Here is a 227,286-nt window from a genome sequence, read left to right on the forward strand (position 1 = left end):
GAGGACGAGCTGTCGGAGTTGGGAGAGGAGCATGCGCTGCCGACGACTGCCGAGTGGGCAGCGTGGGTCGAGGCGCTGGTACCTCACGACCGCGCCCTCACGCCGGCGTTGACCGCTGACCCTCTAGCTCCACACAAGGCTTTCCGACTCTCTGCGGCCGGCACGCTGAAAGCGTTCCAAGCCACAGTGGCCAGGAAGGCGGAGGGGATCGGCACGCCCGTGCTGATCACGTACCGTGAGCAGAAAGCGGGGCTCTCCCAAGAGTTGCGGGTCCTCGATCGAGACCCGTCCGAGACGCGGTGCGCCCTGCCCATGCAATCTGGGCGCATCGCGGCGCATCCGGCCCACGCCAGATGAGCACACCAGGCCTCGACCCGTAGTGACCTAGGGGCCTCGTCCGCGCTACCTGCGTCGGTGGAACCGGAAGTCGCCGTTGGCGAGCCGGTCGGTGCGGAAGGCGTGGTCGTGGATGCGGTGGTGGTGGTGGCTGCACAGCAGTGCCCCGTCGGTGATGTCGGTACGCCCGCCGGTGTGCCAGGGGTCGAGGTGGTGGGCCTCGCACCAGGTGCCGGGGACGTCGCAGCCCTCGGCGCGGCAGGTGCGGTCGCGGACCAGCATCGCCTTGCGCTGCGCGGGGCTGAAGAGTCGCCGTGTCCGGCCGAGGTCGAGCGGGAGGCTGTCGCCGCCGAGGACGACGGGCAGGATCTTGGCGGTGCAGGCGAGCCGGCGTGCCTGGGCGGCGCTGAGGCGGTCGCCGGTGAGGTCGTCGCCGGGGACGAGTCCGGCGCCGATGAGGTCGGCGGCGGCGAGGTCGGTCTTGAGGGTTTCGAAGTCGATGGTGACGACCACGGTCGTGGCGTCGCCGCCGTGGAGCGGCAGGCGCGTGGGATCGAGGGTCTCGAGGAGCTGGATGAGCGCCTGGCCCATTCGCTTCGGGTACGCGAGACGCGCCACCGGGTCGTGGGCCGTCGCCAGCGGGCCAGGCGCCACCTGCGGTGCGCCCGGCGCGTCCCGGTCGTCCTGGGGCCGGTCGACCCGGGGACTGGTGAAGGCCTCGAGGTAGGTCGCGAGCCGTGTCGCGCTGGCGTCGGGGACGCGGGATGAGATGCGCGTGGTGCCGTCGCCGAGGCGGCGCATGGTGAGGCGGGTCTGGTCGGCAGCGTGGGCTTCGAGATCGGCCAGCCTGGCAGCTTCGGCGGCCTCGGCGATGTCCGGGGCGACGACGTCGAGGATCCGGCGCCCGATCCGGCCCAGCTCCTTGGGACCGAACTCCGCGGCCTGGGCCACCAGGTGCACCTCGGCGCGGGCGACCGTGTCGGCGTCGACCACCTCCGGCAGCGCGCCGAGCACGCGGTGGATGACATGAGCCTGCGCGAGCGTCACGGCGCCCTCGCGCATCGCCGCGGCGAGCCTCGGGCGCTCGCGGTCCAGCGCATGGGCCAGGTGAAGGTCGGCACGGGCGTCGGCGAACCGGGTGCGCGTGTGGTGCGCCAACCAACCCGCGGCGTCCTTGGCGGCCGCCTGCTCGGCGAGGTCGCCGGCGTCGCCCAGGACCCGCAGCCGCAGCTCGGCAAGCTGCGACTCGGCGGCCACGAGCTCGCGCAGCGCGACGGCCTTGTCGTCGACGCTCATGAACGTCGGGTTGGCGTCGGCGACGGCCTTGAGCGACGCGCGTACGTCGGTGGCGGCAGCGACGATGGGGTGGGTCACGCTGGGCTGGATCACCACCAGGCCTCCTCTCGACGACGGGTCCCATGCCGCGCACACGCGCGGCTGGTCAACGGTCGTCGCTCCTGGAGGCCCCCCGGGGGGCTATTACTCACCCTCGCAACTCGCTGCGTCCAGCCAGAGCCCGGGTTGGACGATCACCCTAGGGCCCTGGACCTCTTCAGCGTGGGTCCATTCTAAACGCGTCGGACAGTATTCGCAACCGTGTTCGACGAACGAGTGCGAGCTCTCGTCGGTCTGTGTGACGGCCTCGCCTAGATTCACCGCATGAGAGCCGAGGTGGTGGTCGTGGGTGCCGGCCTGGCCGGGTTGCGGTGCGCCCACGCGCTGACGGACGCGGGTCGCGACGTGGTGGTCCTCGAGGCCTCCGACCGCGTCGGCGGCCGCATCCGGACCGGCCGCATCCGCACCGGCCGCATCCGCACCGGCCGCGTCGACGGCTTCCTCGTCGACCATGGGCGGCACCTCGTCCAGGGCTCCGCCCTCCTCGGCCCCGGCCGCGACACCGACGAGGCGTCGATGCGGCGCGATGCCGGCGAGCTGCTCGGGACCACCACCTCCGGGTGGGAGGTCGTCGCGCGCCACGACGTCCCGCACGCCCTCCCGGCGCAGCCGGTGCCCGACACCGCCGCCCGTCCGGTGCGGCACGGCGACGTGCTCGTGTGCGGCGACCACCGCGACACCTGGTCGAACCAGGGCGCGCTGGTCAGCGGGCAGCGCGCCGCCGCCGCCGTGCTGGAGTCCCGGTCGTGAGCGACCGGGGCGACGTGGTCGTCGTCGGCGCCGGGCTGTCCGGCGTCGCCTGCGCCCGCGAGCTGAAGGCCGCAGGCATCGGCGTACGCCTCGTCGACCGCGGCCACGTGCCCGGCGGGAGGATGGCGTCGCGGACCCTGTGGGAGCGCCGCGTCGACCTGGGCGCCTCCTACTTCACCGTGTCGGACGCCGGGTTCGGCGCCGTCGTCGACGACTGGGCCGGCCGTGGGCTGGCCCGCGAGTGGACCGACACGTTCACCGTCCTCGGCGACGGGGCGCGCGACTCGACGCGCGGGCCGATGCGGTGGGGTGCGACGCGCGGGCTGCGGTCACTGGTCGAGGACCTCGCCTCGGGCCTGGCGGCCGAGCGGCGAGAGGTCGAGTCGCTGGAGGAGATCGACGCGGACGTCGTCGTGCTGGCCATGCCGGACCCGCAGGCCCGGCGCCTCGTGGGTGGGCACCCGGTCGCGCAGTCGCTCGACCGAGAGTGGGAGCCGGTGATCGCCGTGGCCGCCCGCTGGGCCGACCGCAGTTGGGACCTGGACGGGGTCTTCGTCAACGGAGACCCCGACCTCGGCTGGATCGCCGACGACGGTCGTCGCCGCGGTGACGGCGCACCCGTGCTGGTCGCCCACACGACTCCCGCGCTCGCGGCGCGCCACCTCGAGGACCCGGCCGGCGCCGCTCCGGACGTGCTGCGGGCGTTGAGGCGGATCCTCGACCTCGGCGAGCCCGAGGACGTCCACCTCCACCGCTGGACGTACGCCCGCCCCGTCGGCGAGCGCAGGGACCCCTTCGCGCTCGTCGACGGCGACCGGCTGGTCGGTGTCTGCGGCGACGGCTGGGGCGTGACGCCCAAGGTCGAGACCGCGTGGCTCTCCGGCACCCGGCTCGGGCGGGCGCTGGCCGAGCGGCTCAGCGCGGCCGGTGCGCCGAGCACGTGACGGACGGTTCGCGACGCGCGCCGTGGTCGGCCGGTACGTCCATGCCGTGACGCAGCCTCGACGCTGCGTCGATGCCCCAGAACATCTGCCGGGCGGCGCGCCAGGCGGAGCGGAGGAAGAGGCGTGCGAGCTGGCGGTCGGAGCCGGTGACGGTGGTGTCCGGTGCGAGGTGCATGACTCCAGACTGCTCGTCCGTCGGCTCGAGAAGCAGTGGCAAGATCGACACATACTGATAGATTCTTGCCACATGGCACGTCCCACCGTCGCGATCCCGCTGCTCGACGGCATGACCCTCTTCGAGATCGGCATGCCGCTCGAGGCCTTGGGCTACGACTGGGATCCCGGCCGCGGCCCGCTATACGACGTGACGACGTGTGGCGACCAGCGGGGTGTCCGGACCCACACCGGCGCCCGGCTCACGCCGGACCGTCCGCTGTCGGCGCTGGCCGACGGCGACACGGTCCTGGTGCCGGCCGTGCCACCCGGGCGACCTGTCGGACGTCGGGCAGTCGCCGAGCTCCGCCGTGCGGCCGCGCGTGGGGCACGCATGGTGTCGCTGTGCACGGGCACGTTCGCCCTCGCCGAGGCCGGGCTGCTCGACGGTCGTCGTGCTACGACGCACTGGCGTCACGCGGCGCTGCTGCAGCGGACGTACCCCGACGTCGACGTCGACGCCCGCGCGCTGTACGTCGAGGACGACGGCGTCTTCACCAGCGCGGGCTCGGCCGCGGGGCTCGACCTCTGCCTGCACCTCATCCGGCTCGACCACGGCGAGCGCGCCGCCAACGCCCGGGCCCGGTCGCTCGTCATCGCCTCGCACCGCGACGGCGACCAGGCGCAGTACGTCCGTGCGGAACCACTCGAGGACGACGCGGCCTGGCTGGACGACCTGCGCGCCTGGCTGCGCGAGGACCTCCGCCGACCGGTCACCCTGGCGGAGCTCGCGGGTGTGCAGGGTCTCTCGCCCCGCACCCTCGCCCGTCGCTTCGACCGCGACGTCGGAACGACCCCCATGCGCTGGGTCGGGTCGGAACGGATCGCCGCCGCGAAGGAGCTGCTCGAGGCCACGGAGCTGACGGTCGACCACATCGCCTTCGACGTGGGCTACGGCTCGCCGGTGACCTTCCGTGCGGCCTTCACGCAGGAGGTCGGGATCTCGCCGGGCCGCTACCGGTCCAGGTTCGCCGCCGCACGGCAGTGATGCCCGAACCCGCCGGCGGCCCGCATCAGCGCGTCGCCAGCACCGCGAGGTCACGCTCGGCGTAGAGCCGGTGCTGCCACTCCTCGTTGAGCACCACGCGCAGGCAGTGGCCGACGGTCAGGTCCTCGGCGTCGCGGAGGAAGGGCGTCGCCGAGGTGACCTGCCGGGCGAGGCCGGCGTCGTCCATGCGCTCGAGCAGCTCCGCCACCGTCGCCCGCCGCTGGCGACGAAGCGCGAGCACCTCGTGCAGCTCCGGGCGCGCACGCCGCTCCCACGGGACGCCCTCGTGGACCGGCGCCTCGTCCCAGGGCAGGTCGAGGGGGTGCCACGGCGAGGGGAAGCCGTAGACGACGCCGCTGATCCAGCAGGCGTGGGCGAACCCGAGGTGGCGCAGCGTCTGGGTGAAGGACCACTCGCCGTCGACCTGCTCGTGCAACATCTCCGGTGGCAGCACCCGGGCCTTGTCGAGCGTCTCGCCCCAGAGCCGGTCGAGGATCGCAAAGGCCTCCCGGAAGCCGTCGGCCGTCGTCGGCCGCATCGCCGCCCGCTCGGGGTGGCGCCGGTCGAGCTCGGCCTCGACGAGGGGGGCGACGTCGACGCCGTTGACGACCAGCCGGCCCACCTCGCCGCCGATCTCGAGGTCAGGGACCTCGACGCCGGACATCCGCACCTTGTCGAGCTGGGCGGCACTGATGCGTACGCCGCTGAGGTCGACGTCGGTGAAGGACGACCCTGCCAGGGACACGTCGTGGAAGGTCGCCCGCCGCAGGAGCACCTTCTCGAAGCGGGAGTCCGAGAGATCCTGCTCGGTGAAGTCGGTCATGGCCGACAGGGTAGGGCCGGATGCGGACGTTCAGGGCCCGGATCGCCTCACCCGGTCGACGAGGGCGCGCGGCTACAGCCCCAGCATCCGCCCGATGATCTCCTTCTGGATCTCGGTCGTCCCGCCGTAGATCGTCTGGATCCGCGAGTCGGTGTAGGCCTTGGAGATCGGGTACTCGTCCATGTAGCCGTACCCCCCGTGCAGCTGCACGCCGGCGTCGACCACGCGCTTCTGCAGCTCGGTGGTCCACCACTTCGCCATCGACGCGAGCGCCGTGTCGACCGAGCCCTCGTTGAGCCTGAGCACGCAGTCGTTGATGAAGACCCGCGCGATGTGGGCCTCGGTCGCCATCTCGGCCAGCACGAAGCGGTTGTGCTGGAACTTCCCGATCGGACGACCGAAGGCCTCGCGCTCCTTGGCGTACGCCAGGCACAGGTCGAGGACGTGCTCGACCGCCGCGACCGCGATGCAGCCGATCGAGATGCGCTCCTGGGGCAGGTTCTCCATCAGCGAGACGAAGCCGGATCCTTCGGCGCCGAGCAAATTCTCCTTGGGCACGCGCACGTCGGTGAACGACAGCTCGGCGGTGTCCTGGGCGTGCAGGCCCATCTTGGCGAGGTTGCGGCCGCGCTCGAAGCCCTCCATCCCGCGCTCGACGACGAGCAGGGAGATGCCCTGGTGCCCGGCGTCTGGGTTCGTCCGGCAGACCACGACGACGAGGTCGGACAGGATGCCGTTGGAGATGAAGGTCTTGGACCCGTTGAGGACGTAGTGGTCGCCCGCGTCGACCGCCGTCGTACGGATGCCCTGGAGGTCCGAGCCCGCACCCGGCTCGGTCATCGCGATCGCCGTGACCAGGTCGCCCGACACGCAGCCGGGCAGCCAGCGCTGCTTCTGCTCCTCGGTGCCGAGGGAGGAGAGGTAGGGCACGATGATGTCGGTGTGCACGGCGAAGCCCGGGCCTGATGCGCCGGCGCGCGCCGACTCCTCGGCGAGCACCATGTTGTAGCGGAAGTCCTTGATGCCCGGCCCGCCGTACGCCTCGTCGACGTCGAAGCACAGCAGCCCGCGCTCGCCGGCCCGGCGCCACACCTCGCGGTCGACGATGCCGGCCTGCTCCCACGCGGCGTGGTGGGGCGCGACCTCCTTGTCGAAGAACGCGCGCGCGACGGCGCGGAAGTCCTCGTGCTCCTGCTCGAGGATGCTGGGGCGCTCAGGCACGGTGGTGTCCTCCTGTGGCGGGGTGGGCGTTGAGCTCGTCGAGCATCGACAGCGGTCCGAGGTCCTCGAGCCGGTGGCCGTGCGGGTAGGTGCTCGGGCGGTGGACGTACGCCGTGCGCCGCGGTGGCGCGAACCGGAGCAGCCGGCCGCGCAGCCGCAGCCCGCCCCGTACGGCACGCACGAACCAGCGCGGCTGCCGCGGCAGGCCGAGCGCCTCGCGCAGCGGCTCGTCCATCACCGCGATCGTGACGCGGCGCAGCAGCGGGCGTAGCGGGGGAGGGGCGACCTCCTTCGCGATGGCGATCGACGCCTCGGCGAGCCGGGTCGCGGCCGGCGTGTGGGCGAAGTGGCGGCGCTCGTGGTCGACCAGCAGGGCGAGGTAGCCGTCGTACGTCGCGGGCAGGTCCTTGAGGCCCATCAGCTCGCCGAAGCGGGTGGTGACCTTCGCGATCGCGGCGAGCTCGACCGGGTCGAGGGGACGCCAGCCGTAGGCCTCGATCCACCGGACCGGACCGACGATGGTCGTGGCGAGGACGTAGGCGAAGTCCGCGGCCGTGATGTCGTAGTGGCCGTGGATGCGGTTGAGCCGGCGCAGCGCGGCGTGCGAGCGCGGTGAGTCGATGCCGTCGAGCGTGGCCTCGTCGCCGATCAGGATGGTGTCGTCGTAGCGCTTGACGCCGTGGTCGGCAAACTCGCGGGTGCGGTCGAGGAGCTCGGCGATCGGGGGGACGCCGTAGTCGCGCATGAACGCGATGCCGGTGCCCTGCACGTAGTCCCAGGGGAACTCGTAGCGGGCGGTCAGCCGCAGGATCTCGTCGTGGTCGACCTCCGGGTCCAGCGACCGGATCCGGTGGAGGTTGTCGAAGCGACCGGGCGCGTGCACGGTGTCAGGACACCCATTCCTTGACCTGCGCCACGGTGGCGGCGGGGTCGTCGCTGACCGGGGTGATGTTGAGGTCGGTGACGCCGGCCTCGCGGAAGGCCTCGATGCGCTCCCTGACGTAGGACTCCGGTCCGACGAGGTTGGCGGCCTCGAGCCACTCGGTGGGGACGAGCGCGGCGGCCTCCTTCTTCTTGCCGGCGAGGTAGAGGTCCTGGATCTCCTCGGCCTCCTGCTCGTAGCCGTAGGCGCGGGCGACGTCGTTGTAGAAGTTCTTGCCCTTCGCTCCCATGCCCCCCACGTAGAGCGCGAAGACCGGTCGGGCGAAGTCGAGCAGCGCCTTGGTCTCGGGGCCATCGCCGATCGCGACCATGCCGCCGGCCATCACCTGCAGTGGACCGAGGCCGTCGAGCCGCTTCGCGGTGCCCTTCGCGAGGGCGTCGCCCCAGACCAGGTGCGCCTTCTCGGGGTGGAACAGGTGCGGGATCCAACCGTCCGCGATCTCGGCGGTCTGCTCGACGTTCTTCGGGCCGAGGGCAGCGATCCAGATCGGAATGGTGTCGCGCTCGGGCCGGGTGAGGAGCTTGAGCGGCTTGCCGAGCCCGGTGACCGCGCCGTGCTCCTTGGTCAGCGGGAGGTGGAACTCACCGTCGGCCGACAGTGGCTCGCGCTTGAGGCCGCTGCGGATGATCTCGACGATCTCCGCGGTCCGCGCCATCGGCCGGCTGTAGGGCACGCCGTGGAAGCCCTCGATCACCTGCGGTCCGCTGACGCCGAGACCGAGGATCGCGCGGCCCTGGCTGACGTTGTCGAGGCCGGCGGCGGTCTGCAGCAGGGCGCCAGGCGTGCGCGAGTAGATGTTGAGGATCCCCGACCCGATCTGCACGGTCTCGGTCCGCGCGGCGAGATAGCCCATCAGCGTCGGTGCGTCGAAGCCGTACGCCTCCGCGACCCACACGCTGTCGAGCCCGGCCCGCTCCAGCGCGACCACGTCGTCGGCCGCCTTGCGGGGGTTGCCGTCGTACATCAGGAGGGTGGCGAGGCGCATGCGGCAATCGTGACAGTAACACTGTCACGGTGCAAGGTGTCAGTCCTGCGGGCAGACGGATTCGTAGGGCTGGGCGGGCAGGTACTGCTCCCACTCCGCCTCGGTCAGGTCCCGCCCGGCCATCTGGCACGCGAAGTCGAGGGCCCGGTCGACGTCGGTGTCCCACCGGTAGATGGACCCGTCGTACGACGCGATCACCACGTCGTGGCTGTCGCCGATGAACTCCGCGCCGGAGCCGGCGCACGTGTCCTGGCCCCCGCCGTTGCACGGGGACGCGGGCACGTCCGACACGGGCGCCCCGCGGTGGGGCGGGTAGACGGTGCCGAGGCGCTCCAGAGTCGCGGCGTCCCAGAGGGTGACGCCGCCCTCGGTGTCACCGGTCACCAGGCGCGCGCCGTCGTCGGAGTACCGGACCCACAGCGCCTCCGTGCCGAGGCGGAGGGACCGGCGCAGCACGTCGCCGGTCGCGACGTCGATGGTCACGACCTCGCCGTTGTAGCCGGCCACGGCCACGACCGACCCGTCCGGGGACGACGCCGAGGACCACGCGAAGTCTTCGAGCACGCCCTCGTGGATGACCTCGCCGCCGTCGGAGTCGACGATCCGCCACCGCTCGGACTCACCGTCCAAGCCGGTCTCGAAGACGAGCGCCGCGGTCCCCGACCCGATCGCCGTGGCGCAGCACTGCGACGGGACGTCGAACGCTTCGCCTCGAGGCTCGAGGGTCTCGCTGTCGAGGACCAGAGTCCGGCCGCGCGGCCCCGTTCGCCATGCATCACTCACCAGCAGGCTGCGCCCGTCATCGATGTATTCCAGCGACCAGACGTTGCCGTCCGACCACTCGTCCCCCTGGATCCGGTCGACGACGTCGCGGCGCCCGATGACGGTTCCCGTTGCTGCGTCCAGGACCGTCACGATCCCTCTCTTGCCGCACCGGTCGGCGCACCCCTGTACTGCGTACTGCCCGCTGTCGGGATGCCATGCACCCACCGGCCAGGTGCCGAACCACCGCTGGTCCTCGACAACCGGGACACGCGTCGGCGGCGTGGCCGCGCCGGTGGCCGGGTCGGTGAACGTGATCCAGCCCTGTTCGTCCTCGATCCAGCTGTAGGCGACGCGCCCGCCGTCGGGGGACACGTCGGCGCGCGCGAAGAGTGCCGGTCCGTCGACCCGGGCGGTCCGGCGCACGAAAGTGTCCTGGTAGGAGATGTCCCACGTGCGGAGCATCGTGTCGGCGCCACCACCCGTGTGGACGAGGCGGTTGTCCGGGCTGAACCCGACGCCCCAGGCGTCGTAGGTGAACCATCGGTGCAGATGCCGGCCGGTGGCTACCTCCCACACTGCCAGCTCCCCGCTGCGCGTGACAGTGCCCAGCAGCGAGCCGTCCGGAGAGAAGCGGGCGTCGTTCGGCCAGTCGCGGTGACCGCCGAGCGTGCGCACCGTCGTGCCGTCGGTCGAGTCAAGGAGCAGCACGTCGGTCAGGGTCGCGTGGTCCTCGATGGCGAGGATGTCACCCTCGAAGGTGATGTCCAGGGCGCTCGACTCGAGCTCCTCGCGCTGCCAGAGCACCTCGCCCGACTCCACGTCCCAGGCGGTCACGGGCCGGTTGGTGTAGAGGATCCGTCCGTCCGGGCTGAGGGCCACCAACTGGCCAAGGATGCCCGTCGGGATTCGGGCGGGGGGCTCGGACGGTGAGCGCAGGTCCCAGACCATGACCCAGGCGGGTGTCCCCTGCGCGAGGGGTCCGGGCTTCCGCGCGGAGAACATCGCCGCCGCGAGGTGGCTCCCGTCGGCGCTGAACCGGACGTCGATCGCGATGAACGGGCGGGCGCCTGCCGGCGCGAGCTGCACGGCGCTCTCCTGCATGGAGTCCCTGTCGAGCAGGACCACCGGCTCGCTGGACCGAACGCTGTAGGGCACGACGGCCAGCCGCCGGCTGTCGGGGCTGAACGCCGACATGATCCACCCGGGGCCCAGCTCGGTAGGTGGCTCCGCCTCCCAGCTGTTCACCAGCCGATTCGTGGCGGTGTCGTAGAGATGCAGCCGGTTCGAGTCGTCTCCGGACGCGATCCAGCGGCCGTCCCGGCTGACGAGGGGGTAGTTCAGGTAGCCGCCTCCGGGCTCGGCCGAACGGATCAGCTTGGGCTGCCGGGCCAACGTGGTGAACAGGTTGGCGCGGGTCTCGCTCGAGTCGTCGAGGCGCGCACCCGCGACCGCGAGCAGCAGTGGAAGGCTGAAGTCACGGACCACCTGCGCCCGGACGCCGACCCGCCCGGCGTCGGCCGCGACAGCTGCTCGAGCCGCCCGGGCGGCGTTCTCGTTGGCGCGGTCGGACTGGACGGCGGCGACACCCCCGGCCGCCAGCGCCAGAACCAGGAGCGCGACCGCTCCGCCGAGCACGATCCGCAGCCGGCGGATCAACCGGGCCTGCGAGCGTGCTCGCTCAGCGGCGGTCTGCTCCTCGATCTCGGCGACCGTGCGTGCCCGGTCGAGGAACGCGCGCTCGGTCTCGGTGAGGGCGGACGTCGTACGGTCCTTCCAGTCCAGCGCACGGACCAGGCGCACGCCGCGGTACAGCTCGCTGTCCGGGCGGCCCATCGAGTCCCAGGCATCCGCCGCGGCCGAGAGGTGGTGCAGCAGCCGCTGCCCCTCGACGTCGTCGTCGAGCCAGGAGCGCAGGCGCGGCCAGGCCCGTGCGAGCGCCTCGTGGGTGATCTCCAGGGCGCCGTCGTCGCTGGTCACCAGCCGTGCCGCCACGAGCGCGTCGACCATCTGGTCGTGGTCGGCATCCGCGGCGATGAGGCGTCGTGGCACCCGCGTGCGTACGGGCTCTCCATCAGGCCCCGGCGAGACCAGCCGCAGGACCAGGTCGCGGAGCATCGGCCGGTGCTCGCGGTCGGTCTCGGCGTACAGCCGCTCGGCCGACTGGGCGACCGCTCCGTGGATGCCGCCGCTGGCGCGGTACCCGTCCACGGTGAGCGTGTTCCCCTCCCGGCGCTTCCAGGTCTCCAGCAGCGCGTGCGAGAACAGCGGCAGGGCACCGGGATCGCCCTCCACCTCACGGACGAGCAGGTCCACGAGGCCGGGCTCGAGGTGGAGACCTGCCTGGCGGGCCGGTGCCTCGACAGCCTGACGGAGACCCTCCTCGCCCAGCCCGGCGACGAGATGCAGTCCCTCCTCGACGTGGACGCTCAGGTCGGGGTGCGCCGCCAGGTCGGCCAGCCGGTCCGAGCGCAGGGCGATGACCACCGTACGGGTGTGGAGCTCGGCCACCAGCCGTCCGATGAACCCGGCCCGTTCCGCGGTGTCCTCGCAGAGGGTGAAGACCTCCTCGAACTGGTCGACGAGCAGCGCGGTCGACGCGGGCGCTCCGCCCAGGACGGTCAACGCCTGGAGGGGCCGCCGGCCCGGCATGATCACCACGCTGGCCTGACCGGCGTCGCGCAGCGCCGCCGCCAGACCGGCGCGGAGGAGCGACGACTTCCCCGACCCGGACGGCCCGACCAGCGCGAGCAGCGGGCTGCGGCGCAGCACCCGGTGGCATGACTCGACGTCGTCCTCACGGCCGAAGAAGCGCTCGACGTCGTCGAGTTCGAAGGCGAGGAGCCCCTGGTACGGGCAGGTCGCTCGTGCCTCGGCGGGAGCCGCCGAGCCCAGCAGCGAGTCGTCCTGGCGCAGGATCGCGCCCTCCAGCGCCACGACGTCCGGCCCCGGGTCGATGCCGAGGTGCTCGGAGAGCACGGACTTGAGCTGGTGGATGGTGCGCAGCGCATCGCCCTGCCGGCCGGTCAGGTACTGGGCGTGGGCCAGGAGAGCCCACCGGCGCTCCCGCACCGGTGCGGCGCTGACCAAGGCCTGCGCCTCGGCGAGGACGTCGCGATACCGGCCGGCACCGATGTGCGCCTCGATGCGCAGCTCCTCGGCGTCCAGGCGCAGCTCCTGCAGGCGGCGTACCTCGGACTCGGCGCCGACCCAGCCTTCCAGGGCGCCGAATGGCTCGCCCCGCCACAGGGCCAGGGCCTCGGTGAGCTGGAAGGCGGCCCGGTCGTGCTCGCCGAGCACGAGCAGCTCGCGGCTACGGGCCACGCCGCGTTCGAATCGCTGGGAGTCCACCTCGCCGGCGGGCAGCGCGAGCTGGTAGCCGTCAGCAGACGTCACGATGGCGTCCTGGCCGAGGAGCTTGCGGAGCCGGACGACGCAGCCCTGGATGTTCTTGGCCGCGGAGGCCGGCGGCCGGTCGCCCCACACGGCGTCGGCGAGCTGGTCGGTGCTCACGGGTCGCCCGGCGCGTGCCACCAGCGCTTCCAGGATGACCCTGTCCCGCCGTCCCAGCGTGCCCGAGTCGTCGATGGTCAGCGGGCCCAGTACGGCTATGCCCACTCCCGCCACGATCCGCTCCTGCACTGGGGGCGTCAAGCGCCGAGATACCAGCGCGATACCGGGACTGGACCAGTGGGATACCGCGTGGCGGCAGCGTCGACGGGGTCGGGCCACCCGGGTCCGGCGACTCACCTCAGGAGACCGAGATGTTCACCATCGGCAGGACCATCACCACCACCGCCATCGCCACGACGGCCGCCGCCGTCACCTTCGTCTTCCCAGGCCCCGGGGCCGCGATCCCGGTCGACGATGTTCCGGCACCTCACACCGACACGGTCATGGTCGAGCGTCCGTGCTACATGACCCGGCCCGGCTGGAACACTCCCGGCGGCTGGGAGCAGCCGGTCTGCCACACCGAGGTGCGTGCCCGGGTCGCCGACCCCGCTCCCGCCGTACGCCGGCTGGCCGAGGACCACATGCCGTGAGGTCAGGGGCAGACGGGCCGGTAGGGCTGGCCGGGGAGGTACTGCTCCCACTCCTCCTCGGTCAGGTCCCGCCCAGCCATCTGGCAGGCGTAGTCGAGTGCCCGGTCCCGGTCGGTGTCCCACTCGTAGACGCGACCGTCGTACGACGCGATGACCACGTCGTGCGTGTCGCCGACGAACTCCGCTGTGGCCGGCACCGGACCTCCTCGGCGGGGCGGGCGCACGGTGCCCATCAGCTCCAGCGTGGCGGCGTCCACCAGGCTGACCCCGCCGTCCTCCGCGCCCGTCACCAGGAGCTCGCCGTCCTCGGAGTAGTCGAGCCAGAGCACTGCGGCACCGAGGCTGGTGGACCGCCGCAGCTCGGCCCCGGTCGAGAGGTCGGTCGTCACGACCTCGCCGGCGTCCCCCGCCACGGCGAGCGTCGAGCCGTCCGGAGAGGCCGTGGACGCGTACGCCCCCGTCGGCACGTCGCCCTCGGACAGCACCTCGCCGGTCCCGACGTCGATCACCTGCCAGTGCGCGCTCGCGTTGTCGCCGGCGTGGTCATAGACCAGCACGGTGCTCCCGTCCCCGACCGGGGTGGCGCAGCAGTCCGCGATGACGTCGAACGGGGCGCCCCGCGGGCGCAGCGTCGTGGGATCGAGGTCGAGGGTCTCCTGGTCGGTGCTGCCCGCGACCAGGCCGCGACCTCCGTCGACGTAGGCGAGTGACCAGAGACCGGTCTCGCCGTCCACCACCTCTCGCTGACGGAGAAGCTCGCCAGTGGCGGTGTCGAGAACACTGATGCTGCCTGGTTCTCCGCACACGTCGCAGTGCGCGGCGTACTCGCCACCGTCGGGGTGCCAGGAGCCGAGGGGGTACGGGCCGTCGTTCACCGGCACCCGAGTCGCGGGCGTTGCCTCGCCCGTACGGACGTCGAGGAACCTGACCCACCCGGTGCCCTGGTCGTCGAGCGAGCGATAGGCCACCTGCTGCCCGTCCGGCGAGATGTCTGCCTGCACGAAGGGCCCGCTGCCGGCGACGCGAGTGGTCTCCCGCAGGTACGTGTCCTGGGCAGACAGGTCCCAGGTGCGCAGCATCGAGGCGCCGCCGCCGCCGTGGACCAGGTCGTTGTCCGGGCCGAAGCCGACGCCCCACGGGTCGGACGTCTCCCACCGCGCGACCGGCCGGCCGGTCGCGGTGTCCCAGACGACGAGCTCACCCTCGCCGATCCCCCCCACGAGCGAGCCGTCCGGGGAGAAGCGGACCTCGAACATCCCGCCGCGGTGGCCCTCCAGCACGTGGACCGTCCGTCCCGTCGCGGGGTCCACCAGGAGTGCGTCCGCACCGTCGGCGAGCGCGAGGAGCGTGCCTCTCCCATCCAGGTCGAGCGCCCCCGACGTCAGGTCGCGTTCGCGCCAGAGCATGTCGCCCGAGCCGACGTCGTACGCCGTCAGCGGCAGGCTGGTGTAGACGGTCCGGCCGTCCGGACTGAGCGCCAGCCCCTGGATGCCGGGTCCTGTCGGCACTCGCACGGGAGGCGTGGCGGGTGAGCGGAGGTCCCAGACCGCCACGTAGCCCGGGATGGTGCCCAGGTCCTCGCTCGGGGAGGGCGCCAGCAGGCTGGCAGCCAGGTGGCGGCCGTCGGCACTGAGCTGCAGGTCGAAGCCGCGGACCCGTCCGTCGTCGGGCGGCGCGAGCTCCGTCGTCGATTGCATGGTGCGCGGGTCCAGCAGGCGCACCGGCTGCGTGGAGCGCTGGAGCTGCAGGAGGACCGCGAGCCGCGTGCTGTCGGAGCTGAAGGCCCCGATCGTCACCACAGGGTCCGCGGAGCTCTCGCCGGGGTCGTAGGTGTCCAGCAGGCGGAGGCTGGCGGCGTCGTAGAGGTGCATCCGGTTCCGGTCGTCGGAGGCGGCGATCCAGCGTCCATCGGGACTGACGGTCATGAGGTCGATGAAGCCACCGCCGGGCGGTGCAGACCGGACCAGGGTCGGCCGCTTCGCCATCGCAGCGAGCAGGTTCGCCCGCGTCTCCGGCGAGTCGTCCAGGCGGGCGCCGGCAACTCCCAGCAGGAGCGAGAGGCTGATGTCGTCAGTGAGCTGCGCGCGGAGCCCGACGCGCCGCGCATCGGCCGCGACGGCAGCCTGGACGGCCCGTGCCGCGTTCTCGTTCGCGCGGTCCGACTGGACCGCGGCGAACCCGCCGGCCAGCAGCGCGAGGACGAGCAGCACGACCGCCCCGGTGAGCACGATCCGCAGCCGCCGGATGAGCCGCGCCTGCGTACGAGCCCGCTCGGCAGCGCTCTGCTCCTCGATCTCCGCCTGCACCCGCGCGGCCTCCAGGAAGTCCCGCTCGACACTGGTGAGCGTCGCGCCGGTGCTGCTCCACCAGTCCAGTGCCCGGGTCAGCCGGACGCCGCGGTAGAGCTCGCTGGATGGGCGACCGAGCGTGTCCCAGGCGTCCGCCGTCGAGCTCAGGTGGTGGAGGATCCGCCGCCCGTCGACGTCGTCCTCGAGCCAGCCGCGCAGCCGCGGCCACGCCCGGGCGAGGGACTCGTGGGTGATCTCGAGGACTCCGTCGTCGCTGGTGACCAGGCGGGCCGCGACCAGCATCTCGACCAGGCGGTCTCGCTCGGGGTCGGTCCCGATGAGGCGGCGGGGCACCCGCGTCCGCACCGGCTCGCCCTCGCTGCCGGGGGAGAGCAGCCGGAGCACCAGCTCGCGGAGGGCGTCGCGGTGGCCGGGCTCGACCTGGGCGTACAGCTGCTCCGCGGACTGCGCCACCGCGCCGCGGATCCCGCCGCTGTCCCGATAGCCGTCGACGGTGAGGGTGCTGCCCTCCCGCCTCTTCCAGGTCTCGAGCAGCGCGTGGGAGAGGAGGGGGAGCGCGCCCGGGTCGTCGCGGACCTCGGAGACGAGCAGGTCGACCAGCCCGGGCTCGAGGAGCAGTCCGGCCTGCCGGGCGGGACCCTCCACCGCGGCCCGGAGCCCGGCCTCGTCGAGTCCGCCGACGAGGTAGAGGCCGCGCTCGACCAGACGGCTGAAGGCGGCGTACGCCGTGAGGTCGGCCAGTCGGTCGGCGCGCAGGGCCACCACGACAGGCCGGTCGACCGCCTCGTCCACCAACCGGTCGATGAAGGCGCTCGTCTCGTCCGGGTCCTCGCACAGCGTGAAGAGCTCCTCGGCCTGGTCGACGAGAAGGGCGTCGCCCGCCCGCAGCGCCGACAGCGCGGTGAGCGACCGCGTCGGGTAGCGGCCGGGCGTGACCGTCACGCACCGCGTGCCGCGCTGCTGCAGCCGTGCGCCGATCCCGGCGCGCATCAGCGAGGACTTGCCGGAACCGGAGGGACCGACCAGGGCGAGCAGCTGGTGCCCGGCGAGGATCGCGACCCCGGCCTCGATCTCGGCCTCCCGGCCGAAGAAGCGGTCCGCCTCGGCCACGTCGTACGCCTGGAGGCCCTGCCACGGGCACGTCGACGACGTCTGCGGGCCGTCTCCATCGTGCTGCAGGGACGGGTCCTGCCGCAGGATCGACTGCTCGAGGGCCACCAGCTCGGGTGCCGGGTCGATCCCGAGCTCGCGGGCGAGGACGGTGCGGAGCTGTCGGATGGTGCGCAACGCCTCGCCCTGGGCGCCGGTGCGGTACTGGGCCAGCGCGAGCAGCTCCCACCGGCGTTCGCGCAGCGGGGCGGACCGCACCATCTCGTGGGCGCGGGGCAGCACGTCGCGCGCTCGGCCGCGTGCGAGCTGGGCCTCGAGCAGGAGCTCCTCGGCGTCCCGCCTGAGCTCCTCGAGGCGCGAGGCCTCCCTGCGGGCCGGTGCCCACTCGGAGAGGTCGGAGAACGGCGGGCCGCGCCACAGGTCCAGCGCCTGCTCGAGCACGTAGACGACGCGGTCGGCCTCACCGAGCTGCAGCAGCTCGCGGGCCCGGGCGACCTGCGCCTCGAAGCGCCCGGTGTCGAGGTCCTGGAGCGGCAGGCCGAGCCGGTAGCCGTCGGGGGTGGTCTCGATGGCGTCGGTGCCGAGCGCCTTGCGCAGCCGGACCACGCACGACTGGAGGTTCTTGTGCGCCGACGGCGGTGGGTGGTCGCCCCAGACGGCGTCCGTGAGCTCGTCGGCCGTGACCGGTCCGCCCTGCCGGACGGTGAGGGCCTGGAGCACTGCGCGGTCCCGTGGGCCGAGGCGTCCCGAGCCGTCCACGGCCAGCGGGCCGAGGACCTGGATACCCACTCCTCCACGGTGCTCCCGTCAGCGACGGGGCGTCAACGCAGGGGATACCGGACGGATACCAGGACTGGACCACGGTGGTACCGGGCGGCGGCAACGTCGAGGGGGTCGGGCCACCCGGGTCCGGCACCTCGACCGAGGAGCACCGTCATGAACACCTACTCACTCGCGTCCGACTCCCCTCGCTGGTGGTGGCTGCCGGCCACCGCCGGAGCGCTCGGCACGGCCGCCGCCACCGCCATCCTGGTCGTCCCGGCCACGGGCACGGCGCCGCCGGTCGCGCCGCCCGCCCGTGAGGTCGTCGTCAGCCCCGGAACCATCGTCGAGCGCCCGTGCTACCTGGCGCGGCCCGGCTGGAACACCGTCAGGGGCTGGGAGCAGCCGGTCTGCACGACGCGGCTCGGGGTCGGTCGCGACACCGGTCCTGCGTACGCCCGGCGACCGGCACCCGACCACCGCCCGTGAGCCGGCGGAGGGGCGTGCGCGGCGAGCTCACGCCCCGGGCGCCGGCCACCCGGACAGGCACGGGATGCGTGCGGTGACGCCGTCCAGGACGTTGGTGGGGCGCTGCTGCTCGCCGAGCTACCTCAGCGGCCCAGGTCCGGCACGACCTCCGCGCCCGGCAGGTCGGCGAGCAGCGGCCCCGGCAGCAGCAGCTTGGAGCGACGTACGCCGCTGCCGACCACCACCACCGGCTCGTCGAGCAGCGCCTCGTGGACCAGCACCCGCCACCCGGGCGGCAGGCCGAGCGGCGTGATGCCGCCGTACTCCATCCCGGTCTCCACGACGGCCCGGTCCATCGGCAGGAACGACGCCTTGCGCACGTCGAGCATCTTGCGCACCAGCGTGTTGACGTCGGCGCGCGTGTCGGCCCGCACGACGCACGCGGCGATCCGCTCGTCACCGGCGCGTGATCCCGCGACGACGACGCAGTTGCCGCTCGCCGTCATCGGGATGTCGTACGCCTCGCTCATCGCCGCGGTGTCGGCGAGCTCAGGGTCGATGTCGACGACCGCCACCCGCGCCGCGCCCGGCCAGCCGGCCAGCGCGGCGGCGACGGGCGGAGCGACCAGGGACGGGTTGTCCGCGGCGGGCAGGGACTCGAGCGTGGGGAACGAGGGGAGCGTCACGCGGTCATCATGCGCCATTCACCCTGAGGCCATCGCGCGACCACCGCCCGGTCCCGCGAGCCGGTCAGGCTGGACCCATGACGGTGACCCGCGAGGTGGTGGGCAAGGCCTCGTCGTTGGTCCTCACCCCCGCCGTGGTTGCGCACCGCGGCGCCAGCGGGCACCGTCCCGAGCACACCCTCGACGCCTACCGGACGGCCATCCGGATGGGCGTGGACGACATCGAGCTGGACCTCGTCTCGACGAGGGACGGCGTGCTGGTCGCCCGCCACGACCTCGAGCTCAGCGCCACCACCGACGTCGCGCGGCGCCCCGAGCTGGCCCACCTCCGGCGGACCGCCGTCGCCGACGGGGTCGTGCAGCACGGGTGGTTCGCCGAGGACCTGACGCTCGCGCAGCTCAAGACCCTCGCCGCCCGCGAGCGGATGCCCGGCACCCGGCCGGGCAGCGCGGCGTACGACGGGGTCGAGGGGGTGCCGACGCTCGACGAGGTGCTGGCGATGGTCGGCGCGGAGTCGGCGCGACGGGGCCGTGCCGTCGGGGTGATGCTCGAGCTCAAGCACGCCGCCCACCACGACGCGGTCGGGCTGCCGCTCGACGTGCCGCTGCTGTGCGCCCTGGCCCGCCACGGCCTCGACCACCCGTGGGCGCGCGTGACGCTGATGGCGTTCGAGGCGCCGGTCCTGCGGCGGCTCGCCACCCGGACCCGGCTGCCCGTCGTGCAGCTCCTGGAGGCCGGCGAGTCCGTGACGGCGGACGACCTGGACCGGATCGACGAGTACGCCGACGGCATCGGCCCGCACACCTCGCTCGTGCTGCCGCGGGACCGGACCGGCGCGATCGGCGCCCCGTCCAGCCTGGTCGGCGACGCCCACCGTCGTGGCCTGACCGTGCACGTGTGGACGGTGCGCGGCGAGAACCGCTTCCTCCCGAGCAACCTGCGCCACGGCGAGACGCCCGACGCCCCGGGCGACATGGCCGCCATGGTCCGCGCCCTGCTGGACGCGGGCGTCGACGGAGTCATCACCGACCACCCGGAGACGGCGCTCGCGGCCGTGCGCGAGGCGGTGCCGCCGCGGCGTACGCTCGGGTCGTGACGCACGACCCGAGCGAATCCGCCACCTCGACCGCCCTCCTCGAGCGCATCCGCGCGTCCGTCATCGGCGACGACCAGGTCATGCAGGGCCCCTACGGCCCGCGCCGGGTGACCTACGCCGACTACACCGCCTCGGGTCGCAGCCTGACCTTCATCGAGGACTTCATCCGCACCGAGGTCCTGCCTGCCTACGCCAACACCCACACCGAGGCCAGCGGCACCGGGCTCCAGACCACGCGGCTGCGCGAGGACGCCCGCCGGATCATCCGCGACGCGGTCGGCGGCGACGACGACACGGTCGTGGTGTTCTGCGGCTCGGGCAGCACCGCGGCGATCGACAAGCTGATCGGCATCCTCGGCCTGCGCATCCCGTGCGTGCTCGAGGACCGCCACCACCTCAGCGACGCCATCCCCGCCGACCAGCGGCCGGTCGTGTTCATCGGACCCTTCGAGCACCACTCCAACGAGGTCAGCTGGCGCGAGACCATCGCCGACGTGGTCACGATCCACGAGGACGCCGACGGCCGGGTCTCCCTCGACCACCTCCGCGAGGAGCTCGAGCGCCACGCCGACCGTCCGCTCAAGATCGGCTCCTTCTCCGCCGCCTCCAACGTCACCGGCATCGTGACCGACACCGAGGGCGTCGCCGACCTGCTCCACGAGCACGGAGCGCTGAGCTTCTGGGACTTCGCCGCCTGTGCGCCCTACGTCGACATCGAGATGCACGGCCCGGGCTCGTCCTACAAGGACGCGATCTTCATCAGCCCGCACAAGTTCATCGGCGGCCCCGGCACCCCGGGCGTGCTCGTCGTGCGCCGCGAGCTGATGGCCAACCGGGTGCCGGTGGTACCGGGTGGCGGCACGGTGATGTACGTCAACCCGACCGAGCACCGCTACCTCGAGGACCCCGCCCACCGCGAGGAGGGCGGTACGCCGGCGATCGTCGAGTCGATCCGCGCCGGGCTGGTCTTCCAGCTCAAGGACGCCGTCGGTGTCGAGACGATCCAGGCTCACGAGGAGGAGCTCCTACGGCGGGCGGTGGACGCGTGGGTGGCGGAGCCGTCGATCCAGATCCTCGGCAACCTCGACTCCCAGCGGCTCTCGATCGTGTCCTTCGTGGTGAAGGCCCCCGACGGGACCTACCTCCACCACAACTTCGTGGTCGCCCTGCTCAACGACCTCTTCGGCATCCAGACCCGCGGCGGCTGCTCGTGCGCCGGCCCCTACGGCCACCGGCTGCTCGACATCGACCTCGACCGCAGCCACGCCTTCGAGGCGCAGATCCGGGGAGGCTGCGAGGGCATCAAGCCCGGCTGGGTGCGGGTCAACTTCAACTACTTCGTCGACGAGGACGTCTTCACCTACGTCGTGGAGGCCGTACGCCTCGTCGCCCGCGAGGGCTGGCGGCTGCTCGGCGACTACCGCTTCGACCCGCTCACCGGCCTGTGGCACCACCGCACCGGGCCGGTCGAGCCACCGATGCGCCTCGCTGCGGTCACCTACGCCTCCGACGGGTCGATGACCTGGCCCGCCCACACGCAGACGGCCCCCGTCTCGGTGCTCCGGGAGCACCTCGACGAGGGCCGCGCGATCATGGCTGCCGCGTCGCCGCCGGACTGGTCCGACACCGGTCACCTCGACCAGGGCTTCGACGACCTCAGGTGGTTCGCGCTTCCTGCCTGCTCACTTGTCTGATCGCCACCGCGAGCCCCACACCGTCGCCGCGAGCCCGGCGGCACCGGCCGCCAGCCACGGGATCGGCATCAGCCAGTCGAGCTCGGAGGTCTCGACGACGTCGCCCTGGACGAGCGCCCACACCAGCACCATGCCGGCGAAGGCGACGCCCATCACGAGGTGGCCGACGTTGACCGGGTGGAAGCCGCTCGGCTTCCCCGGTGCGTCGAGGGGACCGACCATCGGCTCGTCATAGCCGTACAGGTCCGTGTCGTAGCTGCTGTTCCCACTCATGTCTGCGCTCATTTCCGGTGCTCCTCAGGCCGCTTCACGGACGATGATCTCGCCGAAGACCAGGTCGATGCCGATGGTCAGGTCGGGGGCCCCGACCCCGCCGTCGCGGGAGCCGCCGACGCTGATCTCGAAGCCGTCGGTGCGCCTGTCGAAGACCCGGCTGTCACCGCCCACGACGTCGGTGGTGACGTCGACGTCGACGCCGTCCGGGACGATCACCTCGACGGTCCCGGCGAAGCCGTCGATCGCGATCTCCCTGCCGTCCAGGGACTCGACGTCGTCGATCCCGGACAGGTCGAGCAGGAACTCGCCGCCGCCGAAGTCGTAGGTGCTGTCGACCTCGCCGGCACTGGTCGGGGTGTGGACGTGGACCCGCTCCTCGGGGAAGTGCGAGCTCGCGGTGGCGCCGGCCGTGACCAGGGCAGCCACGAGGCCCAGGGCGATCAGGCCACCGGCCCGGCCCCACACGGAGCCGACGACCAGCATCAGCGCGGTGATGCCGAGCGCGAGGGCGGGATAGGCGCTGTCCGTCACGTCGGCGCCGGCCACGTCGACCACCCCGAGGACCCCCTCGGCGAGGGCGATCAGGGCCAGCGTGAAGAGGAAGAGGATCGGGCCGCGCTTGCGGGGGTTCCGCGGGCGGGGCGCGCGGGCGTACGTCTGCGGGTACGCCGGGTCGTGGGTGCCGTCGTACGCGCCGTCGTAGGTGCCGTCGTAGGTGCCGTCGTAGGGCTCGGGTGCCGGGCGCGGTGCCGACGGCGACCCGCCGCCCTGGCGGTGCAGGAACCACACGACCAGCGCGGCGAGGATCGCCAGCGGCCACGGGAACCAGAACGCGCCGGCCCAGTCGCCGAGCGCGGCGATCAGGGCGAGGACGCCCACACCACCCAGCGCGATCGTGCGGCTGCGGCGGTCGAGGCCGAGTGGCTCGTCGTCGGTGCCCTCCTCGGGCACCAGGATCCAGCCGGCGACGTACAGGAGGAGACCGGCGCCGCCGAAGAAGACACCCACCACGAGCGCCACCCGGACGATGATCGGGTCGATGTCGAGGTGACGGGCGATGCCGCCGGCGACGCCGGCGATGTGACGGTCGGTGACGCTGCGGCGCAGGCGGCCGAGGTCCTTGATCTCGTCGCGTGTGACGCGGGGGCCGGACGAGGGCTGGCCCGACGGGGGCTGGCCGCCGGGCGGCTGCTCGGCGCCGGCGCCGGTGTCGGTGGTGGGGCTGGGGTTGTCCATGCCTCCACTCTCGTCCGCCGACGGCGCTGCCACCATCGGGGACAGCCCTGATTCGCAGCCCCGAGCCGCGGGTGCCGGGGCGGGGGCCGGCTCAGGGTCGCCTCGGGGTCAGTCCTCATGGTCGCCTGCCTGCGGCCCTGCGACGATGGGGACACGATGACCGGTTCCACGTCCGCCTCCCACCCGTCTGCGCGCCACCCGTCGCGCCCGGGCTCGCCGCGTCGCGCCCACCGGGACCTCACCGCGTCGATCGCTGGCGGCGTCGCCTCGGGCCTGGCCCGGCACCTGGCGGTGCCGGTGCTGTGGGTGCGGGGCTTCTTCGTGGCCACGGCGTTCCTCGGGGGCTTCGGCCTGATGCTCTACGCCGGGCTCTGGATGTTCCTGCCCGCGGACCAGCACTTCGAGGTGGGCGCACCCGGCCTGGAGAGCGCGACCCGCACCGGCAAGCGCCCCGGGCGCCGCTCGCGGCTGCGCGACGCAGGTCCCGCGATCGCGCTCGGCGCGCTGTTCTTCGGCGTCGTCCTCGGCGTCGAGGGCATCTTCGGCCAGGGCGTGCTCTTCTGGCCGGTCGTCCTCGGCATCGCCGGCATCGCCCTGCTGTGGCGTCAGGCCGACGAGGCGCAGAGGGAGCGGTGGATCGACTCCTCCGGGCGCATCGACCCCTTCCGCGCCGTCTTCGGCAACGGCGGCTGGGCGGCGTACGGCCGGATCGCCGCCGGGCTCGGCCTCATCGTCACCGCCCTGCTCGTCTTCGCGATCGCGGCGGGGCAGGCGACCTTCGCGGTGCCGGTGCTCGTCGCCGGCCTCCTCGGCCTCGTCGGGCTCGCCATCGTGGTCGGTCCGTGGGCCAAGCGCCTCATCGACGACCTCGGCGCCGAGCGGGTGGAGCGGGTCCGGACCCAGGAGCGCGCCGACATGGCCGCGCACCTGCACGACTCGGTGCTCCAGACCCTCGCGCTGATCCAGAAGAACTCCCACGACGCCACGACCGTCGCGCGACTGGCCCGTTCGCAGGAGCGTGACCTGCGCCAGTGGCTCTTCGAGGCCGAGACGACCGACGCCACCACGCTCGCCGGTGCGCTCAAGGAGATGGCCGCCGACGTCGAGTCGCAGCACCCGGTGGTCGTGGACGTGGTGACCGTCGGCGACTGCGACCTCGACGAGGCGCTGCGGCCGGTCGTCCTCGCCGCACGGGAGGCCGTCGTCAACGTCGCCAAGCACGCGGGCACGCAGCGTGCCGACGTCTACGCCGAGACCTCGCCCGGCGCGGTCGACGTGTTCGTCCGCGACCGCGGCGCCGGCTTCGACCTCGGCGCGGTCGCGTCCGACCGGCACGGCGTACGCAGCAGCATCGTCGACCGGATGGAGCGCCACGGCGGGCGGGCGGACGTACGCTCGGCCCCGGGCGAGGGCACCGAGGTCCGCCTCCACATGGCCCGGCACGCCCAGCACCAGTCCCCAACCCAGCCCCAGCCCCACGCCCAGGCGTCCGACGAGGAGAACCGATGACCGAGACCGCCAGTGCAGGACCCGTGCGGGTCGTCCTCGTCGACGACCACGCGATGTTCCGGGCGGGGGTGCGCGCCGAGCTCGCCGCCAGCGGCGTGGGGGTGGTCGAGGTGGTGGGTGAGGCGGCCGACGCCGACGCGGCCGTGGACGTCGTGCGCGAGCTCCAGCCACAGGTCGTGCTGCTCGACGTGCACCTGCCCGGCGGGGGAGGGGTCGAGGTGATGCGTCGCCAGCCGTCGGCCGACACCCTCTACCTCGCGCTGTCGGTCTCGGACGCCGCCGAGGACGTCATCGGCACCATCCGCGGCGGCGCCCGCGGCTACGTCACCAAGACGATCACCGGCCCCGAGCTGGTCGACGCGATCACCCGGGTCGCCGGCGGGGACGCGGTGTTCTCGCCGCGGCTGGCCGGGTTCGTGCTCGACGCGTTCGCCGGCTCGATCGACGTCGCCGCCGTCGACGAGGACCTCGACCGGCTCACCGAGCGCGAGCGGGAGGTGATGCGCCTGATCGCCCGCGGCTACGCCTACAAGGAGGTCGCCAAGGAGCTCTTCATCTCGGTGAAGACGGTGGAGACCCACATGTCGTCGGTGCTGCGCAAGCTCCAGCTCTCCAGCCGTCACGAGCTGACGAAGTGGGCCTCGGACCGCCGCCTCCTCTGACGGGGAGGGCGTCCCTGCGGGTGGGCGACGATTGACAACCCGCCCGCCGAACCGGTGGAGTCGGGGACCCACACCCCTCGGGAGGCGAGGCCCTCGTGGCTGACTCCACCGCCACAGTCCCACAGGCCGACGACGAGGACCGCCTCAAGCGGTCCATCACAGGTGCGCAGCTGTTCTTCTACACGCTCGGCGACGTCCTGGGCTCGGGGATCTACGTGCTCATCGGCCTGGTCGCCGCCGCGGTCGGCGGGCCTTCTGGATCGCCTTCGCCGCGGGCGTCACGGTGGCGGCCATCACCTGATCGGCCTACGCGGAGCTGGTGACGAAGTACCCCCAGGCCGCGGGCTCCTCGCTCTACGTCCAGAAGGCGTTCGGCAACAAGGAACTGACCTTCCTGGTGACCGTCTCGATCCTCTCGGCGACGCCGGGCTGGTCGTGGTGGCCGCGGGCGGTCGCGGCCTGAGCGACGCCGTGCTGGTGGGCAGCACCGCCCAGCGAGTCCAGCACTACGCGCCGTGCCCGGTCCTCGTCGTGCGCCCCGCGCCCCGGAAGAAGAAGTAGCGCCGGGCCGGCCGTAGGATCCCCGCCATGGAGACCCTGCGGCTGGTGCTGCTCTTCGTCCACATCCTCGGCTACGCCGCACTGCTCGGCGGCCTGCTCGTGCAGCTGCGATCGGAGCAGAAGGCCGTCAACCCGCTGATGCGCGACGGCTCCGGCACGGCGTTCCTGGCCGGCCTGCTCCTCGTCGGCGTGCTCGAGAGCCTCGGCAGTCCCGACCACGCCAAGATCGGCGTGAAGTTCGCCATCGGTCTCGTCATCCTGGTGCTGGTGATGGTCAACCTGCGCAAGCCGAGCATCCCGCAGGGCCTCTACCTCGGTCTGCTCGCGCTGACCGTCGCCAACATCGCCGTCGCGGTGTTCTGGTCGCCCGCGCACGCCTGATCCACCCTGACCCACCCTGAGCCATAGGCGGTCCACAGGGCCGGGCGGGGGCGTACGGCTGTCCCACCCGCCGCATAGGCTGGGGCGGACATGAGCCCCACTGACGCCACCCCCGAGCCGGCCCTCTTCGAGCGCACCGACCACCCCCTCCTAGAGGGGCTCAACGAGCCCCAGCGGGCGGCCGTGGTCCACTCCGGCGCGCCCCTGCTGGTCGTCGCCGGTGCCGGGTCGGGCAAGACCCGGGTCCTGACCCGTCGCATCGCCTGGCTGATCAACGAGCGCAAGGCCCACCCGGGCTCGATCCTCGCGATCACCTTCACCAACAAGGCCGCGGCCGAGATGAAGGCCCGCGTCGAGGACCTCGTCGGCAAGCGCGCCCGCATCATGTGGGTCTCGACCTTCCACTCCGCCTGCGTGCGCATCCTCCGCAAGGAGATCGACCGGGTCGGCTTCAAGTCCAGCTTCTCGATCTACGACGCGGCCGACTCCAAGCGGCTGATGACGCTGGTGCTGCGCGACCTCGAGCTCGACCCCAAGCGCTACCAGCCCAACGCGGTGCTCCACTGGGTCTCCGACCAGAAGAACGAGCTGCGCGACGCCGAGGACGCCGCCAAGGAGGCGCGCAACTCCTTCGAGGAGGCCTACGCCAAGGCCTTCGCGGCCTACCAGCGCCGCCTGCGCGAGGCCAACGCGCTCGACTTCGACGACCTCATCATGACCACGGTCCACCTGCTCCAGGCGTTCCCCGACGTCCGGGAGAACTACCGCCGCCGGTTCCGCCACGTGCTGGTGGACGAGTACCAGGACACCAACCACGCCCAGTACAGCCTGATCCAGCAGCTGTGCGGGCAGTCGCTGGAGGAGACGGGCGCGGAGTCCGTCGAGCCGAGCGAGCTGATGGTCGTCGGCGACGCCGACCAGTCGATCTACGCGTTCCGCGGCGCCGACATCCGCAACATCCTCGACTTCGAGCAGGACTTCCCCGACGCCTCCACCATCCTGCTCGAGCAGAACTACCGCTCCACCCAGACCATCCTGAGCGCCGCCAACTCCGTCATCGGCAACAACCGCGGCCGCAAGCCCAAGCGGCTGTGGACCGACGCGGGGGAGGGCGAGCGCATCGTCGGCTACGTCTCCGACGACGAGCACGACGAGGCCCGCTTCGTCAGCGAGGAGATCGACAAGCTCGTCGACGAGCACTCCGTACGCCCCGCCGACGTCGCCGTCTTCTACCGCACCAACGCGCAGTCCCGCGTGTTCGAGGAGGTGTTCATCCGCACAGGCCAGCCCTACAAGGTCGTCGGCGGGGTCCGCTTCTACGAGCGCAAGGAGGTGCGCGACGCGCTCGCCTACCTGCGGATGCTCGTCAACACCGCAGACGAGATCTCGCTGCGCCGGGTGCTCAACACCCCCAAGCGCGGCATCGGCGAGCGAGCCGAGGCCTGCATCGCCGCCCTCGCCGAGCGCGACCGGATCACCTTCTGGGAAGCCCTCACCCGGGCCGCCGAGGCCCCGGGCCTGGCGACGCGCAGCCTCAAGAACATCGAGGGCTTCGTCGCGATCATCCAGGAGCTCCAGTCCATGGTCGAGGCCGACGAGCGCCCCGACGTGATCCTCGAGTCGGTCCTCGAGCGCACCGGCTACCTCGCCGAGCTCGAGGCCAGCGACGACCCGCAGGACGGCACCCGCGTCGAGAACCTCGCCGAGCTCGTCGCCGTCGCGCGCGAGTTCGCCGAGGACCCCCAGCCGGGTCCCAGCGCCGACCCCGCGGAGGTCGAGGCCGGCACCGTGGCCGTCGGGCTCGGCGACTTCCTCGAGCGCGTCGCCCTCGTCGCCGACGCCGACCAGATCCCCGACGCGCCGGACGGCGACGACTCCGGCGTCGTCACGCTGATGACCCTCCACACGGCCAAGGGCCTGGAGTTCCCCGTCGTCTTCCTCACCGGCCTCGAGGACGGCGTCTTCCCCCACCAGCGCTCGCTGGGCGACCAGCCCGAGCTCGAGGAGGAGCGGCGCCTCGCCTACGTCGGCCTCACGCGCGCCGAGAAGCGCCTCTACATCTCCCGGGCCCTCGTCCGCTCCGCGTGGGGCGCGCCCAGCCACAACCCCGCGAGCCGGTTCCTCGACGAGCTCCCGGTCGACCTCGTCGACTGGCGGCGTACGGCTGCCGAGCAGACCCGCTGGGGCCGCCAGGACCTCAGCGGCGGCTCCACCCGCCTCGCCACGCCCACCGACGCCGGGCGCCGCAACTTCTCCTCCGCCGCGCTGCGGGCCGACGCCGCCGCCAAGGCCAAGCCGGCTCGCGCCATCCCGAGCCTCGAGCCGGGCGACCGGGTGGTCCACGACTCCTTCGGGATGGGCACGGTCGTGGCGGTCGAGGGCGTCGCGGAGAAGTCCGTGGCCTCGATCGACTTCGGCTCCGAGGGCGTCAAGCGCCTGCTGCTGCGCTACGCCCCCGTCGAGAAGCTCTGATCCCTCGCTGGTCTGCCGCCCGCGGATCTGGGGGCGGTGCGCCAGCCACATTCCTGGCGCGCGGAATGTGGCTCAGCCACCGCTCGCGGGCGCGTCGGCGTACGACTCGCGCCGGGGCGGTGCGCCAGCCACATTCCTGGCGCGCGGAATGTGGCTCAGCCACCGCTCGCGGGCGCGTCGGCTTGGCGTATCCAGACCCGGCCCGGTGGTCGGCTCGCTCTCCGCGGCTTCGTTCCTCAGCCGCGGATCGCTCGACTCACGCGGCAACGCATGTGGATCAGAGATCTCGATACGCGCCGTAGCGCCTTCGCGAGCTCAGGCGCTGGCGCTACTCGATCTTCCGTGACAACGACGCGGCTTCGCCGCGTCGGTCACGGAACAATCCCGTGCTCGACGAACGCCTGGAACGGGTCGACCGGACCGCCGCCGCCGGGGCGTACCTCGAGGTGGAGGTGCGAGCCGGTGACGTTGCCGGTCGCGCCGACGGTGCCGATGGTCTCGCCGCCGTTGACGCGGTCGCCGACCGACACGTAGATCGAGGTCTGGTGGCAGTACCAGATCTCGGTGCCGTCATCGAGGGTGACGACCGTCTTGTTGCCGTACGCGCCGTCGTAGCCCGTCGACGTGACGGTGCCGTTGGCCACCGAGAGGATCGGGTCGCCGCTGTTGGCGTTGAAGTCGAGGCCGGTGTGATAGCTGGCCCAGAGGCCGTACTGGCCGAAGGTGGCGGTGATGCCATAGCTGGCGAGGGGGAGAACCCACTTGTTCTCCTTGATCTTCGCCGCCTGCGCCTCGGCCGCCTTGCGCATCTCCTCGAGCTTGGCGGCCCGCTCGGCCATCTGCTTCTCGGCCAGCGCGATGAGCTCGGGGTCGGTCTCCTCGCCACCGGGGTCGCGCGTGGCGTCACGGCTGACGACCACGCCGCGGCGCGAGAGGGCCTGGCCGGCAGCCTGGCCGATGTGGCCGGTCGCCTCGATCGCTGATCCCGTGGAGGTGAGCGCAGTGACGCCCGTCCCGGACGCGGTGACGGCGCCACCGGCGGACACGGCGAGGACGGCGACGCCGGCCACGAGGGGCAGGGACGGCAGCTTCACCACGGAGCGGCGAGGCGGCGTGGCGCGGCGCTTGCCGTGGGTGGGTGCAGCCGTTGCCGAGGTGCGTCGCTTGGGAGCGCGCTCCGCTCGGTGGTTGCCCATGGAGGAGTTACCAATCTGCCGGGTCGTCAGGGGGGTTCGGGTCGGCGAGACCGCGCACGACTGTAACGGAAAGATCACGGGAAAGTGCAACCCTCGACCAAAAGAGTTCATGTACCCCGGTGCGCGGTCGATATACGGACATCGCCCAGGTGTCGGGTCAGCCGCGAACCGCCTGGTAGCGCTCGAGGGCCTCGCGCCGCTCGTCGGCGTGGTCGACGATGCGCAGCGGGTAGTCGCGCTCGTAGCCGACGTCGGACTTCCACGGCTCGTGCGCCGTCTTGCCCGGCAGGTGCTCGAGCTCGGGCACCCAGCGCCGTACGTAGTCGCCCTGCGGGTCGAACTTGAGGCCCTGGGTGATCGGGTTGAAGACCCGGAAGTAGGGGGAGGCGTCGGTGCCGGTGCCGGCGACCCACTGCCACCCGTGGTTGTTCGACGCGACGTCGCCGTCGATCAGCAGGTCGAGGAAGTGGCGCGCGCCGACCGGCCACCACACGTGGAGGTCCTTGGTCAGGAAGGAGGCCGTGATCATCCGCACCCGGTTGTGCATCCATCCGGTGTGGCTCAGCTGGCGCATGCCGGCGTCGACGATGGGGAACCCGGTCGTGCCGGTGCGCCACGCCTCGATCGCGTCCTCGGGGTCGTCGTACCTCATGCCCCCCAGCGCGGGCTTGAGGTCGCGCCAGGCGGACGACGGGGTGTGCCACAGCACGTCGGCGTAGAACTCGCGCCACGCGATCTCGTCGGCGTACGTCGACCGGGTGTCGACCTCGGCCAGCAGCGAGCGCGGGTGCAGCACCCCCAGGTGCAGATAGGGCGAGAGCCGGGAGGTCCCGTCGTGGTCGGGCCGGTTGCGCTCGGTCGGGTACGCGTCCAGGCCGTCGTCGCGGAAGGTCCGCCAGCGCCGCCACGCCGCGTCCTCGCCCGCGCCGGGCAGGTCGAAGGGCGCGTCCTCGACGGCCTGGTGCAGCAGGTCGAGCGCCCGCTGGTGGGAGTCGCCCTGCTCGATGTCGGGGGAGCGGGGGGTGTGCGCCGGCTCGGGCCACCCGTGCTCGCGCCAGGCACGCGCGAAGGCGGTGAAGACCTGGTAGGGGTCGCCGCTGCCGTTGCGGACCAGCCCCGGCCCCACGGCGTACGGGGAGCCGGTCGCCACCAGCTCGACCTTCTCGCCCAGGGCGTCGTCGCGACGCCGGCCGTACGGGGTGGTCTCGGCGGCGACGTGCACCCGCCTGCCGTCCGCCACGCGGGGCACGACCTCTCGCGGGTCGCCGTGCTGGATCGTCAGCGGGATGCGCTCGGCCAGGTCCAGCACGTTGGCCGCGAGCCACGCCCGCCGGGCCGCGCCGGCGCTCGCCCAGATCACCGGGTCGACCACGAAGAGCGCCGTCACAGGGCCGTCCTCCAGCGCTGCCAGGAGTGCCGGGTTGTCCCTGACTCGCAGGTCCCTGCGGAACCACATGACCGATGACATGTCGATCAACGTAGCCCTGGAGTGAGCACCACCACGCTCACCCGACCTCGTGCGACCCCGCCGGAGAGGTCTAGGGTGCCGAGAGGGAATCCCCGCCACTGTCGCAGACGAAAAGGATCGGTCACCTCGTGGACCTGATGGAATTTCAGGCGAAGGAGCTCTTCGCCAAGCATGGAGTAGCGACCACCCTGGGTGTCGTCGCCGAGACCCCGGAGGCCGCTCGCGCAGCCGCCGAGGAGATGGGCGGCGTGACCGTCATCAAGGCGCAGGTCAAGGCCGGCGGCCGCGGCAAGGCCGGTGGCGTCAAGATCGCCAAGACCGCCGACGAGGCCGAGTCGTACGCCCGCGACATCCTGGGCATGGAGATCAAGGGCCTCACCGTCAACCGGGTCCTGGTGACCCCGGCGACGCCGCCGGTGGAGGAGTACTACTTCTCCTTCCTGCTCGACCGCTCCAACCGCTCGCACCTGTGCATCGCATCGGTCGAGGGCGGCGTGGAGATCGAGGAGGTCGCCAAGACCAACCCCGAGGCCGTGCGGCAGATCCGCGTCGACGCGCTCGAGGGCGTGACCCCGGAGAAGGCCGCCGCGATCGTCGACGAGGCCAAGTTCCCCGCCGAGCTGCGCGACCAGGCCATCGAGATGGTCCAGAAGCTGTGGCAGGTCTACGTCCAGGAGGACGCCACCCTCGTCGAGGTCAACCCGCTCGCCCGGCTCGAGGGCGACAAGCTCGAAGCGCTCGACGGCAAGGTCTCGCTCGACGAGAACGCCTCCGAGGTGCGCCACCCCGACCACGCGCAGTTCGAGATCCGCGAGGAGGCCGACCCGCTCGAGGCGAAGGCCAAGGACAAGGGCCTCAACTACGTCAAGCTCGACGGCCAGGTCGGCATCATCGGCAACGGCGCGGGTCTCGTGATGAGCACCCTCGACGTCGTCGCGTACGCCGGCGAGGCGCACGGCGGCGTGAAGCCCGCCAACTTCCTCGACATCGGTGGTGGCGCCAACGCCCAGGTGATGGCCGACGGCCTCGACGTGATCATCAACGACCCGCAGGTCAAGAGCGTCTTCGTCAACGTCTTCGGCGGCATCACCGCCTGCGACGAGGTCGCCAACGGCATCGTCGGTGCGCTGAAGATCCTCGGCGACGAGGAGAGCAAGCCCCTCGTCGTCCGCCTCGACGGCAACAACGTCGAGGAGGGCCGCCGCATCCTCGACGAGTTCAACCACCCGCTGGTCACCCAGGTCGACACGATGGACGGCGCGGCCGACAAGGCCGCCGAGCTCGCCCACCAGGCCTGAGAGAGAGAACTGAACAGATGAGCATCTACCTCAACAAGGACTCCAAGATCATCGTCCAGGGCATGACGGGCGGGATGGGCGCCAAGCACACCACCCTCATGGTCGAGTCGGGCGCCGACATCGTCGGCGGAGTCAACGCCCGCAAGGCCGGCACGACCGTCGAGCTCGGTGGCAAGGAGCTCCCGGTCTTCGGCACCGTCGAGGAGGCCATGAAGGAGACCGGCGCCAACGTGTCCGTCGCCTTCGTCCCCCCGGCCTTCACCAAGGACGCCTGCATCGAGGCCATCGACGCCGAGATCCCGCTGCTCGTGGTGATCACCGAGGGCGTGCCCGTCCTCGACACCGCCGAGGTCGTCGCCTACCTCGAGGGCAAGAGCACCCGGATGATCGGCCCCAACTGTCCCGGCATCATCACGCCGGAGGAGTCGCTGGCCGGCATCACGCCGCACACCATCGCGGGCAAGGGCCCGGTCGGCCTGGTCTCGAAGTCCGGAACGCTGACCTACCAGATGATGTACGAGCTGAAGGACTACGGCTTCACCACCGCCATCGGCATCGGCGGTGACCCGATCATCGGCACCACCCACATCGACGCGCTCGAGGCCTTCGAGAACGACCCGGAGACCAAGGCGATCGTGATGATCGGCGAGATCGGCGGCGACGCCGAGGAGCGGGCCGCGGCCTACATCAAGGAGCACGTGACCAAGCCGGTCGTCGGCTACGTCGCCGGCTTCACCGCGCCGGAGGGCAAGACCATGGGCCACGCCGGCGCCATCGTGTCCGGCTCCTCGGGCACCGCGCAGGCCAAGAAGGAGGCCCTCGAGGCCGCCGGGGTCAAGGTCGGCAAGACGCCGTCGGAGACCGCCGCCCTGATGCGGGCCATCCTCGAGGACATCTAGCCTCGAGGAGCCCTGATCGATCCTGAGCCGAGCGGCTCAGTCCAGACGGCCTCGCGGGCCTTCCTGCGGGGCCGTCGGCGATTTCGCCTGACGCCCGGGGCGTACGGGGACCTTCACCTCCCACAGCACGCGCCACACGACGTGGGCGCCGAGGAGGCGTACGGGCGCGACGGCGTTGAGGCGTCGCGGGGACGGCAGGGTCGGGCAGGCCGAGCTGGCCAGCGTCGATGGAATTGACATGGTTGTCTAGCACCCCGTTTTCGTGAACACGCACATCGCCGGAAGGATCTTCTGCGAGGTCTCCGTGACCTCGTCGGCCTGCCCGTCCAGCGACGCGAGCGAGCCCTCACCGTATGTCGTGACCATCAGCCGCGCCGAACCGACGCGGGTGACCTGGAAGACCGAGCTCCCGAGGCCGTCGGTGTAGGTGAGACCCACCGTGACCGTGTCGTGGCCGGTGTCGCGCTCGAGCTCGGTCCACACCAGGTTCCTGCTGGTGCGGCACTCTGCGGCCGCCTGCCGGAGGACGTCCATGGTCGAGGTCGCCTGCTCGGGGCCCGCGTGCACGAACAGCTCGCGCCACTCGTGGTCCTCGGGGGCGACGGCCGACGCCACGAGGCGCCGCAGGCCGCCGGGAGTCTCCCGCTGGGGCCACACCACCCGCCCGCACATCTCGACCTCGCCGATGCCGTCGCCCTCGGGGGACGGCGGCGACACCCGGACGTCGCCGCCGTCGTCGGGGAAGCCCACGTCGAGGGGGAAGTCGGCCGGGATCTCGGCGGGGGTCCGCGTGGTGGCCTCGGTCGGGGTCGCGGGCGAGCCGGGTGCCTCGCCGAACATCGTCATGGCCGCGACGGTGTCCCGCAGGGGGCCCACGGTCGCGTCGAGCGCCTGCTCGGCCTGCTCGCGCGTCCACTGGCCGTAGGTCGAGGTGACGAGCAGGGCCGGACCGACCGGTACGACGTGGAGGACCGTCGCGCCGGCGTCGGCCTCGCCGTCGAAGATGTAGGTCTGCAGCAGCGTGGCCGCGGGTGCGGGACCGAGCCGCGACTCGAGGACCTCGGTGCGGATCACCACCTGCTCGCCGCCGCCTGTCTCCACGGACTCGTCGCAGTCCGTCGCCAACGTGGCGAGCTCCTCGCTGAGCGCGGTCGCCTCGTCGGCGCTGCTCAGGAGGACGAGCTCGCGGGTGTCCGCCGACTCGCCGCCACTGTTGTCGGCGACCAGGCGGTCCCGGGGCCCGATGCCACGCAGCGGCGTCGTACCGCACAGCTCGAGGTCACGCAGTCCGGTGCCGGTGCGCGAGGTGGGGACAGCGTCCTCCGGGCCGCCCATCCCGGCCGCGAGGGGGAAGTCGTCGGGGATCGTCGGGTCCGACGCGCTGGACGTGCCGGCCGTCGACCCGTCCGCGGAGGTGATGTCGCCCGCCTGCTGCTCGCCGCACCCGGCGAGCAGCAGACCGCCTACCACGGCGCCCGCCAGGGCAGGCCGCAGCGCGGCGCGCCGGAGCCGGTGACGGTGCCTCATGCCGGATGAGACACCGCCGGGCGGCAAAAGGTTGCGTCAGCCGGAGGAATCGAGCCGGCCGAGGCGCTCGAGGACCCGACGCGAGAGCGCGACGAAGTCCGTGCGCGACATCGTCATCGTGCGGTCCGGCGCGAACCCCAGCTGCGACACCGCGGTTCCGTCGCGCACGATCGCCATCAGGAACGGGAACGACTGCCGGTCGTTGAGCTCGATCGTGAGGGCCCACACGCTCAGGTCGGTCGCCCTCGTCGAGGTCGCGGCGAGCTGGGTCACGCTGGTGCCGAGGTTGGCCCGGCCGCACTGCTGGATCCGGTTGCGGACCTGGTCGACGAACGCGCTGGCCTTCGCCTGCTTCATCGACCCGACGGTCTGGGTCAGGCCGAGCTGGGAGGCGTCCGGTGTCTCGGGGAAGAGGAAGGTCCGCGTCAGCGCCTTGCTGATGCCCTTGCCCTGGAACGTCGTGCGGTCGCACCGGGTGGCCGCGTAGTTGCTGCGCGCCCGCTCCGGCTCGGTGCCGACCCACGGTCCGCGGACCTTGGCGACCGGCGGGAGGTCGACGACCGACAGCAGCCCGGGGGGCGTACCGATGTCGAGCGGCGCCGTGGTGGTCGCCCGGGCGCGACCGGCGCAGGCCCCGGCGCCGTCGGAGCCGCACAGGCCGTTGACCGCCGCCGCGAGGCCGGTGAGGGCCGCCTTGTCCGTGACCGCCCTGCCCTGGCTGCGCACGACCGTGGTGACGAGCAGGTTGCCGGTGCGGGCCGTGCCGACCGTGATCGTGGCCGGCACCTTGCCCCACGAGCGAAGGCGGAACACCCGCGCGTCGTCGCCCACCCGCTTGACGGCGCGGGTGGAGAGCAGCTGGGTGCGGGGGTCGATGCAGCCGGCGAACCACAGCGACGCGGTCTCGAACCCCTGCTCGGCCTGCTCCGCGCTGCGCGACATCTCGACCATCTGGACGGCGGTGGACTCGACGCGGGTGACCTCGCGCTTGCGGGTGCGAGCGCCCTTGCCGACCTGCTGCCTGACGACCCGGGTCGCCGAGCCCTCCCACGTGCGGGCGAGGGCGGTGACGCCGTCGGGGTCGGCGAACCGCTCCCGCTGGCACGGTGCGAGCAGGCCGTTGCCGGAGAGGTTGTCGGTCGTGGCCGTCTCGGCCCAGTCCAGCCCGGACCCGAACCGGGACAGCTGGTCGGGGGAGAAGAGCGCGTCCTCGTCGATGATCGGCTCGCCGGCCTTCGCGGACTCGGGCTCGTGCACCGTGACGCCCGGGGTGGCCTTCTCCTCGCTCAGGCTGGTCGCCTCGGCGTTGGACCCGGTGGCGACGAGGGATCCCGAGGCGACGAGGGCGGCCGTGGCGACGGCGGCGCCGATCACCGTGTGCGTACGCCGGCGAGCCGCCCCGGCACGCCTGATGACCGTCGCCCGGGGCCAGCGGACCTCCGCGAGCGGCGCCGAGAGGCCGTGGAGCAGTCGCGGGATCTCGGTCGTGGGCGCGTCGCGGTGCAGCGAGAACTGCGAGGTCGCGGTCTGGAGCTCGCGCTCGGCGTCGGCGCGCGGCAGGCCCACGGTGCGGGACATGTCGGACAGCGACAGCGCGGAGAGGCCGTTGAGCACGAGGAGCTCGCGCTGACGGGCGGGCAGCTTGGAGAGGGCCTCGAGGGTGCTGCGGGTCTCGGGCTCGAGCGACTTGTCCCGGTGCCAGATGCGGGCGGTGTGCCGGCGGCGGGCGCGGCCGAGGGCGAGCGGTCGGACGTACGCGTCGCGGTCGTCGAGCTGGCCGACCTTGCGCCAGTGGTGCCACGCCACGACGAAGGCGTCGCGGACGGCTGCACGGGCGGCCGGGGCGTCACCGGTGAGCGCGTAGGCCTCGTGCAGGAGTCGGGTGCGGGTCTCGACGTAGTAGGCGTCGAACGTCTCGGGGCTCCTCATGACCGCTCCACGGTACGGGAGCAGCGCACGCCGCGCACATCCTTCCCCGCTGCTTCCCCCGCTCCGCCGTCACGCTCCGCAGGCCGCTCCGCCGGGCCTGCGGTCGGGCGGCGTGGCAGCGCGATCTGCCACCACGACCGGGTGATGATGGGTCGGCCATGACGTCGCTCCTCACCCGACCCGACCACGCGCGCCCCGACGCTGTCCGGCCGCGCCCGCTGGTGCTGATCGCGACGCTCGGCGGGGCGATGGCCGCGCTCGGACCGCTCGTGGTGCTGCTCGCGATCGGGGTGATCGGCTGGTTCGCCACCGACGCGGGCGTGCACGGCGCCCCCCGCGACGGCATGCGGGTCGGCGCGCTGGCCTGGCTGGCCGGCCACGGCTCCGGCCTCACCGTGATGGGCGCCCGGATCACGATCGTGCCGCTCGGCATCACCGCCGTCGCCGCCTGGTCCATGTGGCGCCTCGGGCACCGGGTCGGCGACTCGGTCTCCGGGCACGGGCCGGACGCCGACCGGATCTCCGACGGCGAGCGGGACCTCACGGTGCCCACCGCCGTCGCGCTGTTCCTCGCCGGGTACGCCATGGTGGCCGTCGTGGTCGCGACCCTGGCGGCCGGCACCACCGCCGACCCCTCCCTGCCGCGCGTGCTCGGCGGGACCTTCCTGCTGACCGCCTTCGTGGCGGCCCCCGCGATCGCGATCGGGTCCGGGCGTGCGGCGATCTGGGCGGCGTTCCTCCCGGCCACGGTGCGCGCCGGTGCGGCTGTCGCCGGGACTGTCCTGGCCCGGCTGCTGGTCGTCTCCACGCTGGTCCTCCTGGTCGCGCTGGCCCTCTCCTTCGACGACGCCGCCACCATGACGTCCCGGTTGCACCCCAGCCCCTCCGAGGCCGGGCTCTACGCGCTCGCCAACACCGCCTACCTCCCCAACGCCGCGCTCTTCACCGGCTCCTGGCTGCTCGGCCCGGGCTTCGCCGTCGGCGGCGCGACCCTCGTCTCGCCCGCCGCCGTCGTGCTGGGTCCGCTGCCGGTGGTGCCACTCCTGGCCGCGCTGCCGGCGACCGGCACCCCCGCGGGCTGGGTCGGCGGGCTGATGGCCCTCCCACCGCTCGTCGCGGCGTGGTCCGCCTTCCGGGCGCTGCGCGGCCGACTGCTCACCTGGGACCGGATCCTGCTCGCCGGTTGCGGCGGCGGGCTCGTGGCGGGCTTCGCGTACGCGGTGCTCGCGTCCCTCTCCGGCGGGGCGGCCGGACCGGGGCGGATGCGATTCGTCGGTCCGTTCACCCGCGACGTGCTCGTCCACGCGGTGACCGCCTGCGGCATCGGCGCCCTCCTGGGGGCCTCCGTGCTCGCCGTCCTCGCCTGGCGCTCGACCCGTACGTCCCGCACGGAGGACTGAGGCGTGGGGGCTGGACACAGCCACGGCGACCGTCCCTCGCTGGGGTCCGCGCCGCGGCAGCTGCGGGTGCTGATGGCCCTGCTCGTCGGGCCGCTCGTGCTCGCGACCCTGGTCGGGCTGTTCGTGCTGTGGCCCGACGGCGACCTCCAGGTCAGCGGTCCGGGCGTCGACGTCGAGCGCGGCACCGCCGAGGTGCTGTCGGTCGGACCCTGCCAGCAGGCGCAGGCCGTCGAGGGCTGCCAGCAGGCGGAGGTCGAGCTCCTCAGCGGTCCCGGAGCGCCCGGGACGACGCAGGCGGTGCTGCCCTACGGGTCGCAGGCGCCCGAGGTGGTGCCCGGCGACCGGATCATCGTCTCCTTCGCCGCGGGGGCGCCCGAGGGCGAGCAGTACGCCTTCCAGGACTTCGACCGCGGCCCGCCGCTGCTCGTGCTGACCGTCCTGTTCGCCCTCGGCGTCCTCGCGCTGTCGCGGTGGCGCGGCATCGGCGCGCTCGCCAGCCTGGCGTACTCCCTGGTCCTCATCGCGGTCTTCACCCTCCCGGCGATCATGGAGGGCTCCTCGCCGCTGGCCGTGGCCGTCATCACCGCCGCCGCGATCATGCTCGTCACGCTCTACCTCTCCCACGGCTTCGACGTCCGATCCACCGTCGCGATGCTCGGCACCCTCGTCTCGCTGGTCGTGATCGGTGCGCTCGGGTGGGTGTTCACCCGTGTGGGTCACTTCACGGGCCTGGTCGACGAGGGCAGCCAGTACATCTCCGGCATCGCCGCGCAGGTCGACCTGCGCGGGCTGCTGCTCGCCGGCCTCGTGATCGGCGCGCTCGGCGTGCTCGACGACGTCACGGTCACGCAGACCTGGGCCGTGTGGGAGCTCGCCGACGTCGACCCCGACGCGAGCGTGCGGTCGATCTTCGTGCGCGCGATGCGGATCGGGCGCTCGCACGCCGCCTCGACCGTCAACACGCTCGTCCTGGCCTACGTCGGGGCCACGCTCCCGCTGATGCTGGTCTTCTCGGCGCTGTCGCTGCCCTTCGGGATCGCGGTCAGCCAGGAGGTGGTCGCCCAGGAAGTCGTGCGCGGCCTCGTCGGCGCACTCGGCATCCTCGCCGCGGTCCCGGTGACGACGGGGATCGCCGCCCTGGTCGCCGGGCGGCTGGCCCGCGAACGGACCGCGGACACCGGACCGTCGCACCGCGCCTAGAATCCGACGGTGCCCACCACCGCTCGCCTCGTCGTCCTCGTCTCGGGATCCGGCACCAACCTCCAGGCCTTGGTCGACGCCTGCGCCGACCCGGCGTACGGCGCCCGCATCGTGGCGGTCGGCGCCGACCGCGAGGACATCGAGGGCCTCGCCCGCGCCGAGCGGGCCGGGATCCCGACCTTCGTGCGCCAGGTGTCCGACTTCGAGACCCGCGAGGGCTGGGACGCCGCGCTGGCCACCGTGGTGGAGCGCTTCGAGCCCGACGTCGTGGTCTGTGCCGGATTCATGAAGCTGCTCTCGCAGGACTTCCTCGACCGGTTCCTCACCCTCAACACCCACCCCGCGCTGTGTCCGGCGTTCCCCGGGATGCACGGCCCGCGCGACGCCCTCGAGCACGGCGTCAAGGTCACCGGCGCGACCCTGTTCGTGGTCGACGCCGGCGTCGACACCGGACCGATCGTGGCCCAGGTGCCCGTCGAGGTGGCCGAGGACGACGACGTGGCGTCGCTCCACGAGCGGATCAAGGCCGCCGAGCGCGCGATGCTCGTCGACGCGGTCGGCCGGATCGCCCGCGACGGGATCTCGGTCCAGGGCCGCCGGGTTCGCATCGGCGCCGGTGCTCGGTAGTCTGCGCAGCACACGACTGGCGCAGGTGGGCCACCACCAGGGAGTGACGCGCGAGGGCATCGAACGCCTGGGTGCCCTCGACTCGACCACCGAGCTCGACCTCCGAGGAGTCCCGTGTCCCCCTCCACCGATGACGTCCGCATCCCGATCAGGCGCGCACTCGTCTCCGTCTACGACAAGGCCGGTCTCGACGACCTGGTCCGCGGCCTGCACGAGGCGGGCGTCGAGCTGGTCTCCACCGGCGGCTCCGCCGCGCTGATCGAGTCGCTCGGGCTCCCGGTCACCAGGGTCGAGGACCTCACCGGCTTCCCCGAGTGCCTCGACGGTCGGGTCAAGACGCTGCACCCGCGCGTGCACGCCGGCATCCTCGCCGACCGCCGGCTCGACTCCCACGTCGCGCAGCTCGAGGAGCTCGGCGTGGAGCCCTTCGACCTCGTGGTCAGCAACCTCTACCCGTTCACGCAGACCGTCGCCTCGGGCGCGAGCCCCGACGAGTGCGTGGAGCAGATCGACATCGGCGGTCCGTCGATGGTCCGAGCCGCCGCCAAGAACCACCCCAGCGTCGCGATCGTCACCTCGCCCGCGGCGTACGACTCCGTGCTGGCCGCCGTGGCCGCCGGCGGCTTCACCCTCGCCGAGCGGCAGCGGCTCGCCGCGGAGGCCTTCGTCCACACCGCGACCTACGACGTCCACGTGGCGTCCTGGATGGGCAACGTGCTCACCGACACCAGCGACGGCTCCGGCTTCCCGGCCTGGATGGGCGCGACCTGGGACAAGCAGGCGGTGCTGCGCTACGGCGAGAACCCGCACCAGTCCGCCGCGCTCTACGGCAACGGCTTCCTGCCCGGCGGCCCCGGCCTGGCCCAGGCCACGCAGCACCACGGCAAGGAGATGTCCTACAACAACTACGTCGACGCCGACGCGGCCCGCCGGGCGGCGTACGACTTCGACGAGCCGGCCGTGGCGATCATCAAGCACGCCAACCCGTGCGGCATCGCGGTCGCCGGTGACGTGGCCGAGGCCCACCGCCTGGCCCACGAGTGCGACCCGGTCAGCGCCTTCGGCGGCGTGATCGCGACCAACGTCCCGGTCTCGGTCGCGATGGCCGAGCAGGTCGCGGAGATCTTCACCGAGGTCATCGTGGCGCCGGCTTACGAGGACGGTGCGATCGAGGCGCTGCAGGCCAAGAAGAACATCCGCGTCCTCGAGTGCCCGCCGCTCTCGCGAGGGGGCGGCGACATGCGCGCGATCTCGGGCGGGCTGCTGCTGCAGGAGCGTGACGTGCTCTCCGCCAGGTCCGACGAGGGTGGCGACGACCCGGCCACGTGGACCCTCGCGACCGGCGAGGCCGCGTCCGACGAGGTGCTCGCCGACCTGGCCTTCGCCTGGCGCGCCTGCCGGGCGGTGAAGTCCAACGCGATCCTCCTCGCTTCCGGCGGCGCCTCCGTCGGCGTCGGCATGGGCCAGGTCAACCGCGTCGACTCCTGCCGCCTCGCGGTCGAGCGGGCGGGGGACCGGGCTTCGTCGGCCGTCGCCGCGTCCGACGCGTTCTTCCCGTTCGCCGACGGACCGCAGATCCTCATCGACGCCGGCGTGAGGGCGATCGTCCAGCCGGGCGGCTCCGTACGGGACGCCGAGGTCGTCGCCGCCTGCGAGGCCGCCGGCGTGACGATGTACCTCACCGGCGCGCGGCACTTCTTCCACTAGGGGACGCGCCAGCGGAACCGCGAGTGAGACATGACCGTCATGACCAGCCAGCCCAGCCCCGGACCCGATCCCTAGGATGACCACCGTGACCGCACAGACCCTCGACGGAGCAGCCACGCTGCGGACCATCAAGGCGGAGCTCGCCCAGCGCGTCGCCGCGCTGAAGGAGCGCGGGATCACCCCGGGCCTCGGCACCGTCCTCGTCGGCGACGACCCCGGCTCGCACTGGTACGTCGGCGCCAAGCACAAGGACTGCGCGGAGATCGGCATCACCTCGATCCGCCGCGACCTGCCCGCCACGGCCACCCAGGCCGAGGTCGAGGCGGTCATCGACGAGCTCAACGCCGACGACGCCTGCACCGGCTTCATCGTCCAGCAGCCCACTGGGCTCGACGAGTTCGCGCTGCTCTCGCGCGTCGACCCCGACAAGGACGTCGACGGCCTCCACCCGGTCAACCTCGGCAAGCTCGTGCTGGGGGAGTCCGGCCCGCTGCCGTGCACCCCGGTGGGCGCCATCGAGCTGCTGCGGCGCCACGGCGTGGAGATCGCGGGCGCGGAGGTCGTGGTCGTGGGCCGCGGCATCACCGTCGGCCGCCCGCTCGGGCTGCTGCTGACCCGCCGCTCGGAGAACGCGACCGTGACGCTGTGCCACACCGGCACGCGCGACCTCGCCGCCCACGTGCGCCGCGCCGACATCGTCGTCGCGGCCGCTGGCGTGCCCGGCATCATCACCGCCGACATGGTCAAGCCCGGCGCGGCCGTGCTCGACGTGGGCGTCTCCCGGGTCGAGGGCAAGGTGACCGGCGACGTGCACGCGGACGTGTGGGACGTCGCCGGCTGGGTCTCGCCCAACCCCAAGGGCGTGGGTCCGATGACGCGCGCGATGCTGCTGACCAACATCGTCGAGATCGCCGAGAGGTCCGTCCGGTCCTGACATGACCGACAGCCCCGACCACATCGAGCCGCCCGAGTCAGTCCCTCCGGTCTCCGCCGAGCCGGTCGACCCTGACGAGCCGCGCCGCTATCCCTCCACGATCGGCGGCGCGTTCTACCTGCTCGTGCTCGGCGCCGTCGGCGTCTCGATGGTGGTCGTCGCGCTCGACGAGTGGCGCACCGGAATACGGCTCATGGGAGGGTCGCTGATCGTCGCCGCGGCCGTACGCCTCGTGCTCCGCCGCCGTGACGCCGGCATGCTCGCGGTGCGGCACAAGCTCCTCGACGCGGTGGTGCTCGCCGCGCTCGGCGGGTCGCTGATCTTCCTGGCGGGGTCGATCCCGGACCAGCCGGGCTTCTAGCCGAGTCGGCGCATCCTGACGCCGAAAATGTCATCGAGTCGGCGCATCCTGACGCCTTGATGCGTCAGGATGCGCCGACTCGACGGTGGGAGCGGGCGAGGATGCGCCGACTCGTCAGATCAGGCCGAGCTCCGTGACCGCTTGCCGCTCGTCGGCGAGCTCCGCGGTGGATGCGTCGATGCGGGCGCGGGAGAAGTCGTCGATCTCGAGGCCCTCGACGATCGACCAGTCGCCGCCCGAGGTGGTGACGGGGAACGAGGAGATCAGGCCCTCGGGGACGCCGTACTCGCCGTTGGACACGACGGCCATCGAGACCCAGTCGTCGGCCGCGGAGCCGAACAGCCAGTCGCGGGCGGCGTCGATCGTGGCGGACGCGGCGGACGCGGCCGAGGAGGAGCCGCGGGCGTCGATGATGGCGGCGCCGCGCTTGGCGACGGTCGGGATGAAGTCGTTCTCCAGCCAGGCCTGGTCGCCGACGAGCTCGGCGGCGTTCTGGCCCTTGACCTCGGCGTGGAACAGGTCGGGGTACTGGGTGGCGGAGTGGTTGCCCCAGATCGTCATCTTCTTGATGTCGGTGACGCTGGCGCCGGTCTTGGCGGCGAGCTGGCTGATCGCGCGGTTGTGGTCGAGGCGGGTCAGCGCGGAGAACCGCTCGCGCGGGATGTCGGGGGCGTTGCTCATCGCGATGAGGGCGTTGGTGTTGGCCGGGTTGCCGGTGACACCGATGCGTACGTCGTCGGCGGCGACGGCGTTGAGGGCCTTGCCCTGCGCGGTGAAGATCGCGCCGTTGGCGGACAGCAGGTCGCCGCGCTCCATGCCGGGGCCGCGCGGGCGCGCGCCGACGAGCAGGGCGAGGTTGACGCCGTCGAAGATCTTCTCGGCGTCGGCGCCGATCTCGACGCCGGCGAGGTTCGGGAACGCGCAGTCGTCGAGCTCCATGACGACGCCCTCGAGCGCCTTGAGGGCGGGCTCGATCTCGAGCAGCCGGAGCTCGATGGGGCGGTCCGCGGCCAGCGCACCGCTGGCGAGGCGGAAGAGCAGGCTGTAGCCGATCTGGCCGGCGGCGCCGGTGACGGCCACCTTGAGAGGTTCGGAGGTCACGGTCGTACTCCTCGTGAGGGTGGTGTCGGTTGTCCCGCTGACGCTAGCAGCGGGCCGCGGCTGGCATGCTGGCGCCCATGACGACCGGGCCCGGAGCCGTACGCCGCCCGCGGGCGTCGGCAGCGCTGGTGGCCGGTCTGGTGCTGGGGCTCACCGGGTGCGCCGGCATCGGCCAGCCCGCGCCGTACGACTCGCCGGGCATCAACGGCCTGGTCGTGCCGACGCCCTCGCCCGCGCCGGGCGACTTCGTGGAGGGGGTCGACAACGCGTGGCTCCCGCTCGAGCCGGGGAGCACGGCACGCTTCGACGTCACCGAGGACGGCGTCGACGTGGGACGGATCGAGCGGAAGGTGCTCGCGCGGCCGACGGACGTCGCGGGGTTGTCCGCGACGGGCGTCGCCACGGTCACGGACGTCGGCGGCACCAGCCGCATCACGACCCGCTACTACGCGCAGGACACTGCCGGCAACGTCTGGGTCGTCGGCGCCGACGAGGGGGACGAGGGCAGCGGCGGGTGGCGCGCGGGCGTTGACGGCGCCGAGGCCGGTCTCGCGATGCCCGCCGATCCCCGGCTCGGCGACGGGTGGCTCACGTACGACGTCCCCGGCCTGCCCCGGGCGAGCACGACGATCGAGGACCAGTCGGACACGCTGGTGCAGACACGCGACGAGGCCGACACCACGACTCGTCGCGTGTACGAGAAGGGTGTCGGCCTCGTGGGGATCGAGGACCTCGACGCCGGCTGGACCGCCGAGCTCGCCCGGTCCTGAGTCCCTCGGGCAGCTCGCGGGGTGGCTAGTCGGGGCGGCGCACCTGCGTGCGGCCGTCGTCGTCGCCGTCGGGGTTGCCCCAGTGCCCGGGCGCACTCTGGCCGGGCTGCTGCGGCTGCTGGCCGGGCTGCTGCGGAGCGCCCCACTGGCCGGGCTGCGCCGGGGGCTGCTGCTGCGGCGCGGGCTGCCCCCACTGGCCGGGCTGCGGTGCCGCCTGGGGCGTGGAGTAGGGGTCGGGCTGCTGCTGCGGCGGCGGCTGCTGCTGGTAGGGGTCGGGCTGGCCCCACTGCTGCTGCGGGGGAGCGCCCCACGCGGCGCCGGGCTGGCCCCAGCCGCCCTGCTGGCCCTGGTTCCACTGGGCCTCGTAGGAGCCGGGGACGAACTGGTCCTTCTTGCCACCGCTGAAGTTGAGGCCCGAGCCGGCGACCGGGGCTGCGCCCTGGCCGAAGAGGATCGGGTAGGTGAGGCCGGCGATCGCGGCGCCGAGGAGCGGGGCGACGACGAACAGCCACAGCTGGACGATCGCGTCGGTGCCGGCGAACACGCCGACGCCGATGGAGCGGGCCGGGTTGACCGAGGTGCCGGTCAGCGGGATGGCCACGAAGTGGATCATCGCCAGGGACAGGCCGATGGCCAGCGGGCCGAGGGCGACGTTGATCTCGTTGCGCTCGTCGGTGACCGCCAGGATGATCCACAGGAAGATCGCCGTCAGCAGGATCTCGAGCAGCAGAGCCGCCCACCAGGCGTAGCCGGAGCCCTGGTCGCCGAAGAAGTTCTGGCCCATGTTGCCCTCGGCGGTGAAGCCGTCGAAGCCGTTGCCGAGGCCGAACAGCATCGCGCCGGCGAGGAGACCGCCGAGGAGCTGGGCGGCCATGTAGATGCCGACCTGGTTCCACGGCAGGCGGCCGCCGAGCACGGCGCCGAGCGTGACGGCCGGGTTGAAGTGTCCGCCCGAGATCCGACCGACGGCGTAGGCCATCACCACGACGGTGAGGCCGAAGGTCAGGGCGGTCGCGACCAGGTCGCCGCCGCTGTAGACGGCGGCGCCGCAGCCGAAGAAGACGAGCACGAAGGTGCCCAGCGTCTCGGCGGTGAACTTCTGCCCGGTGGTCGGTGTGTCTTCGACGATGTCGCTCATCGCGAGTCCCCTTCGGAGTCTGGTCGGCCGTACCCCTCGTAGGCCACGGTGAGCCTAGCGGCGCGGCAGGAGGGGTGCGAGGGTAGGCGAGTCGCATCGCTTCCCCGCGTCAGGTATCTTGACGTCAAGAGTTATGCCCGGATCAGATCGCGATCTACAGGAGCTGTCGTACCCATGGCCAAGATCATCTACACCCACACCGACGAGGCGCCGCTGCTGGCGACGTACTCGTTCCTGCCGATCATCGCGGCCTACGCGAAGACCGCCGGTGTGGACGTCGAGACGCGTGACATCTCCCTCGCCGGCCGCGTGATCGCGCAGTTCCCGGACCGTCTCACCGACGAGCAGCGCCTCGGCGACGCCCTCGCCGAGCTCGGCGAGCTCGCCACGAGGCCCGAGGCCAACATCATCAAGCTGCCCAACATCTCCGCCTCGATCCCGCAGCTGAAGGCGACCATCGCCGAGCTCCAGTCGCAGGGCTACGACCTGCCCGACTACCCGGAGAACCCGCAGACCGACGAGGAGCGCGAGACGCGCGCCCGCTACGACAAGGTGAAGGGCTCTGCCGTCAACCCGGTGCTGCGCGAGGGCAACTCCGACCGCCGCGCGCCCGCCTCGGTGAAGAACTACGCGAGGTCCCACCCGCACTCGATGGGCGCCTGGAGCAGCGACTCGAGGACGTCCGTCGCCACGATGGGCCACGACGACTTCCGCAGCAACGAGAAGTCCGTCGTCCTCGACGGCGACGACACCCTCTCGATCGTCCACGTCGGCGGGGACGGTGCCGAGACCGTGCTCAAGGAGGGCCTGAAGGTCCTCGACGGGGAGGTCGTCGACGCCACCTTCATGAGCGCCGCCGCGCTCGACGCCTTCCTCGATGAGCAGGTCGCCAAGGCCAAGGCCGACGGCGTGCTGTTCTCGGCCCACCTCAAGGCCACGATGATGAAGGTCTCCGACCCGATCATCTTCGGCCACGTCGTGCGCGCCTACTTCGCCGACGTCTTCAGCCAGTACGGCGAGCAGCTCGCCGCCGCGGGCCTGTCCGCCAACGACGGCCTCGGCGCCATCCTGTCCGGGCTCGACAAGGTCGAGGGCGGTGCCGAGATCACGGCCGCCTTCGAGAAGGCTCTGGCCGACGGACCGTCGCTCGCCATGGTCGACTCCGACCGCGGCATCACCAACCTCCACGTCCCCTCCGACGTCATCATCGACGCCTCGATGCCGGCGATGATCCGTACGTCCGGCCAGATGTGGAACGCCGACGGCGAGCAGCAGGACACCCTCGCCGTCATCCCGGACTCGTCCTACGCCGGCGTCTACCAGGCGGCGATCGACGACTGCCGCACCCACGGCGCCCTCGACCCGGCCACCATGGGCTCGGTGCCCAACGTGGGCCTGATGGCCAAGGCGGCGGAGGAGTACGGCTCCCACGACAAGACCTTCGAGATCCCCGCGGCGGGCACGGTCGAGGTCCGCAACGCCGCGGGCGAGGTGCTGATGTCGCACGACGTCGAGGCCGGTGACATCTGGCGCGCCTGCCAGACCAAGGACGCCTCGATCCGCGACTGGGTCAAGCTGGCCGTCACCCGCGCCCGCGCGTCCGAGACGCCCGCTGTCTTCTGGCTCGACGAGACCCGCGCCCACGACGCCAACCTGATCGCGCTCGTCACCGAGTACCTGAAGGACCACGACACCGACGGCCTCGACATCTCCGTGATGGCGCCTGCCGAGGCGACGACGTACTCGCTGGAGCGGATCCGCAGGGGCGAGGACACCATCTCGGTGACCGGCAACGTGCTCCGCGACTACAACACCGACCTGTTCCCGATCCTCGAGCTCGGCACCAGCGCCAAGATGCTGTCGATCGTGCCGCTGATGAACGGTGGTGGACTGTTCGAGACCGGCGCCGGCGGCTCGGCGCCCAAGCACGTGCAGCAGCTGGTCAAGGAGAACTACCTCCGCTGGGACAGCCTCGGTGAGTTCTTCGCCCTCGCGGCGTCGCTGGAGCACCTCGCCGGCTACGCCGACAACGCGCGCGCCAAGCTGCTGGGCGACGCCCTCGACCGGGCGACCGAGACCTTCCTCAACGAGGACCGCTCGCCCGGCCGCAAGCTCGGCACGATCGACAACCGCGGGTCGCACTTCTACCTCGCCCTCTACTGGGCCGAGGAGCTGGCGCAGCAGACCGAGGACGCCGACCTCGCCGCCGCGTTCGCAGAGCTCGCGGGCTCGCTCCGCGAGAACGAGCAGACGATCGTCGACGAGCTGCTCGCGGTGCAGGGCAAGCCGGCCGACATCGGCGGCTACTTCCGCCCCGACTCCGAGAAGGCCGCGGCAGTCATGCGGCCGTCCGCCACCTTCAACGAGGCCCTCGCCTCGCTGGGCTGAGTGGCCACGAGCCGAGCGGCCGTCACCATGGTCACGGGGGAGCAGGGGTTGCCGCGGGCGCCCCTGCTCTCCTCGCTCTCCCTGGTCGTCGGCAACCTGCTGCCGATCTGGGCGGTGTGGGCCGGCCACATGTCGGTGGGCGACGTCTTCGTCGTCTACTGGATCGAGAACTTCGCCTACTGGGCGATCACCATCGTCAAGGTGCGCACCGCCCGCGGCGAGCGCGGGCCCGGCTCGGCACGGATGACCCTCAACGGGCGGCCGGTCGGGGAGTCGGACTCCGGGGCGCTGGCGTTCTTCTTCGCCCTCCACTACGGGATCTTCACCCTCGTCCACGGGGTGTTCGCGTTCGTGATGGCGTTCGTCGCCGGCGGTGACCTGCACCCGGGCGCCTGGCTGCTCGCCGGTGTCGCGCTCGGCCTGAGCCACCTCGGCTCCCTGTGGCTCAACTGGTTCGACGGCGGCGAGCGCTGGCGGGTGTCGGCCCCCACCGCGATGTGGCAGCCCTACCCGCGGATGCTCGTGCTCCACGTCGGCATCATCGTCGGCTTCGGCCTGGCGATGGGCTCGGTCGGCTCGTCGGAGGCGCCCAGCGGGCTCGAAGTGCTGGCGCCCGTGCTGCTCCTGCTCGGGCTCAAGACGGTGGTCGACCTCGCCCTGCACCTGTGGGAGCGCCGTCGCGCCCGTCGGTCCGACCCGGTCGGGGCTACGTGATCCCGGCCACGAAACCGGCCGCCACGCCCTCCCGGGGGAACAAACCCCTCACGCCGGCCCTTGCGGCAGGTGATGACGACGACCACCGAGACCGCCCTGCCCGACCGTCCGACGTCCGGTGACCCCGACGTCCCGACGGTGACCGCGCGCCACTTCGGCCTCGCCGTGCTCGCGCTCGCCATGGGCGGCTTCGCCATCGGGACCACCGAGTTCGTCACGATGGGACTGCTGCCGCAGATCGCGAGCGGAGTCGACGTCTCCATCCCGACCGGCGGCCACGTGATCTCGGCCTACGCCGTCGGGGTGGTCGTGGGCGCCCCGGTCCTCGCCTTCCTGGGCGCGCGGCTCCCACGCCGGGCGCTGCTGGTGGCCCTGATGGCGGCCTTCGCGGTCGGCAACGGAGTGAGCGCGCTCTCGTCGTCGTACGAGCAGCTGATGGTGGCGCGCTTCGCCGCGGGGCTGCCGCACGGCGCCTACTTCGGCGTCGCCTCGCTCGTCGCGGCCAGCATGGCGCGGCCCTCGCGCAAGGGGCGCGCAGTCTCGCTGGTCATGCTCGGCCTGTCGGTCGCCAACGTGCTCGGCGTCCCGGCCGCCACCGTCCTCGGGCAGGAGCTCGGGTGGCGAGCCGCCTTCTGGGCGGCCGCCGGGCTCGCCGTGCTCACGCTGGCCCTCGTCGTGTGGTTCGTGCCGTCGGTGCCCGGCGACGCCGCCGCGAGCGGACGCCGCGAGCTGTCCGCCTTCAAGGTCCCGCAGGTCTGGCTCACCCTGCTCGCCGGTGCCGTCGGGTTCGGCGGCATGTTCGCCGTCTACACCTACATCGCGCCCGTCGTCACCGACGTCGCCGGGCTGGGGGAGCGGTCGGTGCCGGTCTACCTGTTCTCGTTCGGCCTCGGCATGGTCGTCGGCACCTGGCTGGCCGGCATCATGGCCGACTGGTCGATCTTCCGCTCGCTGATCATCGGTGGCGTCGGCATGGCCGCCACGATGCTGGCCTTCTGGCTCGCCGCCCCGTACGGGTGGGCCGCGCTCCCGGTCGTCTTCCTCATCACCACCCTCGGCTCGGTGCTCGTCGTGAACCTCCAGCTGCGCCTGATGGACGTCGCCGGCGAGGCCCAGACCCTCGGTGCGGCCATGAACCACGCGTCGCTCAACATCGCCAACGCGCTCGGTGCCTGGCTCGGCGGACTGGTGATCGCAGCCGGCTGGGGCCTGCGCGCGCCCGCCCTCGTCGGCCTCGTCCTGTCGATCGCCGGCGTGGCGATCCTGCTGGTCTCCGCGCGGCTGCACGTTCGCGACCGTGAACCGATCCGGGCCTGAACCCTTCCGATCCGCTTCGATCGTGTTGCCTGGAGTTAACACAGCCGGAACTCCTGTGTAAGCCGCGTTTGTAACGATCAAACCCGCGGGGGTGGACGAACCGCCCGAAGATCATCCGGAGGTGGACTCATGGTGGACGAGAAGAAGATCGAGATGGAGATGGAGCGCCGTCGCTTCCTGGCCGACCGCAACGTCGGCGACGTGGTGAGCCTGCTGGAGCGCCGCCAGGAGCTGCGGGGGATCTACCCGGCCGCCGACCTGGTCGCCGAGAACGTCGGCTGGGTCGTCTGAGACCCGCCGCCCGGGCCGCCGCACGGACGGGTGTCCGGACGCTGCCTGGCCGCTGCGGACCCCCGCCCCGGATCCGGGGCGGGGGTCACGCGTCAGATCAGCCAGCAGTTGCTGAGCTGCGGGATCCCGGCGAACCGCGCCTCGAAGAACGGCAGCGCCTCCGCGACGTGCGGCACCATGCCGCCTACGTGCAGCGGCGCGACGTTGGTGGACAGCCGCACGTTGGCGCCCTTGCCGCACCACGACCTCGCCATCGCCCTGCCCACGGCGTAGGGAATGGTGTCGTCGAGGGTTGAGTGGGTGACCAGGACCGGCACCTGGGGCTCGAGGGTGCCGATCCGCTGGGCGTCGATGACCGACTTGAACGGCTCAACCTTCATCAGTTCCGACATCGGCTGCCCGTTGGCGCTGAGAGTCGAGGACGTCACGAACGCGTTGTCGAGGAGGTCGAAGACGCAGTCCTGCTCCACTGCGCGCATCGTCTCGACGCCCTTGGCGTTGAGGTAGGGCGTCAGGTCGATGTCGTAGCTCGCGGCGAGGCCGCGCAGTGCGAAGAACGCGAACGCCGAGAACGGGCCGCCGTCGAGAGTGGTGGCGACCTTGGCGAGGTCGGCGGGCACGGCTCCGACGACCGCGCCCTTGACCCGGAGGTCGGGCGCGTACGTCGAGGCCAGCTCGACCGCCGCCGCCGCCGCGCCGCCGCCCTGCGAGTAGCCCATCAGGCCGACCGGGCTGGTCGAGCTCAGCCCGGTGCCGGAGAGCCGCTGCGCGGCGCGTACGACGTCGAGCGTGGCGCGGCCCTGGGACACACGGTCCATGTAGGTGTGGATCCCGACGGTGCCGAGGCCCTCGTAGTCGGGCATCGCCACGGCGTACCCGCGCAGCAGCAGCGCCTCGATTCCGATGCCCTCGTACTCGATGCCCTCGGAGAACTGCCGCGACGGCGCGCACCGGTCCGCCATCCCCTGGGTGCCGGGGGAGTAGCCGATGACGGGGCGCGAGCCGAGCCCGACCCACGGGGCGTGGGGGACCAGCACGGTCCCGGAGACCGCGATGGCCTTGCCGGTGCGGTTGGTGGTCTTGTAGAGCACGCGCTGTGCGTTGCGGACCAGGCTGGTGGCGTCGAGCGGGTCGAGCAGGAAGGTCATCTTCTCGCTGCGGATGACCGTGCCGTTGGCGCTCGGCAGGGCGGCGGGCGTCTCGTAGAAGGCCGGCCGGGGCGGCTCGTCGACGGCGGCCTGCGCCGGCGACGTGGTGATCGCCACGAGGGCGAACGTGGTGGTGAGTGCGGTGCTGAGCAGGGTGGAGAGTGTTGCCCGAAATGTCATGTGGTGCCCTCCTCGGCCGGACCGCCCGACCGACTCCGCGAAACCTACTGGTGAGTCACATCACGCGACCACTGTGACGTCCGTCACAACGACGCAGCCTCGAGGGCTCCGGGACGTACGGGCGTGGGACCGCGCGCGGACCCGTCCGGGGGCGGTGAGAGACTGGCGCCATGTCGACGTCGCCCGTCTCGCGCCCGCGGGTCCTGTCCGGTATCCAGCCGACAGCGGACTCGTTCCACCTCGGGAACTACCTCGGCGCGCTGCGGCAGTGGGTGTCGCTCCAGGAAGACTTCGAGCCCTTCTACTTCATTGCCGACCTGCACTCGATCACGGTCGAGCAGGACCCCAAGGTGCTCCGCGAGCGCACCCTCGTCTCGGCCGCGCAGCTCGTCGCGGCCGGCGTCGACCCGCAGCGCGCCACGATCTTCGTGCAGAGCCAGGTGCCGGCGCACACCCAGGCCGGCTGGGTCCTGCAGTGCCTCACCGGCTTCGGCGAGGCCCGGCGGATGACCCAGTTCAAGGACAAGTCCGCCAAGAGCGGTGAGGGTGCGGCCAGCGTCGGGCTGTTCACCTACCCGATCCTCCAGGCGGCCGACATCCTTCTCTACCGGCCGCAGTACGTCCCGGTCGGCGAGGACCAGCGCCAGCACCTCGAGCTGACCCGCGACCTGGCGAACCGCTTCAACCACCGCTACAAGAAGACCTTCCGGCCGCCCGAGCCCTACATCCTCGAGTCCACCGCGAAGATCTACGACCTCCAGGTCCCCGAGAAGCAGATGTCGAAGTCCATCGGCGGCCAGGGCTGCGTGTGGATCCTCGACGACTCCAAGGTGGTGACCAAGAAGTTCCGCTCGGCCGTCACCGACTCGGAGACCGAGATCCGCTTCGACCGCGAGGCCAAGCCCGGCGTCAGCAACCTGCTCTCGATCCACTCCGCGCTGTCCGGGGAGAAGGTCGAGGCGCTGGAGAGCGCCTTCGAGGGTCGTGGCTACGGCGACCTCAAGTCCGAGGTCGCCGATGTCGTGCTGGAGACGCTGACGCCGCTGCGCGAGCGCACGCGCCAGCTGCTCGAGGACCGCACCGAGCTCGAGCGCATCCTCCGCGAGGGGACCGAGCGTGCGGGAGCGGTGGCCGAGGCGACGTTGCGCGACGTCTACGACCGGGTCGGCTTCCTGCCCGCGACTCGCTAGGGTCGAGTGGTGCCCACCATCGGAGTAGCCATCGCCATTCCCGAGCCCTGGGCGAGCGAGCTCCAGGACTACCGCACCAGCGTCGGTGACACGACCGCGACGCAGATCCCCACGCACATCACGCTGATCCCGCCTGCCGAGGTGGAGGAGGACGAGCTGCCCGCGGTGACCGACCACCTCGCCGGCGCGGCGGCCACCGTGGAGCCCTTCGACATCCACCTGCGCGGCACCGGCACGTTCCGGCCGGTCTCGCCGGTCGTCTTCGTGACGCTGGCCGAGGGCATCTCGCACTGCGAGCTGCTTGCCGACGCCGTACGCCAGGGCCCGCTCGCGGTGGACCTCGACTTCCCCTACCACCCCCACGTGACGATCGCCCACCACCTCGACGACCCGACGCTCGACCGGGCGTTCGACGAGCTGGCCACCTTCGAGTGCCGCTTCGCCGTGGACGCGTTCAGCCTCTACGTCCACGACAGCGACACCGGCTGGCAGCCCACGCACGAGTACGGGCTGGGCTGACATGTCCTTCGTCTCGGGCCTGAAGGACCGCGTGGAGCTCGTGCGCGAGCGTCGACCGCTCGTCGACCACGTCGTGCGCACGGTCGAGCACTACGGCAACGTCAACGGCAGCGCCCTCGCCGCCGCGGTGACCTACTTCGCCTTCCTCTCCTTCTTCCCCATCCTGGCCCTGTCCTTCGCCGTGATCGGCTTCGTCTCCCGGGCCTACGAGAACGCCGACGAGGACCTCGAGACCGCGATCGACGGCGTGCTGCCGGGCATCATCGGCAACGGCCCTGGCGAGCTGCCCCTGTCGACGTTCCAGGACAACGCACCGGGCATCCTCAGCGTCGGCATCCTGCTCGCCCTCTACTCCGGCCTCGGCTGGCTCTCGGGCATGCGTACTGCCCTGGTGGCCGTGTTCGAGGAGCCCGAGCGCGAGCAGCCCAGCTTCGTCGTCGGCAAGCTGCGCGACCTGCTCGCCCTGCTCATCCTCGGCTCGGTGCTCGTCGTCAGCGTGGCGGTCTCCGGCATCGCGACGAAGGTCGCCACCCCCATCCTGGACCTCGTCGGGCTGGGCGCCGGCGCGGAGCCGCTCCTGTGGGTCTTCGCCCTGCTCCTCGGCCTGGCGGCGAGCGCCCTGCTGTTCTTCGCCTTCTTCCGGCTCCTCGCCACCCCCGACGTGCCGAGCCGGTCGCTGTGGTCCGGCGCCGTCCTCGGCGCCGTGGTGTTCGAGCTGCTCAAGCAGCTGTCCACCATCCTGCTGCAGGGCACGCGCGAGCAGCCCGCGGTCCAGGCGTTCGGCATCGCCCTGATCCTGCTCGTGTGGATCAACTACTTCTCGCGGGTCGTCGTCCTGGCCGCCGCGTGGGCGCACACCTCGCCCGAGGCCCGCGCGATCCGTGAGGCGCGCACGGTCGCCGACCAGATGCCCGAGGGCCCGCGGATCGACCTCGCCGCCGCGGCGCGCGCCGGCGTACGCCCGGCTGCCGCCGCTGCCGGTCCCGCCTCCTCGCCGATGGCCGCCTTCGCCGCGGGCGCCGCCTCCATGCTCGGCCTCGTCGCGCTCGTCGCGCTCGTCCGCCGGCGCCGCTGACTGCCCGCCGCTGAGCGGCGTCTGAGCCACATTTCGCCCCGCTGCATGTGGCTGCGCCACCGCCTCCGGGCATTGTCGCGCGTGTCGCCTCTCGGAGCGGTGCGAGCGCCGCATTCGGCGAATCAGGAATGTGGATGGCGCACCGCTCCTCGGGGTCCCAGCGGCGACTCGAACGGGACTGGCGCGGGCCAATGATCATCCACAGGCGCCCTTCTGGTGGGTGATTCCACAGGTCTGCCGCCGGAGGCGGGCGCGATCAGCTCGGGCATGGCGCGATGGAGTCATGCATCACGTCGCTCCCGAGCTCCTGCGCCGACCGATCACCCGCGCCCGCGCACGTGCGGTCGGGCTGACCGCCCGCGTGCTCGAAGGCGTGCAGTTCCGACGCCTCCATCAGGGCGTGTACGTCCACAGGAGCCACGAGATGACGTGGACCGACCACGTGGAGGCAGCTCGACTGGCGTTGCCGGCCACGGCGCGTACGACCGGAGTGACCCGGCTGCGTCAGCTCGGGCTCGACGTCGGCTCGGCGTTCCCGCTGCATTTCGTCGTCGAGGGCGACCACCACCTCGTGCTCGATGGCGTGTTCCTCCACCGCACCGTGAAGATGCCGCCGTGCGATGACGTGGGCACCACCGTCGAGGCCGCCTTCGTGGCCTTCTGCGCGGAGGCCCGGCTCATCGATGCGATCGGGCTCGGGAGCTACCTGCTGCACAAGGAGTGGCTCGACGTCGCCCTGCTCGACCAGATCCTGTGCGAGGAGAAGTGGCGCCGCGGAGTGCCGGAGACCACGTACGTCCTGCCGCACCTCGAGGGGCGCTGCCGATCCATCCCTGAGGCAGAGCTGTTCGCGTACGTGGTCTTCGCCATGCTGCCCGTGCCGGACGTCAACCGGGCGATCGAGCTTCGTACGGGAGTCGAGCTCACGCCGGACCTGTGGTTCGAGGACTACGGACTCGCGGTCGAGTACGAGGGAAGCCACCACCAGGATGATCGCGCCCAGTACAACGCCGACATCGACCGCTACTCGCTCTACCGCCGACACGACGTGCCCTACGAGCAGGTCACCAAGGAGCGGATGCGATCACCCAGGGCGACGGTCAGGCTGGTTCACACCGCGCTCGTGGCGACGGGGTACGACGGGCCGCCACCGGACTTCGGAGAGCAGTGGGAGTCGCTGTTCCAGCCACTCTCCGACCTCGTACGGCGCAGTCGCGCGGCGTGATCTGCCCAGCGGCGCCCCTGCCACATCCCGAGCGCCCCGAATGTGGCTGTGGCACCGCTCTCCGGAGAGCCCTCGGGTGTCCGCGCCGAAGCGGTGCGCGACCCACATTCGACGCTCGTGGAATGTGGCTGGCGCACCGCTCTCGGGTCGCGACAGCGGGATGCGGACGTCAGCGGTCAGTGACCGTGCTTGATCGAGGTGCGCAGGTCCTTGTTGAGCTGCGAGATCACGTCGAGCGGGATCTCCTTGGGGCAGGCCGCGGTGCAGGCGCCGATGTTGGTGCAGCCGCCGAAGCCCTCGTGGTCGTGCTGGGCGACCATGTTGACCACGCGGCTGTCGCGCTCGGGCTGGCCCTGGGGGAGCTCGCCGAGGTGGGTGATCTTGGCACCCATGAAGAGCGAGGCCGAGCCGTTGGGGCACGCCGCGACGCAGGCACCGCAGCCGATGCAGGTGGCGACGTTGAAGGCGCGCAGCGCGTCGTCACGCGGGACGGGCACCGAGTGGGCCTCGGGGGCCGAGCCGGTGTTGACCGAGATGTAGCCGCCCTGCTGGATGATGCGGTCGAAGGCGCTGCGGTCGACGACGAGGTCCTTGATGACCGGGAACGCGTCGGAGCGCCACGGCTCGACGGTGATCGTCTCGCCGTTCTTGAACGAGCGCATGTGCAGCTGGCAGGTCGTGGTGACCTCCGGGCCGTGCGCGTCGCCGTTGATCATCAGCCCGCACATGCCGCAGATGCCCTCGCGACAGTCGGAGTCGAACGCGATGGGCTCCTCGCCCTGCTCGTTGAGCTGCTCGTTGAGCACGTCGAGCATCTCGAGGAACGACATGTCGGGGGACACGTCGGCGAGCTGGTAGGTGTGCATCGCCCCGGCGGACGAGGCGTCCGGCTGGCGCCAGATCTTGAGGGTCAGGTTCATGCTCACTTGTAGCTCCGCTGCTTCATCTCGATGGCGGTGTACGTCAGGTCTTCCTTGTGCAGGACGGGGATGGAGTCCTCGCCGGCCCACTCCCACGCAGCGACGTACGCGAACTCGTCGTCGTGGCGCAGCGCCTCGCCGTCCTCGGTCTGCGACTCGCCACGGAAGTGGCCGCCGCAGGACTCGCGCCGGTTGAGGGCGTCGATGCACATCAGCTCGCCGAGCTCGAAGAAGTCGGCCACGCGGCCGGCCTTCTCCAGCGACTGGTTGAGCGTCTCGGCGCCGCCGAGGACCTTCACGTTGCGGTAGAAGTCGTCCTTGAGCGAACGGATCAGGTCGATCGCCTTCTTCAGCCCGGTCTCCGTGCGCTCCATGCCGCAGTACTCCCACATGATGTTGCCGAGCTCGCGGTGGTAGGAGTCGACGCTGCGGGTGCCGTTGACGGACAGGAAGTGGTCGATGCGCGCCTTGACCGACTCGCGCGCCTCGACGACGGCCGGGTGGTCCTCGGTGATCTCCTCGAACGGCCCGTCCGCGAGGTAGTCGCGGATGGTGTGCGGGAGCACGAAGTAGCCGTCGGCCAGGCCCTGCATCAGCGCGGACGCGCCGAGGCGGTTGGCGCCGTGGTCGGAGAAGTTGGCCTCGCCGGTGACGAACAGGCCCGGGATCGTGGACTGGAGGTCGTAGTCGACCCACAGGCCGCCCATGACGTAGTGCACGGCGGGGTAGATCCGCATCGGGACCTCGAACGGGTTCTCGCCCGTGATCCGCTCGTACATGTCGAAGAGGTTGTCGTACTTCTCGGTGATGCCCTTCTCGCCCAGCCGCTCGATGGCGGCGGAGAAGTCGAGGTAGACACCACGGCGTACGCCGTCGACCTCCGGGCCCACGCCGCGACCCTCGTCGCAGACGTTCTTGGCCGCACGCGAGGCGATGTCGCGGGGGACCAGGTTGCCGAAGGAGGGGTAGATCCGCTCCAGGTAGTAGTCGCGGTCCTCCTCGGGGATGTCGCGCGGGTCCTTGTCGCAGTCGGCCTGGTTCTTCGGGACCCAGATCCGGCCGTCGTTGCGCAGCGACTCCGACATCAGCGTCAGCTTGGACTGGTGCGAGCCCGAGACCGGGATGCAGGTCGGGTGGATCTGCGTGTAGCAGGGGTTGGCCATGTAGGCGCCCTTGCGGTGCGCGCGCCAGGCGGCGGTGACGTTGCAGCCCATCGCGTTGGTCGACAGGTAGAACACGTTGCCGTAGCCGCCGGAGGCGAGCACGACGACGTCGGCCACGTGGGTCTGCACCTCACCGGTGACCATGTCGCGCGCGACGATGCCGCGGGCTCGCTCCTGCCCGGTGCCGTCGTCGACGGTGATCAGCTCGAGCATCTCGTGGCGGGTATACGTCTCCACCGTGCCGGCCGCGACCTGCCGCTCGAGGGCCTGGTACGCGCCGATGAGCAGCTGCTGGCCGGTCTGGCCGCGGGCGTAGAACGTGCGGGACACCTGCACGCCGCCGAAGGAGCGGTTGTCGAGCAGGCCGCCGTACTCGCGGGCGAACGGGACGCCCTGCGCGACGCACTGGTCGATGATGTTGGTGCTGACCTCGGCCAGCCGGTAGACGTTGGACTCGCGCGAGCGGTAGTCGCCGCCCTTGACCGTGTCGTAGAAGAGGCGGTGGACGGAGTCGCCGTCCTCCTTGTAATTCTTCGCGGCGTTGATGCCGCCCTGCGCGGCGATCGAGTGGGCGCGCCGCGGGGAGTCCTGGTAGCAGAAGGACTTCACCCGGTAGCCGGCCTCGCCGAGCGTGGCCGCGGCCGACGCGCCGGCCAGGCCGGTGCCGACGATGATGATGGAGAGCTTGCGCCGGTTGGCCGGGTTGACGAGGCGGGCCTCGAACTTGCGCGTCTGCCACCGCTCGGCGATCGGTGCGTCGGGCGCCTTGGTGTCGACCAGCGGGGCACCGGGGGTGTAGTAGCCCGCGGCGTCGTCGTAGTCGCCGTCGAGCGACCCGCTGACCGAGGCCTCCGCCGCGCTGACGGTGTCGGGCATGTCCATGTCGTGGCTGTCGTGGCTCACTGTGCGGTGACCCCTTACTTGGTGATGATGCCGGCCAGGACGGCGAGCGGGACGAGGGAGAAGCCGACCGAGACGATCAGCGCCATGACGAAGCCGAACGTCTTGGCCCGCTGGCGCTTGGCCGCGGTGCCGGTCCAGCCGAGCGTCTGTGCGGCGCTCCAGATGCCGTGGTGGAGGTGGGCGCCGAGGGCGAGCATCGCGACGATGTAGATCACCGTCATCCACCAGACGTCGAAGGTGTCGACCATCAGGTCGTAGGGGTCGTTCGTCGCGCCGCCCTGCGGGTTGACCTTGACGACGGTGAAGTTGAGCAGGTGCCAGACCAGGAAGACCAGGATCGTCACCCCGCCCCAGCGCATCATCAGGCTCGCGCGGGTGGCGCCGGTGTCCTTCTTGACCACGTACTTCGTGGTGCGGGCGCGAGCGGCACGCCGCCACAGCACGACGGCGCAGTAGACGTGCACCACCAGCGACAGGATGAGGCCGAGCCGCAGGATCCAGAGCGCACCCTCGTGCGGCAGCATCGGCTCGCCGAGCTCGCGGAGGTGGTGGGCGTACTCGTTGAACGCGTCGTGGCCGGCGAACGCCTTGAGGTTGCCGTACATGTGGGCGAGCACGAAGCCGAGGAAGATGAAGCCGCTGACCGCCATGCCGAGCTTGAGGGCGATCGTCGTGCGCATGGCCCGCGCACCCTTCACGAGCCGGGGGGGAGTGAGTTGGGTCGTCACCCCGTCACGGTATCGCGGGTCACACGCCGACGACGCGCCGCATCCGTGTGAGATTCCACGCTCCGGATCGCCCGCCTGCACCGCGATCGGAGGACCGCGTCGACCCGGATCAGCGTGCCGCCTTCCTTCTCGGTGTGACACAGGCCATAGTCGGGGGCGTTGCCCCGACCGCCCCCGGGCCTCTTGGAGGATGCATGGCATCGACCGACCACGGCGTGACCAGTCCGGGCCGCGCGCAGATCGACGCGCGGACGTTGCGCCAGGACCGGTGGTGGCAGGCACCGCTGACGACGTTCGTGGTGTTCTCGGCCTTCGTCGTCTACGCCACCGTGCGGGCGTTCATGGGCCGCGACTACTACGCCTCGCCCTACCTCTCGCCGTTCTACTCGCCGTGCCTGGGTGACTGCGTCGAGGGCGCGTCCGACTTCGGCCAGCCGTTCGCGTGGTGGCCGCTGTCGGCGGCGCTGATCATCCTGGTCTTCCCGCTCGGGTTCCGGATGACCTGCTACTACTACCGCAAGGCCTACTACCGGGCGTTCTGGCTGAGCCCGCCGGCGTGCGGCGTCGCCGAGCCCCACCAGGCCTACTCCGGCGAGACGAGGTTCCCGCTGGTCCTCCAGAACGTGCACCGCTGGTTCTGGTACGCCGCCGTCGTGGTCGGCCTGGTGCTGACCTTCGACACCGTCCTGGCCTTCCGCCCGATGCCGGCCGAGTACGCCCTGGGTGACGGCGAGACCTCCGGGATCCACATGGGGCTCGGCACGCTGCTGATGATCGCCAACATCGTCTTCATCTGGCTCTACACGCTCTCGTGCCACTCGTGCCGCCACATCGTGGGCGGGCGGCTGCGCCACTTCTCCAGGCACCCGGTGCGCTACCGGCTCTGGACGTGGGTCTCGCGGCTCAACCAGAGCCACGGGAAGTGGGCGTGGTACTCGCTGTTCTCGGTCGCGATCGTCGACCTCTACATCTTCCTGCTCGCCACCGGAACGATCCAGGACGTGAGGTTCTTTTGAGCACCGAGTCACGACACCCGATGACGGGCAACGAGATGTCGCCGGAGGCCCGGGGCGGCATGGAGCGCCACACGTACGACGTGGTGGTGATCGGCGCCGGCGGAGCGGGGCTGCGCGCCGCGATCGCCGCCCACGAGGCGGGTGCGCGCACGGCAGTGGTCTGCAAGTCGCTGCTCGGCAAGGCGCACACCGTGATGGCCGAGGGCGGCGCGGCCGCGGCCCTCGGCAACCGGTGGCCGGAGGACAACTGGCAGGTGCACTTCCGCGACACGATGCGCGGCGGGAAGATGCTCAACAACTGGCGCATGGCGCAGCTGCACGCGCAGGAGGCGCCCGAGCGGGTCCTCGAGCTCGAGGACTGGGGCGCGCTCTTCGACCGCACCGAGGACGGGCTGATCTCGCAGCGCGACTTCGGCGGGCACAGGTACGCCCGGCTCGCGCACGTCGGCGACCGCACCGGCCTCGAGCTGATCCGTACGCTCCAGCAGCGCACCGTGCAGCTCGGCATCGACGTCTACATGGAGTGCACGGTCACCGAGGTCCTCAAGCAGGCCAGCGACGGGCAGGGCCGGGTCGCCGGCGCGTTCGGCTACTGGCGCGAGACCGGCCGCTTCATCACCTTCGAGGCGCCGAGCGTGATCCTCGCGACCGGCGGCATCGGCAAGTCCTACAAGGTGACCTCCAACTCCTGGGAGTACACCGGGGACGGGCACGCGCTGGCCCTGCGCGCAGGCGCGAACCTCATCAACATGGAGTTCGTCCAGTTCCACCCGACCGGCATGGTCTGGCCGCCGTCGGTGAAGGGGCTGCTGGTCACCGAGTCGGTCCGCGGCGACGGCGGCATCCTCCGCAACTCCGAGGGCAAGCGGTTCATGTTCGACTACATCCCCGACTTCTTCAAGGCCGAGACGGCCGACACGGAGGAGGAGGCGGACGCCTGGTACGAGGACAAGAAGAACAACCGCCGCCCGCCCGAGCTGCTGCCCCGCGACGAGGTCGCGCGCGCCATCAACTCCGAGATCAAGGCCGGGCGCGGGTCACCGCACGGCGGCATCTACCTCGACATCGCCAGCCGGCGCGACGCCGACTACATCCGCAAGCGGCTGCCCTCGATGTACCACCAGTTCAAGGAGCTGGCCGACGTCGACATCACCGCCGAGCCGATGGAGATCGGCCCCACCTGCCACTACGTGATGGGCGGCGTCGAGGTCGACCCCGACACCCAGCAGTCCGCGGTCACCGGCCTGTACGCCGCGGGCGAGGTCAGCGGCGGCATGCACGGCTCCAACCGGCTCGGCGGCAACTCGCTGTCCGACCTGCTCGTGTTCGGCAAGCGGGCCGGCGAGGCGGCCGCGGCCCACGCCACGTCGCTCGACCAGGCCGGCGACCGGCCGGAGGTCGACGAGGCGGACGTGAAGGCCGCGCAGGCCGACGCCCTCGCGCCCTTCGAGGTCCCTGCAGGTTCGGGGGGAGGTGGCGAGAACCCGTACACGATCCAGCACGACCTCCAGCAGTCGATGAACGACCTCGTCGGCATCATCCGCACCGCCTCCGAGCTCGAGGCCTCGCTGGCCGCGCTCGAGCAGCTCAAGCAGCGCGCGGCCGGGATGGTCGTGGAGGGCCACCGGCAGTACAACCCCGGATGGCACCTCGCGCTCGACCTGCACAACATGCTGCTGGTCAGCGAGTGCATCGCCAAGGCCGCGCTGGCCCGGCAGGAGTCGCGCGGCGGTCACACCCGCGACGACTTCCCGGGCCCCGACCCGGAGTGGGGCGCGAAGAACCTCGTGCTCTCGCTCGACGCGACGGGCGCCGGGGTGGACATCGCCGAGAAGCCGCTGCCGACGATGCCCGACGACCTCAAGCAGCTCTTCGACCCGCCGCCGGCTGAGCCTGTCGGAGCCAAGGAGGCTGAGAAGTGAGCTACGACCTGAAGATGCGCGTGTGGCGCGGCGACGCCGACGGCGGTGACCTCACCGACTACACCGTCGAGGTGTCCGAGGGCGAGGTCGTGCTCGACGCCCTCCACCGGCTCCAGGCGACCCAGACGGGCGACCTGGCGATCCGCTGGAACTGCAAGGCCGGCAAGTGCGGCTCGTGCAGCGCGGAGATCAACGGCCGCCCGCGCCTGATGTGCATGACCCGGCTCTCGGACTTCGACCCGGCGGAGACGATCACCGTCACCCCGATGCGGACGTTCCCGGTGATCCGCGACCTCGTCACCGACGTGTCGTTCAACTACGAGAAGGCCAAGGAGCTCCCGTATGCCGAGCTCGGCCCGCGGGACGCCGACGGCAAGCGCCGGATGATGCAGGTCGACGTCGAGCGGGGCCAGGAGTTCCGCAAGTGCATCGAGTGCTACCTCTGCCAGGACGTGTGCCACGTGGTGCGCGACCACGAGGACAACAAGCGGCACTTCGCCGGGCCGCGGTTCTTCATCCGCTACGCCGAGCTCGACATGCACCCCCTCGACACCCACGACCGCCGCAAGCTGGCCCAGGACGCGGCCGGCCTCGGGATGTGCAACATCACCAAGTGCTGCACCGAGGTCTGCCCCGAGGGCATCCACATCACCGACAACGCGATCATCCCGATGAAGGAACGGGTCGTGGACCGGAAGTACGACCCGCTGGTGTGGCTGGGCAACAGGATCGGCCTCCGCAACAAGGACGACGACGGCCGCACCGAGGTGTGAGGCGGGCTCAGTCCCGTGCGGGCGCGAGGACCCGGGTGCGGATCTCGTGCACCACGAGGACGGCCAGCAGCGCGGAGACGACGCTGATCACGCTCGACAACCGCTCCCACGACGTCGCGTCGCCCAGCGCGTCGGCGTACTCCGGGCCGGCGGGAGCCGATGCCGCGCGGCTGTAGAGGGCACTCACCACCCCTGAGGCGAGGCTCAGCGCGACCCAGGTGCCCCACCACCAGCCCTGGCGGAACGACACGGGGGCGTCGGCGTCGCCGGTCGCGCCGCGCCGCACGTCGGAGACCATCTGGAACGGGCGCCACAGGTTGAGCACCGGGACGAACCAGCCGCCGATCGCCCAGCCGGACTTGTGGCGCGTCGCCCGGCGGTCCATCCGCGAGCTCCGGTGGGCCGTGTAGAGCCAGACGATGAAGAGCACCCCGGTCCCGAGCATCGCGAGCACCTCGAGGGAGGTCCACGACGTGAGGCTGTCGATCCGTTCGCCGTCGGCGACCGTGACGGAGTCGGGTCGCAGCCGCACCTCCTCGACGAACGCCAGGGTCTCGAGGTCGACCCAGAACGTGAAGGAGGACGCCGCGCCGCAGGTGAGCAGCGCTGCCTGGACCACGAAGGAGAAGCCGGACCACCACCGCGGAAGCGGGGTGTCCCACTGGGTGGTCGCGGCCCCCGGGTGGGTGTGCTCGGTCCAGCGCGTGCCGTCCCACCAGCGCAGCCTGGACGCGTCCTGCGGGTCGGCGAACCAACCCTCCCCCTGGGCGGTCATGTCCGCATGATGTCCTACCCGGGCACCCGGCGTCGGGGAAACGCTCAGGTGTCGGGCTGCCGGGGGAGCAGCCGTGACGAGGGTGAGGTGCGCTCGAGGTAGAGCCGGGAGGCCCGCTCCAGCAGCGGGTGCCGGTCCGCGTGGTGCACCACACGCTTGCGCAGCCAGAAGCCGCCTGCCCGCACCTCGCTCCCGAGGACCTCGACCGCGGAGGGGAGGCGTCCCTCCACCTCGACGAACGCCCGCCGGTAGCGGCGGAACAACCGGCCGTGGTCGAGCGCGAGCGACACCAGCGCGGCCTGGGTCGCTGCCAGGAGCTCGTCGTCCGGCACGTCGTCGAGCGCCGGGGCGGTCGGCGCCAGGTCCGCCGGGACGAGGTCGGCGAGGTCGCCGTGGACGGTCAGCCCGCGGTGCCGGAGCTCGCGCACCAGCCCGTCGGCGTACGTCCGCGCCCAGGCCAGGTGCTCCTCCGGCAGCTCCAGCGGACGCGCCGTCGTGCCGGCCAGGCGCGCACGGATGCCGGCCTCGACGACGAACCGCTGCTGGGCCGGGTTGAGCCGGTCCGACACCGACGCGTTGAGCCGGCGCACCACCTCGAGCTCGGCCGCGCCCAGGGAGACGTTGCGCACGCACTGGTGGGTCCCGGGCCAGGTGCCGGGCAGGCCGACGGCGTCGGCGAAGCGGGTCAGCAGTGCCTCCGCGGGCGCCCCGCGCGGCGGCACCGTGACCAACCGGACGTGACCGGGGGGCACCACCGACGACCAGGTGTCCAGGACGCGCAGCAGGTCGTGCCGCCAGTGGAACGAGACGCCCTCGCTGGGAGGAGCGCCGTCCTCGCGGCGGACCGACGCGATGAAGTCCGCCCACGGGGTGCAGCCACCGTTGACCACGGTCTGCTGCCACGCCGAGACCAGCGTGCGCGCCATGTCCCGCGCCCCCACCACCACGAAGACCCGGTGCCCCTCGAGCCCGCGCACCAGCCGGCTGGCCTGGCGTGGGCGGGCCAGGGACAGCTCCTCCTCCGAGATCACCACCGTCGGTCCGTCGTGGGTGTCGACGAGCTCCAGCAGCCGTCCCAGCGCCCCGGCCGCCTCACCGCGCTGCTCACCGCCGACGCGCTGGCCGAGCAGGTCGTACGCCGCCAGCCGCTGCGCGCGGAGGTCGGGGACGAGCACCCCGTCCCGGGCGAGCTGGTCCGACGTGGCGGCAAGGGCGCCCTGGATCGTGGTGGTGCCCGTCTTGTAGAGCCCTACGTGGAGGTGGACGTCGACCATGGTCGCGAACGTACGGACGGGGCCGCTCCCGGGGCATGGGGCTGCAGACCCGGGTCGCCGGGAACCCGGGGACCGTCTCCACGGTGACCTATCCCATAGCCCGCGCAGTGTCCGTCAGGTGACGACCGTCCTATCCTGCGCTACATGACCGACCCGGACGGTGTTCTCGAAGGCGGCCTCGACGAGCCCGCGGAGCTGCAGCCCGCGGCGGGCTCGCTCCGGCTCGTCGGTGACGACGACTCCTACGACGCCGCCGCCTGGGAGGCGGCGACCGCCACGGTGCTGCGCAAGGCGCGGCGCCTGGGCGAGGACACGCCCGACTCCGACGTGTGGGCGGCCCTGACGCGCACCACGCTGGACGGGATCGACGTCGCGCCGATCGGCCAGCGGTCCGACCTCGACGGGCTCACCACGGGCGGGCGACCGCAGCGCGCCGGCGCCTGGGACGTACGGGCCTCGCTGGTCGGCGACGACGCCGCGGCCGTCAACGAGGCGGCGCTGGTCGACCTCGACAACGGCGCCACCTCGCTGCACCTCGACCTGGAGCCCGGCACGGACCTCGCCGCGGCGCTGGACGGCGTGCTCCTCGACCTGGCGCCCGTGACGCTGGAGCGCCCGGGCGCCGAGCAGTCCGAGGCGCTGGCCCGGCTCCTCGAGGACACCGCGAACGACCCCCACCCCGGCCACAACCTGTCCGCCGACCCGACCGGCGACGACGTCGCCTCGTTCGTCGGGACCGTACGCCGCGCGCAGGCCCTCGGCGTGCTCGGCGCCGTGGTCGACGGCACCGCGCTCCACGACCGTGGTGCGAGCGACGCCCAGGAGCTCGGCTGGACGATGGCCGTGGGCGTGCACCACCTGCGCCTGCTCACCGACGCCGGGCTGTCCGTCGCCGAGGCGGCCGCCCTCGTCGAGTTCCGCTACGCCGCGACCGACGAGCAGTTCCCGACGATCGCCAAGCTGCGCGCCGCCCGACGGCTCTGGGCGCGCGTGCTGGAGGCGAGCGGCGTCCCTGACGTCCCGCAGCGCCAGCACGTCGTCACCAGCCGCGCGATGATGACCAGGCACGACCCGTGGGTCAACATGCTCCGCGGCACCGTCGCGGCCTTCGCCGCCGGCGTCGGTGGCGCCGACGCGATCACCGTGGTGCCCTTCGACGAGCGGCTCGGCGTGCCCGACGCGCTCGGGCGCCGCATCGCTCGCAACACCTCGTCGCTGCTGATCGAGGAGTCGCACGTCGCCGCGGTCACCGACCCGGCCGGCGGCTCGTACGCCGTGGAGAAGCTCACCGACGACCTCGCCGTCGCCGCGTGGGCCGAGCTCGGCCGCATCGAGTCCGACGGAGGCTTCGGCGAGCAGGCGGTGGCCGGCGTGGAGGAGCGGGTCGCCGCCGTGCGTGCGGCGCGCGACGCCGGCATCGCCGACCGCTCCCGCCCGCTGACCGGCATCTCGGAGTTCCCCAACCTCGACGAGGTGCTGCCCGAGCGCGCGCCCTGGGACCGTGCCGGGGTGCGCTACGCGGCGCCGTACGAGGACCTGCGCGCCCAGCCCGCGGAGCGACCGGTCTTCCTCGCCACGATGGGTCCCGTCGCCGCACACACCGCGCGGGCGACCTTCGCGAGCAACCTGCTCGCGGCCGGCGGCGTCGCCGTCGAGGCGGCCGGCGCGACCGACTCCGTCGAGGCCGTGACGGCGGCGTACGCGGGCCAGCCCGTGGTCTGCCTCGCCGGCACCGACGCGGCGTACGCCGAGTGGGGCGCCGACCTCGTCGCGGCGCTGCGGGTGGCCGGGGCGACGTACGTCGTGCTGGCGGGCAAGCCGGGGGGACGGACCGTCACCGACGTCGACGACTCGTGTGCCATGGGGGTCGACGCCTTGGGCTTCCTGGCCCGGATCCGAGAGGAGCTCAGCCGATGAGCATCCCGAAGAACTTCGCCGAGGTGGGTCTCGATACGCCCGCTCGTTCCTCGCGGGCTACTCGACCAGCGAATGAACAGCCGTGGGCGAGCCCGGAGGGCATCGACGTCCTCCCGGTCTACGGCCCCGAGCACCTCGAGGGCCTCGACGGCCTCGACACCTGGCCGGGCATCGCGCCCTTCCTGCGCGGGCCCTACCCGACGATGTACACCACCCAGCCGTGGACGATCCGCCAGTACGCCGGCTTCTCCACCGCGGAGGAGTCCAACGCGTTCTACCGCCGCAACCTCGCGGCCGGCCAGAAGGGCTTGAGCGTCGCCTTCGACCTCGCGACGCACCGCGGCTACGACTCCGACCACCCGCGGGTGCGCGGTGACGTCGGCATGGCGGGCGTGGCGATCGACTCGATCTACGACACCCGCACCCTGTTCGACGGCATCCCGCTCGACGAGATGTCGGTGTCGATGACGATGAACGGCGCGGTGCTGCCCGTGCTGGCGCTCTACATCGCGGCCGCCGAGGAGCAGGGGGTGAAGCCGGAACAGCTCGCGGGGACCATCCAGAACGACATCCTCAAGGAGTTCATGGTCCGCAACACCTACATCTACCCGCCGGCACCGAGCATGCGGATCATCAGCGACATCTTCGCCTTCACCTCGCAGAGGATGCCGCGGTTCAACTCGATCTCGATCTCCGGCTACCACATCCAGGAGGCCGGGGCGACCGCCGACCTCGAGCTGGCGTACACGCTGGCCGACGGCGTCGAGTACATCCGCGCCGGCCTGGGGACCGGCATGACGATCGACCAGTTCGCCCCGCGGCTGAGCTTCTTCTGGGCCATCGGGATGAACTTCTTCATGGAGGTCGCCAAGATGCGGGCGGCCCGGGCGCTGTGGGCGCGGCTGGTCGACGACTTCGAGCCGCAGAACCCCAAGTCCCGCTCGCTGCGCACGCACAGCCAGACGTCGGGCTGGTCGCTCACCGCGCAGGACGTCTTCAACAACGTCGGGCGCACCTGCATCGAGGCGATGGCCGCGACGCAGGGCCACACGCAGTCGCTGCACACCAATGCCCTCGACGAGGCGATCGCGCTGCCCACCGACTTCTCCGCGCGCATCGCCCGCAACACCCAGCTGCTGCTCCAGCAGGAGTCCGGCACCACCGAGATCATCGACCCGTGGGGCGGCTCCTACTACGTCGAGAAGCTCACCCACGACCTCGCCGAGCGCGCCTGGGCGCACATCCAGGAGGCCGAGCGGGCCGGCGGCATGGCCGCCGCGATCGAGCAGGGCATCCCCAAGATGCGCATCGAGGAGGCGGCCGCGCGCACCCAGGCGCGCATCGACTCAGGCGCGCAGAAGGTCATCGGCGTCAACACGTTCCGCCTCGCGGCCGAGGACAGGCTCGACGTGCTGCGCGTCGACAACGACGACGTCTACCGCCAGCAGGTCGCCAAGCTCGAGCGGTTGCGCGCCGAGCGCGACGACGAGTCCGTACGGCGGGCGCTGGACGCGCTGACCGCGTCGGCCGAGCGCGGTCCGGCCGGCGGCGGCTCCCTCGACGGCAACCTCCTCGCGCTGGCCGTCGACGCGGCCCGCGCGAAGGCCACCGTCGGCGAGATCTCCGACGCGCTGGAGAAGGTCTACGGCCGCCACCAGGCGGTGATCCGTACGATCAGCGGCGTGTACCGCGACGAGGCAGGCACCGCCGAGGGCAGCAAGGTCGCCGAGGTGCTGAAGGCGACCGAGGAGTTCGAGGCCGAGGAGGGCCGGCGCCCGCGCATCCTGGTGGCCAAGATGGGCCAGGACGGCCACGACCGCGGGCAGAAGGTCGTCGTGACGGCCTTCGCCGACCTCGGCTTCGACGTCGACGTCGGGCCGCTGTTCTCCACGCCGGAGGAGGTCGCCCAGCAGGCCGTCGACGCCGACGTGCACATCGTCGGGGTGTCCTCGCTGGCGGCGGGCCACCTGACGCTGCTGCCCGCGCTCAAGCAGGCGCTCGCCGACCAGGGCCGTCCCGACATCATGGTCGTCATCGGAGGGGTCATCCCGCCCGACGACGTGGCCACGCTGCACGAGATGGGCGCCGCGGCGGTGTTCCTGCCCGGCACCGTGATCGCGGAGTCGGCGCTCGACCTCTTGGCGCGGCTGCGGGACGAGCACGCCTCCTGATGGCCCGCCCGGTCGACGTCGCCGCGCTGGTCGAGGGAGTCCGTACGGGGCAGCGTGCGGCGGTCTCGCGCGCCATCACGCTGGTGGAGTCGTCGCGGCCCGAGCACCGGGCGGCGGCACGCGAGCTGCTGACCGAGCTCGCGTCGACGGACCGTCCCATGGCCACGCGAGTCGGCATCTCGGGCGTCCCCGGCGTGGGGAAGTCGACCTTCATCGAGGCGCTCGGCACCCGGCTGACCACGGCCGGCCACCGCGTCGGGGTCCTGGCGGTCGACCCGTCCTCGGTGCGTACGGGTGGCTCCGTGCTCGGCGACAAGACCCGGATGGCCACGCTGTCGGTCGACCCGCACGCCTTCATCCGGCCCTCGCCCTCGGCCGGCACGCTGGGCGGCGTGGCCCGCGCGACCGTGCAGGCGATGCTGGTGCTCGAGGCGGCCGGGCACGACGTCGTGCTCGTGGAGACGGTGGGCGTCGGGCAGTCCGAGGTGACGGTCGCCGGGATGGTCGACACCTTCCTCTTCCTCACCCTCGCCCGCACCGGCGACCAGCTCCAGGGCATCAAGAAGGGCATCCTCGAGATCGCCGACGTCGTCGCGGTCAACAAGGCCGACGGCGACTTCGAGGCCGGAGCCCGGGTGGCGGCGCGCGAGCTGTCCGGCGCGCTCCGCCTCGTGCGGGGCCACTCCGAGTGGGCGCCCCCCGTCGTCACCTGCTCGGCCCTCACCGGGGCGGGCGTCGACGACGTCTGGCACCGGGTCGGCGCGCACCGCGAGCACCTCGGCATCGACGGCCTTGCCCACAAGCGGGCCGGGCAGCAGCTCGAGTTCACCTGGGCGCTGGTGCGCGACGAGCTCGACCAGCGGCTGAAGTCCTCGCCCGGCGTCGCGGCGGTGCGCGACGACGTACGCCGCGCGGTGCTGTCGGGCGAGCTGCCCGCGCCCCTGGCCGCGGACCGGCTTCTCGCCGCCTACGACGGCGATGCCACCTAGACTGGGTCGGTCATGCCAGAACCCCTCCCCGCCACCACCGCCATCGCCGAGACCGTCGACAAGTACGCCGAGGACCTCGTCGCCCTGCGCCGCGACCTCCACGCCCACCCCGAGCTGAGCTGGGCCGAGGAGCGCACCTCCGAGGCGGTCGTCACCGCCCTCGAGGCAGTGGGCTGGGCGGTGACCCGGCCAGAGGGCGGGGGAGTGCTCGCCGAGATCGGCCACGAGGGCCCGCTCGTCGCGCTGCGCGCCGACCTCGACGCGCTGCCGGTCGACGACCTCATCTCGGACCCGTGGAAGAGCACCAACCCCGGGGTCGCCCACGCCTGCGGCCACGACGTGCACACCGCCGGCCTCGTCGGCGCCGGCCTCGCGCTCGCCGAGGTCGCCGCGCGCGGCCTGCTGCCGGGTCGCGTACGACTGCTCTTCCAGCCGGCGGAGGAGGTCATGCCGGGCGGTGCGCTGCACCTGATCTCGACGGGGGCGCTCGAAGGTGTCTCCCACGTCTTCGGGCTGCACTGCGACCCGAGCCTCGACGTCGGTCGCGTCGGCCTGCGCGAGGGCCCGCTGACCGGTGCCGCGGACGCGCTGACCGTGCGCCTCATCGGCAAGGGCGGGCACACCTCGCGCCCGCACCTCACCGAGGACCTCACCTTCGCCCTCGGCAAGGTGATCACCGAGCTCCCCGCGATCCTCAGCCGCCGCCTCGACCCCCGCGCCGGGGTCAGCGTGGTCTGGGGCATGGTGCGCGCCGGCTCGGCCCACAACGTGATCCCGCACGGCGGGGTGGTCGCCGGCACCGTCCGGATGCTCGACGCGGTCGCTTGGGCCGACGCCGAGCACCTGATCCGCCAGCTGATCACCTCGATCGTGGCGCCCTACAGCGTGACCGCCGAGGTGACCTACCAGCGCGGCGTGCCGCCGGTCGTCAACCACGAGGAGTCCACGCGGCTGCTCGGCATCGGGGTCGAGAACGTCCTGGGCCCCCACGGCCACGTGTCCACCGCGCAGAGCCTCGGCGGGGAGGACTTCGGGTGGTACCTCGACTCGGTGCCCGGCGCGATGGCGCGCCTCGGCACACGCACGCCCGGCGGCCCGACGTACGACCTCCACCAGGGCAACCTGCGCATCGACGAGGGTGCCACCACCATCGCGGCCCGGGTGCTCGCCGAGGCTGCGGTGACCGCGCTCAGCGCCTGACCGGGAACCCGAAGGTGAAGGTGCTGCCCTCGCCGAGCGTGGACTCGACCGTCAGCCGGCCGCCCATCAGGTCGACGAGCTTGCGACAGATCGCCAGGCCGAGGCCGACGCCCTTCCGGTCACCCGACGCGAGCGGGTCGGCCTGCACGAACGGCTGGTAGAGGTCGCTCACGTGGCACGCGTCGATGCCGATGCCGGTGTCACGGACCTCGACGTCCACCCACGTCGTGGCGCCGCACGGGCGACTGCCGACGCGTACGTCGACGGTCCCGCTCTCGGTGAAGGTGAGAGCGTTCTGGACGAGGTTGGTGATCACCTGGTTGATGCGCCGGGCGTCACCCGTGACCGTCTCGGGGACGGCGTCGTCGACGGTGAAGGTGATCGCCAGGCCCCGGCCGTCGGCCCGGCAGGACGCCCACGACCTGACGTCCTCGACGATCGCGCGCACGTCGACCGCGCCCTCGCGCAGCACGGTCTGGTGCGCCTCCAGCCCGGAGAACTCGAGGACGTCCTCCACGACGTGCATGAGTCGTTCGCCGGAGCGGTGCACGATCCTCGCGAAGTGCTCCGGCTCGGGCGCGAGGTCGGAGTCCATCAGCAGCTCGGACGCGCCGACGATCGCGGCGAGGGGAGTGCGCACCTCGTGGCTGACGGTGGCGAGGAAGAGCGTCTTGGCGGCGTTGGCCGCCTCGAGCTCGCGCAGCACCCGGTTGGCCTCGGTGACGTCCTCCGAGACCCCGTGCACGCCGACGACCTCGCCGCCGACGATCACCGGGATCGCGGTGCAGCGGATGTCGGTGGTCTCGCCGCCCGTGCTCACCACGCGGGCGTGCATCACCTGGGGCTCGCCGCCCATGGCGCCCTCGAAGCCGGCCTGGATGACGTGCAGGTCGTCGGGGTGGATGACCTCGGCGAAGTGGGCCTTCCTCATCTCCTCGAGGGTCAGGCCCGTCATCTCCAGCGCCCGGTCGTTGGCGTCGGTGAAGAACCCGCGGGGGTCGACGCTGTAGGCCGCGTGCGGGTGGTGGGTGAACATCGATGCGTACCGCTCGGTGCTCTGCGCGAGAGCGCCTTCGCCGAGGGTCGCGGGCGTCGACGGGGAGCGATCAGGCTCGCCGGGTGCCATCTGGGGGCCTCCGAGATCTCCGGGTGCTGTGCACGGCACCGTACCTTGCGCACGTGGGCCGACGTGCAACGATGCCGGGGCCGGGGCGACGGCAGCATTACGTGAACAGGTCTTCATGTGTTTACACTTGCCCGATGGTCATGACGGCGGCGCAGGTCGAGTTCCGGGAGTCGGGCTGATGGCGCACAAGAAGCGAGTCCAGTGTTGCCGATCGACCCCGCGGTGCGCCGCCTGTCCCGTCGTCGCACTCCAGGCCAAGCGCGAGGCGGCGCGAGGCTCCAAGAAGCGAGGCGCGCGCAAGCGCCGGCGCTGAGCGGCCGACGAGGTCGCCGACGGCGCTTCGAGCCGAGCCCGAGGACGTGGGCGCGCACCCCCGGCCCGCAAGGGCCGGACCGGACGGTCCCGCTCAGGCGATGATCGCCGCGTCCGTCCCGCGCGCGACGAGCTGGTCCCGCAGCACCACCAGCTGCGTCACCTCGGCGAGGAAGCGTCCGGTGCTGTCACCGACGTGCAGGTCGTCGAAGTAGTGGTGCCGCATCGCGACGCGGGCGAGGTGGTGCTCGTCGTGCGCGAGCCGGTCGCCCAGGAGCGACGCCAGCGCCTCGACGCTCGTCGCGTCGACGACGTCGGCGCAGCGGCTGATCGGGGCCTGGTGGTGCAGGGCCTCGACGTCGCCGTGCGGGTCGGTGAGGAAGATCGGCTTGTCGGTGTGGAGGTAGAGCCAGTCCAGTCCGACCGATGACACGTCGGTGACCATCACGTCGCACCCGGGCATCACCGCGAGGATGTCGCCGCTCAGGACCTGGACGTGCCCGGCGTCGGGGTCGAGCCGGGCGGCCTCGTCGATCAGCGCCATGATGCGCAGGTGGCCCTCGGCGATCGCGGGGGTCAGGCTCGTGGTGACCTTCGGGTGCGGCTTGTAGACCAGGCGGACGTCGGGCACGTCGAGGATCGCCCGGATGACCTGCTCGCCGAGCACCTCCACCGACGTGTAGTCGTTGTAGTCCGCGTCGCCCTCCCACGTCGGGGCGTACAGGACCGTGCGCCGCGGGCTCGGCTCGAGCAGGGGTGTACGGGGGAGGTCGAGCTGGGGGCGGCCGACCCGGACGAGCCGGGAGGCGTCGAAGTCGAGCAGCCCGGTCACGTAGCGCTCGACGGCTGCGTCGCCGGCGACGAAGACCCGGTCGTAGGCCTTGGCGTTGTTGCTCGCCATCGACTGCTTGTCGCTCTCACCGTGGTTGACGTGGACGTGCAGCATCCGGGTGTCGAGGAGCGACTCGACGTTCAGGACCGAGTTGTTGCAGTAGAGCACGACCTTGGCGTCGAGCTGGGCGTAGAGCTCGGTGAGCTCGGGGAACGACGGTGCGGTGAGGACGGTGAGGTCCGTACGCGACGCGATCAGCTCGGCGGAGTCGGGGTCGCGCAGGACCAGGCAGACCGGGTGGACGCGGTCGAGGATCTCGAGGACCTCCAGCCACTGCGCGAGCTGATAGGTCCTGGTGGGGTCGCCGGCGAAGTAGGCGATCACGGACACGTCGTTCACGCACGAATTGTACTCGCGTGCCGGACGTCGGAGACGGTCAACAGGTGAGGGCCTCGAACATCTCGCGCCAGTGTGCGAGATAGGCGCCGCCGTGCCCCTGGCCCACGCGCATGGTCAGCCGGGCATGGGGGATCTGCCGCTGCCACCACGCACGGTGGACGTCTGCGACGAGTGCGTCGCGGTCGCCGAACCACAGGTGCGTCGGCTGCGTGACGGTGGAGACGTCGACGTCCCACGGGAGGCCGACCGACAGGTTGTCGATCGCGATGCCGTCGTAGGTGACCAGCGCCTCCCGCAGGTCCTGCGCGAAGCGCGCCCGCAGCTGCGGTGTCTCCCAGGACATGTCCTCCGCGCCCTGCAGGCCGTCCTCGGCGGCATGCTCGTCCGCCGCGACGAGGGCGTCGAAGACGGCCATGAGCTCCTCGTCGGACTCGCGGCCCAGCATGTCGTCGAACCACGTCGCGGCGAGCCGTCGGTAGGCATCGAGGGCCTCGTCGGTGTTGCCCCGAGCACAGGACGCGACGATCTCCCGCTCCGCCGCCAGCCCGGGGTGGTCCGGCGGCTCGAGCTCGTTCCACGGTCCGACCCCCACGGCGATGCCCAGGGCGGTGACGCGGTCGCCGCCGACCACGGCGGTCGCCGCTGCCGCGGGCGCGCCGCCGGACGTCCCGAGGACCGCGAACCGGTCGATGCCCAGCGCGGTGACGACCTCGATGGCGTCATGGCCGCGGCCCGCGAGGCTCGGGGCGGCCGGTGAGGAGCGCCCGAAGCCCGGGCGGCTCAGCGACACCAGGCGCACACCGGTCTCGCGGGCCGCGTCGTCGGCGTGGGCCGCGGTCAGGCGCGAGCCGGGGAGCCCGTGCTGGAGGAGGACGGGACGTCCGTGGTCGTCCCCGCCCAGCGCGATGTCGACGCGACGCCCGTCGCGCAGGACCACCTCGGACAGCTCCATGCGTACGACGGTAGAACAGCGGAGGGGCCCGGCGCACTCGCTGCGCCGGGCCCTCCTGGGACAGGGGTGGAGTCGTGCCCCTACTGCTGCCTGTACGCCACGCCGTCCGCCGCCGGCGGCCGGGAGCGGCCCACCAGGCCGGCCACTGCGAAGATGGTGACGAGGTAGGGGAGCATCAGCATGAACTGGCTCGGCACGGGGGAGCCGATGGCGGACAGCACGCCCTGCAGGTTGGTCGCGAAGCCGAACAACAGCGCGGCGAGGGTGGCGCGGATCGGGTCCCACTTGCCGAAGATGACCGCGGCCAGCGCGATGAAGCCCGCGCCGCCGGTCATCTCGCGGTTGAATCCAGCCACCGAGACGAGGCTGAAGTACGCGCCGCCGAGACCGGCGATCGCACCCGCGAGCAGGATGGTGCGGTAACGGGTGCGGTTGACCTTGATGCCCACCGTGTCAGCCGCCTTGGGGTGCTCGCCGACCGCGCGGACCCGGAGGCCCCAGCGGGTGCGGTAGAGGGCGAACGCGACGAGCGCGACCACGGCGTACAACACGTAGACGAGCGGGGTCTGGCGGAACAGGATCGGGCCGACCAGCGGGATGTCGCCCAGGATCGGGATCGGGACCGCGCGCAGCCGCTCGGGGGAGTTGAGCGAGTCGGCGTGGGGGGTGAGCACCTGGCGGAACATGAAGTTCGTCAGGCCCACCACGAGCACGTTGAGCACGACGCCGACGATGACCTGGTCGACGAAGTAGGTGATCGCGAACAGTCCCAGGACGAGCGCGACGAGCGCACCGGCCACGGCCGCGGCGACGAGGCCGGCCCAGGGGGACCCGGTCATCGACGCGGTGACGGCGGCGGCGAAGGCGCCGAGCAGCAGCTGGCCCTCGATGGCGATGTTGACCACGCCTGCGCGCTCGCCGAGCACGCCGCCCAGCGCGCCGAAGACGAGCGGGATGGCGAGCGCCACCGCGCCGCCGAGGAGGCTGACGAGGCGGATGCGACCGTCGGCCGCGGCCCAGCTGAGGAAGCCGGTCATCCAGGCGATCGCGAACACGATCGGGATCCAGCCCGGCTGGCGCAGGTGCGCGAGCATGCGGCGTACGGCCTCCGCGGTGAGGGCGAGGCACAGGACCACCATCACCCAGGCGGTCGGGCCCGAGGGCACGACGATGTCGGGCAGCGTGACGAAGTCGCTCTCCGCCGCGAGCTGGAACGTCGTGTCGCCGGAGTGGCTCGAGCGGAGCAGGATGCCGACGAGCAGCACCGTCAGCACGCCGAGCGCGATCGGCAGCTTGCGCGCACCCGTGCCGCGGGTGGGCGTCACGACGGTGTCGGGCGCCAGACCGCCGGTGTCGGGGGTCGGCTGGGTCACGGTGCTCACTTGGCCTCCTGGGCGGGGAGCCGGAAGATCGCGCGCACCAGGGGAGGAGCGGCGAGGAAGAGGACGATCAGCGACTGGACCACCAGCACCAGGTCGACCGAGATGTTCTCGGAGGCCTGCATGGTGAACCCGCCGGCCTTGAATGCGCCGAAGAGGAGTCCGGCGGCGAGGATCCCGAGCGGGCGGGAGCGGCCGAGCAGCGCGACGGTGATGGCGTCGAAGCCGATGGAGGCGTCGAGGTCGAGCGAGACACCGCTGGACACGGTGCCGAGCACCTGGTTGACGCCGGCGAGGCCGAGCAGCGAGCCGGCGATCATCATCACGACGGTGTAGGTGCGCCCGACGTTGATGCCGGATGCCCGAGCCGCGTGCGGGTTCTCGCCGACCGCGCGGATGCGGTAGCCCAGTGTCGAGCGGTTGAGCAGCCACCACGCGACACCGACCGCGACGAGCGCGAGGACGAAGCCGAGGTGCAGGTTGAACTGGTCGCCCAGCACCTTGGGCAGGACGGCGCTCTCGTCCATCGGCGGCGACTTCGGGTTCACCGAGCCGGGCGTCTTGAGCAGCCACTCCTTGGTGAGGGCCCAGAAGAGCAGGTAGTAGCCGACGTAGTTGAGCATGATCGTGACGATCACCTCGTGCGCGCCGGTGCGGGCCTTGAGGAGGCCGGCGAGGCCGCCCCACAGGGCGCCGGCGGCCATGCCCACCAGGATGGCGAGGGGGAGGTGCACGATGAAGGGCAGGTCGAGCTGGAAGCCGACCCAGCCGGCCGCGCCGCCCGCGACGAGCATCTGGCCGCGGCCACCGATGTTGAACAGGGACGCGCGGAACGCGAGTCCGACGCCGAGACCACCGAGGATCAGCGGGCCGGCGAACTTCAGCGTCTCGGTGAGGGGGCGCCACTGCTGGGCGGGCTCAGTCAGGTTGTAGTTGAAGATCGCGCCGCGGAACATGGCGCTGTAGGCGCCGGAGATGGCCTCCCACACGGCGGCGAAGAAGTCGGAGGGCCGCGCGGTGAGGTAGCCGGCGGTCTCGTGCACGCCCTCGTCGATCGCAGCGATCATCACCGAGCCGACGAAGATCGCGAGGAACACCGCGAGGACGCCGGCGAGCGCGTCGCCGGAGGCGATCTCGCGCAGCAGGGAGCGCGAGCGCTCGGCGCGAGCGTCGTGGGGGTCGACCTCGGGCTCGTCGATGACAGGCTCGTCGGTCACCACGGGCGAGTCGGGGTTCTGCTCCGGCTGGGGCTTGTCGGTGTCACTCACGAGGCCACGTCCTTCAGGTCCTTGGGGCGTTCGCCGGTCATCATGAGTCCGAGGGTCTCGCGGGGGGTGTCCGCCGGGACGATGCCGACCACCCGGCCGCGGTAGAGCACCATGATGCGGTCGGCGAGGGCGACCACCTCGTCGAGCTCGGTGGAGACCACCAGGACCGGGATGCCGCTGTCGCGGGTGGCGACGACCTGCTTGTGGATGAACTCGATCGAGCCGACGTCGACGCCGCGGGTGGGCTGGGCCGCGACGAGCAGGCGCAGGTCGCGCGACAGCTCGCGGGCCACGACGACCTTCTGCTGGTTGCCGCCGGAGAGGTTGGACGCCAGCGAGTCGATGTCGCGGGCGCGCACGTCGTACTCCTTGAGCTTCTGCTGCGCGAACTCGCGCAGCGCACCGAGGCGCAGGTTGCCGTTCTTGACGAACGGCGACTTGAAGCTGCGGTTGAGCATGAGGTTCTCGGCGATGGTGAAGCTGGGCACCAGGCCGTCGACCTGGCGGTCCTCGGGGATGAAGCCGACGCCGGCGTCGAGGATCTGGCGCGTCGTGCGGCCCACCAGCTCGAGGCCGTCGAGCGTGATGGAGCCGCTCACGTCGTCCTGGAGGCCGAGCAGGGCCTCAGTGAGCTCGGTCTGGCCGTTGCCCTGCACGCCGGCCACGCAGAGGACCTCGCCGGCGCGGATGGTGAAGCTGAGGCCGTCGACCTGGGCGTGGCCGGCCAGGTCGGTGACACGCAGGTCCTTGACCACGAGCGCGTCTGCGCCGAGCGTGGGCTCGTCCTTGTGGACGACGAGCTCGACCGGTCGGCCGACCATCATCGAGGCGAGCTCGGCGTTGCTGGCGGTGGGCTCGGCCTCCCCGACGACCTTGCCGAGCCGGATGACGGTGATCCGGTCGGCGACCGCGCGGACCTCGCGGAGCTTGTGGGTGATGAAGACGATGGCCTTCCCGGCCTCCTTGAGCTGGCGCATGATCTCCATCAGCTCGTCGGTCTCCTGCGGGGTGAGCACCGCCGTCGGCTCGTCGAAGACGAGGAGCTCGGCGTCGCGGGAGAGGGCCTTGATGATCTCGACGCGCTGCTGGACGCCGACGGGAAGGTCCTCGACGAGGGCGTCCGGGTTGACGTGGAAGCCGAAGCGCTCGGAGATCTCGGTGACGCGCTCGCGGGCGGCGTCGACGTCGAGCGTGCCGGCGAAGCCCGTGCTCTCGTTGCCGAGCATGACGTTCTCGGCGACGGTGAAGACGGGGATCAGCATGAAGTGCTGGTGGACCATGCCGATGCCGGCGGCCATCGCGTCGCCGGGGCCGGTGAAGTGCTGGACCTCGCCGTTGAGCTCGATCTCGCCCTCGTCGGCCTTGTAGAGGCCGTAGAGCACGTTCATCAGCGTGGACTTGCCGGCACCGTTCTCGCCGAGGAGGCAGTGGATCTCGCCGGGCTCGACGGTGAGGGATATCGAGTCGTTGGCCACCACGCTGCCGAAGCGTTTGGTGATGCCTCGCAGGACGAGTCTCATGGCATCGCATCCTAGGGGTCGAATGTGCGCGAGGAGCGCGCGGAGAAGGGTAACCGTGGCGGGCCCGGCGCCACTGCCCCGAGATGTGCCAAAGGTCGGGCCGGAGGTCTGGCAACTGGGCCGGTGGGCGCAGAGGAGCACCCGCCCGGAGGGCCAAAAGAGAGGGAGGCCGACGGTTCCGTCGGCCTCCCCCCTTGGCGGAGCGGTGGAGCGTGCTAGGTGATCAGCCCAGGTAGGACTCGACCTCGATCGAGCCGTCGATGATGCCGGCCTTGATCTCCTCGAGCTGTGCGGCGAGCTCGGGGCTGACCTTGTCCTCGAAGTTGTGGAACGGCGCGATGCCGACTCCGTCGTTCTCGAGGGTGCCGACGTAGGGCTCGAAGTCGAACTCGTCGTTGCCGGCGGCCATGATGGCCTCGTAGGTGGAGACCTTCATGCCCTTGAGGATCGAGGTCATGACGTAGTCCTGCGTGTTGGGGTCGGTCTCGTACAGGTCGGCGTCGACGCCGATCATGGCGATGTCCTTGCCGGAGTCCTCGATCGCGGTGATGGCGCCCTGGTAGATCGGGCCACCGACCGGCAGGATCACGTCGACGTCCTGGTCGAGGATCTGCTTGGCGGTGCTGGTCGCGGCCTCGTTGGCCTCGAAGCCACCGGTGAACGAGCCGTTCTTGCCGTTCCAGCCGACGACCTCGACGTCCTTGCCGTTCTCCTCGGCGTAGTACTCGGCGCCCTGCTTGAAGCCGTCCATGAAGATGGTGACGGTCGGGAAGGGCATGCCGCCGTAGGTGCCGACCTTGCCGGTCTTGGTGTAGTCGGCGGCCGCGTAGCCGGCGAGGAACGCCGCCTCGGCGGTGTTGTAGAGAAGCGGCTTGATGTTCGGCTCGTCGGCCTTGCCGTCGAACTCGGTGCCGTCGGCGCCACCGTCGGCGGAGTCGTCGATCAGGACGTACTCGATGTCGGGGTTGGCGGCGGCCGACTCCTTGGTGGCCGCGGCCAGCGCGAAGCCGACGGTCACGATGACGTCGCAGCCCTCGCCGACCAGGCTCTCCAGGTTGGGGCCGTAGTCGTTCTCGCTCTGCGACTCGACCGGGGTGAGCTCGGCGCCGAGCTCCTCGGCGGCCTGCTCGGCGCCCTCGAAGCCGAGCTGGTTGAACGACTTGTCGTCGAAACCGCCCGCGTCGGACACGATGCAGGGGTGGAAGTCGCTCGCAGCCTCGCTGCTGCCCTCACTCCCGGTGGTCTCCTCCTCGGGTGCGTCGCCGCACGCCGCCAGGGTCGCGGCCGCCAGCAGGGCCACGAGGCCGCTCGAGACGACCTTCCTCGACTTCTTCACAAATGCCTCCAAGTTCGTGCCCCCGGGGTGGGGTCTCTTTCCGGCAGCATGATGCCTGCCGTGGCGCACCCCGTCACGCGGTTCGGAACTTCCGAAATGCGTTTGAGACATAAAAGTCGCCGGAGAACTTTCGGCGGAACCTGCCAAAGACTGTCGCTTCCTCGTATGCGCCATAGTGGCGGCGTGAACCAGCAGGAGTGGGACGAGCTCAGGGCAGCCGCGGTCGAGGTGATGGCGCGGGCCTACGCGCCGTACTCGCGCTACGCCGTCGGCGCCGCGGCACGCGTGGACGACGGCCGGACCGTGGTCGGCTGCAACGTGGAGAACGCGGCGTACGGAGTGGTGCTGTGCGCCGAGTGCGGCGTGGTGTCCCAGCTGTACGCCACCGGCGGTGGGCGGCTGACCCACTTCGTGTGCGTCAATGGTGCGGGCGAGATCATCATGCCGTGCGGCCGGTGCCGCCAGCTGCTCTTCGAGCACGGCGGCCGCGACCTGCTGGTCTGGACCGTCTCGGGGGTCAAGCCCATGTCCGAGGTGCTGCCCGACGCGTTCGGGCCCGACGACCTGAACGACCTCGCAACGAGAGAAGGAACCCCGTAGTGCCCGCACACGACGCGGTCGAGGTGATCCTCGCCAAGCGCGACAAGCACGAGCTCAGCGACAGCCAGATCGACTGGGTGATCGACGCCTACACCCGCGGCGAGGTCGCCGACGAGCAGATGTCGGCCCTGGCCATGGCGATCCTGCTCAACGGCATGAACCGCACCGAGATCAGCCGCTGGACCGCCGCGATGATCGCGTCGGGGGAGCGGATGGACTTCTCGACACTCTCGCGCCCCACGGCCGACAAGCACTCCACGGGCGGCGTCGGCGACAAGATCACCCTGCCGCTCGCCCCGCTCGTCGCGGCCTGCGGCGTCGCCGTCCCGCAGCTGTCCGGCAGGGGCCTCGGCCACACCGGTGGCACGCTCGACAAGCTCGAGTCGATCCCCGGGTGGCGCGCGGCGCTGAGCAACGAGGAGATGTTCGCGATCCTCGAGGACGTCGGCGCGGTCATCTGCGCGGCCGGCGACGGCCTTGCCCCGGCCGACAAGAAGCTGTACGCCCTGCGCGACGTCACGGGCACGGTCGAGGCGATCCCGCTGATCGCGAGCTCGATCATGAGCAAGAAGATCGCCGAGGGCACCGGCGCCCTCGTGCTCGACGTCAAGGTCGGCAGCGGCGCCTTCATGAAGGACCTGACGACCGCGCGCGAGCTCGCCGAGACGATGGTGGCGCTCGGCACGGACGCCGGCGTGCACACGGTCGCGCTGCTCACCGACATGGCCACCCCGCTCGGCCTGACGGCCGGCAACGCCGTCGAGGTGCAGGAGTCGGTCGACGTGCTCGCGGGCGGCGGCCCCGCCGACGTGGTGGAGCTGACCCTGGCCCTGGCCCGCGAGATGCTCGCCGGCGCCGGGCGCGACGACGTCGACCCGGCCGACCGGCTCGCCGACGGCTCGGCGATGGACGTTTGGAAGGCGATGATCCGCGCGCAGGGCGGCGACCCCGACGCGGCGCTGCCGCAGGCGAAGGAGTCGCACGTCGTCACCGCACCGGCCACCGGCACCCTCACCCGCCTCGACGCGATGGCGGTCGGCATGGCCGCGTGGCGCCTCGGCGCGGGCCGGGCCCGCAAGGAGGACCCGGTGCAGGCCGGGGCCGGCGTGGTCTGGCACGCACGACCCGGCGACGAGGTCACCGAGGGCGCTCCGCTCTTCACGCTGCTCACCGACGAGCCGGAGCGCTTCGAGCGGGCGCTGGCCTCGCTCGAGGGCGGCTGGACCGTGTCCGACGAGGCGCGCGGAGATGCCTCGGCCCACGTCGCGCAGGACCTGATCATCGACCGCATCGCCTGAGTCCCCAACTCTGGGGGTACGCGGCCCGATCAGGCCGCAGGCTCCCCCGATCGTCCTAGCCTCCCCGAAGACCTGTGGGAGGTTGTCATGGACGGTTCGGGGTCACCATGAGCACGCCGGACGACGCGTACGAGAGGGAGTTCTCGCCGCGGGTCGTGCTGGCGGTCGGGGTCGCGCTCCTGCTGATCACGGGGCTGCTCCTCGGCGGGGGAGCGGCCTACCTGCTGTGGGCATCTCCGGACGAGGCGGAGCCCTCGGTCGACGGGTGCACCCGCTATCGCACCGTCGACCTCACGGTGACGTCGGAGATGTACGAGGTGGTGGTCGACGTCCTCGACGAGGTCGCGCCTGCGTGCACGTCCGTCGAACCTGCCGTGCGATCCGGCGCAGAGGTGGCCCTCGGCGTGTCCACGGGTGGCGCCCTCCCCGACATCTGGATACCGGAGTCCCGGATCTGGCTGGGCCGCGCCCGCCTCGGGAGGGCGGCCCGCGTGCAGGTGCTGGCGCCGAGCCTCGCTCGGACCCCGGTCCTGCTGGTCGGGGGCCCCCGTGCCCGCCGGTTCCCCACGTGGGGTGACGCGGAGGCCACGGGGCTCGTCTCGGTCCCGGACCCGGAGGTGTCGACTGTGGGGGCCCTGGCACTGGTGGCCCCGCTGGCCGAGGCCCGGACGAGCGGCCGGACGGCTGCGGAGGCGCAGCAGATGGTGGTGCCGTTCGCGCAGACGTACGGCGCCCGGCGCGCGCGGGGCGCCGACCTACGGGTGTGGCCGACCATGTTCAGGGCGCGCTCGCCCAGGCTGGTCGTGACCACCGAGCAGGAGCTGGCGCACGCGGAGGACGGGCAGCGCCTGCGTGACCTCACGCCGGACGTCGGTGCGCCCGTCCTGGACTTCCCCCTCGCCGTGGGGGAGGACGCGGACCCCGGGGCACGCCTGGTGGCACTGGGCCTGCTGGACCACCTGATGGGCGAGGACGGCGCCACGACGTTGGTCGAGCACGGGCTTCGCCCCGCGCGCGGCCCGTCACCCACCGGCACCCGCTCCGACGTCTCGACCTACCTGCCCACACCCACCGGCAGGACGGTCGTCACCGCGGTGCAGTCGTGGCGGACGCTCGCAATCCCGTCGGCGATCCTGGCCGTCGTCGACGCATCCGGGTCGATGGACTTCGACTCGGGGGCCGGGACGAGGATGGACCTCCTCGCCGACGCGGCCAAGATCGGGCTCTCGTTCCTGCCGGACCACGCGCGGGTCGGGCTGTGGATCTTCTCCATCGACAAGGGAGGTCCCGGGCAGGACTGGCGGGTCCTGGAGCCGATCCGCCGGCTCGACGACCTGCGCTTCGGCCGCACCCAGCGCTACGCGCTGCGGGAGCGCGCCAGCGAGATGTCGGGCCTCACCGGTGGCGGCACGGGCCTGTACGACACGGCGCTCGCCGCCTACCGGGAGGCGGTGCGCAGCTATCGCCGCAACTACGCGAACGCGGTGGTGCTCATGACCGACGGGCGCAACGAGGACGCCGGGTCCATCGGGCTGGACCAGCTGCTCGCTCGTCTCCGGGAGCTGCGCGACCCCGACCGACCGGTGCGGATCGTGGGCATCGCGATCAGCGAGGACGCCGACCTCGGGGCCCTGCAGCGGATGGCGCAGGTCACCGGGGGCGACGCCTACCTGGCGGCGCAGCCGGAGGACATCCTCGGCGTGTTCGCGCAGGCCGTGCTCTCACGCTGAGGTGGCGGTGCCTCAAGCGAGCAGCAGCACCACGTGTGCGGCCACGCAGGCCGGCTTGTCGTGGCCGTCGATCTCGACGGTGTGCTCCACGACGAGCTGCTTGCCGGCCGGCAGGTCGCGCACCTCGCCGAAGCGCACGTGCGAGCGCAGCCGGCTGTCCACCGGGACGGGAGCGGGGAAGCGGACCTTCTCCAGCCCGTAGTTGAGCCGCGCGCCCGGCGTCTCGAGGCGGAAGACCTCCGAGGCGAAGTGGGGGAGCAGGCTCAGCGTGAGGAACCCGTGGGCGATCGTCGTGCCGAACGGTCCCGCGGCAGCCGCGTCGGCGTCGACGTGGATCCACTGGTGGTCGAGCGTGGCGTCGGCGAAGACGTCGATCCGGGCCTGGTCGACGGTCAGCCAGTCGCTGGTGCCGATGTCGGACCCGGCCGCCGAGGCGACCTGGTCGAGCGTGGTGAAGGTGCGCATGGCGACGAACATAGTGCTTGACCATGGCCGGCCCTGCTTGGATGTGCCGGTGACCACTCCCACCCGCGACCAGGTGCAGGCCGCCCCGAAGGTCCTGCTGCACGACCACCTCGACGGCGGGCTGCGCCCCCAGACCATCGTCGAGCTCGCCGAGGAGATCGGCCACCGGCTCCCGGCCGGCGACGCGGAGTCGCTGGGGCGCTGGTTCGCCGAGTCCGCCGACTCGGGCTCGCTGGTGCGCTACCTCGAGACCTTCGACCACACGGTCGCGGTCATGCAGAACGGTCCCGCGATCGCGCGGGTGGCCCGTGAGTGCGTCGAGGACCTCGCCGCAGACGGCGTGGTCTACGCCGAGGTGCGCTACGCCCCCGAGCAGCACGTCACCGGGGGCCTGACCCTCGACGAGGTCGTCGCCGCGGTGCAGGAGGGCTTCGACGCCGGCATGGCGGCGAGCGGCGGGCGCATCGTCGTACGCCAGCTGCTGACCGCGATGCGGCACCAGGCCCGCTCGATGGAGATCGCCGAGCTGGCCATCTCCTGGCGCGACCGCGGCGTCGCCGGGTTCGACATCGCAGGCGCCGAGGCCGGCTTCCCTCCCACCCGCCACCTCGACGCCTTCGAGTACCTCCAGCGCGAGAACGCCCACTTCACCATCCACGCCGGCGAGGCCTTCGGCCTGCCGTCGATCTGGGAGGCGATCCAGTGGTGCGGAGCCGACCGCCTCGGCCACGGCGTACGCATCATCGACGACATCACGGTCGCCGAGGACGGGTCGGTCGAGCTCGGCCGGCTGGCGGCGTACGTCCGCGACAAGCGGATCCCGCTGGAGATGTGCCCCAGCTCCAACATCCAGACCGGCGCGGCCGAGTCCTTCGAGCAGCACCCGATCGGGCTGCTGACCGACCTGCGCTTCCGGGTCACGGTCAACACCGACAACCGGCTGATGAGCGGCACGTCGATGACCCAGGAGATGCACGGCCTGGTCGAGGCCTTCGGCTACACGCTGGCCGACCTGCGCTGGTTCACGATCAACGCGATGAAGTCGGCGTTCCTGCCCTTCGACGAGCGGCTCGCGATCATCGACCAGGTCGTCAAGCCGGGCTACGCCGCCCTCATCGAGGCTGCCGGCGAGGCGTAGCCGTCCCGCGGTCGGCGGTGAGCTCGGCGTAGGCCTGGTCGCCCGTGGCGCGCCGGCAGCCCTGCCGCACGGCGTGGGCGACGACGCGCTGCTGGTCGCGCATGAGCGCCAGCCCGCGGCGTACGAGCACGAGCGGCGGCTTGCGGTGCTCGCGCAGGTCGCGGGTGAGGCGGCGCCAGAAGGTCTTCAGCGGGTGCTGGGTGATGCAGTAGGCCGCGGCGAGCATCCCCTCCTCGCGACACGTCGCGACCACGTCGGGGGCGAAGATGCCCTCCGCGACGAACCGGGTGCTGCCGCCGAGGTCCACGGTGCGTGAGCCGCAGCGGCCGTTCTGGGCGATCTCGTAGACCGGGACCTCGCTGCGCCCGGTCGCGCACAGCTCGCGCAGCGCGGCCAGGGCGTCGGCCTCGTGCCAGGAGGCGGGGTGGTCCCAGTCCACGAGCCCCGCGTTGCTCGTCCTGAGGAGCCGAGGGACGAGGCGTCTCGAAGGGCTTCCGGAGGTGATCCTCGGCAGCGACGGGTCGTCGCCGTCCTTGTAGAAGTCGTCGAGGCGCAGGACGGGCAGGCCGAGGCGTTCGGCCAGCCGGGACTTGCCGGCGCCGCTCGGGCCTGCGAGCACCACCACCTGGGCGTGGGTCATTTGTTACTGACTCGTTTCGTCGTTCGGCCACGGACGGTAAAGGCTTGACACTATCCTCGCCCAGACCCCCGATTGACGTTCTTGTGGGAGGACCTCATGAGTCTGGACGACTCGACCGCGCCCGAATCCGCGGACAACTCCGGTGGCCCCGTGGGCCGCTCCGGCAAGACCCTTGCGCTGATCGGGCTCGTGCTCGTGCTCGTGGTGGGCATCATCGGCTTCCTCGCGATGCGCGGAGACGGCAGCGAGGCCGAGGCCGACTGCATCTCCGAGGTGGTCACGCTGACCACCGCTCCGGTGATGGAGGGCCTCGTCAAGGAGGCCGTCAAGGACGTCAACGCCGACCAGCCGTGCATCGACATCCAGGTCACAGCCGGCTCCGTGAGCGACGTGGTGGCGCTGCTGAGCGACCCCAACGCCGAGCTCCCCGAGCTCTGGATCCCCGACAGCCCGACCTGGAAGGGCCAGCTGACCTCGGCCGGCTGGACCGGCACGCCGATCGCCAAGGTGCTCGCCCAGACGCCCGTCGGCCTCGTCGGCGGACCGGCGGTCAAGGCGCCTGCGTCGTGGGCCGGAGCCCTCGACAGCGGCAGCCTCGCGATGGCCGACCCGAGCGCCGAGGGCGCCTCGGCCCTCGCGCTGCTCGCGCCGTACGCCGAGATGAAGAAGACCGGCGAGACGCCCCTCACGATCGAGGAGAAGACCGTCCCGGTCGCCCAGACGTACGGCGAGCGCGCCGTCGCCGGCAGCGCCAACCAGACCGACCTCACCACGATCACCGCCTCGAGCACGCAGCTCGTGCCGGCGACCGAGCAGGCCTACCTGGCCGCGCGCCGCAGCAACGACCAGCTCAACCTGGTCGCACCGCAGACCGGCGTGCCGATGCTGCAGTTCCCCCTGATCGACGTGACCCGCGGCAGCTCCGACCTGCTCGCCTCCGGCGGCGACCTCTCGGGACGCGTGGGCCGCGCGCTGGGTCGCTGGTTCTCCTCGAGCGCGGGAGTCGAGGCCATCGCAGCTGCCGAGCTCCGCGGCCCCGAGGGCACCCCACTGCCCAACGACATCGGCCTGGGCGACACCACGGTGCTGAACACGGTCCCGCAGAAGACGACCGACGACACCCTGCGCCAGTGGCGCGTGCTGTCGGTCCCCTCGAGCATCCTCGCCGTCGTCGACCTGTCCGGCTCGATGAAGCTCGCCATCGGCGACACCACCCGCATCGGCCTGGCCGTCACGGCCTCGCAGGTCGCGCTCGACGCCTTCCCGGCCCAGGCCCGCATCGGCATCTGGGGCTTCTCGAAGAACCGCGGCGAGGACGGTGCGTCGTGGGCCGAGTACGCCGCCCTCGACCGCCTCGACGCCTCCGTCGAGGGTGGGGAGACCCACGGCGACCTCGTCCGCCGCGAGGCGGCCGCCCTCGCCGGTCGCGTGCGCGGCGGCACCGGCGTCATGGACACGACGCTCGCTGCGTACAAGCACGCGCAGAAGCTGTGGGACCCGGCGTGGTTCAACTCCGTGGTGATCTTCACCGACGGCGCCAGCGACGACAGCAGCTCGCTGTCGCTCGAGGCGCTGGTCAACCAGCTGAAGTCGCTGCGTGACCCGGCCAAGCCCGTCAAGGTGATCATCATCGGCATCTCGCAGGACGCCGACACCGGTGAGCTCGAGCAGATCGCTGCGGCGACCGGCGGGCAGAACTACCTGGTGAACAACCCCAACGAGATCCTCGGGGTGCTGGCCTCGGCCCTGCTCAACCGCTGATCGCGACGTACGAAGGCCCCCGGAGCGAGCTCCGGGGGCCTTCGTCGTGGTGGGTGGCCTGCTCAGACCCCGATCGGGTGCCAGACCGTCTTGGTCTCCAGGAACTGCGTCATCCGGTCGAGCGCGGGCTCGGCGAGCCAGTCGGTGCCGGGGGCGGGGCGGCGTACGCGCTTGAGGTTGTCGGCCGCGGCCACCTCGAGCTCGGCGGCGAGCTCGGCGTCCTCGACGCCGGTGAGGTCGATGCCGTTGACGTCCATGTGCGAGGCCAGCCACGGGGCGATCTCGGCCTGCGAGCCGGTGAGCACGTTGACCACGCCGCCGGGCAGGTCGCTGGTGGCCATGACCTCGCCGAGGGTGATCGCGGTCAGCGGGTTGTCCTCGCTGGCGATCACCACGACGGTGTTGCCGGTGATGATCGCCGGCGCCACGACGCTGACCAGGCCGAGCAGGGCGCCGCGCGGGGCGACGACGGCGATCACGCCGCTGGGCTCGGGGGTCGACAGGTTGAAGTAGGGGCCGGCGACCGGGTTGGCGTTGCCGACGACCTGGGTGATCTTGTCGGCCCACCCGGCGTACCAGACGAGGCGGTCGATCGCGGCGTCGACGTAGGTGCGCGCCTTGGCCGCGGTGATGCCCTCCGCGGCGCGGAGCTCGGCCTCGAACTGCTCGCGACGGCCCTCGAGGACCTCCGCGATGCGGTAGACGACCTGGGCACGGTTGTACGCGGTCCGCCCCGACCAGCCGCCGAACGCGGCCCGGGCGGCGACGACGGCGTCGCGGGCGTCCTTGCGGGAGGCCTGCGCGGCGTTGGCGAGCAGCTTGCCCTTGGCGTCGTTGACGACGTAGGAGCGTCCCGACTCCGAGCGCGGGAACTGGCCGCCGATGTAGAGCTTGTAGGTCTTGCGCACGTCGATGCGGCTCACGAGTCCGCTCCCTTCAGGTAGGCCTCGAGGCCGTGCCGGCCGCCCTCGCGGCCGTATCCGGACTCCTTGTAGCCGCCGAACGGCGAGGTCGGGTCGAACTTGTTGAACGTGTTGGCCCAGACCACGCCCGCCCGCAGGCGGTTGGCCATGGACAGGATGCGCGAGCCCTTGTCGGTCCACACGCCGGCGGAGAGGCCGAACGGGGTGTTGTTGGCCTTCTCGACCGCCTCGGACGGCGTGCGGAAGGTCAGCACCGAGAGGACCGGCCCGAAGATCTCCTCGCGGGCGATCCGGTGGGCCTGCGAGACGCCGGTGAAGACCGTCGGGGCGAACCAGTAGCCGTTGGCGGGCAGGTCGCACGGCGCGGACCAGCGCTCGGCGCCCTCGTCCTCGCCGATCTGCGAGAGCTCGCGGATCTTGGCGAGCTGCTCCGCGGAGTTGATGGCGCCCACGTCGGTGTTCTTGTCGAGCGGGTCGCCGATGCGCAGGGTCGCCATGCGCCGCTTGAGCCGCTCCATGACCTCGTCGGCCACCGACTCCTGCACGAGCAGCCGCGAGCCGGCGCAGCAGACGTGGCCCTGGTTGAAGAAGATGCCGTTGACGATGCCCTCGACGGCCTGGTCGAGCGGGGCGTCGTCGAAGACGATGTTGGCGGCCTTGCCGCCGAGCTCGAGGGTGACCTTCTTGTCGCTCCCGGCGACCGCGCGGGCGATGGCCTTGCCGACCTCGGTGGAGCCGGTGAAGGCGACCTTGTCGACGTCGGGGTGCGACACGATCGCTCGGCCGGTGTCACCGGCGCCGGTGACGATGTTGACCACGCCCGGCGGGAGGTCGGCCTGCTGGCAGATCTCGGCGAACAGCAACGCGGTGAGCGGGGTGGTCTCGGCCGGCTTGAGGACGACCGTGTTGCCACACGCCAGGGCGGGGGCGATCTTCCACGCCAGCATCAGCAGCGGGAAGTTCCACGGGATGACCTGGCCGGCGACACCGAGCGGGGTCTCGCCGTAGCCGGAGTACTTCAGCTTGTCGGCCCAGCCGGCGTAGTAGAAGAAGTGGGCGGCGACCACCGGGATGTCGACGTCGCGCGACTCCTTGATCGGCTTGCCGTTGTCGATGGACTCCAGGACGGCGAGCTCGCGGCCGCGCTCCTGGATGATCCGGGCGATCCGGTAGAGGTACTTGGCGCGCTCGGCGCCCGACATCCGCGACCAGACCCGGGTGTACGCCCGACGGGCGGCCTTCACGGCCTCGTCGACGTCGGCGTCGGTGGCCTCCGCGACCTCGGCGAGCACCTCCTCAGTGGCCGGGTTGACCGTCTTGAAGGACGTGCCGTGGCCGTCGACGAACTCGCCGTTGATGAACAGGCCGTAGGACGGCTTGATGTCGACGATGGCGCGCGACTCGGGGGCGGGGGCGTACTCGAAGACGTTGGTGGGGGTGGGGTTGCTCATCTGCCTCAGTCCAGCGTGAAGTAGTCGGGACCGGAGTAGCGGCCGGTCGTCATCTTGGTGCGCTGCATCAGCAGGTCGTTGAGCAGCGTGGACGCACCGAAGCGGAACCAGTCGGGGTCGAGCCAGTCGCTCCCGCAGATCTCGTTGACCATCACGAGGTACTTGATGGCGTCCTTGGTGGTCTTGATGCCGCCGGCCGGCTTCACGCCGACCATCTGGCCGGTCTGCTCGCGGAAGTCGCGGACGGCCTCCAGCATGATCAGCGTGACCGGGAGGGTCGCGGCGGGCTGCACCTTGCCGGTGGAGGTCTTGATGAAGTGACCGCCGGCCATCATCGCCAGCCAGCTGGCGCGGCGGACGTTGTCGTAGGTCTGCAGCTCGCCGGTCTCGAAGATCACCTTGAGGTGGGCGTCTCCGCACGCCTCCTTGACCTGCGCGATCTCCTCGTAGACCTCGAGGTAGCGACCCGACAGGAACGCGCCCCGGTCGATCACCATGTCGATCTCGTCGGCGCCGGCCTCGACCGCGTCCCGGGTGTCGGCGAGCTTGATGTCCATCGCCGCGCGACCGCTCGGAAACGCCGTGGCCACGGCGGCGACGTGGACGCCGCTGTCGCCGAGGGTCTGCTTGGCGGTCGCGACCATGTCGGGATAGACGCAGACCGCGGCCGTGGCGGGGCACGTCGGGTCGGCGGGGTCGGGCCGCATCGCCTTGGAGGCGAGCGCCCGCACCTTGCCGTGGGTGTCCTGGCCCTCGAGCGTGGTCAGGTCGACCATGCGGATGGCCAGGTCGATGGCGAAGGCCTTCGACGTGGTCTTGATGGACCGGGTGGCCAGACCGGCGGCGCGGGCCTCGCACCCGACCTGGTCGACTCCCGGCAGGCCGTGGAGGAATCGGCGGAGCGAGGACTCCGAGCCCACGATGTCGTCGAAGACGCCGTGCGCGGAGGTGTCGCCCGCCGTGGGGCTGGCAATGGGTGTCACCGACCCAGCATAGAGTTGGGCGCGAGGCCCCCGGCAATCCGTGTGGGGCCAAAGTCTGCCCAAATCAGCGAGGACGACATGGCACGCCTGCAGCACGACGCCGACACCGTCGTGGAGCGGTTCCAGCCCACGAGCGGTCGGATCTCCGGTTGGCTGACCGTCGCCTTCTGCGTAGCGCTCGTGGTCGCCGGCGTCGCCTACCTCGATCAGGGGTTCCCGGCCTGGGTGGCCGCCGCCGGCCTGCTGGTGGGGGTGCTGGCCTGGGCGGCGATGCTGCGGCCGGCACTGTGGGCGACCGAGGAACACCTCGTGATGCGCAACCTCGCCGAGACCGTGCACATCCGGCTCGCCGCGATCGAGGAGCTGGCCGTGCGCCAGGTGCTGGCCGTGCGTGCGGACGACCGACGCTTCGTCTCCACGGTCGTCGGTCGCTCGTGGCGCAAGGCCATGCTCGCGCGCCGCACGCCCGGAGCCGACGACGGCCCGCGTGACGGGATGTCCTACGCCGACTGGGCCGAGCACCGCCTCCACGAGCTCGTCGACGCTGCGCGGAAGGGTGCCGGGGTGCGGCCGGGCTCGCGCGAGCAGCTGGCGCTGCCCCACCCCGTGCGCCGTGAACCCGACGTGGTCCCGCTCGTGCTCATCGCCACGTCCTGCGTGCTGCTGCTGGTCAGCTTCTTCGTCTGAGGTCGCCGCGCGCCGGGGGTTACCGCCCCAGCCAGGTCCGTGCGCCGTTGAAGGCCAGGCACGCGCGCGGCCCGGAGCACGCCACGTCGGTCATCCCGCGCGGGCCCACCGGGCGTGCGCGCCAGCCGCCCGGGGTGCGGGTCAGGAGCTGGAGCCGCCCGCCCTCGGCTGCCGCGTGGCACGTGCGGCTGGTCGGGCACGACACCGAGTGGAACCCCGTGCTCCGTCCCCGGACCCGGACACTGCGCCAGGTTCCGTCGACGCCTAGCGCCAGGATGCGCCCACGGTCGCCCGACTGGCCGCCCGCCACGCAGTGCACGGTGTCGGCGCAGTCGACCTCGTAGAGCGAAAGGCCGGTGCCGACCGTGTCCCACCGCCAGCGACCGCCGGCCGAGGTGGCCACGAAGGAGGTCGGCTCGCTCGTCCCGCGCAGGAACATCGACGTGACGACGACGCAGCGCGAGGGGGTCGTGCAGTCCATGGACGGTCGGCCGGTGAAGGCCTCTTCGCTGTCGAACAGGGGGCCGAGACGCTGGACCCGCCACCGCCCCGCAACACGTCGCGCGACGAAGATGCCGGTCCCGACGCGCTTCCTGGTCTGGTACTGCCCGGAGTAGGTGCAGCGCTCGCCCACGCACGACACCCCGGTGATCGCTCCACCCACGAGCCACGACGGGGAGAGTGCGGGCAGCACCCGCCAGCGCCCCTCTCGAAGGATCGCGCTGCGGGGCCTCCGGCCGTCGGACCCCACCACGACGCAGCCGCCCGGTCGCCAGCAGTCCAGGTCACGCTGGTCGGCCAGCGCGGCCGGCAGCTCCCGCCAGTCGTCGCCGTCCCCCCGGACGACGTAGGGGTCCGCGCCGCCCGAGCGACCGATGGCCAGGCACCAGTCGGCGGCCGTGCAGGTCGCCTCGAGAGGGGCGGTCTCGGGGAGCCGGACTGGCGCGTCGGCCAGCTCGTGCTGCGCCCACTGCGTGCCGGTGCCGTGCAGCGCGCTGGAGTGGGTCCACCCCAGGTAGTCGTTGCTGTGGACAACAGCCACGACGCACTCGCCCGGCCGGCACGCGAGGGCCGAGAGTGTCCCGTCCGGACGCGGCAGCTCCTTCATGCTCCACGTGCCGGCGGTCCAGGTGGAGATCATGAGGTCGGCTCTGCGCAGCGGACCCGTCAGGTGGAGAACGTGGCACGTCCCGCCCGAGTCGCAGTCAGCACCCAGCGGCCCCGCGTCGCCGTAGGCTGGGCGTCCGCGCAGCCTCCCCGATGGGATCCACGCCGACTGTGGGGTCCGCACGAAGGTCGTCGGGGAGGCGGTGCCACCCTGCCCCACGGCCGTGGCCATGCAGCGCTGGTCGGCCCAGCAGTCGACGTCCACCACCTGGCCGGTGTCGTCCAAGGCCGTCGCGGTCCACCGGGTGCCGTCCCACTCGAGGAACCCGCCACCGGCGGCCGCTGCGCAGTAGGTGGGGCTGGTGCACGAGACCGCATTGATCGTGAGGACCGTGCGTGCGAGCCAGTGGACGCCCGCGCCGTCGAAGACGGCCATCTCGCGGTCGGCGCCGGTGAGCAGGCACCAGGTTGCAGACGCGCAGGACACCGACATGAGCTGGACGGTCTCGGTCGGGACGTCGAACCCGACCGAGCGCCACCCGGTGGCAGACCTGACCGCCAGTCGGCGGACCACTCCGGTGCCCTCCTGGGGCTCCTCGAGCGCGACGCAGTCGGTCACGCTGCTGCACGACACGTCGACGAGGGCGGTGTCCGTCGGCACGGTCTCGGCCGTCCATGCCGTGCCGTCCCAGCGCTGGACGGCCGCCACGCGCGATCCTGCCGTGTCGGTGCGCTGGCCCACGATGACGCACGCCGCGCCGGTCGGTGAGCACCCCACGTCGCGGGCGATCGTGCTCGGCCTGAGCACGACCGGGTCGGTGGTCCTGGTCCACTCGAGCACGCGGGGCTCCGTCTCCCGCTCGGCCGGCCCGGCGTCGGCCGGCAGGAGCCCGCCGCTGAGGAGGGTTGCCGCCGCAGCAGCCACGAGAAGGGTGCGCGTCAGGCTCATCTTTACGTTGTACGCCGACACCCGCGGTGGCGACAGGGTCTGTGACCCCGGTCCAGTCCGGCACACGAGTCCCGCGTCGTCGCGACGTGGGATGACGTCGGAACCCGAGGGTCAACCCTCGAAGCGTTGTTCCAACCCGTCGAGGACGAGTGCGAGGCCGTGGTCGAACTCGTCGCCGTACCGGTAGTCGCGTCCGACGACCTGCTCGGCGACCATCTCGGCCAGGTGCGGGTACTGGTCCGTGATCGGGCCGAGGTCCGCGACGAAGTCCTCGGCCGACTCGTCGGGCCCGAACGGCAGGTTCACCTCGGTGAGCACGAAGCCGTAGGTGTAGGCGTCGAGCACCGAGAAGGCGTGCGCGGCCAGCGCGACGGAGAAGCCGGCAGCGCGCAGGCAGCCGATGACGGCGTCGTGGTGGCCCAGGGTGGCCGGACCGGGGGAGCGGCGCGACTCCAGGAGCCCGAGACCCCACGGGTGCGCGGCCAGGACCGTGCGCGCCGATCGGGCGCGCCTCTCCATCTCGGAGCGCCAGGGGTTCGACGCCGAGGGCGTGTCGATGCGCTCGAAGACCCAGTCGGCCAGCCCGTCGAGCAGCGCGTCCTTGCTGGCGACGTGGTGGTAGAGCGACATCGCCTCGACGCCGAGCTCGCGGCCCACGCTGCGCATGCTCACCCCGGACAGCCCGCCGGCGTCGGCGACCCGGCTGGCGGCGTCGACGACACGCTCGCGGGAGAGCGCCGGTCGAGGGGGAGGTGGTCTGGACACGAGCACTCCTCGGCTTGGGTGGCTTACAGGCGTAAGGCTACGCTGTCCGCCATCAGGCTTACAGGTGTAAGTCCCAGGGAGCTCGAGGAGTCGTCGTGAAGGCAGCAGTCGTGGAGCGGTACGGACCGCCCGAGGTCGTCTCGGTGCGGGACGTGCCCGACCCGGTCGCCGGCAAGGGGCAGGTCGTGGTCCGGGTGCGGGCGACGACCGTCAACTCCGGCGACGCCCGCATCAGGGGGTGCCGCTTCCCGCCCGGCTTCGCCCTGCCGGGCCGGCTGGCGCTCGGCTGGGGCGGTCCTCGCAGGTCGGTCCTCGGAGTCGTCCACAGCGGGGTCGTCGAGTCCGTCGGGCCGGGCGTGACCCGGGTGTCGGTGGGCGACGAGGTCGCGGGCATGACGGGTGCCGCCATGGGCGCGCACGCCGAGCTCGCCGCCGTCCGCGCCGACCGGCTCGTGCCGGTGCCCGCCGGGGTCGCCCTCACGGACGCAGCCGCGGTGCTCTTCGGCGGCAGCACGGCACGCCACGTCCTGCGCGACGTGGTCAAGCCCGGGCGCCGCGTCCTCGTCAACGGCGCCTCGGGCGCCGTGGGGAGCGCTGCGGTGCAGGTCGCGCACCACGCCGGCGCCCACGTCACGGCCGTCTGCAGCGGGCGCAACGCCGACCTGGTGCGCTCGCTCGGCGCCGACGAGGTGGTCGACCACGCCCGGACGTCCGTGCGCGACCTGCCCGCGGCGTACGACGTGGTGCTCGACGCGGTGGGCAACCTCGACCGCCGCTCCGGCCGTCGCCTGCTCGCGACGTCAGGAGTCCTGGTGCTCGCGGTCGCGGGCCTGGCCGACACCGTCCTGGCCCGCGGCGCGGTGCGCGCCGGCCCCTGGCCGGAGGACCCGGTCGACTTCGCGTGGCTGCTCGACCGGCTCGCGGCGGGGGAGCTGCGGCCGGTGGTCAGCCGGACCCTGCCGCTGAGCGAGATCGTCGAGGCCCACCGCATCGTCGACTCCGGGCGCAAGGTCGGCAACCTGGTGCTCACCCCGTGACGCGCGCCGCCGCGGCCGTCCCGGGAGTCGGCCACCAGCGCGCCACGACGGCGGACTGGCCGAGGGTCCACGTCGAGCTGCACACCCAGTAGACGAGCAGCGCCACCGGCACCACCCCGCCAGCGAGGAGGAGGCCGCCGGCCGACACCACGGGCATGATGCGCTGCGCGGCGAGCATCGCCTCCGGCATCCCGTCGACCGGGGTGTTGGGTGCGACGACGAACCGCTGGGTGACGTAGGAGAGGGCCGCGGCCGTCGCCGCGAGCCCGGCCACGACGGCGAGGTGCACGGCGCCGGACCCGAGGTAGCCGTGACCGGCCAGCGAGACGCCGAGGACAGACGCGGCGCCGAACGACGAGACCAGCCCCGGTCCCATCGCGCCGACCGCGACGCCGGACGCCACGTCGCCGACGAGGTGGTAGAGCGAGATCCACACGGGCAGCTGGACGAGCACCGGCAGGCACCCGAGCCGGCTCACACCGTGCTCGGCGGACACCGCCCGGCGCTCGTCGAGGTGGGCGCGCACGCTCTCGGCGTCCGTTCGCCCCTGGTAGCGCTCGGCGACACCGCGCAGGTGCGGCCGGGCGCGGGCGGCTGCGTGCGCCTGGCGTACGCCCTGGACGACGAGGGGCAGCAGGGCGAGCCGGACGAGGACGACGAGCGAGGCGATGCCGAGCAGCCAGGTACCGGCTGCGTCGGGCGGGGCGCCCACGGCTTCGAGGGCGTGGTGGGTGGCGGCCAGGACGGCCGCGAGGGCGTGCGAGATCGGTTCGAGCAGGGACATGCGTGCTCCTCGGGGAGGCGGGACGGGTCTGGGTGCATGTCGCCCGGGGGCGACGTCTCAGACCAGTCCGGGAGCGCGCGGACGGACCGGGTGGTGTCGCACGTCGGTCGTCCGCCCGGCCAGCACCAGGGGTACGCAGGCGGCGCGGCGGCGCGGTCGCAGCGCGCGCAGGGTGGCGTCGGGCACCACCGCGGGTCCGTGGACGCCGATGAGCGCCGTGGCTGCGGCCAGGCTCGCGACGACCACGAGTGCCTCGGCCGACATCGCCGACACGGCGGATGCGGTCGGCGCGAGCGAGATCGCCGCGACGAGCGACGCCAGCGCGACGACCACGGTCCGGACCATGGCCACAGCCTAGCTCCGGCGCGTCCCGCTCACCGCCGCTCGAAGGCGCCGAGGTCGGTGGGGCCGACCGTCGGCCTGCGGACGAGCCCGGTCGGAGCGACGTGCTCCCAGCGCGCCCGCCACCGCCGTGGCACGGTCCGGCCGCGGTCGACGGCCCGCGCCGACGCACGCAGCCGGAAGTCCTCGCGGCCCGGGGCGACGAAGCTCCCGAGCCCGACGCGGAGGTTGGCCCGCGCGCGGGCGCGTCCGCTGGCGAGGTCACCGGGACCGACGAGGAGGTTGTTGCGCAGGCGTACGACGCTGCCGCCCGCCACTGCGACGAAGGTGCCGGTGGAGCGACGGTTGACGAAGGTGTTGTTGACGACCCACAGCCTCTGCGACGGCTGCGTCAGCCCCTCGGCGCCGTAGGACACCAGGGCGGAGTTCTCCGAGCGCGGCCCCTGGACGACCACGTTGCCGGCGACGAGGGACCGGCCGCCGTCGGGCAGGTCGATCGAGTAGCTGGCCGTGGAGTCGCCGTCGCTGATCCGGTTGGCCACGACCGTGGTGCGGGCCGCACGCGACTTGACGTGGTGACCCCGGTCGACGTCGCTGAACCAGCTGCCGCTGACGGACAGCGACCGGACCGCCCCCACGTAGAGGCTGTGGGACAGTCCGTCGCCGGCGCCGTTGCGGAAGAAGCGCGAACGGGTGACGACCACGTCACTCTCGGGGTCGGCGCCGGTGAGGATGCCCATCTGGTTGTCGTGGAACCAGCTGCGCGTGACGGTGAGGTCGGTGCCCTCGTGGCGGATGCCGGCGCCGTTGCGGTCGGGCACCGCCGCGCCGCTGAGCTCGACCCGGTCGACGGTGACGCGGTCGCCGGCGATGACCCAGATCGCCTTGCCCTGCGCGTCACGGCCGTCGGCGCGCAGGTGGGCGCGGCCACCGTCGCCGCGCAGCGTGAGGTCGTCCTGGGTCCAGGTCGCCGCGTCGCCGGAGTAGGTGCCGGGGTCGATGAGGACGGTGTCGCCGTCCCGTGCGACGGCCGCGGCCTGGCTCGGCACCGCCAGCTCCCGGCCGGGGCCCACGCGCCAGGTCCGCGGACCGTCGCCGGCGTACGCCGTGGAGGCGGGCACGGTCGCGGCCGCGAGGACCGTCAGGCAGAGGAGGGCCGCCCGCGCGTCAGCCACCGAACGCGGCCCCGCGCAGGTCGGCCTTGATCGCGTCGAGACGGCCGGCGGCCGAGATCCGGGCCGCGTCGACGCCGCCCCCGCCGGAGCCGGGCTCGACGGGGACGACGACCTCGAGGTAGCACTTGACCTTGGGCTCGGTGCCGCTCGGACGCACGATCACCCGCGCCCCCTCCGCCAGGGAGTAGCGCAGGCCGTCGGTCGGCGGCAGCGCGGCCGAGCCCTCGGAGAGGTCCTCGGCGCGCTCGACGGCGAGCCCGCCGAGGGTCGTCGGGGGAGCCGTGCGCAGGCGCTCCATGGTGGCGGCGATCTCGGAGAGGTCCTCGAAGCGCACCGACAGCTGGTCGGTGGCGTGCAGCCCGTGCTGGTGGGCGATGTCGTCGAGGATGTCGGTCAGGCCGCGGCCCTCTGCCTTGGCCTGCGCGGCGAGCTCGCAGACCAGCAGCAGCGCCGAGACGCCGTCCTTGTCCCGGACGTGCTCGGGGTCGCAGCAGTAGCCCAGCGCCTCCTCGTAGCCGAACGCGAGGCCTTGGACGCGGCCGATCCACTTGAAGCCGGTCAGCGTCTCTTCGTGCGGCTGGCCGGCCGCGGCCGCCATCTTGCCGAGCAGGCTGGAGGACACGATCGAGTTGGCGAAGACGCCGGTGCGGCCGCGGGCGATCAGGTGGTGGGCCAGCAGCGCACCGACCTCGTCGCCGCGCAGCATCCGCCAGCCGTGGGCGTCGGGCACCGCCACTGCGCACCGGTCGGCGTCGGGGTCGTTGGCCACGACCAGGTCGGCGCCCGCCCTCTCGGCGAGGGCCATGGCGAGGTCCATCGCCCCTGGCTCCTCGGGATTGGGGAAGGAGACGGTGGGGAAGTCGGGATCGGGGTGCTCCTGCTGCTCGACCACGTGCGGGGCGTCAAAGCCCGCGGTCTCCAGCACCTGCGCCACGGTCGTGCCGCCGACGCCGTGGAGCGGGGTGTAGACGACACGAAGGTCGCGCGGGCCGTCCTCGGCGAGGCCGGCCACGGTGTCGAGGTAGTTGTCGACGATGTCCTCGCCGACGACCCTGCCGGCGTCGCCCCGGGGCAGGTCGGCCAGCGGGCCGACGGCGGCGATCCGCTCGGCGATCTCGATGTCTGCCGGCGGCACGATCTGGCTGCCGTCACCGAGGTAGACCTTGTAGCCGTTGTCCTGCGGCGGGTTGTGGCTCGCTGTCACCATCACGCCGGCGGCGCAGCCGAGCTCGCGGATCGCGAAGGCGAGGAGCGGCGTGGGGAGCGTACGCGGCATCACCAGCGCCTTGAAGCCGGCGCCCGTCATGATCTCGGCGGTGTCGCGCGCGAACACGTCGGAGTTGTGGCGGGCGTCGAAGCCGATCACGACGGACCCGCCGGCGTGGCCGGTGTCCTTCAGGTACGAGGCCAGGCCCGCGGCCGCACGGGTGACCACGACGCGGTTCATCCGGTTCGGGCCGGCGCCCAGCGCCCCCCGCAGGCCGGCCGTGCCGAACTCGAGCGTCCCGGCGAAGCGGTCGGCGAGGTCCGTCTCGTCGCCGCGCTCGGCGGCGGCGACGACCGCCCCGAGCTCGGCGCGGGTCTGGTCGTCGGGGTCCTCGGCGGCCCACGCGCGGGCCTGCTCGAGCAGCTGGTGGTCGGCGGTCATGGGCGCACGCTATCGGGCTGCGCTGTCGGTGGGCGCTGTCAGGATCTGCCCATGATCGATCACCTGGGCATCAACTGCACCGACCTGCAGCGAGCGGCTGCGTTCTACGACCGCGTCCTCGGCGTGCTGGGTCACCGCCGCGTCATGGACGTCGACGTGGCCATCGGCTACGGCACCGACGGTCCCGACTTCTGGATCAGCACCTTCGAGGGGGTCGGGCCCAACCGCGAGGTGCACGTCGCGTTCACGGCGCCGGACGCGGCGACGGTCCGCGCCTGGCACGCGGAGGCAGTGGCGGCCGGGGCGGAGTCCCTCCACGAGCCGCGACTGTGGCCGGAGTACCACCCCGGCTACTACGGCGCCTTCGTCCGCGACACCGAGGGCAACAACATCGAGGCGGTCTGCCACGGCGGGGACAGCTGACCTCCCACGACATCCACGCGCGCACGCCCGCACCCCCGACTACCGTTGTCGCGTGATCGCGACCGTCCTGTCCGTCAACTCAGGCTCCTTGGCGCCGGTGACGGGGCTCAAGCGCCCGAGTGGCATCCACAAGCACCCCGTCGACCGGATCGAGGTGCGCGCCCCGGGCCCCAAGCACGGGGGACTGGGGAGCGGCGTGGTGGGCGACGCGATCTGGAGCCGCAAGCACCACGGCGGCGACACGCAGGCGGTGTACGCCGTGGCGCGCGAGGAGCTCGACCGCTGGGCGCGTGAGCTGGGGCGCGAGCTCGGCAACGGGATGTTCGGCGAGAACCTGACGACGTCGGGCCTCGACGTCGACGGTGCCGAGGTGGGCGAGCAGTGGCGGGTCGGGACCTCGCTGCTCGAGGTGTGCGGGCCGCGGGTGCCGTGCGCGACCTTCGCCGCCCACCTGGGGGAGTCGCGCTGGGTGCGACGGTTCACCGCCCACGGCCGCACCGGCGCCTACCTCGCTGTCCGCGAGGCGGGGGTGATCGAGACCGACGACCCGATCGAGGTGGTGCACCGGCCCGGGCACGGGCTGACGGTGCCGATGTTCTTCCGCGCGTGCATGGGCGACCGCGACCTCGCGGACGTCTTCCTCGACGCCGGGGTGCTGCCCGCGGCCGAGCACGACTGGCTCGCATCGCGGCGTTGAGGCGGGCAGCACCCCGGCGTACGGGTGGGTCAGGAGAGAGCGGCCACTGCGGCGTCGTAGTCGGGCTCGGTGCCGATGGCGTCGGTCAGCTGCGTGTAGAGGACCTTGTGGTCGGCGTCGAGGACGACGACGGCGCGCGCCAGCATGCCCTGCCAGCCGCCGTCGGCCATCGCGACGCCGTAGTCCTCACCGAAGGAGGAGCGGAACGCCGAGCCGACGAGCACGTCGTCGATGCCCTCGGCGCCGCAGAAGCGGGCCTGGGCGAGGGGCAGGTCGACCGAGACGTTGACGACGGCGGTGTTGTCGAGGCCGGCGGCGAGCTCGTTGAACTTGCGCACGCCGGCCTGGCACACGCCGGTGTCGATGCTCGGGAAGATGTTGAGCACCACGCGCTTGCCGGCGACGTCGGCGTCGGTGAGTGCGCCGAACTTGAGGTCGACCAGGTCGAAGCCCGGTGCCTGCGATCCGACCGCGGGGAGCTCGCCCACGGTGCTGACGGTGTTGGGGCCGAGTTGTGTGGTTGCCATGGCCCCAACCTACTGGGCGCGGAGACCTAGAGTGCCCGCATGGCCGCCGCGCGAACACCCGACCGGACCGACCTCATCATCGAGGTGCTGCGCGACGCCTTCGCACCGCTGATGCGCGCGGACCCGGTGGCGTTCCGCGCGAAGTACCGCAAGATGGCCCGCGACCCGCACGCGTTCTATCGCGGCACCGCGTGCCTGTTCTACAACGACGTCACGACCGGGACCGACGACTGGGCGCGCCACGGCGCGGAGCGGATCTGGATCCACGGCGACCTCCACGTCGAGAACTTCGGCACCTACCTCAACTCCGACGGCCGGCTCGTCTTCGACATCAACGACTTCGACGAGGCCTACCTCGGTCGCTTCACGTGGGACCTCCAGCGCTTCGCCGCGAGCCTCGCGCTGGTCGCCTGGCAGAAGGCGCTGCCCGAGGAGGCGATCCGCAAGCTGATCGCCCGCTACGCCCGCTCCTACCTCGCCCAGGTCAACCACTACGTCGCCTCCGACTCCGACGACGACTTCGAGATCACCCTCGACACCGCCCACGGACCGGTACTGGTCGCGCTGGAGGAGGCGCGGGCGATGCGCCGCGCCGACCTGCTCGACGAGACGACGGTGATGCAGAGGGGGGTCCGGAAGTTCGCCGACGACGGGACCACGCGCCGCCTGCCGCGGGAGGAGCGCACCGAGGTGGTGGCAGCCTTCCGCGCCTACCTCGACACCATCCCGACGTCCAAGCGCTTCGACCGCGAGCTGTTCTACGACCTGCGCGACGTCGTCGGCAAGTCCGGCTTCGGCATCGGCAGCGCCGGGCTCCCGGCGTACAACGTGCTGGTCGAGGGCTACAGCCAGGCGCTCGACAACGACGTCGTGCTCAGCATGAAGCAGGCCAACATCCCCGCCGTGAGCCGCTTCGTCGACACCAGCGAGGTCGACGCCTACTTCGAGGACGAGGGGCACCGTACGTCCGTGAGCCAGCGCGCGCTCCAGGTGCACACCGACCCGCTGCTCGGCCACACGGTGATCGGTGGCGTCGGCTACGTCGTCTCCGAGGTCTCGCCCTACGAGGTGGACCTCGACTGGGGCGAGATCAACGAGCCCGCCGAGATGCGCGACGTGGTCGACCTCCTCGGCCGCGCGACCGCCAAGATCCACTGCGCGTCCGACGAGGACAGCCAGCAGGACCTCGTCGACTTCGACGTCGAGGCGGCGATCGCGCAGTCGCTGAAGGGACGCCGCAACGAGTTCGTCCAGTGGCTGTGCGACTGGGGGATCGACTACGCCGTACGGGTCCGTGAGGACCACGCCCTGTTCGTCGACGCCTTCCGTGAGGGCCGGGTGGGGATCGCGGCGACCTAGGTGTGATGGCTAGCCGTCGATGTGCGACATGTCGCCGTAGCGCTCGCCGGCCACGGCCTCGCGCGGCACGGCCTGCTCGAGGGCCGACAGGTCGTCGGCGGTGAGCTCGACCGCGGCGGCGCCGACGTTCTCCTCGAGGTAGGCCACCCGCTTGGTCCCGGGGATCGGCGCGACGTCGTCGCCCTGGGCGAGCACCCACGCGAGCGCCAGCTGGCCGGGGGTGCAGCCCTTCTCGGCGGCGATCTCGCGCACCTTGTCGACGAGTGCGAGGTTGGCGCTGAGCGCCTCGCCCTGGAACCGGGGGAAGTAGGCCGAGCGGCGGCGGTCGGCCTCGCCGTCCGCGCCGTCGCTGCGGGTGATCGCCCCTGTCAGCAGCCCGCGACCGAGCGGTGAGTAGGGCACGAGGCCGATGCCGAGCTCGCGGATCGTGGGCAGGACCTCGTCCTCGAGGTCGCGGGTGAACAGCGAGTACTCCGTCTGGAGCGCGGTGATCGGGTGCACGCCGTGGGCCCTGCGGATGGTGGCGGCGGACGCCTCGGACAGGCCGAGGTGGCGCACCTTCCCGGCCCTCACGAGCTCGGCCATCGCGCCGACGGTCTCCTCGATCGGCACCGTCCTGTCGACGCGGTGCTGGTAGTAGAGGTCGACGTGGTCGACGCCGAGCCGCTGGAGGGAGGCGTCGCAGGCGGAGCGGACGTAGTCGGGGCGGCCGTTGATGCCGACCATTGTCCCGTCGGGGAGGCGCTCGTTGCCGAACTTGGTGGCGAGCTGGACCTCGTCGCGGCGTCCGGCCACGGCCTTGCCGACGAGCTGCTCGTTGGTGAACGGGCCGTACATGTCGGCGGTGTCGAGGAACGTCACGCCGAGGTCGAGGGCGCGGTGGATGGTGTCGGTGCCGCCCTGCTCGTCGGGGGTGCCGTAGAACTCCGACATCCCCATGCAGCCGAGGCCGAGGCTGCTCACGGTGAGCGGGGAGGCCGTGCCGAGGGTGCGCTGGGCGATGGGTGTGTGCGTCATGTCCCCACCCCACTCCTTGCAGTGCGCTCGAAGTCAAGGCGCCGCGTGCGGGCCGCTCAGGCGGACCTCTCGACCTTCCCCTCGTAGAGCGCGATCTTGTAGTCGATGGCACGCAGGTGGGACGTCACCTCGGCCAGCTGGCGCTCGACGACCTCGCGGTGGGCGAGGAGCAGGTCCAGGCGCTCGGACTCGTTGCCGTCACCGTCGCGCACCAGCGCGGTGTAGCGGCGTACGTCCCGGATGGGCATGCCGGTGGACCGGAGCCGGGTCACCATCTCGATCCAGCGCAGGTCGTCGTCGGTGTAGCGCCGGTGCCCGGACGGTGCCCGGTCCACCGAGTGCAGCAGCAGGCCGTCGCGCTCGTAGTAGCGCAGGGTGTGGGCGGTGAGCCCCGTGCGCTCGGCGGCCTCGGCGATGCTCAGGCTGGTCATCGGACCAGTGTCCGACTTCGAGTGCACTCCAGGTCAAGGCACGCCGCTGCGGCCGACGCCTCAGTCGCCGAGTGCAGGCCGGTGGAAGTGCGCCGTCGCGAACGGCCCGCCGACGAACTCGGCCTCCGCCTCGTCCTCGGGGCGGCGCTCGATCCGGTCGGCGTACGCCTCCGCGTCGTCCTGCGGCTCGTAGCCGAGCAGGCGTCCGGGCTCGAGGTCCCACCAGGCGCGGGTGTTGGCGCTGATGCCGTAGAGGACCGCGAAGCCCGGTGCAGGGGCGGTGAGGGCCGCCTCGACCATCCTGACGCCGTCGCCGTGCGAGAGCCACGTCGAGAGGCCGCGGAGGCTGGTGGGCTCCTCCAGGAAGGAGCCGATCCGGCATGACACGGCGTCGAGCCCGTGCCGGTTGGCGAACAGCTGCAGCAGCGCCTCGGCGGCGACCTTGGCGACGCCGTAGTAGGTGTCGGGGCGTGGCCGCGCCGCGACGGTGAGCTCGCCGTCCGCGCGAGGCGTGCGCCCCACGGCGTGGTTGGAGGAGGCGTAGACGATGCGCGGCACGTCGTGGGCGACCATCGCGTCGAGCAGCGCCGCCGTGGTGACGACGTGGGAGGTGAGCTCGGCGGGGAGCGAGAGCTCCTCGGGGACCCCGGCGAGGTGCACCACGGCGTCGAGCCTGCCCCCGGTGGACAGGGCGGCGAAGACCGCCTCGACGGCATCGGCGTCGGCGCAGTCGGCCTCGTGCCAGGTGATGGTGGTGCCCTCGGGCGGCGGGACCAGGTCGAGCCCGACCACGTCGTGGCCCAGGGCCTCCAGCCCGACGGTGATCACCCGGCCGAGGCTGCCGGCGGCACCCGTCACCAGGACGCGCACGGTCGACCTCAGATCTTCGCGACGACCTGGCTGAGCAGGCCGCCCATCCGGCTGGCCGCGGCCCTGCCCGCCACGAGGACCTCCTCGTGGTTGAGCGGCTCCCCGCTCAGGCCCGCGGCGAGGTTGGTGACCAGGCTGATGCCCAGGATCTCCATGCCCGCCTCGCGGGCCGCGATCGCCTCGAGCGTGGTGCTCATGCCGACCAGGTGGCCGCCGAGGACGCCGGCCATCCGGACCTCGGCCGGGGTCTCGTAGTGCGGCCCGGGGAACTGGACGTAGACGCCCTCGTCCAGCGAGCTGTCGACCTCCTTGCACATCGCGCGCAGGCGTGGGCTGTAGAGGTCGGTGAGGTCGACGAAGTTGGCCCCGACGATCGGGCTGGTGCCGGTCAGGTTGATGTGGTCGGAGATCAGCACGGGCTGGCCGGGCTGCCAGCCCTCCTTGAGTCCGCCGCAGCCGTTGGTCAGCACGATCGCCGAGCAGCCGGCCGCCGCGGCCGTACGGATCGGGTGGACCACCGCGGCGACGCCCTTGCCCTCGTAGAAGTGGGTGCGCGAGAGGAACACGAGCAGGTTGCGATCACTTCCCCCGGGAACGGCACAGCGGATCGAGCGGATCTTGCCGCTGTGCCCGGCGACCGCGGCCGCGCTGAAGCCGGGCAGGTCGGTGGTGTCGATCTCGGCGGTGGCCTCACCGAGGGCGTCGACGGCCGGGAGCCAGCCCGAGCCCAGGACCAGGGCGATGTCGTGGCGCTCGACACCGGTCAGCTCGGCGAGCCTGGCGGCGGCCTCGGTGGCGCTCTCGTACGGGGTCGGGGCAGGGTCTGCGTGGGTCACGCGGCGAACTCTAGACGCATCACCAGCCGGTCACGATCTCCTCGCGCACCACCCCGTGGCGCACCCGCTGCGGGTGGTCGCCGACGGGCAGGTAGGCAATCTCCTTGCGCCGGCGCACGTCGAGGACGGCGACTGCGTCGGACTCGCTGAGCGAGATCCAGCAGGTGCCGTCGGGCCCCTCGGTGGTCCAGTAGGGCTTGAGGTAGTCGTGCCCGGTGGTGGCGCGGTCGAAGATCCACCGGCGGGTGGTGCGCGTGTCCACCAGCGCGGCGTAGTCGTCCATGGTGCCGGCCACGCACAGCGTCCGGTCGTCGTCGCCCAACGACAGGCCGTGGTGCGCGGAGTCGTTGACGTACTGCTCGAGCGGCATCGTCGGGACCCGGTTCGGGAGCGGCACGACCCGGCGAACGGCGCCGCGCCGGGGCTCGGGCCGACCACCCGCGGAGTAGGTGACGGCGCCGTCGGTGTCGGCGGCGCGGGTGTCGAACTCGACGTAGCCGTGGAAGAAGGACACCTGGAACCAGAGGAACCGCTCGTCGGGCCCGAGCGCCATCGGCCGCACCGCCGAGCTCATGCCGGGGTAGCCCGCCTCGGCGAGCTCCTGGCCCATGTCCCAGCGCTGGAGGACGCGGAAGTCGCGCTCGCGCACGACCTGGAACCAGCGGTCGCCCTTGACCGGGTCCTCGAGCGGCGTCCCGCGGTCGCCGGGGGTGTAGACCCGCCCGATCGAGGCGTGGAAGATCCTGCGCCCGTCGTCGCTCCAGCTGTTCTCGTGCGGCGTCTCCCCCGACTCGAAGGTGCGCAGCCGGTCACCCATGCGCGCGACCGTCCCGTCGGGGAGCGTCTGGCGGACCATGGCGTACTCGACCACCTGGCGCGCAGTGGAGTCGCTCACCAGCAGCCGACGACCGTCGGGGGAGAGACCCATGTGGTCGGTGCGGTGGCCGTCCATCTGCTGCTCGCGCACGATCGCCCCCGGGTCACCCGCCGCCGCCCGGGCGATGTCGACCCACACGACGTCGGCCAGGCTCGGGCGCGAGACGGCCAGGTAGCGGCCGTCGCGGGTGGTGAACATGTCGTCGACGAGCTGGTCGTGGCCCTCGCCCGGTCCTTGCTGCACGGCGAGGTAGAACGCCAGCCGTTCCGGGTCGGAGCGGATCGCGGCGAGCTCCTCGTCGAGGTCGGGGACGAGGTCGATGCCGCGTCGCAGGACCTCCAGGTTCCTGGTGTCCACCACGGTCGCGGTGCCGGCCCAGTTGTTGCCGACGAACATCACGCTGCGCTTGCCCCGTACGTCCGCCGCCGCCCCCTGCACGACGGCGGACGCCCCCGATGCTGCTGGCGTCCCGCCGACCTGCGAGCCCGCGAGGAGCGATCCCACCAGAACGATGGCGGCGGGAACGGACGGACGCAGGAGCGATCGGCGGCGCATGCAGGCTCAACGCACGAGCGCCCGTGACGTCACTCCCGGCTGGTCGCCGCAGGGTGGCTCACAGGCCGGTGGAACGGCACGCGCGGCGGCGCAGCGCCGCGACGTAGTCCTCGGGAGCGCCGGCTGCCTCGGCGGAGTCGGCCAGCACGCCGAGGTAGGACGCCGACGGCAGCCCGCCCTCGTACGCGTCGAGCACGTAGGCCCACACGACGAGCTCGCCGGTCATCGTCTGCACGCGCACCTTGGTCTTGCGGTAGAGGCCGGTGTCGGCGGCCTCCCACCCGTCGAGCGCCCGCTCGTCCTCGGGCGTGACGTCGTAGACGGCCACGAAGACCTGCTCGAACGGGTCCTGGACGATCGTCGAGAGCGCGCCGTCCCAGCCGTGCTCCTCGCCGCCGAACGTGAGTCGCCAGCCGCTCAACCAGCCGGTGGAGTGGAGGATCGAGTGGGGGCAGCGCTCGCCCATGCGGGCGGGATCGAGGTTCGTCCCGTAGGCGGCGTACAGAGTCACGAGCCACAGGGTATCGAGCCTCGACCCTTCCTGACGCGCGCGGGGCGCGCTCCTCAGGACAAGCCTCGGGTGTTCCGCCAGCGACGTCGACAACTAGGGTGGGGCCGTGACCGACACGCACTTCGACACCCTCGTCCTCGGCGCCGGCCCCGGTGGCTACGTCGCCGCGATCCGCGCAGCCCAGCTCGGCCAGAAGGTGGCCGTGGTGGAGGAGAAGTACTGGGGAGGTGTCTGCCTCAACGTCGGGTGCATCCCCTCCAAGGCGCTGCTCAAGAACGCCGAGCTGGCCCACACCCTCCAGCACGAGAAGGCCAAGTTCGGCATCGAGGGCGACGCCACGATGGCGTTCGGTCCGACCCACAAGCGCAGCCGCGACGTCAGCGCCGGCATCGTCAAGGGCGTCCACTTCCTGATGAAGAAGAACAAGATCACCGAGATCGACGGCTGGGGCACGCTCACCAGCCCGACCGGGATCGACGTCAAGGACAAGGACGGCGGCACGACCGGCTACACCTTCGACAACCTCATCATCGCCGCGGGCGCGACCGTGCGACTGGTCCCCGGGGTCGAGCTCAGCGAGAACGTCGTCACCTACGAGGAGCAGATCCTCACCGACCAGCTCCCCGAGTCGATCATCATCGGCGGCTCCGGCGCGATCGGTGTCGAGTTCGCCTACGTCATGGCCAACTTCGGCGTCGACGTCACGATCGTGGAGTTCCTCGACCGGATGGTGCCGACCGAGGACGCCGACATCTCCAAGGAGCTCGCAAAGCACTACAAGAAGCTCGGCGTGAAGGTGCTCACCTCCACCGCGGTCAAGAAGGTCGAGGACACCGGCTCGGGGGTCAAGGTCACCGTCGCCCCGGCTGCCGGGGGCGACGAGCAGGTGCTCGAGGCCGGCAAGTTCCTGGCCGCCTTCGGCTTCGCGCCCCGGGTGAAGGGCTACGGGCTGGAGAACACCGGCGTCGACGTCTCCGAGCGCGGCGCCATCGAGATCGACGACTTCGGACGCACCAACGTCGACAACGTCTACGCCATCGGCGACTGCACAGGCAAGATGATGCTCGCCCACGTCGCCGAGGCCATGGGCATCGTGGCCGCCGAGACGATCAACGGTGCCGAGACCATGCCGGTCGCCTTCGACTTCGTCCCCCGCGCGACCTACTGCAACCCGCAGGTCGCGTCGTTCGGCTACAGCGAGGCCCAGGCCAAGGAGAAGGGCTACGACGTCAAGACGGCGTCCTTCCCCTTCACCGCCAACGGCAAGGCGATGGGCCTCGGCGAGCCGGTCGGGTTCGTCAAGGTCGTCGCCGACGCCGAGCACAACGAGATCATCGGCGCGCACATGATCGGCCCCAACGTGACCGAGCTGCTGCCGGTGCTGACGATGGCCCAGCAGTGGGACCTCACGGCCGACGAGGTGGCCCGCAACGTCTTCGCCCACCCGACCCTCGGCGAGGCCGTCAAGGAGGCCGTCCACGGCATCGCCGGCCACATGATCAACTTCTGAGACGGGCAGCCGGCCGCGAGGAACGAGCGGTCGGCGTGGGCCCGGACAGGTCGAGTAGCCGGCACGGCTGAGGAACGAAGCCGTGGTCCCGGCGTACCGAGACCAGCAGCCTCCAGACGAAGGAAGAGACCCACGTGACAGATCGCATCGTCATCATCGGCGGCGGCCCGGGCGGCTACGAGGCCGCCCACGTCGCCGTCCAGCTCGGCGCAGACGTCACGATCGTCGACACCGACGGCATCGGTGGCTCGGCGGTGCTCACCGACTGCGTCCCCAGCAAGACGTTGATCGCCACCGCCGAGCTGATGGCCGACATGGGCACTGCGCAGGAGCTCGGCGTCAACTTCCACGACCACCAGGGCGACGCGGCCACGACGATCAGCGTCGACCTGGCCCGCGTCAACGCCCGTGTCAAGCAGCTCGCGGCCGACCAGTCGTCCGACATCGCGGCCCGCCTCGACCGCGACGGCGTGCGCGTCATGAAGGGTCGCGGGCGCCTGGGGCCGGACCTGACGGTGGAGGTCGGTGGCGAGGTGCTCCGTGCCGACGCGATCATCGTCGCGACCGGCGCGGCACCCCGTACGCTCCCCAGCGCCCAGCCCGACGGCGAGCGGATCCTCACGTGGGAGCAGGTCTACGACCTGACCGAGGTGCCGGAGAAGCTCGTCGTGGTCGGCTCGGGCGTCACCGGCGCCGAGTTCGCCAGCGCCTACCTCTCGCTCGGCATCGACGTCACCCTCGTCAGCAGCCGCGACCGGGTGCTGCCCGGCGAGGACGCCGACGCCTCCGCGGTGCTCGAGGACGTGCTGACCCGGCGCGGGATGAACGTGCTCGGCCAGTCGCGCATGCAGTCGGTGACCCGCGACGGCGACGAGGTGACGGTGACCCTGACCGACGGCCGTACGGTCTCCGGCAGCCACTGCATCCTCGCGCTCGGCTCGATCCCCAACACCGCCGACCTCGGCCTCGAGGAGGCCGGCGTCCGCACCGACGAGGGCGGGTTCATCACCGTCGACCGGGTCTCGCGCACCTCGGCGCGCGGGATCTACGCCGCGGGTGACTGCACGGGCGTGCTGATGCTGGCGTCGGTGGCCGCGATGCAGGGACGCATCGCGATGTGGCACTTCCTCGGCGACGCGGTCGCGCCGCTCGACCTCAAGAAGGTCTCCTCCAACGTCTTCACCGCGCCGGAGATCGCCACGGTCGGCTGGTCGCAGCAGGCCGTCGACGCCGGCGAGATCCAGGCCGAGGTGGTCACCCTGCCGCTCGCGGGCAACGCGCGCGCCAAGATGCAGGGCGTGCGGGACGGCTTCGTGAAGCTCTTCTGCCGCCCGGGCACCGGGATCGTCGTCGGGGGAGTGGTCGTCGGGCCCCGGGCCTCCGAGCTGATCCACCCGGTGTCGGTCGCGGTCGCGGAGTCGCTGACCGCCGACCAGCTCGCCCAGGCGTTCACGGTCTATCCCTCGATGAGCGGGTCGATCGCCGAGGCCGCCCGCCGCCTGCACCACGTCTGATCCCAGGCGGGTGGGACAGTCGCTCAGCGGCCGTTGAGCCCGCCGCCGCCGCGACCGGCGCCGCCGGTGCTCTGGTTGAGGTAGGCCTGCGCCAGGCCCTTCTGCACCTCGCCGCCCCACTGGTGGCGCGCGATCTCGACCGCGGCCTCGACGGGACTGCCGGCGCCGTCCGCGAGGTGCCACGGCACCCAGCGGTCGCCGACCCGCACCATCCGCACGAGCGGCTCCTCGCCGGCGGACAGGCGACGGGCGTCGGCCGCGCAGACAGCGACCACGCGCGCGGCGCCGACGGGCGGGGTCCACTCGACGTCCTGCCTCGAGGGACCGTGGCGTGGGTCGAAGAAGCACGGCTCGCGGCGTTCGGGCAGCGGCTCGCCGTCGCGCACGGCGACGACCGCGGCCCGGTGGTAGCGGGAGTCGGCGACGACCTGCTCCACGGCGACGACGTCCTCGGCGGTCGTGCTCGCGGCCAGCAGGTGCTTGGCCTGGTCGTAGTGCTCGATGGCCCGCCGGTAGTGGTCGCGCGCGACGTGGTCGAGGTCGTCGGACAGCGTGTCGACGTGCAGGTCGGCGAGCTGCTCGCCGAGGACCGTGACGTCCTCGTCCATCAGCCGCCGCGCGACGCGCCAGCGGTCCTTCTCGGCGAGCTCTGCCTCGCGCCTGCGTCGTCGTCCCCCGAACATGGTCGGAGTCTGCCACGGCCGCGAGCCGCACGCGGTCAGTCGCCGCCGCCCCCGCCGCCGCCGTCACCCGCACCGCCGACGTCGCCGCCCCAGCCGCCCCAGCCGTCGCCGCCGTAGCCGGTGTAGTCGTGGCCGTCGATCGTGCCGCCGCCGTCCCAGGCCCCCGGGTCGCTCCACGCGGCGGCGAGGGGCAGCTGGGCACCTGCCGTGCCCGGCAGCGTCCCGGCGTACGCCATGGTCAGCCGCTCGGCCTCGATGCGTCCCTCCGCGACCAGGTCGGCGTACCAGCCGCCGGCCCACGCGGCGTAGAGCGGTCCGGAGGCGTACCACGCGACCCGCCGGTCGCCGAGCCGGACCAGCCGCGTCTCCGGCTGGTCGCCCGCGGCGAGCCGCTCGGCGTCGCGGAAGCACACCGGCACCTCGCGGGGCACCCCGCCCGGAGGCGCCCACTCGACGTCCCGGCTCGCCGGCCCGTGCGCCGGGTCGAAGAAGCAGGGCGGCCGCCGCACGGGGCGCGCGTCACCCGCCTGGGCCGCGAGCACGCACGCGTGGGCGAACCGGCCGTCGGCCAGCGTACGGGTCACGCCGGTGACGTCGGCGGCGGTGTCGGCGCGTGCGAGCGCGGCCTTGGCGTCCTCGTAGGCGTCGAGCGCGCGCTGGTAGTCCCCGCGCATGGCGTCGTCCAGCTCGGTGGCGAGGGTGTCGAGGTGCAGGGTCGTCAGCTCCTCGCCGAACCGGGTGACGTCCTCGTCGGCTGCGCGGCGCACGTGGCGGAAGGCGTCGCGCTCGGCGAGCTCCTCGTCGTGCCGCTGCCTGCGGCGCTTGCCCAGCATCGGTCCATGGTGCCACCGATCCGGCGGTCCGGCCCCGACCGCTGTGGACCACCTGTACGCTCGGAGGTTCTGTTGCCGACTCTCGGGGGAGATGCCGACATGCGCCGTTCCCGCACCCTGCTCGCGCTCGCCGCGGGCGCGCTGCTGCTGCCCGTCCTGCCCGCGTCCGCCGCCGCGGCGGCCGAGCCGCGCCGAGCGGCGGAGACCTGGAGCACGCCCGGCGCCACGGCCATCACGATCACCGGGCACGGCTTCGGGCACGGCCACGGGCTCTCCCAGTACGGCGCCCTCGGCGCCGCCGAGCAGGGGCTGACCTGGCGGCAGATCGACGAGTTCTACTACCCCGGCACCACGTGGGGCACGATCGGCGGCAAGGTCCGGGTGCTCATCACCGCCGACACCGGCCGCGACGTCCAGGTCGTCGCCGAGCGCGGGCTGAAGGTCACCAGCCTCGCCCGCCAGCGCACCCGGCGACTCCCGGCGAATGCGGCGAAGAAGTGGCGCCTGGTCGCCGCGGGCGACGACACGTCGGTGCAGTTCAGCAAGCGGGGCCGCTGGAAGACCTGGAAGAAGGTGCGCGGCGGGGCCGAGTTCTCCTCGGTCGACCGCGTGCTCACGCTCGTCCTCCCCGGTGCCCGTCGCGACTACCGCGGCACCCTCCAGTCCGTCGCAGCGCGCTCGGGCAAGCGCCAGACGGTCAACAAGCTCAGCATGGAGGCCTACCTGCGCGGGGTCGTGCCCCAGGAGGTGCCCGCGCTGTGGGAGCCGGACGCCGTGAGCGCGCAGTCGGTGGCCGCGCGGACCTACGCCGCGTTCGAGCGCCAGGCGCGCAAGGGCGAGCGCTACGACCTGTGCGACACCTCGCAGTGCCAGGTCTACGGCGGCGTCGAGGTCGAGCACCCGGCGGCGACGGCGGCGATCAAGGCGACCGCCAGGCAGGGCCTCCACCACGACGGCCGCCCCGCCTTCACCCAGTTCTCCGCCAGCAACGGCGGCTTCTCCTCGGCCGGCTCGATGCCCTACCTCGTGGCGCAGGCCGACCCCTACGACGGCCTCGCCAACCCCAGGTACTCGACGTGGGCGACAACGATCGACGACACCCAGGTCGAGAGGCAGTGGCCCGGGATGGGCGACCTCACGGGCATCGAGGTGGTCGCCCGCGACGGCAACGGCGAGTGGGGCGGTCGGGTCACCGAGATGGCCTTCGTCTTCACCGGTGGCCGGGTCCCCGTCGACGGCGACACCGTGCGCTCCTACTTCGGCCTCTACTCCGACTGGTTCACCTTCGGCGTCTCCCCGCGGCAGAAGGGCCCGGCCCGCCAGTGATCCGCAGGCTCCGCGTCGCCGCGGTCGTCGCCGCCCTCGCCCTGGCCGCCTCCGCCTGCGAGTCCGGCCGTGCGGCCGACGGCACGGTCGACCTGCCCGACCCCGTCGTCGCGACCGGGGCGGCCTCGTCGGTCGACTACGTCGCCCTGGGCGACTCGTTCTCCGCGGGACCGTTCATCGGCACGATGCGCGCGGACCCGCAGGGCTGCGCCCGCTCCAAGGACAACTACCCGGCCTTCGTCGCCGACTGGCTCGACGTCGCGACCTACACCGACGTGACCTGCTCGGCGGCCACGACGAGCGACCTCTACCAGCGGATGGTGATGTTCGACGGGAACACCACCCGCCCGCAGCTCGACGCGGTCACCGCGGAGACCGACCTGGTGACGCTCGGCATGGGCGGCAACGACTTCGGCATCTACGACTCGCTGATCCAGTGCCAGCGGGGCCTCGCGGCGACGTGCCCGGTCGCCCAGCTGCGCGTCGACGCCCGCAAGGTGGCCGGCCGGATCCGGCAGGCCGTACGCCGCGTCCTCGCGGTCGCACCCGGCGCCGAGGTCCTCGTCGTCGGCTATCCCGACATCCTGCCCACCGAGGGCACCTGCGGCGCCGTCGGCGTACCTGCCGGGGTGCTCGAGCCGGTCACGCAGGTCGCCGGCCTCCTCAACGACTCGCTCCGCCGTGGCGCGCAGGCGGCGGGGGCGGCCTACGTCGACGTGGCCGCGGGGTCGGAGGGCCACGACGTGTGCGCCAAGGGTCGCGCGTGGGTCAACGGCCCCCGGCTCCGCGTGGGCGTGGCGGCCCCGTTCCACCCCAAGATCAACGGCATGCGCGCCGTCGCCGTCGAGGTCTTCCGCGAGGTGACCGGGGACGAGCCGGACGAGGTCACCGAGTACGCCGAGCCCGACCCGGACGCGGTCGTGCTCAACGCCAGCTGAGCCGGAGGGCGCGTCAGGGTCCGTAGTCGGGCTCCGTCGTCCCGAGCTGCTGGTGGGCGCGCGTCGCGGGTCGTGCCCGCCCCCGCTCGACGCACCCCACCGCCGCCGCGAGCCCGAACGGGGGCATGTTGCCGTAGAGCGACTCGATGCCGGCCGCTGGCACGACATAGGTCTCGTGGAAGATGCCGACGTCTCCGCTGCCGGCACGCGCCCGGTTGAACGCGCCCCAGGCAGGTGCGTGCGACAGCGAGGCGTCGCGCGCGTACGCTCCCAGCTCGGCCGCGCTCCGCCAGTGCTGCACGACGAGGAACACCCGCCCCGACCAGTAGGTCCGCGCGTCGAGCAGGCCGAGGTCGCGCTCGCCCAGCTCGGCGAGCATCCGGGGCATCGCGACGAAGACCGGCCACCAGCTGCGCACGCGCCGCCACCGGTTGACGCGCATCCCGATGAGGAAGACGACGACCTCGGCGCGCTCGGGCACCGCGACGTACTGACCGCCGGCGACCCCGGGTGGGGCGGACTCCACTGCGCCCGCGTACGCGCGCGGTACTCGACGCTGGGACATGCCGGCCTCCATGGATAGTGACGATCTCTACGACGAGAGTGGCACTATCTATGACGTGGGTCAAGAGTCGATGCTCCGGATGTCCGCCCTCGCGGAGCGCACCGGCATCCCGGTCGCCAGCATCAAGTTCTACCTGCGCGAGGGCCTCCTCCCGCCCGGCCGTCGGGTGACCGACCGGCTCGCCGAGTACGACGACGAGCACGTGCGCCGGCTCAGGCTCATCCGTCTCCTGCGCGAGGTGGGACGCGTGCCCGTCGACGGCCTGCGACGACTGGTGGCCGCCGTCGGCCAGCCGGGCCCGCTCCACGACCTCTTCGCGCTGGCGGCTGACGCGACGACGCCCGAGCCGACGACTGCCGGCGAGCTCCGGCCGATGACCCGCGCGCTCGTGGACGACCTGGTCGACCGCGCGGGGTGGACCGCCGTACGGCCCGAGGCTCCGGCGCGCGAGGCGCTCGCGGGGACGCTCGAGCAGGTCCTCGCGTTCGACACCCATCCACGTGACCCGGCGGAGCTGCTGCCGTACGTCCGCCTCGCCGACGAGATCGCCCGCTACGAGATCGGGCACCTGGACGGCTCGAAGGACCGCCACGGCCTGCTGGAGGAGATGGTCGTGGGGCAGGTGGTCTTCGGTGAGATCCTCGCCCTGCTGCGGCGCCTGGCCGAGGAGCACCACAGCCACGAGCGGTTCGGGGCCGACCTGCGGGAGTGACCCCCGAGGTCAGCCGATCACCAGCACCAGGTCGCCACCCTCGACGGCCTGCGTCGACGGGACGGCGAGCCGGGTGACGGTTCCCGCGACCGGGGCGGTGATGGACGCCTCCATCTTCATCGCCTCGATGGTCGCCACGGTCTGGCCGGCTTCGACGGCGTCACCCTCGGCGACGGTCACCGTCACGGCGCCGTCGTAGGGCGCGGCGACGTGGCCGCTGTTGCCGGGGTCGGCCTTCTCGGTCGAGGCGACGTCGGCGGAGATGCTGCGGTCGCGCACCTGGACGGGTCGCATCTGACCGTCGACGGTCGCCATCACGTTGCGGAAGCCGCGCTCGTCGGGCTCGCTGATCGCCTCGAGGGCGAAGAGCATCTCGCGTCCCTCGCGGACCTGCACGCGGTGCTCCTCGCCGCGGCGCAGGCCGTAGAGGTAGTCGATGGTGGAGACCGCCGCGAGGTCGCCGTACGCCTCCCGGGACTCGAGGAAGGCCGCCGTGGGTCCCGGGAAGAGCAGCTCGTTGAGCGTCGCGCGCCGGTCGGAGGCGAGGCTGGCCCGCTGCTCGTCGGTGAGGCTCTCGGTGGGCTGCTTCCAGGTCCGGCCGGCGAGCGCCTTGGTGCGGAACGGCTCGGGCCACCCGCCGGGCGGGTCGCCGAGCTCGCCGTTGAGGAAGCCGATGACCGAGTCGGGGACGTCGAACGACGCCGGGTCCTCCTCGAAGGCCGCGGGGTCGGCGCCGGCCGCGACGAGCGCGAGCGCGAGGTCGCCGACGACCTTGGACGACGGCGTCACCTTCACGACGTTGCCGAGGATGTCGTTGGCCGCGGCGTACATGTCCTCGACCTGCTCGAACTTCTCGCCCAGGCCGAGCGCGATCGCCTGCTGGCGCAGGTTGGACAGCTGGCCGCCGGGGATCTCGTGGCGGTAGACGCGCCCTGTCGGGGCGGGCAGTCCGGACTCGAACGGCGCGTAGACGCGGCGGACCGCCTCCCAGTAGGGCTCCATCGCGTTGACCGCGGCCAGCGACAGGCCGGTCTCGCGCTCGGAGTGGTCGGTCGCGGAGACCAGCGCCGACAGCGCCGGCTGCGAGGTGGTGCCGGCCATGGACGCGCAGGCCGCGTCGACGGCGTCGACGCCCGCGTCGATCGCCGCGAGGAGCGTGGCGAGCTGGCCGCCGGGGGTGTCGTGGGTGTGCAGGTGCACGGGCAGGTCGAAGCGCTCGCGCAGCGCGGTGACCAGGGTGCGCGCGGCGGGGGCGCGGAGCAGGCCGGCCATGTCCTTGATCGCGAGCACGTGCGCGCCGGCGTCGACGATCTGCTCGGCGAGGCGGAGGTAGTAGTCGAGCGTGTAGAGCTTCTCGTCCGGCGAGGAGAGGTCGCCGGTGTAGCAGAGCGCAACCTCCGCGACCGACGTGCCGGTGGCCCGGACGGCGTCGATCGCCGGGCGCATCTGCGAGACGTCGTTGAGGGCGTCGAAGATGCGGAAGACGTCGATGCCGGTCTCCGCGGCCTCCTGCACGAAGGCCTCGGTGACCTGCGTCGGGTAGGGCGTGTAGCCGACGGTGTTGCGCCCGCGCAGCAGCATCTGGAGGCCGATGTTGGGGATCGCCTCACGCAGGGCCGCCAGCCGCTCCCACGGGTCCTCGGCGAGGAAGCGCAGCGCCACGTCGTACGTCGCCCCGCCCCAGCACTCGACCGACCACAGCTGCGGGGTGGTCCGGGAGACGTGGTCGGCGACCGCGAGCAGGTCGCGGGTGCGTACCCGCGTGGCGAGCAGCGACTGGTGGGCGTCGCGGAAGGTGGTGTCGGTGACGGCGACGTCCTTCTGCGCTCGCAGCCGGCGGGCGAACTCCTCGGGCCCGATGTCGCGCAGCAGCTGCCGGGTGCCCGCGGGGGCCGGCTGCGAGCGGTCGAGCTCGGGAAGCTTGCTCACCGGGGACACGGAGACGGGGGCGGAGCCGTGGGGCTGGTTGACGGTGACGTCGGCGAGGTAGGCGAGCAGCTTGGTGGCGCGGTCGCGGCCGAGCTGGGCCTTCAGGAGGGAGGGGTGGTCCTCGATGAAGGACGTGGTGACGCCGCCGGCGGCGAAGTCGGGGTCGGCGAGCACGGCCTGGAGGAACCCGACGTTGGTGGAGACGCCGCGGATGCGGAACTCCAGCAGCGCGCGGCGGGCCTTCTGCACGGCGGCCTCGAAGGTGCGGCCGCGACAGGTGAGCTTGGCGAGCATCGAGTCGAAGTGGGGGCTGATCTCGGCGCCGCTGTAGGTGGTGCCGCCGTCGAGGCGTACGCCCGGGCCGCCGGGGGAGCGGTAGGTCGTGATCTTGCCGGTGTCGGGACGGAAGCCGTTGGCAGGGTCCTCGGTGGTGATCCGGCACTGGAGCGCGAAGCCGCGCGGCTGCACCGAGTCCTGCGTGAGGTCGAGGTCGGCGAGGGTGGCACCGGCGGCGATGAGCATCTGCGACTGCACGAGGTCGACGGCGGTCACCTCCTCGGTCACCGTGTGCTCGACCTGGATGCGCGGGTTCATCTCGATGAAGACGTACTTGCCGGTGGGGTCGAGCAGGAACTCGACGGTGCCGGCGTTCTTGTAGCCGATCTCGCGGGCGAACCGGACCGCGTCGGCGCACATGCGGTCCCGCAGCTCGGGGTCGAGGTCGGGCGCGGGGGCGATCTCGACGACCTTCTGGTGGCGCCGCTGCACAGAGCAGTCGCGCTCGTAGAGGTGGATGACGCCGTCGTCCGACCCGGTGCCGTCGGACAGGATCTGCACCTCGATGTGGCGGGGGTCGACGACGGCCTGCTCGATGAAGACGGTCGGGTCGCCGAACGCACCGTCGGCCTCGCGCATGCAGGCCTCGATGGCCTCGCGCAGGTTGGCACGGTCGTCGACGCGGCGCATGCCGCGACCGCCGCCGCCGGCGACGGCCTTGACGAAGAGCGGCGCCTCGATCTGCTCGGCGGCCGCGAGCAGCTCCTCGACGTCGGTCGACGGCGGCACGGACTCCAGCACCGGCACGCCGGCAGCCTTGGCCGCGGCGATCGCCCGGGCCTTGTTGCCGGTGAGCGTGAGGACCTCGGCGCTGGGGCCGATGAAGGTGATGCCGTTGGCGGCGCACGCCTCGGCGAGGGCGGGGTTCTCCGAGAGGAAGCCGTAGCCGGGGTAGATCGCGTCGGCACCGCACCTCACGGCGACCTCGACGATGGCCTCGGGGTCGAGGTAGGCCCGTACGGGGTGCCCCTCCTCGCCGATCTGGTAGGCCTCCTCGGCCTTCATCCGGTGCTCGGACCCGCGGTCCTCGTGGGGGAAGACGGCCACCGTGCGCGCGCCGATCTCGCGTGCTGCACGGAAGGCCCGGACTGCGATCTCGCCACGGTTGGCGACGAGCACCTTGGAGAACATGGGCGGAACGCTATCGAGTGACGGGTGTGACCCGGGTTACTCGTCCGTACCCCGGTCAGGCGGCGGCCCGCTCCTGCGCGCGCCACCAGCCGACCGTGGCGGCGAGCCCGTCGGACATCGGGGTGGGCGCCAGACCGAGGCGCTTCTCGCTGACGCTCGAGTCCAGGACGAACGGCGCGCTGAACATGTAGGACGTCTCGGCGAGCTCGCGCATCTCCCGCGACACCACGCCCGATGCGCGCAGCACCCACGGTGGGATCGCGGACGTGCGCGGCACCGGGACGTCCCCTGCGGCGGCCACCATCTCGACCAGGCGCTGCTGGGTGACCGGTGCGGCCGTCGGGGCGTGCAGGAACGAGTTCCACAGGTCCTCGCGCCGGGCGGCCTCGATCATCGCGGCGGCGAGGTCGGGGACGTAGGTGAAGGAGTGCGGCTGCTCGAGGCTGCCCAGGACGCGCATCGTCCTCCCGGCCAGCACGGTCGGGACCATCCGCTCGCCGGCGTGGGCGTTGCGCACGAGCGGGCCGTAGAAGTCGGAGGCCGCGACGCTGACCGTCGGGGTCGCCGACGCGTCGCGCTGGGCCAGGAGGTCGGTGCGTACGCCGAGCTTGCCGGTCGTCGCGGTGCGCGGCAGGTCCTCGGTGATGGGGCCGGTGACCGGGCCGTAGGAGTAGAGGCTCTCGGGGAAGACGACCACTGCTCCCACGCGCCCCGCGGCCTCGAGCACCGCGCGCTCCGCCCCTGGCAGCTCGGCCTGCCACACGCGGGCGTCGTACGCGGACCCGTGGATGCAGTGGTGGACGGTGACCGCGCCGGCGAAGGCGTCGGTGAGCTCGTCGGGCCGGGAGACGTCGACGCGGCGGCGCTCGATCAGCGGGTGCTCCGGCCCGCTGCCCGAGCGGGTCAGCAGTCGCACCTGCCGGCCCGACTCGGCGAGCTGCTGGGCGACGGTCGAGCCGACAGGGCCGGCTCCGGTGACGACGTGGACGGTGGTCATGGGATCTCCTGGAAGAAAGGGAGAGCGGTGCTCTCGTTTCGTCCAGCATGACCCGTCGTCACCGATAAAGCAAGAGCACTGCTCTCTTTCGTCATACCTGCTCGCTCGCATGCGAGGATGGCGGGATGACGGCCGCCTCTCCGCCCTCTGCGCACCTCACCCCGCGGGCCCGCGCTCGCCAGCAGACGATGCGCGACATCGTCCGCATCGGCCGCGAGCACCTGGCGACGGAGGGGGCAGCAGCCCTCTCGTTGCGCGCGGTCGCGCGCGACCTCGGGCTGGTCTCGTCGGCGGTCTACCGCTACGTCGCGAGCCGCGACGAGCTGCTGACGCTCCTCGTGGTGGACGGTTACGACGAGCTCGGCGACGCCGTCGACGCCGCCCTCGCGCGTGTTGACGCCGCCGACCAGGCCGAGCGGATGCGGGCGATCGGCCGCGCGGTGCGCGCGTGGGCGCTGGCCGAGCCCGCGACGTACGCCCTGCTGTTCGGCAGCCCGGTGCCGGGCTACGAGGCGCCGGCCGAGCGGACCACCGGTCCCGGCACCCGCGTCGTCGTGCGCCTCGTGGAGGTGTGGGAGGACGCGTGGCGAGCGGGGGTGGCGGCGGTGGACGACGCCCCGCTCGCGCCGCGGCGGCTGTCCCGGGACCTGGCCCGGATCCGCGGCCAGCTGGACCTCACGGCTCCGGACGCCCTGATCGCGCGGGGGCTCTTCGCCTGGGCGGCGCTCTTCGGGTGCGTGTCCTTCGAGGTGTTCGGGCAGTACGGCGCCGACACCTTCACTCAGGCGGGCGACCTCTTCGAGCAGCACCTTGACGCCTTGGTGGAGTCGGTCGGGCTGGCGTAGCGCCCCTCCCGTGAACTGGCAGGGGTGCCGGGGCGAGCCGCGAGCGTGCGCACAGCCGCACTGGCTTCGAGGATGCGCCGAGGACGTGCCGCCACGTGGCGTGCGGCGGTGCCTGCGGCGTGTTCCCCTCCTTGTCGTGCTCGCGGCCCGCCCCTCGGCGGAGGTCCCGTACCCCCGGCGCGGGCCATCCGCCGGTCCGGTTGCCGCTCAGCTGGCGAGCTCCTCGGGCTCGCTGCCTGCGGTCACTTCGTAGCGACGCTCGTCGATCAGGGTCCCAGGGGCTGCGCCGGCCGGTGCCTGACGCTCGGCATGCACGCTCAGCACGCAGCATCGCGACAACCTCCTCTCAGGCCCACGAATCGCGATCTCTGAGGGACGAGACAGGTAATCTGTACTCGATGGTTGAGATTATGGCCGCCGTCTGGCACGATTTCAAGGTCAGCTCCGAAAGTTTCGTCACCGAGGGGTGAGACGGGATGCGGGATCGGAACCTGGCCGCCAGCGAGGCCAGAGCGATGCTGGGGGTGTCCCCTGACGCGGACCCGGCGCAGATCGTGCGCGCCTACCGCCGTCGCGCCCGGACCGTGCACCCGGACGTCAGCACGGAGCTGGACGCGGGAGCGCAGTTCTCGGCGCTGTGGGCGGCCTACCAGCTGCTGCTCGAGACGGCCCGCGAACCGGGTCGGACGCGCGCCGCCGACGACCGAGGAACGGTCGTCGACCGACATCCCCGGCAGCGAGTGCCGGCCCCGGGCCCAGTCGGGGGCTCGCCTGCCGGGTGGGCGGGTCGAGACGTCGCCTGGCTGGTCGCCGGACCCGTCCGGATCGATCAGCGGGCCAGCGCCCGCCCGACCGCACGCCCGGAGAAGATGCAGCCACCGAGGAACGTCCCCTCGAGCGCGTTGTAACCGTGCACGCCGCCCCCGCCGAAGCCGGCGACCTCGCCCGCGGCGTACAGGCCCGGGACGCGTGAGCCGTCGGCGGCCACGCACCGCCCGTCGAGGTCGGTCTCGAGCCCGCCGAGCGTCTTGCGGGACAGGATGTTGAGGCGTACGGCGATGAGCGGGCCGTGGGCCGGGTCGAGGATCTTGTGGGGCTTGGCGACGCGGATCAGCTTGTCCGTACGGCTGCGGCGGGCGTTGTGGATCGCCATCACCTGGACGTCCTTGGTGAACGCGTTGTCGAGCTCGCGGTCGCGCGCCACGACGTGCCGTTCGAGGTCGGCGACGTCCAGCTTCGGCCCGCGGGCCAGCTCGTTCATCCCGGTCACCAGGTCGTCCAGCGAGTCGGCGACCACGAAGTCGACGCCGTGCTCCTTGAACGCCTCCACCGGCCCGGGCGCGCCCTTGGCCAGCCGAGTCTTGGCGAGGAACCTCAGGTCCTTGCCGGTGATGTCGGGGTTCTGCTCGGAGCCGGAGAGGGCGAACTCCTTCTCGATGATCGACTGGGTCAGCACGAACCACGAGTAGTCGTGGCCGGTGGCCAGGATCTGCTTCATCGCGCCGATCGAGTCCGCGCCGGGCACGCCCGACATGCCCTCGAGCCGCCTGCCGGTGGCGTCGAACCACATCGACGACGGCCCGGGCAGGATGCGGATCGCGTGGTCGGGCCAGACCGGGTCCCAGTTGTGGATGCCCTCGGTGTAGGCCCACATCCGGTCGCGGTTGACCATCGTGGCGCCGGCGTCCTCGGCGATGCCCTGCATGCGGCCGTCGACGTGCGCGGGCACGCCGGAGATCAGGTGCTCGGGGGCGGGGCCGACGCGCTCGGTCGGCCAGTGCCGGCGCATCAGCTCGTGGTTGTGGCCGATGCCGCCGCTCGTGACCACGACGGCGGCGGCGCGGTGCTCGAAGTCGCCGGCTGCGTCGCGGGAGGACTTCACGCCTCGCGCGGAGTCGTCGTCGGCCAGCACGGTGCCGCGCACACCGACGACCGCGCCGTCCTCGACGACCAGCTCGTCGACCCGATGGCGGAAGGCGAGGCGTACGAGCCCCCCGGCCGCCGCCTGCTGGACCGGCTCGGCGAAGATGCGGACGACCTCCGGACCGGTGCCCCAGGTGAGGTGGAAGCGCGGGACGGAGTTGCCGTGGCCGGTCGCGCGGCCGTCGCCGCGCTCGGCCCACCCGACGAAGGGCAGCGAGCGCAGCCCGAGGGCGCGGAGGTAGTCGCGCTTCTCCTCGTGGGCGAAGCGGACGTACGCCTCCGCCCACCGCTGCGGCCAGAAGTCCTCGCCGCGACCGGGCCCGTCGGTGCCGTCGCCGAGGCGGTCGAACTGCGCCGAGCCCTGCCAGTCCTGCCAGGCCAGCTCGGGGGAGTCGGTGATGCCCATCCGGCGCTGCTCGGGGCTGTCGACGAACAGCAGGCCGCCGAGCGACCACCACGCCTGCCCGCCGAGGTTGTGGTGGTTCTCCTGGTCGAGGACTAGCACCCGCTTGCCCGCCAGCGCGAGCTCGTGGGTGGCGACGAGGCCGGCCAGCCCGGCGCCGACGACGATGACGTCCGGGGCGAAGTCGCCGGTGGGGTAGGGCTGGGTCATGCGTGCTCCTGCGGGTAGTGGCTGACGACCATCTCCGCGAGCAGGCGCAGCGCCCGCTCGACCGTACGGCCGGGGGCGGCGGTGGGATCGGGGTCGAGGGCGGAGAAGACCAGCCCGTCGAAGAAGTTGACGACGATGCTGAGGACGGCGGGGAGGTCCTCGGCCGCCAGCCGGTCGCGCCAGAGGTCGGCGGCCGCCGCCAGCATCTGCGCCTGCAGCGACTCGCGGGCCGGCAGGAGGGCCGTACGGAGGTCGGCGTCCGAGCGGGCGGCCACGAGCAGCTCGCGCCAGGTCTGGTTGGCGGGCGAGAGGACCGCCGCCCGGAGGTGGCCCAGCACGTCCGCGACCTCGTCGACCGTGCCCACGGCCACGCCCTCCGTCGTCGCGCGGAAGGCCTCGACGTTGCGGGTGGCCACGTGCCCCGCCGTCGCGACGAGCAGCGCCTGCCGGGTCGGGAAGTGGCGGAACAACGCGCCCTGGCTGACGCCCGCCTCCGCGCAGACGGCAGCGGTCGACGTGGCGGCGTACCCCCGCTCCGTCAGGCAGCGCACGGTCGCGTCGAGGAGGGCGGTGATGGTGCCCTCGCGGCGCTCGGCCTGCGTACGTCGCCGGGTGGTCGTCATGCCGGACAGTCTCACATAAAAAGTGACCACTTGCTATCTAAGTGCGCTGCGAGCGGTGCCGGAGCCACATTGCTGGCGTTCGGAACGTGGCCCACTCACCGCTCGTCGGCGAGTCGTGGGTGACACGAAATGAACAGTGCCCCAGCCACCTCGACGTACGCCGGAATGTGGCTCGCACACCGCTCATGGGATCGGACAGGTCAGTCCTTGAGCTCGCAGATGACCGCGCCGTTGGTGACGGTGGCGCCGACCTCGGCCTGGAGGCCGGTGACGGTGCCGGCCTTGTGGGCCTTGAGGGGCTGCTCCATCTTCATCGCCTCCATGACGACGATGGTGTCGCCCTCGGCGACCTCCTGCCCGTCCTCGACGACGACCTTGACGATGGTGCCCTGCATGGGCGAGGTGACGGCGTCGCCCGAGGCGGCCGCACCGGCCTTCTTGGTCGACCGCTTGCCGGCCTTCTTGGCGCCGGCGCCCGTCCCGCCGCCGTTGGCCGCGAGGCCGCCGAGCCCCGCGGGCAGGACGACCTCGAGGCGACGGCCGCCGACCTCGACGGTGACCTTCTGCCGCTCACCCGGCTCGTCGGCCTCGGCGTTGTCGCCGGCGTAGGGCTCGATCTGGTTGTCGAACTCGGTCTCGATCCACTGCGTGTAGACCGTGAACTCACCCTCCCCCGAGGGCGTCGAGGCACCGACGTACGCCGCGTCGGAGACGACCGCGCGGTGGAACGGGATGACGGTGGGCATGCCATCGACGACGAACTCGTCGAGCGCGCGGCGCGAGCGCTCGAGGGCCTGGGTGCGGTCGCGGCCGGTGACGATGAGCTTGGCGATGAGGGAGTCGAACGAGCCCGGGATGGTCTCGCCCTGGTCGTAGCCGCCATCCAGACGAACACCAGGGCCGGCGGGGGGGTGCCAGCGGGTGAGGGTGCCGGGGGCGGGCATGAAGTTGCGGCCGCCGTCCTCGGCGTTGATGCGGTACTCGATGGAGTGGCCGCGGATCTCGGGGTCGTCGTAGCCGAGCTCCTCGCCGGCGGCGATGCGGAACATCTCGCGCACCAGGTCGATGCCGGTGACCTCCTCGGACACGCAGTGCTCGACCTGGAGGCGGGTGTTGACCTCGAGGAAGGAGATGGTGCCGTCCTGGGCGACGAGGAACTCACACGTCCCGGCACCGTGGTAGCCGGCCTCCTTGAGGATCCGCTTGGACGACTCGTAGAGCTCGGTGACCTGGGCGTCGGTGAGGAACGGCGCGGGGGCCTCCTCGACGAGCTTCTGGTTGCGGCGCTGCAGCGAGCAGTCGCGGGTGGAGACCACGACGACGTTGCCGTGCTGGTCGGCCAGGCACTGGGTCTCGACGTGGCGCGGCTTGTCGAGGAACTTCTCGACCAGGCACTCGCCGCGACCGAACGCGGTGACGGCCTCGCGGACCGCGGACTCGTAGGCGTCGGGGATCTCCTCGATCGTGCGGGCGACCTTGAGGCCGCGACCGCCGCCGCCGAAGACCGCCTTGATCGCCACCGGGAGGCCGTTGGCCTTGGCGAACGCGACGACCTCGTCGGCGTCGGCGACCGGGTCCTTGGTGCCGGGCGCGAGCGGGGCGTCGGCCTTGTCGGCGATGTGCTTGGCCTTGGCCTTGTCGCCGAGCGCCTCGATCGCGGCCGGCGGGGGGCCGATCCAGACCAGCCCGGCGTCGATGACGGCCTGGGCGAAGTCGGCGTTCTCGGCGAGGAAGCCGTAGCCGGGGTGCACCGAATCAGCACCCGTGTCGGCGGCGATCTTGATGATCTTCTCGATGTCGAGGTACGACTCGGCGGGGGTCGCGCCGCCCAGCGAGTGGGCCTCGTCGGCGAGGCGTACGAAGAGGGCGTCGCGGTCGGGGTCGGCGTAGACCGCGACGGAGCCGATGCCGGCGTCCTTGCAGGCGCGGACGACGCGGACGGCGATCTCGCCCCGGTTGGCGATGAGGACCTTCTTCAAGCTCACGCGAGGACTCCTGGCGGTGCAGTGGGCTGGGCGGCGAGGGGAAGCTGGAGGGCGTACCGCTCGGCAGGCTACCGCGATCCGAGCGCGGCGCGACCGACAGCCTGATGCACCGGACGCACGATGCGCGAGTAGGCGATCCCGACTGTGAGGGACGCCACAAGGGCGAGCCACTGGTGGCCGGCGTCCTCGAGCGGGGGGTAGACCTGCCAGTGCGTGAGGTAGACGAACAGGCTCGCGCCGGCGAGCGCTCCGGCGGCCCGGGCGAGCGGGGCCGGCAGCCGGATGTGTGGCACCCAGAGCATCATCAGGAACCCACCCAGGACGATCACCTCACGGTGCGGCTGGCCGAAGAAGCCGACGGTCATCACGACCCCCAGGACGGTGACCAGGCACCGCTCGCGGGTCGAGGTCGCCCGCGCCCCGGCCCAGCCGAGGGCGAAGAAGAAGGCCACGACGAGGATCGTGTAGCGCTCGGTCGGGCCGGCGCGCCACCCCACCTCGACGACGCGGGCGACCGTGGTGACGGCCAGCACGCCGAGGGCGAAGTGGAAGGGGGTACGCCGCTCCAGCCGGTGCAGCGCCGGGAGGGTCGTGACGGCCAGGGCCGCGACGGTCAGCCACACCAGCGACTCGAGGAACCACAGCTGCCACTGGTCGTCCCACTCCGAGCCGTTGACCACCTCGCGGACGAACAGCACGGTGGCGAGGTCGTAGGTGCCGAGCAGGAGGGCGACCCCGCCCACCCAGAGCACCGACGGGACGATCAGCTGCGCGAGGCCGGAGAGGCCGTGGCGCAGGCGGGTGCGGGGACCGCCGGTCGCCGAGAGCTGGAAGCGCGCGAAGTTGAAGCCCGCGAGCGCGAGCAGCAGGTGCGCACCACCCTCGAGCGCGACGAGGTCGACGTGGCTGGCGACGACGAAGAGGATCGCGAGCGCGCGCAGGGCGACGGTCGTGTCGAGCCGCGACAGGCGTCCCGACGCGGGGCGCCTGTCGGCTCCAGCGGCCCCGGCGGCCCTCGCGGCCGCCGCGAGGCGCTCGAGCTCGCCGATGGGGTGCGTGTGCCAGCCGGCGGGCAGCCCGTCGGGGAAGTGCGCGCCGAGCCGGGTGGAGAGCTCGACGTAGGACAGCGAGTCGCCGCCGAGGTCCACGAAGGAGTCGGCGTCGGTGGCGTCGGGCCGCCCCAGCACGCGCACGACGTCGGCGCGGACCGGGTCGGCGGCGGCCGGCCGGTCGACCTCGCCGGCCTGCTCCTCCAGCGCGGCCAGCTCCGCCAGCGCGGCGTAGTCGGGCTTGCCGGACGAGGTGTGCGGGACCTGCGGCAGCACGGCGACCCGGACGGCGTGGGGAGGTACGCCGCAGTGGTCGGCGACCAGCGTCCGCGCGGCGCCGCTCCCACGACCGCTGGTGACGAACGCGTGCACCGCGCGGTCCGTGGCGACGACCCGGGCGCGTCGGTCGACGTCGGCGCGCAGCCGCCGCTCGACGGCGTCGAGGTCGATGCGGAGCCCGAACACCTTGCCGCGGCGGTTGCGCCGACCGACCACCTCGAAGAGGCCGTCGTGCTGCTGGGCGAGGTCGCCGGTGCGCAGCTCGGTGGTGACCCGGCCGAGCGCCAGGTCCGCCGGGGTGGTGGCGTAGCCGAGCATCACGTTGGGGCCGGTGTAGACGAGCTCGCCGACGCCGGGCCGCTCGTCCGCGGACTCGTCGAGGCGGAGCGTGCCGCCGGGGATCGCGACGCCGATCGCGCCCGGGTGGTCCTCGGCGAGGTGCGGCGGCAGCCACGCCATCCGGGCGGTCGCCTCGGTGGCGCCGTACATCACGACGAGGCCCCAGCCGCGGCTGCGGCCGAGCCGGCTCCAGCGGCGTACGTCGTCCGGGGCGAGCCGGCCGCCGGCCTGGGTCACCTGGCGCAGGGTGGGGAGGTCGCGGTCCTCGAAGCCGCTGGCCGCCAGCAGGTCGAACGTGTGCGGGACGCCGGCGAGGGTGGTCGCGCCGGCACGGGCGAAGAGCTCCCAGAAGCACTCGTCGACGACGCTCAGGTCGGTCAGCGCGACGCTCGCGCCCGCGACGAGGTGGGAGTGGAGGACCGACAGGCCGTAGCAGTAGTGCAGCGGCAGGGCGGTGATCGCCCGGTCGGCCGGTGTCAGCGCGAGGTAGTCGGCGATGGCGGCGGCGTTGCTGGCGACGTTGGCGCGCGAGAGCCGCACCAGCTTCGGGGAGCCGGTGGTGCCCGACGTGCTCAGCAGCAGCGCCAGGTCGGGGTGCAGCTCGTGGGCGCTGAGGGGGCGGCGCACGTCGTCGGGCGCCGACGCGGTGCACACGACGTCGGGGTCGTAGGCGGCGATCGTCGCGTCGCGCTGGTCGGGGCGGGCGTCGGGCACGACGAGCGCGACGTGGCCGTGCTGGAGGGCGGCGAGGTAGGCGACCAGGGAGTCCAGGTCGTTGGCACCCTCGACCAGCACCAGGCGTCGCGCCGGCCCCCACGTCGCCGCGCGGTCGGCGACCCGGCGGGCGAGGTCGGCGTGGCTGAGGACAGTGCTGCCTGCCACGACCGCCGGGGCGTCGCCGAACCGCGCGTGGTCGAGGACCGGCCCGGAGTCGGTGGGCGTACGGGTGGCGGGTGCGGGCCGGAGTGCCGGGGAGGGGGACGTGAGCGTCACGGCGCACCCGCGGGCCGGTAGGCGCGGACCAGCCCGGTCACGCGGAGGTGGACGATGTCGCCCGCGGACGGGTGGCGTACGCCCGCCATCCGGGCGAGCACCGAGGTGCCGTCGTCGAGGCGAACCCGGACCGCGCAGTCGTGGCCGTAGTAGCTGACCTCCTCGACCGAGCCGCGCACGCCGTCGGCGTGGGCGAGGTCGACGTAGACCTGCTCGGGCCGGATCATCAGCGCGACCGGCCCGGTGGCCGCCTCCGAGAGCACGACCTCCCCGAGCGCGCACGTGGCGTGGGCGTCGGTCGCGGTGCCGGGCAGCACCACCGCACGACCGACGAACTCCGCCACCTGCGGGTCGCTCGGCGAGAGGTAGACCTCGCTCGGTGGCGCGGACTGCACGAGCCGGCCGCCGCGCATGACGGCGACCTGGTCGGCGAGGGAGAGCGCCTCGTTCTGGTCGTGGGTGACGAGCAGCGCGGTGGTGTTGGTGGCCGCCAGCGCCCGGCGCACGGCGGTGGCGGTGGTGCCGCGCAGGCTCGCGTCGAGCGACGAGAACGGCTCGTCGAGGAGCACGACGGCCGGTTGGGGTGCGAGGGAGCGGGCGAGCGCGACCCGCTGCTGCTGCCCGCCGGAGAGCTCGTCGGGCCGCCGGTCGCGGAAGTGGGAGGGGAGCTCGACGAGGTCGAGCATCTCGGTCACGCGGTCGCGCCCCTCCTGGCTGCCGCGCGCGGCCGCGGGAAGGCCGAAGGCGATGTTGGCGGCGACGTCGAGGTGCGGGAACAGCGCCCCCTCCTGCGGGACGTAGCCGACGTGGCGCGACTGGGGCGGGACCGGACGTACGCCGTCGCCGGCGACCGTGGTGTCGCCGAACGCGATGCTGCCCGCGTCGGGCAGGAGGAAGCCGGCGATGAGGCGCAGCAGGGTCGTCTTGCCGCAGCCGGACGGCCCGAGCACCGTGGTGAACGAGCCGTGCGGCACGTGCAGGGTGACGTCGTCGACGGCGCGAGTGGCCTCGGGCCCGGTGCCGAAGGCCTTGGTGACGCCGGTGATGGTCAGGGAGCTCATGCGGGAACCGTCTCGGTGCGGGCGGCGGGGCTGTCGGTGCGCATCAGCAGCACCGTGGCGGGGATCGAGACCAGCACGAGCAGCAGGGCGTACGGGGCGGCGGCGCCGTAGCGCAGCTCGGACGAGGCCGACCAGAACTCGGTGGCCAGCGTGCTCGTGCCGATCGGGGAGAGCATCAGGGTGGCCGTCAGCTCGGTGGAGATCGCGAGGAAGACCAGCGCCGCGCCGGCACCCAGGCTCGGGGCGATGAGCGGCAGGGTGACCCGTCGGGCCGTGGCCAGGGTGCCGAGGCCGAGGCTGTGGGAGACGTCGTCGAGCACGACGGGCGCCTGCTCGAGCCCGGCGCGCACGGTCACCACGGCGCGGGGCAGGAAGAGGATGGCGTAGGCCGCGACGAGCAGCCCGGCGGTCTGGTAGACGACCGGCACCAGGCGCAACGAGGCGACCACGAGCGCGAGGCCGACGACGATGCCGGGCAGCGCGTTGGCGACATAGGTGCTGCGCTCGATCACGGTGCTCGCCCACCCGCGGTGGCGCACGGCGAGCCAGACGACGGGGATCGCGGCCAGGGTGGTGACGACCGCGCCGGCGAGCGCGAGGACGAGCGTGGCGGCGAGGGCTGCCGTGAGCTCGGCCACGGGGAACTCCGTCGAGGTGCCGGCGACGAGCCATCGCAGCAGCGAGAAGGCGGGCACGCCCAGGGCGAGGACGACCACGGCGCCGACGGTCGCGAGCACCGGAAGCCGCCAGGGGCCGAGCGCGAGCGGGACGGCCGTACGGGCGGCGCCGCGACCGACGCGGGCGTACCTCCGGTCACCGCGCAGGCGCAGGTCGGCCAGCAGGAGGACCAGGCACAGCAGCACCAGGACGCCGGCCATGGCGGTCGCGGCCGCCCCGTTGAAGGTCGAGCCGTACTGGTCGTAGATCGCGGTCGTGAACGTCGGGAACCGCAGCAGCGACAGCGCGCCGAACTCGGCGAGCAGGTGCAGGCCCACGAGCAGGGCCCCGCCGAGCAGCGCGGGACGCAGCTGCGGCAGCACGACGGTGCGGAAGGTGCGGGCGCGCGAGTGGCCGAGCGAGAACGCCGTCTCCTCCAGCGCGGGGTCGAGGCGGCGCAGCATCGCCACGACTGGGAGGTAGACGAGCGGGTAGTAGGACAGCGTGACGACCGCGAACGCGCCGCCGAATCCCTGGATGCCGCGGTCGAGGGAGACCCAGGCGTAGCCGTTGACGAACGCGGGCACCGCGAGCGGCGCCACGAGCAGGCCGTGCCACAAGCGGCGTGCCGGCAGGTCGGTGCGCTCAACGGCGACCGCGAGCGCGACGCCGAGCGCGGCGGTCGCCGCCATGCACGCCACCGCGAGGGTGATGGTGTTGCGGAGCAGCTCGGCGATCCGCGGCCGGGCCAGGAGCTGCCAGAGGTCGACGGGACCGATCACCACGACGTACGAGGCCACGTAGGCCAACGGCACCAGTGTCAGGACAGCCACAGCCGCCCCCGCCGCGAGCAGCAGCGGCGGGGTGCGGCGGTCGGTCCCGGTGCCGGTCCGGGTGGTGACCGTGGTCAGAGCAGGCCTGCCGCGGTCATCAGCTCGGTCACCTGCGGGCCGTTGAGGCCGGCCACGTCGACCGCCGGCGGCTCGAGCTCGTCGAACGGCTTGACCTCGGGCGAGAGGCTGGCGTCGGGGTTGAGCGGGTACTCCAGGGCGTACGACTCCGCCATCGCCTGCTGGGCCTCGGTGCCGGTGAGCCAGGTGATGAACTCCTCGGCGGCGTCCTGGTGCTCGCTGCTGGCGAGGATGCCGGCGCCGGAGATGCTGAGGAACGCGCCGGGGTCCTGGTCGCCGAAGAAGTGGAGCGCCGAGCTGTCGGAGTCGGTGCCGTTCTCCTGGCGGTCGCGGTACCAGTAGTAGTGGTAGGCGATGCCGGCGTCGACCTCGCCGGAGTCGACCGACTGCATGACGACCAGGTTGTTCTGCACGATCACGCCGTTGGCCTTCAGGCCCTCCAGCCACTCGGCGGTGGCCTCCTCGCCCTCGAGCTCGAGGACGGCGGACACGATCGCCTGGAAGTCGGCACCGGTGGGGGAGAAGGCGACGCGGCCCGCCCACTCCGGGTCGGCGAAGTCGAGGATCGAGGCGGGCATGTCGGCCTCGGTCATGGAGTCGGTGTTGTACATCGCGACGGTCGAGCGGGCCAGGAACCCGGTCCACGTGCGGCCCGCGGGGACGTACTCGTCCGGGATCGTCGCGGTCGCGGACTCCGGCAGCTCGGCGAACAGGCCGGCGTTATCGACGATGCTCATCGCGGGCGAGTTCTCGGTGAGGAACACGTCGGCGGGCGAGTCCTCGCCCTCCTCGACGATCTGGTTGGCCATCTCGAGGTCCTTGCCGTTGCGGAGCTCGACGTCGAGGCCGGACTCCTCCTCGAACAGCGGGATGATCTCGTCGAGCAGCTGCTCGTGCTGGGCGTTGTAGACGACCAGGTCGGGAGAGCCGAAGACGCCGCAGCCCGACAGGGCGGAGGCGGCGAGCAGGGTGCCGGCGAGGGCGGCAGCCGTACGGGGGGTGGCGCGGCGCGGGGGAGTCGTCACAAGGGCGTCCTTACTTTGCTTAGGCTCGCCTAACTCTAGCCCCGTCGGGGCGCCGTCGGTGAATCGCGCCAGTGATGCTGGTCTCACGGGGGTTAGCGATCGCTAACCCCCTGGCGCTATCGTGCGAGGCATGACCTTCGAGCTGTCCCCCGAGCACGAGCAGTTCCGCCGCAGCGTCCGCGACTTCGCCGAGGCCGAGATCGCGCCGCACGCCGCACAGTGGGACCGCGACCACCACTTCCCGACCGACGTCGTGCAGAAGATGGGCGCGCTCGGGCTCATGGGACTGACGGCGCCGGAGGAGTTCGGCGGCGCCGGGATGGCCGGCGAGGACGGCGGCTTCACCTCGCTGTGCATCGCCATCGAGGAGATCGGCCGCGTCGACCAGTCGATGGGCATCACCCTCGAGGCCGCGGTGGGCCTGGGCATCAACCCGATCCTGACCTTCGGCACCGACGAGCAGAAGAAGACCTGGCTGCCCGACCTCGTCTCCGGCGACGCGATCGCGGGCTTCGGCCTCACCGAGCCGGGTGCCGGCTCCGACGCCGGGGCGACGAAGACGAAGGCCGTGCTCGACGACGGCGAGTGGGTCGTCAACGGCGCCAAGCAGTTCATCACCAACTCGGGCTCCTCGATCACCTCGCTGGTGACCGTGACCGCGCGTACGGGTGAGCGGGCCGACGGCCGGCCGGAGATCTCCACGATCATCGTCCCGTCCGGCACCCCCGGATTCACCGCCGAGAAGGCCTACGACAAGCTCGGCTGGCACGCCTCCGACACCCACCCGCTGTCCTTCGACGACGCGCGCGTGCCCGAGGCCAACCTGCTCGGCGAGCGCGGTCGCGGCTACGCCCAGTTCCTCGCGACGCTCGACGACGGCCGGGTCGCGATCGCGGCCCTCGCGGTCGGCTGCATCCAGGCGTGCCTGGACATGTCCGTGCAGTACGCCGGCGAGCGGCAGACCTTCGGAGGCCCCATCGGGCGCAAGCAGGGCCTGGCCTTCCAGGTCTCGGACCTGCAGGTGATGCTCGACGCGTCGCGCCTGCTGACCTACAAGGCGGCCGCGATGAAGGACGCCATGGACGCCGGCTCGTCGTCGGTGTCGACGGCCGCGTTCAAGCAGGCCGCCGCGGTCGCCAAGCTGTACGCCACGGAGTCGGCGGTCACCGCGACGCGGATCGCCACGCAGGTCTTCGGCGGCTACGGCTTCATGGAGGAGTACCCGGTCGTGCGGTTCTACCGCGACGCCAAGGTGCTCGAGATCGGTGAGGGCACCTCCGAGGTGCAGCGGATGCTCATCGCGCGGGGGCTCGGCCTGCCGGTCGAGTGAGGCGCGAGGCCGCTCACTGGTCCTGATCCTCGGTCGAGCCGGCGACGTGTCGCGTCACGCCGTCACACGGGTCGCGGGGCGTACATGATCACCGCGACCAAGACGAGGCAGATGATCGCGCCCGCGACGTCGTGACGGTCCGGACGGAAGCCGTCGACGACCATGCCCCAGGCGAGGGAGCCGGCCACGAAGACCCCGCCGTACGCCGCCAGGATCCGTCCGAAGTGAGCATCTGGCTGCAGCGTGGCGACCAAGCCGTGGAGACCCAGCGCGACCACGCCCGCGCCGACCCACAGCCAGCCGCGGTGCTCGCGCACGCCCTGCCAGACCAGCCACGCGCCACCGATCTCGGTCAGCTGGCGAGGACGTAGTCGATCGTCAGGACCGGGAGGTCGCGGCGCGTGACCGTCGCGATCGGCGGCGGTCTGGTGGTGAGGGAGTGGCCGGTCGGGGTCGTGGTGGTCACGGTGCCGCCCGGCCCGGGTCTGGCCCGCCAGCGGGGTGCTTGCTTGGCGTAGTTGCAGGCCTCGCAGAGTCCTTGGCCGTTGGCGGCACTGGTGGGCCCGTCGGCCTCGTGCGGCACGACGTGGTCGACGTGGCGGATCGGAGCACCGCACCACGGCGTGCGGCAGAGCTGGTCGCGCAGCCTGATGAGGCGGGCGAGCCCAGCGGGGAAGAGGCGGACCCGACTGTCCACCGCGACGAGCTCTTCGGTGGTCGGCGAGGCGTAGAGCCGGCGGAGCCAGACCTCCTCGCCGTCGCCGAGGGACCGGGCGACGATCTCGCGGGCCAGCTCGGCCGGGATCGGACCGAAACCGGCGAGGCGAGCCTCGTCGTCGGCCGTGCCGAGGAGCGCCTCGTGGGACATGACGAGGTTGAGGTCGATGGAGCGGTCGGCGCCCCCTGTCCGCCTGCGGCCGAGGATGCGGTCGACCAGCTCGTCGGCCATCACCTGGCCCTTGGAGCGCGGGTCGCCCTGCGCGCGGGCGCTGTCGGCGTCGCGGGTGAGCGCGGCGTAGGCGGCGACGCCTTCGGCGACGGGAAGCAGCGCGGTCAGCCAGACCATCGTGTCGGGAGCGGGCCGGGTCGACACGCGGCGCTCGGACTCGGCCTTGCGCCGGCGGGCCGTCACCGCATCGGCGTCAAGTCGCGCCGCCTCCGACTGTGCACGACCCACGACCTGCCGGTCGCTCATCGCCTCGAGCGCGTCGTGGTCGGCGGCCAGCAGATCGTCGATCGCGAGGCGGTGCTCGAGCGAGAGGCACGCGGTCTCGCGTGCGATCAGCGTGGCTCGCCACTCGGTGATCCGGCCGCACCGCCAGGCAGCCCACGTGTGGGGGAGCTCGCTGCGCACGACCCGCGCCAGCCCGAGGTGGCGCTGGCCGCGGTGCGGCGACTCGCGGCGAGCCAAGGCGACCATCGACCCGACGCCCTGGCCCCGTCGAGCGGCCGGGACGCCGAGGCCGGCGTGGTCCGCCTCGACCGACTCCGCCAGGTCAGCGGCGTGCGCGGCCTGCGCCGCGGTGGCCGTGCAGACGAGCTCCTCGAGTGCTCGGATGAGGTCGATCCGCCCTGCGTCGTCCAGCCCGCTCGACGCGTCGAGCGACACCTGCACCTCGCGCCGCATCGCCGCGACTGCGGCTGCGGTCAGGGGCTGGGTCGTGGTCATGGCTCCACTCAATCAGTGGGCACCGACAGTCACCGAGTGGCCTGTGGACAGTCGTGCGCACAGGCCGAGTGTGGACGATTCCTGGCTACCGGCGTCGGACAGCAACGGTGGGTCGCGGCGACCGTACGCCGCATCTCCACCTCCCGACGGATCCCAGGCCACGGGCCGCGCCCTACCCTCGCCCCATGCCCAGCACGAGCCAGCGCGTCCTCACCTGGCTCGGCGTCGACGACGCGTGGGAGCGTCCGCGGCCCGGCCTCGGGCGCCAGGACGTCGTGCTGGCGTCGAGCGTCGCCGCGGTCAGCCTGCTCGCCCTCGAGCTGGTACGCAGCGCCGGCGGGTTCGAGCACACCGACGTCCCGGTGTGGGCGCAGTGGCTCGCGGTCGCGAGCGGCGCGGCGCTGCTCCTCGGCCGCCGGCGCTGGCCGCTGGCGGTGGCACTCCTCGCCGCCGGGCACATGTTCGTCGCCGGCGTCACGATGCCGCAGGTCATGGGCCAGGCGTCGTTGCAGATCGTCTACTTCCTCGCCCTGCTCTCCGGCGTCGCGTGGGCGCGGGACCGGCGCGCCATGGTCATCACCGTCAGCGTGATCGTGCTCTTCATGTTCGCCTGGATCGGCTGGCAGTTCGCGGTCGGCTCGGCAGCACAGGAGTGGGTCGACGAGGAGCTGGGCACCGAGCGGATCGGCCTCTTCCCGCAGATCCCCGCGGCGGTCGCGATCACGCTGGTCGTCAACGCGATCTACTTCGGTGGCGCCATCGTCGGCGGGGGCGTCTCCTGGCGCGCGGCCCGTCAGCGCCACCGGTTGCAGGAGCAGGCCACCACCATCGCCGGCCAGGCCAGCCGGCTGCGGGAGCAGGCCGTCGTCGACGAGCGGCTCCGCATCGCCCGCGAGCTGCACGACGTGGTCGCCCACGGCGTCTCCGCGATGGGCATCCAGGCCGGCGCCGCGCGCCGCGTGCTCGACCGCGACCCCGACGCCGCGCGTACGGCCCTCGCCAACGTCGAGGAGGCCTCACGCGACGCGGTCGCGCAGATGCGCGGACTGCTCGGCACCCTGCGCGAAGGAGTGGGCGAAGGAGTGGGCGAAGGAGTGGGCGAGGGCGGGGCCGGTGGACCCGCGGGGGCGCGGACGACGGACGCGGGCGTCGGCGACCTCCCTGACCTCGTCGCCGAGGTGGCCGGCCAGGGCCTCACGGTCTCCCTCGACGTGGTGGAGGCCCAGCCGGAGGCGGCGGGCCGGCTGCCGCGCGGGATCGGGCTCGCGGTCTACCGCACGGTGCAGGAGGCGCTCACCAACGTACGCCGCCACAGCACCGCCGACGCGGTGTCCGTCGTGGTCCGCGTCGACGAGTCCGCGGCGTACGCCGAGGTGGAGGTCGTCGACAACGGCCGGCCCCGCCACGGCACGTCCGGCAGCGGGCTGGGCCAGCTCGGCATCCGCGAGCGCGCCGCCACCCACGACGGCCAGGTCGACATCGGTCCCCGCGTCACCGGGGGCTACCGGGTGCGCGTGCGCTACCCGCTCGGGATCTCGTGATGGAGGCGCCGCTCCGGGTCCTGCTCGTCGACGACCACGCCATGGTCCGGTCCGGCTTCGCGATGGTGCTCTCGGTCGAGGACGACGTCGAGGTGGTGGGGGAGGCGGCCGACGGGCTCCAGGCCCTCGAGGCAGCCCGTGCGACGCGGCCCGACGTGGTCCTGATGGACGTCCAGATGCCGCGGATGGACGGCATCGAGGCCACCCGCCACCTCGTCGCCGAGGACCTGGGCCACGTCGTCATCGTGACCACCTTCGACCGCGACGACTACCTCTTCGACGCCCTGCGCGCCGGCGCCAGCGGCTTCCTGCTCAAGAACGCCGGTCCCGAGCAGCTCCTCGACGCCGTACGCGCCGCCGGTCGCGGCCACGCACTGCTCGCGCCGGAGGTGACCCGGCGCGTCATCGGACGGATGACGGGGGAGCACGCCCCGGCCGCGCGTCCGGAACCGGCCGGGCTCACGCGGCTGACCGCCCGCGAGCGCGAGGTGCTCGTGATGCTCGGGCGGGGGCGGTCCAACGGCGAGATCGCCGCCGAGCTCGTGCTCGGCGAGGCGACGGTGAAGACCCACGTCTCCAACGTGCTCGCCAAGCTCCACCTGCGCGACCGGGTGCAGGCGGTCGTCTGGGCGTACGAGGCCGGCCTCATCCTCCCGACGGAGGAGTGAGCAGCCCGCGCGGGGTCTCCACCCGGAGGTTCCGTCGCGCGGGGGATCCGGTGGGGCGTCCGGCTCACTAGCGTCGTCGCCATGCTGGAGATCCGGGAGCTGACCAGACGGTTCGGTGACAACACCGCCGTGGACCACGTGTCGTTCGAGGTGCCGGCCGGGCAGATGACCGGCTTCGTCGGCGGCAACGGCGCGGGCAAGACCACGACCATGCGCATGGTCATGGGCGTGCTCGGCATCGACTCGGGGGAGGTGCTGTGGCAGGGCCGGCCGATCACCCGGCTGGACCGCCGCACGTTCGGCTACATGCCGGAGGAGCGCGGGCTCTACCCCAAGCAGCCGATCCTCGACCAGCTCGTCTACATCGCCCAGCTCAAGGGCCTGGAGCGCGTCGCGGCGCGGACCCAGGTGACCGGGCTGCTGGAGCGCTTCGGACTGGGGGAGCGGACGAAGGACCACCTGGAGAAGCTGTCGCTGGGCAACCAGCAGCGGGTGCAGATCATCGCCTCTGTGCTGCCGCGGCCCGCCGCGCTCGTCCTCGACGAACCGTTCTCGGGGCTGGACCCGAGGGCGGTGGACTCGATGGTCGACCTGCTGCGCGAGTACACCCGCGACGGGATCCCCGTCCTCTTCTCCAGCCACCAGCTCGACTTGGTCGAGCGCCTGTGCGACCGCCTGGTCGTGCTGGCCGACGGACGCCGGGTCGCCGCCGGGACGGTGACGGAGCTGCGCGACGCGGGGGTGCCGCGCTTCCGTCTCGTCCTCGGCGGCGACGCCGGTTGGGTGCGCGACCAGCGCGGGCTGGAGGTGCTCGACCTCGACGGCGGCACCGCGCTCGTCGAGGTCCGCCACGACGGCGCCGAGCAGCGCCTCGTCGCCGAGGCCACCAGTCGGGGCGACGTGCACGAGTTCGTGCGGGTGCGCCCCGCGCTCAGCGAGATCTACCGGGAGGCCACCGCATGAGCACCGAGAAGAACACCGGGACGAACACCGACCCTGCCTGGCTCCTGGTCACCCGCCGCGAGGTCGTCTCGCGGATCACCGACAAGACCTTCCTGCTCGGCACGGCGTTCATGGTGGTGCTGATCGCGGGCTTCATCGGCTTCTCGGCCTGGCAGGACGAGCGGACCGACCGGGTCACCCTCGCCGCGACGCCCGACGCGGTCGCGATGGCGGAGGTGGTCGCCGATGCTGCGCCGGAGGTCGACGACAAGGTCGAGGTCACGGTCGTCGAGGTGGACGACGAGGCCGCCGCGGAGTCCGCGCTGCGAGAGGACGAGGCCGACGCCTGGCTCCACCCCGACGGCGAGGGCTGGCAGCTGACGTCGGAGTCGAGCGAGCAGGACTCGTTGACTGCTGTCGCCCGCGCCGTCGTACGGCAGCAGGTCCTGGCCGACAACGCCGAGCGCGCGGGCACCTCCGTCGAGGCGCTCGAGGCGGGCAGCACCGTGACGACCGACTTCCTGCGCGGCGACGCCGAGAAGGCGGCGGTGGCCCAGGCGGTCGGCTTCGTGTTCGTCTTCCTGTTCTACTTCGCGGCGCTGGTGTTCGGCATGCAGCTGGCCTCCTCGGTGATCGAGGAGAAGCAGAGTCGCATCGTCGAGATCATCGCCGCCGCGATCCCGTTGCGGCACCTGCTGGCCGGCAAGGTCCTCGGCAACACCGCCCTGGCCATGATCCAGCTCCTCGTCTACCTCGCGGTGGGCCTCGTCGGGCTGTCGTTCACGCCCTACAAGTCCTACGTGCCGGCGCTGTCGGGGCCGACCGCCTGGTTCATCGGGTTCTTCCTCGCCGGCTTCGTCGCCCTGGCCTGCCTGTGGGCGGTGGCGGGCTCGCTCGCCTCGCGCACGGAGGACCTCCAGGCGACCTCGACCCCGCTGACGATGCTGATGCTGGTGATGTTCTTCGGCGGCGTCTCGCTGGAGGGTCGCGCCCAGGTGATCGCGTCCTACGTGCCGCCCGTCTCGGCGGTCGTGATGCCCAAGCGGATCCTCGCCGGCGGCGTGGAGTGGTGGGAGCCGCTGCTCGCCCTGGGCCTGCTCGCCGTCTTCGCCGCCGTCACGGTCCGGATCGGTGAGCGCCTCTACCGCCGCGCGCTGCTGCAGACCGGTGGGCGGGTCGGCCTGCGCCAGGCGTGGGCCGCGTCCGAGTAGCCCCCGGCGGACCGGGACCTCAGAACAGGTCGACGAGCGACGAGGTCCCCGTCACCACGGCCCAGAACCTCAAGCCCCGCCCCAGCAGGCCGGTGAGCATGAAGATCCAGAACGGGACGCCCAGGGTGCCCGCCAGCACGGCGGTGACGGCGTACGGCGGGATGCCGGTGCTCGCCGACACGAAGAGCAGCCCGGCGGTGAACCACGGGCGGCCCTCGGCGCGTGCGTGCCACGTCTCGAGGGACGCGCGCGCCTTCGGCTTCTGCAGCTGCCGGTGGACCCACGGTGCGCGGTCGACGTGCATGCCGCCCCAGTACCAGAGGATCTTGCCGAGCATCTGCCCGATCGTGGCCGCGACGACCAGGCCCCACATGTGGTGCGGGGCCTGGGTGACGGCCACCGCGAGGATGGCCTCGATGTTGATCAGCGGGAGCAGGGCGGAGCCGATCGACGCGCCCAGCACGCTCCAGAAGAGCATCAGCCGACGGCCCCGGGGACGGGAAGTCCGATCCGCACCAGTCGGTGCAGCGAGACGCACTTGAGGACCAGCAGGGCCGTGGCGACCGCCAGCCCGACCCACATCCAGCCGGTCACGAGCAGCAGCACGGCGAAGAGCGCGCTGTTGACGGCCTTCGCGGGCTTGGACCAGTTCCACAGCCAGGTCGGCCGGTCGACGACGAAGAAGTAGTTGGGACTGCGCACCGGCCAGGCGAGGAACGCGATCGACAGGAAGAAGTCGACGACCATGAACTCGGCGAGGTAGACGAAGATCGCCGGCGACAGGTCGGGCTGGAGCCAGGCGAGGCCGATGTAGAAGGCGGCCGCGTTGAAGCGGTCGCACATGATGTCGAGGACCGCGCCGATGCGGGTCTCGCAGTCCCGGACCCTCGCGTAGAAGCCGTCGAGCATGTCGCCGACCCAGTAGACGACGAGGGCGGCGACCAGCAGGGAGAGGCTCTGCTCGTGGGCGGCGACGGCGGCCAGGACCACCGAGACGACGGTGCGGAGCGCGGTGATGACGGTAGCGCCTGTCAGCAGCCGCTCGACGCGCACGCCGTACCGGTTCTCCGGGTCGGCCACCGGCTGTGCCGACCAGCCCCCGTGCCCGCCCTGCTCCCCGCTCCCCACGGTGCGTGATGCTAGCGGGTCGGCGACCACAGGTCCTGCCACGCGTGGCCGAGCTCGAGGACGAGCTCGCGCAGCAGCGGCAGGCTGACCCCGACGACGTTGTGGTGGTCGCCCTCGATGCCGCGGACGTACGCCCCGCCGAGCCCGTCGATCGTGAACGCGCCCGCGACGTGCAGCGGCTCGCCCGTGGCGACGTAGGCCTCGATCTCGTCGTCGCCGAGGTCGGCGAAGTGGACGGCGGTCGACCCCGTGGCCGCCGCGACCCGTCCGGTGGCGGTGTCGCGAAGGCTGTGCCCGCTGTGCAGCACCCCCGTACGCCCGCGCATCGCCTGCCAGCGTTGGCGCGCCTCGTCGGCGTCGTGGGGCTTCCCGAGGGCCTCGCCGTCGAGCTCGAGCACCGAGTCGCAGCCGAGGACGAGCGCGTCGGCCGGCACGTCGTCGCGCGCGGCGACGGCGGCGCACTTGAGCTCGGCGAGCTGGAGCGCGAGCTCGGCCGGCGGGAGGTCGGTCACCTGCGACTCGTCGACGCCGCTGACCACCACGGCCGGATCGAGCCCGGCCGCCCGCAACGTGGCCAGGCGGGCGGGTGACGCCGAGGCGAGGACGAGCGTGGTCACATCCGCTCCAGGGCGGCGCGCAGCGGGTCGAGGCCGAGCGAGCCGAGGTCGAGGGCGGCCCGGTGGAACGCCTTGAGGTCGAAGTCGTCGCCCTGGCGCTCCTGCACGCCGGCCCGGGCCTCGAGCCAGATCCGTTCGCCGACCTTGTAGGACGGCGCCTGCCCGGGCAGGCCGAGGTAGCGCTTGACCTCGAACTGGACGAACTCGTCGTCCATCCGGCAGTGCAGCCGCATGAACTCCAGGCCCAGCTCGGGGGTCCAGGTCTCACCGGGGTGGAAGGGCGCGCCGCCGGCGCCGAGGCGGTTGTCCTCGGGGATCGTCAGCTCGAGGTGCATGCCGATGTCGACGACGACGCGCGCCGCGCGTAGGGACTGCGCGTCGAGCATCCCGAGCAGGTCGGCGGGGTCGTCGAGGAAGCCGAGCTCCTCCATCAGGCGCTCGGCGTAGAGCGCCCATCCCTCGCCGTGGCCGCTGCACCAGCACATCAGCCGCTGCCAGCGGTTGAGGGTGTCGCGGCGGTAGGCGGTCTGCGCGACCTGGAGGTGGTGCCCGGGGACGCCCTCGTGGAAGACGGTCGTGACCTCGCGCCAGGGGTGGAAGGCGTCGATGCCGTCGGGGACCGACCACCACATCCGGCCGGGGCGCTCGAAGTCCTCCGACGGGCCCGTGTAGTAGATGCCGCCGTCGTTGGTGGGCGCCAGCATGCACTCGATGCGCCGGATCGGGTCGGGGATGTCGAAGTGCACGTCGGCCATCGCCTCGACGGTGCGGTCCGCGAGCTCCTGCATCCAGCCGCGGAAGGCCTCGCGCCCGTGCACCACCCGCTCCGGATCGGCGTCGAGGTGCGCGACGGCTGCGTCGACGTCGCCCCCGGGCACGATCCGCCCGGCCGTGGCAGCCATGAGGTCGGAGAGCCGCTGGAGCTCGGCCCAGCCCCAGGCGTACGTCTCGTCGAGGTCGACCTCGGCGCCGAGGAAGTAGCGACTGGCGAGGGCGTACACCTCGCGGCCCACGCCCTCCTTCTCGCGGCCCTGCGGCTCGAGCTCGTCGCTGAGGAACAGCCCGAACGCCGCCGTCGCCGCGCTCGCGCCACCTGCGAGGGCGCGGAGCCCGGATGCGTCGGCGGAGGGCTCGGCTGCGGCCACCCGGTCGGCGAGGCCGAGGTAGAAGTCGCCCGCCTCGCCGGTCTGGCCGGTCCAGCGACGCACCTGCTCGGCCACCTCGGCGTACTGCCGCGCCGCGGCCACGTTGCCCTTGCGGGCCTCGTCGGAGAGCGTGACCCGCAGCCCCTCGAGCGCGGCCGGTACGCCGGCGAGGCGCGACGCGATGGCCGCGACGGCCTCCTCGCCCTGGATCGGCATCAGGTCGAAGACGCCCCGGATCTCGTGCAGCGGGCTCCACAGGACCGACATCCGCGACCGGTCCACCCCGGCCTCCTCGAGCTCGATCCCGAGGCGGGTGCGCTCCAGGAACGCGTCCTTCGCCGCGGCCTCGCGGTCGTCGACCGGGGTGGCGGTCTCGACCGCGGCGACGGCGGCCCGCGCCAGGGCGAGCCGCGCGTCGAAGCCGGCGGGCGAGAAGTCGGTGAGCTCGTGGTCGTGGCCGTCGACCCCGATCGAGGTCGCCGTCAGCGGGTCGAGGGCGCAGTAGTCGTCGACGTAGGCGTCGCAGAGGGCGTCGATGGTGCGGGTGGTCGTCGCGGCGTCGGTCACGCGGCGACCCTAGCCGCGCTCCGGTGGCGGGCTCAGCGGGGCAGGCCGCTGGCGCGCCACGCACCGGGGCCGCTGCGGTGCGTCTGGCGCACCCCGCGGGCCGGATGGTTCCAGACCGGGCGCGGCCGCCGCGGAGGCTCGCCCGTGGCGGAGCCCAGCGCCGAGAAGACCGCGACGAGTGCCGCGACCTCCTCGGGGGTGGCGTCGGGATTCACGACCCTCAGGAGCGGAGCCTGCTCTGCGTCTGCCATCAGAGGGGGATGTTCCCGTGCTTCTTGGGCGGGAGGGTCTCCCGCTTGGTGCGCAGCAGCCGCAGCGACCGGATGACCTCGATGCGGGTCTCGTGCGGCGCGATGACGGCGTCGACGTAGCCGCGCTCGGCCGCGATGTAGGGATTGGCGAGCGTGGTCTCGTACTCGTCGATGAGCTCCGCGCGCCTGGCCTCCACGTCCCCACCGGCCTCCGCGACCTTCTTGAGGGTCTTGCGGTGCAGGATGTTGGCCGCGCCCTGGGCGCCCATCACGGCGATCTGCGCGGTGGGCCAGGCGACGTTGATGTCGGCGCCGAGGTGCTTGGAGCCCATCACGTCGTAGGCGCCGCCGTAGGCCTTGCGGGTGATCACGGTGACCAGCGGGACGGTCGCCTCGGCGTAGGCGTAGATGAGCTTGGCGCCGCGGCGGATGATGCCGTCCCACTCCTGGTCGGTGCCGGGCAAGAAGCCGGGCACGTCGACGAAGGTCAGCACGGGCAGGTTGAAGGCGTCGCAGAACCGCACGAAGCGGGCGGCCTTCTCGCTCGCGTCGATGTCGAGGGTGCCGGCGAACTGCATCGGCTGGTTGGCCACGATGCCGACCGACTGGCCCTCCACGCGGCCGAAGCCGACGATGATGTTGGGTGCGAACAGCTCCTGGACCTCGAGGAAGTCCTCGTCGTCCACGACGGCGGTGATCACGTCGTGCATGTCGTAGGGCTGGTTCGCGCCGTCGGGGATGATCGCGTCCAGCGACCGGTCGAGGTCCGTGAACTCCATGTCCGGCTGCTCGTCGTACTCGGGCGCCGGATCGAGGTTGTTCTGCGGGAGGAACGACAGCATCGCCTTGACGTACTCGATGGCGTCCTCCTCATCAGTGGCCATGTAGTGGGCGTTGCCGGACTTCGTGTTGTGCGTGCGCGCGCCGCCGAGGTCCTCCATCGTGACGTCCTCGCCGGTGACGGTCTTGATGACGTCGGGTCCGGTGATGAACATCGCCGAGGTCTGGTCGACCATCACGGTGAAGTCGGTGACGGCGGGGGAGTAGACGTGGCCGCCGGCGCAGTTGCCCATGATCAGGCTGATCTGCGGGATCACGCCGGAGGCGTGCACGTTGCGGCGGAAGATCTCGCCGTAGAGGCCGAGGGAGACCACGCCCTCCTGGATGCGGGCGCCGGCACCCTCGTTGATGCCGATGATCGGGCAGCCGGTCTTGATCGCCAGGTCCATGACCTTGGTGATCTTCTCGCCGTAGACCTCGCCCAGCGAGCCGCCGAAGACGGTGAAGTCCTGGCTGAAGACGCACACCATCCGGCCGTTGACCTCGCCGTAGCCGGTGACGACGCCGTCGCCGTACGGGCGGGTCTTCTCCAGCCCGAACGCGGTCGAGCGGTGCCGGGCGAGCTCGTCGAGCTCGACGAAGGTGCCCTCGTCGAAGAGCATCTCGATGCGCTCGCGGGCGGTGCGACGGCCCTTGGCGTGCTGCTTCTCGACCGCCTTGTCCGACCCGGCGTGCACGGCCTCGTCGAGGCGCCGCTCGAGGTCGGCGAGCTTGCCCGCGGTCGTGTGGACGTCGATGTCCATCTCCTGCGGGGGGACGTCGGTGCCTTCACCCGGCTGTGCGCTCACGCGGTGGCCTCCTGTTGGGCTGGGTCGCTCGCCAGGGGTGTCGTGCCCCGGGCCCGGTCACTGGGGCAATCTAGACCCCATGACCTCCAGCCCGGCACCGCGCCCACCCCTCGACCCCGTCCGGCTGGTGACGCCCGCCGGCTGGCGTGTCGAGCTGGTGGAGGCGGCCCCCTCGACCAACGCCGCTCTCGCCGAGCGGGCCCGCGCAGGCGAGCAGCCCGGCCTGGTCCTGGTCACCGAGCACCAGACGGCCGGGCGCGGCCGGCTCGACCGGGCGTGGGAGACGCCTGCCCGGTCGTCGCTGACGTTCTCGGTGCTGCTGCGACCCCACGCGCCCGCGACCTCCTGGTCGTGGCTGCCGCTCCTCACTGGGTACGCCGTGCAGGCCGCGCTGGCCGACCGGCTGCCCGACATCGCGCTGAAGTGGCCCAACGACGTGCTCGTCGACGACGGCTCCGGCGCGGGGCGCAAGGTCTGCGGGATCCTCGTCGAGCGGGTGGAGGCGGCGGACGGCCCGATGGTGGTCGTCGGGGTCGGCATCAACGTCGACCAGACACTCGAGGAGCTCCCCGTCGCGACGGCCACGTCGATCTCGCTGGAGACCGGTGAGCCCGTGGAGCGCACCGGCCTGCTGAGCCAGGTGCTCGGCTCCCTCCACGGCCTGCAGGGCCTGCTCGACGACGTCGGCGCGCTCCGCCGGGCGTACGCCGACGTGTGCGTCACCCTCGGCCGTACCGTCGACGTGCACCTGCCCGGCGGGGCCGTACGCCGCGGCGAGGCGCTCGACATCGACGCCACTGGTGCGCTGGTGGTCGCGACCGACGACGGCGCGTTGACCGTGGCCGCCGGCGACGTGGTGCACGTACGCTCCGCCTGATCGTCGCTGCGCGACCTGCCTAGAAGTCGGGTGCACCGGGTGACATGATCCTCGCGTGGCCTACCCGAGCAACCTCCTGAACCCCGGAGAACACGTCGTCGTCTCGACCCGGACGCACGTCAAGGCGCTGATCCTCCCGGGCCTCGCGGTGCTCGTGGCGCTGGCCGTGGCCCTCGTCGTCACCGGCCTCGTCGGGAGCGGCGTCGTGCGCCTCGTCGTGTGGGTGCTCTTCCTCGCGGTGCTCGTGTGGTTCCTCGTCGGACCGTTCCTGCGGTGGGCGACGACGACCTACACGTTCACCAACCGCCGCTTCATCAAGCGCTCCGGCTTCATCGCCAAGGAGGGCCGCACCATCCCCCTCAACCGGATCAGCGGCGTGGACTTCGAGATCGGCGTCATCGACCGGGTCTTCGGCTGCGGCACGCTGGTCGTCTCGGACGCCAGCACCGACGGCAGCGTCGAGCTCTACGACATCCCCGACGTCGAGAAGGTCCAGCTCCAGGTCTCCGACGAGCTCCACCGCCTCGCCGGCGGTGACCGCCGCGACGATGGCGCCTGACCGCAAGCGCCGAGGCGAGCAGCCCGACCCCGGGGCCGAGGGCGCGCCGGGCGAGCAGCTCGACCACGCGATCCTGCGCAGCACGCCGCAGTTCAACGCGCTCGAGGTGGCCGCCGAGACCGGCGTGACGATCGAGCAGACGCGCCGCCTGTGGCGGGCGCTGGGCTTCCCGGAGTTCAGCGGCGAGAAGGCCTACACCGCCGCCGACGTCGAGGCCGTCGGGACCGTGATGGGCTTCGTCGACTCGGGCGCGGTCGACTTCGACACGGCGGTCAACCTCACCCGGGGCGTCGGCCAGACCATGGCCCGGCTCGCCGACTGGGAGGTCTCCACGCTGGTCAGCCGGGTGGAGGAGATGGAGGCCGGCGAGGAGGCCACCGGATCGCGCATCGGGTCGGCGAGGCGTCTCATCGACGAGGTCAACCCGCCCTTCGAGCAGCTCCTCGTCTACGCCTGGCGGCGCCACCTCGCCGCCGCGGTCGGCCGGGTCGAGGCGATGGGCGCCAAGGACGAGGACCTCCACACCATCGACGTGACCGTCGGCTTCGCCGACCTCGTCTCCTTCACCGCGCTGTCCAACACCCTCGACCGCGACGAGATCGGCGACCTCGTCGAGGTGTTCGAGAGCCGCTGCCAGGACGTGGTGGCCCGCTACGGCGGACGCATCATCAAGAGCCTCGGTGACTCGGTCCTCTTCGTCACCAACACCGCGGAGGAGGCGGTCGGGGTCGCCGAGGGGATCATCAACGTGATCGGCCGCGACGCCAAGATGCCCGACGTGCGCCTCGGCCTGGCCAGCGGACCGGTCATCCAGCGCCTCGGCGACATCTTCGGCCCGCCGGTCAACATGGCCGCCCGTCTCACCCAGGTCGCACGACGCAACCGGCTGATCGTCGACCAGAACACCGCCGACCTGCTGCCCGCGGACGAGTGGGAGGACCGTCGGCTGCCCGCACGTCCCGTCCGGGGCTTCGGTCTGGTCGAGCCCGTGGCGGTACGCCGACGCTGACCGTCCGGCGCGGGTGAGGTGGACCAGACCAGTCGGCCATTTTTCCTCCATAAGGACCCCCCGGGCGTCCTGCTCTCCTTACGTTCAGCCCGTGTTGGCTGTGCAAGACGTGCGACTGGACCCCGGCTCCCGACGGGTGTGGCGTGGCGAGACCGAGATCAGGCTCTCCCGCAAGGAGTTCCAGCTGCTGCATGCCCTGATGGTCCGACCCGGCGACATCGTCACGCGCGGCGAGCTGATGGCCGACGTCTGGCAGACCTCCTTCTACACCAACTCGAAGACCATCGACGTCCACCTGGGCTGGCTGCGCCGCAAGCTCGGTGACGACCCGCGCAGCCCCACCCTGATCACCACGCACCGCGGACGCGGCCTGCGTTTCGAGGCGTCGGCGGACACCGTAGCCAGCTGACGTGGGGCCTTCTATAGGCTCGCGTCGTGTCCTCGACCGGTTCGCACCGCGCTCCCACGCTCGCCGTCGTCGGGGGAGGCCAGCTGGCCCGGATGATGGCCCAGCCCGCGATCGCGCTCGGCCTCCCGCTGCGCCTGCTCGCCGAGGCCCCGGGCGTCTCCGCCGCCCAGGTGATCCCCGACCAGCTCGTCGGCGACTACACCGACCTGCCGACCCTGCGCCGGGTCACCGACGGCGCCGCGGTGGTCACCTTCGACCACGAGCACGTCCCGACCGACCACCTGCACGCGCTCGAGGCGGACGGCGTCGCCGTACGTCCCGGTCCTGACGCGCTGGTCCATGCCCAGGACAAGGCGGTGATGCGCCGCCGTCTCGCCGGGCTCGACGTGCCGTGCCCCCGCAACGCCGTGGTCACCTCGACCGCCGACGTCGAGGCCTTCGGCCTGCCGTGCGTCCTCAAGACCACGCGGGGCGGCTACGACGGGAAGGGCGTCTGGGTGGTCCGCGCGCTCGGCGAGGCGCAGGTGGCCTTCGACACCGCCGCGGCCGCCGGCGTCGAGGTGCTGGCCGAGGAGCTCGTCGACTTCCGGCGGGAGCTCTCCGCGCTCGTCGCGCGGGCGCCCAGCGGCCAGGCCGCGGCGTACCCGGTCGTCGCCTCGACCCAGCTCGACGGCATCTGCCACGAGGTCATCGCCCCGGCGCCCGACCTCTCGCCCGCACTCGCCGGTCAGGCGCAGGAGATCGCCCTGCGGATCGCCGGTGCGCTCGACGTCACGGGCATCCTCGCCGTCGAGCTCTTCGAGACGACCGACGGCCGGATCCTGGTCAACGAGCTGGCCATGCGTCCCCACAACACCGGCCACTGGTCCCAGGACGGCGCCGTGACGTCCCAGTTCGAGAACCACCTGCGCGCCGTCATGGACCTCCCGCTGGGGTCGCCGGCCCCGCGGAGTCGCTGGACCGTGATGGTCAACATCCTCGGGGGACCCACCGACACCGGTCACCTCTACGACGGCCTGCCGCACGCGATGGCGCGCGACCCGCACCTGCGGGTGCACTTCTACGGCAAGGACCTCCGCCCGGGTCGGAAGGTCGGCCACGTCAACGCCTTCGGTGACGACCTCGAGGACTGCCTCGAGCGCGCCCGGCACGCGGCGGCGTGGTTCCGCGGGGACCTGGGCGACGAGAGCGAATGACGAGCCGAGCGACGACAGGGTGAGGACCGGATGAGCGAGACGCAGGGACAGCAGGCGACCGTGAAGGTCGGCATCGTGATGGGCTCCGACTCCGACTGGCCCGTGATGCAGGCCGCCGGAGAGATCCTCACCGAGCTCGGTGTCGGGTGGGAGGCCGACGTCGTCTCCGCCCACCGGATGCCGACCGAGATGATCGAGTGGGGCCGCCGGGCCCACACGCGGGGCCTGTCGGTGGTCGTCGCCGGCGCCGGGGGAGCCGCCCACCTGCCCGGCATGCTCGCGTCGGTGACGCCGCTGCCCGTGATCGGCGTCCCGGTGCCGCTGAAGTACCTCGACGGGATGGACTCCCTGCTGTCGATCGTGCAGATGCCCGGCGGCATCCCGGTCGCCACCGTCGCCATCGGCAACGCCAAGAACGCCGGCATCCTCGCGGCGCGGATCCTCGCCACCAGTGACCCCGCGCTCCAGCAGCGGCTCGTCGACTACCAGGCGGAGCTCGCCGAGGCCGCGCACGCCAAGGGCGAGGTCGTACGCCGGGCGTCCGCGGGCGACACTCGGCGGGTCGGCTTCTAGCCCCGGCCCCCGCCCTAGCGGTCCCGGTCGCGCACGCGGCCGCGGAGGGCCTTGGTCGAGGCCCGCTCCTTCTTCGCCTTCAGCCGCCGCTCCTTCGACCCGCGCGAGGGCCGCGTCGGCCGGCGCGGCGGGGGAGGAGGAGCCAGTGCCGTGCGCAGCAGGTCGGCGAGCCGCTCGCGGGCTGCCACGCGGTTGCGGTGCTGCGAGCGGTGCTCGGAGGCAGCGACCGTGACCCGACCCTCGGGCCATCGGCGCAGCGCCCGGGCACGCTGGGTGTCGGTGAGCGCGCCCGAGGCGCCGACGTCGTACTCGAGCTCCACGCGCGAGTCGGTGGTGTTCACCGACTGACCGCCCGGGCCGGGTGACCTGGAGAACCTCTCGACCAGCTCTGCCGACGGCACCACCAGGCCGTCGGGCAGGCCGGGCCCGGCCGGGACGTGGAGGTCTCGCACGCCTCCATTGTGGACCTCTAGGGTTCCTCGCATGACCACACGCTGGGCAATCGCCGCGACGGGCGGGATGGCGGCCGCCTTCGCCGCCGACCTGGCCCACCTGCCGGACGCCGAGGTCGCCTTCGTCGGCAGCCGGTCGACGGAGTCTGCCCGCGACTTCGCCGGTCGCCTCGGCGGCGAGGACTGCGGGTCCGGGACCTATGCCGACCTCGTCGAGGCGGGGCGCCGGGGAGAGGTCGACGTCGTCTACGTCGCCACGCCCCACCCGCAGCACCACGCGCTCGCCCTCGCCGCGATCGGGGCCGGGACGCCGCTGCTGGTCGAGAAGGCCTTCACCGCGACCCTCGCCGGCGCCGAGGAGGTGGTCGCCGCATCCCGTGACGCCGGGGTGTTCTGCATGGAAGCGATGTGGACCCGCTTCCAGCCCGCCGTCGCGCGCGCCCGGGCCCTGGTCGACGCCGGCGAGATCGGCGAGCTGCTCCTCGTCCAGGCCGACTTCGGCGCGCACCGCGACTACGACCCGGGCAGCCGGCTCTTCGACCTCGCGCTCGGCGGTGGGTCGGTGCTCGACCTCGGCGTCTACACCGTCTCGCTCGCGCAGGACCTCCTCGGGCGTCCCGACCGGATCACCGCGACCGGCACGACCTACCCCAACGGCGCCGACCGCTCGGCGGCGATCCAGCTCGCGTACGCCGACGGCCGGGCCGCGTCGCTGACCTGCGCCCTCGCCAGCCAGACGCCCGGCCGCGCGATCCTGGTGGGCACCGAGGGATCGCTCGAGCTCGTGCCGCCCTTCTACCACCCCACCCGGCTCGTCCTGCGCCGCAACGGCGAGGAGCCGCAGGAGCTCGAGCTGCAGCCCACCGGGCGTGGCTACGCCCACCAGGCCGAGGAGGTCCAGCGCTGCCTCGCCGCCGGGCTCACCGAGAGCGCGGTGATGCCTCTGTCCGACACCCTCGACGTGATGTGGGTGCTGGAGGAGGCGCTCGGCCAGCTCGGCATCGCCATGGCCGAGGCCCCGCTCGGGCTGTAGCCCGCGGTGGACCCGGCCGCAGCTGAACCCGGGGGACGCCGCATCCGTTCCTCAGGGGAGGAACCCAACGGACGGAGAAGGACATGGGCATGCGGATCCTGGCGGCGGTGGCCGTCGTGGTGTCGGCGGTGGTGCACCTCTACCTGTGGTTCGACGGCGTGCGGGACCAGGGCACCGTCGGCCAGCTCTTCGTGGTCAACGTGGTCGCGGGGGCGGCGATCGCGGTGCTGCTGTTCACCTGGCACGGCTGGGTGCCGCCGTTCCTGACGGTCGGCTTCGGCGCGTCGACGCTCGCCGCGTTCCTCGTCTCCACGACCGTGGGACTCTTCGGCATCGAGGCGAGCTGGAGCTGGTACGCCTGGCTCGCGGCGATCTCCGAGGTCGTGGCGATGGTCGCCGGCGCGGTGCTGCTGCTGCCGTGGATCTCGGGGTGGCGCTCAGGCCGAGGACGTCAGCACGACGCGCCCGTCGGTGGTGCGCACCTCCACTGAGGCGATGTCCTCCTGGCTCGTCGCCGTCCCCGCCTCGAGCCGCATCGTGCGCCCGCCGGCAGAGCGCCACGTGCCGACCTGCTCCGTCCCGCCGTCTCGGGTGCGCACCACCAGCAGGTAGGTCACCTCGGTCGGTAGCTCGTACTCCACGGTCGTGGGGTCGTAGGTGCACAGCAGCCCGATCCGGGTGCCCCACGTGACATCCTCGAGCGTCAGGCTCGCGCGCACCGGCACGTCGCCGCCCACCGGCGCCATGGCCGTGCCGGGGCCCGGCGTGGGTGCCGCCGACGGCGCCGCCGGATCGTCCCGCACGGCGTCCACCGCCACGGCACCGACGCCGACGACCAGGGCCGCGACGGCCGCCGCGAGCAGCGCGGCCACGGTGGCGCGGCGCCGCTGCTCGCGGCGCACCCGGGCGGCGAGGGCGGGCAGCAGCGTGGCCGGCACCCCGGGCGGAGGCACCTCCTCCAGCACCTCGGCACCGACTCGGCCCAGCAGGCCGGGCAGGCCGGCGAGCTGCCGAACCCGTGCCGTGCAGGCGTCGCAGCCGGTGAGGTGCCGCTCGAAGGCCAGGCGCTCGGCCGCGGAGAGGGCGCCCAGCACGTAGGCGCCGTCCGCGTGCTCGAAGTCGCAGCCCGTCGTGGTGCTCACGCGGTCACCCCCATCTCCTCCAGCGCCAGGCGGAGGGCGCGCAGGGCGTAGTGGGTGCGGGACTTGACGGTCCCCTCCGGCACTCCGAGCCGGCGGGCGGCCTCGGCCACCGGGCGGCCCCGGTAGTAGCACTCGAGCAGCACGCCCCGGTGCTCGGCGGAGAGGCGGGTGAGCGCCTCCGCGACGACCCACGACAGCAGCAGCTCGTCGCTGCGGTCGGGCTCGCCGCCCTCCTCGGGGACCTCGGCGACCGGGACCTCGGGGTGGGCCCGGCGCGAGCGCCACTCGTCGATGACCAGGTTGCGGGCGACGGTGTGCAGCCACGACCTGACCGCCGGCGGGCTGCTCTCCAGGATGGCGCGGTGCCGCCACGCCCGCAGCAGCGTCTCCTGCACGACGTCCTCGGCGCGGGCCCGGTCGTGGTTGGTCAGCCGCAGGCAGAAGCGCCAGAGCTCGGCGGCGTGCTCGTCGTGCAGGCGCTGCATCAGCGTCACAGGCTCGTCGACCACGTCGCCCTCCTCGTCCTCGCACGTCCCCCCAGAAGGGAACGTGCCCGGTCGGTCACCGGTTCACGTCCGCGTGACCAGTGTCCTCCGCGCCGCCGTCGTACGCCGCCAGGAACTGGTCCCGGAAGGCGTCCATCCGCCAGACCGGGGCGTCGTCGGCGGGGCGCAGCCCGTCCTGCCAGCCCCAGGCCTCGATCCGCTCGAGCACCGCGGGATCCCGGGACAGCACTGTCACCGGGACGTCGTGGCCCGCGTCGGCCCCGGACACGACGGTGGCCGGCTGGTGGTCGCCGAGCGCCACCACGACGAGGTCGTCGTCGCCATGTCGGGCGACGAAGTCGAGCAGCGCCGTCAGCGAGTACTCCACCGCCTCGCCGTACGCCGCCCGCACCCGCTGCGGCGACGTCCAGATCTCCGGCTCGGACGGCAGCTGCTCGGGCATCCCGTCGAACACGCTGCCGTCACCCACCAGGGCGGGGTCGACCATCCGAGGGGTGCGTGACCAGGGTGCATGGCTGCTGATGAGGTCGATCTCCGCCATCACCGGTCGGCGCTCTCGCGCGGCGAGCTCGTGGCGCCAGAACGCCTCGAGGGTGAACTGGTCGGGCATCGTCGGGTAGCCGAAGCGCGGGCCGCGATAGCCCACGTTTCGGGAGTCGTAGAGGTGGTCGAAGCCGTAGAAGGCACCCTGGGGCCAGTCCTCGGTGTTGGCCGGGACGCTGGCGACGGTGCGCCACCCGGCGCGGCCGAAGAGCCGGGTCAGTGACATGCGCGGGCTGTCCACGAGTGCGTCGTAGCGCGCCTGGCTGTCCACCCAGAGCCCGGTCTGCAGCGAGGCGTGCGCCAGCCACGACAGCGCCCCGAACGTCGGCGAGGTCAGCCAGGCGCTGCGTCCGGCGAACCCGGCCTCCGCGAGCCGGGCCGTGCCGTCCTCCAGCACTGCGTCCACACCCGGGGCGAGCGCCGGGTCCGTCAGCGCCACGCGTCCGTAGCTCTCGACGAAGACGACGAGCACGTCCTTGCCGCGCAGTCCTGCCAGCAGCCGGTCGGCCGGGATGTCAGCGACCGGGTCGTCGTGGGTCATCCGCTCGAAGGCGGCGCGTGCCCGCAGCTCGCCGGGGACGCGTGCCACCTGGTGCCAGGCGTACGACGCGGTGCCGGCGCCGACGACGGCCGGTGCGCTGCCACCGGCGGCAGCGGTCAGCACCGTGACGAGCCACAGGCTGACGGCGGCCGCGAGGCCCCGGCGGGCCGCCGGGCGGCGGGCGTCGAGGACCCGGGTGAGCCGCTGTACGGCCAGCGGCAGCCCGACGAGCAGCGCGACGACGGCGGTCGCCAGGGCGGCGAGCAGCACCGGAGCGAGGAGCTCACTGGTGGAGTCGTGCACCAGCGCGACCAGCTCGTCGACGTAGGCCCAGTCCACGAGGGGGTCGAACGGCCGGTTGAGGACGGCGCGGAACCCGAGGTCGAGCGCCTTGAGCAGCGCCAGGACCGCCAGGAGTACGCCCGCGCCCGCCGTCACCACCTGCCGGGCGCGGGTCAGGCGCTGCGGGACGAGGAGGACGACCGCGACGTAGGCGACCGCCTCCAGGGGGAGCTGCCACGACCAGGCCCCCGCTCGCTCCCACACGTGCGGCGCGACCAGGGCGGCGCTGACGGCGAGCAGGGCGACGGCCGTGCCGGCGAGGCGACGGGGTCGCGGGGGAACCGCATCGCGGTGGCGCCACAGCCACCGGATCTCGGTCGCGAAGGACTCCGCCAGCAGCGCGAGCGCGAGCAGCAGGACCACCGCGGTCGGCGTGGGCGGGAGCAGGCCGGAACCGGCGACCACGAGCACGACGCCCTGCACCGCGGCCACGACCCTGGCCCAGTGACGCGCGCGCGCGGTGGCACCCAGCCACGGCCAGGCCCAGGAGGCGGCGAGCTTCAGGTAGCGCGCGAGCCCGATCAGCAGCACCCATGCCCCCGCCGTGGCGGACACGTGCCAGCTCAGCAGCAGCACGAGGAGCGCGTCGACCTCCATGTCGAAGCGCCCGCCGAGGTCCGACGCGGTGCCGCTGCGGCGCGCCACCCGGCCGTCCACCCAGTCCAGGGCGAGCGCCACCACCGCCACGGGCACCAGCACCGCCGGGTCGGCCCGCGCCACCACCAGCGCGGCCACACCCCCCACCAGGTTGCTGCGGGCGAGGGTGACGACGTCGGCCGGCCCCACCCCGCGACCGGCTCGCGCCAGCCCGAGGCCGAGCAGGACCGCCACGCCCACCCCGACCGTGAGACCGGCCAGCCATGCCGCCCTCGTGAGCCCGGCGGCGAGGTCCAGCCCGGCGAGCACCGCCACCTGTGTCGCGAGCCCCGTCGCAGGACCGGTCTGAACCGACAGCGGGGTTGCTCCGTTACCAAGGAGAGCAGGAGGCCGCATGACCACAGGAACGACGTCCCGGGCCACGAGGTTCACCCAGGGTGCGGTGACCGCGCGCGCCTTCTGGTCCTCGGGCCGCGGCACGGGCGAGCTCCGCGCGGTCGCGCTGCGAGAGCCCGGCCCGGACGAGGTCCACGTGCGCACGCTGGTGTCGGCGGTCAGCCGTGGCACCGAGTCGCTGGTGTGGGACGGCCGCGTGCCCGCCCTCTCCCACTCGGTGATGCGGGCGCCCTTCCAGGAGGGCGACTTCCCGGGTCCGGTGAAGTACGGCTACCTCAGCGTGGGGACGGTCGAGCGAGGTCCCGACGCACTGGTCGGGCGGACGGTGTTCTGCCTGCACCCGCACCAGACGTCCTACGTCGTCCCCGCGGGGGCCGTGACGGTCGTGCCCGACGGCGTACCTCCCCGTCGCGCCGTGCTCACCGGCCTCGTCGAGACGGCCGTGAACGCCCTCTGGGACGTGCCACCGCTCGTGGGGGACCGGGTCGCGGTGGTCGGCGCGGGTGCCCTCGGGTGCTGCGTGGCGCGGCTGGTCGCCGCGGTGCCAGGGACGAGCGTGACGCTCGTCGACGTGGATCCCGAGCGCGCGGCGGTGGCCGCGCGGCTGGGCGTCGGCTTCGCCCGCCCTGCCGACGCACCCACGGGCCTCGACCTCGTGGTCCACACCAGCGCGACGGCGGACGGTCTGCGCAGGGGCCTGCAGCTCCTGCGCCGCGAGGGCACGGTGGTCGAGCTGAGCTGGTACGGCGACAGCGAGACGCCCGTCGCCCTGGGCGACGTCTTCCACTCCGAGCGCCTCACGCTGCGCGGCAGCCAGGTCGGGTCCGTCTCGCCCGCCCGGAGCCACTCGCGCACGCACGCCGACCGGCTGGCGCTGGCGGCCGGCCTGCTGCGCGACGACGTGTTCGACGCGCTGCTGACGAGCACCTCGACCTTCGACGAGCTCCCCGAGGTGCTGCCGCGCCTGGCGTCGGGGCAGCTGCGCACGCTGACCCACCTCGTGACCTACCCCCCGGACAGTGGAGGAGAACCGTGTACGCCGTGACCGTCCGCGACCACGTGATGGTCGCCCACAGCCTGACCGGAGAGGTGTTCGGGCCGGCCCAGGCACTGCACGGCGCCACCTTCACCGTCGACGCCGGCTTCCGGGGCGAGCGGCTCGACGAGCACGGGATCCTCGTCGACATCGGCTGTGTGACCGAGGTGCTGAGCACGGTGCTCGACCCGCTCCGCTACCGCAACCTCGACGAGGTGCCGGAGCTCGCCGGTCGCAACACGACCACCGAGGTGCTGGCGGGCTGGATCGCGGGCCGGCTGGTCGACGAGATCCGCTCGGGGACCCTGGTCGGGGCGCGGGGCCACGTGAGCACCGTCTCCGTGACGCTGCACGAGTCGCACGTGGCGTGGGCCGGCTGCGAGCTCCCGGTCGCGGGGGAGGACTGATGGGGCCGCGGCTCGTGGCAGTGCTCCCGGGCGACGTCGACGACCCTGCCCGGACGAGCGGGGGCAACACCTACGACCGCCGGCTGGTGACCGAGCTCCACCGGCGCGGCTGGCAGGTCTCGTGGCAGCCAGTGGCCGGTGGATGGCCCGACGGGGACACCGTCGCGCTCACGGCCCTCGCCGACGTGCTGCACACCTCGCCACCCGAGGCGACGTTGCTGCTCGACGGACTGCTGGCCAGCGGGGCGCCCGACGTCGTGGTCCCGGCCGCCGGGCACCGGCGGGTCGTGGTGCTGGTCCACCAGCCCCTCGGCGTCGGGGACCCGGCGGCGTACGCACGGGAGGGCCCGGTGCTGCGAGCCGCCGACGCGGTGGTGGCGACCAGCCGGTGGAGCGCCGCCTGGCTCGTCGCGGCCTACGGCCTGGCCCCGGGCCGGGTCCACGTGGCGAGCCCCGGGGCCGACCCCGCTCCCGTCGCGGCCGGCAGCCCGCCCGGCAACCACCTGTTGTGCGTGGCGTCGGTGGTGCCGGGGAAGGGCCACGACGTCCTCGTCGACGCGCTGGCCGACGCCGCCGACCTGGACTGGACGTGCGACCTGGCGGGCTCGCTCGCGAGGGCCCCGGGCTTCGTCGCCGACGTGGGCCGCCGGATCACCCGGGCGGGCCTGTCCGCCCGGGTGGAGCTGAGGGGGCCGGTGACCGAGGAGGCGCTCGCGGCTGCCTACGACGCGGCAGACCTGCTCGTCCTGCCCACGAGGGCGGAGACCTGGGGAATGGTCGTGACGGAGGCCCTCGCCCGCGGCATCCCGGTCGTGGCCTCGGAGGTCGGGGGCGTGCCGGAGGCGCTCGGCATCGCTCCGGGAGGGGGTCGTCCCGGGATGCTCGTGCCGACCGGCGACCCGGTGGCCCTTGCTGCGGCGCTGCGGCGCTGGCTCACCGATCCGGGCTTGCGCGAGCACGCCCGCGACGCCGCCCTGCTGCGGCGGGCCGAGCTGCCCGGCTGGGACGTGACGGCCGACGCCGTCACGGCCGTCCTCCAGGGGGCCGCCGCATGAGGAGCCTCCTGTCGCGCCCTGCGGTCCGCGTCGCCGCCGCGGCCGCCGTGCTGGGTGTCGTCCTCCTCCAGGTCGGTCACGGGCCGTTCGTCGCTGGCGTGCGTTCGCTCGATGCGTCGACGTTGCTGCTCGGTGCGCTCCTCGCCGTCCCGGCGACCCTCGCCAGCGCCTGGCGCTGGCGCGTGGTCGCGGCCGCCTTGGACGCACCGGTCGACACCGGCCGGGCCGTCGCCGCCTGCTACTCCGCCCAGCTCCTCAACGCCACCCTGCCGACCGGTGTGGCCGGCGACGTCCACCGGGGGCTCGCCCACGCTCCCGAAGGGCGACGGCTCACCGGGCTGCGGACGGTCGCGTGGGAGCGCGCGGCGGGACAGGTCGTCCAGGTAGCGGTCCTCGTCACCCTGCTGGTGCTGCTGCCGTCGCCCCTGCGACCGGCGGTCGGCTGGTTCCTGCTCGTCGCGGTGCTCGCCGCCGGCACGGTCGTGGCGTCCTCCCGGCGCTGGCGGGGCGCGTGGGACGTGCTGCGCGACGACGTACGACGGCTGCGCACCGCACGCGTGCTGTCCACGGTGGTCACCACGTCCCTCCTGGCACAGTCGGCGTACGTCGCCACGGGCGTGCTGGCGGCCCGAGCGGCAGGGGTGACCGCACCGCTGGCGACCCTCGTGCCCCTGGTCCTGGTGGTGCTGGTCGCCATGGCAGTTCCGCTCGGGGTGGCGGGGTGGGGGCCCCGCGAGGGAGCGGCTGCGTGGAGCTTCGCGGCGGCCGGTCTGGGGGCCGGCGCGGGCGTGGCCACCGCAGTGGCGTACGGCGTGATCGCGACCGTGGCCGCGCTCCCCGGGCTGGTCCCGCTGGCGCTCCTCGCCCGTGGCACGGATCGCCGCGCCCTATCCGAGGAGGTCGCCCGTGGGTGAACGACCCTGGACCGTGCTCAGCTGCAGCACGTCCCTCGACGGCTACCTCGACGCCGGGACGGCCGAACGCCTGGTGCTCTCGGGTGAGGAGGACCTGGCCCGGGTCGACGCGGTCCGGGCCTCCTGCGACGCGATCCTGGTGGGAGCCGGGACGGTCCGCGCCGACGACCCACGGCTGCTGGTGCGCGACCCCGCCGCACGCCGTCGCCGGCTCGCCGGCGGCCTCCCGGAGCACCCGGTGAAGGTGACGGTCACCGCGAGCGGCGACCTCGACCCGGGCGGCCGGTTCTTCAGCCACGGCGACGGCACCAAGCTCGTCTACTGCGACACCGGGGTCGTCGACCGCACCCGCGACCGGCTCGGCGGTGCCGCGACGGTGGTCGACGCCGGCAGCCCGTTCGGGCTCCGCGACGTGCTCGGCGACCTCGCCGCCCGTGGCATCGCGCGGCTCATGGTCGAGGGGGGTGGCCGCGTGCTCACCCAGCTCCTCGTCGCCGGCCTGGCCGACGAGCTGCACCTGGTGGTCGCCCCGTTCTTCGTGGGTGACCCCGGGGCCAGCAGGTTCGTCGGTGCGGGCGCGTTCCCGTGGGACGCCGCCCACCGCGCGAGCCTGGTCGAGGCGCGGCCGGTCGGCGACGTCGTGCTGATGCGCTACGACCTCGCCGGCTCGGGATGTCGGCGATGACGGCGACGATCCGCAGCACCCTGGCGCTCCCGGTTCGGCTGGCCGACGGGTTCGAGACGCAGGGACTGGTCGTCGCGTTCGACGGCCTCGCCGACGGCCGCGAGCACGTCGCGGTCGTGCTCGGCGAGCCGGGCGACGTACCTCTCGTGCGGGTGCACAGCGAGTGCCTGACCGGCGACGTCCTCGGCAGCCAACGGTGCGACTGCGGCCCCCAGCTGCACGAGGCCGTCCGCAGGATCTCCCACTGCGGCGGGTACGTGCTCTACCTGCGCCAGGAGGGCCGGGGCATCGGCCTCTACAACAAGCTGGACGCCTACACGCTGCAGGACGCCGGACTGGACACCTACGAGGCCAACCTCGCGCTCGGGTTCGCGCCCGACCAGCGCGACTACGGCGTCGCCGCGCAGATGCTGCTCGCCCTCGGCGTCGACACGATCGCGCTGCTCACCAACAACCCGGACAAGGTCGCCCAGCTCGAGCGAGCCGGCGTGCGCGTGGAGTCGCGGGTTCCGACCGGTGTCCACCGGTCATCGGCCAACCACCGCTACCTCGACGCGAAGGCGTGGAACGGACACCTGCTCGACGGCGAGGGAGCATGAGCCCGGAGGCCCGGAGTCAGCGCCCGCGCCGGCGCCACTCGATGGCCGGGCAGGTGTCCATCACCATCGGCACGCCGGCGGCGGTCGTCCGGGCGAACGCGTCCTCGTCGACGACGCCGAGCTGGAACCACACGCCCTTGGCGCCGATCGCGACCGCCTGGTCGGCGAACTCCCCGGCCGCCTCGGAGCGGCGGAACACGTCGACGACGTCGACGTCGAACGGCACGTCGGCGAGGGTCGCGTAACCCTGCTCGCCGAGCACCGCAGCGGCGCCCGGGTCGGCGAAGACGGGGTGGATCGGGACGATGCGCTTGCCGCGCGACCGGAGCAGGGACGCGATCGAGTACGCCGTCCGGCCGGGGTCGCCGGACAGGCCCACCACGGCCCACGTCCCCAGATCGTCCAGCATGCGCTCGACGGTGCCGGGGTCCTGCCAGTCGTGGCTCGGCGGAGTGGTCATGACCACACCGTAGACGGCTGCACCACAAAGCTTGGACGTCCTAGAATCCGGGGCCATGAGCGAGTTCCCCCTGTACGCCCTGTCCGAGGAGCACCAGGCCGTCCGCGAGGCGGTCCGAGCGGTCGCCGACGCCAAGATCGCGCCGTACGCCGCTGCCGTGGACGAGGAGGCCCGCTACCCGCACGAGGCCGCGCAGGCGCTGCTCGCGTCCGACTTCCACGCCCCGCACGTGCCCGAGGAGTACGGCGGTGCCGGCGCCGACGCGCTCGCCACGGTGCTGGTGATCGAGGAGGTCGCCCGTGCCTGCGTGTCGTCCTCGCTGATCCCGGCGGTCAACAAGCTGGGCTCGCTGCCGGTGCAGATCGCGGGCTCGGAGGAGCTCAAGCAGACCTACCTCACGCGGCTCGCCAAGGGTGAGGGTGGCTTCTCCTACTGCCTCTCCGAGCCCGACGCCGGCTCCGACGCGGGCGGCATGAAGACCCGTGCCGTCCGCGACGGCGACGAGTGGGTGCTCGACGGCGTCAAGCGCTGGATCACCAACGCTGGCGAGTCGGAGTTCTACACCGTCATGGCCGTCACCGACGCCGAGAAGAAGACCCGCGGCGGCATCTCGGCCTTCGTGGTGGAGAAGTCCGACGAGGGGGTCTCCTTCGGCGCCCCGGAGAAGAAGCTCGGCATCAAGGGCAGCCCGACCCGCGAGGTCTACCTCGACAAGGTCCGGATCCCCGCGAGCCGGATGATCGGCGAGGAGGGCACCGGCTTCACCACCGCGATGAAGACCCTCGACCACACCCGCGTCACGATCGCCGCCCAGGCGGTCGGCGTCGCGCAGGGTGCGCTCGACTACGCCCTCGACTACGCCAAGGAGCGCCAGCAGTTCGGCAGGTCGATCGCCGACTTCCAGGGCCTCCAGTTCATGCTCGCCGACATGGGGATGAAGATCGAGGCCGCCCGGCAGATGACGTACGCCGCCGCCGGCCGCTCCGAGCGCGGCGACGACGACCTCACCTTCTTCGGTGCCGCCGCGAAGTGCTTCGCCTCCGACGTCGCCATGGAGGTGACCGTCAACGCCGTGCAGGTGCTCGGCGGCTACGGCTTCACCCGCGACTACCCGGTCGAGCGGATGATGCGAGACGCCAAGATCACCCAGATCTACGAGGGCACCAACCAGGTCCAGCGGATCGTGATGGCACGGCAGCTGCTCGCCGGGGTGCAGTCGCAGCTCTGACCTGCGGTGGTTCCCGTGCTGCGGCATGGCAGAGTCGCATCGGGGTACGGGGCCACTGATGCGTACGCACGAGAGCCTGCTCTTGAAGCCAGCCCAGGGCTGGGTGGTCGCGTGCGTGATGGCCGCCCTGTTCGTGCTGATGGGTGCCTCCAGCGATGACGTCTTCGCCCGCCACGTCGGCGTGTCGGCCTCCGCGGCCGGCACGTCCCACGCTGGCGCATCGGCCGACCTCGACCGTAGGGCTGCTTCCGCAGACGCGCCGCGATCCATCGGCGACGTCCAGCGCTCCGGGTCCGGTCATGACGCTGGCGGCGAAGCCGACGCCGCGCACGTGCTGCACCTGGTCGGTGCCTGCCTGGCCATCTTGGTCGCCGGCGCGCTGTTGCTGCATCGCCGCGGCTGGCGGCCCTCCTCGGTACGTGCGACGGCTGCCCTGTCGCCGCGACTGGTCCAACCTGCCTCCTGGCTCGCCTGCGCACGGCGAGGCCCTCCACGACTCACGCCTCCCCGCTTCTCCCCGGTGATCCGGACCTGATGAGTGCGCCCGCTGCGTCCGCGACCAGTTCGCTGCGCGGCAGACGCACCGCACGTCCCCACCTCATGAGACGGAGAGAACACGATGTCCACCACGACCACCGAGATGATGAAGACCCACCCCACCCAGAGCACCATCGACCGCGACCTGCTCGCAGGGTGCGTCGCAGCGTGCGTGGAGTGCGCACAGGCGTGCACTGCGTGCGCGGACGCGTGCCTGGGCGAGGAGATGGTCGCCGAGCTCACGACGTGCATCCGCACCGACCTGGACTGCGCCGACATCTGCGAGACCACCGGTCGCGTGCTGTCTCGCCAGACCGGCTACAACGCGAGCACTACGCGCGCGGTGCTCCAGGCCTGCGCCCAGGCGTGCGCGTCGTGCGCCGAGGAGTGCGAGCAGCACGCCCAGATGCACGAGCACTGCCGCATCTGCGCCGAGGCGTGCCGTCGCTGCGACGACGCCTGCAACCGCGTCCTGGCTGCCATCGGCTGAGAGCCGACCTCACCGACGGGTGACCGGTCCTACGGGGTCGGTCACCCGGACCGCCGTGCGCGACCGCACGGCCCACACACTCGAAGGACTGACGATCATGACTCACCGCAGACAGGACGACCCCCACCCCGACCCCCAGCACGGGGACAACGGCTCCGGCGGCAGCAACCAGGACCACGACGGTCGGCACGAGGCGAAGATGTACGTGCGCTTCGGCCTGATGATCGCCACGTCCACCATTGTGATGTTCGCCCTCACCTACACCAACGCCTTCAGCGTCGACCATGTTCGTTTCAGCGAGGAGCGCGTCTACATGGCGTTGCTCATGGGGGCAGCGATGGCCCTCGTGATGCTGGCGTTCATGTGGGGGATGATGTACCGCAACCGCGCCGTCAACGTCGGCATCGTGGTGGGCGCGCTCGTGCTGGGCGGCACCGCGCTCTACCTGTCCCGCTCACAGGCGCTCGTCGACGACGAGAGCTACATGGACGCGATGATCCCGCACCACTCGATCGCCATCCTCACGAGCGAGAGAGCCGGCATCGAGGACGTCCGCGTGCGTGAGCTGGCCGCCGGCATCACGGCGGCGCAGCGCAAGGAGATCAAGGAGATGGACTGGTTGGTCCAGGACATCGAGGAGAACGGTCCGGCCACGACGCAGGAGGAGGCCGAGCAGCGGCCGGTCCCGGACTTCGAGGGCACCGCGACCGGTGACGTGGACGGATCGGGGAAGGAGAACGTGCTGCTCCGTGCGCTCTTCTCGTTTCCGTTCCTCGGCCACGGACAGGACTGAGAGACCTTTGCCGGTCAGTCCGGGATCATGTGCTGCCAGGGCCGGGTCAGCTCGAACCGGCGGCCACTGATCTCGGTGACGTCGATCTCCACGACGTTCCACTTCTCCGTCGCGACCCAGGGCCGGAGCGGGACGTTCTCGGCGCGGTGCTCCTCGTCCTCCTCCAGCCGGCGGGCGCGGCCGCGCAGGACCACGCTGGTCGCGTGCTCCTCGACGATCTCGTCGACCTCGAACGCCACGTCGGGGTTCATCACCACCCCGAGCAGCTTGGACCCCTCGGCGGTGCGGAACAGCAGCGTGCGCCGGTCGGTCGCGGGGTCGTGGTCGACGGCGTAGTTGACCGGGGCGATGTGCACCTCGTCGGCCAAGTGGTGCGCCAGCCTGCCGAACTCGCGGCGGCGCAGGAACTCCCAGCACTCCTCGGTGCCCAGCTGCGTGATCGGCTCGTCCATGCCAGGAACGTACGGCGTCCGGCTGCTCGCGGGCAGGGCCGTTGGGCCCCTCCGGCAAGGGTCCAAGTCACCTGTCCGGAGCGGGGCGCCGCGACGACGCTGGAGGCATGGAGACCAGACCGATCCTCGTCGCGTACGACGGCTCGCCCGACGCCGAGCTCGCCCTCCGCTGGGCCGCCGAGGAGGCCCGCGCCACGGGGACAGGACTCCACGTCGTGGTGGTCGACGACGTCGTCACCTCGCCGTGGGGCCTGGCCGTCGCCCACCACGGCGAGGAGGTCCTGGCCGGTGCCGGCGCCGCCGTGTCCGACGCGGTGCCCGACGTGGTCCTCGAGACCCGCGTCGGCCACGTGATGGAGGAGCTGCTGCGAGCCTCGGAGTCCGCATCGACGGTGGTCGTCGGGAGCCGCGGCCACGGGCGGGCCGAGGACCTCCTGATCGGCTCGGTGAGCCAGCACCTGGCCCGGCACGCCACCTGCCCGGTCGCGGTCGTACGCCCCACGCACACCGAGGGCTCGCGACGCATCGTGGTGGGCATTGACGGCTCGGAGGCCAGCTCGCAGGCGCTCGAGCACGCCTGCCGGCGCGCCGAGCGGACGGGTGAGGCGGTGACCGCGATCCACGCGTGGGACGAGCACGCCCCGTCCACCGACGTCTGGAGCAGCGAGCCCCGGGTGATCGACTCGTTGCCGCACCGGCAGCTCCTGCTCGCCGAGAGCGTCGCCGGTGTCCGCACCGACCACCCCGACGTCGAGCTCGAGCAGGAGGCCGTGCCCGTCGCGCCCGTGCGCTGCCTGGCCGACGCCTCGCGCAGTGCCTCCCTGCTGGTGGTGGGCTCGCACGGGCTCGGGTTCTTCGGCGGCCTGCTGCTCGGCTCGGTCAGCCAGGGCGTGCTGCAGCGCGCGGAGTGCCCGGTCGTCGTGGTGCGCTGAACCGGTCGGCATACTGGCGGCGTGATCCGATCCGTGGCCGGTCCGGCGTCCGTCGTGGCGGCGGCCGCCCTCCTGGCGGGCTGCAGCTCCGACGACGGCCAGGTCGAGGCCGACCACACCCACGCCCCCGGCCAGGGCCACACGTCCCTCGCCGTCGGTGACGGCACCCGCGTGAGCGAGGTCGGCTACTCGCTGGCCGGCCTCCAGGTCCGCGAGCAGCCGGACGGCACCGGAGAGCTCCGGTTCCGGATCGACGACTTCGACGGCGAGCCGGTGACCGACTACGTCGAGGAGCTCACCAAGGAGCTGCACCTCTACGTCGTCAACGACGACCTCACGGTCTTCCGGCACCTGCACCCCACCCGCGACGACGACGGCACGTGGACCGCGACCTTCGACGTGCCCGACGCCGGCGGCTACCGCGTCGTGACGGAGTTCATCGCCGTCGACGAGGGCGGCAACGGCGACCACGTGGTGCTCGGCCGCCCCCTCGCACTGCCACCGGGCGACCCGGGCGACACCGCAGCCGAGGACCGCGCGGTGAGCGTGACGGTCTCCGAGGCACCGACCACCGGGGCCAACGGCGAGCTGCGCCTCGTGGTGCGCGACGCCGCCGGCGAGCCCGTCAGCCTCGGCACCTACCTCGGCACCTGGGCCCACGTCACCGGCTTCCACCGCGAGACCGGCGCGATGGTGCACCTGCACCCGCTCGGCGCGCCCGAGGTCACCGAGGACGGCTCCGAGCTCACCTTCCACGCCGAGATCCCCGACCCCGGCGACTACCGCCTGTTCGTGCAGACCCGCGTCGACGGCTTCCTGCACACCGTGCCGGTCGAGCTCACGGTCGCACCGTCAGCCTGACCGTCGTCACCGGGTTCTCGAAGCGGCTCAGCGGGATGCCGACCTGCACCTCCCACACGCCCGCGCGCGGCACCACCACCTCCCCGCGATAGGTCCCCTCCGCGATCGGGACCACCGTCACCGTGCCGATGTCGAGGCCGTCGGTGCGCAGCTCGACGACGGGGTGCACGGGCGGGTCGTACGGCTCGCCGGTCGCGTCCTGCACCTGCACGAGCAGGGTGTTGGTGCCCGTACGGCGCGGGTCCATGACCGCCAGCACCCGCAGGTCGCCCGCGGTGGCGGCGCCGACCCCCGTGGCGCCCGGAACGGGGGTCACCGGGGCGGGGCGCGGCGACTGGTTGACCAGGACACCCGTCACGCCGAGCAGCACCACGAGCAGCACGGCCTCGACGCGGACCGTACGGGTCACCGCCGCGGCAGCGCGCTCGCGGTCGCCGAACCCGACGGCCGCCTCGACGGCCGGCAGGGTGCGCCAGCGGTTCCAGCCCCCGAGGCTCGCGACGACCAGCGCGATCGCGACCTTGCCCAGCAGCAGCCAGCCGTACGCCGTCCCCACGAGCCCGCCCCACGAGCCGAGGATCCGCCAGCCGAGGAACGTGCCGGTCACCGCGACCGCCAGCAGCACGCCGCCCGCGATCGTCGAGAAGCGGGCGAGCGCCCGCGCCGCCAGCGCCTCGCGCCCGGCGAGAGCACGCAGCGAGAGCGCCAGCCCGACCAGGCCGCCGAGCCACACCGCGCCGGCCACGAGGTGCAGCACGTCGGCGGCGACCAGCAGCGGGGACGGCGCGAACGCGCGGGTGTGGCCGACGAGCGAGGGGCCCGCCAGCGCGAGCCCGGCTCCGGCGACGAGCAGCCGGCCCGCGGTGCGGTCCGGGGCTGTGTCGGCCGACGACCGGACCGCGAGGGCGAGCCCGACCAGCACCAGGGCGGCGCTCACCAGCTCGTTGGTGACGAGCCCGGGGTCGAAGGCGGCGACGAGGTCGCCGAGCTCGAGGCCCTGGCCGTAGACGGAGGCGATCGGCACCTGCAGGACCGCACCCGCGGCGCCCACCCCGGCGGCCACCGTCAGCAGGCGCCGGAGCCGGCGCCGGACATCGGTGCCCGCCCACGAGCGGGGAAGGACCAGCGCGGTGAAGAGTGCGAGGCCCGCGGCGACGAGCAGGCCGACGAGCGCGGCGACGGTGACCACGTCGCGCACCACCGTGACCACGGCCGACGAGGACTCCGGCTCCGGCGGGGCCGCGACGTCGGCGCTGGGGGCGCCGACCGAGAAGGTCAGCGCACCCGAGATCGGGTGACCGTCGCCCGAGAGCACGTTCCACGACACGACGTAGGTGCCGTCCTCGAGCCCGGCCGCGTCGGTGAGCCCGACGGTCACCTCGGCGCCAGTGGCGCCGGCGGTCGACGCGACGGGGTCACCCGCGGCGTCGTAGACGGCGATCTCCTGCGAGGTCAGGCGCACCGGCTCGTTGAAGGTCAGGGTGACGGTCTCGGGGGCCGTCCCGACGACCGCGCCCTCGGCGGGATCGGTCTCGACCAGCTCGGCGTGGGCCGCGGCCGGTGAGCCGCCGAGCACGACGAGTGCGAGCGCGACCAGCGCCGCGGACACCGGGCCCCACCAGTGAGGGGCCCGGGGGCGCGGTGCCGGTCGCGCGTGCGGGATCACGCCGACGTGCGCGTCCGGGCCAGGGCGACCCCGCCGGCGGCGAGGCCCAGCAGCCCGGCGAGCAGGCCGGCCCAGCCGAGCGCGGAGGAGCCTGCGTCCGGCGTGCCAGCCTCGGCAGGATCGCCCGCGTCGTCGCTGCTCTGATCGCCGGCGCCGTGCGCGTCGTCACCGGCGGCCGGGAGGATCTCGAACCCGGGGGCCGGATTGTCGAGCTCGTCGGCGTCCTGGCCCTCGGCCGGGACCTCGACCCAGCCGGTCTCGCCCTCCTGGCAGGTCTGGACCGTCGGGAAGGTCAGCATCTCGCCCTCCGCGTCGGGCAGCTGGAACGACAGCTCGAAGGTGTCGCGCTGGCCCTCGGGGAGCGGGGTGTCGGCGGTGTAGACGATCGAGCCGACGCGCTCGGTCACCTCGTTGCCGTGTGCGTCGGCCACCGGCTCGTCGAGGTCGACCATGGTCTTCTCGACCTCGTAGTAGGGGTTGCGGGTCGGGGTCACCGCGAGCACCGACTCGGGCACCTGGATCTCGATGCTCGTGGTCGGCGAGCCCTCGCAGCCGTGGCCCACGCTGAACGTGACGACCGTGTAGGCGCCGGCGGCGGCGGTCGACGGGGTCGCGGTCACGTGCGCGGCCGCGGGTGCGGCGAGCGAGAGGGCGATGGCCGCGGTGGCGGCCGGGAGCGCGCCGAGGCGCGCGATCGTACGGATGGACATGTCTCTCCTGAGGATGGTGGTGCGGTCTGGGGTCGCGTGCGCCACCCGAGCCCGGACCGGGCTCAGGTCGGCAGGACCGTCAGGGGCGGACCGCGTCGCGGAGAGACGAGCAGGTGGACGAGCGAGGGGTGCCGGTGGTCCCCGGCCGGCATCGCGGGAGCCTCGGCCAGGACGGGCGGCGCGGGCCGCGCGTGCAGCGCGACTGCGTACGTCCCCGCGCGACGACCCGCCCACCACAGCGCGGCGGTGAGCAGCGTGACGAACGCGTGCGCCGCGACCATCTGCCCCGTCCAGCCCGCTCCGGGCTGGGCCGTGGTGCCGTGGTCGTGGGTCGCGACGAGGCCGAAGGACTCGTGCACGCCGAGCTGGGCAGCCGCGACGAGCGGCAGCAGGGCCCACGCCGGCACGTCACGGCGGAAGACCAGCACGCTGCCAGCGAGGACGACGGCGGCGACGAGGAGCAGCCCCGGGCCGGTCGGGACGTCGCCACCGGCCCACGTGTGCGCCCCGGCGGCACCTGCCACCGCGACGGCGGTCGCCGTGGCGGAGCGGGCGAGGGCGTACGGCGCGTGCCCGCGCACCACCCCCGCCTCCCAGCTCACCCGGTCATGGTCCCAGACCCGGGCGCGACGCGTGCCGGGGGGCGCTCCGTCCTGTGTCCTGCGGTCGGGCTACCAGCCGTTCGTGCGGCGTCGGTAGTCGGCGCGGCCGTGGGAGTGCGCCTGGTGCGGCTGGTGCGGCTGGTGTGGCCGGTGTGGAGAGGCCGCCCCGTGCCGTCGCATGCGGAACCAGAGCAGCGGGAAGACCAACAGCCAGAACGGCACCTCGGTGAGCACGCTCAGCACGACCAGCACGGCGATGACCGGCAGGAGCGGCGGCCGGAAGCGGGAGCCCGCCGGTCGCCGCGTGCGCGCCGGCGCGCGGCTCGGCTGCGGTGCCTGCATCCGGGGCAGGTCGTTGAAGAGCAGCGCGAGGTCGGCGCGGGTGCGGGCGGTCCAGATGGCGTCGAGCCGCTCGTCGTACTCCTCGTGGTCGAGGCGCCCGTCGGCGTAGTGCATCGCCAGGTCCGCCATCGCGCGCTCGCGGTCGCTGTCGGCGATGCGCAGGCGGGGATCGGGCTGGCTCATCGCACCCCGTCCCGTCCGCCGTCCCGCCCGTCCGCGAGGATGCCGTAGAGCCGGCGCCGGGTGTCGACGAGCACGTCGAGGGCGGCCTTCTTCTGCTGGTCCGAGCCCTGGGTCGCGAGCTGCCAGACCGCGCTGACGACCTGCCCGATCTCGCTCTTGATGTCGGCGTGGCCGGACGGCTGGTCGGCCACCGGCTGCTCGGTGGGGGTGAAGGGCGCCCACACGGCCGCGAGCTCGTCGGTGTTGCCCTCGGCCCACGCGACGCCCGAGTCCGTCAGCCGGATCGTGCGACGGCCGCGCTCGTCGTCGGACTCCACGAGGCCCTCGTCCTGCAGTTGCTGGATCGTGGGATAGACGGAGCCGGGGGAGGGCCGCCACTCGCCGTGGCTGAGCTCGGCGATCTCCTGGATCACCTGGTAGCCGTTGATCGGCTCGTCGGCCTGCCGGGCCCGGTGCAGCACGTCGATGATCGCGGTGCGTACGTCTCCGCGGCGCACCCGCGCCCCGCGCTGCTGTGGCCGCTGGGGGGCGGTGGCGAAGCCGAAGATCTCGCCGAGCCACGGCGGGGGCCCTCCCGCCCGTCGGCCGCGGGCGCTGCCGCCGGTCGAGAACGCCTGGCTCCAGCCGCTCCAGTCGGGGTTGCCGCTCGGGCGGCGGTAGTCGCGCTCGCCGCGCTCGGTGCTGTCGTCGTCGTTGCCGGGCCAGTCGGCTCCGGGCCAGTGGTGTCCCATGGTGGTGCTCCCTCGGATCGTGCTGGATGCTGAATGCTCGTGATGTATCGCAGACCTATCGGTGACCTATCGCGATATATCGTGAGCGTACGCCGCGTGGAGGGCGCGGACAAGGGCCAGGCGGACGTACGCACGACAGCACCGCCGCGCCGCCCGTGCCGCGGGCTAGGAGGCTCCGTAGGCGACTGGTGCCGTGAAGTAGAGCTCGACTCCGTCGTCGATGGCGATGAGCATGGCTGCTGCCTGGGCGGCGGGCAGCCGGGTGGTGCCGGTGTGGTCGACGAGGAACGCGCGGCCGTGCGGGGTGCGCCAGAGATGGCGCCCGGGACCGACGACGCGGGTGGTGTATCCGCCGTGGGTCTTGGTGCGGTGGTGGCGCCGGCGCAGCGGGCCGGAGTTGTGGGGGCCGGTCTGCCCCGGTGGGCCGGTGTCGTCGTAGGGGACGGCGTGGTCGAAGTCGACGCCGTCGCGGTTGGCCGAGCGCGGGGTGAACGGGAAGCAGTCGCCGCCCGTCTGCAGCCAGACGTGGTCCTTGACCACCTCGGGGTGCTCGTAGGCGTCGACGCGGCGGCGCATCCGCAGGTCGAGGACGGGCAGGACCGTGACGTCCGCGTGGCCGAGGACCTCGTGGAGCTGGGCGACGTCGATCGGGCCGACGCCCTCGACGCGGGCGACGCCGTCGCCGGTGCGCAACGCATCGTCGGTCAGGTGGACGAAGAGACGGCCGCGGCCCCGCAGCGACGCGAGGCGGCTCGCTGGCATCGACGCCAGCCGGTCGACGGTGTCGGCGAGGTGGCTGGGCCCCCAGGCCGGGACGGCTCCCGCGTCGGCGTCGGGCTCGGCGTCGGGCTGGGTGTGCTCGAGGAGGAGCGCGAGCACGTCGGCCGGGCGGGCCAGCCAGCCCATGGCAACGGAGCGCAGCTCGTCGTGGTTGTGGTCGTGGCCCATGGTGGTCGCGAGGATGTCGGCGACGCGGTCGACCATCGCGTCGACCCACGCGGCGTCACCGGCCGTGACCCGCGCAATGACGTGGCGGTAGCCGAACTTGTCGGACCGGGACAGCGACACGTAGCGCTGGTGGCGGCTGCGCTGCTGCTCGGCGCGATGGGTCTCGGGGTCGGCCTCGATCACCTTTGCGCGGGCGATCTCGAGGACGGTCGACGGTGCGTGCCCGCGGATGGCCTTCGCCACCGCACGGTCCACGCGGCCGACGTGCTCGGAGAGCAGCGAACGGGTCAGCACGGCGACCTTGCGGGCGACCCACGGCTCGCAGTCACCGGCCTCGACGACGGCCCACGTCGAGGGAAGCCGGTGGACCAGGTCGAGCCCGTCGGCGATCAGCGCCCGCGTCGTTGCGGGATGGGTCTCGCGGACCATCGCCAGCTCGGGCACCGCGTGCTCGCGCAGTGGGGGAGTCCCGTCGCCGCCGGGTGTGACCATCGGGTCACGATCGTCGCGAGAGTGCCCGTTGACGACCGCCCACTCGATCGCGAGGCGGATCTCTGCCACCTCGGCGAGGCGACGTTCCCGAAGGGTCGCCGCTGCCAGCCCCAGCACCTGCTCCGCGCTGGGCTCGCCAGCCGCGGAGGGCGACTGGCCGGCGACGGCGGATGAAGACATGCTTGATTCTATCGAACATGTGTTCGTCCGGCAATGGCTCGGCGGGAGGTTGGGAGCGGACAATGGCGGCGAATTGACGCACCTGCCGGACGCGGCACAAGCCATTGGATGCGGGCGTTTGCAGTGTCGCTTGCAGGGTTCATTCCGGTCCGCGACCAGTCAGGATCGCGTGGCGGTCGAGGAAGTCTGCGAGCGCGTCCGCGACCTGGGGGGTATGCGTCAAGGCCAAGGAGTGATCGGCCCCGGTGAGCAGGATGTCTTCGGTCTGGGGCAACCACGCGCGTACCAGGTCCCGGACTTCGGCGAACCAGAGACCGCTGTCGTTGCCGCTGACCTGCAGCACTGGGCAGTTGATGCGGCGCGCGTCCTCCACGTCGAAACGCCAAGACAGCAAGGCCGGCAGATCGGTGTCGAAGAACGTGGTGGTGTCCCGCTGCATCTGTTCGGCCGCGCCAGGCAGGTGCTGCTCCACCTCGGTCCGCCAGTCCGGCCCGATCACGAGGGTCAGGAACTCCTCCAGGGCCGCGCCCGGTCCGCGTGCCCGCCTAACGTCCAGGAGCCTGGCGTTCACCGCCCGGAACTCGGCCGAACTCGGCACGTGCACCGGAGGGGGTTCGATCAAGGTCAGGGTCTGGACGTGCTCCGGAGCATCAGCGGCGAGCTGCAAGGCGACGGCACCGCTGTAGGAGTAGCCGACGACGTGGACCTTGCGCAAACCCAGAGCATGGATGAGATTTCGGCAGTCGACGGCATCGCGGATGACCGACCCGGGTCCTTGGACCGGGCTGCTACTCGTGTAGCCACGTCGGTGGTAGACGATCGCGCGGTACGCACCACGCGCAACCAGTCGTTCGGCCAACGGTGCCAGCTCGTCGGCGGTCAGCGCCGTCTGAACCAGGACGACGGGATCTCCTGTTCCCGCGTCGTGGACCTCCAACTCGATGCCGCCGGCCTCTACGAGTGGCATAGACGCAGGCTAGTCCGCGACAACCCCCGCGCTCAGACCCGGCGACGACCATCGCCCGGCTCGCGGCGAAATGACTGTCCGCCCGTCTGTCCCGCCAAGGCCCGGCGGACCATCACTCGCGCTAGGGACGCTGCCAGCGCATCCTTGAGCCCATGGCCCAAATTGCAGCCCTTCGAACCGGCGGCACGGCACGGCTGGTCCGGATTGGCGGAGCGGCCGGAGTGGTAGGTGGGCTTGCTTGGGTCGTTAAGGGCATAGCGATACTCGCTGTGGATGAGCAGCCGCCGGTGGTGCTCGAACTCGCGCTTCCGCTGTTCGGCCTGAGTCTCGTGGGCGTTGCCCTCCTCACGTCCCGGAGCGTCCGTCGGACCATCGTCGTCTGCTTGGCTTGGCTGGCAGTCGCTGCCGGACTGGTGGCATTGGTGAGCGAACTCCTCGACCTAGCCTGGGACGAGTCGATCGCCGCGGCGTCCCTGGCATTGCTGCTAGGGCAGCTGACACTCCCGAGAAGCGGCCGAGCACCGGCCGCATTAACGTTCTGGCTCGGCGTCGGAACACTGCCAGCCCTTGCAGTGGGAGGCGCCCTGGCCGAGATCGACGAGCGACTCCTCGAGATCCCCCTCGTATGCGTGGGACTCGCTTGGATGCTGGTGGGTTGGCTAACGCTGCGAACCTGGGATGCAGTTCCTGCATCGCCTTAACGGCCACGCTCGGCTTGTTGGACGCCGACTCGCGGCGCTGTGCAGCGCTTTGGGGACACGCCCCGTCTGGGCGCTTCGCAGCGCCACCCCGCTGCCAGCACAGCAACACGCTCGACGCATCAGCGGCACCCGGCCGCAGCTCGACACCCGCCGTACTTACCGCGCCCGCCCCGTCGGCGTACACGCCCTCCGAGGCACTTCCTCGTCGTTGATGATCGCGCGGAACAGGGCGGGCGCCCGGTCGGGGTCGGCGATGAGTCGGTTGGGGTCACTGGGGGCGGGCAGGTTGGGCATCGTGCAGGTCTGGCTCTCGCCCGTCATCGCGAGCGCGAAGCGGCCCAGGTCGACCGGGTTCATCTCCTCGTCGACGCGGATCGCGCCCGACGCGGCGTCGTTGATCCGCCAGTAGCGCACCGGGTTGAGGAAGGTCCACGGCGTGAGCGCCTCGTCGCCGAGCGCGCTGATCACCTCGCGCTGGCGGGCCACGCGGTCGAGGTCGCTGAGCGCGGTGACGTACCGCGAACGGGAGTAGCCGAGGGCGGTGAGGCCGTCGACCTCCTGGCACCCCTTCTCGATGTCCAGGCGGGCCCGCGGGTCCTTCATGTCCTGCTTGGGGCAGATCTCCACCCCGCCGAAGGCGTCGACGGTGTTGATCACGCTGCCGAAGCCGAGCTCGACGTAGTGGTCGATGTGGATGCCGGTGAGCCGCTCCACGCTCGCCACGAGCAGCGGGGCCCCGTCGATCGCGAAGGCGGAGTTGATCATCTGCGTGCCGTTGCCGGGGATCTCGGCGAGGGTGTCGCGGGGGATCGACATCATGGTGCGCCCGCCGGAGCCGGTGTGCAGCACGATGATCGTGTCGGTGTTGGTGCCGCCGCGCTCGCCAGTCTGGAGCACCTTGCGCTGCTCGTCGGACAGGTCGTCTGCCTTGTCGGAGCCGACGATGAGGTAGTTGGTGCCGGGCTGGTCGTCGGGCCGGTCGCCGGACGGAGCCGCGTCGACCTTGTCGATCCTCGTCCAGTGGTAGAGCGGCACCCCGGCGAGGTAGACGAGGACCAGCACGAGCAGCAGGGGGATGAGGCCGAGCCGGAACCGTGGGCGCCAGCGCCGCTTCCTCGGCCGCGGCGGCGGCGCGGCTGCGGACGTGCGCCCGGTGCTGGGCGGCTGACCACCTGACCCGCGGGCCTCGCGACGGGCCACCGGCATCACCCGGGTCTCGTCGGGACGCCCGGCCCCCTGCGCCTCCACCCGCTGGGTGGCGTCGCTCGGCGGCGCCTGCGACGTGCTGCCGTAGAGCCAGTCGTACTCCGGTGTTCCCTTCTCGGGCATCCCGGAGCCCTGCGGACGATCAGTCATGACCGATGACGCTACCGTGCCGAGCATGACCGAGCGCAGCGAGGGAATCACGGCGCGTCCGACGTCCTACAGCCGCGTGAGCCTGGGGATCATGGCGCACTCGAGCGAGGCGAACCTGCTCGGCAACGTCCACGGCGGCGAGATCATGAAGCTCGCCGACTCCACGGCGGGGGCGGTCGCGCACCGCCACAGCGGCGGCCCCGCGGTCACGGCCGCGATGGACGAGATGACCTTCCTGGCGCCGGTCCACGTGGGCGACATCATCAAGACCTACGCCCAGGTCAACTGGGCCGGCACCTCGTCGATGGAGATCGGCGTACGGGTCGAGGCGCAGCCCTGGGGCAACGCGAGCGACGAGCCGGTGCACGTCGCCAGCGCCTACTTCGTCTTCGTGGCCATCGACGCGGAGGGCCACCCGCGGCCGGTGCCGCCGCTGGAGACCGAGACCGACGGAGACGTACGCCGCCGCCGCGAGGCGGAGATCCGGCGGGCGCACCGGCTGGCCCGCAAGGCCGAGATCGACCGCGGTCGCGAAGGATGAGGGACCCGCGCCACGTCCGGACGGCGCGGCTGTGGCTCGACGAGCCGGTCGAGGCCGACGCCGACGACCTGTACGCGATCCACAGCGACCCGGCGTCGTGGGTGCACTTCCCGTCGGGCCGGATGACCGATCCGGCGGCGGGGCCGGTCATGGTCGGTGCCAGCCGGCGACGGTTCGACCGCGACGGGCTTGCGTACTGGTCGGTGCGCGACGCGGACGGCGGGCCGGTCGTGGGAAGGGGCGGGTGCGCGGTGCCCGACGAGGCGCTGGACGCCGACCCCACGGGACGCGGGTGGTGGAACCTGTACTACCGCTTCGACCAGCGGGTCCTCGGTCGCGGCTACGCCACCGAGATGGGCGCGACCGCGCTCGCGGCGGCGCGGTCCGTCGCGCCCGAGCGCCCCGTGCTGGCCTACCTCGTCGAGCACAACCACGCCTCGCGCCGCACGGCGGAGAGGCTCGACCTGCGCCTGGTCTGGCGCGGGCCGGACGCCGCCAACCCCGATCCGCATGCGGTCCGCCTCGTCTACCTCGACCGCGAACCGGACGACGGGCTGGTCGCGGCCCTCGCTGCCGAGGGGATGGGCCCGGCCGGACTCGTCGGCTGACCCGGGTGCCCCGGCGCGTCGCGGGCGGCTGGGGCGGGTGTGACTGGTGATACTGGGCGGGCTGACTTCCCCCAGCAGAGAGGCCCCCGATGCCGCCCGTCCCGCCCCCCGGGTCCGCGCAGCCGCGGTTCACCACGCTCGACCGCGCCCAGCGCGTCCGGTTCCGTCGCGCGGTGACGCTGATGCTCATGACGCTCGTCCTCCCGGGGTCCGCCCAGCTCGTCTCCGGCCGCCGCCGGGTCGGTCGCATCGCACTGTGGACCTGGCTGGTGCTGCTCTCGGGCGGACTTCTCACGATCGTGACGGCGTACTTCTGGCACGACCTGGTGTTCAAGACCGGGTTCCTCCAGTTCCTCCGCCTCTCGCTGACCTTGCTGGCGGTCGGGTGGGCCTACCTGTTCGTCGACGCCTGGCGCCTCGGTCAGCCGCTGACCCTGCAGCGCCAACACCGCCTCGCCGTGGTCGGGGTCAACGGCTTCCTGTGCTTCAGCGTCGCCGGCGCCCTGCTCTTCGGCGCCCACGTCGTCGGCGTGCAGCGCGACTTCCTGATCACGACGTTCGGCGACGGCTCCGCAGCCGACGACAGCCACGGGCGCTACAACGTGCTGCTGATGGGCGGCGACTCCGGAGCGGGGCGCTGGGGCCTGCGGCCGGACTCCATGACCGTGGCCAGCATCGATGCCGAGACGGGCAAGACCGTGCTCATCTCTCTGCCGCGCAACATGCAGAACTTCCCGTTCGCCGAGGGATCGGTGATGGCGGAGCAGTTCCCGGACGGGTTCGACGAGGAGGGGATGTACCTGAACGGCCTCGCGACCTGGGCGCTCGACCACGCCGAGCTCTTCAAGGGCTCGAAGAACCCCGGCGTGGACGCAACGATCCAGGGTGTCGAAGGCATCACCGGCCTCGACATCAGCTACTGGGCGATGGTCAACCTCGAGGGCTTCAAGGACCTCGTCGACGCCGTGGGCGGTGTGGAGCTCAACGTGCGCCAGCCGATCCCGGTCGGGCTGCCGCACGAGAAGACCTTCCACTACATCGAGCCGGGTGTGCGCACGCTGGGCGGGCACGACACGCTCTGGTTCGCCCGGGCCCGTGAAGGCTCCGACGACTACTCGCGGATGGCGCGGCAGAAGTGCGTGATGAGCGCGATGCTCCAGCAGGTCAGCCCCCAGACGGCCCTCGCCAACTTCCAGAAGATCGCGGAGGCTGGCTCGGCGATGGTCTCCACCAACGTCCCGCGCGGCGAGGTCGGCCGCTTCGTCGACCTGGCGCTGAAGGCGAAGGGCCAGAAGATCGCGACGCTGTCGCTCGTGCCGCCGATGATCAACACTGCGAACCCTGACATCGAGCTCGTCCACGCCAAGGTCGCTGCCGCGATCGCCAAGGCTGAGGGTCGCAAGCCCGAGGTCCCTGCCGGCACCGTCGAGGCGGCACCCGAGCCGGAGACCGGGACGACGCCCGAGGCGCCAGCGGGCGGCGCCGACGGCAGCGACGAGAGCGCCGCCCCGCCGGCCGCCCCGACCACGCCCGAGGCGCCTCCTGCGGTCACCGGTGGTTCGCTGGGCTCGCTGTCCACCGGCTACGCCGCCAACCAGTCGGAGGACCTGGGCGCGGTTTGCTGAGCGTCGACCGCTCGCCCCTAGTGTGTACGCCGTGACCACCGGACCCCTGCCTCGCATCGTCGCGGTCGTGGTCACCTTCAACCGTCTCCCGCTGCTGGAGAAGCTCGTCGCACGGCTCGGCGAGATCGAGGGCCTGGCCGAGGTGCTCGTGGTGGACAACGCGTCGTCCGACGGCACGGGGGAGTGGCTCGCCGCCCGCCCGACCACCGCTGAGATCCCCCTGTCCGGTCGCACGCTGAGCACCAACCGCGGCGGCGCCGGCGGCTTCCACGACGGCCTCGCCTGGGCCATCGACCGCGAGGCCGACCTGGTCTGGCTGATGGACGACGACGGCCTCCCCGACGTCGACTGCCTGGAGCGGCTGCTCCTCGAGACCGACAACCTCGACTTCTGGGGTCCGCTCGTGGTCGACGAGGCCGACCCGGACCGGCTGGTCTTCCCGATCCGGCTGCCCGGCGGCACCCGGGTGGTGCACGCCGTCGACGACGTGCGCCGCGCGGCCCGCCGGGACCGGATCGACGGCATCGTCATCCCGTTCAACGGCGTGCTCGTCACCAAGGAGCTCGTCGACCGCATCGGCCTGCCACGCGAGGAGTTCTTCATCTGGGGCGACGACCACGAGTACCGCCTCCGCGCCGAGGAGGCAGGCGCCCGCGTCGCGACCGTCGTCACCGCCACCGTGCGGCACCCCAGCGTCGGCAACCTCGGCACCCCGATGATGTTCGGCCGCACCACCTACAACGACTCGCCCAGCGACCTCAAGCACTACTGCATGGCGCGCAACAACCTGGTCAACCTCCGCGACTACCGCGGCCCGGTCCACGCGCTGGCCTTCGTGGTGAAGACCGCCTGGTTCTACACCTTCACCCGGCCGAGTCTCTCGCGGCTGCGGCTCAGCGCGAGTGCCATGCGCGCGGGCATCGCCGGCGACTTCGACGGCCACCGGAGGTTCCTGTCGTGACGGCGGGACACGAGAGCGTCGCGGTCGTCGTCGTCACGCACGACCGCGCCGACCTGCTGGTGGGCATGCTCGACGGGCTCGCCGCCCAGACCCGCCGTCCCGACGCGGTGATCGTCGTCGACAACGCCAGCACCGACCACACCGCCGACGTGCTCGCCGCGCGCACCGACCTGCCCCTCGAGGTGATCACGCAGGACAACCTCGGCGGTGCCGGCGGCTTCCACCGCGGCGTGCAGGCGGCGTACGACGCGGGCTGGGACCGGGTGTGGCTGATGGACGACGACGTGGTGCCGGCGCCCGACTGCCTCGCCACCCTCATGGCCGTCGACGAGGACTGCCTCATCGCGGTCCGTGAGGACCGCTCCGGCGCCCTCGTCGAGAAGGCCGCCATCGACTTCGACCTGCGCAACCCCCTCGCGATCCGCCCGAAGCGCTCGGCCGTCGACACGGTGTACGCCGACCGCGCCTCGATGCCCGCGCTCGTCGAGGTGCACAACGTCGCCTTCGAGGGCTTCATGGTCCGGCGCAGCGTGGTCGGGGAGATCGGCTTCCCCGACCCGGCGTTCTTCATCTTCTACGACGACGCCGAGTACGCCGTGCGCGCCCGCCGCGCCGGTCGTCGCATCCTCGCCGTGCGCGACGCGGTCCTGGTGCGCCAGCTCGACTTCAACCAGCAGCACGACCTGTCCGGCTGGAAGGGCTTCTACATGTACCGCAACCTCTTCGTGGTGCACCTGCGCCACGGGGAGAACCCGCTGGTGCGGCTCAAGCCCTGGCTGATCACGCTCGTCGTCGTCCTGCTCAGCCCGCTCCGCGGTGGTCGCGCCGAGGCGCGCAACGTGATCCGGGCCATGGCCTCGGCGCGGGGCATGCGCCGCCTGACCGACGCGGCCCGCCCCCCTCGATAGACTCACCCAGCGTTTCTCACCCAAGGAGTTCATCCCTTGTCCCAGGCCCCCAGCCACGACACCGGCCAGCTTCCCGACCTCGTCATCGTCGGCGCCGGCCTCTTCGGCCTCACCATCGCCGAGCGGTGCGCCGAGGAGCTCGGTCTCCGCGTGCTCATCCTCGAGCGCCGCCACCACCTCGGCGGCAACGCCTACAGCGAGCGCGACCCCGAGACCAACGTGGAGGTGCACAAGTACGGTGCGCACCTCTTCCACACCTCCAACGAGCGCGTCTGGGAGTACGTCAACCGGTTCACGTCGTTCACCGACTACAAGCACCGGGTCTTCGGCAAGTACCAGGGGCAGGTCTACTCGCTGCCGCTCAACCTCGCGCTGATCAACCAGTTCTTCGGCAGGTCCCACACGCCCGACGAGGCGCGCGCGCTGATCGCGGAGCAGGCGAGCGAGGTCGCGACCGAGGACGCCTCCAACCTGGAGGAGAAGGCGATCAGCCTGATCGGCCGCCCGCTCTACGAGGCGTTCATCAAGGGCTACACCGCCAAGCAGTGGCAGACCGACCCCACCGAGCTGAGCGCGGACATCATCACCCGGCTCCCGGTGCGCTACACCTTCCAGAACGGCTGGTTCAGCGACACCTACGAGGGCCTGCCCGTCGACGGCTACACCGCGTGGCTGACCAGGATGTCCGACCACCCCAACATCGAGGTCCGCCTCGAGACCGACTTCTTCGCCGTGGCGGACGACTACCGGGGCAAGGTCCCGATCGTCTACACCGGTCCCGTCGACGAGTACTTCGGCAACTCCGAGGGTCGGCTGTCCTGGCGCACCGTCGACCTCGAGGAGAGCGTCGTCGACACCGACGACTTCCAGGGCACCGGCGTGGTGAACTACAACGACCAGGACGTGCCCTGGACCCGGATCATCGAGTTCAAGCACTTCCACCCCGAGCGGGAGAAGACCCACCTGCCCGGCAAGAGCGTGATCGTCCACGAGTACAGCCGCTTCGCGGAGGAGGGCGACGAGCCCTACTACCCGGTGAACACCGCCGACGACCGCGCCAAGCTGCTGAAGTACCGCGAGCTCGCGGACGCCGAGCCGATGGTCCTCTTCGGCGGTCGCCTGGGCACCTACAAGTACCTCGACATGCACATGGCCATCGGTTCGGCCCTGTCGATGTACGACAACAAGCTCAAGCCGCACTTCGCCGAGGGTGTCGAGCTGAAGAGCGGAGGCATCGACGCATGAGCACCACCCCCGATTCCAGCCAGCCCACCGTGACCCGCCTGCTCCAGCGGCAGATCCTGCCGATCGACCGGGACACCGACGTGTTCCCGCTCTACGTCGACCTCGAGGAGGCCAAGCTCGACACCGACCGCGACGCGGTCGGTGGCGACAAGGCGGCCAAGGACCTCAACAACGCGGCGATCCGCCAGTCCACCTCGACCGGGCGCAAGCTGCACCCCGACCAGATCCGCTCGCGCACCGCGCTCCGGCTCGAGCCGTCGCAGCTGCTGTCCTTCGGCACCTACTTCAACGCCTTCCCCGCGTCCTACTGGCGCCGGCACACGGTGGTGGACGAGGTCGAGCTCACCGTGCGTGTCTCCGGGGCCGGCGCGATGGTCACGGTCTACAAGTCGATGGCACGCGGGCACTCGCAGCGCGTCGACGCCGCCACCGTCGAGGGGGACGCGGGCGAGTTCTCCTTCACGCTCCCGCTGAAGCCGTTCGTCGACGGCGGGTGGTACTGGTACGACGTCGTCGCCGGTGACCACGGCGCGACCGTCGAGGGCGCCGAGTGGACCGCCCAGGTGCCGGCCGACCGCGCCGAGCACGGCACCGTAGACATCTGCATCACCACGATGCTTCCCGACATGAGCGCCCAGCTGCTCACCCAGCTCGGTGCCGCCGAGGAGCTCCAGCCCTACCTCGACACGGTGTTCGTGATGGACCAGGGCAAGGAGAAGGTCACCGACAGCTCCTACTTCCCGGCCGCGCGCGACGGCCTCGGCGACAAGCTGCGCGTCCTCGTGCAGGGCAACCTCGGCGGGTCGGGCGGCTACGCCCGCGGCCAGCTCGAGAGCGTCCGCAAGGGCACCGCGACGTACGCCATGATGATGGACGACGACGTCGTCTGCGAGCCCGAGGGCATCATCCGCGCCGTCACCTTCGGCGACCTGGCCAAGCGCCCGACGATCGTCGGCGGCCACATGTTCAACCTCTACAGCCGGTCCGAGCTCCACTCCTTCGGGGAGATCGTCCAGCCGTGGCGGTTCTGGTGGCAGACCCGCCTCGACGGCTACAGCCAGTGGGACTTCGGCGCGCGCAACCTGCGTTCCTCGCGGTGGCTGCACAAGCGCGCCGACGTGGACTTCAACGGGTGGTTCATGTGCCTGATCCCGCGGGTCGTCCTGGAGGAGATCGGTCTCTCGCTGCCGGTCTTCATCAAGTGGGACGACTCCGAGTTCGGTCTGCGTGCCAAGGCTGCCGGCTACCCGACGGTGTCCTTCCCCGGCGCGGCGGTGTGGCACGTGCCGTGGACCGACAAGAACGACGGTCTCGACTGGCAGTCCTACTTCCATCACCGCAACCGCATCATCGCCGCCCTGTTGCACTCGCCCTACGAGCGCGGTGGCCGGATGGTGCGCGAGAGCCTCAACCACCAGGTCAAGCACCTCGCGTCGCTGCAGTACTCGACCGCCGAGCTGCGCCACCTCGCGATGGAGGACGTGCTGCGCGGCCCGCACGCCCTGCACGGTGAGCTCGCCACCAAGCTGGCCGACATCAACACCTTCCGCAAGCAGTGGTCCGACGCGCAGCTGCACGCCGACCGCGACGAGCTGCCGCCGGTGCGCCGGAAGAAGCCGCCCAAGAAGGGCAAGTCCGACATCGAGATCCCGGGCCGCAGGTCCACAGCCATCGCCGCGGCCCTCGCCCCGTTGCGCCAGCTGCGTCCGGTGCGCGAGCTGTCGGGGGAGTACCCCGAGACCGAGCTCACCGCGATGGACGCCAAGTGGTGGAACCTCGTCAAGTACGACTCCGCCGTGGTGTCGATGAACGACGGCACCTCGGTCGCGCTCTACAAGCGCGACCCGGCCCACTACCGCGACCTGCTCAGGCGGACGATCGAGATCCACCGCCGCTACCACCGCGAGTGGCCCCAGCTGGCGCAGCAGTACCGCGACGCGCTGGGCGAGATCACCTCGCCGGAGGCCTGGGAGAAGACCTTCGCGCCGTGGACGGACGCGCCGGGCCATGCTCCCGACGAGCGGGAGGACGGGTGAGCCAGGCGGGCGACACCCGCCCGGTCGAGGTGCGCCACGACCTGGCGCACGTCCCCCTCGCGCCCCCCTCGCGCACGTCCGGCGTGCTCGAGGTGTTCCGGCGACGCTACCTGCTGCGGCTCATGGTGCGCCGCGAGATCCAGGCGCGCTACGCCGGCACGGCGTTCGGCCTGCTCTGGTCCTACATCAACCCGCTGACGCGCTTCCTGACGTTCTACTTCGTCTTCGGCCTGCTGCTCGGGCGTGGCATGGGCCTGCAGAACTTCGCGATCCACCTGTTCGCGGGGATGGTGCTGGTCAACTACTTCACCGAGACGGTCACCTCCGGCACCCGCTCCCTGCTCTCGAACAGGGGCGTGATCGGCAAGATGGCGTTGCCGCGGGAGATGTTCCCGGTGGCGTCGATGCTGGTCTCGCTGTGGCACGCCGTCCCGCAGTTCATCATCCTCCTCATCGCCTGCCTGGTCACCGGCTGGTGGGGGGACGGCCCCCTGTGGGTGCCCGACGCAGTCGGCATGGGGGCGGCGCTGCTGGGCCTGCTGCTGATGATGGTCTACGGCACGGCGTTCGGGCTGATGTTCTCCTGCGTCAACGTGATCTTCCGCGACTTCCAGCGGATCGTGCAGACCTTCATCAACATGGTGCCGTTCACGGCACCGATGATGTACCCCTTCCACATCGTCGCCGACGGGACGCGCATCCCGAGCTCGTGGCTCGACGTCTACCTCGCCAACCCCGTCGCCGAGGCAGTGATGCTCATCCAGCGCGGCTTCTGGTACCCCACGTGCGCCCCCGGCTGCGCGGTGGACCCGGCGACCGGCGCACCGTTGCCGGAGTTCGCCAGCGACCTCTACGTCCGCGGCTTCGTCATGCTCGGCATCGGCCTGGTGCTGCTGGTCGTCGGCCAGTGGATCTTCGCGCGCCTGGAGAAGACCATCCCGGAGCGCCTGTGATGACCGCGAGCACCACGACGTCGATCGTCGTCGACAACGTCTCCAAGACGTTCCGCTACCAGGCACACCCGACCCTCAAGAAGGTCCTGCAGAGCCGCCTGCGCGGCCAGCGCACCAGCGAGACCTTCAAGGCCCTCGACGGCGTCTCCTTCGAGGTCCAGCAGGGGGAGTCCATCGGCCTGATGGGCCTCAACGGCTCGGGCAAGTCCACCCTCCTCAAGCTCGTGAGCGGCGTGATGCGGCCCGACCAGGGCCAGGTGCTCACGCGCGGGCGCATCTCCGGACTGATCGCGACCGGCGCCGGCTTCCACAACGAGCTCACCGGCCGCGACAACATCTACATGAACGCCGCGATGCTCGGGATGTCCAAGGAGGAGACGGACGCCAAGTTCGACGACATCGCCGGCTTCGCCGACGTCGGACGCTTCCTCGACACCCCCGTCGGCAACTACTCGTCCGGCATGTTCGCCCGCCTCGGCTTCTCCGTGGCCGTGCACGTCGACTGCGACATCTTCATCGCCGACGAGGTGCTCGCGGTGGGGGACCGGCCCTTCAAGCGCAAGTGCCTCAAGCGCATGAAGGAGATCCGCGAGTCCGGGATCACGATGTTCTACGTCAGCCACTCCGCCGGCTCGGTCAAGCGCATGTGCGACCGCGCGATCGTCCTCGAGAAGGGCCGCGTCGGCTTCGACGGCGACGTCGAGGAGGCCATCAAGTTCCTCCACTACGACGGCGACGACGAGGAGCCGGACGGCGAGGAAGTCGAGGAGGACGAGCGCGACGACGCGCTCGCCAGCGACATCTAGGCGCGAGCGCCTGCTGCCCCGAGCGGTGTCCCAGCCACATTCCTGCGTGTCGGGAGGTGGCTGGGACACCGCTCGAGCGCATTTCATGCCAGAATCCCTGAGAATTACACCGATGTAACGGCGTGTCGGCTGGAAATTACACGTTTGTAGTTACTCAGAACCTCTTCCGTGACTGGTGTGACTGGTGTGAACTTCTGCCTTGTGTGACCTTCCCCCACACAGGAACAGAGATTTCTCATGCGACCTCTCCAGGCCCGTCTCGTCACCCTCTGCCAGCAGGTGCTGGCCCTGGGTGTCGTCCTCGTCGTCCTCACCCCGGCCTCCGGGGTGGTCTCCCTCGACATCGTCAGGGAGGACCCCGGCGGCCGGGGCTCCGTGCCATTGGGCGGCCCCGCCGAGCTGATGTCGGCCACCGTGCCGACCGCCCCGGTGACGCCCACCGTGACCGAGGTCCCCCTCACCGGTGCCGCGGGCGGCTTCTCCGGCCTCCGCGGCCGTACGGTCGCCGAGAGCGCCACCTCGGCCCGCGTGCTGAGCAAGCCGCAGCAGGTCGACGGCTTCTCCGCGATCGGCGTCACCTGGGAAGGCGGCGAGTCGCTCGAGGAGGACCAGATCACGCTCCGCGTGCGCACCCGCACCGACGAGGAGTGGAGCGCGTGGGAGGACCTCGAATACCACGACGAGCACGGTCCGGACCCCGACAGCGCCGAGGGCGCGAACGCCCGGCCGGGCACCGAGCCCACCTTCGTCGGCGAGGTCGACGAGGTCCAGGTCGAGGCCAGCACCGACGGCGTGGTCCTGCCCGACGACCTCTCCCTCGCCCTGGTCGACCCCGGCTCGGCGAGGAAGAGCGAGACCGAGGCCCCGGCCGACCAGTCGTCCGGCGACCCCAGCGCGTCGTACGACGACGACTACGCCCAGCAGGACGGCACGGACGCCGCGGACCAGGGCATCGCGCTCCAGTCCGCCACGGTCGCCGCGAGCCAGAGGACCGCCGCGCAGCCCACGATCTTCTCCCGGGCCCAGTGGGGCGCCGACGAGAGCATCCGCAACAAGAGCTCCCTGCGCTACGGCTCGATCAGCGGCGGCTTCGTCCACCACACGGTCAACGCCAACGACTACTCCGAGGCCCAGGTGCCGGCCCTCCTCCGCAGCATCTACGCCTACCACGTGAAGTCCCGCGGCTGGAGCGACATCGGCTACAACTTCCTCGTCGACCGGTTCGGCCGGATCTGGGAGGGCCGCTACGGCGGCATCGACCGCCCCGTCGTCGGCGCCCACACGCTCAACTACAACGAGTACTCCTTCGCGATGTCGGCCATCGGAAACTTCGACACCGTCCAGCCGCCCGACGTCATGCTGCGGGCATACGGCTCCCTGTTCGCCTGGAAGCTCTCGCTGCACGGGGTGAACCCGGCCTCGACCTCGCAGAAGATCGGCAGCCGCACCTTCGCGGCCATCAACGGCCACCGTGACGCCGGCTCCACGGCCTGCCCGGGCAAGTACCTGTACGCCCAGCTGCCGACGATCCGGACCTACGCCTCGACGGCCGCGCCCACCGGGCCCACGCCGATCGCGGTGTCCGCGCCGAACCCGCAGAACAACCTCGACGCCTCGCCCTACCCGGACCTCGTCGTCCGCCGGGCCTCCGACGGGCGCGGCCTGGTCCTGCCGACCGGCGGCCTGACCTCGTTCCAGAAGCGCCTCGTGGTCGGCAGGAGCGGCTGGGACAAGCGCGCGGACGTGCTGGTCTCGCCCGACCTCACCGGCGACGGGAAGGCCGACCTCGTGACGGCCGACAAGTCCGGCGTGGTCCGGGTCCGGGCCGGCAAGGGCAACGGCAAGTTCGGTGCGACCACCCGCAAGATGTCGCTGCGCGGCTACTCGCTCATCACCGCCGCCGGCGACGTCAACGGCGACGGGCGCAACGACCTCGTCGCCCGCTTCAAGGGCCGGCTCACCGTCCTGCTCGCGACCGGCAAGGGCGGGTTCTCCCGCAAGGTCACCCGCAAGGGCTACAGCGGCTACCGCCAGATCGTCGGCGCCGGTGACGTCAACGGCGACGGCCGGGCCGACCTGCTGCTGCGCACCAAGAACCGGGCGTTCCTCCAGACCGGCTACGGCACGGGCCGCTTCGCGCCGCCCCAGCGGCTGGCAGGCAGGTGGAGCACGTTCAACCGGATGGTCGCCGGCGACTTCAACGGCGACGGCCGCTCCGACATCGTGGTCCGCAACTCCGCCGGCAAGATGATGCTGCTGCCCGGGCGCGGCGACGGGACGTACGGCACGGCGCTGGGCCCCGCCACGAACCTGAAGTCGATGCGGTGGATCACCGGTGCCAACCTGGTGGGCGGTGCGGGTGCCGACCTCATCGGCGTGTCCGGCAAGCAGCTCGTCGTCGTCGCGAATCGCGACACCTTCGAGCTCGGTTCCCCGATCGACACCGGCGTCTCCTTCGCCGGGATGGACCGGATCCTCAACGCCGGCGACGTCGACCGCGACGGCCTCGGCGACGTGCTGACCCGCGACACGTCCGGCCGGCTGTGGCTCTTCGCCGGCAACGGCACCGGCGCCCTCGCGCCGGGCCGGGTGCTGGGGAGCGGCTGGGGCGCCGTCTCCGGCCTCACCGCCGTCGGTGACGTGACCGGCGACGGCCTGCCGGACCTGATCGGCACCACGGCCGGCCGGCTGAACGTCTGGACCGGCACCGGCACCGGCTTCGCCAACCCGGTCCCGGTCAAGGGCGGCGTCTCCTCACCGGCCGGGCTGCCCGCGGACCTGTCGGGCTTCGACTGGGTCCTCGGAGTGCAGGCCATGACGCTCAAGGGCAAGGGCGACTACGTCGTACGCGACCGCGCCAGCGGGGTGGCGTACGTCTACAGCGGCCGCAGGAAGGGCGTCTCGAGCCCACGGGTGCTCGGCGAGGGACTGGGGGCCTTCGACCTGGCCGGGTGACCGGCGAGACGAGAGAGCGCGATCAGGCCCGGGCAGTCGCCCGCTCGGCGTCGTGGACGCCGTCGAGGCGAGCCGGGTCGGGGTTGCGGACGAGGACCAGCGAGCCACCTCGTACGAGGGGCTCGGTGAAGGTGGCCATTCCTGGTGGGGAAGCCGGGTCGGCCACCGAGAGAAGACGGCCGCCGTCGGTGAGGACACTCCCGACGGCGGCCGTCAGGTCGTGCACCTGGCGCTGGGTCAGGTCGTCGGTGGCGAGGTCGTCGCCGGTCGGCGGGTCCCAGGCCGCGAAGCCGTCGGGCTGGGACCAGATCTCGACGCCGACGTCGAGCACGCCGGTCGGCAGCGGCTCGGCGAACCGGACGCCGAGCGGGCGCAGGCTGCACGCCAGCACCGGGACGGTCGAGGCGCGGGGCGCCCATCGGGCCAGGCCCTCCGGGCCGCACACCACGGCGTCCGGGTCGTCCGACGTGGTCACCCGCAGGCCGACGGTCCAGGCGGCGCCGAGGAACACCGTGGACAGCCAGTGTGGCGGCAGGTCGATGCGCAGCGACATCCCGCGCTCGAGGTCGGCGACGTCGGTGAGCAGGCCGGACGCCTTGGCCACCCAGTTGGCGTACGTCGTGACCGACAGCTCGACCCGCTCGTCGGTGGCGTGGTCGTAGAACGTGACGAGCGGCCGGCCGGGGTCGCGCCGCAGCTGGGCGGCGAGCACCTCGGAGAAGGTGCTCATCGGCGGTCGGTCACTCGTCAGACGGCGTTGGGCTCGGGGGAGTCCATGTAGGGGTAGTCCTCCATGAACTGCTCGAGGGCCGCGCCGCTGATGTCGGAGCAGTACTGCCAGACGCCGACCTGCTTGGCCGGGTCGGTCTCGCCCACGCCGCCGAGCGACCAGTGGGTGAAGGCGACGTGCTGGCCCTTGGGGAAGGCCTTGCCGTCCTCGGACGTCCACGGCACGGCCTTGAACTTGTCGCGCAGGTTGTCGGTGCCCTGGAGCTTGGAGGCGATGCCGCGCAGCACGTCCATCTGGTCGGAGTCGTCGGCGATCGTCTCGTCGTACCAGAGGATCGTGAAGCCGTGCTCGAGGTTGTGCACGAGCTCGCCGAGCTCGGGACGGTCGGACTCGGTGTAGAGCTTGCGGTCCATGCTGTCCCACATGTTCCAGTGCTGGCCGAAGGCCGGCGGGGCGTCGGGGTAGCTCATCGGGGTGCCGACCTCGACGTGGTCCTGGCTGCCCTCGGCGGACTTGGTGGTGACGTCCTGGCAGGCCGACGCCTTCGCGCCGATGTCGCTGAGCGAGGCGGAGGCGTAGGCGCGCAGGTCCCACCAGTCCTTGACCGGCTTGAACGCAGCCGCTCCCACGATGAGCACGGCGACGAGGACGCACACGCCCACGATCATCATGCCGCGCCGGTTCTCGCGCTTGGACTGCTGGGAGCGGATGGAGTCGATGACCGCCTGACGGTCGGTCTTTGCCTGCTTGGCCACGGTGCTCGGTGTCTCTCGGTCGAGTGCTGGGACGGTCTGCGCTGGCAGAGTCTACGTAGTCGCGGGTGACACGGCGCACACGACGTCGCCCTTCACGGCTGCGCCCGGTTCCGCTCCCAGTCCCCGAGCCGCCAGCCGTGCGCGAAGCAGACGGCCGCCGCCGCGGTCCGGTCGGCCGCGTCGGGCAGGCGGAGCAGGGCCGCGGTCAGCTCCTCGGGGTCCGCCTGTTCACCGAACGGTGCGCGGTCCGCCTCGTCCCCGACCAGGGCGCGTACGACGGCCTCGCGGGCGCCCCAGCCGAAGAGGTCGCCACCATCGGGGCGCACGAGGGACGCGGCTCCGGGCCCGTCGTCACCGGGCGGCAGCACCAGGTCGGCGCGCCCGCGGACGACCGCCACCGGGCGGCCGCCGAGCTTGCCCTGCACGAGCTCGGCTGCCCCGGCGAGCTCGTCGGCGACAGCGGGGAGGGTCACGACGAGGGAGTTGCCGTGCGGGTCGGTGCGACCGCCGAAGTCCTCGGCCACCAGCAGCCCGGCAGCGCCGATCGCGAGGTCGGTCTGGCCCTCGCGCCACGCTCGCCCGGAGGTGTCGGTGACCACCACGGCCACGTTGGTGCCGGTGCGCTCGAGGACCTCGCGCCGCAGCGCCCGCGCCGAGGCGTCGGGATCGAGGGGGAGCAGCACGACGGAGCCGGCGGCGACGTTGGAGGCGTCGACGCCCGCGGCTGCCATGGTGAGCCCGAGCCGGTTGCGCACGATGCGGGTCGCGCCGCGGCGGGCGACGACGCGCACGGTCTCCTCGTCGATCGCGGCCTCGCGCTCGCCGACGCGGGTGCGTCCCTCGGCCTTGCTGACCACCTTGCTGGTCACGCACACCACGTCACCGTCGGCGAGGTCGGCCCCGCCGTCGAGCGCGGCGAGCAGCAGGGTGGCGAGGTCGTCGCCCGCCGCGACCTCGGGGAACCCGTCCGGAGCCCACGCCTCGAGCCGGGTCACGGAGTGTCGCCCGCTGCGAGGGTGACCGCCGCGGCGGCCATCGCCGCGGTGGCGTCGGGCCCGTCCATCATCAGCGGGACGGCCGCGGCGCGCAGGCCCGCCGCCCGGAGCGACGCCACCTGGCCGGCGTCGCGCTCGTCGACGAGCCACGCGTCGAGCACGCCGCCGGAGGAGCGCGCGCCGTAGTGGGTCCCGACGGCGCCGGCGCCGACCTCGACGCCGATGCTGGTCAGCATCTGGGCGGCCATGCCGTGGACGTGGGTGCCGCCGACGATCGGGGAGAGGCCGACGACGGGCGCCGGTGTGGACCGCACCGCGTCACGGATGCCGGGCACGCCGAGGATGGTGCCGACGGAGACGACGGGGTTCGACGGCGGCAGCACCACGAGGTCGGCGCCGGTGATCGCCTCGAGCACTCCCGGTGCGGGGACGGCGGCGTCCTGGCCGACCACGACCACCGCCTCCGCCGGCACCGCTGCCCGCAGCCGCACCCAGTACTCCTGGAAGTGCACGACCCGGCGCCCGCTCGGGGTGTCGGCGTCGGCGACCGCGACGTGCGTCTCGACCCGGTCGTCGGTCATCGGGAGCAGGCGTACGCCGGGCTGCCAGCGACGGCACAGCGCCTCCGTGACCTGCGAGAGGGTGAAGCCGGCCTCCAGCATCTGGGTGCGGACGAGGTGGGTGGCGATGTCGCGGTCGCCGAGCCCGAACCACGTCGGCTCCACGCCGTACGCCTCGAGCTCGGACTTCGCGCTCCACGTCTCGTCGCGCCGACCCCACCCCCGCTCGACGTCGATGCCGTCGCCGAGGGTGTACATCACGGTGTCGAGGTCGGGGCAGACCTTCAACCCGTGGATCCACCAGTCGTCGGCGGTGTTGGCCACCACGGTGACCTCGGTGTCGGCGGACGCTCCCGGTACGGTGCCGGTGCGCAGGCCGTGCAGGAGGCCCTGGATGAATCGGGCCCCGCCCACCCCCCGGACAGGACGGTGATACGGCGTAGCTCTGGCGTCGATGATGGCATAGGAACAGCCTGCCGGAAGCGGAACGGCCATATCAGATCCGGGCTTGACTTGTGCGTACGACAGGCATGTAATTCCCACAGTGTCGTTAACTTGAACGGGTGTCGTTCAGGTGTGAGAGAACCAGGGTCGAAAGGGCGTCAGCCATGAGAGCAGAACTGTTTCTCCTCGAGCCTGAGGGCGAGGAGTTCGGTTGGCAGGACCGCGCCTTGTGCGCGCAGACGGACCCCGAGGCGTTCTTCCCCGAGAAGGGCGGCTCGACCAGGGAGGCCAAGAAGGTCTGCCTGACGTGCGAGGTCCGCGACGACTGCCTCGAGTACGCGTTGATGAACGACGAGCGCTTCGGCATCTGGGGCGGTCTCTCCGAGCGGGAGCGCCGCAAGCTGAAGAAGCGCGCCGTCTGAGGACTGCACCGCCTCCTCCAGCACTGATCCGACGGTTTCATGGAGCGCGGAGTGCCTCGCTAGGGTGCTCCGGTGACCGTCACAGCGCTTCTCGTCAGTCATGACGGGGCGCGATGGCTCCCAGCTGTCCTGACTGGTCTGATCGGGCAGACCCTCCCGGTCGACCGCGTCGTGGCTGTCGACACCACGAGCCGCGACAACAGCGTCGAGCTGGTCCGCGACGCGCTCGGAGGCCCTCTGGGCGACCGCCTCGAGCTGGCCGTCGTGCCGGGCTCGACCAGCTATCCGGCAGCCGTCCGGCACGGCCTGGACCTGGCGCCGCCCACCCCGTCGGGTGGGTCCGACGACGAGTGGATCTGGCTGCTCCACGACGACAGCAACCCCGATCCGACGGCCCTCGCCGAGCTGCTCGCCGCCGCCGAGGACGACCCCGCTGCCGCGATCCTCGGGCCCAAGCTGCGCGAGTGGCCCTCACTGCGCCGGCTGCTCGAGGTCGGGCTGACCATCACGGGCACCGGACGGCGTGAGACCGGTCTGGAGCGGGGCGAGTACGACCAGGGCCAGTACGACGCCGTGCGTGAGGTCCTCGCGGTCAACACCGCCGGGATGCTGGTGCGTCGCCACGTGCTGGAGTCCCTCGGCGGGCTCGACGAGGAGCTGCCGATCTTCGGCAACGACATCGACTTCGGCTGGCGTGCCGCGCTGGCCGGACACCGTGCCCTGGTGGTGCCGCAGGCCGTCGTGTTCCACGCCGAGGCGGCGCACCGCGGCGTCCGGCGCACGCCCCTGACCGGCCGGCACACCCACTACCAGGAGCGCCGGGCCGCCCTCTTCACGTCGCTGGCCAACGTGTCGTCGCGCGGCTTCGCCTGGCAGTACGTCCGGCTGTTCCTCGGCTCCCTGCTGCGCGTCGTCGGGTTCCTGGCCGTGCGATCGGTGGGGGAGGCGCTCGACGAGCTCGCGGCCGCCCTGTCGGTCCACGGTCGACCGCGCCAGCTGCTCGCGGCCCGCCGCGAGCGCGCGAGACGGCGCGGGGACGAGCCCCCGGGGCACGAGGCCGTACGCCGGCTGCTCGCGCCCGCGTGGCTGCCCTACCGCCACGGCCTCGACTTCGTCACCGACCTCGCCTCCGCGGCCACCAGCCAGGCCGCCGACGTCGCCGAGCGGCGCCGGCTCGCCCAGGAGGCAGACGCCGGTCCGGCGGCAGCGCGCGACCAGCGCCGGGGTCCCGGCCACTCTCCGGCGGACGACGACGAGGCCTACCTCACCGACACCGGCTTCGTGGCCCGCTTCTTCACCAACCCCGTCGCGGTCGTGATCGCGCTCTTCGGGGTGCTGGCCCTGCTCGCGGGGCGCGAGGCCTTCGGGTCCATCACCGGCGGCGCCCTGTCACCGGTGCCCGCCGCCGCGGCCGACTGGTGGCGGCTGCACCTCGCCACCTGGCACCCGCTGGGCAGCGGCACCGACGTGCCGGCACCCGCCTACGTACTGCCGTTCGCCCTCGCGGCCACGTTCCTGCTCGGCAACACCGGCGCCGTCGTGTCCGGGCTCATGCTGCTCGCCGTGCCCGTCGCGGCGTGGGGCGCGTGGCGGTTGCTCAAGGTCGTCGGCCGGCTCGTCGACCCGCTCGGCCTGCCGCGTTGGCTCCTCGTGTGGGGTGCCCTCACCTACGCCCTGGTCCCGGCGACCTCGGGCGCGTGGGCAGAGGGACGGTTCGGGACGGTCGCGGTGGCCGCGCTGCTGCCGTGGGCCGCCCATGCCGCGCTGGGCTTCGTCGACCCCGACCGTGACCGGCGCTGGCGCGCGGCCTGGCGTACGGCCCTGCTGCTCGCCCTCGGCGCGGCCTTCGTGCCGGGCTTCTGGCTCTTCGCCCTGCTGGCCACAGCCGTGGTGCTCGGTGCGGCCGCCGTCATCGCGCCCCGGCTGCTGCGCGAGCGCGACAGCTGGGGACCCCCGGTGGTCGCGGTCGCCGCCACACCGCTGCTCCTCGCGCCGTGGTTGGTGCCGCTGCTCACCACCGGCTCCTCGGCCGGACTGCTGCTGGAGGCCGGTCGGCTCACCGTCGACGAGGTCACCTTCGGCGGCCTGGTGACCGGCCGGCTCAACGACCTCGGTGCGCCCTGGTGGCTCGGGCTGGTGCTCGGCCTGCTGGCCGTCGCCGCGCTCCTCCCGCGCCGCACCCGCGTCTCCGTCGTGATCTGCTGGCTGGTCGCGCTGGCTGCCGCGATCGTCTCAGGCGTGCTGTCGCACCTGACGCTCGACCTGCCGGCGGTCACCACCCGCCCGAGCCTGGGCCTGTTCGCGGTGATCCTCCAGGGCACCGCGGTGGTGGCGGTCGTGCTCGGCGCCGACGCCTACCTGCGCCGCCTGGCCGACCACCACCCGTGGTGGCAGAGGGGGGTGGCGACCGCGCTCGCCGTCGTCGCCGCGGCCGTCCCGATCGGTGGCCTCGGCTGGTGGCTCACCACCCCGGACGACGCGATGGCCCGCGACGTCGACCAGACCGTCCCGGTCTACATGCAGCAGAGCTCGCTGCTGGGCCAGGAGCACGGGGTGCTCGTGCTCGACGGATCCGTCGACGACGGCATCACCTACCGGATCCGCCGTGACGACGGCACCACGGTGGGGGAGGACGAGATCCTGACCCTCGCCGACGAGGACGCCGAGCTCACCGGCGAGGTGCAGGCGCTGGTGTCCTCACCCTCGCCCGCCGTCGTCGCCGCGCTGGGCGCGCGCGGGGTGGAGTACGTCGTGCTGAGCTCACCGGCCGACGGCCGGATCTCCTCGTTGCTCGACGCGACCGCCGGTCTCGAGCAGGCCAGCGCCGAGGACCGCAGCACGCGCGCCTGGCGGGTCGACCGGCCGCTCGACCCGTCGGCCGTGGACGGCCCGGGTTCCTGGTGGCGCTCGGCGCTGCTGGTCGTGCAGGGCCTCGCCGTGGCCGTCGCGCTGGTGCTGGCCGCGCCGACGGTGCGGCAGCGTCGGGAGGGAGGACGCGATGTCTGAGCCGACTCCTGCCGTCGGCGGAGGTCGTCGGCGGGTCGCAGACGAGGCCCGCAGCCGTCCATCGCCGCTCACGATCCTCGCCGTCGTGATCCCGTTGCTCACGGTGGCCGCCCTCGCCGTGGTGCGCCCGGCCGAGGAGCCTCCGACCACGCGCCCGCCGGCCGACGCGCCGCTCGACCGGGCGACCGCCGTCTGCCCGCCCCGCCTGCCGGGCGCGGACGAGATCCGCTTCGGCAGCAGCTCCCTCGTCTCCGGCGAGCTGGCCCTGCGCGTGGGTCGCGAGGAGGACGCCGAGACCCTGACCGACGGTGTCGCGGCGCGCACCGAGCGCCAGTACGTCGTGGTCGGCGCCTCCGGCGACGTCGCCCCGGGCCTGGTCGTGTCGAGGTCCGGAGCCGGATCCGCCCTCGGGTGTGACAGCCCGGCGCCCGAGCGGTGGTTCACCGGCGTCGGCGCCTCGGCCGAGCACGCCTCCACGCTCACCCTCGTCAACCCCGACAAGGGCCCCGCGGTCGCCGACGTCACCGTGTGGGACGGCAGCGGGGTCGTCGACGTCCCCGCGCTGCGAGGGGTCCGCGTGCCCGGTGGACGCTCCACGTCGTTCGACCTGGCGACCGTGGCCCCCAACCGCGACGCCCTGGCCGTCCGCGTGACGGTCACCCGCGGACGACTGGCCTCCAGCGTGGTCGACGTGGTCGATCCCGTCGGCCGCGACACCCCGGTGCGCGAGTGGCTGCCGGCCCAGTCCGCGCCCGCCGCCACCTCGTACGTCGCCGGCGTCGGCACGTCGCCCGCCGACCGCGTGCTCACCCTCGCCAACCCCGGCGACAGCGAGGTCCGCGTGGTGCTCAAGCTGGCGAGCGAGGAGAGCGAGTTCGCCCCGTCCGGGGTCGAGGAGGTCACCATCGCGCCCGCCTCGGTCGAGGAGGTCGACCTGAGCGGCGTGCTGCGCGGCCCCGCGCTGCAGGGCGTCCAGGCACTGCGGCTGGAGGCGACCGGACCGGTGACCGCCTCCCTGCGCACCCGCACGGCCAGCGACCTGGCAGTGTCGGTGGCCGGGTCCGCGGTGACGGGTGAGGCGGCGCTCGCGCTCCCCGCCGGCTCCAAGCGGCTCGTCCTCGTCGGCGCCGACGCTCCCGGCGTGGTGACCCTGCGGGCCTGGGACGCAGACGGGAGCCCCGTTGTGCGCGAGCGGCGCGTCGAGATCGACCCCGCGACCGCGTCCCGGCTGCGGCTGCCGGACGAGGCAGTGCTCGCCGTGGTCGGCGTCGAGCGGACCGGCGTGGTCGCCGCCCTCGAGGTCGACGACCGTGGCCTGTCCGTCCTGCCGCTGTCGCAGCTGGAGACGTCCAGCCAGGTGCCCGAGGTACGTCCGGCGCAGCGGTGACGTAGGTCAGGGCCGGCCGGGACCGGTCAGGGGTCGTCGGCGTACCGCTCGTCGACCTGCCCGGGCATGAGGTTGAGCAGCTCGGCGAGCTGCTCGACGACCACGGTGTGGACCAGTGCCTCGAGCTCGTCGCGGTTCGTCGAGCGGTGCTCGATGGGGCGGCGGAAGATCACCAGCCGGGTCGGCTCCTGCCCCTTGCCGCGCACCAGCGACGACAGGGGAACGGTCTCGTCGCCCCAGTCGTCGGGCAGCATCGGCGTGTCCTCGACGGCGTACTCGACGAGGCCGAGGTGGCGCTGCCACTTCTCGTCGAGGGGCGTCACGACGTCGAGCACGAGCTGGTCGAACCGCTGCCGGGCCGTTCGCAGGGCGGGCGTACCGGGATCCACCGGCACCACCGCCGGCCCGCGCATGCCCCGGCCCCGGCGGTCACGCGTCCTCGGCCTCACGGCGTCCACCCGCCCGTCCACTCCCTCGACCGCTCCGTCACCCACGCCGCGAGCCTAAACGCAGCGCGTGCGTGCGCCGGGTAGCGTCGGCGCCGTGAGCCTTGCCCGTCGTTGTTCGCGGACGGCGTGTGGCCGTCCTGCGGTCAACACGCTGACCTACGTCTATGCCGACCAGACCGCCGTCCTCGGCCCCTTGGCGACGTACGCCGAGCCGCACGCCTACGACCTCTGCGAGACGCACAGCGAGCGGCTCTCCGCGCCGCGCGGCTGGGAGGTGCTCCGGCTGGCTCCGGACCCGAAGGCACAGGGCCCGAGCAGCGACGACCTGCTCGCGCTGGCCGACGCGGTGCGCGAGGCGGCCCGGCCGGCGCCGGCCCCGGTGCCCTTGCACTCCGCCGACGACTCCACCCGCGGCGCCAAGCGGGGCCACCTGCGGGTGCTCACGCCCACTGACTGAACCCCGCGTGCACCCCCTAGGATCGACGGCGTGAACATCGACCAGCAGCTGCTGAGCATCATCGTCTGCCCGGCCTGCCACGGCGAGCTGTCGCCCGCGTCCACCGACGGCGCCGACGAGCTCGTGTGCCAGGGCTGCGGCAACGCCTACCCCGTCCGCGACGACATCCCGGTGCTGCTGGTCGACGAGGCCCGCAAGCCCGCCTGAGGACACTGTCGTGGCGACCTGGTTCGACGAGGCCCGGCTGGACGATCCCGGGGTGCTGGAGACCGTCGACCTCCGGCTGCGCACGCTCGCCGAGAGCGGGGCGCGGGTGCGGCGCGAGGCCCACGCCGCGGCCACCGCGACCGCCGAGCTGATCGCCGCCGGACGTGACGGTGAGCGACCGCGTGCGGTGATCGCCGCCGGACCTGACTCCCGGCTGCTGCGCGCGGTGCTCGAGCCCTGGTGCCCGGTGCCGTTCGTCGCCTGGCCCAACCCGGGGCTGCCGGGCTGGGCGGGCTCTCTCGACCTGGTCGTGATGCTCGCGCCCGAGGGCAACGACCACGGGTCCGCGTCGGCGGTCGCTGAGGCCGTACGCCGCGGCGCGCAGGTCGTCGTCGCGTGTCCGGAGCGGTCCCTCGTCGGCGAGCACGCCGCCGGGCGGCACGTGACGGTGCTGCCGACCGTCACCGGCGACCAGCTCGCCACCGCCGTGGTGATGCTCGACTACCTCGCCCACGTGCACCTCGGCCCGCGCGCCGACGCCGAGTCGGTGGCGCTGTCGCTCGACGAGGTCGCCACCAGCTGCTCGCCGCACCGCGACCTCGCCGTCAACCCGGCCAAGATGCTCGCCATCGCGATGGCCGACACCAACCCGCTCGTGTGGGGCGGCTCGGTCCTCGCTGCCCGAGCCGCACGTCGGCTGGCCGAGTCGTTGCGCCGGACGAGCGGACGCTCCACGATCGCCGGCGACGCCGAGCACCTGCTCCCGGTGATCGAGGCGACCAAGCCGCACGACGTCTTCGCCGATCCGTTCGCCGACGAGGCCGGCGACCTCCGACCGCTCCTGCTCGTCCTCGACGACCGCTCCGACGACCCTGTCGTGCGCGAGCAGGCGGGGGAGCTCCAGGCTGCGGCCGCGCGTCACGGCGTACGGGTGGAGACGCTCGAGACCGACGCGGACGCCGAGGTCGCGCGCTACGCCTCCCTGCTGCTCACCGGGACGTACGCCGCGGAGTACCTCCGCATCGGGCTCGTCGAGGACTGAGCGGCGCCGACGCGGGCGTTCAGGGGTGCGCCAGCCACGTCCCGAACACCAGGGCGTCCGTGCCGTGGACGTGCGCGGTCCGCTCGAGCTGCATGCCGAGGTTGCGGGCGACACCCTGCGACGGGTGGTTGTCGGGGCGGATGATCGCCACCAGGTGCTCGATCCCGTGCGCGGCCGCACAGTCGCGCACGGCCCTGGCCGCCTCGGTCGCGTAGCCGCGGCGCCGCGCCTGCGGCAGGAGGTGGTAGCCGACCTCCACGTGCGGCGTGCCCTCGACGTCCTGGACCGTGAGGCCGCAGTCGCCGACCAGCGCGCCGTCTCGCGTCTCCACGACCCAGAGGCCGAAGTCGTGCTCGGCGTAGTTGCGCTCCTGCCACTCGATCCAGTCGACCGCGTCGTCGCGGGTGCTGGGCGGGCGGTCGCCCCGCATGGGATCGAAGGCGATGAGGAGCGCCGTGATCGCGTCGACGTCGTCGCCGGCCATCGTCCGGAACCGCAGTCGCTCGGTGGGCTCGGGCAGCACCGGTCAAGGCTAGTCGAGACGGGTTCCGGCGGGGGCGTCCTGCCCGACGTCTGCCCACACCTCGACCAGCTCGGCGAGGAGGTCGTCCCGGACGGTGGCGAAGCTCGCGACGGCGAACACCAGCTCGTCGCCGGTCTCGCTCGTGCCGGTGACCCGGGCCCGGAGCACTCCGCGCACCCCGTCGGCGACGAGGTCCTCGACCCGCAGGCGCTGGAACCCGGGGTAGTCGGCGTTGAGCCGGACCCAGCCCGCGCGGTCGAAGACCTCGCCGGTGTGCACCAGCCGACAGCTGAAGTCCGGGTGCAGCAGCGCGGGCAGTCCCTCCCAGTCGTGGGCGTCGATCACCGAGGCGAGGCGGGCGAGGAGGGTGGCAGCATCCATGGGCCCAGTGTCGGGCGGGGCACCGACAGCAGGCCGACAGTCAGGTCTCCAGGCAGAACTCGTTGCCCTCCGGGTCGGCCATCACAATGAGCTCGTCGTGCCGCGTGACGACGGTGGCGCCGAGGCGCACCAGCCGGTCGCACTCGGCCTTGAGGTCTCTCGGGGCGCGGAGGTCGAAGTGCTGCCGGTTCTTGGCGACCTTCGGCTCGGGCACCCGCTGGAACCAGAGACTGGGCCCACCCCACCCTGCGGGCTCGACCCAAGCGCGGTCCGGGGTGCTGTCCTCGTCGACGTTCGAGCCGAGGGCGCCCGCCCAGAACGCGGCTACCCGCAGCGGGTCCCGGCAGTCGAACGTCACCGACTTCACGAAGGAGGGCACGGGTCGACCGTACGCGGTGGACGTAGGGTCCGGCCGTCTCGGAGGGCAGGGAGGTCGTCCTCGACTTCTCGTTCTGGACCCGACGGATGCGCGACGACTATCGCGAGATCCTCGCTCCCACCGGGGTCGTGCCCGAGACGATCTACCTGGCGACCGATCGGGACACCGTCCTGAGGCGCATGCGGGCGAGGGCCGGCACCCACTCGGACGACTTCGTGCTCTCTGAAGACCTCGTCCGGCAGTACGTCGACCACTTCGAGCCGCCCACACCGGACGAGGGTCCGCTCACGGTTGTTCGGTAGCGACGGTCGTGCTGCGGGCTTGCACGGACACGCCTGTGGCCCCGCCGGTCATCGATCTGGCGGGGTGTGGGGCGGGGTCATCGTCGGCGGGGTCGCGGGATGCCGGGTGGGGCTGGCGACTCGCCGCGGACGAGCGGCTCGAGGTCGGTGGTGCCGGTGTGGTCGCGGCGGTAGCGGTGGCCGTGGGGGCTGGTCCACGCGAAGACGCCGGGCTCGACCATGGCGTAGCGCCAGGGTGAGTGGGTCTTGAGGCGGTGGTGGAACCGGCACAGGCAGGCGAGGTTGTCGGTCTGTGTCGGGAGGGGTTGGGGTCTGCCTTCTGCTTCGGCGTCGTGGTCGTAGGCGACGATGTGGTCGACGTCGCAGCGCCGTGCTGGTCTCGCACATCCGGGGAAGACACACGTGCGGTCGCGGAGCTGGACTTGTTCGCGGATGTCGGCGGGGACCTTGTAGGTCTGCGCGGTGAGGTGGGTGTTGAGGTCGATGACGGGCTTGATGGTGACCTCGGTGCGCGAGTCGGCGCACCAGGACTGGACCTGCTCGAGCAGGACCAGGCGCTGGCCGTTCTCCATCCGGCCGGTGGGACCGAACACCGTGGTGTCGCCGGAGAAAGACGCGTCGACGTGGGCGTGGATCACCACCGCACGGGCGGCCGGCAGGTGCGGCTCGTCGGCGTCGCCGCCGCCAGCGCCGGTGTCCTCCAGGTCGGCGCCGCCGCCGGCGAGATCCAGCGCGGTCTGCGTCCTGGCGAGGTCACCCAACGCTTTGGCGCGGCGCGCATCGAGTGGCAGCAGCGATCCGAGGGCGGCATGGGTGGCGGCGTGGTGGGCGACGGCGCGGTCGAGGTCGAGGGCGTCGGCGATGTCGACCTCGGCCTCGATCCGCAGGGTGCCGGCGTAGTGCACGTCCTCGGTGTCCACGGTGACGTGGCGCGGGTCGACGTGCAGGTAGCCGTCCTCGGGGTCCTGCGTGGGGTCGGCGGTCGCGAGGTCGTAGCGCCTGATGGTCTCCGCGACGAGCCGGTCGAGCTGCGCGGACCCGACCCGTCCGGCGACGGCGGCGACCTGCGCGTCGACGAACGCGGCCGCCTCGACCGTCAGGGGAGGGGTGGAGTGGATGGTGGTGTCTGCGACCGCGCGTGCCCGCCACGCCGGGCACCGCACCGGCGTGGACCTGAGCCCACAGCCGCGGCAGGCGGTGGCGCAGCTCGAGGGCGTGACCGATGAGCTTCTTCGCCGCCGTCGACGTGATGCCGAGGACGGTGCCGAGCTCGGCGCAACAGAACTCCGCCACCAGCGGAGCACCCTCACCGGCGATGGGCTCCTCGTGCTGCGACCCGGGCACCGTGAACGACGCCGCCGTGTGGATCGACTCCGGCGGGTGCAGGTCCGCCCACCGGGCGGCGAGAGCGAGTTGCCGGGCGGCGGCACGGTCCTCGTCCTCACGAGCAGACCGGATCGTGGCGAGCAGGTCGGCGGGCGAGAGGTCGTCTGCGACCTCTCGCGCCTCGGCTGCCACCGTCTCGATCATGCGTTTGATTGTAGTCGTCGGGTCCGACAACGGCCCTCGCGCGGACGAAGGCCAGCAGGGTCTCGTGACGGGACTTCGTCCCTCCTCGACCAGCGCTGGTCGGGCTGGTCGACCAGCGAGGAACGCGGGGTGGTTTCGAGGCTAGGCTCCGCTCGCACCTCGCACAGCGAGGGAGCGGCGGTCGGCCCCGGCGCCTAACCTCCTCCCATGCCCGCCGGCCGACGCGTCCTCCACCCCATGCGCGAGGAGGACGTGCCCGCTGTCGTGGAGCTCCAGGAGCCCGCGGCAGTGGCAGGACTGTCGGACGTGTTCCCGCAGGACCGCCATCCGTTCCCTCGCGAGGTGATCGGGGCCCGCTGGTGGGAGGAGCTGGCAGACCCGGCCATCGAGTGCTTCGTCATCGAGGCAGCGGGGCGGGTCGCCGGGTTCGCGGCAGTGCGCGGCACGGAGGTGCTGCACTTCGGCACCGCACTCGACACGTGGGGGAGCGGTCTCGCCACGGCAGCCCACGACGAGCTCGTCGAGCTCCTGCGCGCACGCGGGATCGTGCGCCCGACCCTCCACGTCTACGCCGCGAACGCGAGGGGGAGGCGCTTCTGGGAGAAGCACGGGTGGCGGCCGACGGGAGACGTGGAGCGCGGCTCGTTCCCGCCGTACGCCGAGCTGCTCGCCTACGAGCTGGCGACCTGACGTCGCCCCGCCTCCACCAGGTCGAGCACCTCGCTCGTGGGGCGCACGTCGCCGTAGGAGCGGTAGACGACGTGCAGGGTGGCGTTGTGGTCGCGGTCGCGCACCGCGGCACAGGCGTCCGCGACGAGGATCACCCGCAGGCCGCAGGTGCTCGCGTCCCGGACGGTGTCCTCCACGCACACGTTGGTGACGGTGCCGGCCACGAGGAGCGTGTCGATCCTGCGGGCGGCGAGCAGCGCAGGCAGCTCGGAGGAGCCGGGGAACCAGGCACTGCGGGCGATCTTCTCGACCACGAGGTCCTCGGGCCGCACCGCGAGCCCGTCGTGCAGTCGCGACCTCGGCAGACCCTCTCCCCCGGAGCGCGCGTACAGCTCGGCTACCGCGTCGCCGAAGAACTCGCGGTCCTTCGCCGTCGGCGGGGCGTACGCCGGCACGACCCACGCGACGACCCCGCCGGCGTCGCGGAGCGCCGTCGCCACGCGGTTGACCCGCGGCACGATCCCTCGGACGTAGGCGGACCCACGCACGAAGAACGGCACCACGTCGACCACGACCAGGGCCGTACGCCCGGGGTCGAGGGACTCGTAGGCGTGCCGACGGCCACGCCTGGCCTCCTGCCGCGCGTACTCCCGGTCCTCGACGAGCCAGTCGTGGTCCGCCGTGAGGTCCCCGAGGTCGTCCGGCACGGTGGGCAGTCTGCCAGCGCACACCCGCCGTCCGGGCGGGGATGGGCGTACGCCGCGCCGATAGGCTGCCACTCGACCCGACCCACGACCCCGAAGGATCCCCATGGCCGGCGGACTGTTCGCCCTCCTCGACGACGTCGCCGCACTCGCGCGCATCGCCGCAGCCAGCGTGGACGACGTCGGCGCCGCCGCCGGGCGCGCCAGCATGAAGGCCGCCGGTGTGGTGGTCGACGACACCGCCGTCACCCCGCAGTACCTCCACGGATCCCCGGCCGCGCGCGAGCTGCCGATCATCAAGAAGATCGCCATCGGGTCGCTGCGCAACAAGTTGCTCTTCATCCTGCCCGCGGCCGTCCTGCTCGGGCAGTTCCTGCCGGGCCTGCTGCCGGTGATCCTCATCTTCGGTGGTGGCTTCCTCGCCTACGAGGGCGCGCACAAGGTGTGGGAGAAGGTCAGTCGCCACGAGCCCGTGGTCGAGGAGGCGGAGGAGGAGCTCACCAGCACGGGCGAGCTGAGCCCCGAGCACGAGGCGAAGACCGTCGCGGGCGCCATCCGCACGGACTTCATCCTCAGCGCCGAGATCATGGTCATCGCGCTCAAGGAGGTCGTCGGCGCCGACCCCGACGCCACCATCTGGATGCGCGCGATCGTCCTGGCCGCGGTCGCCGTGCTGATCACGGTGCTCGTCTACGGCGTGGTCGCGCTCATCGTGAAGATGGACGACGTCGGGCTCCACCTGGCGGAGAAGCCCTCCAAGGGCTCGCAGCGCGTCGGTCTCGCCCTCGTCTCCGCGATGCCGCGCCTGCTCACCGCGATCTCCCTCGTCGGCACGCTCGCGATGCTGTGGGTCGGCGGCCACATCTTCCTGGTCAGCCTCTACGAGATCGGCGGGCACGACGGCCTGCTCGAGGGCACCACGTTCGGCGACGTCCTGCACGCGCCCTACGACCTGGTCCACCACTGGGAGGACGCCGTCCACGAGGCCGTCGGCGGCACCCTCGGCGCCCTGCTCGGCTGGGTGCTGAACACCGTGGTCTCCGGGATCGCCGGCCTCGTCCTCGGCGCGATCGTGCTGGCCGTGCTGCACGCCTTCGGCATCGGCGGCGGCCATGGCGCCGGCCACGGTGAGGACCACGGTGAGGACCACGGTGAGCCGGCCACCGGCGACACCGCCGAGGATTCTCCGAATCGCTGAGGGCGGTCCTACCCTTTTCTGGTCCGCGCGGGAGATCCCGACGATGCACAGATGTGCAGCGCAGACGCCCTCCTCGACAGGAGACAACTGATGGACCACCACGTCGCTGACCTCACCCTTGCCGCGTACGGCCGCAAGGAGATCGAGCTCGCCGAGCACGAGATGCCGGGCCTGATGGCCATGCGCGAGCGCTACGGCAAGGACCAGCCCCTCCAGGGTGCGCGGATCGCCGGCTCGCTGCACATGACGATCCAGACCGCCGTGCTGATCGAGACCCTCGCCGCCCTCGGAGCGGACATCCGCTGGGCCACCTGCAACATCTTCTCCACCCAGGACCACGCTGCGGCCGCGGTCGTCGTCGGCCCCCCGTCGAAGGGCGGCACCCCCGAGGACCCGCGCGGCATCCCGGTCTTCGCCTGGAAGGGCGAGACCCTCGCCGAGTACTGGGACGAGGCCGAGAAGGTCTTCGACTTCCCCGCCGAGGACGGCGAGGTGGGCGGCCCCAACATGCTGCTCGACGACGGTGGCGACATCACGATGCTGCTGCACCTCGGCGTCGAGTACGAGAAGGCCGGCGCCGTGCCGTCGCAGGACTCCACCGACAACGAGGAGTTCAAGGAGGTGCTGCGCGTCCTGGCCCGCTCGCTCGAGGCCGACCCGCAGCGCTGGACCAGGCGCGCCCCGCTCATCAAGGGCGTCTCCGAGGAGACCACCACCGGCGTGCTCCGCCTCTACGAGCGGTTCAAGGAGGGCACCCTCCTCTTCCCGGCGATCAACGTCAACGACTCGGTCACCAAGTCCAAGTTCGACAACAAGTACGGCTGCCGCCACTCGCTGATCGACGGCATCAACCGCGCCACCGACGTCATGATCGGCGGCAAGGTCGCGGTCGTGTGCGGCTACGGCGACGTCGGCAAGGGCTGCGCGGAGTCACTGCGCGGCCAGGGTGCGCGCGTCATCGTCACCGAGATCGACCCGATCTGCGCGCTGCAGGCCGCGATGGACGGCTACGAGGTCAAGCGCCTCGAGTCGGTCGTCGAGACCGCCGACATCTTCATCACCACGACCGGCAACTTCGACATCATCACCGTCGAGCACTTCCACAAGATGAAGCACCAGGCGATCGTCGGCAACATCGGCCACTTCGACAACGAGATCAACATGGCCGGCCTGGCGAAGATCCCCGGCATCGTCAAGGACGAGATCAAGCCGCAGGTCCACCAGTGGATCTTCCCCAGCGAGAACGGCGAGCCCGGCAAGAAGATCATCGTGCTGTCCGAGGGCCGCCTGCTCAACCTGGGCAACGCCACCGGTCACCCCTCGTTCGTCATGTCGAACTCCTTCACCAACCAGGTGCTGGCGCAGATCGAGCTCTTCTCCAAGGCCGACGACTACGAGCTCGGTGTGCACGTGCTCCCCAAGCACCTCGACGAGGAGGTCGCGCGGCTCCACCTCGACGCCCTCGGCGTCGAGCTGACCGAGCTCACCAAGGAGCAGGCCGCCTACCTCGGCGTCCCGGTGGAGGGCCCGTTCAAGTCCGACCACTACCGCTACTGAGCGCGCCGAGCGTTCCCGCGTAGCGCCACCGGGTCATGGCGCCAGCCCTAGACTGGCGCCATGACCGACCTTGCCGAGCCCGCTCGCGGCAGCGTGCTCGTCGTCGACGACGACGCCTCCCTCGCGGAGATGCTCTCCATCGTCCTGCGCCAGGAGGGTTTCGACAGCCGCATCGTCGGCCGCGGTGACGTGGCCCTCGACGCGTTCCGCGACTACCGTCCCGACCTCGTCCTCCTCGACCTGATGCTCCCCGGCAAGGACGGCATCGACGTCTGCAAGGAGATCCGCGCCGAGTCCGGCGTCCCGATCGTGATGCTCACCGCCAAGGGCGACACCGTCGACGTCGTGGTGGGCCTCGAGTCCGGGGCGGACGACTACATCGTCAAGCCGTTCAAGCCCAAGGAGCTCATCGCCCGGGTCCGCGCGCGCGTACGCCGCAACGACGTCACGCAGGACGAGGGCCTGACCATCGGGGACGTCTCCATCGACGTCGCGGGCCACTCGGTGACCCGTGAGGGCGAGCCGATCAACCTGACGCCGCTCGAGTTCGACCTGCTCGTCTGCCTGGCCCGCAAGCCCTGGCAGGTCTTCACCCGCGAGGTCCTGCTCGAGCAGGTCTGGGGATACCGGCACAGTGCCGACACCCGCCTGGTCAACGTGCACGTCCAGCGCCTGCGCTCCAAGGTCGAGCACGACCCGGAGAACCCGGAGGTCGTGGTGACCGTGCGGGGCGTGGGCTACAAGGCCGGCAAGTCCTAGGAGCCCCGGTGAGCATGCGCGACCGGCTCCCACCGGCGCTGCGCCACGGGCCCGCCTTCTGGCGGCGCTCGGTGCAGGCCCGCGTCGTGGTGAGCACGGTGCTGCTGTCGGCGGCCGTCGTCGGCATCGTCGGCTGGTTCCTCATCCAGCAGACCCGCGACGGCCTCCTCGACAACCGGGTCGCCGCGGTCGTGCAGGAGGCCGAGGGCGAGACCGAGGCGGCCCGGGTCGCCCTCGCGGCCGCGTCGGGCCTCGACGTCGACGAGTCCGCGCAGCAGCAGGCCCTCGTCGAGCCGATCCAGGCGCGCGGCGCCACCCGCGGCTTCGCAGTCGTGCTGTCCCCGCCGATCGACGAGGGCCTCCGCCTCGCCGACGGCGGCGCCAAGTTCACCGAGGGCCTCGACCTCTCCAGCGTGCCCGAGACGCTCGAGGACCGCTTCGACTCCCTGTCCCCGACGGCGTGGACCTACACCGACATCCGTACGACCCGCGACATCCAGGGCCTCCCCGAGGGACCCGGCATCGTCGTGGGCAGCCAGGTCCGGCTCCCCGCCGACGACAACACCTACACCCTCTACTACCTCTACCCGCTCGCCGAGCAGCAGGAGACGCTCGCGCTGGTCTCTCGCGCGATGCTCATCGCGGGGGTGCCGCTGCTGCTGCTCGTGGCCGGCCTCACCTGGCTCGTCACCCGCCAGGTCGTGACGCCGATCCGGATGGCCCGCCGGGTCGCCGAGCGCCTCGCCGCCGGCCAGCTCCAGGAGCGCCTGCGCGTGACCGGCGAGGACGACCTCGCGCGCCTGGCCACCTCCTTCAACCAGATGGCCTCCAACCTCCAGAAGCAGATCCGCCAGCTCGAGGAGCTCAGCCGGCTCCAGCGCCGCTTCGTCTCCGACGTCTCCCACGAGCTGCGCACCCCGATCACGACCGTCCGCATGGCCAGCGACGTCATCCACGACGCCAAGCCCTTCCTCGACCCGGTGACGGGCCGGGCGGCCGAGCTGCTCCAGATGGAGCTCGACCGCTTCGAGACGCTGCTCGCGGACCTGCTGGAGATCAGCCGCTTCGACGCGGGGGCCGCGGTGCTCGAGACCGAGGACGTCGACCTCGTCGACGTCGCCCGCCGGGTGGTCGACATGACGTCGGTGCTCGCCGCCCAGCGTGACACACGCGTCGTCCTGCACGACCCCGGCGCCCCGTGCGTCGCGGAGGCGGACGTACGTCGGGTCGAGCGGATCGTGCGCAACCTGGTCACCAACGCCATCGACCACGCCGAGAGCCACGACGTCGAGGTCTTCGTCGGCGCCGACCGGCAGTCCGCCGCCATCGCGGTGCGCGACCACGGCGTCGGGCTCGGGCCGGGGGAGTCGGCGATGGTGTTCAACCGGTTCTGGCGCGCCGACCCGGCCCGCGCGCGCACCAGCGGCGGCACCGGGCTCGGCCTCTCGATCTCGCTCGAGGACACCCACCTGCACGGCGGCTGGCTCCAGGCGTGGGGGCGTCCCGGGGAGGGGGCCCAGTTCCGCCTGACGCTGCCGCGCCACCTCGGCACCCAGCTGCGGCACTCGCCGCTGCCGCTGGTGCCCACCGACGCGCGGGAGACGGCATGACACGGACGACCGCCCGTGCCGCCGGGGTGCTCCTCGTCGCGGCCCTGCTGTCCGGCTGCGTACGGATGCCGACGTCCGGTCCGGTCGTGGAGTCCGAGGTCACTGCCGGTGCCGACGACGTGCCCGGCATCTTCTTCGACCCGCGTCCCCCGCAGGAGGGCGACCCTGCGGCCGACATCGTGGCGGGCTTCTTCGAGGCGATGAAGGCCACGCCCATCCGTACGACGGTCGCGCGCCAGTTCCTGTCCCGCGAGGCGGCCGAGTCGTGGACGCCCGAGCAGCAGATCCTCACCTATGCCGAGCTGGGGGACGCCTCGGCCGGCACGTTCGTGCGGGTGCCGCTGACCGACGTCAACACCTACGACGCCCGGGGTGCGTGGCAGCGCACGGACGGCGGCGTCCAGCTGGGGCTCCGGCTGGTGCAGGAGGACGGCGAGTGGCGCATCGACGAGCTCCCCGACGCCCTGATCGTGCCGGACTCGTGGTTCGACGACTGGTACGAGCGGGCCGCGCTCTACTACTTCGACCCGACCGCACAGGTGCTCGTCCCCGAGCCGGTCTTCGTCCCGCGTGGCGAGCAGTACGCCTCGTCGCTGGTGCGCGGGCTGCTCGCGCCCCTGGGCGCGGAGTCGCTGGACGTCGTCCGCAGCTACTTCCCGCCGGGGACCACGCCGGGCCTCTCGGTCCCGATCGAGTCGGGCATCGCCCGGGTGGCCCTGTCCGGCGACCCGGACGCGGTCGACGACGAGACGGCCGAGCGGATGCTCACGCAGCTGGTGTGGACCCTCGGCCAGGAGCCGCGGATCAGCGCCGTCGAGCTCAGTGTCGGCGACCGCACGTTCACCGGACCCGGCGGGCTGGCGCCGGTCAACCTCAGCTTCGGGGCGGCCTACGACCCCAACGGCGACCGCGCGAGCACCGACCTCTTCGCCCTGGATGAGGGTCGTCTGGTCGCCGGGCGCGTGGGCGACCTGGGCCCCACCAGCGGGCCGTTCGGCGAGCCCGGCTACGCGCTGCGCTCGATCGGCGTCAACCTCCCCGGCACGCGGGTCGCCGCCGTCTCGGTCACCGGTACCGACCTCCTCCTCGCCCCGGCCGAGGTGCCGACGGGCGAGGTGACCACGCCGGTGATCGGCGCCGTCGACCTCGCTGCCCCGCACTGGGACCACCGCGACCGGATCTGGGTGCTGGACCGCGGCGCCGGCCGCGCGCGGGTGGTCCAGGTCGCCGACGGTGACGCCGTCGAGCTGGTCGTGCCGGGCCTCACCGGTCGCCGGGTGACCGAGCTGATCGTCTCCCGCGACGGCAGCAGGCTGGTGGCCGTGGTCCGCGGCGCGAAGGCCGACCGGGTCGTGTCGGTCCGGGTGCGCCACGACGCCGCCGGGACGGTCCTCGGCTTCACGCCGCCTCGCACGCTCCCGCTGCCCACCGAGGACACCACCCGCATCCGCGACGTCGCCTGGCGCTCGCCGACGACCGTCTCGGTGCTCAGCGACATCAACGAGGAGCGTTCCCAGGTGCGCACGATCTCGGTCGACGGCGCGCCCGGCGGCATCGCCACCGGCGGCGCGACCAGCCTGCGCGGCCGGGTCCGCACCCTCGTGTCGACGCCGGCCGACGGTGAGGTGTACGCCCTCGCGGGCCGAGCGGTGACCAGCCTGATCCGGCCGGAGCGGATGGTGCCAGACCTCCCGCAGGGCCTCACGTCGCTCACCTACGTGGGCTGATCCACAGTCCGGGTCGGCCCGTTGCGCCCGCCCGTCCCCGCCTGCTGGCATGGCTGGGTGCTCGACGAGGCCCTCGACCTGTTCCTCGGCAGCCGCTGCGTCGGGTGCGACCGGCCCGGGCGGATGCTGTGCGCGGCGTGCCGCGGCGGGCTCTCGCACACCTCGCGGGTGGCCTGGCCCTCGCCCGTGCCCGCGGGACTCGTCACGCCGTGGGTCGCGGAGACGTACGACGGCGCGGTGCGTGCGCTCGTGGTGGGCCACAAGGACCGCGGTCAGTGGGGCCACCGGCGCGTGCTGGGCTCCCTCCTGGCCGAGGCGGTGCGCGGTGCGACCGGAGGCGTCGACCCGGAGGTGCCGGTGCTGCTGGTGCCCGTGCCGTCGCGTCCGGGAGCCGGGCGCCGCCGCGGCTACGAGGCCACCGCGGCACTCGCGCGTACGGCCGCGCGCGCCCTGCGCCGCGAGCGTCCGGTGCTGCTCGCCCCGCTCCTGGCCTCGCGCGGGGCGGCCGACCAGGCGGGCCTGGGCGCGGGGGACCGGGCACGGAACGTGGCCGGGTCGATGCACTGCCCCTCGGCCGCCCTCGCGCGCGTCGGGCGCCGGCGGAGCGCGGCGTACGTCGTGGTGTGCGACGACGTGGTCACCACCGGGTCCACGGCGCGGGAGGCCCAGCGGGCGCTCGAGGCCGTCGGCCTGCGGCCCGTCGCGATCGCGGCCGTCGCGGCCACCCGCCGGCGCGCCGGGCCGGGCGGGGGACCGACTGGTGACCCGGCTGTTGGCCCGGGGGCCCGGAGGGGCTAGCGTCTTGTCATGGAGTCCGCCCGGGTCCGTGGTTGCGTCACGGAGAGGGCTGCGCGCAGCACCGAGAGGTGCCTCGCCAGGTCCTACCCGCGGCAAGCCGATGCCAGTCGCAGGCGAAACGGTCCACGTAAGTCCCCGGTCGCGCCGCTGCCCAGCAGCGCCGTGCCCGGCGGACGATCACGGTGCGGCTTAGAAGTAAGTCCTGCCCCGTCGCCGACACCAGATGTGTCGGATGCCGGGAGAAGGCCAGTAGTGACGGAGAAGTTGCGAACGCTTCAGCAGGCGGTTGTGGGGTCGAAGACCAGGTCGGCCGGGCGGGCTCCATCCCACCCTGCCCCGGCGGGTGTGCCGTCGCGGCGATATGGAGGGGTGCGGACCGTTCGCTAGTTGAGGAGGTTCACATGGAGGTTGTGGTCACGGGACGGCACTGCGAGGTGTCCGACCGGTTCCGCGAGCACGTGTCCGAGAAGCTCACCCGTCTGGAGAAGCACGATCACCGCATCATGCGCGTCCAGGTGGAGGTCGAGCTCGAGAAGAATCCTCGCCAGCACGACCGGTCCACCAAGGTGGAGCTGACCGCGTTCTCCAAGGGCCCGGTGATCCGGGCCGAGGCGGCGGCCGAGGACAAGATGGGCGCGCTCGACCTGGCCCTCGACAAGATGCAGGCCCAGATGCGCCGCGCGGCCGACCGGCGCCGCGTGCACAAGGGCCGCGCCGCGGCATCGGTGGGGGAGGCCCTCGCCGGCATGCCCACCGTCGACGACGCCGCGCAGGACGACGAGGAGACCGGTGTCATCGAGCACAAGGTCGGCCCGATCACCGTCACCGGTGACGGACCGCTGGTCGTGCGCGAGAAGTCCCACCACGCCACCCCCATGACGCTCGACCAGGCCCTCTACGAGATGGAGCTGGTCGGGCACGACTTCTACCTGTTCGTCGACAAGGAGAGCGAGCGCCCTGCTGTCGTCTACCGCCGCCGCGGCTACGACTACGGCGTGATCTCGCTCGACCTCGGCTGAGTGCCCTCCGCCCCTCGGTCGCGCGCGCATGTAATGATGCGCGCGTGACCGAGGCACAGAGCAGTGAACCCGTCCGCGTCCTGGTGGTCGACGACCAGGAGCTGTTCCGTCGAGGCCTGATCATGCTGCTCAGCGGCGACACCGACATCGAGGTGGTCGGCGAGGCGGCCGACGGCATCACGGCCACGGAGCTCGCGACCACCACCGCGCCCGACGTCATCCTGCTCGACGTCCGGATGCCGCGTCGCACGGGAGTGGAGGCCTGCCGCGCCATCAAGGAGGCCGTCCCGGCCACCAAGATCATCATGCTCACCGTCTCCGACGAGGAGGCCGACCTCTACGAGTCGGTCAAGAACGGCGCGGCCGGCTACCTCCTCAAGGACTCCTCGATCGAGGAGGTCGCCCAGGCGATCCGGGTGGTCAACGAGGGCCAGTCCCTGATCAGCCCGTCGATGGCGGTCAAGCTCATCGACGAGTTCAAGCAGATGTCCAAGCCGGAGCGCGAGCAGGGCCCGGCCCTGCGGCTGACCGAGCGCGAGCTCGAGGTGCTGCGGCTGGTGGCCAAGGGCCTCAACAACCGCGAGGTCGCCAAGGAGCTCTTCATCTCCGAGAACACCGTGAAGAACCACGTCCGCAACATCCTGGAGAAGCTCCAGCTGCACTCCCGCATGGAGGCCGTCATGTACGCCATGCGCGAGAAGTTGTTGGACCTCCCCTGAGGCTGCGCTGAGGCTGTCGGTCCGCTCTGGTTGAGTGCCGTCCGTGACGGAGACCCTCACCAAGCTCCAGGCCCGCCGGATCGCGCTGGCCGCGCAGGGCTTCACCGACCGCGCGCACGCCACGCCCTCGTCGAAGACCCTCGACCGCACGGTCGCGCGCACCGGCGTGCTCCAGGTCGACTCGGTCAACGTCCTCCAGCGCGCCCACTACATGCCTCTCTACTCGCGGATGGGCCCCTACGACGTCGACCTGCTCCGGCGCGCGACGACGTCGACCGGGCGACGCGAGCGCACCCTCGTCGAGTACTGGGCGCACGTGCAGGCGCTCATGCCCGTCGACCTGTGGCCGCTGATGCGGCACCGGATGGAGCACTACCGCGCCGAGCGGGGCAAGTGGGGCTTCACCGCCGACGCGACGCTCGAGCCACGCGTGCGCGACGCCGTCCGTGACCGCGGGCCGGTCACGGCCCGCGACCTCGAGGAGGAGCTCAGCACCGGGCCCCGCTCGCGCGAGCACTGGGGCTGGAACTGGTCGGAGGCCCGCAAGGTGCTCGACTACCTCTACCTCGTCGGCGACGTCGCCATCGCCGGTCGAAACAGCCAGTTCGAGGTCGTCTACGACCTCCCCGAGCGGGTGCTGCCGGCAGCGGTGCTGGACGCGCCGACGCCCACCCCGCAGGAAGCGGTGACCGAGCTCGTACGCCGGGCCGCCCGCTCGCACGGCGTCGCGAGCCTCGCCTGCCTCGCCGACTACTACCGGCTGCGCCTCCAGCCCGCCCCGGGTGCGGCGAGCGCGAAGGTCGCCGTCGAGGAGCTGGTCGAGGCCGGAGAGCTCGCCCCGGTCACCGTGCAGGGGTGGAAGCGGCAGGCCTACCTCCACCGTGACGCCCGGACGCCGCGGCGGGTCGGCGCGCGCACCCTCCTCAGCCCCTTCGACCCCGTGGTGTGGGAGCGGGCACGAGCCGAGGCGCTGTTCGACTTCTTCTACCGGATCGAGATCTACGTCCCCCAGGACAAGCGCCTCCACGGCTACTACGTGCTCCCGTTCCTGCTGGGCGACCGGCTCGTGGCGCGCGTCGACCTCAAGGCCGACCGCGCCACGCGACGGTTGCTGGTCCCGGGCGCCTTCACCGAGGCCAGCGCTCCGCCGGAGACGGCCGACGAGCTGGCCGCCGAGCTGCGCCGGCTGGCGGGCTGGCTCGGGCTGGACGACGTCACCGTGGGCGTCAAGGGCGACCTGTCGCCGGCATTGGGTGCCGCGTTGGCGGGGTAGGTACAGTTACCACTCGTGCCTGCCATCATCGACAAGCTCCTCCGCATCGGCGAGGGCAAGATCATCCGTGAGCTCGAAGCCGTCGCCAAGGCCGTCAACGCCATCGAGGACGACTTCGTCAAGATGAGCGACGACGAGCTCCGCGGGATGACCGACGAGTTCCGCGAGCGGCTCGCCAGCGGCGAGACCCTCGACGACATCATGCCGGAGGCCTTCGCCACGGTGCGCGAGGCCAGCAAGCGCGTGCTCGGCATGCGGCCGTTCGACGTGCAGGTGATGGGCGCCGCCGCGCTCCACCTCGGCAACATCGCCGAGATGAAGACGGGTGAGGGCAAGACCCTCGTCGCGGTGCTGCCGTCCTACCTCAACGCCCTGGCCGGCAAGGGCGTCCACGTCGTCACCGTCAACGACTACCTCGCGAAGTTCCAGTCCGAGCAGATGGGTCGCGTCCACCACTTCCTGGGCCTGACCACCGGCGTGATCCTGCCGTCGATGCGTCCGGCCGAGCGTCGCGAGGCCTACGCCTGCGACATCACCTACGGCACCAACAACGAGCTCGGCTTCGACTACCTGCGCGACAACATGGCCGACTCGGTCGAGGAGTGCGTCCAGCGCGGCCACAACTTCGCCATCGTCGACGAGGTCGACTCGATCCTCATCGACGAGGCCCGGACCCCGCTCATCATCAGCGGTCCGACCCAGGACGAGGTCAAGTGGTACGCCGAGTTCGCCAAGATCACCAGGACCCTGGTCCGCGAGACCGACTACGAGGTCGACGAGAAGAAGCGCACGATCTCGGTGCTCGAGCCGGGCATCACCAAGGTCGAGGACCACCTCGGCATCGAGAACCTCTACGACTCGGTCAACACCCCGCTGATCTCCTTCCTCAACAACTCCATCAAGGCCAAGGAGCTGTTCCGCAAGGACAAGGAGTACGTCGTCATGGACGGCGAGGTGCTCATCGTCGACGAGCACACCGGCCGCATCCTGGCCGGCCGTCGCTACAACGACGGCCTGCACCAGGCGATCGAGGCCAAGGAGGGCGTGACCGTCCGCGAGGAGTACCAGACCCTCGCCACGATCACCCTCCAGAACTACTTCCGCCTCTACGACAAGCTCTCCGGCATGACCGGCACGGCCATGACGGAGGCCTCGGAGTTCGACAAGATCTACAGCCTGGGCGTCGTGCCGATCCCGACGAACCGGCCGATGCAGCGCGTCGACAACGTCGACCTCGTCTACCGCACCGAGGAGGCGAAGTACGAGGCGGTCGCCGACGACATCGCCGAGCGCCACGAGAAGGGCCAGCCGATCCTGATCGGCACCGTCTCGGTGGAGAAGTCCGAGTACCTCTCCAACCTGCTCAAGAAGCGCGGCATCCCGCACACCGTCCTCAACGCCAAGCAGCACGCCGACGAGGCCAAGGTCGTCGCCCTGGCCGGTCACAAGGGCGCGGTCACCGTGGCGACCAACATGGCCGGTCGAGGCACCGACATCATGCTGGGCGGCTCTGTCGACTTCCTCGCCGACCAGGAGCTCCGCAAGCAGGGCTTGGACCCGGTCGAGGCGCCGGAGGAGTACGACGCGGCCTGGCCGGCGATGGTCGAGCGGATCAAGGCGCAGGTGGCGGCCGAGCACGACGAGGTGCGCGAGCTCGGCGGCCTCTACGTCGTGGGCACCGAGCGCCACGAGTCGCGTCGCATCGACAACCAGCTGCGCGGCCGCTCCGGCCGGCAGGGCGACCCGGGCGAGTCCCGGTTCTACCTGTCGCTGCAGGACGAGATGATGCGGCTGTTCAAGTCGGAGTGGGTCGACCGCATCCTCACCGTCCTCAAGGTGCCCGACGACGTGCCGATCGACGCCAAGCGCGTCAGCAACGCGATCGCCGGCGCCCAGGCCAACATCGAGTCGCAGAACTTCGAGTCGCGCAAGAACGTCCTCAAGTACGACGACGTGATGAGCCGGCAGCGCGAGGTCATCTACGCCGAGCGCCGTCGGGTGCTCGAGGGCGCCGACCTCGGCGAGCAGATCCGTGGCTTCCTCGACGACGTGGTCGCCGGCTACGTCCGCGGCGCGACGGAGGGCTACGCCGAGGAGTGGGACCTCGACGGCCTGTTCACCGCGCTCAACCAGCTCTACCCGGTCGGCCTCACCAAGGACGGCATCGTCAAGGAGGCCGGCGGCCTCGAGGGCCTCACCCGCGAGAAGCTGGTCGAGGACCTCCAGCGCGACGTGCAGGAGGCGTACGACCGTCGCGAGGACGAGATCGGCGAGGAGGTCCAGCGCGAGCTCGAGCGGCGCGTCATCCTGTCCGTGCTCGACCGCAAGTGGCGCGAGCACCTCTACGAGATGGACTACCTCCGCGAGGGCATCTACCTGCGCGCCTACTCCCAGCGTGACCCGCTGGTCGAGTACCAGCGCGAGGGCTTCGACATGTTCGCCGCGATGATGGACGGCATCAAGGAGGAGTCGGTCGGTTTCCTGTTCAACCTCCAGGTCGAGGTCGAGCAGGACGACGACGAGGGCGCCGAGGCCGACGAGCCGGAGGAGGTCATGGCCGCGGCGCCGCAGGTCTCCGCCGCCACCCCGCAGATCGACTTCGCCCAGGCGCAGGCCCACGCGCCGACCATCCGTGCCAAGGGCCTCGACCGGCCGAACCGGCCGCAGAACCTGTCCTACAGCGCGCCCTCCGAGGACGGCGAGGCCGAGGTGCACGCCGCCCCGGCCGCCGAGGACGACCCGTTCGCCGGCGTCGGTCGCAACTCGCTGTGCCCCTGCGGCTCCGGGCAGAAGTTCAAGCGCTGCCACGGAGCCCCCGGCGGGGCCACCGGTCGCGCGACCATGGGTGGCTGAGCAGCCGGCCGGCTCCGTCTCTCACCGCTGGTTGAGCAGCGAGTGCAGCGAGTGTGTCGAAACCCAGGTCTCTCGACAAGCCAGGGTTTCGACAGGCCGCTGCGGCCTCGTTCCTCGGCCGCAGGCCATGCTCAACCTCCCGTCGCCCACGGTGCGTCTCGTTCCTCGAGGCACCTGCGACGTCACTCAGCCCATCTGCAGGGCGACGCACTGCCAGCGGTCGCGCACGATCTCGAAGCGTGCGGCGACCGCCCGGGAGCGCCTGCCGTAGCGCACGTGCGCGCTGGCCTCCACCGCGTCGTTGCGGATGAGGGCGGTGCGTACGCCCACCACGACCGGCCGGGCCGGGTTGGGGCCGCGCCCCTGGCCCGGGGCCGAGCCGGCGGCAGCGGTCACGGTGCGGGCCCGCGCCGTGAGGTCCTCGTAGACCTCGGGGACAGCGTGCCGGAGCACCTGGGTGACCGGGCGGTCGCCGGCTCCGATCTCGACGACCGCCTGCAGGAACCGGCCGACGAAGGCGTCGACGTGCTCACGGGTGGCGAGCTCCACGACGACGAGGTCGCTGCTGCGCGCGCTGCGCAGGCGCGGCCGTGGGGGAGCCGTACGGGGCGTGAGGTCGAGTGCGAGCGACCCCTGGACGCTGGCCAGTGGTGCGCGCGGTCGCAGCAGGACGACGTCGGCCTCGGCGGTGTCGGGTGTGCTCATCATCGTGCTCCGTCCTCGTCGGTGTGGGTGCGTGGGTCCGTGGCCGGCAGGCGCAGTGCCTGCCCGGGGTGGATCAGGTCAGGATCCGCGCCGACCACGTCGCGGTTGGCGGCCCAGATCGCTCGCCAGCGGCGCTCGACGTCGTCGCCCCGCGCGGGATGTGCCTGCGCGATGGACCAGAGCGAGTCGCCCGGGCGCACGACGTAGCGCTCGCCGTGCCCGGACCCGGTGCGCGTCGCCGCCACCGGTCGGGTGCGGGGCTCGGCGGACGGGGCGGACGGGGCCACGGCCCGATCCGGGAGGGACAGGCCGACCAGCTGCTCGACGGCCCGCCCGGCGTCGCCGCCGCCGTCGGCGTGTGCGGGGACCGCTGTCCCGGCGACGACGGCGACGCCGCAGGCAAGCAGCACCAGTCGTCGGGTCGTCCCGTCCCCGCTCGGGGCCGCCCCCGCGAGGACCTGGGCCGCGGTGGCCGAGGTGACCAGCCACAGCCACCCCAGTGCCACGGCCAGGAGCGTCGCGCAGCCGGCGACGAGGGCGTCGGCGACCGTCTGGTCCGCCGGAGCGGCGGCGCCGGCCGCGCGCCACGAGCCGGGCACCGTGCGCCCGGCCAGCAGTGCGGCGACCGTGACCGTCAGCCAGACCACGATCGGTCGCCCGCGATCCATCATCCCCCGAGACATCCGCATCCTTTCGTTTGCGTGTGTTTGCGTCATTCAACGGAGGTTTGGTGGCGGTGTCAAAAGTTTCTCCACAGCCGGGGGGCAGTCGCGGGTCTCGATACGTCCGGTCGCGGCCTCGTTCCTCGCCCGCGCGGCCACTCGACCTCCCTCGCCACGTCCCGATCGACTTCGTCGATCGCGACTAGGCTCGGGACATGTCCTGGGAGCACGACCTGTTCGCGCTGTTCGACGACCTGGAGGGACAGGCGGCGGCTGCCTGGGAGGCAGACCGGGAGGCCGAGCTCGCGGACCGGGCGCGCACCGAGTACGGCACCGTCACGCTCGCCAGCCGGCTGATGGCCTCACGCGGCCACGAGGTGGCCCTCGACCTCCCCCACGTGGGTCGGGTGGAGGGACGGCTGGACAGGGTGGGGGAGCAGTGGTGCCTGCTCGGCGGGGTGCGGCAGGACTGGATCGTCCCACTGCGCGCGGTGACGGCGGTCCGAGGCGCCAGCGACCGCTCCGTGCCCGAGGTCGCGTGGTCGCCGATCGACCGTCTCGGCCTGCGTGCCGCCCTGCGACGACTGGCCGACGCCGGCGCCCGGTGCCTCCTGCACCTCGCCGACGGAGCGCGCCACGAGGCGTACGTCCATCGCGTCGGGGCCGACTTCCTGGAGGCGCGGGACCCGGCCGACGGCGAGCTGCTCGTGCCGTACGCCGGGCTGGTCGCGGTGCAGAGCCGAGAGGACTGACGGGTCAGGCGGAGGTCAGGTGGCCTCGACGTCGTAGGGCGGGACCTGGCCCTCGGGCAGCGCGGCCTTCTTGACGGCCCGGGCCTGCTCGCGGTCGACCTCGGCCATCGCCTCGGTGATGTGCTTGCGCACGATCGTGCGCGGGTCGAGGTCGCGGAGCTGGAGGTCGGAGTACTCCGGGCCGAGCTCGCTGCGGAGCTCGTCGCGGGCGTTGTGCGCCAGGCCGCGGGCGCGGTGGAGCAGCTGGGCGGCCTGCCGGGCGAGGTCGGGGAGCTTGTCGGGACCGAGCACGACCACTGCCACCAGGGCGATCACGGCCAGCTCGAGCAGCCCGACGTCGAACATGCCTCAGAACCTACTGCCTCGGCGTGATCGCGCGATCAGAACTTGCTGGAGGGGGTGAGGCCGAGCTGCATCCCGGCCAGGCCGCGGCCGCGCCCCGACAGCGCCTGCGCGACCCGGGTGAGCTCGCGGGCCGCGGGGGCGCCCGGGTCGGCCTCGACGATCGGCTTGCCGACGTCGCCGCCCTCGCGCAGGGAGATGTCCAGGGGGATCTGCGCCAGGACCGGGACGTCGTAGCCGAAGCGCTCGGAGAGCGTGTGCGCCACGCGCTCGCCGCCGCCGCTGCCGAAGACCTCGAGCCGGTGGTCGTCCTCGGCGGGGCAGTGCGGGCACGGGAGGTAGCTCATGTTCTCGACCACGCCGACGACGCGCTGGTGCATCATCGAGGCCATCGTGCCGGCCCGCTCGGCGACCTCCGCCGCTGCTTCCTGCGGAGTGGTCACAACGACGACCTCGGCACTGGGCAGGTGCTGGCCGAGCGAGATCGCGACGTCGCCGGTGCCGGGGGGCAGGTCGAGCAGCAGCGCGTCGAGGTCGCCCCAGTAGACGTCGGCGAGCATCTGGACGAGCGCCCGGTCGAGCATCGGGCCGCGCCAGGCCACGACCTGGTCGCGTCGCGGCTTGAGCATCCCGATCGAGATCACCGAGACACCGCTCGCCGTCGGCACCGGCATGATGAGGTCGTCGACCTGGGTGGGACGGGTGTCGGCCACGCCGAGCATCGCGGGGACGGAGTGGCCGTAGATGTCGGCGTCGACGATGCCGACCTTGAGGCCCTCCTTGGCGAGCGCGAGGGCGAGGTTGACCGTGACCGAGGACTTGCCCACGCCGCCCTTGCCGCTGGCGATCGCGTAGACCTTGGTCAGGGAGCCGGGCTGGGCGAAGGGGATCTCGCGCTGGGCCCGGCCGTCGCTGAGGATCTCCTTGAGGCCGGCCCGCTGCTCGGCGGTCATCACGCCGAGGGTGAGGTCGACCGAGGCGACGCCCGGGACCTTCGTCACGGCGGCGGTGACGTCACGGTTGATGGTGTCCTTGAGCGGGCAGCCGGCCACCGTGAGCAGCACGTGGACCGCGACCGAGCCGTCGTCGGCCACCTCGACCGAGTCCACCATCCCCAGGTCCGTGATCGGACGCTTGATCTCCGGGTCGTTGACGGTCGCCAGGGCGTCCATGACCTGCTGCTGCGTGGGGGTGCTCATGATGGTGAAGTCTACGAGCCGCCCCGCGACGTCACGGTCCCGGCTCGTCCTCCGGCGTCCGGCGGGAGAGGTCCTCGATGTCGCCCATCAGGCTGCGCAGCTCGGAACGCAGGAAGTCACGGGTGGCGACCTCGCCGACCGCCATCCGCAGCGACGCGACCTCGCGGGCCAGGAACTCCATGTCGGCGTGGGCGCGCGCGTTGGCCTGGCGGTCCTGCTCGGCGACGACCTTGTCGCGCTGCTCCTGCCGGTTCTGGGCGAGCAGGATCAGCGGCGCGGCGTACGACGCCTGGAGGCTGAGCATCAGGGTCAGGAAGATGAAGGGGAACTCGTCGAAGCGCAGGTCGTCCGGAGCGAGCGTGTTCCAGGCCATCCAGACGATGACGAAGAGCGTCATCCACATCAGGAACCGGGCCGTGCCCATGAACCGGGCGAACTGCTCGGCGAACGAGCCGAACGCGTCGGCGTCGTAGGCCGGTCGCCGCACGAACGAGCGCCGGGTGTCCCGCGGGGTGTCGAGGCGTGGCCGGCGGTTCTCGCTCACCGGGCACCTCCCGTGCTGCGCCGGTCGTTGATGGGGCCGGGCCGCGGGGACCGGTCGCGCCAGCCCTCGGGCAGCATGTGGTCGAGCAGGTCGTCGACAGTGACCGCGCCGAGGAGTCGGCCCTCGTCGTCGACGACGGGCGCCGCGACGAGGTTGTAGGTGGCCAGGTGGGCGGCGACCTCGTCCATCGAGGCGTCCGGGCGCAGCGGGTCCATCGACTCGTCGAGCGCGGCCGCGACGAGCGTCGACGGCGGCTCACGCAGCAGCCGCTGGATGTGCGCGGCGCCCAGCAGCCGCCCCGTGGGGGTCTCCAGCGGCTGCCGGCACACGTAGACCAGCGCGGCGAGGGACGGCGTGAGCTCGGGGTTGCGCACGTGGGCCAGGGCGTCGGCGATCGTGGCGTCGGGGGAGAGGATCACCGGTTCCGGTGTCATCATCGCGCCCGCGGTGTTGTCGTCGTAGGACATCAGCCGCCGGACGTCCTCGGCCTCGTCGGGCTCCATCAGGCCCAGCAGGGTGGCGGCGGTCTCCGGGTTGAGGTCGGCGATGAGGTCGGCTGCGTCGTCGGCCGACATCTCCTCCAGCACGTCGGCCGCGCGCTCGGAGTCGAGGTGCTCGAGGATCTCGACCTGGTCCTCGTCGGGCAGCTCCTCCAGCACGTCGGCGAGTCGCTCGTCGTCGAGGGCGGCGACGACGGCCGTACGCCGCTCGGGCGGGAGGTCGTGGATCATGTTGGCCGCGTCGGCGGGCCGCATGTCGTTGAGCGCCGCGATCAGGTGCGTGGCTCCCTGCGACGGCTCGTGGCGCGTGAGCCCGGTGACGTCGCGCCACTCCACGACGTGGGTCTGGCCGCGGCGCCGGAACCCCTTGCTCGGCTCCTGCACCGCCACGCGGGACAGCACCCAGTCGCGGTTGCGGGCCTGCTCCATCGCCACGTCGTAGACCACCCCGGTGACGCCACCCTCCTTGGCGGAGTCCTTGATGGTCACCGTGCGGTCGAGCATCTCGCCCATCACCAGCGTCTCGGTGGAGCGTTGCACGAACCGGCGCATGTTGAGCAGGCCCGTCGTGTGGACCTGGCCGCTGTCGATGTTGGTGATGCGGGTCATCGGGACGAAGATCCGGCGCCGCCCGAAGACCTCGGCGACCATGCCGAGCACGCGCGGCTGGCTCGTCTCGGTGCGGATCGCGACGACCAGGTCGCGCACCTTCGCCACCTGGTCGCCCTGGGGGTCGAAGATCGGCAGCCCGACCAGCCGGGCCACGAAGACGCGGGTCGGCGTGGTGCTCACGGCGGCAACGTTAGCGTGCCGCTAGGCTCGTCGGACCACGTCCGAAGCGCGTCGCCGCCCGGACGGGTGGTGTAGCCTGTCGTCGCACGAGTCACTTCTGTCACATCGACCGGGTCGTGCCGATGCGTCCACGACGCGTTGGGGGGCGCGGTCGAGTCACCTCGACGCCGCCACTTCCCCGACGACTGTGAGGCCCGCATGTCCGGCACGACCGCTCCTTCGCGCACGTCCGTCCGCCCGTCCCCGGGCGGCCTCCGCCGCCTGTGCGCGATCGGCGCGACGCTCGCCGCCGCACTCGTCCTCGCTCCGGCCGCGCCCGACGCCGCCGGTGGCGCAGCCGAGGCCGCTCCCGCGGCAGCCCCGGTCGCGGCCCGTGCCACCGAGACGGCCCAGACCACCCCGGCCACGTTCTTCCGGGTGGCCAACTTCAACGTCCTCGGCGCCGACCACACCGCCCCCGGCGGCAACCGCAAGGGCTGGGACCCGGGCGTCGTACGCATGGACCGGGTCGTGACGCTGCTCAAGGACAAGGGACCCGACGTCGTCGGCTTCCAGGAGTTCCAGCCGCCGCAGGCCACCCGCTTCGCCGAGCTGATGGGCACCTCGTGGCAGACCTACCCGGGCCTCAACAACCCAGCCGGCCCGTCGGTGAACTCGATCGGGTGGAGCACCGCGGTGTGGACGCTCGTCGAGGCCCGGACGATCCCGATCCCCTACTTCGACGGCGTGCCCAGCCGGATGCCGGCCGTCCTGCTGGAGAACAACGGCACGGGTCGTCGCGTGTGGTTCTTCAACACCCACAACCCGGCCGACACCCGCGGTCCGGCCCAGCAGTGGCGCGACGCCGGCTTCGCGATGGAGGTCGCGCTCGCCAACGAGCTGCGCGCGGCGTACCCCGGAGTGCCGTTCATCTCCCTCGGTGACAAGAACGAGCGCGGCAGCGACTACTACTGCGTGGTCGCGCCCGGTGCCGACATGTGGTCCGCGAGCGGCGGCTACGTCGACGGCTCCACCTGCCAGCCCCCCGCCGGGGGCGCGATCGACTGGATCATGGGCACCAAGGACGTGTTCTTCAACGGCTACACCCGGGTGTGGAACAAGTTCGTCTCCCAGACCAGCGACCACCCCCTCTACTACGCCAACGCGGTGATCCCGGCCTCCGCCCCGGTCGGCGTCGACCACGTGGTGGTCGTCGCGGTCCCCGGCCTGACCTCGACCGTCGTGCGCGGCACCAGCGCACCCGGCGAGGCGGCGCGGATGCGCGACAACGGCGCGTCGACGACCAACGCCCGTACCGTCACCGAGAGCACGGAGGCCGACGCCAACCTGTTCTCGCTGCTGAGCGGCCGGCGGGTCTTCCCCAAGCGCGGCGGCCACGGCGTGGGTTCGAAGAAGAAGCTCCCCGCCACCGTGCACTCCTCGGCGGGCCAGTACGTCTCCAGCGTCTTCGACCTCGCCCACAACATGTCGAACCGCACGATGTTCCTGTCCAGCCGCCAGGCGACCCAGCTCGTCCTGCGCAGCTACAACCGCAAGACCGGCGGCAAGGACCCCTACGGCGTCGACGACGGCACCGCGAAGATCGACACCTTCAAGATCAAGAAGGACGACGCCACCGCGGTCGGCCAGTGGCGCGACAAGATCGCCAAGCGGGCGGCACGCCTGAGCGTCATCGAGCTGGGCGGCGTCCTCGACGAGGGCCTCGACGGCGGGTTCCGCGGCCCGGCCTACCAGAAGGCCGTCCGCAAGGCCTTCCAGCGGGTCGCCGCGATCCGGCGCAGCATCGCCAAGCAGCCGGAGATGGCCGGCCGTACGCTCCTCGTGGTCACCGGCACCGGTGGCGCGCAGAAGTCGAAGGGGTCCTCGCGCACCTGGGCCCAGAGCTACCGGGTGCCGATGTGGGTGACGGGTCCCGGCGTGCCGGCCGACAGCGACCTGTACGAGCTCAACCCGTCCTTCACCTCGCCCGGCAAGCAGCAGGTGGGCTACTCCGGTGCCCAGCCGATCCGCGTGGGCGACCTCACCAACCTGGTCACCCGCACGCTGGGCCTGCCGCCGGTGCCCGGATCGTCCATGGACCCCGAGCAGCGGTTCCAGGTCTTCGACCCGCTCCTGGTGCCCGGCTCCTGATCGACCCACCTGGTCGGACCCGACCTGACCGATCGGTTGGTGCCGGGTGTGGGAGCACGGTTAGGCTTGCCCCCTCCTGAGCCGCCCATGCCCCGCCACGGGCGTGTGCAGCCGTCTGCCCGCGGCCGCCGGCTCACCTCCCGCAGAAGGTGGCCGTGAAGCACAAGCACCCCCCGACCACGAGCGGCCCACGTCGGCCGCGCGTGGAGCTGTGGGCGCCCGCGCTGGTGCTGGCCGTGATCGCTGCCGTGGTGTGGGCGTCGTTCTTCTCCGACGCCGTCGTCGAGGACACCGCCAGCGACCGGACGGGAGCCGCGCAGGAGGCGGGGCAGACGACCGGCGGCGCCGGCGACGACGCGCAGGACGGCGAGGGCGGAGGGTCCGGAGGGTCCGGCGAGGGTTCCGGTGGCTCGTCCAGCGAGGGCGCGGAGCCCGAGCACGCCGAGCCCGAGGAGCTCGAGGAGTCCGTACGCCGCTTCCGCGCCGCGCAGCGCAAGCTCGCCGCCCGCGTCTCCCAGCAGCTCGCCCGCCGTACGCAGCCCTTCGAGTTCCGGGTGGCGAGCTACAACGTGCTCGGCGACTCCCACACCGGGCCGGGGGGCAACAAGCCCGGGTTCCCCGACGGCAGCCCGCGCATGGACATGGCCATCGCCGCGCTGCGCAGCAACGGCATCGACGTCGTCGGCTTCCAGGAGTTCGAGCAGAGCCAGTACGGCATGTTCTCCTCCCGGGCCGGCGAGTACTCGCTCTACCCGGGGATGTCGCTGGGCAACAAGTCGGTGCGCTTCAACATCGCCTGGCGCTCGAGCGTGTGGCGGTTCGTCGAGGGGCGTTCGCTCTCCATCCCCTATGCCGGCGGCAGCCGTATCGCGATGCCGGTGGTCCTCCTGGAGTCCATCAGCACCGGGCGCCGGGCCTGGTTCGCCAACTTCCACAACCCCGCCGACACCCCGAGCCTCGGCAACAACGCCCGCTGGCGGGCCGAGGCGGCCAGCCTCGAGGTCTCCTACCTGACCGAGCTGCACCAGTCGACCGGTCACCCGGTCATCGCCACCGGCGACTACAACGAGCGCGAGGAGATCTTCTGCCGGTTCACCGCCGGCGGCGTGTTCACCGCCGCCGCGGGCGGCAGCTCGGCCGGCGGCTGCGCCCCGCCCCCGCGGATGGAGGTCGACTGGATCTTCGGCTCGACCGGGGTGGCCTTCGCCGACTACGCCGCCACCGACACCGGCTGGGCCTCCGACCACCGCCTGATCCACTCCACCGCCACGTTGACGGGCGTCGAGTAGCCGCCGGGGCCGGACCCGAGGCGGTCGATATACTCCGCCGCGTGAGGTCCCTGAGCCAGTTGCGGCGTCCCGGCGCGCTGGACGTCCTCCAGGTCGACGCCACCGGCCTCCTGGTCGGCGCCAGCCGCGAGCGTCTCGTCGACGTCGCCTTCGACGGCCGGCGCATCTGGTCGTTCTGGCTGCTGCGCGACGGCGAGCAGGGCGAGGACGGCGTACGCCTGCGCTGGCCCAAGCCGTTGCGCCCCTTCCTCGACGGGGTCACCGAGGTGACCCTGACGGACCCGGGCACCGACACCGTGCTGTTCTCGCGGACCGTCCGGTTCGGCGACCGGACCGACCGGATCCACGTCGTCAACGCCGCGGGCCGGCCCCTGGCCCTGGACAAGTCGCTCAAGCTCGTCGAGACCTTCGACACCCGCGACGCCGCCCACGTCGAGCCCCTGCTCGACGCCATCGACGAGGTGCTGGGCGCGCTGCGCCAGGTCGGCCTCGACGCCTTCCTCGCCTACGGCACCGCCCTGGGCGCGATCCGCGACGGCGGCCTGATCGGCCACGACAGCGACGCCGACCTCGGCTACGTCAGCACCTACGACCACCCCGTCGACGTCATCCGCGAGTCCTTCCGGATCCAGCGGGCGCTCACCGACATGGGCTACCGCGTCACCCGCTACTCCGCCATCGCGCTGAAGGTCCACGTCGAGGAGAGCGACGGCCTCGATCGCGGCCTCGACGTGTTCGGCGGCTTCATGCGCGAGGGCACCCTCTACCTCATGGGCGAGATCGCCGTCCCGTTCGAGCGCGACTGGATCTACCCGCTGGGCACGGCGTCGCTCGAGGGGCGCGAGTTCCCGGTCCCGGCCAACGCCGACAAGTTCCTCACCGCGACCTACGGCCCCCGCTGGCGCGTGCCCGACCCGGCCTACAAGTTCACCACCCCCGCGAGCACCATCGAGCTGTTCAACGGCTGGTTCCGCGGGATGCGTACGGGTCGCGCCGGCTGGCACGGCTACCACAAGCGCACCGCGCACCACGAGCCCACCGTGTCCGCCGTCGCCCGGCAGGTCGCCGAGCGCCACCCGGACCTCGCGACGTACGTCGACATCGGGTGCGGTCGCGGGGCCGACGTCGCCTGGTTCGCCGACCGCGGCGTCTCCGCGGTCGGGCTGGACTTCCAGCCGTACGCCTACGAGGCCGAGGCCCAGCGCCGGGCCGACGACCCGCGCGTGACCTTCCAGCTCTTCAACCTCCTCGAGCTGCGCCACGTCCTCGCCGTCCCGGCGTGGATCGCCCGGATGCCCGGCCCGCGCGCCGTGGGCTGCGTCCACGTCGTCGAGCGGCTCGGCCACCGCGGCCGGATGAACCTGCTCCGCGCGTCGCGGATGGTGCTCGCCGGGACGACCGGCACCCTGCACCTGCAGTTCCTCAGCGAGAAGGGCCGCGACGGCTACGCTCGCCGCACGGGCGCCCGCAAGCCCCTCGACCCCGCGGTCGTCCTCGCCGAGGTGGCGGAGTCCGGCGGCCGGGTGCTCGAGGACGTCCGCACCCGGGTCTCATCCGATCCGGGGAGCTCGCAGGTGTGCCGCATGATCATCGACTGGAACGCGTGAGGTGGG

General features: G+C 72.3%; 210 protein-coding genes, 1 pseudogene and 1 riboswitch. Of the genes and pseudogenes, 112 read left to right on the forward strand and 99 right to left on the reverse strand.

What is annotated here, in order from left to right; genetic code table 11:
- Nucleotides 1-402: 402 nt before the first annotated feature.
- The gene (locus tag EXE59_RS11160) at nt 403-1,725 is read right to left on the reverse strand and encodes an HNH endonuclease signature motif containing protein (protein ID WP_246056714.1); all 1,323 of its coding nucleotides are present in this window, start codon (nt 1,723-1,725) and stop codon (nt 403-405) included.
- Nucleotides 1,726-1,995: 270 nt separating this feature from the next.
- Here EXE59_RS11160 and EXE59_RS24830 point away from each other — a divergent pair, with 270 nt between their 5' ends.
- Both EXE59_RS24830 and EXE59_RS11170 read left to right on the forward strand, forming a co-directional pair.
- The gene (locus tag EXE59_RS24830; protein ID WP_135838969.1) at nt 1,996-2,481 is read left to right on the forward strand and encodes an FAD-dependent oxidoreductase; all 486 of its coding nucleotides are present in this window, start codon (nt 1,996-1,998) and stop codon (nt 2,479-2,481) included.
- Complete coding sequence (locus tag EXE59_RS11170; protein WP_210428962.1) at nt 2,478-3,425, forward strand: NAD(P)/FAD-dependent oxidoreductase; 948 nt, start codon at nt 2,478-2,480, stop codon at nt 3,423-3,425. Before EXE59_RS24830 ends, EXE59_RS11170 begins: the two co-directional genes overlap by 4 nt.
- Here the strand turns inward: EXE59_RS11170 and EXE59_RS11175 are convergent.
- Complete coding sequence (locus EXE59_RS11175; RefSeq protein WP_135838970.1) at nt 3,397-3,600, reverse strand: hypothetical protein; 204 nt, start codon at nt 3,598-3,600, stop codon at nt 3,397-3,399. The genes EXE59_RS11170 and EXE59_RS11175 overlap by 29 nt on opposite strands.
- 72 nt (nt 3,601-3,672) lie before the next feature.
- Here EXE59_RS11175 and EXE59_RS11180 point away from each other — a divergent pair, with 72 nt between their 5' ends.
- Nucleotides 3,673-4,626 carry a GlxA family transcriptional regulator gene (locus EXE59_RS11180; protein WP_135838971.1) on the forward strand — a complete coding sequence of 318 codons (954 nt, stop codon included), beginning with the start codon at nt 3,673-3,675 and terminating at the stop codon, nt 4,624-4,626.
- Nucleotides 4,627-4,651: 25 nt separating this feature from the next.
- On the opposite strand, the gene EXE59_RS11185 is transcribed toward EXE59_RS11180, so the two are convergent.
- The 5 genes from EXE59_RS11185 to EXE59_RS11205 form a co-directional block, all read right to left on the reverse strand.
- A complete protein-coding gene (locus EXE59_RS11185; protein ID WP_135838972.1) occupies nt 4,652-5,449 on the reverse strand; it encodes a DinB family protein in 798 nt (265 codons plus the stop codon).
- A 72-nt stretch (nt 5,450-5,521) separates the two neighbouring features.
- Nucleotides 5,522-6,670, reverse strand: a complete 1,149-nt coding sequence (locus tag EXE59_RS11190) for an acyl-CoA dehydrogenase family protein (RefSeq protein WP_135838973.1) — start codon at nt 6,668-6,670, stop codon at nt 5,522-5,524.
- Entirely contained in the window at nt 6,663-7,553 is an 891-nt protein-coding gene (locus EXE59_RS11195) for an oxygenase MpaB family protein (protein ID WP_135838974.1), read from the reverse strand. The genes EXE59_RS11190 and EXE59_RS11195 overlap by 8 nt, the downstream gene beginning before the upstream one ends.
- Before the next feature lie 4 nt (nt 7,554-7,557).
- Entirely contained in the window at nt 7,558-8,598 is a 1,041-nt protein-coding gene (locus tag EXE59_RS11200; protein WP_135838975.1) for an LLM class F420-dependent oxidoreductase, read from the reverse strand.
- A gap of 39 nt (nt 8,599-8,637) precedes the next feature.
- Nucleotides 8,638-12,987: an nSTAND1 domain-containing NTPase gene (locus EXE59_RS11205; RefSeq protein WP_168218487.1), complete on the reverse strand. Its 4,350-nt coding sequence runs from the start codon at nt 12,985-12,987 to the stop codon at nt 8,638-8,640.
- Nucleotides 12,988-13,124: 137 nt separating this feature from the next.
- On the opposite strand from EXE59_RS11205, the gene EXE59_RS11210 reads away from it, so the two are divergent.
- Nucleotides 13,125-13,403 (forward strand): hypothetical protein, encoded by a 279-nt coding sequence (locus EXE59_RS11210; protein WP_135838977.1) that lies wholly within the window; start codon nt 13,125-13,127, stop codon nt 13,401-13,403.
- Nucleotides 13,404-13,405: 2 nt separating this feature from the next.
- On the opposite strand, the gene EXE59_RS11215 is transcribed toward EXE59_RS11210, so the two are convergent.
- Nucleotides 13,406-17,611, reverse strand: a complete 4,206-nt coding sequence (locus EXE59_RS11215; RefSeq protein ID WP_135838978.1) for an nSTAND1 domain-containing NTPase — start codon at nt 17,609-17,611, stop codon at nt 13,406-13,408.
- Between the two features lie 147 nt (nt 17,612-17,758).
- Between EXE59_RS11215 and EXE59_RS11220 the strand changes: the two genes are divergently transcribed.
- Nucleotides 17,759-18,073, forward strand: coding sequence for a hypothetical protein (locus EXE59_RS11220; RefSeq protein WP_135838979.1), 315 nt, complete (start codon nt 17,759-17,761; stop codon nt 18,071-18,073).
- Between the two features lie 122 nt (nt 18,074-18,195).
- Here EXE59_RS11220 and EXE59_RS11225 read toward each other — a convergent pair whose 3' ends face one another.
- Entirely contained in the window at nt 18,196-18,738 is a 543-nt protein-coding gene (locus EXE59_RS11225; RefSeq protein WP_246056715.1) for a YbaK/EbsC family protein, read from the reverse strand.
- 77 nt (nt 18,739-18,815) lie between these two features.
- Here EXE59_RS11225 and EXE59_RS11230 point away from each other — a divergent pair, with 77 nt between their 5' ends.
- Complete coding sequence (locus EXE59_RS11230; RefSeq protein WP_135838981.1) at nt 18,816-19,835, forward strand: glycerophosphodiester phosphodiesterase family protein; 1,020 nt, start codon at nt 18,816-18,818, stop codon at nt 19,833-19,835.
- Nucleotides 19,832-21,529 carry an aminotransferase class V-fold PLP-dependent enzyme gene (locus tag EXE59_RS11235; protein ID WP_246056716.1) on the forward strand — a complete coding sequence of 566 codons (1,698 nt, stop codon included), beginning with the start codon at nt 19,832-19,834 and terminating at the stop codon, nt 21,527-21,529. Before EXE59_RS11230 ends, EXE59_RS11235 begins: the two co-directional genes overlap by 4 nt.
- On the opposite strand, the gene EXE59_RS11240 is transcribed toward EXE59_RS11235, so the two are convergent.
- Together EXE59_RS11240 and EXE59_RS11245 are read right to left on the reverse strand one after the other, a co-directional pair.
- Entirely contained in the window at nt 21,518-21,802 is a 285-nt protein-coding gene (locus EXE59_RS11240; protein WP_135838982.1) for a hypothetical protein, read from the reverse strand. The two genes, EXE59_RS11235 and EXE59_RS11240, sit on opposite strands and share 12 nt — an antisense overlap.
- Nucleotides 21,803-21,826: 24 nt before the next feature.
- Entirely contained in the window at nt 21,827-23,041 is a 1,215-nt protein-coding gene (locus EXE59_RS11245; protein WP_135838983.1) for a PspC domain-containing protein, read from the reverse strand.
- 156 nt (nt 23,042-23,197) lie between these two features.
- Here EXE59_RS11245 and EXE59_RS11250 point away from each other — a divergent pair, with 156 nt between their 5' ends.
- The 6 genes from EXE59_RS11250 to pcrA all read left to right on the forward strand — a co-directional run bounded on the left by EXE59_RS11250 (nt 23,198) and on the right by pcrA (nt 28,626).
- Entirely contained in the window at nt 23,198-24,550 is a 1,353-nt protein-coding gene (locus EXE59_RS11250) for an ATP-binding protein (RefSeq protein WP_135838984.1), read from the forward strand.
- Entirely contained in the window at nt 24,547-25,212 is a 666-nt protein-coding gene (locus EXE59_RS11255) for a LuxR C-terminal-related transcriptional regulator (RefSeq protein WP_135838985.1), read from the forward strand. The genes EXE59_RS11250 and EXE59_RS11255 overlap by 4 nt, the downstream gene beginning before the upstream one ends.
- Nucleotides 25,213-25,531: 319 nt before the next feature.
- Entirely contained in the window at nt 25,532-25,675 is a 144-nt protein-coding gene (locus tag EXE59_RS24145; protein WP_210428963.1) for a hypothetical protein, read from the forward strand.
- A gap of 8 nt (nt 25,676-25,683) precedes the next feature.
- On the forward strand, nt 25,684-25,773 hold the full coding sequence (locus tag EXE59_RS25085; RefSeq protein WP_425464534.1) for a universal stress protein: 90 nt from the start codon (nt 25,684-25,686) through the stop codon (nt 25,771-25,773).
- 27 nt (nt 25,774-25,800) lie between these two features.
- Nucleotides 25,801-26,154: a hypothetical protein gene (locus EXE59_RS11270; protein WP_135838986.1), complete on the forward strand. Its 354-nt coding sequence runs from the start codon at nt 25,801-25,803 to the stop codon at nt 26,152-26,154.
- A 90-nt stretch (nt 26,155-26,244) separates the two neighbouring features.
- Entirely contained in the window at nt 26,245-28,626 is a 2,382-nt protein-coding gene (gene pcrA / locus EXE59_RS11275) for a DNA helicase PcrA (RefSeq protein ID WP_135838987.1), read from the forward strand.
- 371 nt (nt 28,627-28,997) lie between these two features.
- Here pcrA and EXE59_RS11280 read toward each other — a convergent pair whose 3' ends face one another.
- Both EXE59_RS11280 and EXE59_RS11285 read right to left on the reverse strand, forming a co-directional pair.
- Nucleotides 28,998-29,822, reverse strand: a complete 825-nt coding sequence (locus EXE59_RS11280; RefSeq protein ID WP_210428965.1) for a M23 family metallopeptidase — start codon at nt 29,820-29,822, stop codon at nt 28,998-29,000.
- 157 nt (nt 29,823-29,979) lie between these two features.
- On the reverse strand, nt 29,980-31,290 hold the full coding sequence (locus tag EXE59_RS11285) for a cryptochrome/photolyase family protein (RefSeq protein WP_135838989.1): 1,311 nt from the start codon (nt 31,288-31,290) through the stop codon (nt 29,980-29,982).
- A gap of 128 nt (nt 31,291-31,418) precedes the next feature.
- On the opposite strand from EXE59_RS11285, the gene sucC reads away from it, so the two are divergent.
- Together sucC and sucD are read left to right on the forward strand one after the other, a co-directional pair.
- Nucleotides 31,419-32,588: an ADP-forming succinate--CoA ligase subunit beta gene (gene sucC / locus EXE59_RS11290; protein WP_135838990.1), complete on the forward strand. Its 1,170-nt coding sequence runs from the start codon at nt 31,419-31,421 to the stop codon at nt 32,586-32,588.
- Between the two features lie 17 nt (nt 32,589-32,605).
- A complete protein-coding gene (gene sucD / locus EXE59_RS11295) occupies nt 32,606-33,487 on the forward strand; it encodes a succinate--CoA ligase subunit alpha (RefSeq protein ID WP_135838991.1) in 882 nt (293 codons plus the stop codon).
- Nucleotides 33,488-33,523: 36 nt separating this feature from the next.
- Here the strand turns inward: sucD and EXE59_RS11300 are convergent, their stop codons facing one another.
- Genes EXE59_RS11300 through EXE59_RS11310 form a run of 3 tightly spaced genes read right to left on the reverse strand, consistent with a single transcriptional unit; the run spans nt 33,524 to nt 36,943 of the window.
- Nucleotides 33,524-33,727 carry a hypothetical protein gene (locus tag EXE59_RS11300; protein ID WP_135838992.1) on the reverse strand — a complete coding sequence of 68 codons (204 nt, stop codon included), beginning with the start codon at nt 33,725-33,727 and terminating at the stop codon, nt 33,524-33,526.
- Nucleotides 33,728-33,733: 6 nt separating this feature from the next.
- Complete coding sequence (locus tag EXE59_RS11305) at nt 33,734-35,014, reverse strand: hypothetical protein (protein ID WP_135838993.1); 1,281 nt, start codon at nt 35,012-35,014, stop codon at nt 33,734-33,736.
- 36 nt (nt 35,015-35,050) lie between these two features.
- The gene (locus tag EXE59_RS11310) at nt 35,051-36,943 is read right to left on the reverse strand and encodes a SigE family RNA polymerase sigma factor (protein WP_135838994.1); all 1,893 of its coding nucleotides are present in this window, start codon (nt 36,941-36,943) and stop codon (nt 35,051-35,053) included.
- 158 nt (nt 36,944-37,101) lie between these two features.
- Here EXE59_RS11310 and EXE59_RS11315 point away from each other — a divergent pair, with 158 nt between their 5' ends.
- The 6 genes from EXE59_RS11315 (at nt 37,102) to EXE59_RS11340 (ending at nt 43,172) form a co-directional block, all read left to right on the forward strand.
- Nucleotides 37,102-38,343, forward strand: a complete 1,242-nt coding sequence (locus EXE59_RS11315; protein ID WP_135838995.1) for a cell division protein PerM — start codon at nt 37,102-37,104, stop codon at nt 38,341-38,343.
- Between the two features lie 3 nt (nt 38,344-38,346).
- Nucleotides 38,347-39,543, forward strand: a complete 1,197-nt coding sequence (locus EXE59_RS11320) for a YibE/F family protein (RefSeq protein ID WP_135838996.1) — start codon at nt 38,347-38,349, stop codon at nt 39,541-39,543.
- A 9-nt stretch (nt 39,544-39,552) separates the two neighbouring features.
- Complete coding sequence (gene purN / locus EXE59_RS11325; RefSeq protein WP_135838997.1) at nt 39,553-40,170, forward strand: phosphoribosylglycinamide formyltransferase; 618 nt, start codon at nt 39,553-39,555, stop codon at nt 40,168-40,170.
- A 2-nt stretch (nt 40,171-40,172) separates the two neighbouring features.
- A riboswitch (ZMP/ZTP riboswitch) is annotated at nt 40,173-40,250 on the forward strand.
- Between the two features lie 34 nt (nt 40,251-40,284).
- Nucleotides 40,285-41,877: a bifunctional phosphoribosylaminoimidazolecarboxamide formyltransferase/IMP cyclohydrolase gene (gene purH / locus EXE59_RS11330; RefSeq protein ID WP_135838998.1), complete on the forward strand. Its 1,593-nt coding sequence runs from the start codon at nt 40,285-40,287 to the stop codon at nt 41,875-41,877.
- Nucleotides 41,878-41,962: 85 nt separating this feature from the next.
- Nucleotides 41,963-42,811, forward strand: coding sequence for a bifunctional methylenetetrahydrofolate dehydrogenase/methenyltetrahydrofolate cyclohydrolase (locus EXE59_RS11335; protein ID WP_135838999.1), 849 nt, complete (start codon nt 41,963-41,965; stop codon nt 42,809-42,811).
- 1 nt (nt 42,812) lies between these two features.
- Complete coding sequence (locus tag EXE59_RS11340) at nt 42,813-43,172, forward strand: DUF3017 domain-containing protein (protein ID WP_135839000.1); 360 nt, start codon at nt 42,813-42,815, stop codon at nt 43,170-43,172.
- Nucleotides 43,173-43,286: 114 nt separating this feature from the next.
- On the opposite strand, the gene EXE59_RS11345 is transcribed toward EXE59_RS11340, so the two are convergent.
- Nucleotides 43,287-44,273 carry a malate dehydrogenase gene (locus EXE59_RS11345; protein WP_135839001.1) on the reverse strand — a complete coding sequence of 329 codons (987 nt, stop codon included), beginning with the start codon at nt 44,271-44,273 and terminating at the stop codon, nt 43,287-43,289.
- Nucleotides 44,274-44,350: 77 nt separating this feature from the next.
- Between EXE59_RS11345 and EXE59_RS11350 the strand changes: the two genes are divergently transcribed.
- Nucleotides 44,351-45,043, forward strand: coding sequence for a hypothetical protein (locus tag EXE59_RS11350; protein WP_135839002.1), 693 nt, complete (start codon nt 44,351-44,353; stop codon nt 45,041-45,043).
- 25 nt (nt 45,044-45,068) lie between these two features.
- Here the strand turns inward: EXE59_RS11350 and EXE59_RS23755 are convergent, their stop codons facing one another.
- Nucleotides 45,069-46,181: an MIP family channel protein gene (locus EXE59_RS23755; protein WP_135839003.1), complete on the reverse strand. Its 1,113-nt coding sequence runs from the start codon at nt 46,179-46,181 to the stop codon at nt 45,069-45,071.
- Nucleotides 46,182-46,355: 174 nt separating this feature from the next.
- Between EXE59_RS23755 and EXE59_RS11360 the strand changes: the two genes are divergently transcribed.
- From EXE59_RS11360 to EXE59_RS23760, 4 genes are all read left to right on the forward strand, one after another.
- Nucleotides 46,356-48,569 carry an NADP-dependent isocitrate dehydrogenase gene (locus EXE59_RS11360; RefSeq protein WP_135839004.1) on the forward strand — a complete coding sequence of 738 codons (2,214 nt, stop codon included), beginning with the start codon at nt 46,356-46,358 and terminating at the stop codon, nt 48,567-48,569.
- A complete protein-coding gene (locus EXE59_RS11365) occupies nt 48,570-49,283 on the forward strand; it encodes a DUF6498-containing protein (RefSeq protein WP_135839005.1) in 714 nt (237 codons plus the stop codon).
- A 72-nt stretch (nt 49,284-49,355) separates the two neighbouring features.
- Nucleotides 49,356-50,600 carry an MFS transporter gene (locus tag EXE59_RS11370; RefSeq protein WP_135839006.1) on the forward strand — a complete coding sequence of 415 codons (1,245 nt, stop codon included), beginning with the start codon at nt 49,356-49,358 and terminating at the stop codon, nt 50,598-50,600.
- A gap of 129 nt (nt 50,601-50,729) precedes the next feature.
- Nucleotides 50,730-50,891 (forward strand): hypothetical protein, encoded by a 162-nt coding sequence (locus EXE59_RS23760; protein WP_168218488.1) that lies wholly within the window; start codon nt 50,730-50,732, stop codon nt 50,889-50,891.
- Nucleotides 50,892-50,983: 92 nt separating this feature from the next.
- Here the strand turns inward: EXE59_RS23760 and EXE59_RS11375 are convergent, their stop codons facing one another.
- Nucleotides 50,984-52,219, reverse strand: a complete 1,236-nt coding sequence (locus tag EXE59_RS11375; protein WP_135839007.1) for a lipase family protein — start codon at nt 52,217-52,219, stop codon at nt 50,984-50,986.
- Nucleotides 52,220-52,389: 170 nt separating this feature from the next.
- On the opposite strand from EXE59_RS11375, the gene trpS reads away from it, so the two are divergent.
- The 4 genes from trpS to EXE59_RS11395 all read left to right on the forward strand — a co-directional run bounded on the left by trpS (nt 52,390) and on the right by EXE59_RS11395 (nt 56,228).
- Nucleotides 52,390-53,409, forward strand: a complete 1,020-nt coding sequence (trpS, locus tag EXE59_RS11380) for a tryptophan--tRNA ligase (protein WP_135839008.1) — start codon at nt 52,390-52,392, stop codon at nt 53,407-53,409.
- A 9-nt stretch (nt 53,410-53,418) separates the two neighbouring features.
- Nucleotides 53,419-53,928 carry a 2'-5' RNA ligase family protein gene (locus EXE59_RS11385; RefSeq protein WP_135839009.1) on the forward strand — a complete coding sequence of 170 codons (510 nt, stop codon included), beginning with the start codon at nt 53,419-53,421 and terminating at the stop codon, nt 53,926-53,928.
- Between the two features lies 1 nt (nt 53,929).
- Entirely contained in the window at nt 53,930-55,003 is a 1,074-nt protein-coding gene (locus tag EXE59_RS11390; RefSeq protein WP_135839010.1) for a YihY/virulence factor BrkB family protein, read from the forward strand.
- A gap of 283 nt (nt 55,004-55,286) precedes the next feature.
- Entirely contained in the window at nt 55,287-56,228 is a 942-nt protein-coding gene (locus tag EXE59_RS11395) for a hypothetical protein (protein ID WP_135839011.1), read from the forward strand.
- Between the two features lie 176 nt (nt 56,229-56,404).
- Here EXE59_RS11395 and EXE59_RS11400 read toward each other — a convergent pair whose 3' ends face one another.
- From EXE59_RS11400 to EXE59_RS11410, 3 genes are read right to left on the reverse strand one after another with little or no spacing between them, the layout of a single operon-like run.
- Nucleotides 56,405-57,148 (reverse strand): succinate dehydrogenase/fumarate reductase iron-sulfur subunit, encoded by a 744-nt coding sequence (locus EXE59_RS11400; protein WP_135839012.1) that lies wholly within the window; start codon nt 57,146-57,148, stop codon nt 56,405-56,407.
- Nucleotides 57,149-57,150: 2 nt separating this feature from the next.
- Nucleotides 57,151-59,187 carry a fumarate reductase/succinate dehydrogenase flavoprotein subunit gene (locus EXE59_RS11405; RefSeq protein ID WP_135841248.1) on the reverse strand — a complete coding sequence of 679 codons (2,037 nt, stop codon included), beginning with the start codon at nt 59,185-59,187 and terminating at the stop codon, nt 57,151-57,153.
- A 41-nt stretch (nt 59,188-59,228) separates the two neighbouring features.
- Entirely contained in the window at nt 59,229-59,894 is a 666-nt protein-coding gene (locus tag EXE59_RS11410) for a succinate dehydrogenase cytochrome b subunit (RefSeq protein ID WP_135839013.1), read from the reverse strand.
- 242 nt (nt 59,895-60,136) lie between these two features.
- Between EXE59_RS11410 and EXE59_RS11415 the strand changes: the two genes are divergently transcribed.
- The 3 genes from EXE59_RS11415 to EXE59_RS11425 are packed head-to-tail and all read left to right on the forward strand — an operon-like array spanning nt 60,137 to nt 63,653.
- The gene (locus EXE59_RS11415; protein ID WP_135839014.1) at nt 60,137-60,958 is read left to right on the forward strand and encodes a hypothetical protein; all 822 of its coding nucleotides are present in this window, start codon (nt 60,137-60,139) and stop codon (nt 60,956-60,958) included.
- 20 nt (nt 60,959-60,978) lie between these two features.
- Nucleotides 60,979-62,880 (forward strand): fumarate reductase/succinate dehydrogenase flavoprotein subunit, encoded by a 1,902-nt coding sequence (locus EXE59_RS11420; protein ID WP_246056719.1) that lies wholly within the window; start codon nt 60,979-60,981, stop codon nt 62,878-62,880.
- Nucleotides 62,877-63,653, forward strand: coding sequence for a succinate dehydrogenase/fumarate reductase iron-sulfur subunit (locus EXE59_RS11425; RefSeq protein ID WP_210428966.1), 777 nt, complete (start codon nt 62,877-62,879; stop codon nt 63,651-63,653). Before EXE59_RS11420 ends, EXE59_RS11425 begins: the two co-directional genes overlap by 4 nt.
- 7 nt (nt 63,654-63,660) lie before the next feature.
- On the opposite strand, the gene EXE59_RS11430 is transcribed toward EXE59_RS11425, so the two are convergent.
- Together EXE59_RS11430 and EXE59_RS11435 are read right to left on the reverse strand one after the other, a co-directional pair.
- A complete protein-coding gene (locus EXE59_RS11430) occupies nt 63,661-64,428 on the reverse strand; it encodes a DUF4328 domain-containing protein (protein ID WP_135839015.1) in 768 nt (255 codons plus the stop codon).
- 44 nt (nt 64,429-64,472) lie between these two features.
- Nucleotides 64,473-65,702 carry a hypothetical protein gene (locus EXE59_RS11435; RefSeq protein ID WP_135839016.1) on the reverse strand — a complete coding sequence of 410 codons (1,230 nt, stop codon included), beginning with the start codon at nt 65,700-65,702 and terminating at the stop codon, nt 64,473-64,475.
- 144 nt (nt 65,703-65,846) lie between these two features.
- Between EXE59_RS11435 and EXE59_RS11440 the strand changes: the two genes are divergently transcribed.
- The 4 genes from EXE59_RS11440 to EXE59_RS11455 are packed head-to-tail and all read left to right on the forward strand — an operon-like array spanning nt 65,847 to nt 71,979.
- Complete coding sequence (locus EXE59_RS11440) at nt 65,847-67,619, forward strand: methylmalonyl-CoA mutase family protein (RefSeq protein WP_135839017.1); 1,773 nt, start codon at nt 65,847-65,849, stop codon at nt 67,617-67,619.
- The gene (scpA, locus tag EXE59_RS11445; RefSeq protein ID WP_135839018.1) at nt 67,616-69,790 is read left to right on the forward strand and encodes a methylmalonyl-CoA mutase; all 2,175 of its coding nucleotides are present in this window, start codon (nt 67,616-67,618) and stop codon (nt 69,788-69,790) included. The genes EXE59_RS11440 and scpA overlap by 4 nt, the downstream gene beginning before the upstream one ends.
- Nucleotides 69,790-70,779 (forward strand): methylmalonyl Co-A mutase-associated GTPase MeaB, encoded by a 990-nt coding sequence (meaB, locus tag EXE59_RS11450; protein ID WP_135839019.1) that lies wholly within the window; start codon nt 69,790-69,792, stop codon nt 70,777-70,779. The genes scpA and meaB overlap by 1 nt, the downstream gene beginning before the upstream one ends.
- Nucleotides 70,780-70,791: 12 nt before the next feature.
- A complete protein-coding gene (locus EXE59_RS11455) occupies nt 70,792-71,979 on the forward strand; it encodes an amidohydrolase (protein WP_135839020.1) in 1,188 nt (395 codons plus the stop codon).
- Here the strand turns inward: EXE59_RS11455 and EXE59_RS11460 are convergent.
- The 7 genes from EXE59_RS11460 to EXE59_RS11495 form a co-directional block, all read right to left on the reverse strand.
- Complete coding sequence (locus EXE59_RS11460) at nt 71,969-73,105, reverse strand: sensor histidine kinase (protein WP_168218489.1); 1,137 nt, start codon at nt 73,103-73,105, stop codon at nt 71,969-71,971. The two genes, EXE59_RS11455 and EXE59_RS11460, sit on opposite strands and share 11 nt — an antisense overlap.
- Nucleotides 73,106-73,511: 406 nt before the next feature.
- On the reverse strand, nt 73,512-74,648 hold the full coding sequence (locus EXE59_RS11470; protein WP_135839023.1) for a CDP-glycerol glycerophosphotransferase family protein: 1,137 nt from the start codon (nt 74,646-74,648) through the stop codon (nt 73,512-73,514).
- A 37-nt stretch (nt 74,649-74,685) separates the two neighbouring features.
- The gene (locus tag EXE59_RS11475; protein WP_135839024.1) at nt 74,686-75,600 is read right to left on the reverse strand and encodes an alpha/beta hydrolase; all 915 of its coding nucleotides are present in this window, start codon (nt 75,598-75,600) and stop codon (nt 74,686-74,688) included.
- An 80-nt stretch (nt 75,601-75,680) separates the two neighbouring features.
- Entirely contained in the window at nt 75,681-76,982 is a 1,302-nt protein-coding gene (locus EXE59_RS11480) for an ABC transporter permease (RefSeq protein WP_246056720.1), read from the reverse strand.
- On the reverse strand, nt 76,979-78,247 hold the full coding sequence (locus tag EXE59_RS11485; protein WP_246056722.1) for an ABC transporter permease: 1,269 nt from the start codon (nt 78,245-78,247) through the stop codon (nt 76,979-76,981). Before EXE59_RS11485 ends, EXE59_RS11480 begins: the two co-directional genes overlap by 4 nt.
- Nucleotides 78,244-79,767, reverse strand: coding sequence for an ABC transporter ATP-binding protein (locus EXE59_RS11490; protein ID WP_135839025.1), 1,524 nt, complete (start codon nt 79,765-79,767; stop codon nt 78,244-78,246). Before EXE59_RS11490 ends, EXE59_RS11485 begins: the two co-directional genes overlap by 4 nt.
- A gap of 223 nt (nt 79,768-79,990) precedes the next feature.
- Nucleotides 79,991-81,103 carry a BMP family lipoprotein gene (locus EXE59_RS11495; RefSeq protein WP_246056724.1) on the reverse strand — a complete coding sequence of 371 codons (1,113 nt, stop codon included), beginning with the start codon at nt 81,101-81,103 and terminating at the stop codon, nt 79,991-79,993.
- 165 nt (nt 81,104-81,268) lie between these two features.
- Here EXE59_RS11495 and EXE59_RS11500 point away from each other — a divergent pair, with 165 nt between their 5' ends.
- The 3 genes from EXE59_RS11500 to EXE59_RS11510 all read left to right on the forward strand — a co-directional run bounded on the left by EXE59_RS11500 (nt 81,269) and on the right by EXE59_RS11510 (nt 84,731).
- Nucleotides 81,269-81,703 carry a cytidine deaminase gene (locus tag EXE59_RS11500; RefSeq protein ID WP_135839027.1) on the forward strand — a complete coding sequence of 145 codons (435 nt, stop codon included), beginning with the start codon at nt 81,269-81,271 and terminating at the stop codon, nt 81,701-81,703.
- Nucleotides 81,703-83,001: a thymidine phosphorylase gene (locus EXE59_RS11505; protein ID WP_135839028.1), complete on the forward strand. Its 1,299-nt coding sequence runs from the start codon at nt 81,703-81,705 to the stop codon at nt 82,999-83,001. The genes EXE59_RS11500 and EXE59_RS11505 overlap by 1 nt, the downstream gene beginning before the upstream one ends.
- A gap of 107 nt (nt 83,002-83,108) precedes the next feature.
- Entirely contained in the window at nt 83,109-84,731 is a 1,623-nt protein-coding gene (locus EXE59_RS11510) for a VWA domain-containing protein (protein ID WP_135839029.1), read from the forward strand.
- A 12-nt stretch (nt 84,732-84,743) separates the two neighbouring features.
- Here the strand turns inward: EXE59_RS11510 and EXE59_RS11515 are convergent, their stop codons facing one another.
- On the reverse strand, nt 84,744-85,196 hold the full coding sequence (locus EXE59_RS11515) for a MaoC family dehydratase (protein WP_135839030.1): 453 nt from the start codon (nt 85,194-85,196) through the stop codon (nt 84,744-84,746).
- A gap of 43 nt (nt 85,197-85,239) precedes the next feature.
- On the opposite strand from EXE59_RS11515, the gene EXE59_RS11520 reads away from it, so the two are divergent.
- Complete coding sequence (locus EXE59_RS11520) at nt 85,240-86,334, forward strand: adenosine deaminase (RefSeq protein WP_425464535.1); 1,095 nt, start codon at nt 85,240-85,242, stop codon at nt 86,332-86,334.
- Here EXE59_RS11520 and EXE59_RS11525 read toward each other — a convergent pair.
- Nucleotides 86,309-86,974 carry a nucleoside/nucleotide kinase family protein gene (locus EXE59_RS11525; RefSeq protein ID WP_135839032.1) on the reverse strand — a complete coding sequence of 222 codons (666 nt, stop codon included), beginning with the start codon at nt 86,972-86,974 and terminating at the stop codon, nt 86,309-86,311. The genes EXE59_RS11520 and EXE59_RS11525 overlap by 26 nt on opposite strands.
- A gap of 96 nt (nt 86,975-87,070) precedes the next feature.
- On the opposite strand from EXE59_RS11525, the gene EXE59_RS11530 reads away from it, so the two are divergent.
- Nucleotides 87,071-88,735 (forward strand): substrate-binding domain-containing protein, encoded by a 1,665-nt coding sequence (locus EXE59_RS11530; protein ID WP_135839033.1) that lies wholly within the window; start codon nt 87,071-87,073, stop codon nt 88,733-88,735.
- Between the two features lie 62 nt (nt 88,736-88,797).
- Here the strand turns inward: EXE59_RS11530 and EXE59_RS11535 are convergent, their stop codons facing one another.
- From EXE59_RS11535 to deoC, 3 genes are read right to left on the reverse strand one after another with little or no spacing between them, the layout of a single operon-like run.
- Complete coding sequence (locus EXE59_RS11535) at nt 88,798-89,658, reverse strand: aldehyde dehydrogenase family protein (RefSeq protein ID WP_135839034.1); 861 nt, start codon at nt 89,656-89,658, stop codon at nt 88,798-88,800.
- The gene (locus EXE59_RS11540; protein ID WP_135839035.1) at nt 89,655-91,109 is read right to left on the reverse strand and encodes an aldehyde dehydrogenase family protein; all 1,455 of its coding nucleotides are present in this window, start codon (nt 91,107-91,109) and stop codon (nt 89,655-89,657) included. The genes EXE59_RS11535 and EXE59_RS11540 overlap by 4 nt, the downstream gene beginning before the upstream one ends.
- A 5-nt stretch (nt 91,110-91,114) precedes the next feature.
- Complete coding sequence (gene deoC / locus EXE59_RS11545; RefSeq protein WP_246056728.1) at nt 91,115-92,092, reverse strand: deoxyribose-phosphate aldolase; 978 nt, start codon at nt 92,090-92,092, stop codon at nt 91,115-91,117.
- 78 nt (nt 92,093-92,170) lie between these two features.
- On the opposite strand from deoC, the gene EXE59_RS11550 reads away from it, so the two are divergent.
- Nucleotides 92,171-92,779: a hypothetical protein gene (locus tag EXE59_RS11550; RefSeq protein ID WP_135839036.1), complete on the forward strand. Its 609-nt coding sequence runs from the start codon at nt 92,171-92,173 to the stop codon at nt 92,777-92,779.
- Nucleotides 92,780-92,798: 19 nt separating this feature from the next.
- Here EXE59_RS11550 and EXE59_RS11555 read toward each other — a convergent pair whose 3' ends face one another.
- Nucleotides 92,799-94,835 (reverse strand): hypothetical protein, encoded by a 2,037-nt coding sequence (locus tag EXE59_RS11555; RefSeq protein WP_135839037.1) that lies wholly within the window; start codon nt 94,833-94,835, stop codon nt 92,799-92,801.
- 111 nt (nt 94,836-94,946) lie between these two features.
- The gene (locus EXE59_RS11560; protein WP_246056730.1) at nt 94,947-95,600 is read right to left on the reverse strand and encodes a TetR/AcrR family transcriptional regulator; all 654 of its coding nucleotides are present in this window, start codon (nt 95,598-95,600) and stop codon (nt 94,947-94,949) included.
- A 95-nt stretch (nt 95,601-95,695) separates the two neighbouring features.
- Here EXE59_RS11560 and EXE59_RS11565 point away from each other — a divergent pair, with 95 nt between their 5' ends.
- On the forward strand, nt 95,696-96,637 hold the full coding sequence (locus EXE59_RS11565) for an NAD(P)-dependent alcohol dehydrogenase (protein ID WP_135839038.1): 942 nt from the start codon (nt 95,696-95,698) through the stop codon (nt 96,635-96,637).
- Here EXE59_RS11565 and yidC read toward each other — a convergent pair.
- The 4 genes from yidC to EXE59_RS11585 are packed head-to-tail and all read right to left on the reverse strand — an operon-like array spanning nt 96,627 to nt 100,586.
- A complete protein-coding gene (gene yidC / locus EXE59_RS11570) occupies nt 96,627-97,421 on the reverse strand; it encodes a membrane protein insertase YidC (protein WP_135839039.1) in 795 nt (264 codons plus the stop codon). The two genes, EXE59_RS11565 and yidC, sit on opposite strands and share 11 nt — an antisense overlap.
- A 57-nt stretch (nt 97,422-97,478) precedes the next feature.
- Complete coding sequence (locus tag EXE59_RS11575) at nt 97,479-97,766, reverse strand: hypothetical protein (RefSeq protein WP_135839040.1); 288 nt, start codon at nt 97,764-97,766, stop codon at nt 97,479-97,481.
- Between the two features lie 29 nt (nt 97,767-97,795).
- On the reverse strand, nt 97,796-98,938 hold the full coding sequence (locus EXE59_RS11580) for a right-handed parallel beta-helix repeat-containing protein (protein WP_135839041.1): 1,143 nt from the start codon (nt 98,936-98,938) through the stop codon (nt 97,796-97,798).
- Nucleotides 98,931-100,586: a phospho-sugar mutase gene (locus tag EXE59_RS11585; protein WP_135839042.1), complete on the reverse strand. Its 1,656-nt coding sequence runs from the start codon at nt 100,584-100,586 to the stop codon at nt 98,931-98,933. The genes EXE59_RS11580 and EXE59_RS11585 overlap by 8 nt, the downstream gene beginning before the upstream one ends.
- 51 nt (nt 100,587-100,637) lie before the next feature.
- On the opposite strand from EXE59_RS11585, the gene EXE59_RS11590 reads away from it, so the two are divergent.
- Together EXE59_RS11590 and EXE59_RS11595 are read left to right on the forward strand one after the other, a co-directional pair.
- Complete coding sequence (locus EXE59_RS11590) at nt 100,638-101,009, forward strand: VOC family protein (protein WP_135839043.1); 372 nt, start codon at nt 100,638-100,640, stop codon at nt 101,007-101,009.
- A 52-nt stretch (nt 101,010-101,061) separates the two neighbouring features.
- Nucleotides 101,062-101,706, forward strand: a complete 645-nt coding sequence (locus EXE59_RS11595; protein WP_135839044.1) for an MOSC domain-containing protein — start codon at nt 101,062-101,064, stop codon at nt 101,704-101,706.
- A gap of 29 nt (nt 101,707-101,735) precedes the next feature.
- On the opposite strand, the gene tpx is transcribed toward EXE59_RS11595, so the two are convergent.
- Nucleotides 101,736-102,233 (reverse strand): thiol peroxidase, encoded by a 498-nt coding sequence (tpx, locus tag EXE59_RS11600; RefSeq protein ID WP_135839045.1) that lies wholly within the window; start codon nt 102,231-102,233, stop codon nt 101,736-101,738.
- A gap of 39 nt (nt 102,234-102,272) precedes the next feature.
- Between tpx and EXE59_RS11605 the strand changes: the two genes are divergently transcribed.
- Complete coding sequence (locus EXE59_RS11605) at nt 102,273-103,592, forward strand: DUF2252 domain-containing protein (protein WP_135839046.1); 1,320 nt, start codon at nt 102,273-102,275, stop codon at nt 103,590-103,592.
- Nucleotides 103,593-103,601: 9 nt separating this feature from the next.
- Here the strand turns inward: EXE59_RS11605 and EXE59_RS11610 are convergent, their stop codons facing one another.
- The 6 genes from EXE59_RS11610 to EXE59_RS11635 all read right to left on the reverse strand — a co-directional run bounded on the left by EXE59_RS11610 (nt 103,602) and on the right by EXE59_RS11635 (nt 108,689).
- Nucleotides 103,602-104,609, reverse strand: coding sequence for an aldo/keto reductase (locus EXE59_RS11610; protein WP_135839047.1), 1,008 nt, complete (start codon nt 104,607-104,609; stop codon nt 103,602-103,604).
- 56 nt (nt 104,610-104,665) lie between these two features.
- Complete coding sequence (locus tag EXE59_RS11615) at nt 104,666-105,040, reverse strand: MerR family transcriptional regulator (protein ID WP_135839048.1); 375 nt, start codon at nt 105,038-105,040, stop codon at nt 104,666-104,668.
- A gap of 60 nt (nt 105,041-105,100) precedes the next feature.
- Nucleotides 105,101-105,910 (reverse strand): NAD-dependent epimerase/dehydratase family protein, encoded by an 810-nt coding sequence (locus EXE59_RS11620; protein ID WP_135839049.1) that lies wholly within the window; start codon nt 105,908-105,910, stop codon nt 105,101-105,103.
- Between the two features lie 8 nt (nt 105,911-105,918).
- The gene (locus EXE59_RS11625) at nt 105,919-106,746 is read right to left on the reverse strand and encodes a purine-nucleoside phosphorylase (protein ID WP_135839050.1); all 828 of its coding nucleotides are present in this window, start codon (nt 106,744-106,746) and stop codon (nt 105,919-105,921) included.
- Nucleotides 106,747-106,765: 19 nt separating this feature from the next.
- Complete coding sequence (locus tag EXE59_RS11630) at nt 106,766-108,127, reverse strand: YncE family protein (RefSeq protein WP_135839051.1); 1,362 nt, start codon at nt 108,125-108,127, stop codon at nt 106,766-106,768.
- Nucleotides 108,128-108,236: 109 nt separating this feature from the next.
- Nucleotides 108,237-108,689: a gamma-glutamylcyclotransferase family protein gene (locus EXE59_RS11635; protein ID WP_135839052.1), complete on the reverse strand. Its 453-nt coding sequence runs from the start codon at nt 108,687-108,689 to the stop codon at nt 108,237-108,239.
- Nucleotides 108,690-108,795: 106 nt separating this feature from the next.
- Between EXE59_RS11635 and lpdA the strand changes: the two genes are divergently transcribed.
- On the forward strand, nt 108,796-110,199 hold the full coding sequence (gene lpdA / locus EXE59_RS11640; protein ID WP_135839053.1) for a dihydrolipoyl dehydrogenase: 1,404 nt from the start codon (nt 108,796-108,798) through the stop codon (nt 110,197-110,199).
- A 134-nt stretch (nt 110,200-110,333) separates the two neighbouring features.
- Nucleotides 110,334-111,713 carry an NAD(P)H-quinone dehydrogenase gene (locus EXE59_RS11645; protein ID WP_135839054.1) on the forward strand — a complete coding sequence of 460 codons (1,380 nt, stop codon included), beginning with the start codon at nt 110,334-110,336 and terminating at the stop codon, nt 111,711-111,713.
- A 23-nt stretch (nt 111,714-111,736) separates the two neighbouring features.
- On the opposite strand, the gene EXE59_RS11650 is transcribed toward EXE59_RS11645, so the two are convergent.
- Entirely contained in the window at nt 111,737-112,396 is a 660-nt protein-coding gene (locus EXE59_RS11650) for a hypothetical protein (RefSeq protein WP_135839055.1), read from the reverse strand.
- A gap of 35 nt (nt 112,397-112,431) precedes the next feature.
- Complete coding sequence (locus EXE59_RS11655; protein ID WP_135839056.1) at nt 112,432-113,229, reverse strand: hypothetical protein; 798 nt, start codon at nt 113,227-113,229, stop codon at nt 112,432-112,434.
- A 99-nt stretch (nt 113,230-113,328) separates the two neighbouring features.
- Between EXE59_RS11655 and EXE59_RS11660 the strand changes: the two genes are divergently transcribed.
- Entirely contained in the window at nt 113,329-114,555 is a 1,227-nt protein-coding gene (locus EXE59_RS11660; RefSeq protein WP_168218490.1) for a SpoIID/LytB domain-containing protein, read from the forward strand.
- Nucleotides 114,552-115,493 carry an SGNH/GDSL hydrolase family protein gene (locus EXE59_RS11665; RefSeq protein WP_168218491.1) on the forward strand — a complete coding sequence of 314 codons (942 nt, stop codon included), beginning with the start codon at nt 114,552-114,554 and terminating at the stop codon, nt 115,491-115,493. The genes EXE59_RS11660 and EXE59_RS11665 overlap by 4 nt, the downstream gene beginning before the upstream one ends.
- A gap of 13 nt (nt 115,494-115,506) precedes the next feature.
- On the opposite strand, the gene EXE59_RS11670 is transcribed toward EXE59_RS11665, so the two are convergent.
- Complete coding sequence (locus EXE59_RS11670; protein ID WP_135839059.1) at nt 115,507-116,058, reverse strand: DUF4188 domain-containing protein; 552 nt, start codon at nt 116,056-116,058, stop codon at nt 115,507-115,509.
- A gap of 55 nt (nt 116,059-116,113) precedes the next feature.
- Between EXE59_RS11670 and EXE59_RS11675 the strand changes: the two genes are divergently transcribed.
- Nucleotides 116,114-116,770: a MerR family transcriptional regulator gene (locus EXE59_RS11675; RefSeq protein ID WP_168218492.1), complete on the forward strand. Its 657-nt coding sequence runs from the start codon at nt 116,114-116,116 to the stop codon at nt 116,768-116,770.
- 9 nt (nt 116,771-116,779) lie between these two features.
- On the opposite strand, the gene EXE59_RS11680 is transcribed toward EXE59_RS11675, so the two are convergent.
- Nucleotides 116,780-120,166 carry a pyruvate carboxylase gene (locus tag EXE59_RS11680; RefSeq protein ID WP_135839061.1) on the reverse strand — a complete coding sequence of 1,129 codons (3,387 nt, stop codon included), beginning with the start codon at nt 120,164-120,166 and terminating at the stop codon, nt 116,780-116,782.
- A gap of 55 nt (nt 120,167-120,221) precedes the next feature.
- Nucleotides 120,222-121,163 (reverse strand): NAD-dependent epimerase/dehydratase family protein, encoded by a 942-nt coding sequence (locus tag EXE59_RS11685; RefSeq protein WP_135839062.1) that lies wholly within the window; start codon nt 121,161-121,163, stop codon nt 120,222-120,224.
- A gap of 125 nt (nt 121,164-121,288) precedes the next feature.
- Between EXE59_RS11685 and EXE59_RS11690 the strand changes: the two genes are divergently transcribed.
- Both EXE59_RS11690 and EXE59_RS25090 read left to right on the forward strand, forming a co-directional pair.
- Nucleotides 121,289-122,008, forward strand: coding sequence for a TetR/AcrR family transcriptional regulator (locus EXE59_RS11690; RefSeq protein WP_135839063.1), 720 nt, complete (start codon nt 121,289-121,291; stop codon nt 122,006-122,008).
- A gap of 515 nt (nt 122,009-122,523) precedes the next feature.
- The gene (locus EXE59_RS25090) at nt 122,524-122,916 is read left to right on the forward strand and encodes a J domain-containing protein (RefSeq protein ID WP_425464514.1); all 393 of its coding nucleotides are present in this window, start codon (nt 122,524-122,526) and stop codon (nt 122,914-122,916) included.
- On the opposite strand, the gene EXE59_RS11700 is transcribed toward EXE59_RS25090, so the two are convergent.
- The 7 genes from EXE59_RS11700 to EXE59_RS11730 all read right to left on the reverse strand — a co-directional run bounded on the left by EXE59_RS11700 (nt 122,838) and on the right by EXE59_RS11730 (nt 133,466).
- Complete coding sequence (locus EXE59_RS11700; RefSeq protein ID WP_135839065.1) at nt 122,838-124,544, reverse strand: FAD-binding dehydrogenase; 1,707 nt, start codon at nt 124,542-124,544, stop codon at nt 122,838-122,840. The genes EXE59_RS25090 and EXE59_RS11700 overlap by 79 nt on opposite strands.
- Nucleotides 124,541-125,167 (reverse strand): TetR/AcrR family transcriptional regulator, encoded by a 627-nt coding sequence (locus tag EXE59_RS11705; protein WP_135839066.1) that lies wholly within the window; start codon nt 125,165-125,167, stop codon nt 124,541-124,543. Before EXE59_RS11705 ends, EXE59_RS11700 begins: the two co-directional genes overlap by 4 nt.
- A gap of 200 nt (nt 125,168-125,367) precedes the next feature.
- Complete coding sequence (locus tag EXE59_RS11710; RefSeq protein WP_168218494.1) at nt 125,368-127,152, reverse strand: acetyl/propionyl/methylcrotonyl-CoA carboxylase subunit alpha; 1,785 nt, start codon at nt 127,150-127,152, stop codon at nt 125,368-125,370.
- A gap of 68 nt (nt 127,153-127,220) precedes the next feature.
- On the reverse strand, nt 127,221-129,812 hold the full coding sequence (locus tag EXE59_RS11715) for an AMP-binding protein (RefSeq protein ID WP_135839067.1): 2,592 nt from the start codon (nt 129,810-129,812) through the stop codon (nt 127,221-127,223).
- A complete protein-coding gene (locus tag EXE59_RS11720; RefSeq protein WP_135839068.1) occupies nt 129,809-130,873 on the reverse strand; it encodes an ABC transporter ATP-binding protein in 1,065 nt (354 codons plus the stop codon). The genes EXE59_RS11715 and EXE59_RS11720 overlap by 4 nt, the downstream gene beginning before the upstream one ends.
- Nucleotides 130,870-132,345 (reverse strand): ABC transporter permease, encoded by a 1,476-nt coding sequence (locus EXE59_RS11725; RefSeq protein WP_425464536.1) that lies wholly within the window; start codon nt 132,343-132,345, stop codon nt 130,870-130,872. Before EXE59_RS11725 ends, EXE59_RS11720 begins: the two co-directional genes overlap by 4 nt.
- Nucleotides 132,346-132,437: 92 nt before the next feature.
- Nucleotides 132,438-133,466, reverse strand: coding sequence for an iron ABC transporter substrate-binding protein (locus tag EXE59_RS11730; RefSeq protein WP_135839069.1), 1,029 nt, complete (start codon nt 133,464-133,466; stop codon nt 132,438-132,440).
- A gap of 130 nt (nt 133,467-133,596) precedes the next feature.
- Between EXE59_RS11730 and EXE59_RS11735 the strand changes: the two genes are divergently transcribed.
- Complete coding sequence (locus tag EXE59_RS11735; RefSeq protein WP_135839070.1) at nt 133,597-134,796, forward strand: acyl-CoA dehydrogenase family protein; 1,200 nt, start codon at nt 133,597-133,599, stop codon at nt 134,794-134,796.
- Nucleotides 134,797-134,858: 62 nt separating this feature from the next.
- Here EXE59_RS11735 and EXE59_RS11740 read toward each other — a convergent pair whose 3' ends face one another.
- Together EXE59_RS11740 and EXE59_RS11745 are read right to left on the reverse strand one after the other, a co-directional pair.
- Complete coding sequence (locus EXE59_RS11740) at nt 134,859-135,152, reverse strand: YnfA family protein (RefSeq protein ID WP_135841256.1); 294 nt, start codon at nt 135,150-135,152, stop codon at nt 134,859-134,861.
- On the reverse strand, nt 135,149-136,465 hold the full coding sequence (locus EXE59_RS11745) for an HNH endonuclease (RefSeq protein WP_135839071.1): 1,317 nt from the start codon (nt 136,463-136,465) through the stop codon (nt 135,149-135,151). Before EXE59_RS11745 ends, EXE59_RS11740 begins: the two co-directional genes overlap by 4 nt.
- Nucleotides 136,466-136,650: 185 nt before the next feature.
- Between EXE59_RS11745 and EXE59_RS11750 the strand changes: the two genes are divergently transcribed.
- The 4 genes from EXE59_RS11750 to EXE59_RS11765 all read left to right on the forward strand — a co-directional run bounded on the left by EXE59_RS11750 (nt 136,651) and on the right by EXE59_RS11765 (nt 140,827).
- Nucleotides 136,651-138,006, forward strand: coding sequence for a sensor histidine kinase (locus tag EXE59_RS11750; protein WP_135839072.1), 1,356 nt, complete (start codon nt 136,651-136,653; stop codon nt 138,004-138,006).
- On the forward strand, nt 138,006-138,674 hold the full coding sequence (locus tag EXE59_RS11755) for a response regulator (RefSeq protein WP_135839073.1): 669 nt from the start codon (nt 138,006-138,008) through the stop codon (nt 138,672-138,674). The genes EXE59_RS11750 and EXE59_RS11755 overlap by 1 nt, the downstream gene beginning before the upstream one ends.
- An 81-nt stretch (nt 138,675-138,755) precedes the next feature.
- Nucleotides 138,756-139,637: an ABC transporter ATP-binding protein gene (locus tag EXE59_RS11760; RefSeq protein ID WP_135839074.1), complete on the forward strand. Its 882-nt coding sequence runs from the start codon at nt 138,756-138,758 to the stop codon at nt 139,635-139,637.
- The gene (locus EXE59_RS11765) at nt 139,634-140,827 is read left to right on the forward strand and encodes an ABC transporter permease (protein WP_135839075.1); all 1,194 of its coding nucleotides are present in this window, start codon (nt 139,634-139,636) and stop codon (nt 140,825-140,827) included. The genes EXE59_RS11760 and EXE59_RS11765 overlap by 4 nt, the downstream gene beginning before the upstream one ends.
- 19 nt (nt 140,828-140,846) lie before the next feature.
- On the opposite strand, the gene EXE59_RS11770 is transcribed toward EXE59_RS11765, so the two are convergent.
- Genes EXE59_RS11770 through EXE59_RS11795 form a run of 6 tightly spaced genes read right to left on the reverse strand, consistent with a single transcriptional unit; the run spans nt 140,847 to nt 146,118 of the window.
- Nucleotides 140,847-141,305: a VTT domain-containing protein gene (locus EXE59_RS11770; protein ID WP_135839076.1), complete on the reverse strand. Its 459-nt coding sequence runs from the start codon at nt 141,303-141,305 to the stop codon at nt 140,847-140,849.
- On the reverse strand, nt 141,305-141,955 hold the full coding sequence (locus tag EXE59_RS11775) for a CDP-alcohol phosphatidyltransferase family protein (RefSeq protein WP_246056732.1): 651 nt from the start codon (nt 141,953-141,955) through the stop codon (nt 141,305-141,307). The genes EXE59_RS11770 and EXE59_RS11775 overlap by 1 nt, the downstream gene beginning before the upstream one ends.
- A gap of 11 nt (nt 141,956-141,966) precedes the next feature.
- Nucleotides 141,967-142,572: a Maf family protein gene (locus EXE59_RS11780; RefSeq protein ID WP_135839077.1), complete on the reverse strand. Its 606-nt coding sequence runs from the start codon at nt 142,570-142,572 to the stop codon at nt 141,967-141,969.
- Nucleotides 142,569-144,284: a DUF885 domain-containing protein gene (locus EXE59_RS11785; protein WP_210428968.1), complete on the reverse strand. Its 1,716-nt coding sequence runs from the start codon at nt 144,282-144,284 to the stop codon at nt 142,569-142,571. Before EXE59_RS11785 ends, EXE59_RS11780 begins: the two co-directional genes overlap by 4 nt.
- 32 nt (nt 144,285-144,316) lie before the next feature.
- On the reverse strand, nt 144,317-144,535 hold the full coding sequence (locus EXE59_RS11790) for an acyl-CoA carboxylase subunit epsilon (RefSeq protein WP_135839078.1): 219 nt from the start codon (nt 144,533-144,535) through the stop codon (nt 144,317-144,319).
- Nucleotides 144,535-146,118 (reverse strand): acyl-CoA carboxylase subunit beta, encoded by a 1,584-nt coding sequence (locus EXE59_RS11795; RefSeq protein WP_135841259.1) that lies wholly within the window; start codon nt 146,116-146,118, stop codon nt 144,535-144,537. Before EXE59_RS11795 ends, EXE59_RS11790 begins: the two co-directional genes overlap by 1 nt.
- Nucleotides 146,119-146,242: 124 nt before the next feature.
- Here EXE59_RS11795 and EXE59_RS11800 point away from each other — a divergent pair, with 124 nt between their 5' ends.
- The 6 genes from EXE59_RS11800 (at nt 146,243) to purE (ending at nt 150,786) form a co-directional block, all read left to right on the forward strand.
- Entirely contained in the window at nt 146,243-147,040 is a 798-nt protein-coding gene (locus tag EXE59_RS11800) for a biotin--[acetyl-CoA-carboxylase] ligase (RefSeq protein ID WP_135839079.1), read from the forward strand.
- A gap of 55 nt (nt 147,041-147,095) precedes the next feature.
- Complete coding sequence (locus tag EXE59_RS11805; RefSeq protein ID WP_135839080.1) at nt 147,096-147,599, forward strand: PH domain-containing protein; 504 nt, start codon at nt 147,096-147,098, stop codon at nt 147,597-147,599.
- Nucleotides 147,589-148,608 (forward strand): adenylate/guanylate cyclase domain-containing protein, encoded by a 1,020-nt coding sequence (locus EXE59_RS11810; RefSeq protein WP_135839081.1) that lies wholly within the window; start codon nt 147,589-147,591, stop codon nt 148,606-148,608. Before EXE59_RS11805 ends, EXE59_RS11810 begins: the two co-directional genes overlap by 11 nt.
- 91 nt (nt 148,609-148,699) lie before the next feature.
- Nucleotides 148,700-149,017, forward strand: coding sequence for a winged helix-turn-helix domain-containing protein (locus EXE59_RS11815; RefSeq protein WP_135839082.1), 318 nt, complete (start codon nt 148,700-148,702; stop codon nt 149,015-149,017).
- Between the two features lie 26 nt (nt 149,018-149,043).
- A complete protein-coding gene (locus EXE59_RS11820) occupies nt 149,044-150,213 on the forward strand; it encodes a 5-(carboxyamino)imidazole ribonucleotide synthase (RefSeq protein WP_135839083.1) in 1,170 nt (389 codons plus the stop codon).
- A 30-nt stretch (nt 150,214-150,243) separates the two neighbouring features.
- Nucleotides 150,244-150,786 carry a 5-(carboxyamino)imidazole ribonucleotide mutase gene (gene purE, locus EXE59_RS11825; RefSeq protein ID WP_135839084.1) on the forward strand — a complete coding sequence of 181 codons (543 nt, stop codon included), beginning with the start codon at nt 150,244-150,246 and terminating at the stop codon, nt 150,784-150,786.
- 14 nt (nt 150,787-150,800) lie between these two features.
- Here the strand turns inward: purE and arfB are convergent, their stop codons facing one another.
- Entirely contained in the window at nt 150,801-151,238 is a 438-nt protein-coding gene (arfB, locus tag EXE59_RS11830) for an alternative ribosome rescue aminoacyl-tRNA hydrolase ArfB (protein WP_168218495.1), read from the reverse strand.
- A 31-nt stretch (nt 151,239-151,269) separates the two neighbouring features.
- Between arfB and EXE59_RS11835 the strand changes: the two genes are divergently transcribed.
- Together EXE59_RS11835 and EXE59_RS11840 are read left to right on the forward strand one after the other, a co-directional pair.
- Nucleotides 151,270-152,271, forward strand: a complete 1,002-nt coding sequence (locus EXE59_RS11835) for a Gfo/Idh/MocA family protein (protein ID WP_135839086.1) — start codon at nt 151,270-151,272, stop codon at nt 152,269-152,271.
- Between the two features lie 89 nt (nt 152,272-152,360).
- A complete protein-coding gene (locus EXE59_RS11840; RefSeq protein WP_210428969.1) occupies nt 152,361-152,762 on the forward strand; it encodes a hypothetical protein in 402 nt (133 codons plus the stop codon).
- Here the strand turns inward: EXE59_RS11840 and EXE59_RS11845 are convergent.
- Genes EXE59_RS11845 through EXE59_RS11855 form a run of 3 tightly spaced genes read right to left on the reverse strand, consistent with a single transcriptional unit; the run spans nt 152,709 to nt 156,251 of the window.
- Nucleotides 152,709-153,413, reverse strand: coding sequence for an anti-sigma factor family protein (locus tag EXE59_RS11845; protein ID WP_135839088.1), 705 nt, complete (start codon nt 153,411-153,413; stop codon nt 152,709-152,711). The two genes, EXE59_RS11840 and EXE59_RS11845, sit on opposite strands and share 54 nt — an antisense overlap.
- Nucleotides 153,410-153,922: a sigma-70 family RNA polymerase sigma factor gene (locus EXE59_RS11850; RefSeq protein ID WP_425464515.1), complete on the reverse strand. Its 513-nt coding sequence runs from the start codon at nt 153,920-153,922 to the stop codon at nt 153,410-153,412. Before EXE59_RS11850 ends, EXE59_RS11845 begins: the two co-directional genes overlap by 4 nt.
- 52 nt (nt 153,923-153,974) lie before the next feature.
- Nucleotides 153,975-156,251, reverse strand: a complete 2,277-nt coding sequence (locus EXE59_RS11855; protein WP_210428970.1) for a CDP-alcohol phosphatidyltransferase family protein — start codon at nt 156,249-156,251, stop codon at nt 153,975-153,977.
- An 85-nt stretch (nt 156,252-156,336) separates the two neighbouring features.
- On the opposite strand from EXE59_RS11855, the gene EXE59_RS11860 reads away from it, so the two are divergent.
- From EXE59_RS11860 to EXE59_RS11885, 6 genes are read left to right on the forward strand one after another with little or no spacing between them, the layout of a single operon-like run.
- Nucleotides 156,337-157,383: a zinc-dependent alcohol dehydrogenase gene (locus EXE59_RS11860; protein WP_135839090.1), complete on the forward strand. Its 1,047-nt coding sequence runs from the start codon at nt 156,337-156,339 to the stop codon at nt 157,381-157,383.
- The gene (locus tag EXE59_RS11865) at nt 157,371-157,781 is read left to right on the forward strand and encodes a 6-pyruvoyl trahydropterin synthase family protein (protein WP_135839091.1); all 411 of its coding nucleotides are present in this window, start codon (nt 157,371-157,373) and stop codon (nt 157,779-157,781) included. Before EXE59_RS11860 ends, EXE59_RS11865 begins: the two co-directional genes overlap by 13 nt.
- A complete protein-coding gene (locus EXE59_RS11870) occupies nt 157,781-158,836 on the forward strand; it encodes a glycosyltransferase family 4 protein (protein WP_135839092.1) in 1,056 nt (351 codons plus the stop codon). Before EXE59_RS11865 ends, EXE59_RS11870 begins: the two co-directional genes overlap by 1 nt.
- Entirely contained in the window at nt 158,833-159,750 is a 918-nt protein-coding gene (locus EXE59_RS11875; protein WP_135839093.1) for a lysylphosphatidylglycerol synthase domain-containing protein, read from the forward strand. The genes EXE59_RS11870 and EXE59_RS11875 overlap by 4 nt, the downstream gene beginning before the upstream one ends.
- Nucleotides 159,743-160,435, forward strand: a complete 693-nt coding sequence (locus EXE59_RS11880; RefSeq protein WP_135839094.1) for a RibD family protein — start codon at nt 159,743-159,745, stop codon at nt 160,433-160,435. Before EXE59_RS11875 ends, EXE59_RS11880 begins: the two co-directional genes overlap by 8 nt.
- A complete protein-coding gene (locus EXE59_RS11885; protein WP_135839095.1) occupies nt 160,432-161,034 on the forward strand; it encodes a GTP cyclohydrolase II in 603 nt (200 codons plus the stop codon). Before EXE59_RS11880 ends, EXE59_RS11885 begins: the two co-directional genes overlap by 4 nt.
- A gap of 16 nt (nt 161,035-161,050) precedes the next feature.
- Here EXE59_RS11885 and EXE59_RS11890 read toward each other — a convergent pair whose 3' ends face one another.
- On the reverse strand, nt 161,051-161,494 hold the full coding sequence (locus tag EXE59_RS11890; protein WP_135839096.1) for a CoA-binding protein: 444 nt from the start codon (nt 161,492-161,494) through the stop codon (nt 161,051-161,053).
- Between the two features lie 55 nt (nt 161,495-161,549).
- Here EXE59_RS11890 and EXE59_RS11895 point away from each other — a divergent pair, with 55 nt between their 5' ends.
- The 4 genes from EXE59_RS11895 (at nt 161,550) to EXE59_RS11910 (ending at nt 164,542) form a co-directional block, all read left to right on the forward strand.
- The gene (locus tag EXE59_RS11895) at nt 161,550-162,722 is read left to right on the forward strand and encodes an acyl-CoA dehydrogenase family protein (RefSeq protein WP_135839097.1); all 1,173 of its coding nucleotides are present in this window, start codon (nt 161,550-161,552) and stop codon (nt 162,720-162,722) included.
- Nucleotides 162,723-162,780: 58 nt separating this feature from the next.
- Nucleotides 162,781-163,257: a hypothetical protein gene (locus EXE59_RS11900; protein WP_135839098.1), complete on the forward strand. Its 477-nt coding sequence runs from the start codon at nt 162,781-162,783 to the stop codon at nt 163,255-163,257.
- A gap of 84 nt (nt 163,258-163,341) precedes the next feature.
- A complete protein-coding gene (locus tag EXE59_RS11905) occupies nt 163,342-163,749 on the forward strand; it encodes a four-helix bundle copper-binding protein (protein ID WP_135839099.1) in 408 nt (135 codons plus the stop codon).
- A gap of 97 nt (nt 163,750-163,846) precedes the next feature.
- Nucleotides 163,847-164,542, forward strand: coding sequence for a DUF305 domain-containing protein (locus EXE59_RS11910; RefSeq protein ID WP_246056734.1), 696 nt, complete (start codon nt 163,847-163,849; stop codon nt 164,540-164,542).
- 14 nt (nt 164,543-164,556) lie between these two features.
- Here the strand turns inward: EXE59_RS11910 and EXE59_RS11915 are convergent, their stop codons facing one another.
- Complete coding sequence (locus EXE59_RS11915; protein ID WP_135839100.1) at nt 164,557-164,994, reverse strand: pyridoxamine 5'-phosphate oxidase family protein; 438 nt, start codon at nt 164,992-164,994, stop codon at nt 164,557-164,559.
- 107 nt (nt 164,995-165,101) lie between these two features.
- Here EXE59_RS11915 and EXE59_RS11920 point away from each other — a divergent pair, with 107 nt between their 5' ends.
- Entirely contained in the window at nt 165,102-165,926 is an 825-nt protein-coding gene (locus tag EXE59_RS11920; protein WP_135839101.1) for a universal stress protein, read from the forward strand.
- Between the two features lie 21 nt (nt 165,927-165,947).
- On the forward strand, nt 165,948-166,787 hold the full coding sequence (locus EXE59_RS11925) for a hypothetical protein (RefSeq protein WP_135839102.1): 840 nt from the start codon (nt 165,948-165,950) through the stop codon (nt 166,785-166,787).
- Here the strand turns inward: EXE59_RS11925 and EXE59_RS11930 are convergent.
- The 7 genes from EXE59_RS11930 to EXE59_RS11960 form a co-directional block, all read right to left on the reverse strand.
- Entirely contained in the window at nt 166,765-168,396 is a 1,632-nt protein-coding gene (locus EXE59_RS11930) for a copper resistance CopC/CopD family protein (protein ID WP_135839103.1), read from the reverse strand. The two genes, EXE59_RS11925 and EXE59_RS11930, sit on opposite strands and share 23 nt — an antisense overlap.
- 53 nt (nt 168,397-168,449) lie before the next feature.
- On the reverse strand, nt 168,450-169,163 hold the full coding sequence (locus EXE59_RS11935) for a YcnI family copper-binding membrane protein (RefSeq protein ID WP_135839104.1): 714 nt from the start codon (nt 169,161-169,163) through the stop codon (nt 168,450-168,452).
- A gap of 62 nt (nt 169,164-169,225) precedes the next feature.
- The gene (locus tag EXE59_RS11940) at nt 169,226-169,765 is read right to left on the reverse strand and encodes a hypothetical protein (RefSeq protein ID WP_135839105.1); all 540 of its coding nucleotides are present in this window, start codon (nt 169,763-169,765) and stop codon (nt 169,226-169,228) included.
- Between the two features lie 69 nt (nt 169,766-169,834).
- On the reverse strand, nt 169,835-170,290 hold the full coding sequence (locus EXE59_RS11945) for a DUF1707 SHOCT-like domain-containing protein (protein ID WP_135839106.1): 456 nt from the start codon (nt 170,288-170,290) through the stop codon (nt 169,835-169,837).
- Nucleotides 170,287-171,021, reverse strand: a complete 735-nt coding sequence (locus EXE59_RS11950) for a PadR family transcriptional regulator (RefSeq protein ID WP_135839107.1) — start codon at nt 171,019-171,021, stop codon at nt 170,287-170,289. Before EXE59_RS11950 ends, EXE59_RS11945 begins: the two co-directional genes overlap by 4 nt.
- A 165-nt stretch (nt 171,022-171,186) precedes the next feature.
- On the reverse strand, nt 171,187-172,641 hold the full coding sequence (locus tag EXE59_RS11955) for a hypothetical protein (protein WP_135839108.1): 1,455 nt from the start codon (nt 172,639-172,641) through the stop codon (nt 171,187-171,189).
- A 139-nt stretch (nt 172,642-172,780) separates the two neighbouring features.
- Nucleotides 172,781-173,608, reverse strand: a complete 828-nt coding sequence (locus EXE59_RS11960) for an alpha/beta fold hydrolase (RefSeq protein ID WP_135839109.1) — start codon at nt 173,606-173,608, stop codon at nt 172,781-172,783.
- A gap of 152 nt (nt 173,609-173,760) precedes the next feature.
- Here EXE59_RS11960 and EXE59_RS11965 point away from each other — a divergent pair, with 152 nt between their 5' ends.
- The gene (locus EXE59_RS11965; protein WP_135839110.1) at nt 173,761-174,309 is read left to right on the forward strand and encodes a hypothetical protein; all 549 of its coding nucleotides are present in this window, start codon (nt 173,761-173,763) and stop codon (nt 174,307-174,309) included.
- A 156-nt stretch (nt 174,310-174,465) separates the two neighbouring features.
- On the opposite strand, the gene EXE59_RS11970 is transcribed toward EXE59_RS11965, so the two are convergent.
- Complete coding sequence (locus EXE59_RS11970; RefSeq protein ID WP_135839111.1) at nt 174,466-175,665, reverse strand: LCP family protein; 1,200 nt, start codon at nt 175,663-175,665, stop codon at nt 174,466-174,468.
- Between the two features lie 25 nt (nt 175,666-175,690).
- Here EXE59_RS11970 and EXE59_RS11975 point away from each other — a divergent pair, with 25 nt between their 5' ends.
- The 10 genes from EXE59_RS11975 to EXE59_RS12020 all read left to right on the forward strand — a co-directional run bounded on the left by EXE59_RS11975 (nt 175,691) and on the right by EXE59_RS12020 (nt 188,303).
- Nucleotides 175,691-176,206 carry an acyl-CoA thioesterase gene (locus EXE59_RS11975; RefSeq protein WP_246056736.1) on the forward strand — a complete coding sequence of 172 codons (516 nt, stop codon included), beginning with the start codon at nt 175,691-175,693 and terminating at the stop codon, nt 176,204-176,206.
- Nucleotides 176,203-176,814: a GNAT family N-acetyltransferase gene (locus EXE59_RS11980; protein ID WP_135839113.1), complete on the forward strand. Its 612-nt coding sequence runs from the start codon at nt 176,203-176,205 to the stop codon at nt 176,812-176,814. Before EXE59_RS11975 ends, EXE59_RS11980 begins: the two co-directional genes overlap by 4 nt.
- 89 nt (nt 176,815-176,903) lie before the next feature.
- On the forward strand, nt 176,904-178,439 hold the full coding sequence (locus tag EXE59_RS11985; protein ID WP_135839114.1) for an LCP family protein: 1,536 nt from the start codon (nt 176,904-176,906) through the stop codon (nt 178,437-178,439).
- A 31-nt stretch (nt 178,440-178,470) separates the two neighbouring features.
- On the forward strand, nt 178,471-179,400 hold the full coding sequence (locus EXE59_RS11990) for a glycosyltransferase family 2 protein (protein ID WP_135839115.1): 930 nt from the start codon (nt 178,471-178,473) through the stop codon (nt 179,398-179,400).
- Complete coding sequence (locus tag EXE59_RS11995; RefSeq protein WP_135839116.1) at nt 179,397-180,308, forward strand: glycosyltransferase family 2 protein; 912 nt, start codon at nt 179,397-179,399, stop codon at nt 180,306-180,308. Before EXE59_RS11990 ends, EXE59_RS11995 begins: the two co-directional genes overlap by 4 nt.
- A gap of 36 nt (nt 180,309-180,344) precedes the next feature.
- On the forward strand, nt 180,345-181,553 hold the full coding sequence (gene glf / locus EXE59_RS12000; RefSeq protein WP_135839117.1) for a UDP-galactopyranose mutase: 1,209 nt from the start codon (nt 180,345-180,347) through the stop codon (nt 181,551-181,553).
- Entirely contained in the window at nt 181,550-183,589 is a 2,040-nt protein-coding gene (locus EXE59_RS12005) for a glycosyltransferase (RefSeq protein ID WP_135839118.1), read from the forward strand. The genes glf and EXE59_RS12005 overlap by 4 nt, the downstream gene beginning before the upstream one ends.
- Nucleotides 183,586-184,542, forward strand: coding sequence for an ABC transporter permease (locus EXE59_RS12010; protein WP_246056739.1), 957 nt, complete (start codon nt 183,586-183,588; stop codon nt 184,540-184,542). The genes EXE59_RS12005 and EXE59_RS12010 overlap by 4 nt, the downstream gene beginning before the upstream one ends.
- On the forward strand, nt 184,542-185,348 hold the full coding sequence (locus EXE59_RS12015) for an ABC transporter ATP-binding protein (RefSeq protein WP_135839119.1): 807 nt from the start codon (nt 184,542-184,544) through the stop codon (nt 185,346-185,348). Before EXE59_RS12010 ends, EXE59_RS12015 begins: the two co-directional genes overlap by 1 nt.
- Before the next feature lie 237 nt (nt 185,349-185,585).
- Complete coding sequence (locus EXE59_RS12020; RefSeq protein WP_135839120.1) at nt 185,586-188,303, forward strand: FG-GAP-like repeat-containing protein; 2,718 nt, start codon at nt 185,586-185,588, stop codon at nt 188,301-188,303.
- A gap of 22 nt (nt 188,304-188,325) precedes the next feature.
- Here EXE59_RS12020 and EXE59_RS12025 read toward each other — a convergent pair whose 3' ends face one another.
- The 4 genes from EXE59_RS12025 to cofD form a co-directional block, all read right to left on the reverse strand.
- Nucleotides 188,326-189,033 (reverse strand): TIGR03089 family protein, encoded by a 708-nt coding sequence (locus tag EXE59_RS12025; RefSeq protein WP_135839121.1) that lies wholly within the window; start codon nt 189,031-189,033, stop codon nt 188,326-188,328.
- 17 nt (nt 189,034-189,050) lie between these two features.
- Nucleotides 189,051-189,788, reverse strand: coding sequence for a DUF3105 domain-containing protein (locus EXE59_RS12030; protein WP_135839122.1), 738 nt, complete (start codon nt 189,786-189,788; stop codon nt 189,051-189,053).
- A 92-nt stretch (nt 189,789-189,880) separates the two neighbouring features.
- Entirely contained in the window at nt 189,881-190,783 is a 903-nt protein-coding gene (cofE, locus tag EXE59_RS12035; protein ID WP_135839123.1) for a coenzyme F420-0:L-glutamate ligase, read from the reverse strand.
- A complete protein-coding gene (cofD, locus tag EXE59_RS12040) occupies nt 190,780-191,757 on the reverse strand; it encodes a 2-phospho-L-lactate transferase (RefSeq protein ID WP_246056741.1) in 978 nt (325 codons plus the stop codon). The genes cofE and cofD overlap by 4 nt, the downstream gene beginning before the upstream one ends.
- A 194-nt stretch (nt 191,758-191,951) precedes the next feature.
- On the opposite strand from cofD, the gene EXE59_RS12045 reads away from it, so the two are divergent.
- From EXE59_RS12045 to EXE59_RS12055, 3 genes are all read left to right on the forward strand, one after another.
- Complete coding sequence (locus EXE59_RS12045; protein WP_056605988.1) at nt 191,952-192,209, forward strand: WhiB family transcriptional regulator; 258 nt, start codon at nt 191,952-191,954, stop codon at nt 192,207-192,209.
- A gap of 72 nt (nt 192,210-192,281) precedes the next feature.
- Nucleotides 192,282-195,215, forward strand: a complete 2,934-nt coding sequence (locus EXE59_RS12050; RefSeq protein ID WP_135839125.1) for a glycosyltransferase family 2 protein — start codon at nt 192,282-192,284, stop codon at nt 195,213-195,215.
- The gene (locus tag EXE59_RS12055; protein ID WP_135839126.1) at nt 195,208-196,602 is read left to right on the forward strand and encodes a DUF5719 family protein; all 1,395 of its coding nucleotides are present in this window, start codon (nt 195,208-195,210) and stop codon (nt 196,600-196,602) included. Before EXE59_RS12050 ends, EXE59_RS12055 begins: the two co-directional genes overlap by 8 nt.
- Nucleotides 196,603-196,628: 26 nt before the next feature.
- Here EXE59_RS12055 and EXE59_RS12060 read toward each other — a convergent pair whose 3' ends face one another.
- The gene (locus EXE59_RS12060) at nt 196,629-197,096 is read right to left on the reverse strand and encodes a metallopeptidase family protein (protein WP_246056742.1); all 468 of its coding nucleotides are present in this window, start codon (nt 197,094-197,096) and stop codon (nt 196,629-196,631) included.
- 49 nt (nt 197,097-197,145) lie between these two features.
- On the opposite strand from EXE59_RS12060, the gene EXE59_RS12065 reads away from it, so the two are divergent.
- The 3 genes from EXE59_RS12065 to EXE59_RS12075 are packed head-to-tail and all read left to right on the forward strand — an operon-like array spanning nt 197,146 to nt 198,757.
- Nucleotides 197,146-197,508 carry a DUF3499 domain-containing protein gene (locus EXE59_RS12065; protein ID WP_135839127.1) on the forward strand — a complete coding sequence of 121 codons (363 nt, stop codon included), beginning with the start codon at nt 197,146-197,148 and terminating at the stop codon, nt 197,506-197,508.
- A 30-nt stretch (nt 197,509-197,538) separates the two neighbouring features.
- Entirely contained in the window at nt 197,539-197,715 is a 177-nt protein-coding gene (locus tag EXE59_RS12070; RefSeq protein ID WP_135839128.1) for a Trm112 family protein, read from the forward strand.
- A gap of 10 nt (nt 197,716-197,725) precedes the next feature.
- Nucleotides 197,726-198,757 (forward strand): SIS domain-containing protein, encoded by a 1,032-nt coding sequence (locus tag EXE59_RS12075; RefSeq protein ID WP_135839129.1) that lies wholly within the window; start codon nt 197,726-197,728, stop codon nt 198,755-198,757.
- Between the two features lie 19 nt (nt 198,758-198,776).
- On the opposite strand, the gene EXE59_RS12080 is transcribed toward EXE59_RS12075, so the two are convergent.
- The 3 genes from EXE59_RS12080 to EXE59_RS12090 are packed head-to-tail and all read right to left on the reverse strand — an operon-like array spanning nt 198,777 to nt 200,040.
- Nucleotides 198,777-199,280, reverse strand: a complete 504-nt coding sequence (locus EXE59_RS12080) for a GNAT family N-acetyltransferase (protein ID WP_246056743.1) — start codon at nt 199,278-199,280, stop codon at nt 198,777-198,779.
- Nucleotides 199,281-199,289: 9 nt separating this feature from the next.
- Complete coding sequence (locus tag EXE59_RS12085; protein ID WP_135839130.1) at nt 199,290-199,661, reverse strand: nuclear transport factor 2 family protein; 372 nt, start codon at nt 199,659-199,661, stop codon at nt 199,290-199,292.
- A gap of 40 nt (nt 199,662-199,701) precedes the next feature.
- Nucleotides 199,702-200,040, reverse strand: coding sequence for a VOC family protein (locus tag EXE59_RS12090; RefSeq protein ID WP_135839131.1), 339 nt, complete (start codon nt 200,038-200,040; stop codon nt 199,702-199,704).
- 44 nt (nt 200,041-200,084) lie between these two features.
- On the opposite strand from EXE59_RS12090, the pseudogene EXE59_RS12095 reads away from it, so the two are divergent.
- Nucleotides 200,085-200,342: pseudogene (locus EXE59_RS12095) on the forward strand (P-loop nucleotide/nucleoside kinase family protein); the annotation flags it as partial.
- A gap of 77 nt (nt 200,343-200,419) precedes the next feature.
- On the opposite strand, the gene EXE59_RS12100 reads toward EXE59_RS12095, so the two are convergent.
- Nucleotides 200,420-201,505, reverse strand: a complete 1,086-nt coding sequence (locus EXE59_RS12100) for an HNH endonuclease signature motif containing protein (RefSeq protein ID WP_135839132.1) — start codon at nt 201,503-201,505, stop codon at nt 200,420-200,422.
- 574 nt (nt 201,506-202,079) lie between these two features.
- On the opposite strand from EXE59_RS12100, the gene EXE59_RS12105 reads away from it, so the two are divergent.
- Nucleotides 202,080-202,562 (forward strand): GNAT family N-acetyltransferase, encoded by a 483-nt coding sequence (locus EXE59_RS12105; RefSeq protein WP_210428971.1) that lies wholly within the window; start codon nt 202,080-202,082, stop codon nt 202,560-202,562.
- Here the strand turns inward: EXE59_RS12105 and EXE59_RS12110 are convergent.
- Nucleotides 202,544-203,248, reverse strand: a complete 705-nt coding sequence (locus EXE59_RS12110; RefSeq protein ID WP_246056747.1) for a cysteine hydrolase family protein — start codon at nt 203,246-203,248, stop codon at nt 202,544-202,546. The genes EXE59_RS12105 and EXE59_RS12110 overlap by 19 nt on opposite strands.
- Nucleotides 203,249-203,351: 103 nt before the next feature.
- Between EXE59_RS12110 and EXE59_RS12115 the strand changes: the two genes are divergently transcribed.
- From EXE59_RS12115 to secA, 10 genes are all read left to right on the forward strand, one after another.
- The gene (locus EXE59_RS12115; RefSeq protein WP_135839134.1) at nt 203,352-204,443 is read left to right on the forward strand and encodes a DUF808 domain-containing protein; all 1,092 of its coding nucleotides are present in this window, start codon (nt 203,352-203,354) and stop codon (nt 204,441-204,443) included.
- 90 nt (nt 204,444-204,533) lie between these two features.
- Nucleotides 204,534-206,000 carry an adenosylhomocysteinase gene (gene ahcY, locus EXE59_RS12120; RefSeq protein ID WP_135839135.1) on the forward strand — a complete coding sequence of 489 codons (1,467 nt, stop codon included), beginning with the start codon at nt 204,534-204,536 and terminating at the stop codon, nt 205,998-206,000.
- Between the two features lie 60 nt (nt 206,001-206,060).
- Complete coding sequence (gene mtrA, locus EXE59_RS12125; protein ID WP_135839136.1) at nt 206,061-206,759, forward strand: MtrAB system response regulator MtrA; 699 nt, start codon at nt 206,061-206,063, stop codon at nt 206,757-206,759.
- Nucleotides 206,760-206,773: 14 nt separating this feature from the next.
- The gene (gene mtrB, locus EXE59_RS12130) at nt 206,774-208,369 is read left to right on the forward strand and encodes an MtrAB system histidine kinase MtrB (protein WP_135841266.1); all 1,596 of its coding nucleotides are present in this window, start codon (nt 206,774-206,776) and stop codon (nt 208,367-208,369) included.
- Nucleotides 208,366-210,096 (forward strand): LpqB family beta-propeller domain-containing protein, encoded by a 1,731-nt coding sequence (locus tag EXE59_RS12135; protein WP_135839137.1) that lies wholly within the window; start codon nt 208,366-208,368, stop codon nt 210,094-210,096. The genes mtrB and EXE59_RS12135 overlap by 4 nt, the downstream gene beginning before the upstream one ends.
- A 57-nt stretch (nt 210,097-210,153) precedes the next feature.
- Nucleotides 210,154-210,894 (forward strand): ComF family protein, encoded by a 741-nt coding sequence (locus EXE59_RS12140; protein ID WP_246056749.1) that lies wholly within the window; start codon nt 210,154-210,156, stop codon nt 210,892-210,894.
- Between the two features lie 401 nt (nt 210,895-211,295).
- A complete protein-coding gene (hpf, locus tag EXE59_RS12145) occupies nt 211,296-211,913 on the forward strand; it encodes a ribosome hibernation-promoting factor, HPF/YfiA family (protein ID WP_135839138.1) in 618 nt (205 codons plus the stop codon).
- Between the two features lie 44 nt (nt 211,914-211,957).
- A complete protein-coding gene (locus EXE59_RS12150; RefSeq protein ID WP_246056751.1) occupies nt 211,958-212,632 on the forward strand; it encodes a response regulator in 675 nt (224 codons plus the stop codon).
- 43 nt (nt 212,633-212,675) lie between these two features.
- Entirely contained in the window at nt 212,676-213,905 is a 1,230-nt protein-coding gene (locus EXE59_RS12155; protein WP_342777204.1) for a winged helix-turn-helix domain-containing protein, read from the forward strand.
- A gap of 15 nt (nt 213,906-213,920) precedes the next feature.
- Nucleotides 213,921-216,758 carry a preprotein translocase subunit SecA gene (secA, locus tag EXE59_RS12160; RefSeq protein WP_135839140.1) on the forward strand — a complete coding sequence of 946 codons (2,838 nt, stop codon included), beginning with the start codon at nt 213,921-213,923 and terminating at the stop codon, nt 216,756-216,758.
- 186 nt (nt 216,759-216,944) lie between these two features.
- Here secA and EXE59_RS12165 read toward each other — a convergent pair whose 3' ends face one another.
- Together EXE59_RS12165 and EXE59_RS24835 are read right to left on the reverse strand one after the other, a co-directional pair.
- Entirely contained in the window at nt 216,945-217,463 is a 519-nt protein-coding gene (locus EXE59_RS12165; RefSeq protein ID WP_135839141.1) for an Rv3235 family protein, read from the reverse strand.
- A complete protein-coding gene (locus tag EXE59_RS24835) occupies nt 217,463-218,146 on the reverse strand; it encodes a LysM peptidoglycan-binding domain-containing protein (protein WP_281280308.1) in 684 nt (227 codons plus the stop codon). The genes EXE59_RS12165 and EXE59_RS24835 overlap by 1 nt, the downstream gene beginning before the upstream one ends.
- A 194-nt stretch (nt 218,147-218,340) precedes the next feature.
- Here EXE59_RS24835 and EXE59_RS12175 point away from each other — a divergent pair, with 194 nt between their 5' ends.
- A complete protein-coding gene (locus EXE59_RS12175) occupies nt 218,341-218,877 on the forward strand; it encodes a hypothetical protein (protein ID WP_135839143.1) in 537 nt (178 codons plus the stop codon).
- A 15-nt stretch (nt 218,878-218,892) separates the two neighbouring features.
- Here the strand turns inward: EXE59_RS12175 and EXE59_RS12180 are convergent, their stop codons facing one another.
- Genes EXE59_RS12180 through EXE59_RS12195 form a run of 4 tightly spaced genes read right to left on the reverse strand, consistent with a single transcriptional unit; the run spans nt 218,893 to nt 222,254 of the window.
- Nucleotides 218,893-219,222, reverse strand: coding sequence for a sec-independent translocase (locus tag EXE59_RS12180; protein WP_135839144.1), 330 nt, complete (start codon nt 219,220-219,222; stop codon nt 218,893-218,895).
- Nucleotides 219,223-219,257: 35 nt separating this feature from the next.
- Nucleotides 219,258-220,418, reverse strand: a complete 1,161-nt coding sequence (locus EXE59_RS12185; RefSeq protein ID WP_135839145.1) for an Mrp/NBP35 family ATP-binding protein — start codon at nt 220,416-220,418, stop codon at nt 219,258-219,260.
- A gap of 31 nt (nt 220,419-220,449) precedes the next feature.
- Nucleotides 220,450-220,962 (reverse strand): DUF1003 domain-containing protein, encoded by a 513-nt coding sequence (locus tag EXE59_RS12190; protein WP_135839146.1) that lies wholly within the window; start codon nt 220,960-220,962, stop codon nt 220,450-220,452.
- Nucleotides 220,959-222,254 carry a magnesium transporter MgtE N-terminal domain-containing protein gene (locus EXE59_RS12195; RefSeq protein WP_135839147.1) on the reverse strand — a complete coding sequence of 432 codons (1,296 nt, stop codon included), beginning with the start codon at nt 222,252-222,254 and terminating at the stop codon, nt 220,959-220,961. The genes EXE59_RS12190 and EXE59_RS12195 overlap by 4 nt, the downstream gene beginning before the upstream one ends.
- A gap of 198 nt (nt 222,255-222,452) precedes the next feature.
- Between EXE59_RS12195 and EXE59_RS12200 the strand changes: the two genes are divergently transcribed.
- The 3 genes from EXE59_RS12200 (at nt 222,453) to EXE59_RS12210 (ending at nt 227,280) form a co-directional block, all read left to right on the forward strand.
- A complete protein-coding gene (locus EXE59_RS12200) occupies nt 222,453-224,384 on the forward strand; it encodes an endonuclease/exonuclease/phosphatase family protein (protein WP_135839148.1) in 1,932 nt (643 codons plus the stop codon).
- Nucleotides 224,385-224,539: 155 nt separating this feature from the next.
- Nucleotides 224,540-225,673 (forward strand): endonuclease/exonuclease/phosphatase family protein, encoded by a 1,134-nt coding sequence (locus tag EXE59_RS12205; protein WP_135839149.1) that lies wholly within the window; start codon nt 224,540-224,542, stop codon nt 225,671-225,673.
- Nucleotides 225,674-225,714: 41 nt separating this feature from the next.
- Nucleotides 225,715-227,280 carry a class I SAM-dependent methyltransferase gene (locus tag EXE59_RS12210; protein WP_135839150.1) on the forward strand — a complete coding sequence of 522 codons (1,566 nt, stop codon included), beginning with the start codon at nt 225,715-225,717 and terminating at the stop codon, nt 227,278-227,280.
- Nucleotides 227,281-227,286 lie beyond the last annotated feature (6 nt).

The organism is Nocardioides eburneiflavus, assembly GCF_004785795.1.
Taxonomy (GTDB): Bacteria; Actinomycetota; Actinomycetes; order Propionibacteriales; family Nocardioidaceae; genus Nocardioides; species Nocardioides eburneiflavus.

Excerpts from the sequence above, each read along its gene's own strand:
- EXE59_RS24830 (WP_135838969.1), top strand. The coding sequence starts at position 1,996 with ATGAGAGCCGAGGTGGTGGTCGTGGGTGCCGGCCTGGCCGGGTTGCGG.
- EXE59_RS11175 (WP_135838970.1), bottom strand. The coding sequence starts at position 3,600 with ATGCACCTCGCACCGGACACCACCGTCACCGGCTCCGACCGCCAGCTC.
- EXE59_RS11180 (WP_135838971.1), top strand. The coding sequence starts at position 3,673 with ATGGCACGTCCCACCGTCGCGATCCCGCTGCTCGACGGCATGACCCTC.
- EXE59_RS11185 (WP_135838972.1), bottom strand. The coding sequence starts at position 5,449 with ATGACCGACTTCACCGAGCAGGATCTCTCGGACTCCCGCTTCGAGAAG.
- EXE59_RS11200 (WP_135838975.1), bottom strand. The coding sequence starts at position 8,598 with ATGCGCCTCGCCACCCTCCTGATGTACGACGGCAACCCCCGCAAGGCG.
- EXE59_RS11210 (WP_135838977.1), top strand. The coding sequence starts at position 13,125 with ATGTTCACCATCGGCAGGACCATCACCACCACCGCCATCGCCACGACG.
- EXE59_RS11220 (WP_135838979.1), top strand. The coding sequence starts at position 17,759 with ATGAACACCTACTCACTCGCGTCCGACTCCCCTCGCTGGTGGTGGCTG.
- EXE59_RS11230 (WP_135838981.1), top strand. The coding sequence starts at position 18,816 with ATGACGGTGACCCGCGAGGTGGTGGGCAAGGCCTCGTCGTTGGTCCTC.
- EXE59_RS11240 (WP_135838982.1), bottom strand. The coding sequence starts at position 21,802 with ATGAGTGGGAACAGCAGCTACGACACGGACCTGTACGGCTATGACGAG.
- EXE59_RS11245 (WP_135838983.1), bottom strand. The coding sequence starts at position 23,041 with ATGGACAACCCCAGCCCCACCACCGACACCGGCGCCGGCGCCGAGCAG.
- EXE59_RS11250 (WP_135838984.1), top strand. The coding sequence starts at position 23,198 with ATGACCGGTTCCACGTCCGCCTCCCACCCGTCTGCGCGCCACCCGTCG.
- EXE59_RS11255 (WP_135838985.1), top strand. The coding sequence starts at position 24,547 with ATGACCGAGACCGCCAGTGCAGGACCCGTGCGGGTCGTCCTCGTCGAC.
- EXE59_RS11270 (WP_135838986.1), top strand. The coding sequence starts at position 25,801 with ATGGAGACCCTGCGGCTGGTGCTGCTCTTCGTCCACATCCTCGGCTAC.
- pcrA (WP_135838987.1), top strand. The coding sequence starts at position 26,245 with ATGAGCCCCACTGACGCCACCCCCGAGCCGGCCCTCTTCGAGCGCACC.
- EXE59_RS11280 (WP_210428965.1), bottom strand. The coding sequence starts at position 29,822 with ATGGGCAACCACCGAGCGGAGCGCGCTCCCAAGCGACGCACCTCGGCA.
- EXE59_RS11285 (WP_135838989.1), bottom strand. The coding sequence starts at position 31,290 with ATGTCATCGGTCATGTGGTTCCGCAGGGACCTGCGAGTCAGGGACAAC.
- sucD (WP_135838991.1), top strand. The coding sequence starts at position 32,606 with ATGAGCATCTACCTCAACAAGGACTCCAAGATCATCGTCCAGGGCATG.
- EXE59_RS11300 (WP_135838992.1), bottom strand. The coding sequence starts at position 33,727 with ATGTCAATTCCATCGACGCTGGCCAGCTCGGCCTGCCCGACCCTGCCG.
- EXE59_RS11305 (WP_135838993.1), bottom strand. The coding sequence starts at position 35,014 with ATGAGGCACCGTCACCGGCTCCGGCGCGCCGCGCTGCGGCCTGCCCTG.
- EXE59_RS11310 (WP_135838994.1), bottom strand. The coding sequence starts at position 36,943 with ATGAGGAGCCCCGAGACGTTCGACGCCTACTACGTCGAGACCCGCACC.
- EXE59_RS11315 (WP_135838995.1), top strand. The coding sequence starts at position 37,102 with ATGACGTCGCTCCTCACCCGACCCGACCACGCGCGCCCCGACGCTGTC.
- EXE59_RS11340 (WP_135839000.1), top strand. The coding sequence starts at position 42,813 with ATGACCGACAGCCCCGACCACATCGAGCCGCCCGAGTCAGTCCCTCCG.
- EXE59_RS11350 (WP_135839002.1), top strand. The coding sequence starts at position 44,351 with ATGACGACCGGGCCCGGAGCCGTACGCCGCCCGCGGGCGTCGGCAGCG.
- EXE59_RS23755 (WP_135839003.1), bottom strand. The coding sequence starts at position 46,181 with ATGAGCGACATCGTCGAAGACACACCGACCACCGGGCAGAAGTTCACC.
- EXE59_RS11360 (WP_135839004.1), top strand. The coding sequence starts at position 46,356 with ATGGCCAAGATCATCTACACCCACACCGACGAGGCGCCGCTGCTGGCG.
- EXE59_RS11370 (WP_135839006.1), top strand. The coding sequence starts at position 49,356 with ATGACGACGACCACCGAGACCGCCCTGCCCGACCGTCCGACGTCCGGT.
- EXE59_RS23760 (WP_168218488.1), top strand. The coding sequence starts at position 50,730 with ATGGTGGACGAGAAGAAGATCGAGATGGAGATGGAGCGCCGTCGCTTC.
- EXE59_RS11375 (WP_135839007.1), bottom strand. The coding sequence starts at position 52,219 with ATGACATTTCGGGCAACACTCTCCACCCTGCTCAGCACCGCACTCACC.
- trpS (WP_135839008.1), top strand. The coding sequence starts at position 52,390 with ATGTCGACGTCGCCCGTCTCGCGCCCGCGGGTCCTGTCCGGTATCCAG.
- EXE59_RS11390 (WP_135839010.1), top strand. The coding sequence starts at position 53,930 with ATGTCCTTCGTCTCGGGCCTGAAGGACCGCGTGGAGCTCGTGCGCGAG.
- EXE59_RS11395 (WP_135839011.1), top strand. The coding sequence starts at position 55,287 with ATGCATCACGTCGCTCCCGAGCTCCTGCGCCGACCGATCACCCGCGCC.
- EXE59_RS11400 (WP_135839012.1), bottom strand. The coding sequence starts at position 57,148 with ATGAACCTGACCCTCAAGATCTGGCGCCAGCCGGACGCCTCGTCCGCC.
- EXE59_RS11405 (WP_135841248.1), bottom strand. The coding sequence starts at position 59,187 with ATGCCCGACACCGTCAGCGCGGCGGAGGCCTCGGTCAGCGGGTCGCTC.
- EXE59_RS11410 (WP_135839013.1), bottom strand. The coding sequence starts at position 59,894 with ATGCGCACGACGATCGCCCTCAAGCTCGGCATGGCGGTCAGCGGCTTC.
- EXE59_RS11415 (WP_135839014.1), top strand. The coding sequence starts at position 60,137 with ATGGCATCGACCGACCACGGCGTGACCAGTCCGGGCCGCGCGCAGATC.
- EXE59_RS11420 (WP_246056719.1), top strand. The coding sequence starts at position 60,979 with ATGACGGGCAACGAGATGTCGCCGGAGGCCCGGGGCGGCATGGAGCGC.
- EXE59_RS11430 (WP_135839015.1), bottom strand. The coding sequence starts at position 64,428 with ATGACCGCCCAGGGGGAGGGTTGGTTCGCCGACCCGCAGGACGCGTCC.
- EXE59_RS11435 (WP_135839016.1), bottom strand. The coding sequence starts at position 65,702 with ATGGTCGACGTCCACCTCCACGTAGGGCTCTACAAGACGGGCACCACC.
- EXE59_RS11440 (WP_135839017.1), top strand. The coding sequence starts at position 65,847 with ATGACCGACCCGGACGGTGTTCTCGAAGGCGGCCTCGACGAGCCCGCG.
- scpA (WP_135839018.1), top strand. The coding sequence starts at position 67,616 with ATGAGCATCCCGAAGAACTTCGCCGAGGTGGGTCTCGATACGCCCGCT.
- meaB (WP_135839019.1), top strand. The coding sequence starts at position 69,790 with ATGGCCCGCCCGGTCGACGTCGCCGCGCTGGTCGAGGGAGTCCGTACG.
- EXE59_RS11455 (WP_135839020.1), top strand. The coding sequence starts at position 70,792 with ATGCCAGAACCCCTCCCCGCCACCACCGCCATCGCCGAGACCGTCGAC.
- EXE59_RS11460 (WP_168218489.1), bottom strand. The coding sequence starts at position 73,105 with ATGGCACCCGGCGAGCCTGATCGCTCCCCGTCGACGCCCGCGACCCTC.
- EXE59_RS11475 (WP_135839024.1), bottom strand. The coding sequence starts at position 75,600 with ATGGAGCTGTCCGAGGTGGTCCTGCGCGACGGGCGTCGCGTCGACATC.
- EXE59_RS11490 (WP_135839025.1), bottom strand. The coding sequence starts at position 79,767 with ATGAGACTCGTCCTGCGAGGCATCACCAAACGCTTCGGCAGCGTGGTG.
- EXE59_RS11500 (WP_135839027.1), top strand. The coding sequence starts at position 81,269 with ATGCGCCATAGTGGCGGCGTGAACCAGCAGGAGTGGGACGAGCTCAGG.
- EXE59_RS11510 (WP_135839029.1), top strand. The coding sequence starts at position 83,109 with ATGAGCACGCCGGACGACGCGTACGAGAGGGAGTTCTCGCCGCGGGTC.
- EXE59_RS11515 (WP_135839030.1), bottom strand. The coding sequence starts at position 85,196 with ATGCGCACCTTCACCACGCTCGACCAGGTCGCCTCGGCGGCCGGGTCC.
- EXE59_RS11525 (WP_135839032.1), bottom strand. The coding sequence starts at position 86,974 with ATGACCCACGCCCAGGTGGTGGTGCTCGCAGGCCCGAGCGGCGCCGGC.
- EXE59_RS11530 (WP_135839033.1), top strand. The coding sequence starts at position 87,071 with ATGAGTCTGGACGACTCGACCGCGCCCGAATCCGCGGACAACTCCGGT.
- EXE59_RS11540 (WP_135839035.1), bottom strand. The coding sequence starts at position 91,109 with ATGAGCAACCCCACCCCCACCAACGTCTTCGAGTACGCCCCCGCCCCC.
- EXE59_RS11550 (WP_135839036.1), top strand. The coding sequence starts at position 92,171 with ATGGCACGCCTGCAGCACGACGCCGACACCGTCGTGGAGCGGTTCCAG.
- EXE59_RS11555 (WP_135839037.1), bottom strand. The coding sequence starts at position 94,835 with ATGAGCCTGACGCGCACCCTTCTCGTGGCTGCTGCGGCGGCAACCCTC.
- yidC (WP_135839039.1), bottom strand. The coding sequence starts at position 97,421 with ATGTCCCTGCTCGAACCGATCTCGCACGCCCTCGCGGCCGTCCTGGCC.
- EXE59_RS11575 (WP_135839040.1), bottom strand. The coding sequence starts at position 97,766 with ATGGTCCGGACCGTGGTCGTCGCGCTGGCGTCGCTCGTCGCGGCGATC.
- EXE59_RS11585 (WP_135839042.1), bottom strand. The coding sequence starts at position 100,586 with ATGACCGCCGACCACCAGCTGCTCGAGCAGGCCCGCGCGTGGGCCGCC.
- EXE59_RS11590 (WP_135839043.1), top strand. The coding sequence starts at position 100,638 with ATGATCGATCACCTGGGCATCAACTGCACCGACCTGCAGCGAGCGGCT.
- tpx (WP_135839045.1), bottom strand. The coding sequence starts at position 102,233 with ATGGCAACCACACAACTCGGCCCCAACACCGTCAGCACCGTGGGCGAG.
- EXE59_RS11605 (WP_135839046.1), top strand. The coding sequence starts at position 102,273 with ATGGCCGCCGCGCGAACACCCGACCGGACCGACCTCATCATCGAGGTG.
- EXE59_RS11610 (WP_135839047.1), bottom strand. The coding sequence starts at position 104,609 with ATGACGCACACACCCATCGCCCAGCGCACCCTCGGCACGGCCTCCCCG.
- EXE59_RS11615 (WP_135839048.1), bottom strand. The coding sequence starts at position 105,040 with ATGACCAGCCTGAGCATCGCCGAGGCCGCCGAGCGCACGGGGCTCACC.
- EXE59_RS11650 (WP_135839055.1), bottom strand. The coding sequence starts at position 112,396 with ATGTTCGGGGGACGACGACGCAGGCGCGAGGCAGAGCTCGCCGAGAAG.
- EXE59_RS11655 (WP_135839056.1), bottom strand. The coding sequence starts at position 113,229 with ATGCTGGGCAAGCGCCGCAGGCAGCGGCACGACGAGGAGCTCGCCGAG.
- EXE59_RS11660 (WP_168218490.1), top strand. The coding sequence starts at position 113,329 with ATGCGCCGTTCCCGCACCCTGCTCGCGCTCGCCGCGGGCGCGCTGCTG.
- EXE59_RS11670 (WP_135839059.1), bottom strand. The coding sequence starts at position 116,058 with ATGTCCCAGCGTCGAGTACCGCGCGCGTACGCGGGCGCAGTGGAGTCC.
- EXE59_RS11680 (WP_135839061.1), bottom strand. The coding sequence starts at position 120,166 with ATGTTCTCCAAGGTGCTCGTCGCCAACCGTGGCGAGATCGCAGTCCGG.
- EXE59_RS11685 (WP_135839062.1), bottom strand. The coding sequence starts at position 121,163 with ATGACCACCGTCCACGTCGTCACCGGAGCCGGCCCTGTCGGCTCGACC.
- EXE59_RS11690 (WP_135839063.1), top strand. The coding sequence starts at position 121,289 with ATGACGGCCGCCTCTCCGCCCTCTGCGCACCTCACCCCGCGGGCCCGC.
- EXE59_RS25090 (WP_425464514.1), top strand. The coding sequence starts at position 122,524 with ATGCTGGGGGTGTCCCCTGACGCGGACCCGGCGCAGATCGTGCGCGCC.
- EXE59_RS11700 (WP_135839065.1), bottom strand. The coding sequence starts at position 124,544 with ATGACCCAGCCCTACCCCACCGGCGACTTCGCCCCGGACGTCATCGTC.
- EXE59_RS11705 (WP_135839066.1), bottom strand. The coding sequence starts at position 125,167 with ATGACGACCACCCGGCGACGTACGCAGGCCGAGCGCCGCGAGGGCACC.
- EXE59_RS11720 (WP_135839068.1), bottom strand. The coding sequence starts at position 130,873 with ATGAGCTCCCTGACCATCACCGGCGTCACCAAGGCCTTCGGCACCGGG.
- EXE59_RS11735 (WP_135839070.1), top strand. The coding sequence starts at position 133,597 with ATGACCTTCGAGCTGTCCCCCGAGCACGAGCAGTTCCGCCGCAGCGTC.
- EXE59_RS11745 (WP_135839071.1), bottom strand. The coding sequence starts at position 136,465 with ATGACCACGACCCAGCCCCTGACCGCAGCCGCAGTCGCGGCGATGCGG.
- EXE59_RS11750 (WP_135839072.1), top strand. The coding sequence starts at position 136,651 with ATGCCCAGCACGAGCCAGCGCGTCCTCACCTGGCTCGGCGTCGACGAC.
- EXE59_RS11755 (WP_135839073.1), top strand. The coding sequence starts at position 138,006 with ATGGAGGCGCCGCTCCGGGTCCTGCTCGTCGACGACCACGCCATGGTC.
- EXE59_RS11760 (WP_135839074.1), top strand. The coding sequence starts at position 138,756 with ATGCTGGAGATCCGGGAGCTGACCAGACGGTTCGGTGACAACACCGCC.
- EXE59_RS11765 (WP_135839075.1), top strand. The coding sequence starts at position 139,634 with ATGAGCACCGAGAAGAACACCGGGACGAACACCGACCCTGCCTGGCTC.
- EXE59_RS11770 (WP_135839076.1), bottom strand. The coding sequence starts at position 141,305 with ATGCTCTTCTGGAGCGTGCTGGGCGCGTCGATCGGCTCCGCCCTGCTC.
- EXE59_RS11790 (WP_135839078.1), bottom strand. The coding sequence starts at position 144,535 with ATGGCAGACGCAGAGCAGGCTCCGCTCCTGAGGGTCGTGAATCCCGAC.
- EXE59_RS11795 (WP_135841259.1), bottom strand. The coding sequence starts at position 146,118 with ATGGACATCGACGTCCACACGACCGCGGGCAAGCTCGCCGACCTCGAG.
- EXE59_RS11800 (WP_135839079.1), top strand. The coding sequence starts at position 146,243 with ATGACCTCCAGCCCGGCACCGCGCCCACCCCTCGACCCCGTCCGGCTG.
- EXE59_RS11810 (WP_135839081.1), top strand. The coding sequence starts at position 147,589 with ATGGCGCCTGACCGCAAGCGCCGAGGCGAGCAGCCCGACCCCGGGGCC.
- purE (WP_135839084.1), top strand. The coding sequence starts at position 150,244 with ATGAGCGAGACGCAGGGACAGCAGGCGACCGTGAAGGTCGGCATCGTG.
- EXE59_RS11835 (WP_135839086.1), top strand. The coding sequence starts at position 151,270 with ATGACCACACGCTGGGCAATCGCCGCGACGGGCGGGATGGCGGCCGCC.
- EXE59_RS11840 (WP_210428969.1), top strand. The coding sequence starts at position 152,361 with ATGCGGATCCTGGCGGCGGTGGCCGTCGTGGTGTCGGCGGTGGTGCAC.
- EXE59_RS11860 (WP_135839090.1), top strand. The coding sequence starts at position 156,337 with ATGACCACAGGAACGACGTCCCGGGCCACGAGGTTCACCCAGGGTGCG.
- EXE59_RS11870 (WP_135839092.1), top strand. The coding sequence starts at position 157,781 with ATGGGGCCGCGGCTCGTGGCAGTGCTCCCGGGCGACGTCGACGACCCT.
- EXE59_RS11875 (WP_135839093.1), top strand. The coding sequence starts at position 158,833 with ATGAGGAGCCTCCTGTCGCGCCCTGCGGTCCGCGTCGCCGCCGCGGCC.
- EXE59_RS11885 (WP_135839095.1), top strand. The coding sequence starts at position 160,432 with ATGACGGCGACGATCCGCAGCACCCTGGCGCTCCCGGTTCGGCTGGCC.
- EXE59_RS11890 (WP_135839096.1), bottom strand. The coding sequence starts at position 161,494 with ATGACCACTCCGCCGAGCCACGACTGGCAGGACCCCGGCACCGTCGAG.
- EXE59_RS11895 (WP_135839097.1), top strand. The coding sequence starts at position 161,550 with ATGAGCGAGTTCCCCCTGTACGCCCTGTCCGAGGAGCACCAGGCCGTC.
- EXE59_RS11900 (WP_135839098.1), top strand. The coding sequence starts at position 162,781 with ATGCGTACGCACGAGAGCCTGCTCTTGAAGCCAGCCCAGGGCTGGGTG.
- EXE59_RS11905 (WP_135839099.1), top strand. The coding sequence starts at position 163,342 with ATGTCCACCACGACCACCGAGATGATGAAGACCCACCCCACCCAGAGC.
- EXE59_RS11910 (WP_246056734.1), top strand. The coding sequence starts at position 163,847 with ATGACTCACCGCAGACAGGACGACCCCCACCCCGACCCCCAGCACGGG.
- EXE59_RS11915 (WP_135839100.1), bottom strand. The coding sequence starts at position 164,994 with ATGGACGAGCCGATCACGCAGCTGGGCACCGAGGAGTGCTGGGAGTTC.
- EXE59_RS11920 (WP_135839101.1), top strand. The coding sequence starts at position 165,102 with ATGGAGACCAGACCGATCCTCGTCGCGTACGACGGCTCGCCCGACGCC.
- EXE59_RS11935 (WP_135839104.1), bottom strand. The coding sequence starts at position 169,163 with ATGTCCATCCGTACGATCGCGCGCCTCGGCGCGCTCCCGGCCGCCACC.
- EXE59_RS11945 (WP_135839106.1), bottom strand. The coding sequence starts at position 170,290 with ATGAGCCAGCCCGATCCCCGCCTGCGCATCGCCGACAGCGACCGCGAG.
- EXE59_RS11950 (WP_135839107.1), bottom strand. The coding sequence starts at position 171,021 with ATGGGACACCACTGGCCCGGAGCCGACTGGCCCGGCAACGACGACGAC.
- EXE59_RS11955 (WP_135839108.1), bottom strand. The coding sequence starts at position 172,641 with ATGTCTTCATCCGCCGTCGCCGGCCAGTCGCCCTCCGCGGCTGGCGAG.
- EXE59_RS11960 (WP_135839109.1), bottom strand. The coding sequence starts at position 173,608 with ATGCCACTCGTAGAGGCCGGCGGCATCGAGTTGGAGGTCCACGACGCG.
- EXE59_RS11965 (WP_135839110.1), top strand. The coding sequence starts at position 173,761 with ATGGCCCAAATTGCAGCCCTTCGAACCGGCGGCACGGCACGGCTGGTC.
- EXE59_RS11970 (WP_135839111.1), bottom strand. The coding sequence starts at position 175,665 with ATGACTGATCGTCCGCAGGGCTCCGGGATGCCCGAGAAGGGAACACCG.
- EXE59_RS11975 (WP_246056736.1), top strand. The coding sequence starts at position 175,691 with ATGACCGAGCGCAGCGAGGGAATCACGGCGCGTCCGACGTCCTACAGC.
- EXE59_RS11980 (WP_135839113.1), top strand. The coding sequence starts at position 176,203 with ATGAGGGACCCGCGCCACGTCCGGACGGCGCGGCTGTGGCTCGACGAG.
- EXE59_RS11985 (WP_135839114.1), top strand. The coding sequence starts at position 176,904 with ATGCCGCCCGTCCCGCCCCCCGGGTCCGCGCAGCCGCGGTTCACCACG.
- EXE59_RS12005 (WP_135839118.1), top strand. The coding sequence starts at position 181,550 with ATGAGCACCACCCCCGATTCCAGCCAGCCCACCGTGACCCGCCTGCTC.
- EXE59_RS12015 (WP_135839119.1), top strand. The coding sequence starts at position 184,542 with ATGACCGCGAGCACCACGACGTCGATCGTCGTCGACAACGTCTCCAAG.
- EXE59_RS12020 (WP_135839120.1), top strand. The coding sequence starts at position 185,586 with ATGCGACCTCTCCAGGCCCGTCTCGTCACCCTCTGCCAGCAGGTGCTG.
- EXE59_RS12025 (WP_135839121.1), bottom strand. The coding sequence starts at position 189,033 with ATGAGCACCTTCTCCGAGGTGCTCGCCGCCCAGCTGCGGCGCGACCCC.
- EXE59_RS12045 (WP_056605988.1), top strand. The coding sequence starts at position 191,952 with ATGAGAGCAGAACTGTTTCTCCTCGAGCCTGAGGGCGAGGAGTTCGGT.
- EXE59_RS12055 (WP_135839126.1), top strand. The coding sequence starts at position 195,208 with ATGTCTGAGCCGACTCCTGCCGTCGGCGGAGGTCGTCGGCGGGTCGCA.
- EXE59_RS12085 (WP_135839130.1), bottom strand. The coding sequence starts at position 199,661 with ATGGATGCTGCCACCCTCCTCGCCCGCCTCGCCTCGGTGATCGACGCC.
- EXE59_RS12105 (WP_210428971.1), top strand. The coding sequence starts at position 202,080 with ATGCCCGCCGGCCGACGCGTCCTCCACCCCATGCGCGAGGAGGACGTG.
- EXE59_RS12115 (WP_135839134.1), top strand. The coding sequence starts at position 203,352 with ATGGCCGGCGGACTGTTCGCCCTCCTCGACGACGTCGCCGCACTCGCG.
- ahcY (WP_135839135.1), top strand. The coding sequence starts at position 204,534 with ATGGACCACCACGTCGCTGACCTCACCCTTGCCGCGTACGGCCGCAAG.
- mtrA (WP_135839136.1), top strand. The coding sequence starts at position 206,061 with ATGACCGACCTTGCCGAGCCCGCTCGCGGCAGCGTGCTCGTCGTCGAC.
- mtrB (WP_135841266.1), top strand. The coding sequence starts at position 206,774 with ATGCGCGACCGGCTCCCACCGGCGCTGCGCCACGGGCCCGCCTTCTGG.
- EXE59_RS12135 (WP_135839137.1), top strand. The coding sequence starts at position 208,366 with ATGACACGGACGACCGCCCGTGCCGCCGGGGTGCTCCTCGTCGCGGCC.
- hpf (WP_135839138.1), top strand. The coding sequence starts at position 211,296 with ATGGAGGTTGTGGTCACGGGACGGCACTGCGAGGTGTCCGACCGGTTC.
- EXE59_RS12165 (WP_135839141.1), bottom strand. The coding sequence starts at position 217,463 with ATGAGCACACCCGACACCGCCGAGGCCGACGTCGTCCTGCTGCGACCG.
- EXE59_RS24835 (WP_281280308.1), bottom strand. The coding sequence starts at position 218,146 with ATGTCTCGGGGGATGATGGATCGCGGGCGACCGATCGTGGTCTGGCTG.
- EXE59_RS12175 (WP_135839143.1), top strand. The coding sequence starts at position 218,341 with ATGTCCTGGGAGCACGACCTGTTCGCGCTGTTCGACGACCTGGAGGGA.
- EXE59_RS12180 (WP_135839144.1), bottom strand. The coding sequence starts at position 219,222 with ATGTTCGACGTCGGGCTGCTCGAGCTGGCCGTGATCGCCCTGGTGGCA.
- EXE59_RS12185 (WP_135839145.1), bottom strand. The coding sequence starts at position 220,418 with ATGAGCACCCCCACGCAGCAGCAGGTCATGGACGCCCTGGCGACCGTC.
- EXE59_RS12200 (WP_135839148.1), top strand. The coding sequence starts at position 222,453 with ATGTCCGGCACGACCGCTCCTTCGCGCACGTCCGTCCGCCCGTCCCCG.